Raw genomic sequence first — 228,047 nt, forward strand, 5'->3', positions numbered from 1 at the left:
TTTGAGGGCGCGGTTGCCGGTGGGGTCGATGCCGACGCGGTAGCCGTAGAGGCCGTCGCGGCGCGACCCGTAGCGTTCGTAGACCGCGACCTCGATGCCGGCTTGGTTCAGTCCGTGTGCCAGGCACATGCCGCCGGTGCCGCCGCCGATGATGAGGACTCGCATGAAAACCACTTCCCTTGAAAGTTGTGTATCTCGTTCTTCGAGCTATTAATAGCTTGAACTACAAGTAACTCGATTGTCAAGCTAAATCTCGGAGGCGTGCTGACCTGCGGTGATCCGCGGCGACACCAGGCACAGCGCCGCGCATACCAGCAGCGCCCCGACCGCCCACGGCCCGGCATGCGCGATACCGCTCGTCAGTCCACTCCCGGCATGCGCGAAGAACGCATTCCCGATCACCGCCACCCCGAGCGCGCCACCGAACTGCTGGGCGGTGCTGAACAATCCCGAAGCGCCACCGGCACTCTCGGCGGGCACCGCGCTCAGCACGATGTTCGCCAACGGCACGATCAACAACCCGAGCCCGCCACCCGCGACCAGCAGCCCGGGAACGAGCGGCCATGCGGCAGTGTGGATCTCGCCGGAATGCTGAGCCGCGACCTGCACCCAATAGAACCCTCCGGCCAAGGTGAGTCCGCCGGCTACCAGTACCGCGCGCCCGTACTTCGCCAGCAGCCCGTCGACCATGGGCGCGGTCAGGAACGTCCCCCCACTGAACGCCACCATGAGCAGCCCGGCCTGCGCCGGCGAATAACCCTGCCCCGTCTGCAACCAGATGGTGAAGGCCAGCATGAACCCCGACATGGCGCCGTAGAACAGCAATTGGATGACGAGCCCCGCACTGAAAGCTCGCGACCGGAACAAACCGAGCGGCAACAGCGGATGCGCGGTCCCGCGCACCGACTGCACGATGCTCAACGCGATCAACCCGAAAACGCCTGCGCCCAGGCAGATCCACCCCCACAGCGGCCACCCGTGCGCCCGCCCCTCGACCAGCGGCAGCACCACGGCGACCAGGGCTGCCGCGAGAACCGCATTGCCCGGCAACCCGATTCGCCCTCGAACGCGCTCGCCGCCACCTGGAATCCACAGCGCGCCCAGCCCGATCACCAGCACCGCCAGCGGAATATTGACCGCGAAGATCGTCCGCCACCCCCAGCCGAAGAGATCCAGATCGGTCAGCACGCCACCCAGCAATACGCCCGCGGCGACGGCCGATCCGGCGATCGCGCCGTAGATCGCGAACACCTTCCCGCGCTCCTCGTCACCGAACATGGTCCGGAACGACCCGAGTACCTGTGGCATGATCACCGCCGCCGCGACCCCTTGAATCGCGCGCGCCGCAATGAGTTCCGCGGCCCCGCCGGCGAGCGCGCTGGCGAGACTGGCGGCCGCGAACCCGCCGACGCCGGTCAGGAACAGTGTCTTACGCCCGAACCGATCGCCGAGATGTCCGGCAATGATCAACGTCGAGGCGAAACCGAGGAGATAAGCCGACACGATCCACTGCAACTGCGTAGGCGTGGCGGACAGTCCCCGCCCGATGGCGGGCAAGGCCGTATTGACGATCGAACCGTCGATCATGTCGAGCAGCGCGGCCACGATCATGACGGTGGCCGCCGCCCAGCGTTTCGGATACGGCGTGGTCAGTGGTGCCGCGTCGAGGGCGGCGGGTGTGGTGGCGGACATGCGGAGACTCCCGAGTTCTCTAGACTATGATGATTCTTGAAGCCCGTGTATCTTGATACTCAAGCTATTTCTAGAGAATCCGAGGAAGTGTCTCGAATGTCAAGCGAAATGGAAAAAACCCTCGCCGACCTGGGCGTCGCCGTACAGGCCTACCAGGCCTCGGTCGACGACTACGACCGCGAGTCCGCCCGCCTGCTCGGCGTCAACGAGACGGACCTGCGCTGTCTGGAACTGCTCACCACCGAGGGCGAGCAGTCCCCCCGCGAACTCAGCGTCAAACTGGCCCTCACCACCGGCAGCGTCACCGCCATGCTCGACCGCCTGGCCAAGCTGGACCTCCTGGTCCGCAGCCCCCATCCGGTCGACCGCCGCAAGGTCGTGGTCCGCCTCACCGACACCGCGGAACAACGCATCTACGAGCTGATCGGCCCACTCATCGAGGAGGGCTCGGCCACCATCGGCGCGAAATACGATGTCCCGCAACTGGAACTGGTCATCGACTTCCTCCGCACCAACACCGCCATCCAGGAGCGGCACACCGAACGACTCCGGAACTACCGCGGCGGCAGCACCGGCGCATCCCAGGCCCGCGCGTAACGCCGCTTGTCGGCCGCGTTCTGCTCCTTGCTGCGGTAGACGACATACGGCCGCACCAGATACCCGACGGGCGCACTGAACATGTGCACCAGCCGCGTGTACGGCCAGAAACCGATGAGTGTCAGCACGATCAGCCCGTGCGCCTGAAAGGTCCACGGCGTCCCCACCATGAGCCCCGGCTCCGGATGCGCGCTGAAAAGCGAACGGAACCAGGGCGACACGGTCTCGCGGTAGTCGTAGGTCCCCCACAGTAGATTGCTGCCGACCGTATTCAGCAGCCCGGTGACGAGCGCCCCGGTCAGCAGCACGTACATCACCTTGTCATTGGTGGTGGTGGCCTTCCGCACGGCCGGCACGGTGTACCGCCGATAGAGCAGGATCCCGATCCCGGCGATAACGGCAACGCCCGCAATCGATCCCGCCGATACCGCGACCACGTGATAGGTGTGCTCGGAAACCCCCACCGCCGCCGTCCACGACTCCGGAATCAGCACCCCGAGCACATGCCCGCCGATGACCCCCAGCATGCCGAAATGGAACAGCGGACTCCCCAGCTGCAGCAACCGCGACTCGTACACCTGCGAAGACCGTGTGGTCCAGCCGAACTGATCGGTGCGATACCGCCACAGATGCCCGAGCACGAACGACGTGAAGGCCACATACGGCAGGGCCAGCCAGACGGTGGAGTTCATCGACGCGATTCCGATCCGGTGAAAGCGAGCGGGTCCATGGCGAACGGCTCGAGGCCGGCAGGAGCGGAGCCTGCGGAGCGACCGAGACCTACAGCCTCCTCGGGCGGCCCCTGCGCGGCCAGTTCCGCAATACGACGCCGATCGGCGGTGGTGACCGGCGCCAGCGTGGAGGTGACGGCCACGAGTAGGCTCGCATACGGAGATCCGCTGTCGGACAGTGAGAGCCGCAGCAGCTCCAGCACCGGCACGTGCTCCCCGAGCAGGCGTTCTCCGCCGATCGGATCCACGGTCGCCGCGAACTCCAGCAGCACCGCCAGGTGGTCCGGAAGCTCGGTGTCGTCGAGTTCCACACCGGCCTGCCGGTAGGTCTGCTTGAACCGCAGCAGGGCGAGCCCGCGCTTACGCGTATCGCCGTAGGCGTAGAAGGTGAGGTGCAGGCTCGCACGACGGCGCATATCGAAGGTCTCGACATACTGCTGAGCCAGTTCGATCGGATCGGCGCCGCGCAGATGAGCGAGAAAATTCTCCAGGTGCGGGCGGATCTCCGCGGGCAATTCGGTTACCGCGGACTCGAATTCGCCGAGCATGGCGAGGATCCGCTGGTCCGGGTAGTCGAGCAGCAGTGCCGCCATACGCCACACCAATCGCCGCTCGGGATCGCTCATGGCGACGACGGGTTCGGGCCTCCGCCGCAGTTTCAGCAGACTCATCGCGTCGCCCCGGTGGGTTCGGGCTCCGGCTCGGCGATAGGAGATCCATTGTGGCCGTTACCGTTACTCTCGGGCACCAGCCCGTCGGTGCTCTTCCCATCCCAGTTCAGCAGATTGATGCGAGCCGACTTCTCCTCCGGCGCCGCACCATTGGTGTCGCTGAGATGGAACTTGTCGGCCACATAGTCGTATGCCGTCATCCCCGGCCCGCCATCGGTATCGAGACTGCATCCCGTGGCCAGCGAATCGAGCTCGTGCGCCCGTGAAGTCGCTCCCGACGGAATCACATACCGATGCTCGTATTTGGCGATGGCGAGCAGCCGGTACATGGCCTCGATCTCCTCGGGTTCCAGCTGCACCGACTCCGGTATGGACAGATCCGGTTCCTGCCCGAGATTGATCGACCGCATGAACGCCCGCATTCCGGCCAGCCGCTGCAGCGAGGACCGGACGGGTTCGATCTCACCGGCGGTGAACAGTTCCGCCAGATACTCCAGCGGAATGCGCAGCGCGTCGATGGCCCCGAACAGATTGGCGTGATCCTCCCCGTCGTGCCCGGTCTCCGACAGCACATCCACCACCGGTGACAGCGGCGGCACGTACCAGACCATGGGCATGGTCCGGTATTCCGGATGCAACGGCAGCGCGATCCGGTAATCGACGATCAGCTTGTAGACCGGTGAATCCTGTGCGGCGGCAATCCATTCCGGGGAGATGCCCGCCCGCTCGGCCTCCGCGATCACCCGCGGGTCGTGCGGATTGAGGAATACGCCCAGCTGCGCCGGATAGAGCTCGGCATCGTTCTCGACCGAGGCGGCCTCGAGCACCTTGTCGGCGTCGTAGAGCATGACGCCGATATAGCGCAGCCGCCCGACGCAGGTCTCCGAGCACACGGTCGGAATCCCGACTTCCACTCGCGGGTAGCAGAAAGTGCATTTCTCCGCCTTGCCCGTCTTGTGGTTGAAGTAGATCTTCTTGTACGGGCAGCCGGTGACGCATTGCCGCCAGCCGCGGCACTTGTCCTGATCGACGAGCACGATTCCGTCCTCGGCGCGCTTGTAGATCGCTCCGGAAGGACACGAGGCCGCGCAGGACGGATTGAGGCAGTGCTCGCAGATCCGCGGCAGGTAGAACATGAAGGTCTGCTCGAATTCGAGCTTCACCTGCTCGGACAGCTTGGCCAGCAGCGGATCCCGTCCGACCTGCTCCGGCCCGGAGCCGAGCGAGTCGTCCCAGTTCGCACCCCAGGTGACCTGCGTGTCCGCGCCGGTGATGAGCGATTTGGGCCGCGCCACCGGCGTGGTGTCCATTTGCGGGGCGGACAGCAGTGTGTCGTAGTCGTAGCTCCACGGCTCGTAGTAGTCGGCGACCGTGGGCAGGTCCGGATTGGCGAAGATGTTCAGCAGTCGCTTCAGCCGCGACCCGGATTTCAGGGTCAGCCGCCCCTTGCGGTCGAGGGTCCAGCCGCCCTTCCATTTCTCCTGGTCCTCGTAGCGGCGTGGATAGCCTTGTCCCGGGCGGGTTTCCACATTGTTGAACCAGACGTATTCGGTGCCGGCTCGATTGGTCCAGGCCTGTTTGCAGGTGACGCTGCAGGTGTGGCAGCCGATGCACTTGTCCAGGTTCATGACCATGGCCAGTTGCGCCATGACGCGCATGATCAGTACTCCACTTCCTGCGAGCGTTTCCGGATGGTGGTGACTTCGTCACGCTGATTCCCGGTGGGGCCGTGATAGTTGAGCGCGAAGGACTGCTGCGCGTACCCGCCGATGAGGTGGGAGGGCTTGATCATGATGCGGGTCAGCGCATTGTGGATGCCGCCGCGTTTCCCCTTGCCCGCCTTCACGTTCTCGGTGCCTTCGGCGTTGTGTGCCGCAGTGCCTTCGACGCGCGGCACGTTCACGGCGCGGTCCTGCGCGTGGTACATGAATACGGTGCCCTCGGGCATGCGATGCGACACGATCGCGCGTGCGACGACAATGCCGTTGCGATTGATCGCCTCGATCCAATCATTGTCGGCAACACCGATTTTCGCCGCGTCGACATCCGACATCCAGATGGCCTGCCCGCCGCGCGAAAGCGTCAGCATGTGCAGGTTGTCCTGATAGGCGGAGTGGATCGACCATTTCGAATGCGGCGTCAGATAGCGCACGGTCAAACCGTTCTCGTTCACCGACCCGATCCCGGGTTCACTGAACAAGGCCGTCATATCCAGCGGCGGCCGGAAGATCGGCAGCTGTTCGCCCATCTCGATCATCCAATCGTGATCGAGGTAGAAATGCTGCCGCCCGGTCAGCGTGTGCCAGGGCTTCTTCCGCTCCACATTGATGGTGAAGGGCGAATAGCGCCGCCCGCCGGTCTCGCTGCCGGACCATTCCGGTGACGTGATCACCGGCACCGGCCGGGCCTGGGTATCGGCGAAGGTGATGCGCTTACCCTCGTGCTCGGCCGCCAGATCCGCCAATTGTGTTCCGGTGCGCCGCTCCAGCGCGTGGAAGCCTTCCACCGCGAGCCGGCCGTTGGTGGTGCCGGACAGCGCCAGAACGGCCTCGGCCGCATGCGTGTCCTTGGCCAGCGACGGGCGGCCCTGCGCGACACCGGAAATCACGGCGCCATTGACGCCCTTCAGGTATTCGACCTCGGCGTCCGGCACGGTGGTGACGCCCTTGGTGGTGACGCCGAGCGTTTCCACGAGCGGCCCCAGCGCCGCCATCTTCTCCGCGACCTTCGGGTAATCCCGTTCGACCACAACCAGTTTCGGCATGGTCTTGCCCGGGATAGGCTCGCATTCGCCCTTCTTCCAGTCGAGTACGCGCCCGCCGGCCTGGGCCAGCGCATCGGCGGTGTCGTGCTGCAGCGGCATGGCGACAATGTCCTTGCGCACGCCGAGATGCTTCTCGGCCAGCCAGGAGAAGCCGCGCGCGATGCGATGGAAGGCCTCGAAATCGGTTTTGGCCTCCCACGGCGGCGAAATGGCGGGGGAGAAGGCGTGCACGAACGGATGCATATCGGTGGAGGACAGGTCGTGCTTCTCGTACCAGGTGGCGGCGGGCAGCACGATATCGGAGAACAGGGTGGTGCTGGTCATGCGGAAGTCCAGGGACAGCAGCAGATCCAGCTTCCCGGTGGCGGCCTGATCCCGCCATTCCAGTTCCTGCGGGCGCACGCCCTCGGCCTCGCCGGTCTGCAGGTTGGAGTCCGCGCCGAGGAGATGCTTGTGGAAGTACTCGTTGCCCTTGCCGGACGAGCCGAGCAGATTGGCGCGCCACACGGTGAGGCAGCGCGGGAAGTTCTCCGGCGCGTCGGGATCCTCGCAGGCGAAACGCAGGTCGCCCGACTTCAGGCCGTCCACCACGTATTCCGCGGCGGGTTTTCCCGCCGCCTCGGCCTCGTCGGCCAGGTCGAGCGGATTGCGATTGAGCGTCGGGTAGGAAGGCATCCAGCCCAGCCGGGAAGCGAGCGCGATATTGTCGGCCGCGGTCCGCCCCGAGAACGTGCCGCTGCCCAGCGGCGACGCGAAGGTCTCCGAGGTGAACGGGTCGTAGCGCCATTGATCATTGGTCAGATACCAGAACACCGTGCCCTGCATCTGGCGTGGCGGGCGCTGCCAGTCGGCGGCGAAAGCCAGTGTGGCCCAGCCGGTTACCGGCCGGCACTTCTCCTGCCCGACGTAATGCGCCCAGCCGCCGCCGTTCACGCCCTGGCAGCCGGTGAGCAGGGTGAGAGTGAAGAAGGAGCGGTAGATCTGATCCGAATGGAACCAGTGATTGGTGCCCGCGCCCATGAGGATCATGGACCGGCCCTTGGAACGCGCCGCATTGTCGGCGAATTCGCGTCCGATGCGGGCGGCCTGGACGGCCGGGACGCCGGTGATCGATTCCTGCCACGCCGGGGTGTACGGCTCGTTCGCATCGTCGTAACCGGTCGGCCAGCTGCCGGGCAAGCCGGACCGGGTCACGCCGTACTGGGCGAGCAGCAGATCGAACACCGTCGTCACCGTCCGCCCCGCCACGACGGTGGTCGGCACGCCGCGGGTGAGCACACCCGCGTGCGGCCCGTCGAAGCGAGGAAACTGCACGGCCGCAACGCCATCGGTGCGACCGTGCAGGGTCAGCAGGGGATCGGTGTCCCCCAGGTCGAGATTCCAGCGGCCCTTGCCCGCCTCGGTGAAGCGGTGGCCCAGAGAGCCGTTGGGTACGAAGGGAATTTCGTTCTCATCCAGCAGGACGGTCTGGAACTCCACGCCTTCGCCGGTATCGCCGAGGTCGGCGGCGGTGAGGAATTTGCCGGGCGCGTAAGTGCGGCCACGATATTCGCCGTCCGCACTCCAGCCGCCCTCGCGCTCATCGAGGACGACGAGGTAGGGCAGATCCGTGTAGCGCTTGACGTAATCGTCGAAGTAGGGCGTCGTCCGATCGACGAAGAACTCCTTGAGCACGACGTGCCCCATGGCCATGGCCAGGGCGGCGTCGGTGCCGGGCCGGGCGGGCACCCATTCGTCGGCGAACTTGGTGTTGTCGGCATAGTCCGGGGACACCACCACGACCTTCTGGCCGCGATACCGGGCCTCGGTCATGTAGTGCGCGTCCGGGGTTCGCGTCACGGGGACATTGGAGCCCCACATGATCAGGTATCCGGCGTCGAACCAGTCCGCGGACTCGGGCACATCGGTCTGGTCGCCGAACACCTGTGGTGACGCGACGGGCAGGTCGGCGTACCAGTCGTAGAACGACAGCATCGACCCGCCGATCAGCGAGATGAACCGCGCCCCGACGGCGTGCGAGACCATCGACATGGCCGGGATCGGCGAGAACCCGGCGACGCGGTCGGGCCCGTACTGCTTGATCGTGTAAACGTGTGCGGCAGCGGCGATCTCGGCGGCTTCCCACCATTCGGCGCGCACGAATCCGCCCTTGCCGCGCGCGGATTTGTACGCCCGCGCCTGCTCGGGGTCCTCGACGATCGACTCCCACGCCAGCACGGGATCCTTGAGCCGCTCCTTCGCCGCCCGGTAGAGCTGCAGCAGGACGCCGCGCACGTACGGGTAGCGGATGCGGGCGGGGGAGTAGGTGTACCAGGAGAAGGAGGCGCCGCGCGGGCAGCCGCGCGGCTCGTACTCGGGTTTGTCCGCGCCCACCGAGGGATAGTCGGTCTGCTGGGATTCCCAGGTGATCACGCCGTCGGAGACGTAGATCTTCCACGAGCAGGATCCGGTGCAGTTGACGCCGTGGGTGGAGCGGACGACCTTGTCATGTGACCAGCGGTCCCGGTAGAACTCGTCGGCACTGCGCCCGCCGACCTTGTGCAGGGTGCGCAGGTCCTGCGACACCTCACCCCGATGGAAATACTTCCCCAATCGAAGCAGCGCATCGGCGGACGAATGTCCGTTCCGCGGGTTGGCCATGACGCCCCTTCGAGTCGAGAATTCGGGCTGCTGGGCTCGACTGTAAGGACGCGGCATCGGGCATCAAAACGGTTCTCTCACAATGCGCTGACGCCCCTTGTGAGTTGTGAGATCGCCGCAATGTCCCGGTCACTGGGCGATAGCGGCTGCAGTCCTCGATCACCCCCGCGACCTGGGCAGACCGCCCGTCAAGACCGGAAACCGGTGTCTGGCCGGGCCTTTCGGCCCGCTCCCGGTGAACCTTCGGAAACGACTGCTTCTCCGGCACTTAATATTTGTTTACACGCGCAGAATTAGCCAGCGGGTCGCCCGCAAACCTTCCGTACGCGCCTCGGCACCCGGAATAAGGTGTCCCCATGCAGCAATTCGAGGCCACAATCCAGGAAGCGGACCGCGGCGGCGCCTACATCCCCATTCCGCCCCCCATTCTCGAAGCGCTCGGCGGCGGCGCCCGCATCCCCGTCCGCGCCACCTTCGACGGCATCCCTTACACCGGCTCCATCGCCAATATGGGCAACGGCCCCTGCCTGGGCATCCTCGAGGCCGTCCAAGCCGAACTCGGCAAGACCCCCGGCGACACCGTCACCATCACCGTCGAACGCGACACCGCTGAACGCACGGTGGAGGTCCCCGCCGACCTGGCGGAGGCCCTGAAAGAAAAAGGCCTCCGCCCGGCCTTCGACCAACTCAGCTACACCACCCGCAAGGAACACGCCCTCTCGGTCACCGAAGCCAAGCGCCCCGAAACCCGCACCCGCCGCATCGAAAAGATCATCACCTCCCTCGGCGGCTGACCCGTCGCGTCACTCGGCGACCAGTTCGGCCTCGGAGTCGAGGGCGCGCTGGGTGTCCTCGTCGACGACGATTGCGCCGGGGCGGTAGGTGACGGAGTGGAGGGTGCCGGTGTAGCGGTAGACGCCGTGGCGGTCTCGGAGGGTCCAGGAGACGGGGCCGCGGGCGTCGAGGCCGATGGAGATGCCGGTCCAGGGGGACATGCCTACCAGTTGGACTTGGTCTGGGAGGTGGGCGGCTCGGACGCCGTCTATGCCGAGGGTGAAGTCCCAGCGGAGGTGGGGGCGGACTATGGCGGAGAGGGTGAGATGTTTGCTGCCGGTGGGGATTTCGCCGGCGTCCACGGTGGTGTAGCGGCCGTAGGCGTTGTAGCCGAAGTGGAGGTGGTTGTCCTCGATATAGAGGAGGTAGCCGCCGAGGGGGTCGCCGTGGGCTACCAGGACGCCCTCGTCGCCGGGGGTGTAGCCGTCCAGTTCGACCGCGATGGTGAAGTCGCGGTAGGCGATCAGGCGCTGGGAGCGGTAGCGCTCCAGGGGTGGGGTGCCGGCGAGGATGCGGACTCGTTCGCTGTAGCGGGCTTCTTCCGGGCGGCGCTTGGCCGCGGCCGTGGTGCATCAGGTCGCGGATCGGGTGTGTTGCGGCGCGGTACGGTGGTCGAGACGGGTTCGGCGGCAGCGGTTTTCGGAAATCCGCGGGCGGAATACACGCGGGGATTGCTGGCCGCGGTGCCCGCGCCCGATCCGGAACGGGCCCGGGTGCGTGATCCGCGGCCGCTCGCATTGGGCGCGTGAGTCGTTCGCGTATCCCCTGGAATTCGGGGCGCAATATTAGGTCATACCGGTCGGTTTTGTGTCAGCATTCCAGAGACACATATACCGACAGGAGTATCCGGTGATACTGATTGGATTTGTCCGGAAGAACGGTTCCTGACATCGTCCATGTAACCATCCGTCATGAGTGCAAACTGATGAAGGAGGACGGTGTTGACCGCCGATGCGGCATGGGGAAATGATTTTCCGGAGCTGGAGGCCCCCACTTTCGGCAACTTACTCCGCCGGCTGCGTGACGCGCGCGGAATTTCGCGCGAACGCCTGGCCTTCAATGCGGGCGTAAGCGCAAGTTACATAACGCATTTGGAGAAAGGCGATCGCGGAAACCCGACCCGCGAAGTCGTCACCGCATTGATGCGTTACCTGGATCGGCTGAATCCCCTGACCCTCTCCGACCGCCGCCAGCTGGCCGACCTGGCCGGGCTGGAGAACAACGAGATCCCCGACGCCGCCCTGCTGCGCGCCGCCGTCACCCCCGACATGCGCGCCGCCCTGGACCTGCACCGTCCCAATCCGGCCGGCTACCTGGATGTCCGCGGCAATGTATTGGCCTGCAACGACGGCTGGGACGCCGCCTATCCCGGCATGTCCCGCGACGGCAATGTCTTCCGCTGGTACTTCGGCAATGACATGTCCCGCCGCGTCATGGTCAACTGGGAGAACGACGTCAACGAATCCGTCCGCTGGTTACGCGGCACCATGGGCCGAATAGGTAGCAGCGGCTTCCTCTCCCTCATAGACGAACTCGCCGTCTACCCCCACTTCCGCAAGCTCTGGGCCGACGGCGGCGTCGACTTCGCCCCCCACATCTGGTCCCTCGAACTCCGCGACCCCAGCACCGGCGCCCGCCGCCGCTACTACACCCAAACCGGCAGCGTCGCAGGCACCGCCTACCCCGGCCACCTGGTCATGGTCATCGCCCTACCCGGCTGACCGCGGAAAGCTCCCGCCCGGGGTGCAGGGGAAGCGCACCCCGGGACAGGAGCTGTTTCGCAAAGCCGGCTGAAGACGCGACCGGAGCTCGAATCAGCCGCGCAGCGGAATGAATTCGACGAGGTCGCCGTCCGTGGCGTCGGCGGGGACGATCACCAGGCCGTCGCGGCCGAGCAGGTTGGCGAGGTGGGCGGTGCGGAGGCGGAGGTCACCGTGCCAGCCGCCCTCCGGGAGGGCGTGCGCGGGGACGATGCGGGCGACGTGGCCCGCGAGTTCGGTGGCATTGGCGAGCGGGCCGACGATCCGGTGCGCGGGCGGCGCGCCGGTGAGGCCGGCCAGTATCGCATCGATGAGCGCGAGCAGGGTGGCCACCGCGGCATACGGGTTGCCGGGCAGGCCGATCACGACCGGGCCGGAATCCAATTGCGCCGCCACCGTGGAACCACCCGGCCGTAGTCGCAGGCGGCGCAACAACATTCGCGCCTCGGTGCGATCCAGGGCGTCCCGCAGCTGATCGGCCGCGCCGCCGCCGGTGGCTCCCACGATGATCAGCAGATCGCAATCCGTTGTCGCGGCGAGCACTTCGTCGAACGCGTTCGCGGTATCGCGCAGGTGTACCCGATCCACCGTGACGATCCCGTACCAGGCCAGCATGTCCGGCAGCACCGGCCCGATGGAGTCGCGGGTCTGCCCGGCGTGCAAGGGCCCCTCACCGCGAATCTCGTCCCCGGTCATGACGATTCGCGCCCGCACCGGCCCGCGCACCGCGACGGTGCTCACCTCCGCGCTGGCCGCCAGCGAGATCAGCGCCGCCGTCACCGGCGTGCCCGCGGCCGCCACCTCGTCCCCGGCCTGCCAATCCTCGCCCCGCCGCCGGACATCATCGCGAATCGGCGTGTCCGGCAGGCGATACAGGAAACCGTCGTCCCCGACCCGCACCCATTCGTCACGCACCACGCTGCCGGTCCCGTCGGGCAGATGCGCGCCGGTGGCGATGCGCACCGCCTCACCGTCGAGCAGCCCGACCGGCCGCTGCCCGCCGGCGAAGCCGATATCGCGCCGCAGCCGCCACGGCCCGTCCCCGCTGACCGCGTACCCGTCCATGGCCGAGACGTCGAACCGCGGCAGCGCCGCCACCGCGAGCATGGGCTCGGCCAGCGCGGCGCCGCGCGCGGCCCGCACCGCCAGTTGCCGCGCCGGAATCCGGGTCGTCCTGCGCCGCAGGATATCCCGCGCCTCGTCGAGCGAGAGCGGTTCCGCGGCCCGGGCGGCGGCGGTGCGCGCCCGCCGCACATCCTCGGGCGTGTCGCAGTCGTCCACGCCGGGCAGCGGCACCAGCGCGGTATCCACCGGCACCAGAGCCTTCATCGGCCGATTCACCAGGGAATCCAGTGCGTTGAGCGCCTCGCAGAGCGCCGTCCGCCGCCACACGCCGACCAGATACTGCGGCCGCCCCGAGGCATCCGCCGCGAACACCGCGTCCGCGCCGGATTCCCTTGCGTGCATGAGTAATTCGTCCACGGCCTGCATTGTGAGAAACGGCATATCCGCCGCCAGTACCACGATATGCCCGGCCGGGAATTCGCAACCCGCCAGCATTCCCATCCCGGCCGCGATGGCCGCCACCGGACCGCCGCCCGCCGGGATCTCCTGCGCCTGCAGGATTTCCGGCGGCAGCTCCGGGCGATGCGGCCCCACCACCACGGTCCGCGCGCAACCGGCGACGGCGCCGAGTGCCGCATCCAGCATGGATTGCCCGCCCACCACGATCGCGGGCTTGTCCACGCCGCCCATCCGGCTCGCCCGGCCACCGGCGAGCACGATGGCGTCGACGGTTGTCACGAGGCGGAATCCGGCGCGCTGCTGATCATGATCGATGATGGTAGTGGCTGCGCCATTCTTCCCGACCTTCGTATACGCCGAATCGTAAGCTAGCCATGTAATTGCTCAGTGCTATGTCGTTACCCATTACGCGCTGGAACATAGTAGAAATGATCATGTTTTGAACTTCGGCACCATCACGTATGGCAGTATCCGGAGCGAGAACTGGCGGAGTTCGCGGCCTCCGTCGAGGTTCCCAGCAGGCGTCAGAGTGGGCCGAGCCGTCCGGTACCGGCAGGGCCCAAAGCGATGAAGGTTGGTTTGCTGAATGTTTGTGGGAGAGGGATCGGCGTGGTGCTGGGCGTGAAACCCACTAGGGACTCCGACGAGCTGAAACCGCCGACTTTCGGGCTGCTGCTGCGCAAGCTGCGGGACGCGCGCGCCGTATCGCGAGAAAGACTCGCGTTCAATGCGGGCGTGAGCGCCAGCTACATCAGCCATTTGGAGAAGGGCGACCGCGGCCATCCGACCCGCGAAGTGGTCGATGCGCTCATGCGATATCTGGATCGAATAGATCCGCTGTCCGTCGTCGAGCGCCGGCATCTGCTCGATCTGGCCGGACTCGGCGTCGCCGAATTCCCGAGCGTCGAACAACTGCGCGCCGAAATCACCGACGACATGCACCGCGCGCTCGAATTGCACGAGCCGAATCTGGCCGCCTACGTCGACAGCCGCTGGAATGTGCTGGCCTGCAACGACAGTTACCGCCGCGCCTTCCCCGGCATCGAGGAGGACGTCAATATCCTGCGCTGGTACCTCGGCAACGAGCACGCCCGCCGGGTGGTGCTGGACTGGGAGGCGGAGGTCCGGCTCACCGTGCACTGGCTGCGCGGGCTCATCGCCGGCTCCGGCGATACCGCCTGGTCCGCCGAATTCCTCGCGGAGCTGGGGCATTTCGGGCTCTTCCGGGAGATGTGGGACGAGGGCATCGCGCTATACGGGCGGCCCCGCCCCACCATGCACCTCCACGATCTCGAAACCGACCGCTGCCGGGCCATCTCGGTCCAGCTCTTCAGCGTCTTCAGCGCCGCCTACCCCAACCAGATCCAGATCTACCTCGGCATCCCCACCTGGTGCTCGGAAACCGGTGCGGCGCTGGATCCCTCACATCTGGACGAGTAGACCCGGCCGCGGGGCGGTGGCCCGCCGCACCAGGCGGATCAGCAACGGCGCCACCACCTCCGGATGCGTCCACACCGCCCCGTGCCCCGCGCCCGGCACGGTCACCACACCGTCCGCGCCCACCAGACCGGCGGCCAGCGCCTCCGATTTCTGTGCGGTGCTGGCGCCGTCGTGACTGCCGCGCAACACCAGTGCCGGCGCGGTGATCTCGGGTAGCCGATGCAGCACCGAGCGGCGATCCATCAGGCAGCGCGCCGCGGGCAGGATGGCGCGGCGATCCGAGGAATACCAGCGGCTGGTCCAGGTCCGCCACAGCCGCGGATCGGTACCGCCGATGAGTTGCGGCGCCAGCTCGGCCACCAGCGGCGCGATCGGTTCCGGACCGGCCCAGCGCTGGAAGAAGGTGCGCTGGAAGGCCAGTTCGGCCGGGCTGCAGGCGCCGGCCTCGGTATCGATGAGCGCCAGCCCGGACACCCGTTCCGGCGCGAGCAGCGCCATGCGCAGCGCGGAGTAGCCGCCCTGATTCATCCCGCCGATTACGGCGCCGCCGATCCCGAGTTCATCCAGTACCGCCAATCCGTCGGCCGCGAGATCCCAATAACTGAAGGGTTCCCCTTCTGGTGACTGAGTGCGTCCATGGCACCTGGCGTCAATTGTCACGAGATTGATTCCGGCGGCTGCCAGGGATTCGCGCATGGGTTCGAACATGGATTCGTCCATGAGGAACCCGTGGGCGAGCAGCAGGGTCGGACCGGGAACGTCGCTGGTCACGAAATGGACTGTGGCGGCACCTGATCGCACATAAGGCATGGTCAGACCGTAGATGCTGGAACCGTTCGCGGACCGATGTTTGCCGGTGTGGTGCCAGGCACCCTTCCGTGCCGTTCCCGACGGGTACCCACACTGGCCAGTGTCACTACTGCTAGGGGTTTGCCCCAGATTCACTTATAACTGGACAACAAGATCGGATTTCGATTTGAATCATGCCGTCGCGCTTCAGTTTCGAGTGCAATTTCTCAGGGAGGAAACAATGTTCGACGCCACCACCGCAACCCGCCGCAATGACTTCCGGGTCGATCGCGGTGCGGGATTGCGCGAATCGCTCGAAGGGCTCCTGCTGCACGACGGGGTGGGCCTGGATGCGCGTATGCGCCATGCGATCGCCGCGGTCGTACACCTCGCGGTCGACGCGCCGCTCGGGATTCCCGAGGACGCCGAGGAATTCCTCGGCCGCCTCGACGCCTCCTGGCTCTTCGCCGCCTGGCATCACTCCGATACCGAACTCTCGCTGCTCAATACCCTCTCGGGCGGTGCGGTACCGGCCCTGAGCTGGTGCGAACTCATGTTCACCACCGCACTCGCACCATGGTCGAACACTCCCGCCGCGGTACACAACCGCCGCATCTTCGGCCCCGCCGAACAGGCCCGCCTGGCCGCCGTCGGCGACTGCGGGACCGTCCGCGCGTAAATCCGCATCGCGTAATCCGAACCAACATTTCGAAGGGGCACGACGGTGAAAATGCTATTCACGAATTTCGACGCCATGTTCGAATCCCTTGCGCGCCGGGACGGATTCGAAGGCGAATCCTGGCATCAGCGCGCGCTGTGCACCCAGACCGATCCGGAGGCGTTCTTCCCCGACAAGGGCGGCTCCACCCGCGAGGCCAAGCGCATCTGCGCCGGCTGCGAGGTGCGGCGGGAATGCCTGGACTACGCGATGGCCCACGACCAGCGCTTCGGCATCTGGGGCGGACTCTCGCCCCGGGAACGGCGCCGCCGCGAACGCGGAGCCGCCTGACCTGTCACGAACCGGCGGATCGGTCCAGGGGAAGTGGGCCGATCAATCGGAAATCGCTGGTAGTAGGCAGAATTCATTGGTCTCCGGATCGGCCAGCACCACCGCGGACGCGTTCGCCGGCGGCAGACCCGGACCGATCGGCAGCGCGCCCGCGGCCCGCAGCCGCGCCGCCTCCTCGGCCGGGTCGTCGGCCGGGAAGGCGATCAGATCGAGGTGCAGCCGGCTATGGGCATCGGCCGCATCGTGCACCCGCAGGAACTCCAGCCACGGACCCTGCCCGGTAGCGGAACGGATACCGGCGTAGTCGCGGCGGTCGTGCGTGATCGGCCACCCGGCCGCCGCGGACCAGAACTCGGCCAGGCGCAACGGATTCCGGGTATCTACCACGATCGCCGCCACCGCGCCGGTATCCACGTACTCCTCACGCGGCTCCAGCACGCAGAACTCGTTGCCCTCCGGATCCGCCAGCACCACCCACGGCACCGCGCCCTGCCCCAGATCCACCCGCCGCGCACCCAGCGACAGGGCCCGATCCACCTGAATCTGCTGATGATCCAGCGAACGCGCGGACAGATCCAGATGGATCCGGTTCTTCGCCGACTTGGGCCGCCGCTCCGGCAGGAAGGTCAGCGCCACATCCAGCCCGTCCGGATCCGGCGCGGCCACCTCCACCGCATCCGGCCGGTCCACGGTCACCGCCCAGCCCAGCAGCTCGGACCAGAAGCGGGCCACGGCCCGAGGCTGCTCCGCATCGAACACCACGCACGCCAGCCGGGTGGACATGCCTCCACGGTAACCGCGGTCCCGGCGCGCGCGGGTCAGGTTTCGCCGAAGCGGTGTCAGGCGTCGTGCAGATCGAAGGTGTGCCGGGCGCGGCGCATATCGATCCGGCCGTCGACCATCGGGCAGCCCTCGGCCCGCAATTCCTCGAGCTGCCGGTGCGCCAAATGCGGTGCGGGTGTGCCGTTTGCGCGCAACACCCGATGCCACGGCAGATCCGCCGAATCGGTCCGCATGATCCACGCGACCGTCCGGGGCGTGGACAGACCCACCGCGGCCGCGATATCGCCGTACGTGGACACCCGGCCGGGCGGAATGGCCGCCACCAATTCCCGGACCTGCTCGATTTCGGCATCGGAAGTGGGCATCCCGCGATCCTCTCAGAGCAGCGAACGCAACAGCGCGGCGGTTTCGGCGGGACGCGCCTGCGCGACCATGTGATGGCAATCGAATTCGTGCACCGCCAGCCGATCACCCAGGTGCGCGGCGAGCGCGGACCGGAAGGCCGGCGTGACGAACGGCGGATCCACCTTCATGGCCTGCACCAGCACCGTCGGCAGGTCTCGCGGCGGCAGCACGAAATCGCGGGCCAGCTGACCCCAGTACGAGATGATCGCGGGCATGGTCAGCCGCCACTCGAATCGGCCCGCGGCCGTGGGGATCAGATGCTCGGCCAGTTCCGCGTCCAGGATCGCCGGATCCAGCTCGGCCCACGCGGTTTCCAGCTTGTCGAAACGCGCCGCCTCGACACTCGGGTAATCCGGGTTGGCGAGCACCGAATTCGCGATCTGCAGCATGAAATCCGGATCCAGCCCGATGGCCGGATCCAGCAGCACCAGGCCGCGCACCAGCTCCGGATGCCGATGCGCCAGGTGCAGCGCGGTGGCCGCGCCGAACGAATGCCCGAGCACAACCACGGGTTCGCCCGTTTCGGCCCGCAGCAGCGCCACGAGATCGGAAACCAGGGTCTCGAAATCCCAGGGCGGCACGCCGGGCGACCTCCCGTGCCCGCGCAGATCCGGGGCAATAATCCGCACATCGGGCAGCTGTTCGACGGCCAGTGCTTCCCAGCGCCCGCCGTGACCCGTCAGCCCGTGTAAAGCCAGCACGACCGGACCGGTCGAGGGACCGAAACGATGAACATGAAGATTCGACACCCCGCCCATTCTGCTGCCCACGGCCGGGACACACCGCGCCCGCACCGCGACATGAACGGCCCGCACACTGTGACCAGCGGCACGGCCAACCGATGGCAAACAAAATCTGTCGGGGCGGTCTGTTGAAATAGCCGACGTGATGCGATCGGATAGCTCGGTGCAGTTGGTGCGCCGGGTCGCGGCTGAATCTCGCTCTCGCGAGTGGGACGCCGCTATCCGGCCGCTGCTCGACGACCTCGGCATCGACCCCGGCTGGCGGCCCTGGCAGGTGCTCGGCGGGCCGGGCACGGGCAAGACCGCACTGCTGGTCGACGCGGCCGCCGCCCGCATCGCGGCCGGGGCCGACCCGGACTCGGTGCTCGTGCTCACCTACTCCAAGCGCGCTGCCACGGCTGTCCGCACCGCCATCAGCGCGCGCATCGCCGAAGCCGATCCCGAACTCGGCGGCGTACCCGGCGCCACCCGCGGGCCACTGGTCCGGACCGTGCACTCCTACGCCTTCGGGGTGCTGCGCACCTTCGCCGCCACCCACGGCAATCCGCCGCCGCGCCTGCTCACCGGTTCCGAACAGGACATCGCCATTCGCGAACTGCTGCGCGGCGAACTCGCCGACGGCGCACCCGACTGGCCCGAACGCCTGCACGCCGCACTGCCCACCACCGGGTTCGCCGAACAGTTGCGCGACCTCATGTTGCGCGCCACCGAACGCGGCCTCGGCCCCGAAGACCTCATCGAACTCGGCCACACCCACCGCCATCCGGAGTGGGTCGCCGCCGGCCGCTTCGCCGAACGCTACGAACAGATCCAGCTGCTCCGCTGGTCCGTCGGCATGGACGTCCCCGAAGCCAGCGCCCCCGCCCTCGACGCCGCCGAACTCGTCGGCGCCGCCATCGACGCCTTCCTACTCGACCCGGAACTCCTTGCCGCCGAACGCAATCGCCTGCACTGCCTCCTCGTCGACGACGCCCAGCACCTCGACCCGCATGCCGCCCAGCTCATCCGCGGCATCGGCAGCGGCCCCGCCACCACCATCCTCGCCGCCGACCCCGACCAATCCATCTTCACCTTCCGCGGCGCCGACCCCCGCTTCTCCCTCGACCCCGAAGCTCCCGCCGACCGCCGCATAATCCTCCCCGCCAACCACCGCAGCGCCCCACCCATCCGAGAAGTAGCCACCCGCATCACTTCCCGCCTCCCCGGCACCGCCCCCCACCGCATCCCGCCGGCCCACCTCCGCGCCCCCGACTCCGCGGACTTCCTCCGCGAAATCGACACGGCCACGACCGATCCGGAAACCACGCGGCTCCGCGAAGAGCTCGATGCGGATCAGGCCGGGCCGGATCCCGCGAAGCGCGGCCGACGGCCGCGTGTGGATGCCGTCGCCCCAGGGTTCGCCGACGCGGGCGCGATACGCGACGACCTGCCGGGCAGCGCCGGAATGGGTGTGGATGCCGCCGAATCCGAGGGCGAGGTGCGCGTGCAGGTGCTCACCACCCCGGCGAAGGAGGCGGCGCTGATCGCCGACCACCTGCGCCGGGCCCACCTCACACACGGTGTGCCCTGGTCGCGGATGGCCGTGATCGTCCGCTCGGTGCCGCTCTCCCTGGCTCCGCTGCGCCGCGCCCTGCTGGCCGCCGGTGTGCCGGTTCGCCAACCGCCCGCGGATGTTCCGCTCGCCCGCCGGCGTGGCGCGGCCTGGATGCTGCTCGCGCTGCGCGCCGTCACCGCGGGTGATCCCACCCAGGTGCGGTTCCCGCGCCCCATCCCGTTCAGCGCGGACGATGCCCTCGACCTGCTGGCCGGTCCGCTCGGCGGCGCCGACCAGATCAGCCTGCGCCGCTTGCGCCGCGGTATCCGCCGCACCGTGATCGAACTCGGCTATCCGGAGCGGCCGGCGGACGCGGACACGGATGGCTTGCCGGGTTCGCCGGCAGGCGAGCATGATTCCGCGCCGGAACACGCTGCTGCGGCCGTTGGTTCGGCTGCCGTGGCGGATGATCCGGGCGTCGCGGCCGATGCTCCAGTGGCGGAACGCATTCCGGCGTCGGCGCGGCGGGATTCGGGCGCGGATCTCGAGGCTGTGGATCGGTTCGCGGATCTGGATCGGTCGTCGGCCGAGATTTTGCGGGATCTGCTGGTGGGCATGGGCAATCGGGTGATTCTGGAACGGCTCACCGACGTCGAGGCGGCACCGCTGCGGCGGGTGCTGAAGGCGCTCGGGCGGGCCGGGAAGGTGCGGCGCGGCGGGGCCGGGCTCGAAGATGTGTTGTGGGCCTTGTGGACCGGGTCCACGCTGGAGCGGCGCTGGGTGGGGCAGTCCGAGCGCGGGGGAGCGGTCGGGATGCAGGCCGATCGCGACCTCGACGCCGTCGTGGGATTGTTCGAGGCCGCCGCCGCGTATGTGGATCGGCTGCCGCGCGCCACCGTCGAAGGGTTCGTGGAATACCTGGAGCAGCAGGAGATTCCGCAGGACAATGCGCCGCACACCGATCCGGGCGAGGCCGTCACCATCTGCAGCGCGCACGCCGCCGCGGGCCGCGAGTGGGACACCGTCGCGGTGGCCGCCGTGCAGGAGGGGATCTGGCCCAACCTGCGGCCGCGCGGCACCCTGCTGGGCGTCGAGGATCTCGTGGATGTGCTTGCGGGCGTGGGCGGTTCGGGGGAGAGGGTGAGCCGCGCCGCGCCGCTGCTGGCCGAGGAACGGCGGCTGCTGCTGGTCGCCTGCAGTCGCGCGCAACGCTCGCTGCTGGTGACCGCGGTGGAATCGGTGACCGGCGATCAGGACCTGGTCCCGTCCCGCTTCCTCGCCGAACTCGACGCCGACGCCGCCGACGGGCAGCCCGGCCGCATCCCGCCGCCCGTCGATCCGGGCCGCGCCCTCGCCATGCACGCCCTCATCGCCGAATTGCGCGCCGCCGCCTGCGATCCCGAAGCCCTCCCGGAACGTCGCGCCCGCGCCGCCCGCCAGCTCGCCCGCCTGGCCCGCGCCGGCGTGCGCGGCGCCCACCCCGACGACTGGTACGGCACCGCCACCCTCTCCACCGCCGACTCCCTGTGGGGCGACGAGGACAGCGCCATCGCCCTCTCACCTTCGACGGTCGACCAGCTCAAGACCTGCCCGCTGCGCTGGGCGCTGGAACGCCACGGCGGCGGCGACGGCGAGAACCCGCACGCGCTCAAGGGAAACCTGGTCCACACCCTCGTCCAGGCCCTCGCCGGCCAGGTCGACGAAGCCCAGGTGAAACAGGCGCTCGCCAAGGCGTGGAAGAAGGTCGACCCCAGCTCCCGCGACGGCGAGAACTGGCATTCCCGCGCCGAACTCCGCCGCACCGAAACCATGGTCGACACCTTCCTGGCCTGGCTGCGCAACACCCGCGACGAACTCACCGCCATCGGCGTCGAAGTCCCCGTGGACTGCATCCTCCCCGCCCGCACCCCCGACGAACGCCCCGTCCGCATCAGCGGCCGCGTCGACCGCGTCGAGCGAGACCCCTTGGGCCGCTTCGTCATCGTCGACGTCAAAACCGGCAAGACCCCCATCTCCAAACAGGCCGCCGAAGACCACGCCCAACTCGCCACCTACCAGGTGGCCGCCGCCTCCGGCGCCCTCGGCGACGGCGAGCCCGGCGGCGCCCGCCTCGTCTATGTGGCCAAACCCAGCACCAAAGAAGGCGCCACCCAACGCCTCCAACCCCCACTCGACGCCGACGGCATCGACACCTGGCGCGGCATCATCCACGACGCCGCCGACGCCTCCAAGGGCCCCAGCTACCTCGCCATGCGCAACGACGGCTGCCGCCACTGCAAGGTCGCCGGCAGCTGCCCCGTCCAGGACACCGGACGCCAGGTGACAGACGAGTGATCTCGTCTGCCCCTGCCGCACAACATCATCCGCCCACGCCGCAACGCGTGGGAGAACTCCCGTGCACGCCATTGCTGCCGCGGCCGATGCGCGTGAGTGAACTCGTGCCCTGTGCAGGGCGCCGCCGGTCGGCATCCGCCGCCGAGCGCATCCGGCGCGGATCGCTACTGCTGCACAAGGGATTGCGCGCGGGCATCGTAGTGAGCGCGGCGTCGTCCTTCGCCGACCCGGCGTTGCGGCGATGAGCGCGCGGATCACGCCGCAGCAGCTGGCCGAGGCCCTCGGTCTGCCGGCTCCTACCGACGAGCAGGCTGCGGTCATCGCGGCGCCGCCGGGGCCGACGCTCGTCGTGGCGGGTGCGGGGGCGGGGAAGACGGAGACCATGGCCGCGCGGGTGGTGTGGATGGTGGCCAATGGGCTGGTCGAGCCGGAGCAGGTGCTGGGGCTGACGTTCACGCGGAAAGCGGCGCAGCAGTTGACTACTCGTATCCGCACGCGGCTGGCGCGGCTCGCGGGGGCGCCGATCGTGCGGGATATCGATCCGAGCGGGCGGTTGCGGGGGGTTCTCAGTTCCTCGGAGCCGGAGATCAGTACCTATCACTCGTATGCCGGTCGGCTGCTGGGCGAATACGGGCTGCTGCTGCCCGTCGAGCCGACCGCGACGCTGCTCACCCAGACCCAGTTGTGGCAGCTCGCGTACCGCGTCGTCTCCACCTGGGACGGCGACCTCGAGACCGATCGCACGCCGGTCTCCGTCACCGAGGCCGTGCTCGCCCTCTCCGGCCAGCTCGCCGAACACCTCGTCGAACCCCGCGACCTCACCGCCGCGCACCGCGAACTCGACCGCCTCGTGCACACCCTTCCCGCCGGCCCGAAACAGCGCGGCGGCCCGAAGAAGGCCCTCCTCGACATCCTCGAGACCCAGCACGAGCGAGTCTCCCTGCTGCCCTTGGTGAATCGCCTCGCCGAGGAACTGCGCCGCCGTGGTGCCCTCGACTTCGGCGCCCAGATGTCCCTCTCCGCCCGGCTCGCCGCCCTGCACCCCGAGGTCGGCACCGCCGAACGCACCCGTTTCCGCCTCGTCCTCCTCGACGAATACCAGGACACCGGCCACTCCCAGCGCATCCTGCTTTCGTCCCTGTTCGGCGCGGCGGCGCCGGCAACGACAGGACCGGTGGAAAGCGTTGACGGCCAACAGCTTGCGGTGACCGCGGTGGGCGATCCCATGCAATCGATCTACGGCTGGCGCGGAGCATCGGCGGCGAACCTGCCGCGATTCGCCACCGACTTCCCCAGTGCGCCAGGTGTTCCCGCCCCGATCCTGCCGCTGCTCACCAGCTGGCGGAATCCGCCGGAAGCCTTGGATCTGGCGAACCTGGTCGCGGATCCACTGCGCTTGCGGGCGGCGCAGGGCGGCGGGGTGACGGTGGACGCGCTGCGGCCACGACCGGATGCCACGCCGGGTGTAGTCGCCTTGGCTCTTGCGGAAACCGTTGCCGAGGAACGAGATTGGGTAGCCGAACGAATCGCCGCCGAATGGGAAGCGGCAGCCGACGAGGGCGATCCGCCGCCCACCTCGGCGGTGCTGGTACGCCGCAACGCGGACGCCGCACCACTGGCGGAAGCCCTGCGCGAGCACGGACTGCCCGTGGAGATCGTCGGCCTCGGCGGCCTGCTGCACACCCCGGAGGTCGCGGATATCGTTGCCACCCTGCGATTGATCGCCGACCCGTCGGCGGGCAGCGCCGCCGTGCGCCTGCTCACCGGCGCCCGCTGGCGGCTCGGCGTCGCCGATATCGCGGCCCTGTCCCGCCGCGCCCGCGACCTGTCGATCTCCCGCCCCACCGGGCAGACCGCCGCCATCACCGACACCGCCACCCTGGACGAGGCCCTGCGTGAAGTCGCCCCCGAACCCGCCGAACGGGCCGGCCTGGGCGATGCCATCGCCGACCCCGGTAAGCCGGACGAATACTCCTACTCCGAAGCGGGTTACGCCCGCATAGTCGCCCTCGGCCGCGAACTCGCCGCCCTGCGCGAGCGCAGCGGCCAACTGCTCCCCGAACTCGTCGCCGATGTGGAACGCACCATCGGCGTCGGCGTGGAGACCCAGGCCCGCCGCGCCCTCGCCGCCGCCGGCCGCGAACACCTGGACGCCTTCGCCGACGTGGTCGCCGGTTACAGCGCCGACCACCGCTCCTCCCTGACCGGCCTGCTCGACTTCCTCGCCGCCGCGGAGGAAGTCGAGAACGGCCTGGAACCCGGCGAGGTCGAGGTGGCGCACGACCGCGTGCAGGTCCTCACCGTGCACGCCGCCAAGGGCCTGGAATGGGAGGTGGTCGCCGTCCCGCACGTCGTCGACGGCACCTTCCCCTCCGGCACCGGCACCACCACCTGGATGGGCGCTCTCGCCGAACTCCCCACCACCCTGCGCGGCGACCGGCAGCAGGACGACGCCACCGACGGCGTCCCCGTCCTCGACCTCGAAAACGTCTACGACCGCCCCGATCTGGAACGCGCCCTCGACGAGCACAAGAAGGCCCTCGCCGCCCGTCGCATCGACGAGGAACGCCGCCTCTTCTACGTGGCCCTCACCCGCACCGAACGCGCCCTGTTCGTCTCCGCGCACTGGTGGGCCGAGACCGGCGCGAAACCCAAGGGCCCCTCCGATTTCCTGCTCGACCTGAAACAGGCCGCCGAGATCCCCGGCTCGGACCTGTCCCGCGGCGTCCGCATCGACCGCTGGGACGATCCGCCGCCCGAAACATCCAACCCCTTCACCGACAACCCGCAAACCGCCACCTGGCCCCGCGACCCGCTCGGCGCCCGCCGCGAATTCGTGGAGGAGGGCGCCACCCTGGTGCATGCGGCGCTCACCGCCCTGCACGCCGAATCCCGGCCCCAGCAGATCGAATTCGACCTCGGACTCGGCGACCCGGCCCCCGAGGACGACCCCGAAGCCGACGAGGATCCCGAGGGCTGGGCACAGGACGTCGACGCCCTCATCGCCGAACACCTCGCCGCCGAGCAAGCGGTGCGCGAGGTCGAACTGCCCGGCCAATTGGCCGCCACCTCCCTGGTCGACCTGCGCGCCGATCCGGCGAAACTCGCTGCGCGCCTGCGCCGCCCGCTGCCCTACCCGCCCAGCCCCTACACCCGCCGCGGCACCGCCTTCCACGCCTGGCTGCAACGCTGGTTCGCCGGCACCCGCCTGCTCGGCTTCGACGAACTCCCCGGCGCCGAGGACGCGGGCGACCGCGACGCGGAACTCGTACGCCTGCAAGAGTCCTTCCTCGCCTCCCCGTGGGCCGACCGCAATCCGATCGACGTCGAGGTCTCCTTCGAAACCTCCCTCGCGGGCACCGTGATCCGCGGCCGCATGGACGCCGTCTTCCGCCGCCCGGACGGCGGCTGGGTGGTCGTCGACTGGAAGACCGGCGCCGAACCCACCGCCGCGGAAGAGGATTCCGTCGCAGTCCAGCTGGCCGTCTACCGTCTCGCCTGGGCCCGCCTGGAATCCGCCCGCACCGGCATCCCCGAGGCCGACGTGCTCGACCACGTCACCGCCGCCTTCCACTACGTCCGCACCGGCCGCACCATCGCCCCCGAACACGTGCCGGGCCCCGCCGAACTCGAAGACCTCATCCGCACCAACGCCCCCGAACGCGCCGAACCCACACCCCCGCAACTCGATCCGGACGACGGCGCCGTACCCCCGACCGATGTCGAAATGCTGCGCTACGAATCGCCCAACGAGGACGTCCCGCCCCCGGAGCACGAACCCCCGCCGGACAGCGACCCCCTCTTCGACCTGGAGCCGCCGCCCGACCCGGAATCTCTGCCCCCGGAACCCATCCGCTAGCCGCGACGCGCCCCGGTCGAACTCCGGAATCGGTGATTCGCCCGGTACGCTCCGGTCCTGTGCCGCAGCTGAAGAACCCGAAACGGGCCGGTGATCCCCATGTTCGGTGACGCATCGCGGGCTCTGGGCCGGCTCACCGAACGCCCCGACTTCGCACTCGTCGGCATTCTGCGCGTCCCGACCGCGCAGTCCAGCCCCTGGTGGGCGCTGGCCCGGCGGCTCGGCCTGGCGGTATTCCTGCTGGCCTTCGCCACTCTGGTCGTCTATATCGGCCGCGACGGCTATCACGACAATGCGCGCGAGAAGATGGGCCTGCTCGACGCCGCCTATTACGCCACGGTCTCGCTGTCCACCACCGGCTACGGCGATATCACGCCCGTCACCGCGAGCGCGCGGCTCATCAATATCCTGGTCGTCACCCCGCTGCGCATTCTCTTCCTCATCGTGTTGGTCGGCACCACCCTGGCGGTGCTCACCGAACGATCCCGGCAGGCATTCAAGATTCAGCGATGGAGGCGTTCCGTGCGTAATCACACCGTGGTCGTCGGCTACGGCACCAAGGGCCGCACCGCCGTCGACGCCCTGCTCGGCGACGGCGTGCAACCCGCCGACATCGTGGTCGTCGACACCGATCCGGTGGTGCTGGAAACCGCCGCCAATGCCGGCCTGGTCACCGTGCACGGCTCCGCCACCCGCTCGGATGTGCTGCGGCTGGCCGGAGTTCAGCACGCCGCGGCCGTGGTGGTCGCCCCCAACCGCGACGACACCGCCGTCCTCGTCACCCTCACCGCACGCGAAATCAACCCCAAGGCAAGGATTTCCGCGTCCGTCCGTGAGGCCGAGAACACCCATCTGCTGCGGCAGTCCGGCGCCGACTCGGTGGTCGTCTCCTCTGAAACCGCGGGCCGCCTGCTCGGCATCGCCACCACCACCCCGGCCGTCGTCGACATGATCGAAGACCTGCTCACCCCCGAGGCCGGTTTCGCCATCTCCGAACGTGACGTCGAACCCGAGGAAGTCGGCGGTTCACCCCGTCATCTGCGCGATATCGTCCTCGGCGTGGTCCGCGACAAGGTCCTCATCCGCGTCGGCGACCCGGAAACCGACGCGCTGGAAACCGGCGACAAACTCCTCTACCTGAGGCGCGTGCAAAGCTGACGGTTAGTCTCGACCTTGTGTCAGAGTTTCAGCTGAATGCTGTCCCGGTCTTGTCCCGTTCCACTCTCGACCGTGCGGAGGACCTCCGCAGTGATGAACAGGCCCTGAAAGAGGGCTGGGCGCAAGCCAAACTGCTACGGATGAACAAGCGCGGCCAGGTCCGGATCGAGGACGGCAAGGTGGTGCTCGACGAGGCCGTGGCGCTGGGCTCCGCGCCCGCGCCGGAGACCGTCTTCCTCGGCGTCGACGGCGACACCCACCTGTGGGCGGTGCGCGACAACGACATCGAAGGCACGCTGACCGACCTGCGCGCCTACGGCAGCACCCTGGACCTGGACGACTTCGGCACCGGCCTGCTGTCCACCGCCATCGCCCTGCTGAACTGGCACGACAAGGCCCACTTCAGCGCCGGCGACGGCACCCCGACCACGATCACCAACGGCGGCTGGTCGCGCACCAGCGAATCCGGGCACGAGGAATTCCCGCGCATCGACCCGGCCGTCATCGTCCTCATCCACGACGGCGGCGACCGCGTCCTGCTGGCCCGCCAGCACACCTGGCCGCAGGGCCTGTTCTCGATCCTGGCCGGCTTCGTGGAGGCCGGTGAATCGCTGGAACGCTGCGTCGAACGCGAAATGGCCGAGGAGGTCGGCGTCGAGGTCCGCGATATCCGCTACCTGGGCAGCCAGCCCTGGCCGTTCCCGCGCTCGCTCATGCTCGGCTTCACCGCTCTCGCCGATCCGGAGCAGCCGCTGACCTTCCACGACGGCGAGATCGCCGAGGCGGAGTGGTTCACCCGCGACGAGGTGCGGCAGGCGCTGGCGGCGGGCGCGTGGGGGACCGGTGACGCGGCGGCCTCGCGCCTGCTGCTGCCGGGTTCCATCTCGATCGCCCGCACCATCGTCGAATCCTGGGCTGCCGCAAGCTGATTCGGACAGCAAAAAGCCGCACATCCGGTGAAGAGAAGCCCGGGTGTGCGGCTTTTCCTATGTGGAGGCTCAGCCGATGGCGGCGAGCGCTTCCTTGACCTGGACGAGGGTGGGGTTGGTGGCGGTGGACCCGTCGCGGTACTTGACCGTCGGAACGACATGGTTGCCGTTGTTCACGCTGCCGACGAACTCGGCGGCGTCGGGATGGTCTTCGATATCGATGATCTCGTACGTGATACCGGCTTCGTCCAGCTGCTTCTTCAGCCGACGGCAGTAGCCGCACCAGGTCGTCGAGTACATGGTCAGGTCCGTTGCAGTCACGGATCGTGCAACGCAGCCCCCATGACTCCTGTTCCCTGGGAGTGAGCCCCGTCATAGCGGGCGGGGCTTGACGGAGAAGTAGTAAGCGCGCATACTATTCTCATGACGCAGATCGCCGAAGCCACCGCCACCTCGACCGCCGCTCCCGCCGCCTTCTTCGCCAAGTGGGCCGACATGGCCACCTGGCCCGAATGGAACCAGGACACCGAATGGGTCCGCCTCGACGGCCCGTTCGCCGAAGGCTCGACCGGCACCCTCAAGCCCAAGGGCGGACCCAAGACCCGCTTCGTCATCGAAAAGCTCACCGACACCGAATTCATCGACGTCTCCAAGCTTTTCGGCGCCCGCCTCACCTTCGCCCACCACGTCGAAACCACCGACCGCACCACCGTCACCGTCCGCATCTCCATCGACGGCCCGCTCGGCTGGTTCTGGACCAAGGTGCTCGGCGGCGACCTCGCCAAATCCGTTGGCGCCGACCTGAACGCGCTCGTCGCCGTCGCCGAGGGGGTGCCGGCATGACCCGCTATTGGCTCGCCGTCGTCTCCCGCGACCACGTGCAACGCGGTGTCCAGCAGGGCATCGCCCAGGCCAATCACGGCAAACGCGCACCCGTCGAACGCATGAGTCCCGGCGACGGATTGGTCTACTACTCACCCCGCACCGGCATGAGCGAAGGCGAACCGGTGCGGGCCTTCACCGCCCTCGGCAATATCGACGACGTCCCGGTCTGGCAGGCCGAAGACCAGGGCGGCTGCTTCCGCCCCTGGCGGCGGCAGGTCAGCTACGACAAGACCGCACGCCAGACCCCCATCGCCGAACTGCAGTCCGAACTCGACCTGACCAGCAAACCCAACTGGGGCATCGTGCTCCGCCGCGGACTGGTCGAACTCACCGCCCACGATTTCGACCTCATCGCCCGCGCTATGGTCGGGCGGTGACGGCGCACGGTGACAGCACGACCGGCAAGCCCGCGGACACGCAGGCCGGAACCACCGGCCTGCACACCGAATTCGGTGACGCCGACGAAAGCCCGGGACTCGTGCTCTGGCAGGTGACCAACCGGTGGCAGGCCGCCCAGCGGGCGGCCCTCGCACCCTTCGACCTCACCCACGTCCAGTTCGTGCTGCTGGCCTCGCTGACCTGGCTCACGGCCGGCTCCGGCGGCGACCCGGTCATGCAGCGCGACCTCGCCACCCACGCCGCCACCGACCCCATGATGACCTCCCAGGTGCTGCGTACCCTCGAAACGAAGGGCCTCATCGAACGCCGCGACCACCCCACCGACCGCCGCGCCAAATCCTTGGTACCCACCGAATCCGGTGCGGCCCTGGTCAATCGGGCCATCGTCGCCGTCGAAGCCTGCGACCACGACTTCTTCGCCCCGCTGGCCGACCACACCCCGGAGTTCACCGCCGCCCTCCGCCGCCTCCGCGACCGCACCTGACCGGACCCGGATTCGATTCCGGGGCAGGGAATTTCAGGTCGCGGCAGGGGCGGACCTCCGACGGCGGCGCGGGCGGGCGGGGCCGGAACCGGTGCGCCACTTGCCCGCCTTCCAGGTCTCCCACAGCAGGGACCAGACCACCAGGACCGCGATCGCGCAGATCAGCGGCAGCGCGGTGAGGTGGGCGGCGAAGGCGCCGAGCAGGATCGACAGCAGGGCACAGGGAATCGGCCAGGCCAGTATGCCGCGCAGGCCGACTCCACTACGTGCGCCGCTGAGCGCGACCGACGCGAAATAGGCTGCGGCACCGCCGCACAAGGCCCAGCCGATACCAGTGGTCAGGTGATTGCTCGCGTGGTCGATGGTCAGACCCAGCCCGGCGGTGATGGTGGCCAGCGCACCGGTGGTGACACAGTGCGCGAGCATGACGTGCTGCCATGGCACATCGAGATCCGGCGTCGTGGTCAGCCGTGGGATGAAACCGTAGAGCAACGTGAGCGCCCATAGTCCGGCGAGAATCACGAAGGCCGCGAAGCCGAGGCTCAGCACCGTGACATTCCATTTCACCCCGCCCACCTCGTCGACGACCGTGATGACGCCCTCGCCGAGCACGATGATCACATAGAGGCCGAGCCGTTCTCCGAGATGCGCCGGATCGGCGTGCAGGGCAACGAGTTTCGGCATGCGGCCGCCGTCGAATCCGGGTGCGGCCGCCAGCTTCCGCATGCGCCGGTCGTATTCGCGCCGGATAGTGGCGAACATCTTCTCGCCGCTGACCGCGAACATGGCCCACAGATCGATGATCAGCCCCGCGGCCCACCACCAGTACTTCCCCGGTTCGCTGACCCACAGCGAGATGATCCACGGCGTGACCCCGATCGACAGTTGCGCGGTCGGCCAGTCCACCACCACCCGCCCGCGCCCCCACACCTGCGCCGATCCCATCCGCACGATCACGTACACCGCCGCGAACGTGGTCGCGTGCCGATCCGGCAGCCCCGCCACCGCCGCCACCATCAACCCGAGCCCCAGCATGGCGGCCATCATCAACCACACCCGCGTGTGATCCCGGGCGATATTGCCGTACAGCGTGATACACGCCCACACCATCCAGAACGCCAGGTAGAGCACCACATACAACCCGAAATCCCCGAGCGAGGGCCCCCGATGCAACAGATGCGTCAGCTGCCCGATCCCCGCCACCGCCACCAGATCGAAGAACAACTCCATCCAACTGGCATGCCGTTCCCCGTGGCCGCCGTTCGCCGCATCCTCGTCGGCCGCACCCGCTGTGCTGCTCGCACCTGCCGCGCGGTCCGCGGTGGTTTTCGCCGCGCCACGCGGGACGGTGTGTGCCGCGCCGTTTCCTGCCGGGGCGGCCGCACTCGCCTCGTTCTGCCCGGCGGTGTGTGCCGGGTCCACCTCGTCTGCCACGTCGGCACGCTAACGCGCGCGCGGGCGGAATGTGTGGATCCGCGCCAGTCCCGACCGGCCGGTTTTGGGTGACATCGGCCGTGGATCGCGTGATGCGTGGGGGATGTGTCGGAGGGCGCTGTCATGATGGAGCGCGTGACTGCCGCGCCGACCCAGCCGAAGCTCGCGCTCGACGAACTCGATGCCGAGCAGGCAGCGGCCGTGCGCGCACCGAGGGGACCGGTCTGTGTGCTGGCGGGAGCCGGGACCGGTAAGACGCGGACCATCACGCATCGGATCGCGCATCTGGTGGCTTCGGGGCATGTGCGGGCCGACCAGGTGCTGGCGGTGACCTTCACCGCGCGAGCGGCGGGGGAGCTGCGGAATCGGCTGCGTGCGCTCGGGCTCGGGGGTGAGGCGGGGCAGGTGCAGGCCCGCACCTTCCACGCGGCGGCACTGCGGCAGCTGCGGTATTTCTGGCCGCAGGTCGTGGGGGATGTGCCGTGGAAGCTGCTGGACAGCAAGTTCCCCATCGTGGCCCAGGCCGCGGGACGCGCCGGTTTGTCCACCGACACCGACAGCCTGCGCGACCTCTCCAGCGAAATCGAGTGGGCCAAGGCCTCTCTCATCGCGCCCGAGGACTACGCGGGCGAGGTGGCCCGCCTGCATCGCGACGCCCCGTACGACGCGAAGAAGGTCGCCACCGTCTACACCTACTACGAGGCGCTCAAGAACACCCCCGACGGCCTGCTGCTCGACTTCGACGACCTGTTGCTGCACACCGCCGCCGCGCTGGAGGACTATCCGTCCGTCGCCGAGGAATTCCGCGGCCGTTACCGCAGCTTCGTGGTCGACGAATATCAGGACGTCACCCCGCTGCAGCAGCGCGTGCTCGATGCCTGGCTCGGCGATCGGGACGATCTCACCGTGGTCGGCGACGCCAACCAGACCATCTACTCGTTCACCGGCGCCAGCCCGGCCGCCCTGCTCGACTTCTCCCGCCGCTTCCCCGAGGCCACCGTGATCCGGCTGGAACGCGACTACCGCTCCAGCCCCCAGGTGGTCTCGCTCGCCAACCGGGTGATCGGCGCCGCCCGCGGCCGCATCGCGGGCACCCGCCTGCAGCTGATCGGCCAGCGTGCCGACGGCCCCGAACCCGGCTTCGCCGAATACGACGATGAGCCCGCCGAGGCCGCCGCCACCGCCCGCAAGATCGCGAAACTGCTCGAAAAGGGCGTTCCCGCAGCGGAAATCGCGATCCTCTACCGCATCAACGCCCAATCCGAGGTCTACGAACAGGCTTTGACCGAGGCCGGTATCCCGTACCAGGTGCGCGGCGGTGAAGGCTTCTTCAATCGTCCCGAGGTCCGGCAGGCGGTACAGGCCCTGCGGCAGGCCGCCAATCGCGACGACCTGCCCGATGCCCGCGGCGCGGATCTGGTGACGCTGGTGCGCGCCGCCCTGGCCAAGGTCGGCCTCACCAAGGAGGAACCGGTCGGCGCGCAGGCCCGCGAACGCTGGTCCTCGCTCATGGCACTGGTCCAGCTCACCGAGGAACTCACCGCGCACGAGGAGGAGCTCGATCTGAGCGGCCTGCTGCGCGAACTGGCCGCCCGCTCCGAAGCCCGGCACCCACCCACCGTCCAGGGCGTCACCCTCGCCTCCCTGCACGCCGCCAAGGGCCTGGAATGGGACGCCGTCTTCCTGGTCGGCCTCGCCGACGGCACCCTCCCCATCCAGCACGTCCTCGGCCCCGACTCCACGGTCTCCGACGAGGCGGCCCTGGAAGAGGAACGCCGCCTCCTCTACGTCGGCGTCACCCGCCCCCGCGAACACCTCCAATTGTCCTGGGCCCTGGCGCGTTCCGAAGGCGGCCGCAAAGTACGCCGCCGCTCCCGCTTCCTCGTCGGCCTGGTCCCGGACGACTCACCCGCCTCCCGCATAGCCCCGCACACCACCGCCGCCCGCGGCCCCAAACGCGTCCACCCGACGTGCCGAGTCTGCGGCCGCCCATTGCTGAACACCACCGCAACCATGCTCGGCCGCTGCTCCCGCTGCCCCGCGGATATCGATCAGGAACTACTAACGGCCCTGAAGGATTGGCGCAAGGAGAAGTCGGAAGCCCTCTCCCTCCCGCACTTCGTAATCTTCAGCGACGTCACCTTGACCGCGATCGCGGAACAATGCCCCTCCGACGACCGCGCCCTCGTGGCCATCCCGGGCATCGGTGCGAAGAAGCTCCAGACCTACGGCGCCGACGTGCTCGCGATCGTCCGCTCCCGGGCGCGGGCCGAGGGATGAATCGCCCTTCTTCTCCCGTTCGAGTCCCGCCGCCGAAGGCGGCGGGACTCGAGAGTCCACGAGAGTTCCGGTGTGCGCAAGCCCCCAAAAGCGCAGGTCAAAAAATAGTTGTGCGCATCCGTATATATACCTAGTGTGGTTCGCATGCACCCGGGAGTTCCTCTCGGCGCGCACGGTAACTGATAGCAACGAGTGATGGAAGGGAGGCAGATTTCGATGAACAACATCTTGAACGTCAACGCAACCGGCATGCATGCCGGCGATCTGGCGATGGCATCTGTTGTGTCCGTCATGTCGGCCTCCCGGGGGATCCTCGCGCAGGGGATTCGTCTGTCCAGTGGAAGCGCCGATTTCGCTCTTCAGGGTTTTGCAACCAAAGCCCAAGCAGACGAGCAGATCGTGATCAAGCAGGACAAGCCCATGGGCGCGTGGCACCCGGCAGCCGTGTATGCGGCCACCGGCGCCGTCGTCATCGAAGCCGGTGTCAACCCGGCCGATACGCAGGCCTTCCGCCTCCGCCCGAACACCCACCCAGCGACCGTGATCAGGAGTCGACACCGAAGTCGACTCAGGTAGGGACTCAATCCCAGCCTCCTGGCCACGGATCGCGACAGACGCGAAACCGTGGCCATAGTTTTATCGGCCTCCAGCCACCGGCACCGGTTTCGCGGAAGAACGAACAACCGCTGCACGAGCTGAAGGAGAACGACGTGTCCACCACGGTTATCCGTGAACGAGTGACATGCCGCAATACCGTGGCCACGACTACCCGGGTGCGCCGGGGTGTCACGATGACCCTGCCCTGCCGGGCCGGTAACCCCGACCTGTGGTTCGCCGAGAACCCTGCCCAGCTGGAAGAGGCGAAGACGCTGTGCGCCTCCTGCCCGATCCGGAAGGGCTGCCTGACGGCCGCGCTGGATCGTGGTGAGCCCTGGGGTGTCTGGGGCGGTGAGATCTTCGACCAGGGTGTCGTGATCGCCCGCAAGCGGCCTCGCGGCCGCCCGCGCAAGGTCGCGGTGGCATGAGCGAGCGAAGCGAGCGGACAAAGGGCACAGCCACCTGGGTGGTTATGCCGCAGTCGAGCGCTAGCGAGGCGGAGGCATGACCACCCTCATCGACGGGGGAGTTGAACGCATACGACCCGCTTACCGGATGGTAAGCGGGTCGTTTTGCGTCTGAGGGTGAGTGCGATAGGTGAGCGGGTGCGATCAGCTTGCGGTGCGGAGGGTTTCGGCGTAGCCGGGAACCCAGTCCTTCATCAGTTTCATGAACGGGACCTCGGCATCGAGCTGCGCGCAGATGCCCACGGAACCGCCGAGGACGCGGAAGATCATGACGTGCTCGGCCGGAAGTTGCATGGCCCGAGCGGTTTTCATCATGTCCTGATTGGTGATGTCGGTGGCCTTGCCCGCGACCCGTTGCATCCACTTGCGGGTGAAGTGGAAGGTCTCGGTCTTGATGGGGTCGGTGAACGGCCGCAGGTAGTCCTGAATCTCCTGATGGGTCAGGGTCTTACCGGGAATCACCCAGCCATTGTCGTGCAGCAGCTGGGTCAGCTCGTCGTAGCGGCCGTCGACCTCCAGCGCCACCATCTGCCCGAGGATGGGCGGAAAACCATTGGGCAGCGGCGCACAGGCGCCGTAATCGATGACGGCCAGCCGGCCGTCCTCCAGCACCATGAAGTTGCCCGGATGCGGATCGGCGTGCAGCAGACCCGCGATCGACGGTGAGCTGAAATGGAATTCGCCCAGCAGCCCGGCGACCCGGTTGCGCAATTCGCGGGTGCCTTCCGGATCCTCGTTGCCGCGCTGGATGATCTGCGCGACCGAGCTGGCGCTGTCCAGCCATTCGGTGACGATCACCTTGGGCGCGCTGGCCACCACCTTGGGCACCACGAACCGCGGATGACCGTCGAAGGCCTTCGCGAACTGGCGCTGGTAGCCGGCCTCGATCCGGTAGTCGAGTTCTTCCTCGGTGCGCTCGGAGATCTCGGCCAGCACGGGCTTGACGTCGGCGCCGGGAATCAGCGCGCCGATCATGCCGGCCATGCGATTGAGGGTCTTCAGGTCCGCGCGCAGCGCCTCGTCGGCGCCGGGGTACTGCACCTTCACCGCGACCACGCGGCCGTCGGCCCAGACCGCCTTGTGTACCTGGCCGATGCTGGCCGAGGCGGTGGGGGTGTCGTCGAACTCCTGGAAGCGCTGGCGCCATGCGGTTCCCAGCTGCTGATCGAGCTGGCGGTGGACGGCGGCGGCCGGCATGGGCGGCGCGGCGGCCTGCAGTTTGGTGAGGGCCTCGCGGTAGTGCTCGCCGAATTCCTCGGGCACCGCGGCTTCCATCACGGACAGCGCCTGACCGAATTTCATGGCGCCGCCCTTGAGTTCGCCGAGGACGGCGAAGAGCTGTTCGGCGGCCTTCTGGTTCAGTTCGGCATTGATTTCCTGTTTGTCTCCCCCGGCAAGTTTGCGGCCGAATCCCACGGCCGCCCGCCCTGCGATGCCGAGTGGGATCTTGGCCAGCTTGGCATTGCGGGAAGAGCGCTTGCTCACAATCTCTGACACGTTCCCATCATGCCGATGTCCCAGACGGTGCGCCATGGGAATTGCCCGTTCTTTCGGGTCGCGAAGGATAGTGGTTTCCATCACAGTCATTCCTTTTCGGCGCCATCGACGCCGCCACCTGCGCGGCAGCCACAATCGGGATGTGGCAGCCACCGCCGCCGATCGATGTGCGGGGATTCGAAATCCACCTCCAGCGTGGCATTCAGGGTGGCCGGTGGATTACCGGCCTCGCCGCGGGAAATGATCTCGATTTCCTTGAGCGCCAAGGCCGCTGCCCCCGCGATGCCCGCCGGCGAGGCATAGCCCACCCGGCCCAGCAGTTGCGCCGCGAGATGCGTCCATTCCGGGTCGCGGTCCAGGCGGTGCAGATCGGCGCAGTGCAGGCAACTGGACTCCCCGGGGAGCACCAGCGGGCCGACAATGCCGCGCCCATCACGCATCCGCACCTGCAGATGCGGAATGCGCCGGCGCATGAGATCGGCCACCAGGCCGGGATCGGGCACCAGCGTGTCCGCAAGGATCAACAGATCGGGCCGCTCGGTCTCCTCCGTGGGCGCGCCGAGGCGATCCACCTCGGCGAGGTCCCGCTCACGGGAATGACTGGGCCGCAACCCGATCCGCCGCACCCCCGCCAGCAACGCGTCCGAGAGCGGCCCGCGCCCGTGCACCCGCACCGTCCGCAGTCGCGAGCGCGGCTGCTCGGCCAGCAGCAGCCCGGCCGCCGCCATCTGCCGCAGCAGTGATTCCGTGGTGTCGGCGGCGAAGCCGAGTTCCCTGGCCTGACAGACGATCTGCTGCCGGGTGCGCACCCCGTCGAGCAGCCGCAGTAGCGCCGGCACCGCCTCCACCGGCCCGGGCGGTTGCACCAGCACCGCGCGCTCGGGATCCCAGCCGAGCTGTACCGCGCCGTTCGGCCGGATCAGCACGGTGATGCGGGGATGCAGCAGAGGTCCGTGGGTACGCGTGAGCGTGGTCATGACAGCAGTGTGCGCGCGCCCCAAAACGCGAAGACCCGCGAAAACGCTTGTTCATCAGCGCTTTCGCGGGTTATCCACAAGTCGGCGAAAGGGTCTTGTCAGCCCTTGTCGCCTTCTTTGTCTTCCTTGCCGCTCTCGGTGTCCGGGGCGTTCTTCTTGGCTTCCTTCTCCGCCTGCTCGCGTGCGACGGTATCGGCCAGCTGCTGCAGCGGATCATCGAAAACCGCTGTGCCGCCGCCGATCACCGAATCGATGAAGCCGGCCGGTGAGTCCAGATCGGCGGAGTCGGGCAGCAGGTCCGGATGCGCCCAGACGCCGTCGCGGCGTTCCACGCCCACATCGGAGGTGAGCCGCCGCCACAATGCCGCCGCCTCGCGCACCTTCCGCGGCCGCAATTCCAGGCCGACCAGGGTTGCGAAGGTCTGCTCGGCCGGGCCGCCGGTGGCGCGCCGCCGGCGCAGTGTCTCGGCCAGTGCGCCCGCACCCGGCAGGCGGTCGCCCACCGCGTCGGTCACCACGGTCTCGACCCAGCCCTCGATCAGCGCGAGCAGGGTTTCCAGCCGGTCCAGCGCGGCCTGCTGCTCGGGCGTGGTCTGCGGTTCGAAGGTGCCCTGGGAGAGCAGCTCTTCCAGCTTCGACGGATCGGCGGCCAGCTGCATCGGATCGAGGTTCTGCGCGGCCTCTTCGATGGCCGAGAAGTCCATCTTGATGCCGCGCGCGTAATCCTCCACCGCGCCCAGCACCTGCTGGCGCAGCCACGGCACGTGCGCGAACAGCCGCTGATGCGCGGCCTCACGCGCGGCCAGGTAGACCAGGATCTCGCTCTCCGGCTGTTCCAGCCCGGCACTGAATTCCGAGATGGCCGCCGGCAGCAGCGCCGCGGTCCCGGCCGGGCCCAGCGGCAGGCCGATATCGGTGGAGGTCAGCACCTCCTTGGCGAGCTGCCCCAGCGCCTGACCGAGCTGCGAGCCGAAGGCGAGGCCGCCCATCTGGCCCAGCATGCCCATCATGGGTGCGGCGAATTCGCGCGCCTCGGCGGGGAGGGTCGCGGTCCACATGCCCGAAACCTGTTCGGCCACCGGATCACACAGCCGCTTCCAGGTCGGCAGCGTCTCCTCGATCCAGTCGTTGGCGGTCCACGCGGTGGTCTTGGTGGCGCCGGCCGGGAAGGTGGTGGCCTCGTCCAGCCACAGTTCGGCCAGGTGCGCCGAATCGGCGACCGCGCGCTGCGCGCCGGAGGACACCGGCGTGACGCTCGACCCGAGTTGCTGGCGGGCCAGCCGCTTGGCGATGTCGTAGTTCACGGGTCCGGACTGTGCCCCGGGCTGCCCGATGTTGGAGAACATGGCGCCCAGCTGGGTCAGCATCTGACCGAGCTGGGACGGATCGAATCCGCCGCCCGGACCGCCGAGCCCGAACGGGTTGTTCGCACCAGAACCGCTGGATTCGTCCCCGGGCTTGCGCTCCGGGTCGTCATCGCGATTCGAGAATCCGAACGGGAAGTCAGTCATACAACTACGGTACTTGAGCCCCGAACCCCGCGAACCGGCGAGCGGAGCGCGGCAATGGCCACGGTGACCAGTACCCTTGGCCGCGTGAACCGTCGGATATTCACCCTGCTCGCCGCGCTCGTTCCCATTCTGGTGCTGGGGGTCGTGGGTAGCGTCGTCACCGTCCCCTTCGTGGCGCTCGGACCTGGGCCGACGTTCAATACGCTGGGTCAAGTGGACGGTCAGCAGGTGGTCGACGTGCAGGGCGTGCCCGTCGATCCGACCACCGGCAATCTCAATATGACGACCGTGTCGGTTCGCGATCAGCTGAACATTTTCGAGGCGCTCGGCCTGTGGATAGACGGCCAGCACGGTTTGGTGCCGCGCGCCGAGGTGTATCCGCCGGGCGTCTCACGTGACGAAGTAGACAAATCCAATCAGCAGCAGTTCAAGGATTCCGAGGACGACGCGGAATTGGCGGCGCTGCATTATCTGAAGCTGCCGACCGTGGTGCGGCTCGCCGATGTCTCCGACAACGGGCCCTCGAAGGATGTGCTGCACAAGGGCGATGTATTGATCAATGTCGCCGGCAAACCCATCACCACGGCCCAGGATGTGGTGAATGCGGTGTCCTCGGCGAAGCCGGGCGCGCCGATTCCGGTGGTCTTCAAACGCGACAATGCCGAGCAGACCGCGGAGATCACCCTCGGTGCGCGGCCGGATGATTCGAGCAAGGGTTTTCTGGGCATTACGCCGGGCGAGGTCGCGGCCGGGCCGATCAAGGTCGACTTCAATCTGGCCCGCATCGGCGGCCCGTCGGCGGGCCTGATGTTCACGCTGGCCGTGATCGACAAGGTCACCCCCGACGATTTGAGCAACGGCAAGTTCGTGGCCGGCACCGGCACCATCGATCCGGACGGCAAGGTCGGCCCGATCGGCGGCATCCAGTACAAGATGATCGCGGCCCGCGACGCGGGCGCCGAGACCTTCCTGGTCCCCGCCGACAACTGCAACGAGGCCGCGCAACGCACCCCCTCGGGCCTGCGCCTGGTGAAGGTCGAGAACCTGGCCGGCGCGGTGCAGGCACTGCAGGACCTCAAGGCCGGTAAGTCCGCCCCCAGCTGCAGCTAGGCCTGGACGGCCCTGTACCTCCGCCCCAATGTTCGCGGCCCGCCCCGGTTCTGGACTGCGGCTGGAATAGACCTCCGCCTTGGAGCGGGGGAGCGAAGCGGAGGAGCGGAGGGAGGGAAGAACCGGGGTTACGAGGGCTGCGAACCGCCGGAGCGCAGCGGAGGCAAATTAAATGCAGCTCAGTCGGTTTCGTTCTCGAGGGTGTTCCGCAGGGCCTCGACCAGGTTGGTGGCGAGGTCCGGCGCGGTGCGCAGTTCGAGGTCGGCGAAGGGATCCTCGTCGTCCGCGGAAGGGCGGACCTGGATCAGCGAGAGCGAGGTGCCGTCGCGGAGCACGCCGACGAACAGCCGCGCGTCGCGCCGTTCCGGATGCGAGACCGCGGCCCGGCGACCCGCGCGGTCGGCGGCGTCGCGGTCGGCTAGCAGGGGAGCGATGGCCTCGTCGAGGGTCTGCTCGGCGTCCGGCGGCAGCACCACGATCTGCTGTACGAGAACACATCCTTCGACCGCGGACGGCCAGCTGGTGGTGCCGAGGAATTCGTCGAGGGCCATGGCGTCGGCCTCGCCCATGATGTCTTCCGGAAACGGTTCCTGCGCAATGGGAGTGAGCGCGTTCTCCTGGTCCAGCTGATCCAGCAGGGAGGGCTCGGCCGCGACCAGGTCCGCGGTCGGTACCAGCGCGAACATCTGCGGCGGGCGGTCCCAGCCCTCGCCGTCGACGTATTCAGCGACTTCGCGGATGCACCGGTACAGGGCCGACGCTGCCCACTGCTCTGGATTCACCCCGCAATCCTCGCATCGCGGCTACTTTGTCCCGATCGAGGGGCTCGGGGCGAAGGCGCCGCACCCGACTTCGACCTCCCGACGGCCGGACCGAGGTCGTTTTACGTAGAGTGGGGCGCGAATGGTCCCCCGGGACCACCTCGCATCATCGGACTGCGGCGCACCGGGCCGGTCACCGGCATGGGCGCCGCCGGACCCTGGGAGAGTGGCATCGTGGGCATGCGCCCCCCGACTGGCTTACCTTCGCTGTCCCGACGCAGCCGCATACTGCTGGTGACGGCCTTGGTGCTGGCGGCCCTGTTATTGATCGGGCCGCGACTCACCGACGCCTATACGAACTGGTTGTGGTTCGGGGAGGTGGGTTTCCGGAGCGTCTACCACAAGGTGCTGCTGACCCGGATTCTGTTGTTCCTGGTGGTCGCGCTGGTGGTGGCCGCGATCATCTGGCTGTCGCTGCTGGTGGCGTATCGGTCCCGGCCGGTGTTCGTGCCGGTGTCGGGGCCGGGCGATCCGATCGCGCGGTATCGCACCACCGTCATGAGCCGGCTGCGCCTGTTCGGCATCGGTATCCCGCTGATCATCGGCGTGCTGTCGGGCCTGGTGGCACAGTCGAGTTGGGTGACGGTGCAGTTGTTCCTGCACGGTGGCTCGTTCGGGGTGAAGGATCCGCAGTTCCATCTGGACGTGGGTTTCTACGCCTTCGATCTGCCGTTCTATCGGATGGTGCTGAACTGGCTGTTCGTCTCCGTGGTGATCGCGTTCTTCGCGAACCTGGTGACGCACTACGTGTTCGGCGGCCTGCGGTTGGCCGGCCGGGAGGGCACGCTGAGCAATGCGGCGCGCATCCAGCTGGCGGTGTTGGCGGGACTCTTCGTGCTGCTCAAGGCGATTGCGTACTGGTTCGACCGGTATGCGCTGTTGTCGAGTACGCGGAAGGAGCCGACGTTCAGCGGCGCCTCCTATACCGATATCAATGCGGTGTTGCCGGCCAAGCTGATCCTGTTGTCCATCGCGGTGATCTGCGCGCTCGCCTTCTTCGGCGGGATCGTGCTGCGCGACTTGCGGATTCCGGCGATGGCGGCGGCGCTGCTGGTGCTGTCCTCGATTCTGGTCGGCGCGGTGTGGCCGCTGCTGGTGGAGCAGTTCTCGGTGCGCCCGAACGCGGCCACCAAGGAAGCGGCCTATATCTCGCGCAATATCGAGGCGACTCGTGAGGCGTACGGGCTGACGCCGGACAAGGTGCAGTACACGGATTACAAGTCCGATTCGTCCCCACAGGCTCCGGCGAAGACGACGGCGGATCAGCAGACGGCCGCGAATATCCGCCTGCTGGACCCGAGTCTGCTGACGCCGACCTTCATTCAGCGCAACCAGCAGCTGCAGAACTTCTACGGCTTCCCGGACACGCTGGCGGTCGACCGCTACACGATCAACAACCAGGCCGGCGATTACATCGTGGCGGCGCGAGAGCTGCAGCCGCAGAATCTGGCCGACAACCAGAAGGATTGGATCAACCGGCACACCGTCTACACGCACGGCAACGGTTTCGTCGCCTCGCCCGCCAACAAGGTGAACGCGGCGCCGCCGGCGGATCCCTCGCAGGTGCAGCAGGCCGCGGGCAATGACGTGAATGCCGGTGGTTACGGCTACCCGGTGTTCGCGGTGCCCGGTCCGAACGGCACCGAATTGAAGACGGTCAGTGACCTTTTCACGCCGCAGGATCAGGAAGCGATTCCGGTCGATCAGCCGCGCATCTACTACGGCGAGCTGATCTCGAAGACCGATGCCGACTACGCCATCGTCGGCAGCAACGGTCAGCCCGCGCGCGAGTACGACACCAATGACTCGCAGTACACCTACAACGGTGCGGGTGGCGTGCCGATCGGAAACTGGTTCAACCGGCTGGCTTTCGCGGCCAAGTACGCCGAGCGGAACATCCTGTTCTCGAGTGCCATCGGTTCGGATTCGAAGATCATCTTCAACCGTAATCCGCGGGATCGGGTCGAGAAGGTGGCGCCGTGGCTGACCACCGACGGCAGTGCCTACCCGGCGGTGGTGGACAAGCGCATCGTCTGGATCGTCGACGCGTACACCACGCTGGACAACTACCCGTACGCGCAGCGCACCTCGCTGGACGGCGCGGTGGAGGACAGCATCGATCAGACCACCGGCCGGCTGCTGCCGCGCAAGGAAGTGTCCTACATCCGTAACTCGGTGAAGGCCACCGTCGACGCCTACGACGGCACGGTGAAGCTGTACACGGTGGATCCCACCGATCCGGTGCTGAAGGCGTGGAGCTCGGTCTTCCCGGGCACGGTGAAGCCGGAGAGCGCGATCACGCCGGAGTTGCGGGCGCACTTCCGTTATCCCGAGGACCTTTTCAAGGTGCAGCGGGAGATGCTGGCGAACTACCACGTGGACGATCCGCGAGAGTTCTTCACCAACAACGCGTTCTGGTCGGTGCCGAACGATCCGACGCAGGAGGGTGCGGCCAGTGGTTCGCATCAGCCGCCGTACTACGTGCTGATAGGTGATCCCAAGACCGGTAAGCCGGAGTTCAACCTGACCGGTGTGATGGTCGGTTACAAGCGGAACTTCCTGACGGCGTATCTGCAGGCGCATTCGGATCCGGACAACTACGGGAAGCTGACGGTCCTGCGCTTGCCTGCCGAAGCCCCGGCGGGTCCGGGGCAGGTGCAGACGTCGATGACCAACTACGGTCCGGTGGCGCAGCAACGCAACCTGCTGACCGCCAGCAACCAGAACAAGATCAAGTACGGGAATCTGCTGACCCTGCCGGTCGGCAACGGCGGCATCCTGTACGTGGAACCGTGGTATCTGGAACGCAATTCGGCCGGCTCCAACGCGCCGTCCTACCCGCAGCTGGTGAAGGTGCTGGTGAGCTACCAGGACAAGATCGGCTTCGGGGCGACGGTCCAGGACGCGCTGAGTCAGGTCGGCTTGTCGGATCTGGCCGGTGCGGCCACCGTGCAGCCGAATTCGACGGTGACACCGCCGAATCAGAACCAGGGCAACCCACCACCGAACCAGAGCAATCCGGCGCCGACGGTCCCGATACCGGCGCCGTCCGGTTCCGCCGCCAAGGACGCGGCGGTGGCGCAGATCAACGACGCGCTCAAGGCGGTTTCGGACGCGCAGAAGTCCGGTGATCTGGGGCAGCTCGGCAAGGCGCTGGAGCAGCTGCAGACCGCGGTGAACAACTATCAGAAGGCCGGCAACTAGCCGGATCCGGCTGCGGCCGAGGCGCTGTCACCCAGTGGGTGGCAGCGCCTTTCTGTTGTCCGGGGACGATAGCGGATTCTCCTGCAATCGCACCGGTCGGTAGAGGAAGTCATCGATCGCCGGTAGGACATGGAGGATTACCGGTAGATGAGCGCTGTGGATGGATCGAATCATGCTTCGGGACGACGCTGATAGCAGCAAATCAGTCGATGAAGGAGTTCCCCATGATTCTCGTAACCGGAGCCACCGGCACCGTCGGCCGGGCGGTGGTCGATCGGCTGCGCGCGCTCGGCGAGCCGGTACGCGCGCTCACCCGGCGGCCTGAAACCGCTGACCTGCCAGTCGATATCGAGGTGGTACGCGGTGATCTCGGTGTGCCCGAGGATGTTTCGGCCGCACTGACCGGCGTCGATCGCGTCTTCCTGCTCACGGCGGGCCCCGAGATCCCCAGGCATGACGCGAATCTCGCGGCGGCCGCGGCTGCTGCCGGGGTGGGGCGCATCGTGAAGCTGTCTTCCGGCCGGGTCGACGATGCGACCGCCACCGATCCGATTCCGGCCTGGCATCGGGCGGGCGAAGCGGCGGTGCGCGCCAGCGGGATCCCGTGGACGATGGTGCGGCCCTTGGGCTTCATGTCGAACGCGCTGCACTGGGCGGGGACCGTGCGGGCTCGGGACACCGTGTTCGCGCCGTTCGGTCAGGGCCGGATCGCGGTGGTCGATGCCGGCGATATCGCCGCCGTCGCAACGGAATCGCTGCTCGGCGCCAGGCATGCGGGGCGGTTGTACACGCTCAGTGGTCCGCAGGCGCTGTCGCCGGGTGAGCAGACCGGGATCCTGGCCGAGGTGCTGGGCCGGCCGCTGCGCTATGTGGAGACCGAGCCGGCGGATGCGCGGGCCGCGCTGTTGTCCTTCGGCGTGGAACCCGAAATGGCCGATGCCATCATGGCTTTGCGTGCCACCGCGCTGGAGTCGTTCACCTCGGTGGTGCATCCGACGGTCGAGGCGGTCACCGGTCGTGCGCCGCGGTCGTTCCGGGAGTGGGCGGTCGAGCATCGGGCCGAGTTCGCCGCTTGAGGCTCAGGGCGTTCGTCCGGGGCTCAGGAGGGCGAAAGGCGCTGCCGTCCTCGTTGACGGCAGCGCCAGTCGCTTCTTCCGGCGTAGGGAAGGAATCGGTGGGTCAGCGTCCCAGGGAATCGATGAGGCCGGTGTTCTGCTGCAGGACCTGGTTGTACTGGTCCTGGACACCGAACTGCTGGGCCAGCCCACCGGCGACGCTCTCGGCCTGGTTGATCAGGACCTGGCGATCGGTGGGGGCGGGCGCGGGGGCCGGGGCGGGCGCGGGCTCGGGGGCGGCGGCGACCTCGGGCTGGGAGGAGCCCTCGCGCAGGTACTGGCCACAGACCGGCCAGGCGCCGCGGCCCTGGGAGTTGAGCACGTTCTCGGCCACGCGGATCTGCTCGTCCTTGCTCGCGCTGGACGGCGAGCCGTAGCCGCCGTTGGCGGCCCAGGTGCTCGGCGTGAACTGCAGACCGCCGTAGTAGCCGTTGCCGGTGTTGATGCCCCAGTTGCCGCCCGACTCACACTGGGCGACACCGTCCCAGTCGTGCGCCGGAGCGGCGGAAGCGGTTGCTGAGAAGCCGAACGGGACGGCAACAAGTGCGCCGGTCACGGCCACCAGGCCGAGGACGCGGGTGTTGATCTTCCGGTTCTGTTTCATGGTCGTTTCCTTCCCTGCGCTCGCCGGCTTCCGACGCAAGAGCTCCGTCATGTCCCTGTCCCCAGGAGGTCGGGGCACCCAACCGCGGGACAGGGTTCCCGGCGTGCGGCGGTTCGGGTCGAGGCCCATCACGGGTTTGATCCAGGCCGAAACAGACGATAACGAGGAAATCTCGACAGATCACGTCTTGATAACTCCAGAATTGCATGAAGCGAATGACCGCGAAAACCCCGTTGATGCAGGCTGGCTATGCTGTATTTGCAAATTCCGAGCGGTCTGTTATCTGCCCGTGATGTGACTTTACTCACGACTGAAATGTGATGTCGGTCACGTTTTTCGGCGGATTTCGTGGAGACGCGCACGCGAACCCGCCCGCTGATCCAAGATTTTCAGCCGTTCCGAACCCCCTGAACCCCCGCCACCCGCCTTCAAGATCGCGCCGTTCACCCGTGAAACGCGCTTTGACCAGCCGATTTGGCAGTACGGCAAGCCCGTGTGTAATGTTGTGTTCACCGACGCGGGGTGGAGCAGCTCGGTAGCTCGCTGGGCTCATAACCCAGAGGTCGCAGGTTCAAATCCTGTCCCCGCTACTAATGTGAAAGGCCCGGAACCACCAGGTTCCGGGCCTTTTTCATATTCAGCGAACGGGGGAAGTTTCGTGGCGGGGTTTGCGGAGCGAGGCTTCGAGGCGGTCCGGGACGGCTTCGAATCGGCGCATCACGAGGACGAGGGCGCCGCGCAACTCTGTATCTATAGGAACGGCCGGATCGTCGTCGATCTATGGACCGGACAGGACCCCGAAACCGGCAAGCCCTGACGATCGGTGAGATCGACGGCATCCGGCTGCTGAGTCCGCAGGCGGTCGAACGCGCCCGGCAGCCGCAGACCGAGGGGCTCGGCCACCCGGCGCCGCTGGATCTGACGCCGCGCGGCAATCACTTCGGGCACGGCTGTGAACTCACCCGGCCCGCCCAGCTGCTCGGTTCCGGCGCGTTCGGGCAGGTCGGCGCCGGTGGGCGAATCGGGTTCGCCCACCCGGAATCCGGTGTCGCCGTGGGCTACACGTGCACCAATATGGTCGGCGACGACACGGGCGGACCCGATCCGCGCTGGCTGCCGTGGACCGAGGCGCTGCGCGCCGTGCTCGCCTGAGGACGCCGAAACGAGCCGATGAACAAGTAGGGGTGGCCTGAAAAGGCCACCCCTACTTGTTCATTCGGAATTCCTAGCCGGCCGGAGCCGGAGCCGGGGTGGTGGGGGCCGGCGGGGTGGCGAGGTCGCTGGCGAACTGGAAGAGCGCCGCGGCGACGACCGGTCCGCCGACGATGATGGTGCCGGCCACGGCGCCGATGGCGCCCGCCGCCGCACCGGTGACCAGACAGCCGCCGATGGCGCCCGGCACCGTCAGGGTGCCGATGGTGGCGACGGTGGCGCCGGCGCCGAGGATGGCGCCGCCCGCGATGCAGCCGATGCCCGCGCCGATCGCGGTGCCGATCAGGCTGCCTACGGCCACACCGACGGTGACCGCGCTGGACAGGTTGCTCAGCGCCTGGTTGAAGTTCGGGTTCGCGGTGGCGTCGATGTCCTTGATGGTCGGCGTGTCCGGGGTGATCGGCTGGCCGGCGGCCGGATCGGTGTTCGGCGTCAGGGTGGCGGTATTACCGTCGATCTGGGCCGCGATCGGGTAGGTCTTGCCGTCGTTCTGGTAGGTCATCGGCAGGGTGGCGACGGTGGCGCCGGAGTTGTCGACGATCTGGAACTGGTTGTCCTTCACCGCCATCGAGCCGGCATCGGTGGTCAGCACCACGGAGTGGTCGACGAGGTTCGCCTGATAGTGGATGCCGGGAGCGATATCCGTGGTGACCGAGGGGTTGCCGGTGTCCGCGGAGGCGGTGTTCGCGGTGACAGCGGTGATCGACAGGGCCGCGATGGCAATGGTGGCGGTCGCGGCGATATTGCGGAACTTCATCTGGGATCTTTCTTCGGTACTTCGGAATTGCGGGCGAACTCAGGAATTGGCCGCAAACGGTCTGGTATTTGCCCGAAATACTCGCTCTGCGAGGGCTTTTCCAATGATGTTCGACGAATGTTCTTGTCGGGCGCTGCCAATCATGTGGGGATGATCCGACGTTGTCAATCCGGGGTCGGAAAGAGTGACGTGCGCCGCAGTCGAGAGCGGATACACACTGCTGACCTGCGGATATCGGTGCGAAACATATCGGATATCAGCGCGAAACATAGTGCCCCGCAATGCTTCAACGGAAGCGGCAAAACGGACATCATTAAATGTTTGTTACGTCCACGACAGGACTGATCCGCAAGATGCTTGTACGCTTCGGATGAGTGTCGCGGCGGGGTGAGGCCGCGAATGATCCGAATTCCGTGTACCTGTCCGATGAATGAGACTCATCGAATTCGACTCTGTCTGCGGCGTGCCCCTCATGCGCCGCAGGCGATCCGGGCACTGGTGGTTCCCTGCCGGTTGACCACCGACCCCAGGGAACCACCAGTGCACTCCCACCGCCCCGCCGGGCAGCGGTCGTTCCGGAGCAGCGGTCATTCCGCGGTGGCGGCCGCTCGGGCGGTGATCAGCTGACGGAAGGCCTCGATGACCTGGTTGTGGTATTCGCGGATCAGGATTTCGATCATCGACAGGTCGGTCGCCTCGAAATCGGAGTCCATGGCGTGGATTTCCTGCACCCTGCGGGCGAGCACCAGGTGGCCCGCCGGCTCGACCGGCTCGTAGAAGGCCTGGGCGGCTTCGGGAATGGAGAGCAGGATCTCGCCGACGGTATTGAACAGGCTGAGGACGCCGGGCTTGCCGGCGGCGGCGAAGCTGCAGCGCAGCAGGTGCAGTTCCGCCGCCATGATGTCGTTCAGCGACGAATTCTCGTCGGCGATCAGCAGTTCCATCCGGTCCGCGGCGTGCCTGGCCTGGGTGATGTCGTAGCGTCCCGGGTCGGCGGCGAAGGCGCGCAGGGTCTCCATGAGGAGCATGTGGTCGATATCGATGATGTCGGCGAAGAGCCGGGCCGCCTGCTCGGGTACGCGGTGCGCGAAGCGGAACAGGTAGCGCCAGGTGTCGATGCCGCCGTACACGCGGATATCGCGGACGGTGTAGCCGAGACCGCGGCGGGCCTCGGCGAAGCCGAGCGCGGCCAGCCGCCCGAGCGCGCTGTTGGCGGTGGGCGTGCTGGCGGCGAATTCGGTGGCCAGCTGGCGGACCGACGGCAGCAGTTCACCGGGCTGATAGATGCCCGCCGCGATGCGGTAGGCCAGCTGTTCGGTGATCGCGTCCACGACTGTCGGCTTTGACACCGGACGATTGTCCCAGGTGCTGTTCCACATGCCGGCGGTGCTTCCGTCGTTACGCGTTGACGGCCACGGAGGTTTCGGCGGTCGCCGGTTCGGTTGTCTCGTAGCTGTAGTCGTCGAGGGGGAACTTGCGGTTGCCGCGGCGGGCCTCGAAGAAGCCGGAGGGCCGCAGGTAGGTGCTGTCGCCCTGCGAGTTGCGGTAGTAGGTCGGTACGTGGCCGTTGAGCTCGTTGAAGTAGAAGCGGACCGGTTCGGCGCGGCGGAAGACCTTGCGGTGGTAGGCGTCCATGGCGTCCTTGCGGACCTCGATCACCCGCGCGCCGCGGCGCACGCCCTCCTTGATGGCGCGGACGGCGTGGTCGGAGGTCATCTCGACGAAGGCGTGCCAGCCCGAGCCGGTCCACGAGTACGGGCCGACCAGGGTCCACCGGTTGGGCAGGCCGTGCACGGAGACGCTCTCGTACGCCTGCAGTCCCGCTTCGTTGTAGAACTTGCCGAGGTCGAATCCGTCGCGGCCGAGGATGATTCCGGGCCGGTAGGTCTCCGGATCGGAGAACACCTCGTATCCGGTGGCCAGGATGATCATGTCGAATTCGCGCTCGACGCCGTCGCGGGTCTTGATGCCCCGAGCCGTGATGGTCTCGATCGGGTCGGCGATCAAGGCGACGTTCTCGCGGTTGTAGGCCTTGAGATAGCCGTTGGACATGGTGGGGCGCTTGGCGATCACACCGAAGCTCGGGGTGAGGTTCCTGCGGGTCTCGGCGTCCTCGACCACGTACTCCAGGTACTTCGCATAGGCCTTGATGGTGATCGAGTCGAACCTGGTGAGCACCTTCTTGGTGGCCTCCACCGGCGCGCCGACGGCCAGCCGCAGGGCGAGGTCGACGAATACCAGCGCGAGGCCGTGCACCGCCGCCTGCAGTCCGGGCACCGCCAGCACACGCTTGCCGAATTCCGGCATGACGAAGTCCGGCTTGGGAATCGACCACACCGGGGTGCGCTGGAATACGGTCAGTTCGGCGACCTCGGGCGCGATGGCCGGAATGATCTGCACCGCACTGGCTCCGGTGCCGATGATGGCGACCTTCTTGCCGGTGTGATCCCAGTCGTGATCCCAGCTGGAAGGCCGCTGGTACTTGCCCTGGAAGGACTCGCGGCCCGGGATGCCGGCCTCCTCCTTCGGCCGCACGAACGCGCCGACGGCGCTGATCAGGAAGCGCGCCGTGATGACCTCGCCGGATTCGGTGATCAGCCGCCAGTAGCTGTTCGCGTCGTCCCATTCCTCGCGGATCACATTGGTGCCGAACTTGATGTGCGGGTAGAGCCCGAACCGGTTCGCCACCTCCTGGTGGTACTTCTTCACTTCGGCGCCGTACGGGAAGGCCCGGCTCCAGGAGGCGTTGCGGGCGAAGGAGTATTGGTAGGCGATGGCCGGAATATCCACGCCCAGACCGGGATAGGTGTTCTCGTGCCAGCTGCCGCCGACATCGTCGGCGCGTTCGAGGACGACGAAGTCGCGCAGTCCGGCCTGCTGCAGTTTGACGGCGGCGGCGAGCCCGCCGGGGCCCGCGCCGATGACGGCGGTCTGATAATCGGGCTCGGTCTTGGCGACGGGCTTCTTGGCCGCTCGACGCTTGGGTTTCGGGGTTGTCATGGTCGAAAGTCCTTCTCGGGTAATAGATCCGGGTGTCAGCGGCGGATGCCGACGGTGAGGATGTCGGGCACCGGCCAGCTGTACCAGGGCCGCCGCACGGGCCGCTGCTCGACCGGCGCGAAGCCCGCGACGGTGATCAGCTCGATCATCTGCTGCGGTGACGGCGAGGCGGCCGGGCTGAGCCGGGTGCCGGTGAGCCGCTGCACCGGCGCCGCCCAGCGGGCGCGCAGATTCAGCGCGTCGATGGCGAGCAGTCCGCCCGGTTTCAGTACCCGATGGAATTCGGCGAGCGCGGCGGACTGATTGAAGAAGTGGAAGGCCGTGGTGGTGACGACCGCGTCCACCGAGCCGTCGGGCAGACCCAGCTGCTCGGCGGGCGCGTTGCGCCACTGCACACCGGTGCTGCGCTCCCGGGCCCGGGCCAGCATGCCGGGCGACATATCGATCCCGTACACCACCTCGGGCGTCAGCTCCGCGGCGATGCGGGCGGTGAGAATCCCGGTGCCGCAGCCGATATCGACGATCCGCCGGGACCCGTAGTCGCGCAGCAGGTGGATCATCTCGTCCTGGGGCGGTTGGTAGACGACCCGCTGCAGGGTGCGCTGGTCGTAGGCGCGCGCGGCCACCGAGAAGAACGCGGCGATGGTGCGGTTCAGTCCGCGCCGCGCGTCCAGCGCCGCCGATCGGATGGCGGGATCGAAGTGGGGCACAGCGTCATTCGTGTCGTCGCCCAGCGGTCTGGTCGAGGTGCTCATGCGTGTTCCTGTTCGGTGACGATGGCCAGGGTGTGCTGTCCATTGGCCGGCTGGGCGGTGGCCCGAGCGGGAGCATTGCGCAGCCCGCGACGTGCGGGGACGCCCCGCAGCAGGGCGCCGGCGCGGTCGGAGGCGCTCAATGCCCGTCCGAGCTGCTCGATCTCGGGTCCGGTGGCCACCCGCTGGACCGCCCGGTGTGCCGTCGGTGAGATCCGGGACAGCCCGTAGGAGAGCCACGCCTCGGCGCGTATCGGTTTGATGGCCTGGTTCTTCCGGATCGCCGACACGATGTGCCGGCCGGCCTTGTCCGGATCCATGGCGATGAGCGCCATGCTCCGCGCGACGGCCTCCTTGATGACATCGGTCTGGCCGTCGCTCATGGTCGCCATCTCGGCGGTTTCGGCGAGATTGGTGGCGATCAGGCCGGGGCACACCGCCGTGACGCCGATCCCGTGCGGCGCGAACTCGGCGCGAAGGCAATCGCTGAAATGCTTCACCGCGGCCTTGGACACGCAGTACGGCGTGCCGAGCCGGTAGGGCGCGAAGGCGCCCATGGAAGCGACGTTCACCAAGTGCCCGCGCCGGCCGCGCTCGATCATCCGGCCGCCGAAGATGCGGCAGCCGTGGATCATCGCCATGGTGTTGACGGCCATGATGCGCTCGAAATCGGCGAGCGGCACATCCAGTATCGGCCCGCCGACCAGGATGCCCGCATTGTTGACGACGATGTCCGCGACGCCGAACAGGGTCTCGACATCGTCGGCGAGGACTTCCAGGGCCGCGGTATCGGATACGTCGATCCGGTAGGCGGCGGCCGTGCCGCCCGCGGCCTCGATGAGCTCGGCGGTGCGCTGTGCGCCTCTCGTATCGAGGTCCGCGACAACGACTTTCGCGCCCGTGGCGGCGAGGGCCTTGGCGGTGCCGCGGCCGATGCCGCTGCCCGCCCCGGTCACGATGGCGACGGCCGAACGCAGATTCCTCATGACTTCGCCTCCGTACGGGGTGCCGCGCTCAGAACCTGTGCGACATCAGGGTTTTCGGCGGGATTGCCGACGTCTTTGGCATGGATCCGGCCGGCCAGGGCGGCCACCCGCTCGGTGCTGTCCGGTCGCGCCAGGAAACCGCGGCCCATGCTTTCGAGCTCGGGTCCCATGGCGACCCGTGCGATGCCACGCCACAGCCCCGGTGCGACCCGGCCGACGGCTTGAAATGCGTACGCTTCCGGCCGGATCGGCCGGATGGGCAGGTTCCGGCGCATGGCGTCGACGACTATCCGGCCCGCCTTGTCCGGGTGCATGCCGAACTGAGCCATGAGCCGTCGCATCGCGACCTTGCCGATGCCCACCTGGTCGCCGTCGATGCTCGCGACGGTCGCGGTATCGGCGAGATTGGTGGCGATCAGGCCGGGGCAGATGGTGGTGACGCCGATATCGTGGTGCGCGAATTCGGCGCGGATGCAGTCACCGAAGTGTTTGATCGCGTACTTGCCGATGCTGTAGCCGCTGGTGAAGCGGGCCGGCCCGAAGGCGGCCAGCGAGGCCACATTGGCGAGTTGCCCGCCCTGCCCGCGCTCCACCATCTGCGCGCCGAAGATCCTGCAGCCGTGGATCATCGCCATCATACTGATGTCGATGATGCGGGCGAAGTCCGCGTCCGCAGTGTCCAGGAACAGCCCGCCCACGAAGATGCCCGCATTGTTGAGCACCGCGTCGGGCACCCCGTGCTCGGCCTGGACGCGGGCGCCGAAATCCTCCAGCCCCGCGGTGTCGGAGACGTCGACGGTGTAGGCGACGGCCTCGCCGCCCGCCGCTTCGATGATCGCCACGGTCTCGTCCGCGTGCGGCCGATCGATGTCGGCGACAACGACTTTCGCACCGAGGGCGGCGAACGCCTTGGCGGTGCCGCGCCCGATGCCACTGCCCGCGCCGGTGACCACGGCCAGCCGGGGATCGGATCGCCTGCTCATGCCACACCGCCGACCTTGGTGTCCAGCGCGCCGTCCACCGTATCGGTGCCGTTGCCGGTCCGGAAGGGAATGCGTTCCACCAGTTTTCCGGCCCGGTCGATGGCGCGCGGCCCGGCGATGCTGTCGCGTACCTTCCGGATGTCGCGCTTGCCCGCCTGCGTCATGACGAGGCGGATCAGTCCGGGGGAGAAGCGGGCGAGCTGGCGGGAGATGCGGGCCTCGGGCCGGATGGGTTCCACCGCGCGGTTCTCGCGCATGGCGCGCACGATCAGCCGGCCGGCCTTGTCCGGATGCATGCCGAACAGCGCCTGCCCCTTGAGCATGAGGGTGCGGGTCAGCTCCGATTGCTCGGCGTCGAGGATGCCGTCCGCCTTCATGCTGGTGGACAGGTTGGTGGCGATCAGTCCGGGGCAGATCGCGGTGACGCCGATGCCGTACTGCGCGAATTCGGCACGGAGACAATCGCTGAAGTGCTTCACCGCGTACTTGCTGATGCTGTACGGCCCGGTGTACGGGGCGGCGGCGAAGGCGGCCATGGAAGCGATGTTCACCAGGTGGCCGCCCTTGCCGCGCTCCACCAGTTGCGCGCCGAAGACGCGGCAGCCGTGGATCATCGCCATCAGGTTGATGTCGGTGATGCGCTGGAAATCCCGCAGCGGCACATCCACCAGCGGTCCGCCGACGAGGATGCCCGCATTGTTGACCACCACGTCCGGCACGCCGTGCTCGGACTTCACCAGTGCCGCGAAGGCTTCCAGGGCAGTGGTGTCGGCGACGTCGAGCCGGTAGGCGTGCGCCGTGCCGCCGAGTTCGCGGATCTCGGCGACCGCGTCCCGGGCGGATTCGAGATCGATATCGGCGATGATGATTTCCGTGCCGATGGCGGCCAGCGCCTTGGCGGTGCCGCGGCCGATGCCGCTGCCCGCGCCGGTGACGACGGCCAGGCTCGGATAAAAGGGCTGCTTGGACATGTGTGCTCCGAGTCGGGATCAGGCGGCGGTGGATCGTGGCTGTTGCGTCGCGGTGGCGGCGAGGCGTTCGGCGACGAACGCGCCGATGACGCCGATGGCCTGCCGGGCGTCGGGCAGCAGGTCCGCGCCCGCGTGGAAGACGTGAATGGCCTTGTCCCACACCTGCATCCGGCACGGGACTCCGGCCTGCTCGCAGCGTTCGGCCAGTTGGTAGGCGTCGGCGAGCAGCACCTCGGTGGAGCCGACCTGGAGCAGTACCGGCGGCATACCCGTGAACTCGTGATTGACCGCCGACCAGGACGGGTCGAGCCGGCCGTCGCGGAGCAGTCCGAACTGTGCCGGAGTGTCGAGGGCCTTGGCGCCCAGCAGTGGGTCGACAGGGTCGTTGGGGTGGGCGTAGCGCAGGGTCGAGTCGTAGTTCGCCCACGGCGCGATGCCGACGATGCCGCCCGGCACCGGCAGTCCGCGGTCCCGGACCGCGAGAGCGGTGCGGAAGGCCAGGCCGCCGCCGGCGGAGTCGCCCGCCATGATGATCCGTTCAGCCGGAAAGCCCTGTGCGAGCTGGTATTCGTAGGCTTCGACGCAGTCTTCGATGGTGTCCACCACGTGTGCCTCGGGCAGCTGCCGGTAGTCGACCTGGAAGACCGGCGTGCCGCTCGCCTTGGCGATGCGGGACACGATGCGGCGGTGGGTGTTCAGGCCGCACGACACCAGTCCGCCGCCGTGGAAATAGAGAATCGCGGAGTCCTGGACCCGGGCCGGATCGGAAGTGTCACGGTGCCACACCCATTCGGCGCGGAAACGCGGAAAGGCGATGGGCTGCACGCTGGTTCCGCGAATCGGCACCAGGAATCCGGCCAGCGGATCGAGGGCATTGCTGATGCGGAAGATCCGGGCCCCGCGAACCGGGATTCCCTTCCAGGCCAGTCCGACGATCGCGTTCATGCCCTGCCGGAGCACGGCGTAGGAGAGCGGATGCGCGGCCCGGAGCGCCCAGCTGGCGCGGCGCGGATATTCGATGGTGACGGTGAGCATGATGCGTCTCCTTCTCGACGGCGACTCTGCCGTCCTCTACGCTGTGTTACACAGTAACTGCTGTCTGGGACGACATCAAGAGATTCGCGGATAGGAACCCGTTGTGGGTGACTCGGTGCTGCATTTTGCAGGTGAGAGCCTTGGAAATCAATGCTCTCGCAGCTGTTGTCCGCACTGTGTTGCACAGTGTAGCGTGGCTGAGACAGTGGCACGACGACGTGTGAATTCGAACTGGGGTAGATCATGGCCAAATTCGAGAACAAGCTGGTTATCGTGACGGGGGCGGGCAGCGGCATCGGCCGCGCCACCGCCGCGCGGTTCGCGGTGCAGGGCGCCCGGGTGATCGTGAGCGACCTCAACGGCGACACCGCCAAGGACACCGTCGACCGGATCACCGCCCGCGGCGGGCAGGCCTTCCCGTACGCCGTGAACGTCTCCGACGTGGAGGCGATGGAGAACTTCGCCGCGAGCGTCTACGCGGCGCACGGCGCACCCGCCGTCGTGGTCAACAATGCCGGGTACACCACCGCCGGACCGTTCCTCAATCACACTGTGGCGGACTGGGATCGGATCATGGGCGTCAATTTCTGGGGCGTCGTGCACGGCAGCCGGCTGTTCGGCCGGCAGATGATCGACGCCGGTCAAGGCGGGCGCATCCTGAACGTCACCTCGCCGGCGGCGGTGCTGCCGATCCCGCTCTCGACCGCGTACTGCACCAGCAAGGCCGCGGCGCAGATGTTCACCGAATGCCTGCGGCTGGAATTCGCGGGCACCGGCGTCGGGGTCACCGCGATCCTGCCCGCGTTCATCAATACCGGCTTCTACCCGAACGCCCAGGTGGTGGAGAGCGAGAACAAGGCGGTCGGCCGGGGGAAGAACATCTCGGTGCTCGCCGCGCAGCTGGTCGCGCGCAGCCCGGAAACCGTGGCGCGCAATATCGTTCGCATCGCGGGGCGCAATCCGGCCATCGCGCCGACCCCGTTCGAATCCCGGATCGCCTGCACCAGCGGGCGCATCTCCCCGGCGGGCGCGCGACTGGCCGCTCGCATGATGGACATCGATTCCCTGGTCGGACTGGTCGACCGGCTGCTGCCCGCCGCCGCCGTCCGCAAGCTGGACGAAGCGGCCGCGCGCGCGGTGTCCAAGGCCTGAGCAAGAGAACTCGTCGGAAGAGCATGAGCATGTCTGCGAACACCATCGAGGCCACGGACGATGTGGCCGCCGCGACTGCCGTGCGGCCGGACCACGAGGTCCTCATCGTCGGCGCCGGATTCGGCGGTATCGCCGCCGCGATCGAATTGCGCGAGGCCGGGATTCACGATGTCGTGCTGATGGAGAAGCACGACGGCATCGGCGGCACCTGGTACGTGAACACCTATCCCGGTATCGCCGTGGACATTCCGGCGGTGTTCTACAGCCTGTCGCGGATGCCCTTCACCTCCTCGTCGCGATTCTTCCCGCCGGGGCACGAGATCCAGCAGTACATCGAGCGCGTCGTGGACGTGTACGGCCTGCGTCGCCGGATCCGGCTGAACACCACGGTGGACGGTGCGCGCTGGGACGAGGCCAACCACCTGTGGCGGGTGACGGTCAACGGTGGCGAGGAGGTCACCGCGCGGTTCGTCATCGGCGCGCTCGGACTGCTGGAAGTGGCCAAGCTGCCCGATATTCCGGGCATCGACACCTTCGCCGGGCACAAGGTGCACACCGCGAGCTGGGACCACGATTACGACTACGACGGTAAGCGGATCGCCATCATCGGCACCGGCGCCACCGCGCTGCAGTTGATCCCGGAGATGGCCAAGGTCGCTTCGCATCTGACCGTCTTCCAGCGCACCCCGATCTGGCTGGCCCCCAAGCCCGACTTCCGCATCGACTGGGGCCTGGACAAGGTGCTCAGCGGCGTCCGGCCGGTGCGTGCGGTGGTGCGCGGCGCCATCGCGAGCGGTATCGACATGGGTCTCATCGGCGCATTGTTGTCGCTGCGCCGGATGCCCAAGGTCATGCCGTACGTCACCAAGGCGGGCGGGGCCATGTACAAACTGTGGCTGCGCGATCCGGAACTGGCCGAAAAGCTCACGCCCGCTTACGCTCCCGGCTGCAAGCGGCCGTCGATGTCCAACGAGTACTTCAGCACCTTCAAGCAGAAGGACCGGGTCTCGCTGATCACCGAGAAGATCGTGCGGATCACCGGGCGCGGCGTGCTCACCGCCGACGGCGTCGAGCACGAGATCGATGTCCTGGTGTGCGCCACCGGATTCCGCGTCTGCGAACGCGGCTTCGCCCCTGCCTTCAACCTCTACGGCGAGACCGGTGCGGAGCTCGGCGACTTCTGGCACGAGCACCGCTACCACGCCTATCAGGGGGTGAGCGTGCCGAAGTGGCCCAACCTGTTCATGGTCGGCTGCGGCCCCAACTCGATCATTCCCAGTTCGATCCTGGTCACCATCGAGAACACGGCCGCGCACGCCCGCCGCGCCATCGTCGAGACACGTCGTCGCGGCGCCACCAAGGTGGATGTGAACCAGCAGGCCTATGACGACTGGGCCGAATTCTGCACCGAACGCACCGAGGGCTCGATGTGGGTCACCGCGCCGTGCGCGGGTTCCAATACCTATTACGTGAACTACCAGGGTGAACTGGCGATCCGGCCCACCACCGGACTCAATCAATGGTGGGGCAACCGGCACTTCCCGTTCCGGCACTACACCTTCAGTACCGGTCTCCGACCTATGCGGTGAGTTCGAGAACTCCGCGCGGATTCCACGGCATCGGCCCGGTCGGGAAGCTGAACCGCACCATCCGGTGCGGTGCCGCCGCTTCGAGCTGAATCACGAACGGCGGCAGAATCCCCGAAATCACCTTGTCCAGCAATGAATTGATATGCGAGAACCCGGGCCGGAGTTTCACCTGCCAGCAATCGAACCTGCCACCGGGCACCTCGACCTCGGTACGCTTCTCGACCTTGCCGCTCAGCGGCCAAAGCACCGAATAGGTGAGCCACACATCCGCGGCAGCCTTGGCCCCCTTCGCGAAATCCAGCCCCCGCAACAGGATTCCGCCTCCGAGCAGCGGCATCACATCGCTCGGAAACGGCAGAATATCCGCCCCGAACTGCAAATGCTTGGTATCGACGAAGTACCCCTCCTCCCGGGAGACAACCTTGTCATCGAACCGAGTCTCCGCCCGATAACTCTCCGCCCGCATCCGCCCGTCCGCACGAATGAACCGCTGCTCCACCGACATCACGAACGTCGAAGCCGGCACGCTGATATCCATAACCGACACATACCGGTCCCCATCATGGGTAACCACACTCAACGCCTCGAACTGCCTCGGCTTGTCACCGATCGAAATCGTATAAGCACACTTCTCGCCATCGGCGATCTGCGGATCGGAAAAGGTCGAGGTCATCACGACTCCCATGTCTGAGTCAATCGGCCGATCGAACATGACCACAGCCCATTGTGGCCCGCAACAGTCGAGGTCAGTGCTGGGGCATATCACCAAATGCCCTGTCCAGCAGCACTGCTCACGCTCTGTTAGACAGTATCTTTGTCTGGGACAGGCGGCAACCGGAGCAGAAATTCGATCAAGGCAGCGTTTACTTCGGCCGGGCGTTCCTGCTGGATCCAGTGGCCGGCGCCGGGGAGGACTATCGGGTCGGCGAGGTTGGGGGCCAGGTCGCGCATGGTGGAGAGGTTGCCGTAGCGGACTGCTGTGTCGAGGGCGCCGGCGAGGAAGAGGGCTGGTTGGGGGAGGGGGTTGGTGGCGAGGGTGGGGAGGTGGTGCCAGTCGCGGTCGGCGTTGCGGTAGCGGTTGAGGGCGCCGGTGAAGCCGGTGCGTTCGTATTCGGTGGAGTAGTACGAGAGGTCGGCGGTGGTGAGCCAGGAGAGTGGGGTCGGGGGTTCGGGGATTTCGTTGAGTAACACTGCGTTTCGGGGGAGTTCGGTCAGTAGGTGGACGCCCAGGTCGCCGGCGTCGCCGGAGAGGCCGTACAGCATGAGGCGCATGGCTCGGGGGACGTCGGCTGAGAATTCGGACTCGGCCAGGCCTGGCTCCTGGAAGTGGAGCATCCAGTTGAAGCGGTCGCCCGTGAAGGTGCGCAGCATTTCGATCGGAGGGCGAGGGGAGCGTGGGCGGTGGGGCACGCTCAGGGCGGCGATCGATGTGAACCGCTCCGGATGCAGTTCGGCGGCGGCCCAGGCGGTGTTCGCGCCCCAGTCGTGGCCGACCAGGGTGGCTGTTTGTGCGCCCAGCGCATCCAGCAGGGCTACGGCGTCGGCGATGTGCTCCGCCATGCCGTAGCCGTCGACGTCCGACGGTCCGTCGGTGCGGCCGTGCCCACGTAGGTCCGGTGCGACGGCGCGGTAGCCGGCTGCCGCCAGGGCCGGCAGCTGATGCCGCCACGAGTACCCGAGTTCGGGAAAGCCGTGCAGTAACAACACAAGTGGGCCGCTGCCGGCCTCGGCCACGTGCATGTTCAACCCGTTGACGGGGATGGTGACATGTCGAATCTGTTCCATGACATGAAGTCAACGCGCGTAAGGGACTCCTACACATCCGTACCTGGGCGGCGACCCCCCTACGCCTACCGACGTACCGGCTGCCACCTCGCATGCCCGAAGGTTGCGGCTGCTCGTCAGATCCTTTCTGACCTGCGAAATCTCATGACACCGAAACCGTTTTGCATCTCGCTCACCCTTGTGTGTAAGGTTATGTATACGACGCGGGGTGGAGCAGCTCGGTAGCTCGCTGGGCTCATAACCCAGAGGTCGCAGGTTCAAATCCTGTCCCCGCTACTGAAGAGGGTGGCCCTGACCGATTGGTCAGGGCCACCCTCGTTTTTGTCGAGTTTCGGGTGATCTCGACTGTGATTCATCCCTTATATCCGACTCGGTGCCCCGTTCTGTGCTTGTAGCGCATAACGTCGCGGGGACAGATCAGTTGGGTTGGAAGGTGCAGTAAGCGTGATCGGTACGCGGGCGAAGCTCGATGAACTCGCCAAGATTCTGGAGATGGCCGCAGAACCGGCGGGTGAAGCCGGTGTCGCCAAGCGGGAGAAGAAGGGCATTCCGAGTGTCCGGCAGCGTGTGCACATGCTGCTCGACCCCGGGACGTTCATCGAGACCGGTGCGCTGGCGCGCCAGCCCGGCCAGGCGGATGCGCTCTACGGTGACGGGCTGGTCACCGGTCGCGGGCTGATCGGGGGGCGCCCGGTGGTGGTGATCTCTCATGATCAGACCGTGTACGGCGGATCTGTCGGCGTCACCTCCGCGCAGAAGTTCATGCGGGCCTTGAAGTTCGCGTTCGACAATGCGTGCCCGGTGGTGACGATCAATGATTCGGGTGGCGCCCGCATCCAGGACGCGGTGGGTTCCATCGCCTCGTTCGGCGATATCTCGCGGGTGCTGGAGAAGCTGTCCGGGTATGTGCCGCAGGTGTCGATCATTCTCGGCAAGTGCGCGGCGGGTTCCGTCTATGGGCCGATCAATACGGATGTGCTGATCGGTACCAAGGATTCGTACATGTTCGTCACCGGACCGGACGTGATCAAGGCGGTCAACGGCGAGGACGTGACGGCCGAGGAGCTCGGCGGCGCCAAGGTGCAGGCCGAGCGCGGCACGTTGCATCACGTCGCGGAGACCGAGCAGGAGGCCTACGAGTGGGCCCGCAACTACCTGAGCTACATGCCGACCAGTTGCGTCGAGCAGCCGCCCATCGTGAATCCCGGCCTGGAGCCGGAGATCACCGCGCACGATCTCGAGCTCGACAAGATCATCCCGGACTCCGATCGCGCCGGCTACGACATGCACGAGATCCTGCTGCGGCTCTTCGACGACGGTGAATTCCACGAGATCCGAGCCGCTTTCGCCCCGAACCTGATCACCGGCTTCGCCCGCGTCGACGGCTACCCGGTCGGTGTCATCGCCAATCAGCCGCTGGTGCTGGGCGGTTCCATCGATGCCGCCTGCTCGGACAAGTCGACCTACTTCATCCGGCTGTGCGACGCCTTCAATATCCCGCTGGTGTTCGTCGCCGACACCCCGGGCGTGCTGCCGGGCCTCTCGGAAGAGGCCGCCGGCGTGATCATCCGCGGCGGCCGCGTGCCCCGCGCCATCATCGAAGCGACCGTGCCGATCATCAACCTGGTGGTGCGCAAGTCCTACGGCGGCGCCTACGGCATGATGGCGGCCCGTCAGGTCGGCGCCGACGTCAGCTTCGCCTGGCCGACCGCGCGCATCGCCGTGATCGGCGCCGAGAGCGCGGTCGACCTGCTCGGCAAGCGCCAGCTGGCGGCGGTCCCCGAGGAGCACCGCGCGGCGGCTCGCGAGTTCATGGTCAACACCTACAACGAGACCGTCGCGACCCCGTGGATCGCCGCCGAACGCGGCTACATCGACGCGGTCATCGAGCCCTCGCGCAGCCGTCTGGAGATCCGGCAGGCGCTGCGCCTGCTGCGCGACAAGGCGAAGGTCAAGCCGGAGTTCAACCCGCGTAAGCACCCGATCTACCCCATGTGATCAGTACCGAGAACGGCCCGGAACCAGCAGGTTCCGGGCCGTTTTCGAGCAACGGGGTTTCAGCCGTAGAGCTTCACGAAGTTGTTCAGGGATTCCTCGACATCGCCGCGAAGCGCGCGAGCCACCACCGAGCCGATGGGCCCGAACAAGGGTGCGCCGCCGAGGCTGAAGTCGGCGGTGACCTTCGAGCCCGCGGGACTCGGAGCGACCCGGAGTTCGATGCCGAACTTGGTGCCGCCGATGCCGGATCCGGTGAGCACCAGTCGATTCGGTGGTTCGGCGGTCTTCACGGTCCAGGTGACGCGATTGCGGAACCCCTTGACGGTGGCCACCCCGATGAGCCGGGTGCCCGGTGTCAGCCCCTCGGGGATGGGTCCGCGCCAGCCCTCGTGGAGGGTGAGCCATTTGTTGAGCTCCGGCAGGTCGGAGGCGTGCGCCCACGCCTGGTCGGGCGGGATCGGGACGTCTACGGAGACGTTGAGCTTTGCCACAAACCAGATGGTATCTGTTACATGTCGTAGCTCTAACGTCGCCTGGCGCCGCCGGGCCGATGGGCGCGCACCTGCCCGGCGACGGCGACGATCCTGCGCGTCCGCACTTCTGGAAAACTTCCGTGTCGCTTTTACCGGTCTGATTCCGGATCGGTGGGGTCCGGCACGGTGGAATAATTCGTGGTCACCCAAAGGACTCGAAGTGCTCCGGAGGCAGTCGCAGGGCATGGCGAAACCGCAAGTGCAGGTGCTAGGGCCGATCCAACTGTGCGTGGACGGCAAGCCGGTCAATCTGGGCACCTCCATGCTCCGCGCGCTGCTGGCCCGGCTGGTGGTCGCCGGCGGCCGGGCGGTCACCGCCGACCGCTTGATCGAGGACCTCTGGGAGGGGCAGCCGCCCGCCTCCGCGGCTTCGGTGCTGCAGGTGCACATTCACAATCTGCGCCGGCTCATGGAACCCGATCGACCGCGCCGGGCGCAGGCGCAGATCATCGTCTCCGAATCCGCCGGTTACGCACTGGAGCTCGCGCCAGAGGCGGTGGACGCCTGGCATTTCGAGGCCCTGCTGCGGCGCTACGGACAGCAACCGGTCGGCCCACTCGAACTGCAGAAGCGACGGTATTCGCTCGATGCCGTGCTGGCCTGCTGGAACGGGACGGCCTTCGAAGCGCTGACCGATTACGCCTGGGCCGCACAGGAAGCCGTGCGGCTCACCGAATTACGGCTCACCGCGATCGAATTGCGCGCGCAGATCGAACTCGAACTGCATCGGCCCACCGAGGTCGCCATCGAATTGCGCTCGGTGTTCGACGAGCACCCCGAGCGCGAGGAATGCGCGCGGCTGCTCGCCACCGCGCAATATCGGATCGGCCAGCAGGCGCAGGCCCTCGCCACGCTGCGGCGCTCCCGCGAATATCTCGCCGCCGAATTCGGGGCCGACCCCGGCCCGGCCTCACGCGAACTCGAAGCGGCCATCCTCAGCCACTCCGCGGCGCTGGTTTCCACTCCAACGTCACCGCTCGTACTCGCCGCGCCGCGGCCGATGCGCCGGCTGCCGCTCGTCCCGGGTTACGCGAGCGAGCGCACCGCCCTGCGCGAGACGGCCGACGGCTGCCGCGGCGGTCGGCTCCAATTGGTGTGGGTGGCAGGCGCTCCCGGCGCGGGGAAGACGACGCTCACCGAATCGGTGCTGGGCGGTCTCGGCGACGACGGCTGGAAGCTGCTGCGCGGCGGCTGCCCCGAGGTCGACGGCGCGCCGCCCGCGTGGGCGTGGTCGGAGATCCTGCTCGAACTCGATCCGCAGGCGTCCCCCGAATCGGTCACCGGCGGTGACGCTTTCGCCCTCGCGCGCGCGGTATCGGAGCATTGCCGGCGAGCCACCGCGGCCGCGCCGCTGGTCATCCTGCTGGAGGACGCGCACCGGGCCGACACCGCGACCCTGCAGGTGCTCCGGCAGGTGGTGAACTGGCTGCGCGATCAGCCCGTCCTCATCGTGATCACGCTGCGCGGCTCCAAGGCCGAGCCGAGACTGCACGCCACCGCGGGCGCGCTCGCGCATTCCACCGCCGCCTGGCTGGAACTGACCGGCCTCGACCTCGAGGCCACCCGTGCCGCGGCGGCGGCCGCCGGTATCGAATCGCTCTCGGACGGCCAGCTGGTGCAACTGCACGAACGCACCGGCGGCAACCCGCTGTTCATTCGCGAGATGACGAAACTCGTTGCCGCCCAGGGCTCCCTCGACGCGCTGGCCGAGGTGCCGGACTCCATCCGGGAACTGATCGGCCACCGGATCGCGGGCCTGTCCGCCGCCGTGATCGCCGCCCTGCAACAGCTGGCCATCTGGCGGGACGGCGTGGACCTGCGCATTCTCGGTCTCGCCGCCGATGTGGGCGAGGACGAGCTCATCGACCTTATCGCCACCGCCGAGGCGCACGGCCTGATCCGCACCGACCGCACCGGCCGGATCACCTTCGACCACGCCCTCATTCACGAAACGGTGTATCTGAGCATCCCCATGCTGCGCCGGGTCCGGATGCATTGGGCGGCGGTGGAATTACTGGAGAAGCACGCCCACGACTTCCCGGGCCTCGCCCGCGATCCGGACATGCTGGCGCACAATGCGATCCTCGGCGCACGACCCGAAACGGCCGGGCGCGCACTCGAATACGTGCGCGTCGCAGCGACCGGCAGTGCCGAACGGGGCATGCGCGCCGATACCGTGCACCTGTGGCGGTCGGCCATCGAATTGCATGAAATGGCCGGGCACGACAGTGATCGCGCCGATCGCGCCGATCGTCTCGTCCTCTTCGATGCCTGCTGCGAGCTGGTCGGCGCCCTCGCCTACCAGGGGCGGCCGCTCGAAGCCCGCGTGGTGCGGAACCGGGCCGTCGCCCTGGCCCGCGATCTGGGCGGCACCGAACTACTGGTCCGCGCCCTGACCAGCTGGCGGGGACCGGTCGGCTGGGCGGTGCAGGGACACCTCGATCGCGATCGCCGCACCATGGATCTCGTCACCACCTGCCTGAACGAGGACCTGTCGGTGCAACACCGGATCCGCCTCCTCGCCGCCGCGGTATTCGATTTCTCGATGGATCCGGAGGGCATGGCGCTCGGGCACCAGTACGGTGATCGAGCGCTCGCGCTCGCCCGGAAGCTCGATGATCCCGAATTGTTCTGTATCGCACTGAATGCCGCGGTCTTCATCAGGGACGATCGCAAACCCGATCCGCGACTGGCGGAGGACTGCCGCGAACTGGCACGGCTGACCACGTCGGCCGAGCATCGGTCGGCGGCGCATCTCATGCTGTACCGCTACGCGCTGGATGCCAGCGATCTGGTGACCGCCGATGAGCACGCCCGGCTCGCCATCGAATCCGCCACCGACGCGCAGTTGCCGCAGCTGCTCGTGCTCGCCGAGACCTTCGGCGCCATCGTGGCGGTATTGCGTGGTGATCTGGCCGCGGCGGACCGGGCCTACAACCAGCTCTACGAGCGGTCCCAGCATTCGGCGATCGGCACCGATCCGGTGAGCCGGATCGCCGGTCCGCTCACGCTCGGCTGGGCCGGGGGCGACCTGTCCGGCATCGTCGAATCGCTCGGCCTGCTGTACCGCGTGCGGCCGGAGCTGGCGGGGCAGCCGTACGCGCTGGCGCTGTTGCACGCCGGCGATCGGGAGCGGGCGCGCGTCGTGTTCGATCGTGGCAATCCGGTGAACCCGTTGTTCTTCCAGACGACCATGTCGGTGTTCCGGGCCGCGGCCGCAATCGAATTGGGCGACCTGCCGGAAATGCAGCGGCTGTACCGGCTGCTGTCCCCGCACCGCGGAACCATCGTCGGCCTCGAGACCGGCCTGCTCACCCTGGGCCCGATGGATGCCATCCTCGCCGACCTCGCGGAGGAACTCGGCGATACCCGGCAGGCGGTGGTGCACCGGGCCCGCGCGGAACAGCTGCTGCACAAGGTGCGAACGGAGCTGGCTCCCGCGGGCGATCGGGCGGTCCCGTCCGGATCGCTGTGAGCCGAACGGTTCTGCGCCGGCGTTGCTGTACCTACTGTGCTGTGGTGTGAGCGAACTCGATCATGTGGTTTTGGCGACGCCGGATCTGGCGGGCACCGTCGCGGAGGTGGCGCGCCTGGTGGGGGTCGAGCCGGTCGCCGGTGGGCGGCACACCGGCCGCGGGACCCGGAACTATCTGCTGGGCCTCGGAAACGGCGCCTACCTGGAGATCATCGGACCCGATCCGGAACAGGCCGAGCCGGAACAGCCGCGCCCGTTCGGGATCGACGATCTGACCGAGGCCCGGCTGGCCGCCTGGCTGATCCGCGTCACCGATATCGATGCCGCGGTCGTGGAGTCGCGGGCCGCCGGTTACGACCCCGGCGATGTCTCGGATCTGTCCCGGACCACACCGGATGGCCGAATCCTGCAGTGGCGGTTGACCTTCCCGGTCGGTGCGGAACCGACCCGGGTGGTTCCGGCGATCATCGACTGGGGCGACACCGACCATCCCTCCGGCGAACTTCCCGTGGTGCCACTGCTTTCGCTCGAAGCCGTGCACCCGGACCCGGCCTCGGTGATGGAGCGATTGAAGGCCGTCGGCGCTCAGCTGACGGTGCGGACCGGCAACCGCCCGGCCCTGATCGCCACCGTCGGCGATGCGGCGGACCCGATCACGCTGCTCTGACCGTGCGCGCGGCGCCGCGGAGTGGGCGCGTGACGTGTCGGCCGGCAATGGAACACTGGTCGGCAATGAAACTGCCCGAGTTGCCCGACCTCCCCGTGCGTGCGGCACTCGACGAAATCGTCGGGACGCTGTCCGCGCGGGGTACCGCCGTGCTGGTCGCGCCCCCGGGAACCGGTAAGACGACCCTGGTCCCGCTGGCCCTGGCCGCGAACACTGCGGGCCGGGTGGTTGTCGCGGAGCCGCGGCGTCTGGCGGCGCGAGCAGCCGCCGGGCGCATGGCGACGCTGCTCGGCGAACAGGTGGGTGCGACGGTCGGCTATTCGGTACGCGGCGATCGCAAGGTGGGATCGAATACCCGGATCGAGGTGGTTACCTCGGGCCTGCTGGTGCGCAGACTGCAACAGGATCCGGAACTGTCCGGCGTCGATGTGGTCGTCCTCGACGAATGCCACGAACGCCACCTCGACGCGGATCTCCTGCTGGCCCTCCTCCTGGACGCGCGAGCGGGCCTGCGCCCGGAGCTCCGCGTACTGGCCACCTCGGCAACCGTTGCGGCAGATCGCCTTTCCGCATTGCTGGGCGGTGACGCCGCTTCTTCGGGCAGTTCGGGTGGCGGACCTGTCGCGCCCGTGCTGACCGTCTCCGGACGCACGTATCCCGTTGCCATGTCTTACGTTCCGGCCCTGCCGCGTGAGCGGATCGAGGCGCAGGTGGCGCGGACCACGCGAATGGCGTTGGCGGACAGCGAGGGTGACCTTCTCGTCTTCCTGCCGGGCGCGGCCGAGATCCGCCGGACCGCGGATCTGCTCTCCGGCCTGGAAGACGTGGATGTGCTGCCGCTGCACGGGCGTTTGGCCGCCGCCGCTCAGGACGCGGCCTTGCGGCCGGGCGCCCGGCGGCGCGTGGTGTTGTCCACGGCCGTGGCCGAATCCAGCCTGACCGTGCCCGGGGTGCGGTCGGTGGTGGATTCGGGCCTGTCCCGGGTGCCGCGCATCGATCACCGGCGCGGCCTGTCCGGCCTTGCCACCGTGCGGGTTTCGCAGGCGGTGGCCGAGCAGCGCGCCGGTCGTGCGGGGCGCGAGGCGCCCGGCCGGGCCTGGCGATGCTGGCCCGAGAACGAGCAGGCGACCTTGCCCGCTTATCCGGAGCCGGAGATCCGTACGGCCGACCTGACCCGGCTGGCGCTCGAACTCGCCTGCTGGGGAACCGCTGACGGTTCGGGTCTCGCCTGGTGGGACGCGCCGCCGGCGGGCGGCCTGGCGGCGGGTCTGGAAGTCCTCCGTGCGCTGGGAGCTCTCGACTCCGCCGGCACGATCACCGACCGTGGCCGCCATATGGCCACCCTCGGCCTGCATCCGCGTCTGGCCCGCGCCCTGCTCGACGGTGCCGCCGCCATCGGCCCACGAGCCGCCGCCGAAACGGTCGCCCTGCTCGACGACGACACCCTCGCCGCCGGTACCGATCTCGTCGCTGCCCTGCGCACGCTCCGCAATGATCGCCCTGCCCGCTGGAAGCGCGAATCCGACCGTCTCACCCGTCTGGTCGAGAGCGTGTTGCGCGAAAGCGGTGATCCGTCTACGAAAAATGCTGGAGGGAAGCCTGTTTCGCGCGGCGATGATCCGGCATTGATCGCAGCGCTGGCCTATCCGGAGCGGCTCGCGCGGCGGCGGGCAGTGGGGTCGGCCAGTTATCTCATGGCGGGCGGGACTGCGGTGACCTTGCAGCCCGGGTCGGGCCTCGGGGATGCGGAGTGGCTGGCCGTTGCGGTCGCGGGCCGCGATCCTGGCCGATCGGAGGGTCGAATTCGATTGGCCGCCATCGCTGATGAGGATTTGGCGCGCCGAGCGGCGCCCAGCCTGGTGCGGGTGGCCGATGAGGTGGACTGGGCCGATGGCGCGGTGGTCGCACGCCGCGTGGAGCGGCTCGGCGCGATCGTCCTGTCGGAAAAGCCACTGCGGGAACCGGATTCGGAGCTGTTGACGGCCGCGCTGCGCCGCGGACTGCGCGAGAGCGGTCTCGGCATCCTGCGCTGGACCGAGGATGCGGTATCACTGCGGCAACGCCTGGACTTCCTGCACCGCACCCTGGGCGCGCCCTGGCCCGCGGTCGATGACGAGACGCTGCTGGACGCGGCCGATTCCTGGCTGGGCCCGGAGCTGGCGACCGCGCGCCGCCGCGCCGACCTCGAACGCATCGATGCCGGTCAGGCACTGCGCCGCCTGCTCCCGTGGCCCGCGGCCGCGCGGTTCGACGAACTCGCCCCGGAACGTCTGGAAGTCCCTTCCGGCAGCAGGATTCGCGTCGACTACGACGCCGACCCGCCGGTCCTCGCCGTCAAGGTGCAGGAGATCTTCGGCTGGATCGACCCGCCCCGCCTGGCCGACGGCCGCGTCTCCCTGCTGCTGCACCTGCTCTCACCCGCGCGCCGCCCGGTCGCGGTGACCGCCGATCTGGCCTCCTTCTGGCGCAATGGCTGGCCCCAGGTCCGCGCCGATCTCCGTGGTCGCTATCCCAAACACGCCTGGCCGGAGGACCCCACAACCGTTGTGGCCCACCGTGGTACGGCCCGCAACGCGGGTCGCGGCTAGACCGTCGCTCAGTGGTGCCTGCGGTGCTCGGCCGCGGCGGCGGCCCAGGTGTCGCGAATGATGGTGGCGATATCGGAGCGGCGGGGGATCCAGCCGAGTTCGGCACGGAATCGGGTGGAATCGTTGATGAGCTTGGGGGATTCGGTGACGGCCGGTTTGTGCTCCACCGAGACGCGCAGCCCGGTGACCCGCTCGACGGCGGCGACCACGTCGAGAACGCTGGTGCCGCGGCCGCTTCCGACGTTGTAGCGCGTGCAGGTGCCGACGGCGGGTTCGTAGTCGACGCAGGCGACGAAGGCCGTTGCGGCATCGCGTAGGTGCAGGTAGTCGCGTACCGCGGTGCCATCGCCGTGCACGCCGAGGTCGGTCTGATGGACGGCGGCGTCCAGGGCGCGGGGGATGAGCCGGGTCGGGTCGCGGTCGTCGCCGCCGGCGAGATTCGGCAGGCGCAGCACGATCGCACCCAGCGTTCCGCCCTGGGCCTGTGCGGCGACGGCCAGTTCGGCGGCGAGTTTGCTGCTCGCGTACGGGTGTGGTGGCGCGTCGGGCAGGTCCTCGGTCATGGGCTGTCGTTCCGGTGAGCCGTACACGGAACACGTGGAGGAGAACACCATTCGCGGTACCCCGGCGGCGGCCATGGCGTCGAGGAGGGTGATGGTGCCGCCCGTATTGACGCGGAAGAACCGCATCGGATCGGTGAGCGATTCGCGGACGCGGGTGAGGCCCGCGAGGTGGATGACCATGTCGGCGCCCGTGACGGCCTGCCGTATCGCGTCGGCGTCGGTCAGTTCGGCGACCTGGGTTTCCGTCGCGCCGGGGATCTCGCGGCCCGGCGTATGGGTCATGGCGACCGGTTCGTGGCCGGCCGCCGCGAGTTCGGACACCACGGCCCGTCCGAGGTATCCGCCCGCCCCCGTGACAAGCACCCGCACCTTTGCGTCCTTCCGTCGCAGCAAGCATTCATGCTTGCACGCGGGGAGGGGTTGCGGTTACCCGAACGCCGCGGCGCGCTCGGCGGCCCATGTCGCGAAGCCGAGCGCCGGGCGGCCGAGCAACTCTCGCACGGTGTCCGTGGTCGGTCCGGGGGTGCGCGCGTAGCCGGCGAGCGAGCCGAGCAGTCGCGCCGGGACTTCCTCGGGCAGGCCCTGGGCGAGCATGGCCGCCCGGACCTGCTCGGGCGGGACCTCGGCGAAGGTCAGGGCGCGGCCGAGGGTCTCGCCGAGGATGCGGACCTTGTCGTATTGGGTGAGGGATTCCGGCCCGGTGAGGACGTACCGCTGACCCTTGTGCTCGTCGCCGGTGAGCGCGCGGACGGCGATCTCGGCGATATCGCGCTCGTGGATAGGGGAGGTGGCAGCCGTGCCGTACGCGCCGCGCACCACATCGCCGGCGCGCAGTTGCGGGATCCAGGCTAGGTTGTTGGCGTCGAAGTCCGCGCAGCGCAAGGCGGTCCAGGCCAGGCCGGAGGATTCGGCGGCGGCCTCGAGTCGTGCGAAGCCTTCGATGAAACGGGGCTCGCCGACCGGGTAGGCCACGGTCGCCGCCGAGACCACGACCACGCGCTGTACTCCGTGTGCTGCTGCGGCGGTGAGGATTTCGCTCGCCGAGGTCGTGATCCCGCGTGAGCTGAGCAGTACCGCTTCGGCATCGCGCCAAACGTGGTCCGGGATGCGGGGTGCGGCGGGGTCGCCCTCGACCACCCGTACCCCGGCGGGCAGCTGTGCTGTCGCGGGAGTGCGGGTCGCGGCGGTGACGTCCGCGCCGGCGGCGTGCAGCAGGGAGACGGTGGTGCGTCCGACGAGTCCGGTGGCTCCGATGATTACGAACATGATCGACCTCTCATAAGATATGAGAGTCATATTATTTGTTTCGAGTCGGAGATGATATGAGTTCCGTAGTAAATGAGGGTGATGCCGGTCACCATCGCCGGAAGGTGACGCGCATCAAGGGGGCCCTGCGCGCTGTCCGTAGCCAACTCGCCCTGCTCAACCGGCAGGTGGGCACGCGTCTCGCCCTCAAGGACGTGGATCTGGACTGCCTGGATGTGATCAACAGCGAAGGCCCGATCGGCACCACCACGCTGGCCCGCCGCGCCGGACTCCATCCCGCCACCCTGACCGGGGTACTGGATCGACTGGAACGCGCGGGCTGGATCGTGCGCGAACGCGACGGCGTGGACCGCCGCGCGGTCACCATCCGCTCGCTGCCGAACCGCCTCGGCGAGATGTACGGCTTGTTGTCGGTCATGAACACGGCCGTCGACGAGCTGTGCGCCGGCTACACGCCCGAGGAACTGGATCTGCTGGCCGACTTCCTGGATCGGGTCGGCCGAGCCGGTCGCCAGGCGACCGACTCACTCACCGAGCAGTGACCGCTCAGCCCGCCAGGGCCCGAACGGCCTCCGCGACAGGCGTTTCGCCGCGAACGAGCTCGAGCACCTGCCGCTGCGCGCCGCCGGTGATGAGCAGTTCGGCCAGCACCGCGGCCACATCGGCGCGCGGGATACTCCCGGCCGGAACGTTCGCCGCCAGCCGGACCAGCCCGGCCGCGGGATCATTGCCGAGGCTGCCCGGCCGCAGGATGGTCCAGTCCAGGTCGCGTGCCCGGAGATCGTTCTCCGCCTGCGTCTTCGCATCGATATAGGCGACCCACGATTCGTCCCCGCCGGCCGCCGGTTTGCCCGCGCCCATGGTCGAGATCTGCACGAACCGCCGCACCCCGGCCTTCTCCGCCGCCTCCGCGAGCAGGACCGACCCGTCCCGGTCGACGCTGTACTTCCGCTCGGGCCCGCTGCCGGGCCCCGCGCCCGCCGCGAACACCACCGCGTCGACCCCGTCCAGCACGGGTGTGAGCGCGTCCGCGCCCTCCCGCTCGACGTCCAGCACGACCGGCTGCCCGCCCGCCGCCTCGACATCCCCGGCGTGCGCCGGGTTCCGGATGACGGCCCGCACCGCATCCCCGTGTGCGCTGAGCAGCCGGGTGAGCTGCAAGGCGATCTGCCCGTGTCCTCCGATGATCGCGATCCGCATGCGCCGAGTCTACGGCGGCGCGCGCCGGGGGCGCCGGACATCCGCGCCGGGCCGATGCTGTCGGTGGAGCGGAGTACGGTGCGAGATACCTACGTGGGAACGGAGATTCGACGATGACGAGTGCCGGTGTGCTGCTGGATGCCTTCGGCCGGATCCGGGAGGTCGTGCACGAGGCGGTCGACGGGCTGGGGGAGAAGGAGTTGGGGTTCCGGGTGGATCCGGGGGCCAATTCGATTTCCTGGCTGGTCTGGCATCTGACGCGGGTGCAGGACGATCATGTGGCCGATGTGGCGGGGCTGGAACAGGTGTGGACGGCGGACGGCTGGTACGAGCGGTTCGGGCTGCCGCTGGGCAAGCGGGCCACCGGGTACGGGGACAGCGCCGATGACGTGGCCGTGGTGCAGGCTGCCGCGGAACTGCTGACCGGGTACTACGACGCGGTGCACGAGCAGTCGCTGCGGTATATCGAGACGCTGACCGATGCGGATCTGACGCGGATCGTGGATACCCGCTGGGATCCGCCGGTCACGCTGGGGGTGCGGCTGGTCAGCGTGATCTCCGACGACCTACAGCACGCCGGGCAGGCGGCTTACCTGCGCGGCGTCATTCTGCGCACCCAGCCGTAATCGCGGTGGCCCGAGCCGTTCTCCGCGCCGGCACACTCGGCCCCGGCGGAGTGCGGGATTCGGATCAGGCGTCGAGGTCTGCCGCGACCAGGGCGGCGATCTTGTCCACGGTGGGCTGATCGTCGCTGCTGACGACGACCGCGACGCCCTTGGCCGCGCCCAGGGTCATGATCATGAGTGCGGAGCCGGCATCCACCGGCGCGCCGCCGACCAGGGCGAGGGTGACGGGAACGCCTGCGGCCTTCGCGGTTTCGGCGATGAGGGCCGCGGGGCGGGCGTGCAGGCCGACGGCGGAACCGACTTCGACGGTGGTGCTGGGCATTGTGCTGACTCCTTCTGTGGGACGGTCGATTACACGGTGGCCAGTGCCGCGGGGGTGGCGGCGCCGGCTCTGCGGAGTTGTTTGGCGGCGGTGACGCAGGCCGCGCCGACCACTGTGCCCGCGGCCAGTGCGAGCAGGAATCCGGCCAGGCCGCCGACGGCGAAGAAGACGAAGATGCCGCCGTGCGGTGCGCTCAGCGTGGTGCCGGTGGCCATGACCAGGGCGCCGGTCACCGCGCCGCCCGCCATCATGGACGGGATCACCCGCAGCGGGTCGGCCGCCGCGAACGGGATGGCGCCCTCGGAGATGAAGGAGGCGCCGAGCAGCCATGCGGCCTTGCCGTTCTCGCGTTCGGCGGTGGTGAAGAGCTTGGGCCGCAAGGCCGTCGAGAGCGCCATGGCCAGCGGCGGCACCATACCGGCCGCCATCACCGCGGCCATGATCTTCAGCGACGCGGCATCGTTCACATTGAGCCCCGCGACCGCGAACGAGTAGGCGGCCTTGTTCACCGGCCCGCCCAGATCGAAGCACATCATCAGGCCGAGAATGATGCCGAGCGCGATGGCAGAGGTGCCGGACAGGCTGTTGAGCCAGTGCGTGAGCCCGCTGGTGACCGCCGCCAGCGGCTTCCCCAGCACGATGAACATGACCGCGCCGACCACCAGCGAGGCGAACAGCGGAATCACCACCACCGGCATGAGCCCCCGGGCCCATTGCGGGATGGACAGTTTCGCGATCCACAGCGCCGCGAACCCGGCGATCACGCCGCCCACCAGACCCCCGAGGAAGCCCGCACCGACGAAGACCGCCACCGCACCGGCGGTGAAGCCGGGCGCCAGGCCCGGCCGATCGGCGATCGCGTAGGCGATGTATCCGGCCAGGGCCGGAACCAGGAAACTGAAAGCCAGCGAACCGATCTGGAACAACACCGCGCCCAGATAAGTGCCCAGCCCGCCCGCCGGCAGCTCGGTCAGCGAGTTGTCGAGCACGATGTTCTTGGCATCAGCGGAGATCTGGTACCCGCCCAGCAGGAACCCGAGGGCGATGAGCAGCCCGCCCGCCGCCACGAACGGAATCATGTAACTGACACCGGTCAGCAGGATCTGCCGCAACCGCGTACCCCAGCCGAGGGTCCCGGAATCCACTGCCGCAGCGCCACTCTCGCCCCGCGCCACGCCGGACACCACGGCCGCGTGCGGATCGGCGGCAGCCGCCAGCGCTTCCCGGACCATGACATCGGGTTCATTGATGGCCCGCTTCACCCCGGACTCGATGACCGGTTTCCCGGCGAACCGCTCCCGCCCCTGCACCCCGACATCGGTGGCGAAGATGACCGCGGCGGCGCCGGCGATATCGCTCGCCCCCAAAGGCGTACTCCCACTGGACCCTTGCGTCTCCACCTGAACCCGCACCCCGGCCCGTTCCCCGGCCGCGACAAGCGAATCCGCCGCCATGTAAGTGTGCGCGATCCCGGTCGGGCACGCGGTCACCGCCACAATGCTCCGCTGTTCAGCGGGTTCGACCGTCACGACCGCCTCGGGCTCGGGGTTGATCACAGCGTCGACCAGCGTGACGATCTCGTCCGGCGTCGCGGCCGTGCGCAGGGCAGTGAGGAATTCGGGTCTCACGAGCGCGCGGGCCAGCGACGAGAGCAGCTTCATGTGTTCGGCGCCCGCACCTTCGGGTGCGGCGATCAGGAATACGAGGTCGGCGGGCCCATCGGGCGCACCGAAGTCGACCTCGGGCGCGAGCCGGGCGAAGACCAGTGACGGCGTGGTGATGGCCGCGGCCCGGCAGTGCGGGATGGCGATGCCGCCGGGTAGTCCGGTGGCCGACTGGGATTCGCGGGCCAGGGCGGCGTCCCGCGCGGCGGCGGGGTCGGTGGCGCGGCCGGTATCGGCGAGGCGCTGGGCGAGGGCCGCGATCACTTCCGTGCTGTCGGCGCCGAGGTCGGCGTCGAGGGTGACGAGGTCGGTGAGGATGATCCGGTCGGTCATCGCGGGTCCTTCAGTGGTGGGGCTGGAAATCGAGGGCCGTGACGGTCACGGCGCCCGGGTCGGTGTGGTGCGGACCGGGCAGCCCGGTCCCGGGCAGTGCGGCGGCGGCGCTGCCGTAGGCGACGGCCCGCCGCAAACGGTCTTCCGGTGCGGCGCCGGCCGAGTCGGCGAGCAGGTATCCCGCCAGCGCGGAATCGCCCGCGCCGACGGTGCTGCGCGCGGTGATGGCGGGTGCGGTGGCGTGCCAGGCCCCGTCGGCGGTGACCAGTACCGCCCCCGCCGCGCCGAGCGTGGCCAGCACCGTGCCGACGCCGCGCTCGACCAGGGCCGCACCGGCTCGTGCCGCGGCTGTCGGATCATGCAGTTCCGCCGGGTCGCCTCCGGTGAGTTGCGCCAGCTCCTCGGCATTCGGCTTGAGCAATTGCGGCGCAATGGAATCCAGCTGTGCCGCCACGGCCAGCAGCGGCGCATCGGAGGTATCGACGGCGACCCGCGTCCCGGGCAACCGCCGCAGCAGTTCCACATACCAGTCGACGGGCACCAGCGGCGGCAGCGATCCGGACAGCACCACCCAGTCGGCCGCGGCCGCCGCGAGTTCGATGAGCGTGTCGGCCAGATCATCTCGCTCGGCCTCGGTGAGCGGTGTGCCCGGCTCGTTGATTTTGGTTGTGGTGCCGTCGGATTCGGTGAGGGTCAGATTGGTGCGGGCCGGGCCGCCGCACGGTACGGCGCGATAGTCGAGTCCGGTGGCGGTGAGCGCGCGCAGTAATGGATCGCCCGCGCTGCCCGGCAGGACGGCGACGGTCGCGGCCCCGGCCGCGGCGATCACCCGCGAGACATTGACGCCCTTGCCGCCGGGATACGAGGTGGCCGCCCGCGCTCGCTGTAAGTCGCCGCGCCGCAAGGGTTCCGAGAGCGACACCGTGTGGTCGATGCTCGGGTTGGCGGTGAGCGTGACGATCATGCCGTCACCACTTCGATGCCGTACTCGGACAGTTCGTTTCGCACGGCGGGCAGCAGCTCGTCATCGCTGACCAGCACGTCGATGTCGGCGATGGTCGCGAACCGCACCAGATCCTCGCGCCCGACCTTGCTGGCATCGGCGACCACGACCACCCGATGCGCACTGGCCACCATGGCCCGCTTGACCGCCGCCTCGTCCGGGTCCGGGGTGGAGAGCCCGTGTCCGACGGTGAGCGCATTGGTTCCGATGAACGCGACATCCACCCGCAGATCGCCGAGCGTGCGCAGGGTATCCGCGCCGACCGCGGCCTGGGTGACGCCGCGTACCCGCCCGCCGAGCAGATGCAGCCGCACGCCCGTGTACCCGCTGAGCCGCACCGCGATGGGCATGGAATTGGTGATGGCGACGAGTTCGCGATCCGCGGGCAGTTGCGCGGCGATCCGCGCGGTGGTGGTGCCCGCGTCGAAGAGGACGCTGCCGCCGGTGGGTGGCAGGAAGGCCAGGGCCGCCTTGGCGATCCGGTCCTTTTCCGTCGCGCGGCTGTGCTCGCGTTCGCTGGTGCCGAGTTCGATGGCGGTGAGCGCGGCGGCCGGTACGGCTCCGCCGTGTACGCGCCGGACCAGGCCCATGCGGTCGAGTACGGCGAGGTCGCGGCGCACGGTCTCGGTGGTCACGTCGAACTGTTCGGACACTTCCGCGACCGATACCCGTCCACGGTGCGCGATCAGTGCGGCGATGGCCTGTTGCCGCTCCTCGGCGTACATCCCGAACCTCCAACTCCAATGTTGACTTATGTTGTTTTATGCCCGTATCTGTTGTTTTGTCAACCCGATGGCCAGTAATACCGGTCCGGCGGGCCTGGTTCCGCACGTGCTGTCGGCGCAGCTGCCGCAGCCGCCGCTGGGACAGCCGGAGGTGATCTGTTCGATGGACAGCCGGCCCTTGCGGACCCAGTAGTCGATCATCGCGTCGGCTTCGTCCCGGGAGATGCCGATGCGGCGTGCGATCTCGTCGAGGTTGAGGCTGCCCTGCGAGGCGGTGATCTCGGCGAGGATGCGGCGCAGTGGACTCTCCGGCGCGCTCACCAGAAGATCCTGCCGATCTGGAAGACGGCCACGGCGAGCACCCAGGCGACGCTCAATTGCAGCGCCACACTCCACAGGGTGATCCGCATGCCGACCGTGGTGCGCAGCACCGCGAGGGTCGTCATGCACGGCGTGTAGGCGAGCAGGAACATCATGAAGGCGAGCACCGCCGGGATCGGATGACCGCCCGAGGTGTGTTCGAAGGTGGCGTGCAGGGCCTCCGAGAGCGAGGGCGAGGCCGCGCCGCCGCCGGGGTCATCCATGCTGTAGGACTGCGAAATGGTCGCTACCACAGCCTCTTTCGCCACGAATCCGCTGATGAGGGCCGCACCCGCATGCCAGTCGTCGAATCCCGCGGGCGCGAAGATCGGGGCGACCGCCGAGGAGACCGCGCCGAGCGCGCTGTTGCCCGGCTCCACGTGCCCGAAGGTCCCGCCGCCCAAGGGAATCGAGGACAGCAGCCACACGGCGGTGACGGTGGCGACGATGATGCCGCTCGCGGTGGTCAGGAAGCCGCGCATCTTCTGCCAGGTGTGCATGCCCAGCACCCGCAGGCTGGGCCGGCGGTACGGCGGCAGGTCCAGCACCAGGGGTTCGGTGGCCATGTCCCGGAACACGCTGCGGCGCAGCAGGAATCCCAGCCCCATGACCAGCAGGATCGAGGACAGGTACATGGCGAACACGACGGTGCCGGCGCTGCTGCCGAAGAACACCCCGGCCAGCAGCACGTACACCACGAGGCGCGCATTGCAACTGGTGAACGGAATGAGCAGGGCGGTGAGTACGCGGTGCCGGGGGTTGGACAGGATGCGGGTGCCGGAGATGGCGGGGACATTGCAGCCGAAGCCCACGATGAGCGGCAGGACCGCGCGCCCGGGCAATCCCATGGCGCGCATGAGCCGATCGGCCACGAAGGCGGCGCGGGCCATGTAGCCCGAATCCTCCAGCAGCGCCAGCAGTACGAACATGATGAGCATGAGCGGCACGAAGCTCAGCACCTGGCCGACGCCGTTGATCAGCCCGTCGTGCACGAACCCGACCAGTGGTTCGGGTGTGCCGATATCGTTCAGGAAGTTCGCCGCCCCGTCGGCGACCGGTCCGGTGATGAAGCCGCCCAGCGCATCCTGCAGCGGTTTGGCCACCGTGGTGGTCAGCTGGAACACCAGCCACATGACCGCGAGGAAGATCGGCACCCCGAGCCACCGGTGCGTCACCACCCGATCGACCCTGTCGCTCAGCGTGATTCGCGCCGCGCCGCCCTCGACCGCCGCCTCGAGCATCACATGCGCCCACGCGTACCGACGCTCCGCGATGAGCAGCTCGGCGTCCTCATCGTCGGCATCCGGGGCATCGGCCGCGTCGTCATCCGTGCGGGAGATGCCCTGCCGCAAGGCATTCCGTGCGACGGTCGTCAGTTCGTCCGGTATCCCGGGCGGCGCTTCGCCTGCCAGGAGTGCGGTGGCGAGCCAGCGGGCTGGGTAGCGGTCCGGTAACTGTGGCGTGAGGGCGGCTACGGCCGCGTCGATATCCGCGCCCAGGCAGGGCGGTTCCGAGGCCGGGCGATCGGTGAGTGCGGAGTCCACCGCCCGAGCCAGCGCGGGCATTCCCGCACCGCCGCGCGCGACCACCGGCACCACGGGTACTCCCAGGGCCGCGGCCAGCCGGTCGGCGTCGACGTCGGTGCCGCGCCCGGCCGCGACATCGGTCATGGTCATGGCGACCACGATCGGCAGACCGGTTTCCAGTACCTGTGACAGCAGGTAGAGGCTGCGCGCGAGATTCGCCGCATCGACCACGGCGACCACCACGTCCGGTCGGTCCGCAGGGTCGGCGGTGAGCAGGGCGTCGCGGGTGACGGCCTCGTCGGGTGCGGCGGGCAGCAGGCTCTGGGTGCCGGGCAGGTCGAGAACCCGCACGGTCCGCCCGGGCCCGAGCCGCCAGGGGCCGTCGGAGACCTCGACGGTGGTCCCGGGCCAATTGCCGACCCGCTGTCGCGCACCGGTCGCGGCATTGAACAGCGTGGATTTGCCGACGTTCGGATTGCCGACCAGCACCACGGTGCCGATCGTGTGCAGCAGCGCGGCGCCGGAGTTGAGCGTGCCGGAACCCGAAGTGCCGCAGCAGGCTTCACTCATGCGCGGACTCCGCGGCGACGGTGATGGCGCGGGCGGTGGCGGCGTCGAGGGCGATGCGGGCCTCGCCGAGTCGCACGATGCGCCCGCCGAAGGCGCCGATGGCGGCGACGGTGATCGGCGCGCCCGGAATCAGTCCCATCTCGAGCAGTCGCCGCCGCTGCCGCCCCAGGAGTCCTATCCGTTCGACCCGAAAGTTCTCTCCTGGTTTGCCATCCAGCACTGAGCGCATGTGAGGGGACGCTAAGCCTCGATTTTAAGAGAATGCTGAGAAGTTGCTATTCGGTTAAAACACGTCCGGATCGGGACATTTGTCAGTTGTCCTGACCCTTTCCGCCTGCTTCACTCGCCTGCACCCGCCCCAGATCGATGGCCTCCACCAGCCGATCGTGATCCGCCGCCGTCTGTGCCGCGTAGGCGAGTGCGAATTCGCCCATGGCCTTGTCGAATACGTCGCCGCCCCCCAGATAGGCGGCAATGGCGACCCGATCACCCGACCGTGCGTGCCCGCGCGCCAGCGTGCTCCCGCACAGCGCCGCATACTGCTGCAGCTGCGCCGCCGACATGTCCTCGATGCTCAAGGAGCCCTTCATGTCTCGCAGCTGCCGCCAGTAGTAGAAGAGTCCGTCCGGCCCGGTCGCCCAGCCCAGGAAGATATCGCCCGCGGCCTGTGTCAGCCGCTGCCCGTGCACCACCCGATGACCCTGATGCTTGAACACGCTGGACCGGAGATGTTGCGCCAGTACCGAATTCTCGGCCTGCTTGACCTGGAGGAACAGTGGATCGCCGGTGGTGCGCCCGGACAGCAGCGCGATGAAGCACCGCGTCCCCACGCTGCCCACGCCCACGACCTTCATGGCCAGATCGCGCAGCTGGTACCGATCCAGCAGTACCCGCCGCTCCTCGGGCAGCGTGGCCCGGTAGTCGGAGAGCACCGAATCCAGCGCGAACTGCTCCCAGTCCGGTACCGGAAGCACCAGCGGCGGATCCGGTTTGATGCGCGGCGCGCCATCGGGCCCGGGTTCGGTCAGCTTGTCCAGGGCCTGCATGCTGGTGCGGTTCCGGGCCTTGGTGATGACCTTGGTTGCCAGCTTCCGGTCCTCCGGCCGCAGCAACTGCTCGACCTGCGAGGCATCGACCATCTCGTACCAGACCTCGGTCTCGCCGAGTTCGGCCAGCCGCGTCATGGACTCGCGATAGGCGGTCGCCGCGGCCACCGCCGCGGCCTGCGCCTCGTCGTCGGTGAACCCATTGGCCTGCGCCGCCACCGCGACACTGGCCGCGAGCCGCTTCACATCCCATTCGAACGGCCCGGGCAGGGTCTCGTCGAAGTCGTTCACGTCGAAGACCAGCGCCCGCTCGGGCGAGGCGAACAGCCCGAAGTTCGACAGATGCGCATCCCCGCACAACTGCACGGTCAGCCCGGTATTCGCCCCGCTCGCAAGGTCCGCCGCCAGGATCGCCGGCGCCCCGCGGAAGAACGGGAACCGTCCCGCGGCCATGCGCGCGTACCGGATGTGGACCAGCTCCGGCACCCGTGTGCTCGCCTGCTGTTCCAGGATCGAGATGGGATCGCCCCGATCCGCCCCGGGCGCCCACTGTCCCAGCGCGGACCGGGGCACGAGTTTCCGTGCCGCCCGCCCCATGTCGGCCGATGATTCATCGACCGGCCCGGCCACAGTTTCCGCATCCGAAGTCGACATGCTGCGGGACTCTAGTTGCTGAACTGCTCGATCCCGGTTTCTTCGCCGCGGCCTGTCGGTGCCGGCTTGTAAGTTCGGTTTGTGACCGATAGCGAGACCTTCGCCCCATTGGTGTTCTTCGAATACGACCACAAGCCCGGACACTTCTGTCTGCTGCTCTCGGACAACCACATGCTCGCGACCGAGCCCGTCTTCGCCGAATTCGGTTATGACGGTAATGGTTACGGATGGGCGGGCGTGGCCCGGGCAGCGGTGAGCACGGAAGGTCCCGGGACCGCCGAGGCGGTGAAGTTCGATCCCGAGGCCGGAACGTTCGTCGCCTACGGGGAGGACGCGGAAGCGCTACGGCGGCTCGGGATCGTCTTGCAGGAGGCGATTCAGGATCCGACGGTGCTGCGCAGGCTCATCGCCGCCGGTGATCCCGAATGGTTCGACTGACCGAACCAGCGCGTCAGGGCCGCGTGCAGGCCGCTCCCGGTGGTTTCGGTGAAATCGTCTGCGGCCCAGGCGATATAGCCGTCGGGCCGGATCAGCAGGGCGGCCGCCGGGGGAGTGGAGGAGGTCGCCGTGACCAGGCGGACCCGATCCGACCAGCCCGCGGCGATCTCGGCGATCTCCGGGTTCATGCCGTAGTCGAGGAGCAGCGGGCGCGCCTCGTGCATGAGCTCGGTGATACGCACTGTGCGGCCGTCGATTCCGGCGGACAGCTCCGGCATCAGGTGACCCGACAGGGGATGGCTGTCGCCGATGTCGTAGCGGGTGTCCGAGCCGGCCATCAGGTTGGCGATGTGGGACTGGACGGCCGGGAGCTCGAGGAGTTCGCCGAAAAGCGCTCGCAGCGCGGTGATTTCCGGACCCGGGCCGACCAGTGCCGACTGACTGAGTGAATGCATGACGACCCGCTCGGCCAGAGCGTGCCGTTCGGATTCGTAGGTGTCGAGCAGTCCTTCGGGCGCCCAGCCGTTCAGGGTCGCGGCGAGTTTCCAGCCGAGGTTGACCGCGTCCTGCAGGCCTAGATTGAGTCCGGGTCCGCCCATGGCGGAGTGCACGTGTGCGGCATCGCCGAGCAGCAGCACATTGCCCGAGCGATAGTGCTCTGCCACCCGGGTGTTCTGGCCGACGGTGCGGCGCAGGGTGAACGGGCCCGAGCCGACGGGCGGTTCCATCGGAAGCGGGATGCCGAGCACCCGCTCGACGGCCGCGCGCAGTTCGTCGAAGGTCATCGGAGCGTCCTCGTCGATGGCGTCGCCGCCGTCGTGCTCGCCGGCGCCGATCAGGGGCGGTTGCCCGGGATGGATTGCGGCATAGACGAACAGGCCGTTCTCGAGCCGGGTATGCCCCAGGGGGAACCGTCCGGCTCCGGGGATATCGATGCCGCCTTCGGGAGTGCGCAGGTGGTCGGGGATCTCGGCGTGTCCGACCCGGACGATGTGCGCGGTACTGGTGTAGCCGGGGAAGTCGATCCCGGTTTGCTTGCGGACCACGCTCTTTCCGCCGTCCGCGCCGACCAGGTAGCGGGCATCCAGAGCGTACGGCCCGTCGGGTCCTGTCACTTCGATGGTCACGCCGTCGGGAGTGTGCCGGAAATCGGTGAGGGCATTGCCCCATCGGATCTCGACTCCGAGATCCGTCGCGTGCCGCACCATGCGCCGCACCAGATCGGGTTGCGGAATGGGCAGCATGCGAATCGGATTCGGGTGCACAGCGGTGAGTTTCAGCGGCAGTGCGCCGAAGATGTACAGGGGTATGGGTTCCGGCGCGCCGGTGTTCCCGGTGAGTTCGGTGTAGAGACCGCGCATGTCGAGCAGCCGGACCACCTCGCCGAGGAGGCCGTTGGCCTTGGGCCGGCGGCTCGGTTCCGGGAGAGCCTCCAGCACCACCGGCCGGATTCCGGCCAGTCGCAGTTCGCAGGCGAGCATGAGCCCATTGGGGCCGGCGCCGGAAATGACTACGTCATGGATGTTTTCGGGCATGGCGGATACACCTCTCGGGAGCGAGGGTCATTCGGTGACGGCAGTAGCTTCGGTGCTATGCCGAGGGGTCGGGCAGCCCGGCTGCCAGGGCGTTCAGGGCTGCGCGGAGCAGGGAGACGACCGTGGTGGCCGGCTCCGTCCGGACATAGGTGTCGACGGCGGCCTGGAAGGCGGAGACGACCGCTCCCGCCACCAGCCGTGGATACAGGTCGTGTTCGGGGTCGGTGCCGGTGCGTTCGGCGATGGCGGCGATCATCTCGTCGATGACGCCGCGCAGGAGCAGGATTGGAATGTCCTGTGAGGCAAGGAGTTTACGTACCTCGGCGAGCTGTCCCGGGGTCGGCAACGATCTGTCCGCACCCTCGTCTTCGAGGGGCTGGAGAACGGCTGCGGTGAGTGCCGTCCAGAGTGGTTCACCGGCCGGTCGTTCGCGCAGTAGCCGGCTGCTGGTGCGGAAGCGCTCCAGTTGCCGGTAGGCGAGGGCCTCGTACTTGCTGGAGAAGTAGTTGTTGAAGGTGCGGACCGAGACGCCGGCGCGGGCCGCGATGTCCTCGCGGACCACGTTTTCCAGCCCGCGTTCGAACATCAGGTCCAGTGCCGCGTCGCTGAGGGCGCGACGGGTGTCGAGCTTCTTGCGTTCGCGGAGGCTGAGCGACTGTTCGTCCGGCATGACTCGAGTATGCGTAGAACGTGCCCGGCGGGCAAGGTTTCTCGGTGGGAAAAATTGCCCGACGGGAAAGTTATTCGGAAAACAGCTGTTCGAGCACCCAGTGAGCGGCATCAGGTTGCATCGGCAGCGTGGCATGACCCGCTACCCCAGCCCCCGGATACCTGTCCTCGAAGAACTCGTTCACCACGCCCGGCTCCTCGATGAACGACGCCGTCCCGGGCGGTGTGAGCACCTGATCGCCCCGGGCCGCGAGCACCGCGTACCGCACGCCGGGCCGCGTGACCCCGCCCGCGAGCACCTCGCGCGTCACCTCCGATCCGGCCAGGCAGTCCAGCGCGCCCCGCAGCCCCGCGAAAACCGTGTCGCGCAATGGGTTCGCCACCTCCTGGATGAGCTCCGCCGGACCGCCGGGCACGCCGGGGATGTCCAGCCCCGCGACCAGCGTCGCCCCGGTGGTACCGCGGGTGACCGGTGCGAGCTGCACCATGCGCCGCACATGCGAATCCCCGTGCAGGAGTTTGACGTAATAGTCGGCCACCAGCGCGCCCGAGGAATGCGCGACGATATCGACCCGGTCCGCTCCGGTGGTGGCCAGCACCTTGTCGACGAATTCCTCGACCTGCCGCGCCGACTCCGGGACGGGCGCCGCGGCATGCACCGGCCCGATGATCCCGTATCCGAAGATGAGCGGGCACCCGCCCGCCGCGCGAATACCCGTGGTGATCCCGGCCAGCTGTTTGTCCAGCGTCGCACCGATATCCCCGACCCCGCCGAAACCGCCCAGCAGCACAACCGGATTCGGCCGGTCGGGCCCCGTCGCGCAGTCGATCGCGGGTTCGAGGGTGCCCGCCGCCGATACGGGTGCGGCCGCCGCCGGGGCGGCGCAGAGCGGGAGCAGGACCGCGGCCAGCAGGGCGCAGGCGTGAATACGCAACTCGCGCAAGGACTGTCTCCTTCATCGGGTCGATCGAACGCCTCGGACGGCTGCTCCGGGGCGTCGGACAGTTCTTCGGGGACGCGCGGGGTTCGGATGCCCGACCGGGCAGTTCTGTCCGTTTTTGCCCATGCCGTGGTGTCGGTGGCGTGGCTTATCCTCCGAAGCGTCGGAAGGAATGCTGGGATGAATTACCCGGAACGATCGGGGGTGGGCTGTGAGTAAGCGTGGCTGGCTGTTGTTCCTGGCCATGGGCGTCATCTGGGGTATCCCGTACGCCATGATCCGGGTCGCGGTCCGGGATTTCGATCCGGTGGTGGTGGCCTTCGGCCGTACCTTCCTCGGGGCGCTGGTGCTGTTGCCGATCGCCTTGTACACCAAGGGCCTGCTGCCCGCGCTGCGCCGCTGGCGGTGGGTGCTGCTCTACACCCTCGTCGAGGTCACGGGTCCGTGGCTGCTCATCGGGCATGCGGAGACCAAGCTGACGAGTTCCACCGTCGGCCTGCTCATCGCGGCGGTGCCGCTGGTCACCATCCTCATCGTCACCCGGCTGGGGCACGAGCGCCTGGATCGGCGCCGGGTCATCGGCCTGCTGGTGGGTTTCGGCGGGGTGGCGGCACTGGTCGGCCTGGACATCGACATGTCGGATCTGGGCGCCCTGGCGGCCATCGGCGTCAGTGTGCTCGGGTACGCCGTGGGCGCGATCCTGATCGGCCGCAAGCTGGGTGACCTACCGCCCATCGGGGTGGCGGCCGCCTCGCTCATCTTCGCGGCCGTCATCTACGCGCCGTTCACGCTGTGGCGCATGCCGGCTCACTATCCGGCCGCGCCGACCTGGTCGGTGGTGGGTCTCGGCCTGGTGTGCACGGCGCTGGCGTTCGTGGTGTTCTTCGCGCTCATCGCCGAGGTCGGGCCGTCCCGCGCCACCGTGTTCACCTACATCAATCCCGCTGTGGCGCTGCTGATCGGCGTCACACTGCTGCGCGAGCCGTTGAGCGCGGGCATGGCGATCGGCTTCCCGCTGGTCATTCTGGGCTCGATCCTGGGCACCGTGCGGGCAAAGCCGGAGGTGAAGGAGCCCGCCCCGGCCTGAGCCGGATCAAGACTTCGCGGCGGGAGTCTTCTTGTCCTTCTTGCGGGTTCCCGCGCGTTCGATGCGCGGGTCCTCGGCCACCCGGTACCGCTTCACGTACTCGCCGAGGAAGGCCTGCACGGTGGCGGTGGCGGGGATGGCCAGCAGCGCGCCCACCGCGCCGAGCAGCGCACCGCCCACGATGACGGAAAGCAGTGCCACCGCGGGGTTCACGTCGACGGTGCGGGCGGTGATGCGCGGTTGCAGGACGTAGTCCTGGATCCATTGGTAGAGCACCACGAAGATGATGATCCAGACCGCGTCGAGGGGCCGGACGGTGAGCGCCACCAGGATCGGCAGGATCCCGGCGATATAGGTTCCGATCGTCGGCACGAAGCTCGCAACGACGCCGAACCAGACGCCCAGCGCGAGTGCGTTCGGAATGCCCAGCAGCGCAAGGAAAGCCCAGTGCGCGACGGAGGAGATGACCGCCAGCAGCGCCCGTGAGTACAGGTAGCCGCCGGTCTTCTCGATGGCCAGGTCCCAGGCGTGCAGCACCGCGCCCTGTTTGGCGGGCGGCAGCACCGAGCACAGGGCGCGCCGCAGTTTCGGCCCGTCGGCGGTCATGTACACGCTGAACAGCGCGATGGTGACGAACTTGGCGAGCCCGCCGAGCACGGTGCTGGACAGTCCCCACACATTGCCGGCGGCCTTCCCGGCGTACGAGTTGATGATGTCGGAATCCTTGAACAGCCTGTCGCGCAGCTGATCCAGGGTGAGGTCCTTGTGGAAGGTGTGGTTGATCCAGTTGATGAGCTCGTCCAGCAGCCGGGGGAGTTCGCCGACCACATTGGACACGGTCTCCACGAGCAGTACGCCGAGGGTCGCGATGAACCCTGCCGTGCAGGCGAACACGAGTACGAAGACGAAGGTGACGGCGAGTCCGCGGTTCAGTCCCCTTGCGGCCAATGCGTCGACGGCCGGCTCCATGGCGAGGGAGACGAAGAAGGCGACGGTCATCATGACGGCGATGCCGATCAGGCGCGATGCGGCCCAATTGGCCAGCTCGAACACGCCGACCAGGGCGAGTGCCAGCACCATGGCGCGCGGCAGCCACGCGGGCATGTGATTACCCGGCGTGCTGGTCCCGCTATCGGATGGCGCGGTATCGGCGGTGGTCGCGCCGCTCTTGTCCGGCTGCTGCCCGGGCTGCTCGGCAGGGGATTCGGAGTCTGCCACCGCCCCAGTGTGGGTTACCGCGAAGTGTTTGCCGGGGCGACGCACCGGGCGCTACACCGCAATTATCGTGCCGGTTGGTTTGTATTTACCGAAAATAACCGAGAGGCTTTCGGGCCGAATGGTTTTGCCACGATATTGTGCAGGTATGCGGGCGGGCGGCCAAGATATGCGAGTGCGGACGAAATTCTCCATCGAGCTCATGGCGTTGACCGATGAGTTGGCGCATATGGCGCGCCTGACGCAGGAGGCGGCCGAGCGCGGAGCGGCGGCGCTGACAGGCGCCGATCTCACTGCTGCCTACGAGGTGTTCGCGCTCGAGGAGCAGGTTCAGGTCGAGCACGCCAAGTGCGAGGACCGCTCGGTCATTCTGCTCGCCCTGGAAGCGCCGGTGGCCCGGGACCTACGGCACGTGGTCACCGCCATGCAGATTGCCGACGATCTGCTCGCGGTGAGCGGCGCGCTCAGCCGCGTCGCCGATGTGGTGGTACGCCGGTACCCGAATCCGGTTGCGCCGCAGCACGTCATCGCGCTGCTGTCGGAGATCGCGGAAGCCGTGATACATCTGGTCGACCATTCGGTGAGAGTCATTGCGGCACAGAATCCGCCGCGCGACCGGGTGCTGATCCCGCGCGACGAGAATCTGGACCGGCTGCGGGTGCAATTGCTGGAGATCGCGGCCGACGACGGCTGGGATCACGGGCCCGCCATGGCCATCGATATCGCACTGCTCGCGCATCACTACGAACGCTGTGCCGATCATTGCGTGCGGATCGGCCGGCTCATTCGCTTCTTCCACACCGGTATTCCGCTCTACGCACAAGTGGAGGCGTAACCACCACCTGCTGCAGGGGTCCCCGATAGGCGGGGGTAAGCTGCCCGAATTGCTTCATGGCGAGGTCTTTTCGAGTAGCACCGCACCTACGGACAGCCGAATTCCGACAAGGGCCCCAAACATGACGAATACCACCACTCGCGCGCCGATCGCTCAACCGGTGCGGGTACCACCCGCGCCGGCGCCCGCGACGGAAACGACACTGTCGCACCGGCAGATCATGACGGTGCTGTCCGGTCTACTGCTCGGCGTATTCCTGGCCGCACTGGATCAGAACATCGTGAGCGTGGCGATCGTGCGAATCGCCAACAGCCTGCACGGCTTCGACAAACAGGCCTGGGCCACCACGGCGTATCTGATCACCGCCACCATCAGCACGCCGCTGTACGGCAAGCTCGCCGATATCTACGGCCGAAAACCCTTTTATCTCATTGCCATCGGCATCTTCGTGATCGGCTCGGTGGCCTGCACCTTCGCCACCTCTATGTATCAGCTCGCGGGATTCCGTGCCTTCCAGGGCATCGGCGCGGGCGGGCTCATGTCGCTGGCCTTCACCATCATCGGCGATATCGTGCCGCCCCGTGAAAGAGTCAGATACCAGGGCTATTTCATGATGGTGTTCGGCATTGCCACGGTGCTCGGGCCGGTGCTGGGCGGCTTCTTCTCCAATGCCGACCACATCTTCCACCTGGCGGGCTGGCGCTGGGTATTCCTGGTGAACGTGCCCATCGGCGTGCTCGCGCTGATCGTGGTGGCGCGAGTCCTGAACGTGCCCTTCGAAAGACAACCGCACCGCACCGATTGGCCCGGCGCGCTCGCGCTCACCATTGCCACCGTGCCCCTGCTCGTCATTGCCCAGCAGGGCCGGGAATGGGGCTGGCAGTCGCATCGCGCCCTGCTCTGTTACGGCATTGCCGCGGCTGGAATGGTGCTGTTCCTCATTGTCGAGTTCCTCATGAAGGACTCCGCGCTGATTCCGCTGCGGCTGTTCCGGAGTGGCACCTTCAGCATCTCGATTCTGGGCGGCTTCATCGTCGGCGTCGCCATGTTCGGCGCAATCGTGCTGGTGCCGCTGTACTTCCAGGTGATCCGCGGGTATTCACCCACCAAGGCCGGGCTTTTCATGCTGCCGCTGGTGCTGGGCATCATGGTCGGCGCGCAACTGGCGGGCTGGATCACCAAGTCCACCGGGCGGTACAAGATATTCCCGGTGCTGGGCTCGGCCATCATCGCCGCGGGCGCCCTGCTGTTCGCGCTGGTGCACTTGGAGACTCCGCTGTGGCAGCCGCTGTTGTACTGCGGCGTCATCGGTTTCGGGCTCGGCGGCTGCATGCAGACGCTGATCATCGCGGCGCAGAACGCCGGACCGCGCGCCGATATGGGCGTGTCCACCGCGGCGGCGACCTTCTTCCGGCAGATGGGCGGCACGCTCGGCGTCGCGGTCTTCCTGACCATTCTGTTCAACCTGCTGCCGCACAAGATCCTCGACGCGTTCGGCGGGCACCTCCCGCCGGGTCTCTCGCCCGCGCAGCTGGGCCTGATCCAGAGCAATACCAGCGTGATCTCCTCGCTCCCCGAGCAGCTGCGCGAACCCATCCTGACCGGTTTCACCCATTCCATGAGCATCGTGTTCGCGGTGGCCGCGGCGGTGTCGGTGCTGGCCGCCGTGGTGCTCATGTTCATGAAAGAGATTCCGCTGCAGGACGGTCCGCCGCCCGTCGCCGAAGAGGTGTTCGAGGAGGCCGAACCGGAGCCGGAGTACGAGCCGGAACCTGTCGAGGAGGCCGAGGAGCTGCGGATCATCGAGCCGCCGGGATTGTTCGTGTCCGGTCTCATTCACCGTGAGGACGGCCAGTCGGTGCCCGATGCGGTGCTGACCCTCATCGATCAACGCGGACGCCAGGTTTCGCGCGCGATCGCCGAACCCGATGGCGGCTACATCATCGGAGTGCCGCGCGCGGGCGGGTACGTGCTCATCGTGTCGGCGCACGGCTATCAGCCCGCAGCCGTCAGCCTCGCGGTCGGCCGCCGCCCGCAGGAGCTGGATGTCGCGCTGTCCGGTTCCGGTGAGGTCTCGGGCGTGGTGCGTTCGGCGGGACGCGGTGCGCCGCTGGCGGATGCGACGGTCACCCTGACCGATGCCTACGGCGATGTGGTCGGGTCGGCGGTCACCACGGCCGACGGCGCGTTCTCCTGCCGCGGCGTGCTCGCGGGCACCTACACCCTGGTCGCGACCGCCGCGCACATGCGGCCGAGCGCCGTCACCCTCACCGTGCCGGACAGCGGAATGCTGCGCCACGACATCGAATTGAGCCAGCGCGCGGTGCTGGCCGGGGTGGCCTGCAACGAGGACGGGCTCGCCATCCCGGACGCCCAGATCACGGTGCTGGACGAGGGCGGCGATCTGGTCGCCACCACCCGCACCGATCATGCGGGCCGCTACAGCGTGCCCGATCTGGTCGAGGGCAGGTACACGATCATGGCGCGCGGTTATCCGCCGGTCTTCAGCCGGGTGTCGGTGGCCGACGGCGAGGTCGCGCACGATGTGCTGCTCGGTTACGAGCGGGCCGAATCGATCCAGGGCCTGGCGTCGGCCGAGCAAAGTTAACGGTCGGTAGCTATTTCCCGGTTCGGCGCGCGAATTCACCTAGTACCTGTTAGGTTTTCGGCGCTGAACACGGCCCGGCGCGGAATGCCGGGCCGATCCCGGGGAGACCACGCATGAAGATCGCACGCGCACTCTTGACCGCCGCCGCCCTGGTCGCGGCCGTACCCGCCGGAGCCGCTCAGGCCGATGCGGCCGACACCCCGCCCACGGTGAACGAGTATGTCGCCCTCGGCGATTCGTGGGCCGCCGACGCCACCCTCAGCCAGATCACCACGGCCTCCACCCCGTTCGGCTGCGTGCAGAGCACCCACGACTACGCCAAGCAGATCGCGAAGGCCCTGGCCGTCCCGGTCTTCCGCGACGCCACCTGCGGCGGCGCCACCACCGTGAACATGCTGAACCCGCAGTCCAGCCCGGTCGGCGTGAATCCGCCGCAGTTCGACCGGCTCACCGAGACCACCGATCTGGTCACCCTCGGAATCGGCGGCAACGACGCCGATCTCGCCGCTACCGTCACCGACTGCCTCACCGTCGACCCGGCCGTCAGCCCCTGCCTGGAGAAGAACGTCGTCAACGGCGTCGACCTCATGTCGCAGAAGATCGCCGCCGCCGCACCCAGGGTCGCCGCCACCATCGCCGGCATTCGCGAACGCGCGCCGCGCGCCCGCATCCTGCTGCTCGACTACTTCGAGGGCATCGGCACCGACGGCGGCTGCTTCCCGCAGATCCCCATCTCCGACGCCGACGCGATCTGGCTCGGGCAGAAGCTCCTCGAGATCGACCACATGCTCACCCGCGTCGCCGCCCGCGCCGGCATCCAGCTGGTCGACACCTACGACGGCAGCGCCGGCCACGACGCCTGCAAACCGGTCGGCACCCGCTGGGTGGAGGGCCTGGTCCCGTACTCCGGCGACCCGGTCGGCCTCGCCGTCCCCTTCCACCCGAACCAGCTCGGCGCCGACTACCAGGCCCGCCGCCTGCTCGAGGCCATCAACTCGCCGCGATAGCGCGGAGCGCGGAAATTCGGTGCAGTAGCGCGCGGCCGGAAATTCGGTTGCGTCCCCGGCGGTAGGGAATCCATGCTGCCGGGGACCGTGCCGATGCCGAACAGGAGTTGCGATGCGCCGATTCGTCGAAACACCCCAGCCCTCCCACCGGACTGTGACTTTCGAGGACTTCGGCATCCATGCACCCTCCCCGCACCCTCAATATCGGGATTCTCGCCCATGTCGACGCAGGTAAGACCAGCCTGACCGAGCGACTGCTGTTCGATACCGGCGTGATTCGCACGCTCGGCAGCGTCGACGCCGGCACCACCCGCACCGACACCTCGGCCATCGAACGACGGCGCGGCATCACCGTGCGCTCGGCCGTGGTGTCGTTCACGCATCGTGGCCGGCAGGTCAATGTCATCGATACGCCCGGCCACGCCGATTTCGTGGCCGAGGTCGAACGCGCGCTCGGCGTGCTCGATGCCGCCGTGCTGGTGGTATCGGCCGTCGAAGGCGTGCAACCACACACCCGGCTGCTGTCGCGCACCCTGCGCGCGCTGCGGGTGCCGACCCTGATCTTCGTCAACAAGATCGATCGGCGGGGTGCGCGCACCGAGGAGCTGCTCGCCGGTATCCGGCGCCGGCTCACCCCGCACGTGCTCGCCATGACCGACGTGCACGGGATCGGAACGGCTGCGGCGCAGGCTGTTCCGCGGACCGTGCGCACCCCGGGCTTCGGCGACGCGATCGCCGAACGGCTCGCCGAAATCGACGACCGGGTGCTGAGCCGGGTGGTGGACGGACCTCCGCTCACCGATGACGAACTCACGCGCATGCCGGCCGAGCAGACCGCGAACGCGCAGCTGTGGCCGGTCTACTTCGGATCGGCTCGTTCCGGAGAGGGAATTGCCGCACTGCTGGACGGCATCACCGAACTGCGGCCCCCGGATCCGGACGGCGCCGATCCGGAATCGCCGCACGGCACCGTATTCGCGCTCGAACGCTCGGCGTCCGGGACGAAAACGGCTTATCTGCGGCTGTTTTCGGGGAGTCTGGCCGTGCGCGGGCAAGTGGCGCTGGAGCGTCGCGGGCATGACGGGACATTGAACCGCTACCGAGGGCGGATCACTTCGCTGCGCGTCATCGGCAGCCCCGAGGCCAAGGAGTTGACCGCCGGCAATATCGGCACGATCACCGGGCCCGCGGACATCCGGGTCGGCGATCGTCTCGCCGGCACCGATTCCACTGCACCCGAACATTTTTCGCCACCCATCCTGCGCACCGAGGTCCGGGCCCGCACCGGGCCCGCCGCCGATCTGCACCGAGCGCTGCAACTGCTGACCGAGCAGGACCCGCTCCTGCACGTGCGCACCGAACCGGACGGCGCCACCTCGATCCTGCTCTACGGCGAGGTACAGAAGCAGATCATCGCCGCCACCCTCGGCGAGGAGTTCGGCATCGACGCCGAATTCCGGGACAGTGAACCGATCTGCCTCGAACGCGTCAGCGGAACCGGCACTGCCGTAGAGGAAATGGGCTCCGGGCCCCGAGTCCGAACGGTTTCTGGGCCACCATCGGCCTGCGCGTCGAACCGCTGCCCGCCGGTTCTGGCGTGCGCTTCCGCTACGAGACCGAGCTCGGCGCTCTGCCGCGCGCCTTCCACGACGCCATCGAGCAGTCGGTCCGCGCCCGGCTCCGGCACGGACCGCGCGGCTGGGAGATCACCGACTGTGTCGTCACTCTCACCCATAGCGGTTTCGTCGGACCGCTCAGCACGGCGGCGGACTTCCGCACGCTCACCCCGCTGGTGCTCGACCGCGCCCTGCGCGCGGCCGGAACCCTGCTGCTCGAACCCTGCCACGAATTCGAAATCTCCACGCCCACAGCGGCACTCGCTGAGGTCACCGTCGCCCTGGCCGCGCTCGGCGCCGATATCCGGAACACCACCACGGACTCCGCCGTCTGCCTGATTCTCGGCACCATTCCCGTACGGCACGTCCACGCCGCCCAGCAGCAGCTGACGAACCTCACCCATGGCGAGGGTGGCTGGCAGTCCGAACTCTCCGGCTACCGCCCGATCGGCGCCCGGGTGCCATGATGTCGCTTGTGATCTGGCCTATCTCCATACCCGCGGCCCGTCTCGAGGACGGCGAGGTGTCCCTGCGCGAGTACAGCCCCGCCGATGCGCAGGGACTGTTCGAGGCGATCCACGACGAGCGCGTGTGGGAACACATTCCGCGCGAGATTCCCCGCGATGCAGGGGAACTGGATGCGGGGATACGGGCCAAACTGGGTGATCTGCAGCGGCTGACGTTCACCGTCCGCAGTGGCGAGCGCGTCATCGGCACTACGTCGATCATGTACGACCGATCCGCCCCCGACGGCGTGGAAATCGGTGCCACGCAGTTCGATCCGGCGGTGTGGGGGACCGGTGTCAACGGGCGGGTGAAGGAGGTCCTCCTGCGTGAGCTGTTCGCGCACGGGGTGCAGTGGGTGCAGCTCCGGACCGATGAGCGCAATGCTCGTTCGGCCGCGGCCATCCGGAAGCTCGGGGCCACGGATCTCGGTGTCCGCCAGGACACGCTGATCCGCCGGGACGGCACCACCCGGCGCAGTCATTTCTTCCGCCTGGACCGCCCGGTCACGGAATAGCCCGAGCGGTCCGCGGGGTTGCGCCGGGTATGGAGATCACCGAATTCCCCGGCTATACCTGGACCGACTCGGCAACCGCTCCGGTGCGGGAGCTGTTTCCCGGCGTCCGCGCCCGGCCCCTGTGGGCCGGCGACAACGGGGCCAAGGCGTACCTGCTGGAAATGGATCCCGAGACGGTCTGGCAGGGCGTCGACCTCCACGAACCCGGGCCCGAAGAGGTCTTCGTGGTCTCCGGCACCTTCAACGACGGCTTCCGCGACTACCCCGCCGGCTCCTTCATCCACGCCCCGGCGGGGTCCTCGCACATTCCTCAATCCGCCACGGGCTGCACGCTTTTCCTGTTCTACCCGGAGGGCTGAGTCCCCATGACACGGTCGAGGAGGTGGTCGAGCAATTCGACCGCCCCCTCACGCGTGCAGTAGCCGGCGAGCGTGCCCTGGGCTATCCCGCCGACGGCCGCGCCGATGAGTTCCGCATCGAGGTCCGGCGTCACGGTGGCTTCGGGGGCCCGCTGCAATTGCTGTGCCACCAGCATGACGAGAGCGCGTGGGGCCGCGAGGGTTTCCTCGGACGTGATTCCCAGTCCGGCGATGGCCGCGGTATTGAACGCGCCGAGCACGATCGCTTCCTCGGTGCGCTGGTCGTCGAGGGGAAGCACTTCGGCCAGCACCGCGCGGATGGCCGCGCGGGGCTCGGGATTCTCGCCGAGCGAGGTCCAGCGCTGCAGGAAGCGCACCCCCGCGTCATCCATGACCGAGCGGTGCGTGGCGAGCAGGAACTCCTTCTTCGTGCCGAAGTAGTACTGCACCAGCCGAACCGAGATCCCGGCCTCGGCGGCCACCGTCTGAAAGGTGACGGCCTCCAGCCCGCCGCCGACGATGACGCGGCGCACGGCGGTGGTGATCTCGCGTCGCCGCACTTCGTGATCGACCAGCTTCGGCACGGGTATTGCCGCCTTTCCCTTCGTTTCGTGAACGCTTCAGCGTAGATGGTACGTGCGTACCGCATACGTGATATGTTCGTACCGCGATACGTGATACGGACATACCGTAAAAACTGATGAAGGGGAGGCCCATGCCGAAGATCGGGCGATTCACCAGTGACGAAGCGAAGGAAACCTTCCTGCGCCTCTACGACGGCGCGGCGGCGGAATGGCCGATCCCGTCCACCCGGATGGTCGTCGAAACCTCTTACGGGACAACGCCGGTGCGTAAATCGGGATCGGGGGAGGGCGCGCCGATCCTGCTGCTGCCGGGTATGCCCGGCAATGGCCAGATCTGGCTGCGATTCATCGAAGACCTGGCCCGCGACCGCGTAGTCTACACGCCCGATGTCATGGGCTGGCCGGGGCGTTGCGAGCAGTCGGCGCCGCTGCGTGACGGGCTGGATGTGGCGAAATGGCTGGTCGAAGTGCTGGACGGGCTCGGCCTCGAGCGTGTCCACCTGGCCGGGAACTCGGTCGGCTCCTGGATCTCGGTCATGACCGCGGCGACGTATCCGGAGCGGCTGGCGAGCCTGACCATGTTCGAACCGGGTGGTGGCACCTTCGCCAAACCGCGGTGGAGCCTGCTGCTCAAATTCCTCGTCGCGGGTCTCCGGCCGACCCGGGACGGCATGCTGAAGTTCAACAAATGGCTGAACCCCAGCATCGAACTCAGCGATCAGGAGCTCGAAATGGTCATGGCCTGCTTGAAGTTCCGGCCGGGCATGCCGTGGGAGAAGCCGCTCACCGACGATCAATTGGCCGCCGTCACCGCGCCCATGCTGGTGCTCTTCGGCGCCGAAACCGTGGCCAATGACCTCACGGTGGTGCCGGACAAGATCCGAAAGCACATCCCGGCCGTGGATATCGAGATCTACCCCGGCATCGGACACGATGTGCTGTGGGCGAATCCGGACCGGGCGATCCCGCGCTTCCTGAACTTCGTCGCCGCCCACGACCAGGTCCGGGCCTGATTCAGTCGGTCAGCGCGTGCGCGGTGGACCGCAGCGTCCAGGCGGGCTGCCGGTGATGCAGCGTGGTGGCGGTCAGTGGCGGAATGTCGATGCGCCAGAAGGATTCCGGGGGAGCCTGCAGGGTGCAGAGAATCGCCGCACGCACGATCGCCGGATGGGTGATCGCGACCACGCGATCACCCAGTCCCGCTACGCCGTTGAGCCACAAGCGAACCCGTTCGACGAGATCGGTGATGGCCTCACCGCCGTGTCCGCGATACGTGGGATCGGTGAGCCAGGCCATCAGCTGATCCGGTGCGATGGCCTCCATCGACTGTCCCGCCCAGCTGCCGCAATCCAAGTCGCGCAAGGCTTCCTCGGTGGTCCCGGAGAGCCCGAGCGCCCCGGCGGTCTGCGCGGTGCGGGCCTCCGGCGCGCAGAACGCGCCGGCGGTCGCGCCGGACAGCCCGCCCGCCTGCTCGGCCGACCGCGACCCGAGCGGGTTCAGCGGTTCATCGGCCGGGAAGCGGGCGGCCTGCACGGCATCGGTGATCGCATGCGTCACCAGGGTGAGGCGGGTGACCGCGCTCATGCCGCCGCGGTCGACGGTTCCGGGGTGCCGGCGGCGCGCTCACCGAGCAATCGCGGTGCGAGCCAGGCGAATCCGACGCCGATCACGACCCAGAGGATCGCCTGCGCGATGAACGAGTACAACCGGAAGTGGAACAGATCGTCCGCCGGGAAGCCCGGGTAGACGATGGTCCCCGCCGCATCCTTCAGCGGCTGCGGCGTTTCCGTGTCGAAGTCGCCGAACGACTTGTTCGCGGACAGATGCCCCAGCGACGGCAGTACCAGCATCACGATGCTCATGACCACCACGAAGGACAGTCCCGCGGCAATGGTCGCGGTCCAATTGCCCAGCCGCGCGGCCAGTCTGCGCCCCAGCCAGAGGGCCGCGAAGAGCGCCACCGTGCTGATCACGATCATGAGCACGTACAGCCCGGTGCGTTCCTTGATGGTGTCCGGATGTCCGATCGACGGCGGGTTGGCCGGGTACTTCAGGAACGGCACCGCGTAGAACGCCAGGAACATGCCGCCCGCCACCAGCAGTGCCAGATTGCGCGGCGTGGTCTTGCCCGAGCGGGTCATGGCCAGGTAGTAGACGACCGCGAACAGCGCGCCCATGGCCATGCCGAACACGATCACGCCGAACCCGAGGCCGATGTTCTGCTGCTGGGTGCGGGTGAAGATGTCGGGTCCCATATCGGGCATGGGCAGCCCGGCCGCCTTGTCCAGCGCCATCTGGGCGTCGTCGCGGCCGGATTCGTAGTCGATGGCCCGATCGATGATGGGCTCGGCCATGATCCGGGCGAAAAGGAACGCGAAGAGTCCGCCGAGCGCGCCCAGCAGGACGCCCCGGCCGATGATCCGTTTTTCCATTGTGGGTACTCGATTCCCGTGACTAGTGGCAGGGGAATCCGAGGAAATGGCGTCCGTCGTGGACGAACTCGTGCACGTGCATGTCACTGCCGAACACCGAGACGGCGCCCTGATCGATGCCGATGAAGTAGATGGCGAGCAATGCCAGCACGGTGGTGCCGATCAGCCACATGGCCGTGGTGGGCAGGGACAGCGCGCCGGTGCCGAGGCTGGAACGTGGTGCATAGGACGTGGCCACGAGAACTCCTTGCTTACAGGGGATTTCGCGTCCCCCAGCCGGTATGAAACACGGCGGCCCGGTGTCTGACTCGCATCTACCGAGATGCTCACAGTGGCGCGACCGTTCCGGATTTGCACCGGATTCCAACGAATCGCCGATCACATGACCATACGAAATGCCTGGCCACAAGGTCAAACGATCACCCATCTGGTGGGAAACGGGAGTGTGCTAGTTCGCCGGCCGGCCGATCAGCAACTGGACGATGGACTGTACGAAACCCTCGATGCGGTCGCGGGGGTAGGTGTCCGGATCGCTGACGGCCAGGCGGCCGAGCATCTCGGCGATGGTGAGCAGGGAGTTGGTGAGGAGGGCGGAATCCATGGCGGACCAGCGCGGGTCGGCGATCAGGCCCATGCGGACCAGGGCCTCGGCCTGGTCGAAGACGCCGGCGCGGGAGCTGCGGATGGCCTCGCGGTATTCGTCGGGTGCGCTGCCGGGGCCGGCGAGGATGAGGCGCCAGCGCGTCGGATCACGTAGTGCCACATCGACGAAGGCCTTCACCGTCGCGGAGGCGGCGACCACGGGGTCGGCGCCGAGGAGATCGGTGGGGAGGGTGTCGGCGACCTGGTCGAGGGCGCGTTCGCGTTCGCGTTCGAGCAGGGCTTCGACCAGTTCGGCCCGGGTCTTGAAGACGGTGTAGAGCACGGGCTTGCCGACGCCGGCCTCGGCGGCGACGGCTTCCATGCTGAGTTCGTGCAGTTCCGCGCGTTCCAGCACGGTGAAGGCGGCGTCGAGCAATTGTGCCCGGCGTTGCTCGGGTGGCAGGCGTGGGGCGTAGCGCCTGCGTGGCCGGTCGGTGCCGGGTTTGCTCACCTTCATCGACCTCATTCTGTCATTCGCGACGGCGCGGCCGGGATCCTGTCCGAACAAATCCTACGGCACCGTTGTATTAGTCCGCAGTAATTGCTACGGTTGCGTTGTATTCGCAGGGCAGCCCGCTGAAGGAGCGCACATGAGCTTCGATCCGACCACGCTTCGACGCACCGATCTGGGCTTCTTCGGCCCGGATTCGCCGAGTTGGAAGGTCTGGACCTCACCCACCGCCGTGATCGGCTTCCAGCGCGCGGTCGCTCTGGAGTTCTTCGACCCGTTCCTGACCGCCGCGGTCGCCGACACCGGCAAGATCCACACCGATCCCCGCGACCGGCTGGACATGACCTTCGCGTACTTCCTGATCGTCGCGATCGGCGACAGCAAGACGGCGATCGAAGCCTCCGAGCACCTGATGTCGATTCATGCCAAGTCCACCGGCATCGAACCCATCAGCGGCCAGCGCTACAGCGCCAACAGCCCGGAGACCCAGCTCTGGATCCACATCACCGGCTGGCAGTCGGTGCTCAAGGCCTACGAGATGTTCGGGCCGGGCCTGACCCCGGAGGAGGAGGCGCGCTACTGGCAGGAGTGCCGCATCGCCGCCGAGCTGCAGACCTGCAAGCCGGAGGAGGTGCCGCTCACCCGCGAGGGCGTGCGCGAGTACTACGCGAATGTCCGTGCGCGCCTGTGCACCTCGGAGCGCGCCGAAGCGGGCATGCGGCAGATGCTGTTCACCTCCCCGAAGCACGGCGCGGGCATCACCTATGCCCTCGGCGCCCGCATCCTCTCCTTCGCTTCCATTGCGACGCTGCCGAAATGGATGCGCAAGCTCGGTCACTTCGACCGCCCGGGCATTGTCGACCTGCTGGTCCGCCCGGCCGGTCGCATCCTGGTCTGGCTGTTCACGCTGTTCAACAAGCGTGGCCTGATCATGGCCGCGCCGATCATCGCCCCGATGGCCGGGAAGATCCTGCAGCAGCACCTGAAGAACGAGCCCCCGGCGCTGCTCGAAACCGTCACTCCCACGCAGGGGCGAGCCCTGTACGGCACCAAGAATCGGCGCTCGGTCCAGGCCGCCAGCTGAGCGGGGTCAGTTGGCGGCCGGTGTCCGGGTGATCCGGACGCGGTTGTCGTGGAAGACGGCGCCGCCGCCGAGGTCCGAATCCCGTTCGGCGATGGTGGCATTCACGGTGGCGCCGCCGGATAGCTTGGCCCAGCGGCCCTTCGGGGTCGCGGCCACACCGGGGCGCACCACATCGGAGATCTCGGCGACGGCGGTGAAGGAGCCGCGCTCGTTCGAGACGGTGATCGGGTCGCCCTCGCCGATGCCGCGCGCCGCCGCGTCGTCCGGGTGCAGGGTGACGCGCGGATCGCCTGCGCGGCGGCGTAGTTCGGGGTTGGAACCGAAGGTCGTGTTCAGGAAGTAGTGCGACGCGGCCGAGATCAGGACCAGGCCGTCGCCCGGATCGGCGGGCGGGTTGTAGCCCGCCAGCGGATCGTGCCCGGCCTGCGCGGCGCGGCGCGAGATGAACTGCAGTTTGCCCACGGGGACCGATTTGACCGGGACCTTCAGGAAGCCGTCGGCCCGCAGGCGTTCCACGTCGTAGCCCTTCAGCAGTTGCCGGGCCAGGTCCTCGTCGGAGTCGAACAGCGCGGGCTCGGTCAGGCCCATGCGCTCGGCCAGCCGCCGGAAAGTCTCGGTGGTGGACAGGCATTCGCCGGGCGGCGGCACCGCGGGCTCGTTCCAGACCAGGTACATGTTCCCGTAGGCGGCGATCACATCCAGATGCTCGGGCTGCATGGTGGCCGGGAGCACGATATCGGCGTAGTCCACGGTATCGGTCGGGAAGTGTTCCAGCACAACGGTGAACAGATCCTCGCGCCGCAGCCCCTCGATCACCCTGGCCTGCTGCGGATTCGAGCCCACCGGATTCGCGGCGATCACGAACAGCGCCTTGACCGGCGGATCGTCCGTTTCGAGCAGGGCCTCGGCCAGGCGCGTCATCGACAGCGTCCGCACCGGATGCGGCAGTAGATCGAAGCGCACCAGCTCGGGCAGGTTCAGCTGGAAGTGCCCGCTGGTCGAATAGTGCAGGCCGCCACCCGGAATCGCCCAGTCACCGGTGACGCCCGGCAGGCAGGCCAGCGTGCGCAGTGCCATGCCGCCGCCCGCATGCCGCTGCATGCCCTGTGAGGCGCGGATGGCGGTGGGCCGGGTGCGGGCAATGCGTTCACCCAGCGCGACGATGCGTTCCACCGGCAGCCCGGTGATGCCGGCGACCCGCTCGGGCGTGAACTCCTCGATGCGGCCGCGGAATTCGGGCCAGCCCTCGGTGTGCTCGGCCAGATAGGCGGTGTCCTCCGCGCCGAGTGAGAGCACGACATGCATGAGCCCGAGGGCCAGCGCCGCATCCGTGCCCGGCAGCGGAGCGAGGTGCTCGTCGCAGCGCTCGGCCGTGCGGGAGCGCACCGGGTCGATGGCCACCGTGTAGGCGTCACTGTCCTGGACGAACTTCCAGCCGTGATGCCCGGAGGTGAGCGGATTGGTGCCCCACAACAGGATCAGCTTCGATTTCGCGAGATCCTCCGGGTCCATACCGCCGGAGGTGCCGAGCGTGTACTTCAGTCCGGTGCTGCCCGCGATGGAGCAGATGGTGGGGTCGTGCAGGGACGCGCCGAGCGCATTGAAGAAGCGGCGGCCCGAGAAGCCTTCCAGCCCTTGGATGTAGCCGAGGCTGCCGGTGCCGTGGAACGGCCAGATCGCCTCGCCGCCGTACTCGTCGATGATGCCGGTGAGGCGGGTGGCGATCTCGCCGAGCGCCTCGTCCCAGGAGATGCGCTCGAACTGCCCGGAACCCTTGGGGCCGACGCGGCGCAAGGGGTACTGGATGCGTTCCGTCGAATGCAGTTGTTCCAGATACCGGTTCACCTTGACGCACAGGGCGCCGCGCGTGACCGGGTGCTCCTTGTTCCCGCGCAGGCCGACGGCCTTGCCGTCCTCCACGGTGACCACCCAGGAGCACGCATCGGGGCAGTCCAGCGGGCAGGCTCCCAGTACCTTCACCCACTCGATGGTAGGGAACGGCACCGACAATTCGCCCGCCGGATCTGAAACGCAGGCCGAGAAGAACGACACGCGCGCCGTTTGTGAACGACACGCGGAAATCCTCCGTTACTCTGTGCGCGCGGCCAATTAGCCACACGATGTGGCTGAGCAGCGGCAACAGTAGTCCCGGGGGCGGAATTGCGTGGTCGAAAGGGAGATTGATGATCGCCCCTTGCCTGAGGCTCGTCGGTCTGGTGTCCGGATGCGCGGCGCTGCTCACGGGCTGTTCCTCGGCGGCCGATTCGAAGTCCGAGATCACCGCCACCGAAGCGGCCGAGATGCAGCGCAGCGCCTTCGTGACCGAATGTTCCGGTACCGCGGCGGGCTGGGAGGCGACCGGCGTGGTGAGCAACCGGGACGCCGTCGAGCACACCTATCGCGTGGTCATCAGCTTCGTGACGCCGGAATCGGCCGTGCTGGAACGCACCAGCACCGAGTTGGTGGTGCCGCCGGGCACGACCCAGGACTTCACCACCGAGACCAAGCTGAATCCGGTGGACCGCCCGCAGTCGGTGCGGTGCGAACTGCACGGGGTCGAACAACTCTGACAGGGGCCTTGCGGCAGCAAACTTGCGCGCGGACCGGGGTCACCGCCTACGATCGGACCGCCGGCCATGCTCGGTGGGCCAGTATTTGTCGGTGCCATGGGGCATGCTCTGTGCACGCAGCTGTCCGCCCCGTCCGCCCGGAGTGTCCCATGTCGACTCGTACCAAGCCACAGCCCTTGTCGGATACCGAGATTCGGCAGATCGCCAGCGACATCGACGCGGGCCGGCCACCCATGGTGTGGTTCACGGCTGCGGCGGTCGGTGTACCGGAAGGCCGTTCCGGCAAGGTGATCTCACTCGGTGATCCGTCCGAGGGAGATTTTCTGCAGGTGAAGCCGACCGGTTCGAAGGACGTGCTGTCATTCGGCCCGACCGAGGTGACCTTGACCAAGCCGGCCCGGCAGACCGCGGCCGCGAAACCGAAAACGGCTACCAGGAAGGACTCCACCATGACGATGTCTTCCCCCGCGCCGGCCGGCGCGCCGAGCGCACCCGCCACCCCACCGGCTCCGGCGGCACCCGCCCCCGAGCCCGAGAAGAAGCCCGAGGCAGCACAACCCGCCGCAACCGCGGCGGACGGCTCCGAGGCCAAGGCCGCCAAGGCCTCCCGTCCGGCGCGCAATGCCGCCGCCGCGCGGGCGCCCAAGGCCGCGGAGGTGACGATCACGCTCAGCGGCACCGCCGACGGGGAATGGACCCTCGACGTCGTCAATGGCAAGAAGCGCACCATCCGCGGTATCTCCGTACCGGGTTCGTCCGTCTCGCAGGCCGCGAAGCTGCTGCACCCGGAGGCCGCCGAGGTCGTCGACTCGGTGCTGGACGCCGTGCGCGCCAGCCAGCGCGCCAAGGTCGAGGCCCTGCAGGCCGAACTGGAGAATGCCCGTCGGCTACTCGACGATCTCGCAGGCTGAGATCCCGCCGTCCCGGACATGACGGCCCTGCGGTGGAAGCGATTCCGCCGCAGGGCCGTTCGTTCGGCAGTGCCGTTCGTTCAGCTTGCTCAGACCGCGGATTCGCGGCGCCAGGCGCGCGGGCCCGACTCCGGATGCGCGCGTTGCAGATCGTCGTGGAAGACGTAGCCGAGCGAGTACTCCTTCGCGCGGTACATGGCCGAATCCGCCTCGCGCAGTAGCTCGTACACGGTGGTGTCGGTGCCACGCGGCCCGCTGCAAGAGATTCCGATACTGGCCGCGATGCGCACCTCGGCCGCACTCAACTCGAACGGTTCTCCGAGCGTGGCGAGCAGGCGTTCCGCCAGGAGCTGCGCTTGTTTGCGGGCCAATGGTGCGAGCACGACGAATTCGTCGCCGCCGTACCGCGCCGCGGCATCGTCGCGGCGGATCATGCGCCGGATGCGCGCCGCCGCATTGGCGATCAATTCGTCACCGACCGCATGCCCGTAGTTGTCGTTGACCCGCTTGAAACCGTCCAGATCGATGAACAGCAAGGCCAGCGGCTGCCCACCCCACCGCTCCCGATTACGATGCAGCGCCCGCAGCAGGGCGGCGCGGTTCAGGAGTCCGGTCAGCATGTCGTGATCGGCCTGGTACTGCGCGCGCCGCTCGCTGCGGGCGCTGCGTTCGATGGCGCGCTCGCTGCGTAGCAGCACTCCGGCTAGTAACAGTGCGAACAAGGAGGACACGACCACCCGGTCCATGAGATCCAGCCGCGAGCCGACGATCGGCACCAGCGAGGCCACGATCATGACAATGGCGATGATGCTGGCCCGCTGCCGCGATCGATGCGAATGGATGTCCCGCCGCCCGCCCAGTACCACCATGCTCGGATGCAGTGCCGCCGCGCCGATCAGCGTATAGCCCAATTGCAGTGGCATGAGCTGGATCTGGCGCCCCAGCGCCGCGGAACCGGCGGCCTCCAGATTGTAGGCGAGATCCCCCACCAGAATCACCAGCATGGCCAGATTCACCAGCCGCACCGAGGTTTCCGACCGCCCGGAGGTGATCATCGAATGCACGATCACGGTGAGCAGCAGCGCGTCCACGACCGGATCCGCGACCGCGGTGACCGTGGTGAAATCCGCGCCGTGCGCGTGATGCAGCACCGGTGAGATGAGGAAGGTCCAGGACAGCAGCAGCGCGCCCAGCCCGATCAGCCCGGAATCGAGCAGCAGATCGTGATCGGTGCTGTTGTGCCGCGGCCGCAACCACAGCACCGCCGCCGCGCCGATACAGCAGTACCCGCCGAGGGTGAACAGATCGTCGAACGGATTACGGTGCTGGGCGAAGGTCCGCAGCGTCGTCCCGATCATGAACTGCACCGCCGACGCGGACAGCAGATACCAGGGAAGTGGATGGCGCGGCCGATACTTGCGCACACCCATGCCGATCATCACCAGGCAGATGCCGACGGAACCGTACAGTGTCACCAGTGCCAGCAGCCGGGAGTTCACGACGAGCGGCAGAATGAGAATCGAGACCCCACATCCGAACAGCAGGGTGCGCCAGCAGATCCGGAATCGCCGACCGGACCCCACGGCCGGTTCTGTGTCTGATCCCACCAGCCCCCCTTAGTTCGAGCAGTACTCGAAAAAGACACCGCCGATCATGAACCGAGTGTTGCTGTACGAGCATAGGTCCCAGCCGGAAGCGGATTATCCACGGGTGGAGCGGCGCTGCCGTCGGGGAATTGGGCAACCGGATCGATCATGGCACGAAATGTCGCTCTCCGTAGCGGAGTTCGTCGAACCCGCAGGATCACGAGGTGCGAGACTCGCTATGCTCCCTGCGAAATCGAACCGAACGGCCTGCACGACTCTTGGACAGGAGCAGGAGTGGACACCACAGCGGGGCGCTGGCTCGCACCGGGACGGGTCAATCTCATCGGTGAGCACACCGATTACAACGAGGGATACGTGCTGCCGCTGGCCCTTCCACTGGGCGTGACCTGCACCGCGACCACCCGCGCCGACGGCACCGTGCGGGTGCGATCCCGGCAGGCGCCCTGCGATTCGGTCGAGACCACCACCATCGACCTCGGCGTCGCCGGCTGGTCGGAAATGCCTACCTGGGCGCACTATCCGCTCGGCGTCATCCGCGAATTCGTGCGCCGCGGCCACGAGATGCACGGCATCGACCTGGATCTCGACGGCACCGTGCCCATCGGCGCGGGCCTGTCCTCCTCCGCCGCGCTGTCCTGCTCGGTGGCCATCGCCCTGCGGGACCTGTTCGCGCCCAGCGTGACCAGCGCCGAGATCATCGATATCGCGCGCACCGCGGAGAACGTCTACGTGGGCGTGCCCACCGGCGTACTCGATCAATCCGCGTCCATGCTCTGCACCGAAGGGCATGTGCTCTTCCTCGACGTGCGCAGCGGTGAGTCCCAGCAGATTCCGTTCGACCTCGACCGATTCGGCCTGGAACTGCTGGTTTTCGACACCGGCAGCCCGCATCACCTGGTGGACGGCGAATACTCGCGCCGCCGCGCCGAATGCGCCGCCGCGGCCGCGGAACTCGGCGTGCCCTTCCTGCGCGATGTGCGCGACCCCGCGCAGGTCGAGCAGCTGAGCGATCCGGTGCTGCGCCGCCGTGCCCGGCACGTCGTCACCGAGGACGCCCGGGTGCTGCGGGTCGTCGAGAAACTGCGGGCCGGAGCGGATCCGCGCGTCATCGGCCCGACCCTCACCACCGGGCACGCCTCGCTCCGCGACGATTTCGAGGTCTCCGCACCCGCCCTGGACACCGCCGTCGACACCGCGGTCGCCGCCGGAGCCCACGGTGCGCGCATGGTCGGCGGCGGATTCGGTGGCAGCGTCATCGCCCTGACCGACCGCGAGCACGCGCAAACGATCATCGATTCCGTGCGAAAAGCCTTCGCCGACAATGGCTTCGATGCCCCGCGCACCTTCTCGGTGACCCCCGCGGCCGGCGCCCACCGCCTCCCCGCCACGACTACCTAGCTACCCGCAACGGCATTGCGGACACCCGCAACGGTCCTGGCAGACACACGCAACGGCATTGCCCCCGAACTCCCCGGACTGCGGGGTGCACGCGACTAGCATTGCCGCTCGCAAGCGTGCCCGCGTCATCTCGTGATCGTCTCGACAGGAGTGCCGTATGCCGTTCGCCGCCAGCCTGCCGCTGTCCGCCGCGACCAGCCTCGCGTCGGTGTCGGCCGCGGGGCAGTCACTGCGACTGCAGGCCGATCCCGTCGACTACGCGATGGTCGCACTGTATTTCGCCGTCGTGCTGGGCATCGGGCTGATGGCCCGTCGGCGGGTGTCGTCGAGCCTGGACTTCTTCCTCTCCGGTCGCTCGCTGCCCGCCTGGGTGACCGGTCTGGCCTTCATCTCCGCCAATCTCGGCGCCGTCGAGATCATGGGCATGTCCGCCAACGGCGCCCAGTACGGCATGCCGACCATGCACTACTACTGGATCGGCGCGGTCCCGGCCATGCTGTTCCTCGGCATCGTCATGATGCCGTTCTATTACGGCTCCAAGGTGCGCAGCGTGCCCGAATTCATGCTGCGCCGCTTCGGTCCCGGCGCGCACCTGGTGAACGCCGTCAGTTTCGCCATCGCACAGGTGCTCATCGCGGGCGTGAACCTGTACCTGCTCGGATCGATTCTGGATGCGCTGCTGGGCTGGCCACTGTGGCTGTCCATCACCGTGGCCGCCCTCATCGTGCTGTTCTATCTGACGCTCGGCGGCCTGTCCGCGGCCATCTACAACGAGGTGCTGCAGTTCTTCGTCATCGTCGCCGCGCTGCTGCCGCTGACCCTGGTCGGCCTGCACAAGGTCGGCGGGTGGGAGGGCCTGCGGGTGCGGGTGATCGAAGGCTCCGGCGGCGTGGACCAGCTGCATGCCTGGCCGGGCACCGAACTGACCGGCTTCGGCAACAGCGTGCTCTCGGTGATCGGCATCGTGTTCGGCCTGGGCTTCGTGCTGTCCTTCGGTTACTGGACAACCAATTTCGTCGAGGTGCAGCGCGCCATGGCCACCAACTCCATTTCCGCCGCCCAGCGGACCCCGATCATCGGCGCCTTCCCGAAGATGTTCATCCCGTTCATCGTCGTCATCCCCGGCATGATCAGCGCGGTCCTGGTGCCGCAGATCGCCGACTTCAAGGACCGGGTCAGCGCTGACCCGAACTACAAAGGGGATGTCAACTACAACCAGGCGCTGCTCTACCTCATGAAGGACATCCTGCCCAACGGCCTGCTCGGCGTCGGGCTGGCCGGACTGCTGGCCGCCTTCATGGCGGGCATGGCCGCGAACATCTCGGCCTTCAATACGGTTTTCAGCTACGACCTGTGGCAGACGTACGCGGTCAAGGACCGCGAGGATCACTACTACCTCACGGTCGGCCGGCTCGCGACCGTCGGCGCGACCGTGGCCGCCATCGGAACCGCCTTCATCGCAGGCAATTTCGCCAACATGATGGACTACCTGCAAACCCTGTTCAGCTTCTTCAACGCGCCGCTGTTCGCGACCTTCATCCTCGGCATGTTCTGGAAACGCATGACGCCGTCCGCGGGCTGGATCGGGCTGGTCTGCGGCACCCTCGCCGCCATCATCATCTTCGTGCTGAGCAAACTGAACGTCTTCGAATTGTCCGGCCAGGGCACGAGTTTCGTGGCGGCCGGCGTCGCCTTCGCGGTCGACATCGCCGTCAGCATCGGGGTCAGCGCGTACACGCTGCCCAGGCCCGCCGCCGAACTGGTGGGCCTGGTCTACTCCGAGACGCCCCGGGAACTGCGCACCGAACCCGATGCGGAGATCCTGCCCTGGTACCAGCGGCCGGGGCTGCTCGCCGCCATCGCGCTGGGCCTCGTCATCGCACTCGACGTCTTCGTCGGATAGGAAAGCCGCTGATGCTCTTCGATATCCGCACCATCGTCGGCGCCCTGCTCGGCGTCTACGGCATCATCCTGATCATCACCAGCTACGCCTACGACCCGGCGGTCCAGCAGGCCAAGACCGGTGGGGTGAACATCAACCTCTGGTCCGGCCTGGCCATGCTGGCCGTCGGCGTGTGCTTTCTGGCGTGGGCGCGGCTCAGCCCGCCTAGGGAGTGACCTCGGCCTTCTCGGGCGCGGCCGGCTCGGGAGTCGCACGGCCGCGGGACAGCACACCCACCAGTACGTCGACGATCAGGAAGGCCAGCAGTGGAATCCCCAGCATCGGCGCGAACCAGCCCACCACCACCGACGCAACGGCCAAGGGCGCCACGATGATCAGCGGCGTCTGCTTCAGCGCCCCGCGCCGCGGCGGTTTACCCGCGGACAGCCCGCTCGCCTTGGTCGGACGGCGCCGCCACCACATGAGATAACCGCGCACGATCACCGTGATCAGGCCGATCATGACCGCCAGCAGCAGCAACTGATTCAACAGCCCGAACATCAGGCCCATGTGGAACTGGATGCCCCAGTTGGTGAGCTTGGCCATCAGCCCCCACTCCGAGTACGGGAGTTTGTCGGTGATCACACCGGTGGTGCCGTTCACCGCGATCGCATCGCGGGTGTACTGACCCGGCCGGCGCAATTCCTGCGCGACGAAGGCCATGCCGTCGCCGCTCGGCACGCTGATCTCCAGCGGACCGGTCAGATCATTGGCGCGTGCCACGCCGAATACGGTGTCGAACAGCAGGGCGTTCGCGGCATTCGAGGCCGGTCCGGACTGCGTGCCGCCGCCCATGTGCTCGGCGTGATCGCCCATAGCGGGCATGGCCATATCGGTATTGCCGGGCAGTTTCGCGGTCACCGACGGCGTGGTCCAGCTCAGCGCGCTGCGCAGGCCGTCGACGTGTTCACCCGCGTACTTCGACCAGGTCATGCCGGTGACCGACAGCAGCAGGATGATCGGCAGGATCCAGACACCAACTGCCGCATGCCAATTCAGCGTGCGACCGCGCGGGCGCGAGCGATCCGGCCGCAACAGCCAGCCCGCCGACCGGCGCTCGCGGCGGGCCCGCACCCGGCGGATCCACAACACCAGGCCCGCCAGCGCGACCACCCACATCCAGGACGCCGCGATCTCGCTGTAGTAGCGGCCGAAGTCGCCGAGGTGAAGATCCCTGTGCAGCTGATCGATCCAGGTACGCATGGGCAGCGCACCCGAACTGCCGTACACCACGCTGTCGCCCACCGGGCGCGCGGTGACGGGATCGACGAACACCGCGCGACGCTCGGATTCGCCGAGCGAGGGATCGGTGAAGATGACCCGGGTGGTATCGCCCAGATTCTGGGCGGGATCGACCGCATTCAGGGTGAGTGCGGGCTCGACCGCCAGCGCCGCGGTGACCTGATCCCGCAAGGGCTGCACGGGCCCGGTCGAATCCGTGTGCAGCAGGCCACGATCGGTGATGTTCTCCAGCGTCGGCGAGATGGCGTACAACGCCCCGGTGACGGCGGCGATCAGGATGAACGGTGCGACGAACACACCGGCGTAGAAGTGCAGGCGCAGCAGCAAGGCCTGAATGGCTTGGCCCGCAGTACGTTTGGATTCTTGTTTCCGGGCAGGGGAGGACGGCGGTGCCGTACCGGCACCGCTTTCGGTGAGTGTCATGGGGGTCTTCCGATGGTTCGGGTGAAGAAGGAAGCTCAACCTCGAACGCAGGCGGGCGGACCGCGGGTATGGCAGACATCGGCGGCGAAAACCCGCAGGATGACGCGATCACAGTGCGTGACCGCGAGTTTCGGCGGTCCCGGCGGGATCGGCAGCGAAACCGGTGCGGGCAAGACCCCGGCCAGCACCGTGGTGCAGATCCGGTAGGCCACCTCCGCGCCCAGAATGACGACAGCGGCAGCGCACGCGGCGACCAGATGCGCGCCCAGCATGGCCGGACTCCACATCGACGCGGCGTGCTGCGGGTCGTGGCTCATGCCGGGCGAACCCCACATCATGGCGAGATGCCCGAGCAACTGCCCGCCGAGCAGGGCGGCCACGAGACCGGTCCGGGTCGTGCGCAGCGCACCGACGCCGGCGACCGCTCCACCCACCGCCGCGGCGGACGCGACCAGCAGCATCAGCGAACCCGCGTGCAGCGGTTCGGTCCCGGAGATCCAGCCGTGCGCGGCGACCGCCAAGGCGCCCGATACGGATCCGGCCGAGCCACCGCGCAAAACCGCAGCATCTCTGCGGGTCGACGCCGTGGACCGGCCGGACGCGAATATCACGCGCTGATGATAGTCAGGCAGCTACTCCACGGGAACGGACATTTCGATCAGCGGCTTGCGCAGCAACTTGCCCGTGGCATTGCGCGGCAGCTCATCCACGAAGATCACCTCGCGCGGCACCTTGTAGCGCGCCAGGTTCTCCTTCACGTAGTCCTTGATCTCCTGGACGTCGCGCTTGGAATCCGGGCCCGGAACCACGATGGCGCGCAGCCGCTTTCCGAAGTCGCGGTCGTCCACACCCACCACGGCCGCCTCCAGCACGTCGTGGCGGTTGGAGATGAGGTGCTCGACCTCCTGCGGGAAGACGTTCTCGCCGCCGGACACGATCATGTCGTCATCGCGGCCGTCGATGAACAGCAGGCCGTCCGCGTCGAGGTGACCCACATCGCCCGAGGACATCAGGCCGTCCACGTACTCCTTGGTGCGGCCGTCGGTGTACTGCTTGAACGAGTGGCTGTTCTCGATGAAGATCGTGCCGGTCACATTGGGCGCGCTGATCCGGTTGCGGTTCTCGTCGTAGAGCGCGACGCGGATGCCGACCGGCGCCTTACCCGCGGTACTCGGCGCCTTGCGCAGCTCGGACGGGGTGGCCACGGTCATGACCGCGCACTCGGTGGAGCCGTACACGTTGTAGAGGGTCTCGCCGAAGTAGTCGAGGGTGCGGGTGACGACGTCCGGCGGGATGGCCGAACCCGCCGCGAAGATGACCCGCAGGGTCTCGCTCGGCTTGTACTTCGCCAGGGTCTCCTCGGGCAGATCGAGGATGCGCTGCAGCATGGTCGGCACCACGGTCAGGCCCTGCGCGCGGTACTTCTGAATGTTCGCGAGGGTCTCTTCCGGATCGAAACGCCGCTGCTGCAACACGACTCGGTTACCGAGCGCGATGGACAGCGTGAACTGCGACAGGCCGGTCGCGTGGAAGATGGGCGCGGCCATCACCACGGTGCTGTTGCGCGGGATCGGGATACGGTCCAGGAACTGCGCGGTAATGAACGGGCTGACCTTGTCGCGCGGGGCGCCCTTCGGGGTGCCGGTGGTGCCCGAGGTCAGGATCACCATGCCGCCCGGCTTCTCCGGCGGGGTCAGCGCGTCGGTGGACTGGCCGGCCGCGACGGACTCGATGGTCGCGATCGACGGATCCACCCCGTCCTTGGCGTCCACCCAGGTGAGGATGCGCGGGATCGCGGCCGGAATGGCCGACATGAGCTCGACGAACTCGCTGTCGTGCAGGACGGCCTTGACCTGCTCGCGCTCGGCCACATCCGCGAACTGCGGCTTGGCGAAACCGGTGTTCATCAGCACCGCGCGCACACCCAGCTTGCCGGCGGCGACCAGGCTCAGCACCATGCCGCGGTGATCGCGGGCCAGCACGCCGATCACATCGCCGGGGCCCAGACCCTGCGCCGCGAGACCGCGCGCGAAGGCATTGGACTGCTGATCGATCTGCTCGAACGTCATCTCGCCGAGCTCGTCGACAATCGCGGAGGACTTCGGATTGGTCTGCGCCGCATGCACGACCGCGCCCGCGAACGGACCGAACTTCAGCACATTCAGTGCCGACCGCACCGCGTGATCCGGGCGCAGCGGATTGAAGAGTCCCCCTCGGACCATGGCGTTGACGCTGAGCGCCGTATCGCCCGCCTTGCGTAGAACCGTGCCAGCCGACGGAAGGGCAAATGACATGGGTACAACCTTCCGCGATCCCCTGCCGCTGACGAGTCGGCCGTACGGATCGCAACCTCGAGATCCAGTGCGGCGCTAACCCTAGCAAGCAGTCGGCACAGCGGTGTGGCCGAGGTCTCCGTTACCTGGGGTAACGCATAGGAACCCCAGGTCGTGGCCCGGCTCGCAGTGCTACGGCGCGTGTGTCGCCGGCGGCTACCCGTCAGCGGCCGGGGGAGGGCGCCTCGTACTCGACCAGTTGCTTGCGCAGCAGCTTGCCGGTGGCATTGCGCGGGAGATCCTCCAGGAAGAACACATCGCGAGGGACCTTGTAGCGGGCCAGATTGCCCTTCACGTACGCCTTGACCTCGTCCGGGTCCAGCTCCGCGCCCGGCTCGGGGACGATGAAGGCGCGCAAGCGCTTTCCGAACTCGGCATCGTCGACGCCGACCACCGCCGCGTCGAAGACATCGGGACGCTCCAGCAGCAGGTTCTCCACCTCCTGCGGGAAGACGTTCTCGCCACCCGACACGATCATGTCGTCATCGCGGCCGTCCACGAACAACAGCCCGCGATCGTCGAAATGGCCCGTATCGCCGCTCGACATGTAGCCCTCGATGATCTCCTTGTGCCGCCCGTCGGTGTAGCCCTGGAACGGGGAACCGGAGCGAATGAAGATGCGGCCCTTCACATTCTTGGCGAGAATGCGGCGGCCATCCTGATCGAACAGCACCACCTCGCAGGTCAGCGGCGCACGACCCGCGGTGCCCGGCGCGATCGCCAGATCCTCCGGCCGCGCCACCGTCGCCACCGCGCACTCGGTCGACCCGTACAGGTTGAACAGCACCGGGCCGAACACCTCGGCGGTACGCACCGAAAGTTCCGGCGACAGCGCCGAACCCGCGATCACGATGGCCTTCAACGAGGACGTGTCGTACTTCTCGCGGATCGCCGGATCCAGTTCCACCATGCGATGCAACATGGTCGGCACCGCCACCAGCATCTCCGCACCGTGCTCGGCGATCAGCCGCAAGGTCTGCTCGGCATTGAAACGGCGCGCCAGCACCACCTTGTTACCGAACGCCACACAGGTCAGCCAGGTACCGAAACCGGTGGAATGGAAGATGGGCGAGACGATCACCATGGTCCCGCCGCGCGGGAAATCGATGCGATCCACCATCTGCACGGTGGCCAGCGGTCCCGTGCGTTCGCGCGGCGCGCCCTTCGGCAGGCCGGTGGTGCCGCTGGTCAGGATGATGAAACCGCCCGCCTTCTTCGGGGCCGGCAGCGGGGTCTGCGCGTTCGCGCCGATCAAGGCGTCGAGAGTGGTTACGCCGTCCGGGATTTCGGTGCCGTCGTCGACCCAGATGAGTACGCGGGGGAGTTCCGGTGGCAGGGCGTCGAGCAGGCCGAGGAATTCGCTGTCGTGCAGTACCGCTTTCACGTTCTCGCGCTCACAGACCTGCGCGAACTGCGGTTTCGCGAAACCGGTGTTCATGAGCGCCATCCGCGCGCCGAGCTTGCCCAGCGCGCCCATGGTGAGCAGCAGTCCGCGATGATCCCGCGCCAGCACGGCGACCACCGTGCCGGGCCTGATGCCCATGCGCTGCAAACCCCGGGCGAGCGCATCGGACTGCCGGTCGAGTTCGCTGTAAGTGAGCTCGCCGCGCTCGTCGGCGAGCGCCGGACGGTCCGGCCACGTTCGCGCGGCGCGGCGTATGGCCGTAGCGGGTGGACCGAAAACCTTTGCGTCCCTGAGCAGTTGGATCGTCTCCAGCGGCTTGGTCGGATCCGACAACCCCAGCTCCCGCAGCCGGCGCAATCCCCTGAGGGCCTCCGCAGTGTGCGAGAGCCGCTGCTGAGCCGAGTGTAGAACCGAGGGCATTCCGACCACCTCCGTGTGACCTACCGGCCCGCCGACCGACCCGGTGGCGGGTAGCGCCACCGTAACAGCGGGATGTGATCGACGTTACACAAATTCGGTCACATCGGACATCTCCCGGTCACGTACGGGACGCTCCGATCTGTTCATGCGCCCGGCATGTTCCGGAAACAATCGTCGAGCAGGCTGCAAGCCCGTACTACAGATCGATGAGGCTCCACACAATGGGAATCCTGCAACTGCTCGGCAACCTCGCCGTGATCCTGCTCCCCGTGCTCTCCGCGAGCGCCTGACGCAACCGCCGCGGCCCACCATTCTGTGCAGAGCGGTGGGCCGTCGGCGTTTTCGGGCTGTCGGCGTTTCCAGGAACTGGCTATGCCACTCCGGTGGTCAGGCCGAGGTGAGCGGTGGCATCCAGATCCGCGGCCACGGCGGCCAGCTTGCCGCGAATCGCCTCCACCGCATCGGCGCCCAGCGCCAGGCGCAGCGGCGGATTCTCCGCGCCGACCGTCGCGACCACGGCGGCCGCGGCCTTCTCCGGATCACCCTCCTGCTGCTGATCCGAGGCGGGCAACCCGCCCCGGATAGCGCCCGCCGTCGCCGCGTAATCCGCGATCTCCCCGGTCAGCCGCAACGCCGACGGATTCGCGAAACCCGTTCGGAACGAACCCGGTTCGACGATCAGCACCTGAATACCCAGCGGATTCACCTCCGCCGCAAGGGCTTCACTGGCCAGCTCCAGCGCACCCTTCGCGGCACAGTAGGCGCCGACGCCGGCGAACGACAGGAACCCGCCCATGCTCGACACCTGCACGATCGCGCCCGCGCGCCGCTCCCGCAGCTGCGGCAGCACCAGCTGCGTCAGCCGCAGCGGGCCATGGAACATGACCTCCATGGCGTCGCGCAGATCCGCTTCCGAGGTTTCCTCGATCGCCCCGACGATCCCGTACCCGGCATTGTTGACCAGCACGTCGATCCGCCCGGCCTCCTTCACCGCCCGCCCGGCCGCGGCCGCGTCGCGCACATCCAAGGTCACCACCTGCACCCGATCCAGGTGTGCGGCAACGATGTCGTTCATGGTCTCCGGCCGGCGCACCGCCGCCACCACCTCGTCGCCCGCGGCCAATACCGCCCGGGTGAAGGCCGCGCCGAAACCGCTGTTGGCGCCCGTGATCAGCCAACGGCGGGTGTGCTCTGCACTCATGGTCGATCCTTCTCGCTGTGCCCCGGGCGTTCGCTCCCCGAGGTCCCGCGATCAATCATGCCGACGGCCGCAGTGGCCCGGTATGGCCCGAAGGTGGAAACTGGTGCGGTGAGCGGAGCCCTGACCGATCCGGTTCGCCGACCGCGCCCCCTGCCGGCGGACGAACCCCTCAGCGCCGAAGACCACCGCCGGCTCATCGGCGTCCTGGAGGCCGTGGATCGCGCCGCCGACCTCCCGGAATTCCGGGAGCGGCTGGTCCGCGCCCTGCAAAGCTGGTTCGGCTTCACCGGCGTGGCAGTCCTGCACGGCGACACCCTCACCCACGCCATCCGCGAGGGTTGCGGCGTCCAAGGCGGCTACACCGAATCCTTCCTCACCGAATACGCGGCGCACTGGATCGACGCCGACCCCTTCCGCGCCGAGGAGATCGGCGAACTCCTCCTCTCCCGCGGCGTAATCCGTCTCGGCGAGGTCGCCGCGGGCGCCGATTTCATCTCGAACTTCCTGCGCCCCAACGGGATCACCGACAAGGCCGCCATGGTGGTGGATGCCGGCGCCTCCGGCGTCCTCTACATAGGCATGGCCGTCACCGACCGCCCCCGCGTCCCCGACCGCGACCTGGCCATCCTCCAAACCCTCCGCCGCCACCTCACCCCGCTGGCCGTCGACCAACTCGACCGCGACCGCGCCCACCGCACCGCCACCACCAATTGGCAACTCACCCCCCGCGAATGGGAAGTAGCCGCCCTGGCCGCCCAAGGCCTCACCAACCGCCAAATAGCCGACCGCCTCTTCATCGGCACAGACACCGTCAAAAAACACCTCACCCGAGCCCTGGCCGAAACCTCCTGCACCACCCGCACCCAACTGGCCCTCCGCTTCACCACCGCCGCCTGAACCGCGCTCTAAATTCAACGGTTATTCACCGTCGATGTAAGGCTCGGTGTTGGTCATGGCCCAAACGGTATTCAGCCGCTGATGAGGGCGCCGAGGTTATCGAGCTCGTTGGTGCGGCCCGCGACTATGCGCTGGGTCCAGTCGGCGTCGTGGAGGGGTTCGATGGTCATGACGACGCGGACACCGTCCTCCACCGGGGTGAAATCGACGGTGGTCAGGTGCTCGTAGGCGGGCAGGCCGGGAACGAAATCGATGAGGGAGTTGTAGGTCAGGCGGGAGGTGGGGGAGACCTCCTTGAAAGTCTTCCGCGACTCGGTGGAAGGAGGCATGCCCGCGTTCTTCATGAAGTCGACCTGGGCTTCTCCAACTGCTGTCATCGTATAGACGAGCTCTCCCTCCGCCCGCACATCAATCTTGTCCACCCGTACCTCGAATCCGTCTGGTGCCCACCAGGATTCAATCCCCGCAGGCGTGGTCCACAACTCCCAAACCCGCTCAGCGGAAGCGGGGTAAATACGCTCGATACTGATCTGCTCGCCACTCATGTCGCTCTCCCTCACAGTTGATGATCACTCACAACCTCAGACGGAGATCCTCCCGCGAATTCATCGGTACCGGGCAAAGAAAAACCGTGCGGGCAATGCACCGAGGTGCCGAGGACTAGCTCGCCCCGAGTGCGTCACCACCGACATCGGTGATCTCCCACCCGAGCGACTCATCGAGCGTGATCTTGTAGGTGACGGTGGCGTCCGTAGGGCCAGAGGACTGCGAGTTGGTGGTGCGGACGTCGAGCAGTACGTCCACGTGATAGATCGAGCCGTCGTGTGCTGTGACGGCGCTGCTGATCGGGCTCGCGGTCGAGACCCATCGCAACGGAACGAGGACGTGCTCCACTTCGGTCCGGGTGGCGTCGTACTTGGCCGCCAACTCCGGCGCCGCGCCGGCCTTCATCCGCGCGAAACACCCATCCATATCCCGGTAGTCACACGTGGCCGCTCCCACCGCATAGTCGGTGGCCACCTGCTCCGCGTGACCGTCATCGGCCTCCGCCACCCCACCCGCCCCACCGAACAACCCCACAGCCACCGCCGCCATCGTCACAACACGCACGGCCCTCATAACCAACCCCCAATTCCAGCGGCCCGCACCGCCATTCCGTTGTCCGAGCCGAATCCTCGCAGGAGCCTCCGACAAAAGAAACCGGTGCGGCCCGAACTCGGCCCGCACCGGTTTTCTTGCAGGACTTGCTACTTCAGCTTGTCGCTGGACAGGCCGAGGACTCGGCGGGCGACGATGAGTTGCTGGATCTGCTGGGTGCCTTCGAAGATGTCGAGGATCTCGCGGCCGGTTCCCGCCACCTCCAGGTATCTGCGCGATCAGTGGGCTGGGCTGGGCCGGGAGTTCCCCCGGCATCTACCGGGTGCTGGTCTGTTTCAGCGCTGCCTCGGCTCGGGTGCTCGCAGTGGTAGGAGGGTACCGGCCCGATCGGCCACGAAAATTTGATTGTGAGCGTGAACGCTCATCACGTAGCGTGATCGCACACGATCATAAGGAGTCGTTGTGGACTACGTCACGGTGGAAGAGGCTGCGGAACTGGCTGGGGTTTCCGTAGCCACGATCCGGCGGCGCTGTAAGACAGGTGCGCTCAGTGCAACCAAGGCTGGTACGCAATGGTTGATCGAGCGAAATGATGTAAAGCGTGGGAGTGGCCGTAAGCGTGCCCCAAAGGGGCTCTCGGCAACCTATGATCTGGAAAGATCTTGGACTTTCGTGCAATCAACAGACTTGCCTGAAGCCTGGGTTCCTGATGTCCTTCGGTTTCGCGACTACATCGAGAGTACGGCGGACCTGATTGACCGCGCGAATAACCGTCTGACGACGCTAGAATTCGATGCGGCATTCAAGGTGGATATCCCAAAGAGTACGGCCTCTAATCGCCCAGGTGTCCTGTTGTCGATTGTTGATCGTATTTGCTATCAGGCGGTTGTATCGTCCTTCGCTTCCAATATTGATAGCAGAATTGGGGAGAATGTTTTCTCAAGTCGTCTAGCGCCTTCGGGGAAGTACTTCATGGAGCGAGGCACCATTAGATGGGTCAAATTTCATAACTCAGTACTTGAGGCTGCCGATGAAGGTCTCGGTCAATGGGTAGGGCAAACTGACATATCCTCGTACTTCGAACACATTCACCATAACATCTTGTTTGATGACCTGGTGTCCATAGGAATTTCCGGGCCTCCCCTGAAAGCGTTGAGGGTAATGCTTTCAAGATGGGCTACTGTCGAAGGTGTGGGATTGCCGCAGGGCCCGAATGCTTCACGAATGCTAGGTAATTTCTATTTATCCCGCGTGGATGAGGAAATGGCCACCCTTGGCCACGGCTACTACAGATACATGGACGATGTTCGTATCATTGCAAAGTCGAAGCAGCAGACCGTTGCCGCAATTCGCGACTTTGAACATCTCTGTAGGCAGCGAGGTCTGATCTGCTCTACCTCAAAAACTACCGTTCTTGAAGTTGAAGCATATCGGTCCGCAGATGATGGGCGCGACCGCGCCATTGCCAATTACTTCTTTGAGGCAAACAATCTGAAGCGAGCCCGGCCCGTGCTTAAGCGAATACTCTCCAGCGCATTAAAGGATGAAAAAATTGTACAGCGCGACATTAAGTTCAGTTTGTGGAGGCTGACCAGAATACGGGAGCATACCTCGTTAAGGCGGATTCTTGACCGTCTTGAGGATCTGGCGCCCGTCGCATCTGTGGTCGCTGCATATCTCAAGCATTTTATCGGCCGGAAAAGTATTCAGGATCGTATTGCGAAGTTTCTGGAAGACAGGGAGAGGTCCTATTCGGAATTCCTGAGAAGTTGGCTCTATGCCGCAATGCTCGAATGCGGGAAGCCTCCCGCATCGTTCATTGCATTAGCGAAGTCCGATACGCAGAACCATAATAACCCCAACTACCTGCGCGCTGTATCGGCTTGCGTTATGGCTCGCGGTTGTGCGTCCGGGGATATTCACTGGCTAAAAGCTCAGTTCGACACCGAACATGACCCCACCGTGTTGCGGGCGTATCTTGTTGCTCTCGCATATGCTGGAGCGCTTGATAAGAGTACTGGCCGACGTGCGGTGTCTCGATTTCCGCATCTTCAGTCTACTGTTTCATGGGTGCAAGGGCGTAAGGAACTCCCATCCCTGCTATTCGCCAATCGGCACATCGCGATCAAAAAGATATGGCAGCCTGCGCTTGCAGCTCATTCGTTAATGCAGCGACGACTGTTCTTTTCCCTGCTTCCTCATACTGGCTGTCCTCAGCGGAGGGAGGGCGTGTCAAGGGTGGGCGGATGCCCATCGGCGTAGCCGACGCGGAGCGCCCTTGATGCGTCCGAGTGGAGCGAGATAATGGGCCGATGAGGCGATGAGGAGGCAGGGACACCCTCGATTGGAGATCCGGCGTCCCCGTGCGCATAGCTCCGAAGTAGTGGCGGGGGACTGGCGGCTCAGGGGCTGGGCGAGTGGCCGGACGGCCGCCGACGCGCCGGTGCCGCAGCGAGGGCCCGCAGCGAGGACACCGCGGCGTGGCGGCGGCCGGTAGGCCGCCGCCCTTGAGTCTGTATAGCCAGTTTCGGCAACGACTCGTGACCGCCACCTCGCGCGAGGGGCCGGGCGGGCGGGCAACGGTGGACGACGGCAACGGCTTCGAAGGCTGGGACGCGGGAAGCGCCCGGCGCGTAGCATGGCCGCTCGTGGAAGCTGCCCTGGTGGAATTGCTGGCACCGCTAACGGACTCGCGGCGTGCGCACACGATCGCAGTGGGGCGCAAGGTGGAACGCATCGCGCAGTTCATTCCCAAGCACCTGCGGGACGAAACCGTAACTGCGGCTTACCTTCACGATGTCGGATACGGGTATCCGGTGCTCGGATTCCATCCGATCGATGGTGCTCGGTTATTGGCCGATCGGGGGTACTCGGCAGTTACTTGCCACCTGGTGGCTTTTCATTCGGCCGGCAAGGTGGAAGCTGAGGTGCGCGAGATCGCGCCAAATGTCTTCGATCCCTTTGTCCTGGAGGGAATTTCAGGACTTGACAGGGCGAACGATTTCGTCTGGTGGGCCGACATGTCCACGGGACCGACCGGTGAGCCCGTGACGATAGACCAGCGGCTGGCCGATATTCGGGTTCGCTACGAGTCGGGCAGCATCGTGCGCACTGCCATCGACAGAGCAGAACCGTTGTTGAGAGCGGCCGTTCGGCGGGCTTCTGCTCTACTCGGGGAGTAGGCGGCGTGTGAATCCGGCATTGACGAGGCGTGAGTAGGCGGCCCGTACATCCGTGGGTACATCCTGCTCAATAGCCCAGCCTTTCGTCGGGTAGACCCAGATTCGTTGGGTGTCACCGACGAGCGTGTTCATCACGCGATCAACATCGCCAATGCTGGCCACGTAGTCATCCAGGGCAAGGGGCAACGATCCGCAGACCACATCCACTTCGGGCCAGCGCTTCCGGCATATGGCGTAACTGCGCCGCTGCTGGTACGGCCGGGAGATCAGCATCACCGATTTGATCGAGTCCAGGTAGCCGCGCTCGTTCAGTAAGGCGCGGGTGAAATCGATGTTGTCGCCGGTGTTGGTCGCGTCGGGCTCGACCAGGATCGCTTCGGCCGGCACTCCGAGTTCGATGGCTCGCTCACGAAAATGCACTGCCTCCCCGCGCGGGAACAAGTCCACGGTGGTCGGTGCGTTCGCGCCGGTGAACACGATCAGCGGGAAGGTGCCCGCGTGGTAGAGGTCCGCCGTGTAGGTGGCGACTCCGAAGTCATGGCCGCCGAGGCCGATGCCGACATCGACAGGGCGCGGCTCGTGATGTATCTGGTTGTAATCCCAGAGGGTTTCCACGTCCGAGCGGTACTCCGCGGGCAAGGTCGTTGTCGGCATCGGAGGCTCCTTTACTCGGGCAGCTTGAAGTCGTACGTCCACGAGAATCGGGATGCCGCGTGGACGCCGCGCGCAAACTCGATCAGAACATCATTCGCGGTGTAGGTGCGACGCGTAAGGATCATCACCGGTTCTCCGGCGGGCAGCTCGAGGGTCTCCGCTTCCTCCGGGGTGGGCATGCGCGCGAAGATCGTTTCCGACATGTGGTCCGGTTCGTAGCCCTGGAGGGTGAGGACCGCCAGGCCGCCGCCAGGACCAGCGGGCCCTGGTGTCGGGTCCACCAGCGGTGTCCCCTCAACGATTTCGGGAAGGTAGTAGCTGGTGAGGGTGTGGGTCGGTCGTCCGGCGTCCTTGACAGTGCGTGCACGTTCGTAGACCTGTGAACCGGGTTGCAGCCCATAGGCTTCGGTGATCTCTGGATCGGCTTCGATGAGCGCGACGGTTTGCGTCTGGTCGGTTCGTTGCCACGGTCGGCCGGATGCTTCGCGGTCGGCGATGAACGCGACCGTGTCGCCGTACTTCCACTTCTTCTTCGAGTACCGCTCGGTGCCGAGCCGTCGCATCGGTGGGCGCTCACGCACGACGGTGCCACGCCGCCTGATCGGCGTCACCAGTCCCTCGGATTCCAGCTGTCCAACCGCCTGGCGAATGGTCTTGATGTTGACGCCGTAACGCTCGGCCAACTCTTCCTGCTTGGGAAGTGTTGTGCCAGGAAGGTATTCGCCCTGACTGATGGCCTCCCGCAGGTTGGCCGCCACTTCTCGGTATCCGCTCATGTCGCTGAGGTGCTCTCTCGTCCCAGTGGTTCGAACCGAACAAGTTTAAGAGTAGCCCTAACTGAAGCAGGTGCCGCGCTTGTTAGTTAGAACCAGCTCTATTGCCGTCGCGATCCACTGCTGCTTTAATAGAACCGGCTTTATTAGGGTCTGTTGGAAAGGGGGCCGATATGAGTCGGAGGGCCAGCGTCTTTGTGTTCCCCGGCGGGCTGTTGGAGATCGAAGCCGATCGGGGCGAGACCGGCGACAGTCCAGGGATCTACCTGGAGTGTTTCGGAAGTTGCGATCGGGACGAGCAACCGCAAGGGGCGGTAATGCGTTACAGGCCAACGGCGTTGGGCTACTTGAGAACGGATGTGTCCGCGATCGGTCAGCTCTGGGATGAGAGCCGGATACGCCAGACGGCTGCGCTGCTGGGCTTCGATCTAGCTGGGATCGTCGTCTATGACCCGATGACTGGGCGACCGCCGCTGGCACGGTTGCGGGCTCAGGCGACGCGACTCGATGCCGTGGCGGTTATTGTGCCGGAGCTCGCTCACTTCGAGGGTGGTCAAGTGCCCGAATCGATCCTGCGACGGTTCGATGTGATCACGGTGACTCCGGCCCAGACGCAGGGTGCGTAAACGTAAAACCGGTGCGAACCACGAGGGGCCGCACCGGTTTTACGTTGTGCCGGACCTTACTTCAGCTTGTCGCTCGAGAGTCCAAGGACTCGGCGGGCGACGATCAACTGCTGGATCTGCTGGGTGCCTTCGAAGATGTCGAGGATCTTCGAGTCGCGGGCCCACTTTTCCAGGAGGGTGCGCTGGGAGTAGCCGGTGGTGCCGGCCAGTTCTACGGCCTTGAGGGTGACGTCGGTGCCCATGCGGCCGGCCTTGGCCTTGGACATGGAGGCCTCGAGGGAGTTGGGCTTCTTGTTGTCGGCCATCCAGGCTGCGCGTAGGGAGAGGAGGTAGGCCGATTCCCAGTCTGCTTCCAGGCGGAGGAATTCCGCGGCGGCGGCGTGCTGGTTGTTGGCGGGCTTGTCGTAGGAGATCTCGACGCCGGCGTCGGTGAGGACCTTGCGGAGCTCCTCGAGGGCGGCGCGGCCCACGCCGACGGCCATGCCGGCGACCAGGGGACGGGTGTTGTCGAACGTCTGCATGACGCCCGCGAAACCCTTCTCCACGTTGACTTCCGGCGAACCGAGGATATTGTCCTTCGGGATGCGGCAGTCCTCGAGGCGGAGCTCGGCGGTGTCGGACGCCTTGATGCCGAGCTTGTGCTCGAGACGGGACACGGTCAGGCCCTTGGCATCCCGCGGGACCACGAAGGACTTGATGGCGGCGCGGCCGGCCGACTTGTCGACGGTCGCCCACACCACGATGTGGGTGGCGCGCGAGCCCGCGGTCACGAAGATCTTGGTGCCGTTGAGGACCCACTCGTCGCCGTCCAGCACGGCGGTGGTGGTGACGGCCGCCGAGTCGGAGCCGAAGGACGGCTCGGTGATGGCCATGGCGGCCCACACCTTGCCGAACCGCGACAGCTGCTCATCGGTGGCGACCGCCGCGATGGCGGCATTGCCGAGGCCCTGGTAGGGGATCGACAGCATGAGGCCGACATCGCCCCACGAGGTCTCGAGGGCGTTCATCAACGCGGACATATTGCCGCCGTTGGAGTTTCCGAGCAGCTCGGTGGCGTGCGCGTCTTTATCGGACCCAGCACCCTCGGTCGACTCGCCGGCCTTACGGCCACCGGTCGCACCGGAGATGTCCTGCGAGCCGGAGTCCGACAGGCCCTCGACCATGGCGGCCATGGTGTCCAGCTCGACCGGGTACTCGTGCTCGGCCAGGTCGTACTTGCGGGAAGCCGGGCGGAAGATCTCGGCGGCAACCTGGTGGGCCTGGTTGGCGCTGGCCCGCAGCTTCTTGGGGAGTTCGAGATTGATCATGATGGTCTCTCCGTTGAGAAGTCGGGTCAGATGAGGACGATGCCTTCGGCCACGCCGACGGCGCGGAGGTCGCGGTACCAGCGCTCCACCGGGTGCTCCTTGGTGAAGCCGTGACCGCCCAGCAGCTGCACACCGTCCAGGCCGATCTGCATGCCCTTGTCGGTGGCCAGCTTCTTGGCCAGCGCCGCCTCGCGGGCGAACGACAGACCCTGTTCCGCGCGCGACGCACCCCGCAGCGTCACGAGACGAAGACCGTCCAGCTCGATCGCCATGTTCGCGACCATGAACGCGACCGCCTGCCGGTACGCGATCGGCTCACCGAACGCCTCCCGCTCCTTCACGTACGGAATCACGTAGTCCAGCACGGCCTGACCGGTGCCGATGGCCAGCGAGGCCCAGCCCAGCCGGGCCAGCCGCACGGCGTCGGCGTAATCCTCGGCGCGCTCCGCCACCTCGGCGTCACCCAGCAGCGCCGACTGCGGCACCGCGACATTGTCGAGGATCAGGCGGCCCAGACCGGCGGCGCGCAGACCCATGCTCGGGTCGGCCTCGACCGAGAGACCCTGGGTGTCCGACTCGATGATGAAGAACGCGGGGCGCCCGTCGAGTTCGGCGGCCACGACGAACAGTTCGGCGTCACCGGCGGCGGGAACCAGGCTCTTCACACCGTTGATGCGGTAACCGCTGGGCGAGCGGGTGGCCTTGGTCTTCAGCGCGAACGGATCGAACAACGCCTGCGGCTCGGCGATGACAACCGCCGACTGCGGCACGTTCTCACCGGTGAAGGCGCCCAGATAAGTCTTCTGCTGTGCGTCGGTACCCCACTGCGACAGCGCGACCGCGACACCGCTCGGCGCCAGGATCGGCAGCGCCAGGCCCATGTCTCCGTGCGCCAGCGCCTCGGCGACCAGCGAATTGGTAACGGCGCCACGCTCGGAGGCCGCGCCCTCGAGTTCCTCGGGCACATTGATCAGGGTGATGCCGAGCTCGGCGGCCCGCTCCAGCAGATCGCGCGGGGCCTTGGCGGCATTGTCGGCGTCGTAGGCGGCTGGGCGCAGGATCTCGGCGGCGAACTCACGGACGGTCTCGACGATCATCTGCTGTTCGTCGGACGGGGTGAGGTCGAAGTAGTCCTTCTTGCGAGACTCGTTGACGGGCAGTCGCTTCGGCGCGCCACCGCCGGCGACCTTCTCGAACACTCGTCCCGCGGCACCGAGCGTGCGGAATCCGGTCTTGGTGCCTTCGTAGGTGAGGCGTTCGATCGGCTTGCGCAGCTTGTACTTCTCGGCGAGTTCCGACCCCGTGATGGTCGTCATGACCCGCATGGCCGTGCCCATCCAGTCCCGCTTCACCGGGTTGAGGCCGACGGCGGAAGTATCCCGCTTCGTTGCGGTGTCTCGAGTGCTCATAATCACCAGTTTTCTATCGAGGAGGTGGGTGATCCTGCCCAGCAATCTTACTCCTGAGTAAGACTATCTTACTTCAGAGTAAGAACTGCCGTCGAGGGTTGTCGAATCGCCAGTTCAGCGCGGTGGTTCCGACTGGATGGACAGTTTTCCCGAAGTCAGTGAAACAAATCCACTTCAGATGGTCACGACTTGCGTTACCGTATCGGCGCATCAACCCTGATTTGGAGGTTTGCCCATGAAGACGCTGGTAGGCACGACCGGTGCGTTCGCCATTGCCCTCTTCCTCGCCGCCGCCCCGAGCGCCAACGCCTCGACCGACGGCATCCCGCTGCAGCCCGCGACCCCGCAGGCCGCCCCGCAGACCGCCGACCCGATCGAGACCGGCACCGCCTTCAGCCTCAGCGGCATCGGCACCGGAGCCGGCAACTCACAGCTGAACCTCGGCTCCTCCTGCATCCCGATCAGCGGCCCCGCCTCCGGCTGCCACTGACCGCGCCCGGCGCAAAGGGGACCGCAGCCCCCGCGTCGGACCGCAGAATGATTGAATGTACTGGGTAGCCGCACTTTTCGCGACACTGCTCACCACGCTGTCCGGTAGGTACGGATACCACCGCGACGAACTCTACTTCCTTGCCGCAGGACACCGCATGGCCTGGGGATATCCCGATCAACCGCCACTGGTGCCGCTGCTCGCGCGCACCATGTCCGCCATCGACCCGAATTCGCTGATGGTGCTGCGCATTCCCGCGACCCTCGCCGCCACGGCGGTGGTGTTGTGCGCCGGACTCATGGCCCGCGAACTGGGCGGCGGGCGCGCGGCGCAGACGCTTTCCGCGGGCGCGGCCGCCGCCGCACCCCTGCTCTACGGCGCCGGACATCTGCTGAGCACGACCGTCTTCGACCTCATGCTGTGGTCGCTGATCGTGCTGCTCACCTTGCGACTGTTGCGCCCCGAACCCGATCCGCGCTGGTGGCTGGCGATCGGCGTCTTGTCCGGCCTCGCACTGCAGAACAAAGCCCTCGCGGCCCTGCCGCTCCTCGCGCTGGCAGTGGCGCTGGCGCTCACCGGTTCCCGAAAAATCTTCGCCACCAGGTACTTTCCGCTCGCGATAGTGATCGCCGCGCTGATCTTCGCGCCCTACCTGCGGTGGCAGGCTGAGCACGGCTGGCCGCAGTGGACGGTCGCCCGGTCCATTGCCGCGGGATCGTCGGGCACCTCGAATTCGCCGATTCAGTTCGTGCTCCTGCAATTCGGGCTGGTGGGGCCCTTGCTGGTGCCGCTGTGGGGATTCGGGCTGTGGTGGCTGGCCCGGCAGGCGCGCTACCGGGCCTTCGCGCTCACCTATGCCGTGCTGTTCCTCTTCTATCTGTGTACCGGCGGCAAGGCCTATTACCTGGGCGGCATGTATCCAGTGCTGGCTGCCGCGGGCGCGGTCGCACTCATCGACCGTCTGACCTCGACCCGGATTCGCCGGGCCGCAACGGGTTCCGTCATCGCGGCCAATGCGCTGGTCGGAGCGATATTGTTCCTACCGGTGCTGCCGATTTCGATGCTGCGCGGTACTCCCGTGCTCGCCATCGATTACGACGCGGGCGAGACCATAGGCTGGCCACGGTTCGTGACTCAGGTCGCCGATATCCGCGCCCGGGTCGCGCCCGGCGCCGGGATCCTGACCGGCAATTACGGAGAGGCCGGGGCCATCGAGCGATTCGGCGCGGGCCTGCCGACACCGCACAGTGTGCAGAACTCGTACTGGTGGTGGGGCCCGCCCGCCGACTCGGAAACCGTTCTTGTCCTGGGCTTTTCCGCTACCCAACTGGACCGGTTCTGCATCGCCCCCGAACCGGTGGGCCGCATCGACGACGGCGTCGGCATTCACAACGACGAGCAGGGCAAGCAGGTCTACCTGTGCCGCACGCCGCGACAGCCGTGGCAGGATTCATGGTTTGCGATGCGCCGGCTTGGGTAACGTTCACCGCCAATGTCATTGCATCAAGATGTCGCGAAAACCGGTTGTGCACACAGTAATTCGCTGCGTAGCGGATCTTGTATTGCCGGAGTTCGTTACTGTTATTTCATTCCGATCACACCAACTGTCAAGCCTCACTACGTTTTTGATCGAGACGAAAGGAGGAACGGTTATGTTGACAGGACTCGTCTCGGTCGTTCTCAATCTGCTCAACGGTGTGGTAGGCGCCCTTATCGGGGGCGGCGGCACCGGGGGCGGTACCAGTACGGGATCGCTCTAGTCCCGCACTCACCTACTAGACGCGAGGCCCCCGCATTCGATGCGGGGCCTTCGTGCGTCCGAGGGCGAATCCTGCGGCGCCGCAGAAAAACTCAGGCCTGCAGTGCCGCCAGCACCTGATCCTGCAGATGCGAGTTGGTGGCCACCGCGCTGCCGCCGTGCGGTCCCGGAACACCGTCCAGCGAGGTGAACGTGCCACCCGCCTCCCGGATCAGCACATCGAGCGCCGCCATATCCCACAGCGACAGTTCGGGTTCGGTGACGATATCCACCGCACCCTCCGCCAGCAGCGCGTAACCGAAGAAATCACCGTAACCGCGCACCCGCCACACCTCATCGGTGAGCGCGATCAGCTTGGCGCGCCGCCCGATCGCCCGCCAGCCCGACAGGCTGGAGATGGCCAGGCTCGCCGCCCCCAGCTCCGCCACCGCGGACACCGAGACGGCCCGCGCCTCGCCCCCTTCGAAACTGCTCCACGCGCCCCCGCCCGCGGCCGCCCACCAGCGGCGGGCCAGCGCCGGAGCGCTCACCACACCCACCACCGGCACCCCGTCCTCCAGCAGCGAGATCAGCGAAGCCCACACCGGGACGCCGCGCACGAAGTTCTTGGTGCCGTCGATCGGATCGATGACCCACTGCCGGCCACTGAATTCGGCATCCCCGCCGAACTCCTCGCCCAGCACCAGATCCGCCGGCCGCTCGGCGCCCAGCACCTCCCGGACCATGCGTTCCACGGCCAGATCCGCATCCGACACCGGAGTCAGATCCGGCTTGGCGTCGATCTTCAGATCCAGCGCGCCGAAGCGATCGCGGGTGATGGCGTCGGCCGCATCGGCCAGCTTCAACGCGAGTTCGAGATCAGCGGAGTATGCGGTCACCAGCAAAACGTTAGCCGCCGCCGTTATGGGCGAAACGGGCAGGCCGTCAGGCCGGGACGGGCACCGCGCGAGCCGTGGTGAGAGCGGTTGCCCACCAGTGCAACTGATCCAGCATGCCCTGCGCGGACTGCTCGAACTCGGCGGGCTCGCGCAGCGCGCCGTCCGGGCCGAAGTGCAGGAAGTAGCGCGGGAACGACACGTAATCCTTGACCGTATGGGCATTGAGCTCGTTGAACACCGCCCGCAGCCCCTCGATCGCCAGCAGCCCGCCGCTGCGGCCGCTGTAACCCACGAAACCGATGGTCTTGCGGTTCCACTGGGTGTAATGCCAGTCGATCGCGGTCTTCAGCGAGGCCGGGAAACTCCGATTGATATCCGGGGTGACGACCACGAAGGCATCCGCCGCGGCCAGCCGCTCGGACAACTCCTGGGTATTGCCGGGCCGCACCGGATTCGGCTCCATGAGCGGCGACACCGCGGGCAGCGCGTGCGGCAGCGGGTAATCGGCGAGATCGACGACATCCACCTCGAAGCGGCCGTGCTGCTCCGCCTGTCCGGCGAACCAGTTCGCCACCACGGGACCGAAACGTCCTTCCCGGACGCTGCCGATGATCACCGCTAGGCGCAGGGTCGTGCTGGTCATTTGGGTTCTCCTTGCGGGTCGGGGCGACCGTCCGGCCGCTGTGATCAACTCTGCGACGGACCGGAACGCCGAGGGAGACCGCTGTGAGAGTGGTAGTGAGAGGGCTACTTTCACGCTTGCGCGGCTTGGTACGGTCGAATACGTGAGCGATAACGAGCTGGGACTGTTCCTGCGGCAGCGCAGGGAAGCGGTCACGCCCGCCGAGGTCGGGCTGCCCTCCGGCCCGCGTCGCCGCACGCCCGGACTGCGCCGCTCCGAACTCGCCACCCTGGCCGGCGTCAGCATCGAATACCTGACCCGGCTGGAACAGGGCCGCGACCGCAACCCCTCGCCGCCCGTGACTCAAGCCCTGGCCGACGCGCTACGGCTGTCTCGCGGGGAGCGTGTTCACCTGCTGCAACTGGCCAAGGCCTCCGATCCGACCTTCAACTGCCGCGGCGGTTTCGGGCCCAATCGTGAGATCCGGCCCGCAGTGCAGGCCACCCTCGACCTGCTCGAACCCGCACCCGCGGTGCTGATGAACCGCCTCAGCGAAATCCTCGCCTGCACCGAGGGTTACCGGCGGCTGATGGGTCCCGCAGGTCTGCTCGACGGCGGCCTGCCCAGCAGCTACGTCCGCTATATCTTCACCGACCCGCGCGCCCGCGAGACCTATCCCGACTGGGACCACAAGGCCGACAAGGCCGTCTCCACCCTGAAACAGGGCCCGGGCCGGGCGGATCCGCAGGTCGCCCTGCTCATCGACGAACTGCTCACCACCGGCGGTGCGGAATTCGCCCGCCGCATGGACAGCATCCCCGGCATGGCCGACACCAATGGCGTGGGCCGCATCCAGCATCCGGAGGCGGGCATGCTGCGCATCGCCTACGAATCCCTGCAGCTCTCGGCCGATGACGACCAGTTCATCCTGGTCTTGCTCCCGGCCGACGACGCCACCGCCGAGGCCCTCGACCGCCTGGTCGGCCGCCGCCCGGGCGGCCTGCGCGCCGTCGCCGGTTGATCCTTCGGCAACGAGACAACTGATCTCGGAAGGCGGGGGTAACTCGTCGGGTACGAGCAAATCGGGTTGGCTCCCAACCGCGGCGCGCCTGCTCCGACCGGCCACGGTACTTAGCCGGGCGCCGAAGTTTCGGGGAGGCGGGCGAGCCCGGTAGCCTTGAACACCGTGCATCCTGACGTCTCCGCTGACCTTGCCGAACTCGACACCACTCTGAAGACCATCGAGTCGGTGCTCGATATCGACGAGCTGGCTCGCCGCATCGACGAGCTGGAACAGCAGGCGGCAGACCCCGAACTCTGGAACAACCAGGAACACGCGCAAGCCGTGACCAGCGAGTTGTCCCATGCCCAGAGTGAATTGCGGCGGGTCAAGGACCTGCGGCAGCGCTTGGAGGACCTACCCGTGCTGTACGAGCTCGCCGAGGCCGAGGAGGGCGCCGATCGCACCGCGGCCCTCGCCGACGCCGACGCCGAGCGGTCCGCGCTGCACGCCGATGTGGAAGCCATGGAAGTCCGCACCCTGCTGTCGGGCGAATACGACAAGCGTGAGGCGCTGGTCAATATTCGTTCCGGCGCCGGCGGCGTGGACGCGGCCGACTGGGCGCAGATGCTCATGCGCATGTACGTGCGCTGGGCCGAGCGCCACAAGTACTCGGTCGAGATCTACGACACCTCCTACGCCGAAGAGGCCGGCATCAAATCGGCCACCTTCGCGGTCAAGACGCCTTACGCCTACGGCACCCTGTCGGTCGAGATGGGCACGCACCGCCTGGTGCGCATCAGCCCGTTCGACAACCAGGGCCGCCGCCAGACCTCGTTCGCCGAGGTCGAGGTGCTGCCCGTGGTGGAGACCACCGACCATATCGACATCCCCGAAGGCGAGATCCGCGTCGACGTGTACCGCTCGTCGGGACCGGGCGGTCAGTCCGTCAACACCACCGACTCCGCGGTGCGCCTCACGCACATTCCCACCGGCGTCGTCGTCACCTGTCAGAACGAGAAATCGCAGCTGCAGAACAAGATTTCGGCCATGCGCGTGCTGCAGGCCAAGCTGCTCGAGCGCAAGCGGCAGGAAGAGCGCGCCCAGATGGACGCGCTGAAGACCAACGAGGGCGCGTCCTGGGGTAACCAGATGCGTTCGTATGTCCTGCATCCGTACCAGATGGTCAAGGACCTCCGGACCAACTACGAGGTCAACAATCCGTCCGCCGTACTCGACGGCGATATCGACGCCTTCATCGAATCCGGAATCCGCTGGCGCATGCGGGAGCAGCAGACCCAGGCCTGAGCCCACTCCAGGGTGAAGCGGAGGCAATAGATGAGCACCAGTCCGATTCTCGCCATGGGTTCCGGAGCCGACGTCGGAAACTGGCTCCGGTCCAGCGGTCTCGAGATCGTGCTGCTGATCGTCGGCACGATGCTGTTCAGTCGCGCCACAACCTTTGTGCGGGACCGGATCACGCGCCGGATCGACGCCGGCTTCCGGTCCAGTGATTCGCTGGTGCGATCCGAGGCGGCCAAGCATCGGCACGCGCTGGCCCAGGTCATCACCTGGGTGGTGCTGTCCCTCGCCTATTTTCTGGTGTCGCTGGAAGTGTTGCGCCGCTTGGGCTTCCAGCTCGGTGGCCTAGTTGCGCCAGCGGCGGTGCTGGGTGCGGCGCTGGGTTTCGGCGCGCAACGCGTTGTGCAGGACCTTCTCGCCGGATTCTTCCTCATCACCGAAAGGCAGTACGGCTTCGGCGATGTGGTGCGGATCGCGGTCACTGGTAATTCGACGGAGGCCGAGGGTACGGTCGAGGACGTCACGTTGCGCATCACGACTTTGCGTAGCGCCGACGGCGAAGTGGTAACTGTCCCGAACGGTCAGATCGTGAAAGTGACCAACCTGTCGAAGGATTGGGCGCGTGCGGCCATCGACGTGCCCGTACCCGCTACCGCCGACATCAACAAGGTCAACGAGATTCTGCACGACGTGGGCGCCAAGGCTTTCGCGGATCGCAAGCTGAAAGCGCTACTGCTGGACGAGCCCACGGTGATGGGTGTCGAGGACCTCACGGTCGACCAGATGAATATCAAGATGGTGGCCCGCACGTTGCCGGGCAAACAGTTCGAAGTCGGACGGGAGCTGCGGGTGCGGGTGGCCGCGGCACTGCGCCGGGAGGGTTTGAGTGAAAACACGTAAGTCCACGGCGATTCTGCTCACCGTGTGGGTCGCCACATTCGTGTTGTACCTATTCGTGAAACCCGACAGTCACGACAAAACGGCCACACCGCCCATTGTGAACACCGTGCTCAGCAACTATCTGCCGTCAGAAACAAACCATCCGGCACGTTGACCTCGGTTTCCGCGCGGCGGGGGCGATCATCGTGACCTAATGGTTACACTGGCAACCCGTGATAACCCTGCGGAACGTCACCAAGTCCTACAAGACGTCGACGCGGCCTGCTCTGGACAACGTTTCGGTCGATATCGAAAAAGGCGAGTTCGTCTTCGTCATCGGGCCCTCCGGCTCCGGCAAGTCGACGTTCATGCGATTGCTGCTCAAGGACGAGAAGCCGACCGACGGCGAAGTCTGGGTAGCCGACTTCCGAGTCGACCGCCTGCCAGGGCGCAAGGTGCCGAAACTGCGTCAGCGCATCGGCTGTGTCTTCCAGGACTTCCGGCTGCTGCAACAGAAGACGGTGTACCAGAACGTCGCCTTCGCGCTCGAAGTGATCGGCAAGAACCGGTCCTTCATCGAGCGCGCCGTGCCCGAGGCGCTCGACATGGTCGGCCTCGCAGGCAAGGCCGACCGACTACCCGGCGAGCTCTCCGGCGGTGAACAGCAGCGCGTGGCCCTCGCCCGCGCCTTCGTGAACCGGCCGCTGGTCCTGCTGGCCGACGAGCCCACCGGCAACCTGGACCCGGATACCAGTCAGGACATCATGACGCTGCTGGAACGCATCAACCGCATCGGCACCACGGTGGTCATGGCCACCCACGACAACACCATCGTCGACGCCATGCGCCGGCGCGTGGTCGAACTCGACCGCGGCCGTGTGGTGCGCGACGACGAGATGGGTGTCTACGGGGTGGGTCGCTGATGCGCGTCGGATTCCTCTTCGGTGAGATCTTCACCGGCCTGCGCCGCAATGTCACCATGACCATCGCCATGGTGCTCACCACCGCGGTGTCGCTGACCATGCTCGGCGGCGGTCTGCTCGCGGTGCGCATGGCCGACAAGATCCAGGACTACTACGTCCAGCGGGTCGAGATCCGGCTGTATCTCGACGACAACACCTCCAAGACCGACCCGGACTGCACGGCCGACCCGTGCAAGACGCTGATGTCGGATCTGAAGAAGCACGCGGACGTGGCGAGCGTGCAGTACGTCAACAGCGCGGACGCGGTGAAGGAGGTCAAGGAGACCACCTTCAAGGATCAGCCGGGCCTCGCCGACGAGGTGAGCCAGGACGGGCTGCCGGCCTCGTTCCGGGTGAAGCTGGACGACGTCACCAAGTACCGGGACATCTACGACGACTTCGCCAAACGGCCGGGCGTCATGACGGTGCTCAATGACATGGACATCGTGGACCGGCTGGTCAGTTTCTTCGTCGGATTGCGCAATGCGGCGTTCGGTCTCGCGGCATTGCAGGCGCTGGCGGCATTGCTGCTGATCGCCAATATGGTTCAGGTCGCGGCCCTGGCGCGGAAGACCGAGGTCGGCATCATGCGGCTGGTCGGTGCGACGCGCTGGTATACGCAGTTGCCGTTCCTCCTGGAGGCCGTGCTCGCGGCGCTGGTGGGATCGGTGCTGGCAGTGGGCGGTTTGTTCATCGCGCAGCCGCTGGTGATCAATCGGGCACTGGGCAGTCTGTTCAATGATCAGGTGCTGCCGAAGATCTCGAGTGACGACATTGCGACGGTGGCGTTGATCGTCACACCGATCGGTGTCGGATTCGCCGCACTCACCGCGTATGCCGCACTGCGCTATTACGTTCGCGAGTAACGGGGTGCGAAGTTGGCGACGCTCTCGTCGGTGTCGGCTGATATCCGTAGGATTGCTCGCGTGAGCGCAGCCGAGGTCGACACCGTCAGCGATAACCTGAGCGCCGGAATGGATGCGGCGCACGAGGTACTGCGAAAGACGTTCGGGTACGAGAGTTTTCGCGGGCCGCAGGCGGAGATCGTCGAACAGGTGATCTCCGGCGGCGACGCGCTGGTGCTGATGCCTACGGGTGGCGGTAAGTCGCTCTGCTATCAGATTCCGGCGCTCGTGCGGCCGGGCGTGGGCGTGGTGATCTCACCGCTCATCGCGCTCATGCAGGATCAGGTGGACGCGCTGAACGCCGTCGGGGTGCGCGCCGGGTTCTTGAACTCGACGCAGTTCCCCGACGAACGGCGCACTGTCGAGGCGCAATTCGTGGCGGGGGAGCTGGATGTGCTCTACCTCGCACCCGAGCGGCTGCGGCTGGAGTCCACGGCGCAGCTGCTCGACCGCGGCAAGATCTCCGTGTTCGCCATCGACGAGGCGCACTGTGTGTCGCAGTGGGGCCACGACTTCCGGCCGGACTACCTCAGCCTGTCGATGGTGCACGAGCGCTGGCCGGATGTGCCGCGCATCGCGCTCACCGCGACGGCCACCGAGGCGACACGCAAGGAGATCGCCGAACGGCTGGATCTCACGCGGGCCAAGCATTTCGTCGCGAGCTTCGACCGGCCCAATATCCAGTACCGCATCGAGGCCAAGAACCGCGCCGACCAGCAGCTGCTCTCGTTCATCCAGACCGAGCACGCCGGGGATGCGGGCATCGTCTACTGCCTGTCGCGCAATTCGGTGGAGAAGACCGCCGCGTTCCTCACCGCGAATGGTGTGGAGGCGGTGCCGTATCACGCGGGGCTGGACAACCGCATCCGCGCGACCAACCAATCCCGCTTCCTGCGCGAAGAGGGGCTGGTGGTGGTCGCCACCATCGCCTTCGGCATGGGTATCGACAAGCCGGATGTGCGGTTCGTCGCACACCTGGACCTGCCGAAATCCGTCGAGGGCTACTACCAGGAGACCGGTCGCGCCGGCCGTGACGGGCTGCCGTCCACGGCCTGGATGGTTTACGGCCTCAATGATGTTGTGCAGCAACGGAAGATGATCGACTCCTCCGACGGCGACGCGGCGCACCGCCGCCAGCTGCAGTTGCACCTCGACGCCATGCTCGCCCTGTGCGAAACCGTGCAGTGCCGCCGCCGCCAGCTGCTCGCCTACTTCGGTCAGACCGGCGCGGCCTGCGGCAACTGCGACACCTGCCTGAACGCCCCCGAGTCCTGGGACGGCACCGTCCCCGCCCAGAAACTGCTGTCCACCGTGCTGCGCCTGAAACGTGAACGCGGACAGAGCTTCGGCGCCGGCCACATCGTCGACATCCTCATCGGCAAGCGCAACCCCAAGGTGGAGCAGCACTCCCACCACGAACTCAAGGTCTTCGGCATCGGCGCCGACCTCCGTGACACCGAATGGCGCGGCGTGGTCCGCCAGCTGCTGGCCCAGGGCCTGCTCGCCGTCCACGGCGACTACGGCGTCCTCACCCTCACCGAATCCTCCAACGAGGTCCTCTTCGACGGCCGCCAGGTCATGCTCCGCCGCGAGCCCGAACGCGCGAAGGTCGGCCGAACCACCAAGCCGGCGAAGGGCTCCCGCCTCGCCACCGCCGACCTCACCCCCGCGGACTCCGACCTCTTCGAGAAGCTCCGCGCCTGGCGCGGCGCCACCGCCAAGGAACAAGGCGTCCCCGCCTACGTCGTCTTCCACGACGCCACGCTCCGCGACATCGCCGCCCGCAAACCCGCCACCCTCTCCGACCTCGCCGGCATCTCCGGCATCGGCGAGAACAAGCGCGCCAAATACGGCGAAGGCGTCCTCGAAGTAGTCGCCGCAACCGGTGGCACCCCGGCCGCGCCTACCGAAAACTCCACCCCCGCACCGATTTCCCGCCCACCGGCACCCACGTCCCGCCCCACCACCTCCCGATTCGCGGAGCCCTCCGCTCCACCAGCGCGCCGCACCACCTCGCCGGCCCCACCCGCACCCGCCCCCGCATCGCGTGGCACCACCAGTCCCTCATGGGGCGCGGCGGACGACGAGGTGCCATGGCCCGACGAAGTGCCGCCGGACTTCGACGATCTGCCGCCCGACTACCGGTAGGGGAACGCTGTGACGGAGTCCATGCCGCAGGTGATTGCCGAGATACGGGAGCGGTTGCGGGAGAGCGGGTTTCCGGAGGAGGGGGCGGCTAATCGAGCCGTGCTGGCGCTGGCCGAGGAGGCCGGTGAGTTTGTCGGGGCCTATCGGCGGTGGTCGGGGCAGGCGCGGCGGACCGGCAGCTTCGATGACGTGCGGGCGGAGCTTGCTGATGTTGTGATCATTTCTTGGCTGGCTGCGGCGGAGCTCGGGATCGATCTCGATGCTGCGATTGCGGACAAGTTGAAGGTGATGTTCGAGCGTGGGTGGCGGGACGAACGGGCGTGAGCATGCCGACGCTCGACGCTCTGTTCGCGCGCACGCCGATGCAGTGGGGACTGCGCGGTGATCCGTATCTGTGGGATGCGCTACGGGAACGACTGCGGGGGCAGCCGATTCCGGAGACGTTCCGGGATGTCCGGATCGCCGTGGAAAACGCCATTGCCGCGATCATCGGGGCGAAGCTGGATCCCGTGCCGGATCGGTATGCGGGGCAGGCGGTTCGGGGGTTCGCGGTCGGTCACGGGATGAGCGACGGCGTGATCTCGGCACATTGGTGGCAGCACACCGGCATTCCGCTCATTGTCGATCGCGCCGAGGCGGCGCGGGCCGGTGAGTACCGGCCGCGTCCCCGGCCGGAATGGGAGACCGCCTATCCGCTGCCGCAGATGCCTCCGGTCCGGCAGGTCCCACCGTCCTTGCCGCCGTACGACTCGCCGTACCCCGCGCCGCCGCGGCCGCCGGCCGAGTGGCGGATTCCGCCACCGCCTCCGATGCCGCCGGCTGCCCGGTGATCCGGCCCACGCCGGATAGCTGCGGATTTGGAAGGCGCGCGTCGGCAGGATAAGCTTTCGGAGCTGCTTCGGTCGGAAGACCGTAGTGAGCGGCCTGGTCCCGTCGTCTAGAGGCCTAGGACGCCGCCCTCTCAAGGCGGTAGCGCGGGTTCGAATCCCGTCGGGACTACCACGAAGGCCCCGCAACCCATCGGGTTGCGGGGTTTTCTGCGTTCCGCGGGAAAGTCGTTCGCGCACAGCCGGATCCGCTGCTCGCCCGTGTCTGCGCTCACCGCTCGCGCTCGCTGGGCGGGCCGTCCGGGCCATGCGCGGAATAAATCGCTGGCTCCGGCCATTAATGTTGACCGTTATGAAGGAGAAGGGGCGCAAGGTCATCGCCAGCAACAAGAAGGCCCGGCACAACTATTCGATCCTGGAGACGTTCGAGGCCGGGGTCGCGTTGGTCGGTACCGAGGTGAAGAGCCTGCGTGAAGGCAAGGCCTCGCTGGTCGACGCCTACGCCTCCATCGATGACGGCGAGGTGTGGCTGCGCGGTCTGCATGTTCCCGAGTACGGGCACGGCACCTGGACCAACCACTCCCCGCGCCGCACCCGCAAGTTGCTGCTGCATCGCCGCGAGATCGACAAGCTGCTCGGCAAGACCAAGGAGTCCAGCCTCACGCTGGTCCCGCTGTCGATGTACTTCTCCGACGGCAAGGTCAAGGTCGAGCTCGCTCTCGCCAAGGGTAAGCAGGACTACGACAAGCGCCAGGACCTGGCCAAACGCGATGCGGAACGCGAGGTCACCCGCGAGCTGGGCCGCCGGATCAAGGGCATGCGCGGCTGACGGCCGGTGGCGGCGCGTTAATGGAATGAACCAAGGTTTGTTCGGTGTTAAAGTAGGTGGCCCGGTGAGAGCCGGGTAGTTCATCTGATTCGGTGGACACAGACGGGGCTGAACGGTTTCGACTGCGTACGTTGATTCAGGGGAAGCGTGTCGGTGCAGGCAGGAGACCACCGTATGAGCGTCGCTGCAACCTTATAAGCGCCGATTCCAATCAGCGCGACTACGCTCTCGCTGCCTAAGCAACGAAGCGTGTCTGTCAGCCCGGGTTCGCCCTCGACCCGGTCCCTGGCATCAGCTAGAGGGCTCTACCGTCCGGCGCGGTCGCGGCGTCGGATGGGACATCCAACAGCGACTGGGATCGTCATTCCGGCTTGTTCGCGTGACCGGAAGATCCGAGCAGAGGCATAGCGAACTGCACACGGAGAAGCCCTGAAAATGCGGCGGAGGACCCGGGTTCGATTCCCGGCAGCTCCACTCGAGAAAGGCCCGGTCCATCAGGACCGGGCCTTCTTCGTTTCGCGATGCGGGTGTCAGTGCCGGCCGGCGCGGCGGAGGAGGGCGGGGTGGCGGGCGAGGCGGGGGCCGAGCTTGATGGCGAGGAGGGTGAGGGGGAGCCAGGGGCGGAGGTGGGGGGTGAAGCGGCGGATGCGGCCGTCGTCGGCGAGGTCGAGGACGAGGGCTTCGGTGAGGTGGAAGGGGCCGATTGTGGCTGCTGCCAGGAGGACTCGGCGGGGGCCGGTGCCGATTTCGTCGGTCCAGCGGAGGTTGGCGAGGCTGCCGTAGGCCGCTGAGAGGAGGATTCGGAGGTCGTCCTGGCCGCGGAAGACGAGGCGGCCGGAGACCGGGGAGATCAGTTCGGCGTCGGGGGCGAGGGTGCTCATCATGGTGTCGATATCGCCGGCCTCGGTGGCCTTGCGGAACTGCGTGACCGCGTCGGAGCTCATTTCTTCAAGGTAGGCATGTCACTTGCAAAAAGCAATGGACTAGACTGGGGCGGTGCCCAAAGCAGCCTTGTCCGAGATGGTGTGCTCGATCGCGCGGACGCTCGACGCGGTCGGCGAGCGGTGGACACCGCTGATTCTGCGCGACCTGTTCGTCGGGATCGCCCGATTCGAGGATCTGCGCAGGGATCTGGGGATCGCCTCGAACGTGCTGGCCGCGCGCCTGGAGGCCTTGCAGGAGTACGGGATCGTGGAAGCCCGTGAGTATCAATCGAACCCGGTTCGGCACGAGTATGTGCTCACCGAGCAGGGGCGGGACTTCTATCCGGCGCTGACCATGCTCATCGCCTGGGGAGACAAATGGTTCGCGGGGGAAGCGGGGCCGCCGGCCTTGGTGGTGCACCGCGAATGCGGGCACGAGACTTCAGGAGTCGTTGTCTGCCGTGAGTGTGGAGAGCCGCTCACGGCAGACAACGTGTACTGGCGGCACGGCCCGGGCGCGCGACGCGGCCCGGGCACGATGCTCATCGGCGACCGTCTGGAACCGCCGAGCTGACGAGGTGCTGCTAGCCGCCGGCGCGGCGGCGGAAGGTGCGCTTGCCGCCGGCCTGGGCGTGAGTGCCGCGGACCTTGGCGGAATTCTGGGCGGACCCGCCCGTGGAGGCGTGGCCATTCTTGCGTTCGAGGGCTTCGCGGAACTTGCGTTTGGTCGCCTCTTGCGGCGACTCGGTGGCTTCGCCCTCGAGATGCTCTGGTGAGACTTCTCTTTCATCGGCCATGGTGATCAGCCTGCCATCTCGGTTATCGCCAGGCGCGGCGGGTAGCGGGCATGGCGGCATTGCCCTCGGGAGTGGGCACGACGCCCAGTACTTGGTGGAGGTTCAGGCCACCGTCTTCGAAGCCCAGGGCCGAGGCCGCCATGTAGATGCGCCAGACTCGGGCGCGGCCCTCGCTGGTCTGCGCGACCGCCTCCGGCCAGGCGGATTCCAGGTTGGCGACCCACTGGCGCAAGGTCAGGGCGTAGTGCTCGCGGAGGGATTCGACATCGCGGACCTCGAATCCGGCTCGCTCCATGGCCAATACGACATTGCCGACATCTTGTAGTTCGCCGTCGGGGAAGACGTAGCGGCCGATGAAGGAGCGGTTCTTGATCTTCGATCCGCCGCGCGAGGAGATCGCGTGATTGAGCAGGCGGCCCTGCGGCCGGAGCAGGCTGTGCAGGGTTTCGAAGTATTCGGGCGTGCGTTCGGCGCCGACGTGTTCGAACATGCCGATGGAGGAGATGGCGTCGAACTTCTCGCCGCGCAGATCCCGGTAGTCGGTCTGCCGGATTTCGATATTGTCCGAGAGACCCGCCTCCGCGGCGCGCTTGCGAGCGGAATCGGCCTGGGTCCCACTGATGGTGACGCCCACGATCTTCGCGTCGTACGCCGAGGCGGCGTGCATCGCCATGGAACCCCAGCCGCAGCCGACATCCAGCAGCCGCATGCCCGGTCGTTCGGCGAGACCCAGCTTGCGGCAGATCAGATCGTGTTTGGCGGCTTGGGCGTCTTCCAGTGAGACGTCGGTGCTGTCCCCCTCCGCCGCGGCGAAGCGAGCACACGAGTAGGTCATGCTCGGGCCGAGGACCAGTCGGTAGAAGTCATCGCCCACGTCGTAGTGGTGGCTGATCGCGGCCGCATCGCGAGCCCGGGTGTGCAGCCGCCCGCGCAGTGGCGGCGCCTCCTCGGCCGGTGGTTTCGGCCGGCGGCTCAATGCGCCGAGCTTGCGTGCCGCGTCGGCGGCCTGCACGACTCCGGCGGCGCCGAGGCGGGCCTGGTCGGGTACCGCGGACTGGAGCGCCCGGCAGATCTTGAAGATATCGCCGTCGAGATCCACGGCGCCCGAGACGAACGCGCGGCCCAGGCCGAGTTCGCCGGGCGCCCAGATCATGTGGCTCAGTGCGTCCGCCGACCGGATTCGCATGGTGCCCGGCACCTCGCCCGGCGGCTCGATCGCGCTTCCATCCCAGAACTCGAACCGCAACGGTGGCTGTGGTCCGAAAGCGAGTCGCAGCAAAGGCGTGAACGCGGCCGCGACTGTTGGCTTGTTGCCCATGCGACCACTATTGCGCGTTCGGCGCCGCGGGGCGGGGTAGCCGGTCCGGCCTGTCGGGTGGCCTGAATGTCGCCGGGTGAATCGGCCGGTGAATCTGTCGGCGGGGGTTGGGGTTTGGGCGGAACGCGTAAATTGCGGCGCATGGGATTTCTGGGTGGGGTGTTCGGTTCGAATCGCAGGCAATTCGGCGAGCAGGCATTGGCGATGGTGCGGGAGAACGAGGTGGTCGCGCGCGCCGAGTTCGACGCCGGGGAGTTCGAGATCCACTACTGGACACACAGCGGGGAGATCGGGCGGATCAACCTGAATACCGTGTTCAAGCGGACACGGCGGGCATCGCCCGAGGAGGCCGATCGGATGCTCGCGACCTTCGTGGCGATCGGCCCGCAACGCGAGGGCGAGGAGCCCGACGGCTGGGCGGCGGCCGCGCCGCGACTGCGGCCGCTCATCCGGCAGGCCGGTTTGCTGGGTCAGCGGATCGAGGGGCTGCGGGTAGGGGACCACACGCTGTGGCGGCCGGTGCTGCCCTGCCTGATGGAGAGTGTGGTCGTCGATTGGCCGACCTCGATGCAGACGGTCACGCCGCACAACCTCACCGAATGGGGTGTCGACGCCGACACCGTATTCGCCACCGCCCGTGCGAATCTGGCCGGACTGGCGCTCGACACCGTCGCCGGCTACGACCCGGCTGTGAAGGGCGGGATGCTGTACCTCCCCGATACCAGCGGCGATTCGTATGCGGGCGCGCTGCCGCTGGTGGACGGCTGGCTGGCCGGGATCGGCGCGAAAGCCGGTGCGCGGCCGATCGTTTTCGTCGCCCAGAATGTCGGGGTGCTGGTCGGCGCCGAGTTCTCGGAACAGCATGTGCTGCGGCTGGTGAATACCGCCCGGCAGCTGTTCGACGATGCGGTGCGCGAGGTTTCGCCGGTGCCGTACACCGTCGACGAGGACGGCGAGCTGATTCCGTACCGCGTGCCGCGCGGTCATCAGGCCTGGCAGGAGATCCGTTCCGCGGAGGCCACCTTGATCTCGCACGTCTACGGAGCGCAGTACGAGGGCTTGCGCGCCGACCTGGAGGCCGGGCTGACCGAGGATTTCGCCGCGAAGGTCATGCACTTCCGCAAGCAGGACGGCACCGAATCCACCGCGGCCGCATGGACGGACACCGTCCCCACCCTGCTGCCGCGGGTGCACAACGTCTCGCTCACCCATGTGGAAACCGGTGACACCTTCTTCGTCCCCTGGGAAATCCTCGCGGGGGTAGTCGATCTCGAGCCGGTGGACGGTATCTACCCGGCCCGCTACCGCGTGGAGAACCATCCGGACGAAGCGACGATGGCCGCCCTGCGGGCGCAGGAGGGCATCGCGTAAGGCCCGGCCCATGCGGAACTCGCATACCGTACATGCGAGATTCTCGCTGGTCGCGTACCCGTGGCGACCATAAATTGTGGTGATGGCGTTGAAGTTCGGATTGTTTGCCATCAACCATGGGGCCTGCGGCGACCCCGAGACGGCCGTGCGAGTGGCGCGGCACGCCGAAGCGGCCGGGTTCGAATCACTGTGGAGCGGTGAGCATCTCGTGCTCCCGGATCCCGCCCCCGACGGATTTCCGCTCGCCCCGACGCTGCCGATGCTGGACACCGTGGTCGGGTTGACGCTGGTGGCGGCGCACACCAGCACGGTGCGGATCGCCAGCGGCATCATCGTGCTGCCCCTGCGGAATCCGGTGGTGCTGGCGAAGGAGCTGGCCAGTCTCGATCAAGTGGCGGGCGGGCGGCTCATCGTCGGCATCGGACCGGGTTATGTGCCGGCGGAGTTCGATGCGGTGGGTGTCGCGCTGTCCGAACGGTCGGCCCGCACGGACGATTACATTCGCGCCATGCGGGCCCTGTGGTCCATGCCCGAACCTGCCTACAAGGGGCGTTTCGTCAGCTTCTCGGAGATGAATGCCTACCCGCGGCCGGTCCGGGAGTCGGGCCCGCCGATCGTCGTCGGCGCGGGTGGCCGGCTGGCCGCACGCCGTGCTGTCACGCTCGCGAACGGCTGGTACGGCTTCGGTTTCGATGTGGAGCGCACCCGGCAGCACCTCCGGAACTTGCGCACGGCGGCCGAGGAATACGAGCGCCCGCCGGAGCTGGGCCCACTGGAGATCACCGTGACCCCGGTCGGTCCCTTGAATCAGCGTGTCCTCGAGCAGTATCGGGAACTAGGCGTCGATCGGCTGGTGCTGCTGCCGCAGCTCGATGCCGCCCATGGTGACCGGCACACACCGGTTCCCGTGGACCGCATTCTTCGCAATATCGACCATGTGGCACGGCATTACGCTGGATCGGGTGACTGATCAGGCGAAGAAAGCCGCATTGTTCCGGGCCCTGCACGAGCGTCCGGAGCCCTTCCTCATACCGAATCCGTGGGATGCCGGGACGGCCCGGATCCTGACCGCCCTGGGTTTCGAGGCGCTGGCCACCACGAGTTCCGGCGTCGCGAGTTCGCGGGGCCGGTCGCGGGCGACCGCGGAACAGATCCTGGACAACTGCCGGGAGATCGATGCCGCAACGGATCTGCCGTTGAACGCGGATCTGGAGAACGGTTTCGCCGATGATCCGGCGGAGGCGGCGGCGATGGTCGTGCGGGCCGCGGCGACCGGCGCGGTCGGCGCCTCGATCGAGGACGCGACCGGGAACGGCGAGCAGCCCATCTACGAGTTCGGGCTGGCGGTCGAGCGCGTGCGGGCGGCGGCGGAGGCCGCGCACGGTCTGCCGATTCCCTTGCTGCTCACCGCGCGCGCCGAGAATCTGCTGCACGGAGTCGGCGATCTGGACGAGACGATCCGCCGGTTGCAGGCGTTCGAAGCGGCCGGGGCGGATGTGCTGTTCGCGCCGGGCCTGCGGACCGCCGCGGACATCCGCGCGGTGGTCTCGTCGGTGGGCAAGCCGGTGAATGTCCTGATGGGTACCGCGGATCCGTCGCTCACGCTGGAGCGGCTGGGGGAGCTCGGGGTGCGGCGGGTCAGTATCGGCGGCGGTCTGTCGCGGGCCGCGCTGCAGGCTTTCAAGGCCGCGGCCACCGAGATGCGTTCGGGCCGTTTCGATTTCGTCGCGGGGCTGCCGGGGATCGGGGAGATATAGGAGGGGTTCCGCCGGCCGTGTAGCGCGGACCACATAATTGCAGATTCTGAAAAATTGCAGATTCTGCTAAATTCTCTGTATGTCCCCAGTGGAGCAGGGCGAGACGCCCGTCGGGTGGCGGGAGCAGAAGAAGCAGCAGACGCGGCTGGAGATCTGCATGGCCGCGCGGCGGCTGGCCGTCGAGCGCGGGCTCGACGCCATGACCGTCGATGACGTATCCAAAGCGGTGGGGGTCTCGCCGCGCACCTTCTTCAACTATTACGAGACAAAACTGGACGCCGTCGTCGGTCCGGTGACCGAGATCGGCACGCCGCCGACGCGGGAGCTCTTCGTCGCGGGCGGGCCCACCGGCGTGCTGCTCGAGGATCTGGTCGCGCTGTACAGCTCCTCGTACGAGCCCGAAGAGCAAGCCCGCGAAGGCATTTCGCTCGTCACCCAGCTCATCACGACCGAACCCCGGGTACTGGCCGGCTTCGTCGCCGCGGGCGTGAAGCACGAGGCCGCGCTCCAGGATCTGCTGAGAGCGCGCTTGGGCGCCGCCGCCACCCCCGAATTCGTCTCCCTGACAGCGGGACTCATGTCGGCCCTCACCACGCGGGCCGCCATGTCGCTGGCCACCGATCCGGAGCGATCGCTGGCCACCGCACTGCACGAACAATCCGTCATGGCCGCTCGGCTGTTCCACCACCCTGCTGACAGGAGAAGTGATGACCGCGACGACTGAAGCGCCGCCGGCTCCGATAGTCCTTACCCAGAAACGAATCTGGCTGATCTTCTCCGCGCTCATCGCGGGCATGTTCCTGGCCAGCCTCGATCAGACCATCGTGGGCACCGCCATGCCGACCATCGTCGGCGACCTCGGCGGCATCTCCAATATGGCCTGGACCGCAACGTCCTACCTGCTGGCGACCACCATCGTGATGCCGATCTACGGCAAGTTCGGTGACCTGTTCGGCCGCCGCTGGCTGTTCCTGTTCGCCATCGCCATCTTCACCGCGGCGTCCGTCGGCGCGGCCGCGGCCACCGGATTCTGGGAGTTCGTGGTGTTCCGCGGGCTGCAGGGTGTCGGCGGCGGCGGTCTGATGATCCTGGCGCAGGCCATCATCGCCGATGTGGTGCCGGCCAAGGATCGCGGCAAGTACATGGCCCCGATGGGCGCGATCTTCGGTATCACCTCGGTGGCGGGTCCGCTGCTGGGCGGATTCTTCTCCGATTCGCTGAGCTGGCGCTACTGCTTCTGGCTGAATGTGCCGATCGGGCTGGCGGCCTTGGTGATCGCCTTCCGCTACCTGTCGATTCCGACGCATCGCCCGAAGACCAAACCCGACTATCTCGGCGTCATCCTGATGTCGTCGGCGACCGCGCTGCTCATCCTCATCACCGATTGGGGCGGTAAGCAGTACGCGTGGGGTTCGGCGGTGATCCTGGCGATGATCGCGGCGCTGGTCGTGGTGGTCGCGTCGTTCGTGATGGTGGAGGCGCGCGCCGAGGAGCCGATGCTGCCGCTGTGGCTGTTCCGCAATCGCACCTTCGTGCTGACTTCCGCGATCGGCCTGGTGGTCGGTCTGGTGATGTTCGCGGCGCTCGGCTTCCTGCCGACCTATCTGCAGATGGCCACGGGCGCGTCGGCCGCGGTGTCGGGCCTGCTGCTGATCCCGATGATGATCGGCATGATGGGCACGCTCATCGCCTCGATGACCGCGATCACCAAAACCGGTAAGTACCGGGCTTATCCGCCGCTCGGCGCGCTGATCATGGTGGGCGCCATGCTGTGGCTGACCACGCTGCACGCGAGCACTCCGATGTGGGTCATCGGCGGCATGCTGTTCGCCATGGGCGCGGGCCTGGGCCTGATCATGCAGATCATCGTGCTGGTGGTGCAGAACGCGGTGTCGGCGGACCAGATCGGCACCGCGACCAGTGCCAACAACTACTTCCGCGAAATGGGCGGCGCGGTCGGCGTGGCCATCTTCGGCTCGATTTTCACGCACCGCCTGACCGAGGGACTCACCTCCGCGTTCAAGGACCATTGGCAGGAAGCCATGGGTGCGCACCTGCAGGCCGGCAGCCTGGTGCCCTCGGTGGTCAAGCACCTGCCGAGCGGCCTGCACGATGCGATCGTGGGCGCCTACGTGCACGCCCTCGTGCCCGGATTCTGGTATCTGATTCCGGGCGCGATCCTGGCTTTCGTTCTGTCCCTGTTCATTCCGCAGCTGACCCTGTCCGATCAGGCCGGCATGGTGGCGCGTGGTGAGGCCGTCATGGCGGACGAGGAAACTCCGGAAGGCGAACCGGCGGAGGCGATTACGCCGACGCAGCGCTGAGCTGCCCGACCTCCGCGTCGCTCAGTGTGAGCGTCGCGGAGGCGAGCAGGGCGTGCAGCTGGTCCGGGGTGCGGGCGCTGGAGATCGGCGCGGCGACCGCGGGCCGGGCCCGCAGCCAAGCCAGTGCGACCGAGGCGACCTCGGCCCGGTGCGCGGCGGCGATCTCGTCCAGCGCGGCGAGCACGCGTTCGCCGCGCACATCGAGGTAGGCGCGAGCGCCCGCCGCCCGCGGGCTCGGGGTGCCCACGGCGTCCTCGCTCGGCACCGCCGAGTCGGCGGGCCGGTACTTGCCGGTCAGGAATCCGCTGGCAAGCCCGTAATAGGGGAGTACAGCAAGCTTTTCGCGTACGCAGAGATCGGCCAGATCGCCCTCGTAGACGCCGCGGTTCATCAGGTTGTAGAGGGGCTGCACGACCTGATACCGGGCCAGTCCCTCACGCTCGGAGAGGGCGAGCGCCTCCGCCAGGCGCGGTGCGGTGTACTGCGAGGCGCCGAGGTGCCGGACCTTGCCCGCGCGCACGAGTTCGTCGAAGGCGCCCAGGGTTTCGGCGAGCGGAACCTCGGTGTCGTCGTGGTGGGCGTAGTACAGGTCGATGTAATCGGTGCGCAGTCGCCGCAGTGAATCATCCACGGCCGCACGGATATTGGCCGCACTCAGGCCGGGCCGCTGCGGCGACTTCGCGACCTTGGTGGCGAGGTATACGGAGTCGCGGTTGCCGCGGCTGGCCGTCCACTCGCCGAGGATGGTTTCGGATTCGCCGCCCGAATTGCCGGGCACCCACACGCTGTAGGCGTCGGCCGTGTCGATCAGGTTGCCGCCCGCGGCGGTGAAGGCGTCGAGTACCGCGAAGGACCGGTCGCGGTCCGCTGTCCAGCCGAAGACGTTTCCGCCCAGGCACAGCGGGTAGATGTCGAGATCTGTGGTTCCCAGTAAGCCCATGGCATCCAACCTAGCGCGCATGTATAGTTGGCAACAGCAAGTAGTTGCATGAGCTAAGTAAATGGTTCGTAAAGGAATCGATCATGGTCACCGCAGCCCGTGATCCCAGTGTCACAACCGAACTCGAAGATGCCGACCTACTCGGTACTCAACTGGTTCGGCTGTTACGTGCCGTCGGCCGGGCGAAGCATCGGGTAATCAAGCACGGGCCGGAAGGCCTCGAGCAGCTTGCCTACTCCATGCTCTTCTGCCTGGTCCACGACGGACCGCAGCGCACGGGGAAGCTCGCGGAAACATTGCACGCCGAGATCTCGACCATCAGCCGGCAGAGTCGCAGCCTGGTGAGTCACGGTCTCGTGGAACGTGGCGCCGACCCCATCGACGGCCGCGCGTGCGTATTGCGTGCAACCGCGGAGGGTGAGCGGATCTTCACGGAGAACCGGAGGCAACGCACGCTCTGGCTCGCGGAACTGTTCGCCGACTGGCCATCCGCCGATCGCGCGGACCTGATCCGCCTGCTGGACCGATTCGTCAGCGGCATGGAAAGAACCACCGCTTCAACCGATTCGAAATAAGGCTTCGAGACATGACAACTGCGACCAACGAGGCGCCGCCCATCACGGCGGCGGGTGCACCGCCGAGATTGTCACATCGGCAGATCCTCACCATCCTTTCCGGCCTGCTGCTCGGCATGTTCCTCGCCGCGCTGGACCAGAACATCGTGAGCGTCGCGATCGTGAAGATCGCCAACAGCCTGCACGGCTTCGACCAGCAGGCCTGGGCCACAACGGCTTACCTCATCACCGCCACCATCAGCACTCCGCTGTACGGCAAACTCGCCGACATCTACGGGCGAAAATACTTCTACCTCACCGCCATCGCGCTCTTCGTGATCGGTTCGGCCGCGTGTACCTTCTCCACCTCGATGTACGAGCTGGCCGGTTTCCGCGCCTTCCAGGGTCTCGGCGCCGGTGGCCTGATGTCGCTGGCCATGACCATCATCGGTGACATCGTCCCGCCTCGGGAACGCTCGCGGTACCAGGGCTACTTCATGATGGTGTTCGGTATCGCCACCGTCGCGGGCCCGGTGCTCGGCGGCTGGTTCTCCGGCTTCGATCACCTGTGGGGCATCGAGGGCTGGCGCTGGGTGTTCCTGGTGAACGTGCCGATCGGCATTCTCGCGCTGGTGGTCGTCGCCAAGGTGCTGAACATGCCGCACCAACGACAGAACGTGCGCGTCGACTGGGGCGGCGCGGTCGCGCTGGCCATCTGCGTGGTGCCGCTGCTCATCGTGGCCGAACAGGGCCGCACCTGGGGCTGGGGCTCCGGCAAGGCGATCCTCTGCTACCTGATCGGGCTCATCGGCCTGGGGCTGTTCATCCTCATCGAATACCTGATGAAGGAAGCCGCGCTGATTCCCTTGCGGCTGTTCAGGAATTCGACCTTCACCGTCTGCATCGTCGGCGGTTTCATCGTCGGTATCGCCATGTTCGGCGCGATCTCCATGGTTCCGCTGTACATGCAGGTCGTGCGTGGCTTCTCGCCCACCAAGGCGGGTCTGCTGATGGTGCCGCTGATGGCGGGCCTGATGGCCGGATCGCTGATCTCGGGCCAGGTCACCAAGCGGACCGGACGGTACAAGATCCTGCCGGTCGTCGGCACCTTCATCATCGCCTGCGGTGGTGCGCTGTACGCGACCGTGCACTACGACAGCCCGCTGTGGCAGCCGCTGGTGTGGGGCGCCATCATCGGCCTCGGCCTGGGTTGCTGCATGCAGACCCTGATCATCGCGGTCCAGAACGCCGGTCCCCGTTCGGATATGGGCGTCTCGACCGCCGCGGCGACCTTCTTCCGGCAGGTCGGCGGCACCCTGGGTGTCGCGGTCTTCCTGACCATCCTGTTCAACCTGCTGCCGCACAAGATCACCGACGCCTTCGGCGGTCATCTGCCGCCCGGATTCAGCGCCGGCAAGCTCGACAGCATCCAGTCCAATACCGCTGGTATCCAGGCGCTTCCGGCGCAGGTGCGGGATCCCATCCTGATCGGTTTCACCAACTCCATGCACGGCGTGTTCTGGGCCGCGGCAGGCGTGGCGCTGCTGGCGTGCATCGTGCTGGCGTTCATGAAGGAGATTCCGTTGCAGGATCCGGGCGCCGCTGCCGCCGCTGCCGCTGCCGCCGAAGGCGCGCCCGTGGACTTCGGCGACGAGCCGGCCGACGATCCCGAATGGGGCGCCGAGCAGGTCTGGGAGGGCGCCGCACAGGTGATCTCGCAGCCCGAACCGGTACTGGCGGCCGCCGCGGCGGGCCGCCACGAGGCCAATGGTCATGTCGCGGTGGGCAATGGGCAGTACGCCGGCAACGGACAGCACGCGGTGACCAACGGTCACCTCGCGGCCACCGACTCGAACGGTGCGGCCGAGGACGACCGGTTCGCGGTCGCCGAAGGACAGCACGCCGCCAATGGTCTTGGCGCGCAACGCGCCACCGCCCAGCCGGGCGCCATCGTCGCGGCGCTGGACGGCGCCCTCGGCGGGCCCTCGATCGGCGGACATGTCCGCCGGGAGGACGGCCGGCCCGTCTCCGGTGTCGCGCTGACCCTCATCGATCAACGCGGGCACCAGGTTTCGCGCGCCCTCGGCGACGGTGGCGGCGCGTACCGCATCGAAACCCCCGCCGCCGGACACTATGTGCTGATCGCTTCGGCGGGCGGGCACATGCCGTCCGCGGTGAACGTCAAGGTCGACGGGCACGCTCAGCTGCTGGACCTCACGCTGCAGGGTTCGGGCGAACTGTCCGGCACCGTGCGCACCGCCGGGCAGGGCGAACCGCTGCCGGGCGCCACCATCACGCTGACCGATCCGCGCGGCGAGGTCGTCGGAGCGGCCGTCACCGGAGTGGACGGCGGCTACGTGTGCAACGGCGTGGTGTCGGGCGTCTACACGCTGGTCGCGGTGGCCGAGCACATGCGGCCGTTCGCCACCACGCTGGTCGTGCCCGACAGCGGACTGCTGCACTACGACCTCGAACTGACCGCGATGGCCATGCTGTCCGGCACGGTCGTGGCCGGCGGTCGCGCGGTGCCCGACGCCCTCGTCACCGTGCTCGACGCGGCCGGGACGCCGATCGGCACCGCCCGCACCGACGAGGACGGCCGCTACACGATGACCGACCTCGTCGAAGGCGGCTACACGGTGGTCGCCCGCGGATATCCGCCGGTCGCCACCCGGGTGACCGTCAGCGGCGGCCAGGTCGACCACAGCGTCGAGCTCGGCTACGACCTGAACGCGGCCGGCGCCGAACCGACCGGCGTGGAACAGTTCACGGACCGGCCATGAACGGCCTGACCGCGGAGATCCGCAGCGCGGAGGGCTGGCCGGTCCCGGGGGCGGTACTCACCGTCACCGATATGAACGGCCGCCAGCTCGCCCGCGCGGCGGCAGGCGAAACGGGGATGGCGGCCACCGCGCCGCTGCCCCCGGGCATGCACACCGCGGTGGTGACCGCGCCCGGGCATCAGCCCGTCGCGCGCGTCATCCGCATCTCCGCGGCGGGTGTGGGCGCACTCGGTGAGATCCGGCTGGAACGGGAAGCGGACGCCATCGCGCTGCCGCCGCCCGGACCGTGGACCATCGACCCGATGCATTCCACGGTCCAGGCCACCGCCCGGCACCTCGGCATCGCCGGGATCAAGGCGCGATTCGCGGAGGTGAGCGGCCGCCTCGACATCTCCGGAGTCTTCGAGCGGTCCAGCGGATTCGCCGAGATCAAGGCCGCCACCGTGGATACCGGGATCGGCATGCGCGACGACCATCTGCGCTCCTCGGACTTCCTCGACATCGAGCGATTTCCGTTGATCACCTTCACCGGCAACGGTTTCCGCCGCACTGGCGGCGACACCTGGGTGATGCCGGGCGAACTGGTGCTGCACGGCCAGACCCGCCCGGTCGAACTCTCGGTCACCTACGGGGGCTACGGGCCCGACCCGTGGGGTGGCGTACGCGCCGCCTTCCACGCCGAAACCCTGCTGCACCGCGAGGATTTCGCGATCGACTACAACGCCGTCGTCCGGGCCGGGATCGCGGCCGTCGGCACCACCGTGAAGATCGAACTCGATATGGAACTGGTGCAGGGCGAGCAACTGCCCACCATGTAGACACGACGCGAGTCGCGAAAGTCTCAGAGAACGGAAACCGCCCTCCCGGGGGCGGTTTTTCCGTTCCCTGGGAGCGGACTGCCAGGATCGGAAGTCGGAGGCGTGGGGCAGACTGGTGGACGTGTCGAACCATCCAGTGGCATCCATCATCTGTGCGTTGATCGCGGCCCTGCTCTTCGCCGTGGCCGCAGTGGCCCAGCAACGAGCGGCGGCAGCCGTCGCCGAGGGAGATGCGCTGATCGGGGCGCTGATCCGGAACCCACGCTGGTGGGCCGGTCTGGTGGGCGATGCGGGCGGCTACGGCATGCAGGTCGTGGCGCTGGCCCTGGGCGCTGTACTGCTGGTGCAGCCCATCCTGGTCAGCTCGCTGGTATTCGCGCTGCCGCTGGCGGCCCGGCTGAACGGGCGGCGGATCACCGGACGCGAAATGGGGATGGCCGTCGCGCTCACGGCGGGACTGGCGTGCTTCGTGGTGATCGGTGACCCGACCGAGGGCAAAACGACCGCGCCGCTGCACGATTGGATCGTGCCCATGGGCGTGCTGCTGGTGCTCATCGTGGCGGCCGTGATCGCCGGACTGCGCAGCGGGCCCGCGCCGCGGGCGCTGCTGCTCGGCGTGGCGAGCGGTTCCCTCTACGGTGTGGCAGCGGCGCTCACCTCCTATGTGTCCGGGCTGTTCGAGCACGGCTTCGGCCATGTGCTGACCAGCTGGCAGACCTGGACCCTGGTGGCGGCCGGGATCACGGGCGTCTATCTGCAGCAGCTGGCCTTCCAGGCGGGACCGCTGTCGGCGTCGCTGCCGACGGTGATGATCGCCGAACCGCTGGTGGCCGCCTTCCTCGGACGCACGGTCCTCGACGAACGACTACAGGCGCACGGGTTCGGTCTGGTGATCACCGGTATCGCGGTACTGGTCATGTGTGTCACGGCGGTGGGGTTGTCGCGTTCGCAGGCGCAGGCCGGTGCGGTGACGGCGGAGGAACCGGCGCAGAGCGTCGCACGATAGTTTCGGGCGGCACGGGTCGTTCAGAGCGAGAACAGACCCCAGGTGATGGCCCAGGCGACCCATGCGCATGCGGCAATCAGCAAGACGCCCAGTCTGATTCGAGGTACCGCAGCGGCCCGTCCGCGCACGGCGGTCGTCACGGTGACGGCCAGCAGCGCGACGGTGATCAGCGCGAGCGACTGCAGCACCAGCCAGACCACCGGGCGTGAAACAGCCACCGGGCCGACGGTCTGCGCATCGGTGGCGAGGATCGATTCCACGTACACCACGGTCGCCACCGGGGAGACCAGGCCGGATACCGCCAGCAGCCGGGCGGACCAGCGGGCGATGCGCGAGCGGCGGTCGCCGAAGGACATCAGCAGGTAGGCGAGGAACGCCAGGATCAGCGCCGCGAGCACGATCGACTGGGTGCGCGCCGAGGTCCACCAGCCGTGTCCCGGATCGCTGCTCGACACGTTCTGCACGGGCGGCCGATCCGCCGTGGAAGCGGGCGGTGCACCCGTGGCGACCTGGTTCACCCAGGTGGTCATGGTGTCGAGGTAACCGGGCGCGAAGGCGCCGGGTGGCGCGCCCGGATCGGGTGCGGGGCCGAGACGATCGAAGCCGTCGGTGGTCATGCGGCCACCGTGCGCACCGCCCGCGATGAACCGGATGGTGACCGAGGGGGATGCCGTCAGCGTGTTCCGCAGCACCGCAGCGCTTTCCGCGGGCGGCACCTGGACATCGTGATCGCCCCACAGGGCCAGGACCGGGATGTGAACTTCGCGCAATGCGGGCAGTGGATCGAAGGCGGCCTCGGGGAAGATTCCGGTCTCGCCCAGCAGCCGGGCCGCCGGGCCCGCGACGGTAGCCGCGAGCGAACCGGTATCGCCGTGATGGCGCAGGGTTTCGGCCAGACTCCAGGTCTGGGTACGCAGCGGCGTGAAGCCGGGCGCGCCGAGTGTGATCAGGAAGGCGATATCGGCCGAGCGCGCGGCGGCCAGCGGCGCGACCCAACCGCCCTCGCTGAAACCCCACAAGCCGACCTGGTCCGCTCGTACTCCCGGTGTGCGGCGCAGGGTTTCGACCGCGCCGAGCGCGTCGTCGGCGAGCAGGGAGAAGTCGCGGTGGTTATGCGAGTAACCGGTGGTGCGTTTGTCGTAGATCAGAGTGGTGATGCCGGCCGCGGCGAAAGCCTCCGCCTCGGCTCGGTATTCCGTGCGCGGTCCCGGTCCGGAACCGCCGACCAGGACAATGCCCGGTGTATCGGAATGCGTTGCGGCAGGGGCAATGACGGTGCCGTGCAGCGTGAGACCGCCACCGCCGGTGAAGGTGACCTCCGTGCCGCCGGATGCGGGCGCGGCATCGGCGGATCCGGCAGGCAGGAACGGCGGGGCGAGTATCAGAAGTGCCAGCAGGAGTATGAGGGCAAGGCGGGGTAACCATCCGAGGGCTTTCCGGGATGGCAATCGAGTGTTGTGCATGTTCAGTTGTCTTTCGGTGCGAGTCAGGTTTCCGGGAAGCCGAACAGCCTCAGTAGCACGGCTTTCCGGTCGTCACCGCGGTCGTCGCCGTCGGGGCTGTAGCGGTAGACGAGCTGGATGTACTCCTCGAAGAACTCCCGGAGCCGCGCCGGATCGACGCGAATCGTGGCGCGGGAGAACAGGAATGCGTCGGCCCATTCGCCGAGTTCGGGGGCCTTCCGCTCGAAGTCCTCGTAGAGCTCGACCAGTTCGGCGAGGTTGTTCCGGTTCATTTCCGAACTGACCGCCCACATCTCGGGCGTCTGTTCGCTGTACGGGGGATAGCGGCGGTCGCCGGGTACGGCCCGCCACCAGCGTTCCTTGCCGGTGGCCAACTCCGGAACTTCCTCGATGAAGCCGTGTTTGGCCAGCTGCCGCAGGTGGTAGCTGGTGAGCCCGGTGCTCTCGCCGAGCGCCTGGGCGAGCGTGGTCGCGGTGACCGGCCCCGCGCGCAGATGTTCCTCGATGCGGCGGCGCAGCGGGTGGGCGAGCAGCCGCAGGGCGGCCACGTCGGTAATCCTCTGGGGGACAGGCTGATCGGCCATGACGGCCAGCCTACTGCGTGCAAAGAGTGTTTGCAAAGACTCTTTGCATGGCTTGGTTGGGTGTCGAATCGGCCGGGGGTGCGTGTCGGCCGGGTTTCGAATTCCTGGATCCGGGTACCTTCGCGTTGTTTGCCATGAATTCGCTGTATCAGAGATCCGGTGCTGAATTGAGTGGGCACTCAACTTGAGTGCTCTCTCAACTTAGCTCGAGAGGATGCCTCCCATGTCGCATCTCGCTGTCTTCGGCGCCGGGCTGGTCAACTACCTGAACGCGGTCGACGCCGAGGTGCGGCCGCATGGCGTCCGGGTGAGCAGCCTGCAGATCCCTCAGCTGGTCGAACGCAGCGCCGCCGCTGCGCTTTTCGACCAGGGGCACTTCGACGGCATCGATGTCGGCGAGGTGGTGCGGATATCGCCGGACGAACTCGCCGCCGCCGTATTCGATCTGGCCACCGCCGGGACCGTGGTCGAACGCGTGGCGTGAACGCATGACAGTTGTCATGCGGAGGAGGTGATGGTTGGCAGAGTCGGTGCGGCCCGCGCGTCCGTAACGTCATTTCCTGTAGCGCACAGTCGGATCACGAACCAACAGGAGTTGCCGAAATGACCGCCAACAGCACCGGCACGACCGGCCAGAGCACTCCCGCCGCACTGCCCGGCAACCCGGCGCCGGTCCGGAATCGGACCAATATGCTGCGACTGCTGGCCCCGACGGCCCGGGATATCGCGGTTCCGCTCGCCGCGTACTTCGCCCTGCACTGGGCGGGCTACTCGGATTTCGCCGCCCTGCTGGCCGGTGCGGTGGTGTCCGGCGCCATGGTGATCTACCAGGTGATCAAGGCGCGGCGCATCGACGCGCTGTCGGCGATCATCCTGGTGGGCTTCGCCTTCGGGCTCATCGCCTCGTTCATCAGCGGGGACGCGCGGATGATGATCGTCCGCGATTCCCTCAGCACCGCGGCCATCGGCTTGGCCTTCCTGATCAGTGCCCTGATCGGTAAGCCACTGACCTACGCCGCCTCGCTCAAGGCCTTCGCCACCTCGGATCCGGCCAAGGCGGCCGCCATGGCGGAGTCCTACCGGACCGTTCCGGGGGTGCGGAAGGTGCACCTCGCGCTGGCCTCGGTGTGGGGCGTGGGCCTGCTCGCCGAGGCCGGGGCCCGGGTGGTGCTGGCCTACCAGCTGCCGGTGCACACCATGGCCTGGTTGTCCACCGTGCTCATGGTCGGTACGTTCGGTGTCCTCTTCCTGATTACCGCCCGGGCCATCAAGTGGGCCCGGAAGGCGTTCAACCTCGCGGGGTTGCCAAATTAAGCACGTGTGATTAACTGCGGGTATGAGTGTGACCGAGGGACCAGTCATGCAGATCGCCTGGGTGGTGGAGGACATCGCCGCGGCCGAGAAATTCTTCGGCACCCTGATGGGCGTACAGAAGTGGGCGCGCATGCCGGACGTCCACTTCGGACCCGAAACCTCCACCTACCGAGGCGAACCCGCGGACCACACCGCACACGTCTCGCTCTCCTACCACGGCGATATGCAGCTCGAACTGATCCAGCCCGTCAGCGGCGTCTCGATCTACACCGAGTTCCTGGAACGCGGCGGACCCGGACTGCACCACATCTGCCTGGAACCCGACGACTACGACGCCGCCCTGCGCGATGCCGCCGCCCAGGGCATCGATGTCGTACAGGACGGCAATATAGGTGGTCAGCTGCGCTTCGCCTACCTGGACGGCGCGGCCGCGGGCGTGCCCTTCATCGAACTGGTGGAGATCGGACCGCATATGCGAGTGCTTTTCGACCAGTTGAAGAAGGATATGCAGTGAGCACAACCGACATTCCCGAAGTCGTTGCCGCGGCAGCCGTTACCGCGTGGGATGCCGAATTCGACGTGGTGGTGGCCGGATTCGGCATCGCTGGCGGCTGCGCGGCCGTCGAGGCCGCCACCCGGGGCGCCCGCGTCCTGGTGCTGGAGCGGGCCGCCGTGGCGGGCGGCACCACCGCGCTGGCCGGCGGGCACTTCTACCTCGGCGGCGGCACCGCGGTGCAACAGGCGACCGGGCATGCCGACTCGGCCGAGGAGATGTACAAGTACCTGCTCTCGGTATCGCGCGATCCGGAACCGGACAAGATCCGCGCCTACGCCGACGGCAGTGTCGCGCACTTCGATTGGCTGGAACAGCTCGGCTTCGAGTTCGAACGCAGCTACTACCCCGAGAAGGCAGTCATCCAGCCCGGCACCGAGGGGCTGATGTACACCGGCAACGAGAAGGTGTGGCCGTACCGCGAACAGGCCGTGCCCGCGCCGCGCGGGCACAAGGTACCGGTGCCCGGCGATACGCAGGGCGCGGCGCTGGTGATCGAACTGCTGGTGAAGCGGGCCGCCGCCCTCGGCGTCGAGGTGCGGTACGAGACCGGCGTGACCAACCTGGTGCTCGACGCGGACGGCGCGGTGGCGGGTGTGACCTGGCGCAAACCCGGGGAAACCGGTGCCGTCAAAGCGAAGTCGGTAGTGCTGGCCGCCGGCGGGTTCGTCATGAACACCGAGATGGTCGCCGCCCACGTACCGTGGCTGGCCGAGAAGCCGTTCGTGCTCGGCACCACCTATGACGACGGGCTCGGCATCCGGCTCGGCGTCTCGGCGGGTGGCGCCACCCGGAATATGGACCAGGCCTTCGTGACCGCACCCGTGTATCCGCCCGCGCAGTTGCTGACGGGAATCGTGGTGAACAGCAAGGGGGAACGGTTCGTCGCCGAGGACTCCTATCACGCGCGCACCTCCGCCTTCGTACTCGATCAGCCCGGCGCGGCCGCCTACCTGATCGTGGATTCGGAACATATGGAACGGCCGGTCTTCCCGCTGGTGCCCTTCATCGACGGCTGGGAGACGGTCGAGGAGATGGCCGCGGGGCTCGGAGTTCCCTACGAGACACTGCAATCCACGCTCGACAACTACAACGCCAATGCCGCCCTGGGGAAGGACCCGGACCTCCACAAGGGTGCGGAATGGCTGGAGCCGCAGGACAAGGGTCCGTGGGGCGCATTCGACCTGACACTGGGCAAGGCGCTCTACGCCGGCTTCACCCTCGGTGGACTGCGGACTTCCGTCGACGGAGAAGTGCTGCGCGACAACGGGTCACCGATTCCGGGCCTCTACGCCGCCGGGGCGACCTCGTCCACGCTGGCCCAGGACGGCAAGGGGTATGCCAGCGGCACGCAGCTGGGCGCGGGTTCGTTCTTCGGCCGCCGGGCCGGGCATCACGCGGCCAGCCGCTCCAGCTGACGTAGTAGTTCGGAGCCGGTGACCGGATCGAGGACGCCGAACGTGCCGCCGTTCAATTCGACGGCGGCAATGCGTTGTTCGGCGGTCTCGTAGCGGTAGCCGCCCTCGAGACCGGGGTCCAGGGTGACGGTCACCTCGTACCGGCCGCCGACCCGGCGGGACAGCACGGTAGGCGCGATCTCCCAGCCGCGTTGCTGCAGGCCGAAGATCCGATCGGTCCGCGCCTGCCGATCCGTGAAGCGCGGCAACAGATTCGAGTCCGACTCCTCGGGCGTGAACCGGTGCGTGCTGCGCCGGAGTTGCGGAAAGGGCTGCCGCAGCGCGTGATCCGCGAACACCTCCTGCCACCGGCCGAGATCATCGGCCAGGTGCAAGGGGTGGGCGACGCCGATCAGCACGTCGCCGGAGGGTTCCAGCTGCGCGCCGGTGACATCGGTCAGCATGCCGTCCGTCGCCACCCGGAAGGAACCGGTCACGGTGCCACCCGGTTCGAAGGTTGCCCAGACCAGTTGCCGCGCGAGGTCTCCGAGTCCCGGGTGCTCGATGATCAAGGTGTGATGGGTATCGGCGCGCCAGCGGCGGCCGTCCACCATGGCCGCTTCGAGCCGCCGAATCTGGTCCGTGGTCACCGTTTTCGGCTCTTGCGCCGCGGTCGCGGTGGTTTCGGTGACGCCGGGTTGCGGCAGTAGCGCCGCGACCATCGGCCCGGCCCAAGCTGTCGGCGGATCGGCGGACAGGGCTGAAAGCTGTTGCACCGTTGCCTGATAACTGTCGGGCGGTGCGGTCGCCAGCAGGGCTCGCACCCGTCGTGCCAGCTGATCATCGGCGAGCGAACCCGGGGGTTCGGGCGCGATGACTTCCAGCCGGGCGGTCCGGCGGCCGCGCAGAGGATTGTGTTGCGAGATCCGGATGGCGGACCGCCACACCGTGGCCGCCGCGGCGAAGGCGTGGCCGTGTTCGAGAATCCAGCTGTCCGCGAACCGTTCGGCGAACTCGCGCTCGCGCGTCGCATCGAGAGCGACGGTGGTGCTGGTGAACAGCGCGAGCGCGTAGACCGCCGCGGCGCCCTCGGGAACAGCGGGTTCCTGCGGTGCATCCAGATACGCCCGCGCGGCCGCGGCCAGCGGGCCCAGTCCCTCTGCCTCGGCCGCGATGAGCACGGGTTCGATGGCGGCCCGGCGGCGGCGCAGGAAGGCCCGCAAGGCCGCGGTGGCATCGGGATTCACCGGTCGTGGCGGCTCCGCGTCGGTCATGACATCGATCTTGCCGCCGGGCACCGACATATTCCGGCGGATTTCGTCGGTGCCCGGCGGTAATGTGCTGGAGAGGTCTTGATCAACACGGGGAAATGATCATGAGCGGGGGAATCATGGGCAGGAGCAGGATCGGCCGGCGGATGGCCGCGCTGACGCTGACGGCGGGGGTGATCGCCGCCTGTGGCGGGTCGAGCGGCGGCGGCGATCCGTATCTGTGGCTCGAGACGGTGGACAGTCCGCGCGTGCAGACCTGGGTGTCCGCGGAGAACACCAAGACACAGAACGTGCTGGAGCAGGATCCGCGCTACGCCGACAATCTCGCGCAGGCGGTGGCCCTGGGGAATGCGCCCGATCGATTGGCCGTGCCGACGTCCATCGGTGGCGTGATCGGCAACTTCTGGCAGGACGCCGACCATCCGCGCGGTATCTGGCGCGAGACCGCCGTCGCGGATTACGAAGCGCCGCAACCGCAATGGAAGACGGTGCTGGATCTGGACGCGGTCGCGAAGACCGAGGGCCGGAACTGGGTGTGGAAGGGCATGGACTGCGATCCCGTCACGCACCAGCACTGCCTGGTCTCGCTCTCCGACGGCGGTGAGGACGCCGTCACCGTGCGCGAATTCGACCGCACCGCAGGGAATTTCGTGGATGGCGGGTTCACGCTGGACCGCGGGAAGCAAATGGTGTCGTGGGCGGACGCCGATACGCTGCTGGTCTCGCGGGAATGGCAGCCGGGGGAGAAGACCACGTCGGGCTACCCCTATGTGGTGAAGCGCTGGCATCGCGGGCAACCGCTGGATCAGGCGCAGGAAGTGCTGCGCGGGCAGCAGTCCGACGGCCTGGCCACCGCGGCCTTCCTGCTCGACGACGGCACCGGCCGGCGGCTGAATGTGCTGGCGCGCAAGCCGTCCTTCTTCGACACCGAGTACAGCCTGCTGTCCGGAGCGCAGCCCGTCCCGCTGGCCTTGCCCGCCAAGTCCGAGGTGGACGGCATGGTCGGCGGCAAGGTGCTGGTGTCACTGCAGCAGGAGTGGACTGCCGGCGGCACCAAGTTCCCGGTGGGAGCGCTGGTTTCGCTGCGGGCCGACGACATGGTCGCCGATCCCGCGAATCTGAAGCCCACTCTCGTCTATGCGCCCGGGCCGCAGGAAACGGTGCAGCAGGTGCTCACCACCCGGGACCGGGTCGTGGTGACCTCGCTGTACGACGTCCGCGGCCGCGCCACCGTCTACTCCGCGCAGCCCGACGGGACATGGTCGGGCACGCCGGTTCCCGTGCCCGACAATGCGACCGTGAGCGCGGTGGATGCGGACTCGCACGGTGACACCGCCTACCTCGCGGTCGCCTCGCCGGTGACGCCGTCGACGCTGTGGCGGCTGAACGCGGTGACCGGCGCGTTCGACATGGTGAAATCCGCACCGGCGCGGTTCGATTCGTCGGGCCTGGTGGTCGAGCAGTCGAAGGCGACCTCGCCGGACGGGACGAAGGTGCCGTACTTCGTCGTACACGCGAAGGACATGAAGTACGACGGCAGCAATCCGACCATCGTCTATGGCTACGGCGGTTTCGGGTCCTCATCTCTGCCCGGGTACGACGGAATCCTCGGCAAGGATTGGCTGGCGCACGGCGGCGTGTACGTCATCGCCAATATCCGCGGCGGCGGCGAATACGGACCGGCCTGGCACGACGCGGCCCTGAAGACCCAGCGGCAGCGGGCATTCGACGATTTCGCGGCCGTGGCCAAGGATCTGATCGGCCGGAACATCACCACGCCACGGCATCTGGGCATCGAGGGCGCCTCCAATGGCGGCCTGCTGATGGGTGTCGAATTCACCCAGCACCCGGAACTGTTCAATGCCGTGGACATCGGCGTCCCGTTGCTGGACATGGAACGGTACGAGCAGATCGAGGCGGGCGCGTCCTGGGTGGGCGAGTACGGTTCGATGTCGAATCCCGCCGAGCGGGCCTTCCTCGAATCCATCTCGCCCTACGCACAATTGAAGAAGGGCGTGCAGTACCCCCAGCCATTCATCTGGACCACCACCAAGGACGATCGCGTAGGTCCGCAACATGCCCGGAAGTTCGCCGCCCGACTAGCGGAGTACGGCGATCCCTACTTCTTCTACGAGGGGACCGAGGGCGGCCACGGCGCCGGCGCGAACAACGACGAGAAGGCGCACACCACAGCGCTGCAGTACACCTACTTCATGCGGCAGCTGATGTAGCGCGAGCGGTGCCGGGCCGATGCGGCGAATCAGTCCCGCACGATCAGTGAAACGGCCATGGGGACGAGCACATCCACCAGGTCCGCCACCGGTGGGCGGGGGTCGGAGAGCAGCCACTCGTGGGCCAGGCCGTTGATCGCGCCGATCAGGGCGCTGCCGGCCAGGCCCGGGGTGCCGCGGGTGTGGGCGCCGGGGCCGGCCAGGGGTTCGATGGCCGAGGAGATGGTGTCGGCCCAGGCGTGGCGGCGGGCGCGGCGATGCCGTTCCATCCGGTCGCTGACGCCGACCACCTCGACGAAGGCCACCTTGGCCCGATGCGGATCGGAACCGAGCGAGCCCAGGTAGGCGGTCAGTGCGTGGGTGACCGTCGCGGTCGGATCGGGATCGGGGCCCAGTTCGGCGAGGGCGGCGGCGAGGGTGAGTGCGGCCTGGTCCTGGATCTGGTCGTAGGCCGCGACCAGGACGTCCTCGCGGGTCTCGAACTCCTCGTAGAACTGCCGCTTGGACAGTCCCGCGGCGGCGCATACATCGGCGAGCGAGCAATCGGCGTAGCCGCGCTCGCCGAAGATGCGGATGGCGGCGTCCAGGAAGCGCTGTCGCCGTTCGGCTTTCCGTTCGGCGACGGCCCGTCCGCCGTACTGCCTGCCCTCGATCGTCACTGTCGGCCCTCGAACATCACGCACTCAAGGTAGCGGCACCGCCCGGCGGATCAGCGCCGGGGACGTAAACCGTCAAGCATGTGGCGGACCGTTTCCTCGAAGAGGACGTCCGCCTCCTCCGGCGGGACGAAGCCCGAACCGACGAAGGTGGCCAGGCCCTGCAGCGCGGCCATGGCCGACAGGCAGATGGTGCGCGGGTCGCCGTCCACCACTTCGCCGCGCTCCTGGCCGTCGGCGATCATGTCGAACGGGGTGGCCAGGGTGCGGGCGGCGGCCGCCTCGATATCCGGGGTCTGCCGGTGCTTGCGCGCGAACATGAGGGCCAGCAGGGCGGGATTGTCGATGGCGAAGCGCAGGTAGGTGCGGGCCATGGCGTGCAGCCGCTCCAGGAAAGTGCCGCTGGCAGCGGCCTTTTCGAAGGCGCCGCCGAGCCGGTCGAAACCCGCCACGGCCAGTGCGTCGAGCAGCGCCTGCTTATCGCGGAAGTGGCGGCTCGGCGCGGCGTGGCTGACGCCGGTGTCGCGGGCCAGTTGCCGCAGGGATAAACCGTCGACCCCCGAGCGACGCAGCGTGGCCTCGGCGCGGCGCAGGAGTTCGGCCCGCAGGTCGCCGTGGTGATAGGAGCGCGGTCTGGCTATCGACATGGTCATTGCAGGATATAGGACACACTCGGCAATGTTTGCGTTGACTACTTTGTTGTCGCTGCCTACATTATGCGACATGGCGAAAGACGTTGCGGTGCCGCAGCACGCGGCGCCGAAAGACGCGGCGCGCGTACCCCTGCGCGGCTGGATCGGCCCGATGCTGATCATCACGCTGCTCGCGGCGCTGCTGGGCACCATGTACCTCGGCTACACCTCCGACCCGGAGAAGAACCTGCACGACTTCCCGATCGCCCTGGTCAACCAGGACGTCGGCGATGTCATGGACGGCAAGACGGTGAACATCGGCGATCAGATCACCGCCACGCTGACCCAGAAGATCCCGTCCGACAAGGTCGATCTGCACGTGGTCGGCATCAACGAGGCGCACACCCAGCTGCAGGAGGGCCGCGCCTACGGCGCCATCGTCATTCCCGGCGACTTCACCAAGCGGCTGAACATCCTCGCCGCGTCCTCGGTGGTGCCCGGCGATGTGGAGCAGCCGATCATCACCGTCGAGACCAATCCGCGCGCGGGCACCTATGCCTCGCAGATCATGTCGCGCATCACCGACCAGGCGCTGGGTCAGGTCAACGAGACCGTCGGCGCGCAGCTCACCGCGCAGGTGAAGGCGAAGCTGCAACCGCCGCCGGGCGCGGCGCCCACCGAACTCGTCGGCGCGGCGCGGTTGCAACTCGCCAAGCCGATCGATGTGGTGACCACTCCTTACCGTCCGCTGGGCAGCGGTACCGGACAAGGCTTGTCGGCCTTCTTCTACACCGTTATCCTGCTGCTCGCGGGCTTCAGTAGTTCGCTGCTCATCCACGCCATGATCGACAACGTGCTCGGCTACGTGCCGGCCGAGTACGGGCCGTGGTACCGCCACCTGCCGCCGGTGGCCATCAGCCGATGGCGCACGCTGCTCGTGAAGTGGGGCATCGCCGCGCTCACCGCGCCGCTGGTGTCGGGTGTATTCCTCGGCATCGCACTGCTGTTGGATATGCCCATCGACCTGAAGCTGCCGCTGTTCCTCTACGGCACGCTCGCCGTCGCGGCCGTCTCGATCACGGGCCTGTCGATCCTCGCGGCCTTCGGCACGGTCGGCCTGATCGCCAATATGGTCTTGTTCGTGGTGCTGGGCCTGCCGTCGTCCTCGGGCACCGTGCCCATCGAGGCGACACCGCGTTTCATCGCGCGGCTCGCCGACTTCGAGCCCATGCACCAGATCTATCTGGCCGTGCGCGCCCTGCTGTTCTTCGACGGGCATCTGGAATCGGGTCTCGGACACGGCCTCTGGATGACCCTGTTCGGTCTGGCCGTCGGCCTGCTGCTGGGGTTCGTCGTCACCCACGCCTACGATCTGCGCGGCCTCTACCGGCTCGGCGTGCCGCATCGGACCGAAACGGCGGTGGTGGAGTAGCTCACTCGCCCAGGGACTTTCGGCCCTTTTCGTTGCCGTGCTGTGACGGCAGGATGGGGCCGGGGCATCGAATACCTCATCACAGGGCGATGAGTGTGGGGCGGTTCAGCGCAATGGGTACGTCACGGTTCGATCAGTTGACCGGGCAGTTTCTGCTCGAGGTGCGTGAGGCGGGCGGCGGCCTGCCCGCGGTGTGTGCGGCATGCGTGCGAGTGCTACCGGTGCGACGGTGCGCCATCGTGCTGGAGGATGGTGAGGCGGGCCTCCAACCCTGGTGTGCCAGTGACGATTTCGCCGATCTGGTGGAGAGCGCGCAGGCGACGGCGGGGGAGGGGCCCGCGCTGTCGGCGGTGGCGTTCGGGGTGCCGGTATCGGTCATCGATCTCAGCGTGGACTGCGAGCGCTGGCCGGGTTTCGCCGAGGCGCTGTCCGGCGCGGGCGTCTCCGGTTCCATGCTGGCGGTGCCCTTGCGGCTGGGTGGGATTCGACTCGGGTCGGTGGATCTGTACCGCGATGCGGTGGGCCGCAACGGTCCGCGGTTCATCGCGACCGCGCTGCACGTCGCCGATCTGGTGACCGCCAGCCTGGTGCTGGCCGCCGGGGACGCGGCCCAGCAGTGGGCGCAGCCCCCGTCCGCGCGGCGCATTCATCAGGCGGCCGGTATGACCAGCGCCCGCCTCGGCATCGACCTCGCCGACGCCTATGCCTGCCTGCGCGGATACGCCTTCGCCCACGGCCTTTCGCTCATGCAGGTATCGCAGCGCGTGATCGACCGCGAGGTCTGCATCGAAGTCGAATGACTCGGCCCGAACGACCGGGCGGGAGTCGGTGAGCAGCCTGCGGACGGGAGTCAGTGCGCAGCGGTCGCTTTGAAGCCGCGCGGCACCAGCACCACCGTCAGCACCGCGACCGTGCCCACCAGCCCGGCGGAGATCCACGAGGTGGTGGTCAGCGCGGAATCGTAGGCGTGCTGGGCGATCCGCAGCACTTCGTCACCGGTGGTGCCGCCGATATGGTGCGCGACGTACGCCGCGCCGCCGACGGATCCCCGCGCGTCCTCGAGGTCGGCGCCCTCCAGCGGGAGCCCGGTCATGTGCCCGGTGAACAGTCGGCCGTGAATACTGCCCAGCAGTGCGACGCCCAGGCCGATGCCGAGTTCGTAGTTGGTCTCCTCGACCGCGCCCGCCTGCCCGGCTCGTTCCGCCGGCACCGCGGACACCAGGATCGCGGCCGCGGTGGTGATCGCGAGCCCGTCGCCGATGCCGAGGCAGGCCAGAATCATCGCGACCAGCGGATAAGTGGTGTTCGGGATGGCGGCCAGCACCACGAAACCCACTGCCAGCGCGCCCAATCCGAAGCCCATGAGCACGCGCACCCCGACCCGCTCCATGAGCCACGGCGTGGACAGTGAGCCGAGCAGGGTGGCGATGGCGGCGGGCAGCGTGCGCACGCCCGCCTGCGACGGCGAATAGCCGTGAATGTATTGCAGCCACAGCGAGATCAAGAACAGTGCGGCGCCGATGGCGAGCATGGCCAGCAGGGTCGCCAGCGCCGCCGCGGTGAAGGCGCGATTGCGGAACAGCCATACATCCAGCAGTGGGTCCGCCGACCGCGACTGCCGATACGCGAAGAGCCCCAGCAGGACTGCCGAGGCCACCAGGATCACCCAGTCGAGCACCGCCGGATTGCCCTTGGCCACATGCTTGATGCCCCAGGCCAGCGCCACGACGCCGAGCACCGACAGCACCGCGCTGAACCAGTCCAGCCGGCCGTGCTGCGGCGCCCGGTATTCCGGCAGCAGCCAGAGCCCGGCGATCACCGTCACCACGACCACCGGCACGTTCAGCCAGAACGCCGCCGACCAGCCGAACGCCTCCACCAGCTGCCCGCCGACCAGCGGCCCGATCGCCGCGCCCGCGCCGGCGACGGCCGCCCAGATGCCGATGGCCATGGTGCGTTCGCGGTCGTCGGTGAAGATATTGCGGATGAGCGAGAGCGTGGACGGCATCACCATGGCGCCACCCACACCCAGCAGGGCCCGGCCCGCGATCAGTTGCGTGGGCGTGTGCGCGGTCGCGGCGACCACCGAGGCCAGGCCGAAGAGCACGAAGCCCGCGATGAACAATCGCTTGCGGCCGAACCGGTCACCGATGGCCCCGCAGGTGATGAGCAGGCCGCCCAGCACCAGGCCGTAGAGGTCCACGATCCAGAGTTGTTCCATGGGACTGGGTTCCATGTGATCGATGAGCGAGGGCAGCGCGACATTGAGGATCGTCGCGTCCATCGCCACCAGCAGCAGGCTCGCGCACAGCACCGCGAGCATGGCCCATCGGCTGGCGGGCGCGGGTGCGTGCAGTTCGGGCCGATCGCCGGACTGTTGCCGATGCGGGATGCGGCCCACGGTTTCCCGCCTCCTCGACTAGTCGCTCACCAGATGGACAGCAACACTCTGGTTAAGAACGATAGCGCGGGGTTACTTGTCCGCGGTCTGCTTGGCCAGCAGGTCGCGAATCTCGGTGAGCAGCTCCAGCTCGGTGGGGTCGGCCTTGACCGCGGTGGGCTTGAGCAGCCGGGACTTGAGGTGGTTCATCGGCAGGATGAGCACGAAGTAGAGGACCGCCGCGACGCAGACGAAGTTGATGCCGGCGCTGATGATCGGACCGAGCGCCACGAAGGTGGACGGCTTGTCGGCGATGATCTGAAAACCCAGACCGTACTGCTTGTTTCCCCCGAGCAGCGCGAGCAGCGGTTCGATCACGCCCTTGGTCACCGAGGTGACGATCGCGGTGAAGGCGGTGCCCATCACCACCGCCACCGCGAGATCGATGACATTGCCCCTCATCAGGAAGTCTTTGAAGCCCTTGAGCATGACGCTGCTGAATCCAATCCCTACGATTTCGATAGCTACTGCGTCGAGAGTCTAGGGTGTCCGGATCGTGACACGCTAGCGACCTTTCAGTTACCGAACTCACCCGCCGCTGTCCGCGCGGAAGGTCCGCACCAGCGCAACGCACATGGCAAGCATGACCACACTGAACGGCAAGGCGATGAGAATCGCCACGGTCTGCAGGGTCGTCAGCGCCGACGCGCCGGTCCCGCTGGCCACCAGCAGCGCCACCGCCACCGCGCCCTGCGCGCAGGTCCAGAAGCAGCGACTCCAGGTGGGCGGCTCCGGATTACCGCCGGAGGACAACATGTTCACCACCAGCGCACCGGAATCGGCGGAGGTGACGAAGAACAGCACGATCACCAGAATCGCCAGCCCCGCCGTGATGCCGCCGCCCGGCAGCGTGTGCAGCAGCGCGAACAGCGCACTGTCGCGATCGGGACCGTCCGGCCCGACAAGTCCGCCGCCACCGAACATTTCGCGATGCAGGCCCGCGCCACCGAAGACCGCGAACCACACGAAGGTGAGCAGCGTCGGCACCAGCAGCACCCCGGCCACGAACTCACGCACCGTGCGGCCGCGGGAGATGCGCGCGATGAACACACCCACGAAGGGCGCCCACGAAATCCACCAGCCCCAATAGAACACGGTCCACTGCTGCGTCCACGCGGTGCCGTCCGGCCCCTCGCTGGCGCCGGTGTAAAGGCTGATCTTGGGCAGCGACTGCAGATACGCGCCGAGGTTCTGCACCAGGTCGTTCACGATGAACAGGGTCGGCCCGGCCACCAGCACGAAGATCAGCAGCACCCCCGCCACTCCCATGTTCACCTGCGACAAGAGCTTGATCCCCTTGTCCACCCCCGTGACCACCGACACCGTCGCCAGCGCCGTGACCGCCACGATCAGCACCACCTGCAGGCCCTTGCCCGGTTCGTGCAGCCACCCTTGGAAATTCAGGCCCGCCGAGATCTGCAGCACGCCCAGCCCCAGCGAGGTCGCCACGCCGAACACGGTCCCGATCACCGCGACAATGTCGATCACATCGCCGCGCCAGCCCTTGATGCGCTCGCCCACCAGCGATTCCAGCGACCAGCGAATCGACACCGGCCGCCCCTTGCGGTGAATCGAGTAGGCGATGGCCAGCCCCACCACCACATAGATGGCCCACGGATGGATGCCCCAGTGCAGGAAGGTCTGCACCATGGCGGCATCCGCACGCTGCGCGGTCGTCGCCCCGACGCCCGGCCGCGGATCCTCGAAATGGAACAGCGGCTCGGCCACACCCCAGAACACCAGGCCGATCCCCATGCCCGCCGCGAACAGCATGGAAAGCCAAGCGCCCATCGAATATTGGGCCGTCTCCCCGTCATCACCGAGGGTGAGGTTCCCGAACCGCCCCATCCCGAGCCAGATGGCGAACACCACGAACAGGCTCACGATGACGATGTAATACCAGCCGAAACTGCCGATCACATTGTCCTGCAACATCTTCGCCTGCCGGGCGGCGGTATCGCGAAAGACGATGGCATACACCGTGAACGCCGTGACCACGATGGCCGAAGGCCAGAACACCCGCGGCGCCACCGCCACTCGCGGATGAACCGGGGCCGGATCGGACGAGGTGGTGCCGGGCGTACTCACGGGTGATGTCCCCCTGCGGAGTCGGAAACTACCGGAACAGCGACAATCCGATTCCGAGGCCGCACCGGCCTCGGAATCGGATTGCGCCGTGGTGGAGCGGGGGTTCGGGGGCGTAAGCCCGGGCGTGGAGAGGCAGAGCCCCGAGTCCCGAGAGTTGGGTCTACTTCCCGACCTTGTCTTTCATGGCGTTGACGATCTCGTTGACCGCTGCCATGACGTCCTGTGCAGCGTGTTCGAGGTTCGCCCGCACCTGTTCCAAGGTGCCCTGCACGTCCTCGGTATTGAACTTGTCGGCGAACGCCTTCGCCATGTCGGCGAGGTCGGCGGCCGCGGTCTGGGCGCGGTCGGCGAGTTCTGCGGCGGCGCCACTGGCCCGTTCGGCCAGCTGGCCGGCGGCGGCTCCGGCGGTGGTCCGGAGGTCGTCGGCCAGTCGTTCGGCGTCGGCGCCGAAGTCGTCATTCGTCGGCATAGTTCGCGGGCCCTCTACTTCGAGCCGCCGAACTTCTCTTTGACCTTGTCCATGAGACCGCCGACTTTTTCCTTCACGTCCTCACCGGCGTGTTCCATGTCGTCGCGGGCCTTGTCCGCCATGTCTTTGGCCTTGTCACCGGCTTCGTTCATCTTGTCGCTGAAAGAAGTCATCGGAACCTCCTACGTAGGGTCACGCCGGAAGGGCGTGCGTCCAGGACAGTTCGAGCAGCGATCTTTCAGCAACCGATCATAGTCCGGTTGTCCGACTCAAGCGACCGGTCCGAGAACTCGCTCTATGTAGGCGTTTGTGAATCGGCCCTTGGGATCGAAGCGGCGACGGACCTCGGCGAACTTCTCCCAGTCCGGGTAGCGATCCTTCAGCGTCTCGGCGGTCTGGAAGTGCCGCTTACCCCAGTGCGGACGGCCGTTGTAGCGGTCGAAGACCCGTTCGCAGGCGCGGAAATACGGTTCATAGTTCATGCCCTGGTACTGGTGTACCGCGATGTAGCAGGTCTCGCGGCCGCCGGCGGGGGACAGGAAGGCGTCGTCGGGTGCGACCCAGCGCACCTCGATGGGCATCGCCGTGTCGAAATGCTTTGCCACGTCCTTGATCTCGCGGATGGCGTCCACCGAGTGCTCGCGGGGAATCGCGTACTCCATCTCGGTGAAGCGGAACAGGCGGGGGCTGGCGAACACTCGGTAGGACCGTTCCACCTGCCGCCGGTAGCTGCCGGCGTAGGCCGCGGCGCGCTGCACCACCGGGATCAGGCTCGGCCGCCGCCGAGTGAGCCGGCACAGCGCGTCGAAGGTGTAGTTGGTCATGACAATGTCGGAGAGCCAGTCGACGGCCTTGCCGCGCGGCTGTTCCGGCAGGTTCACCGTGTTGTTGCGCTTGGTCATGGCCAGCGGGCTGTGGGCGAACATGTAGAACTCGAAGTGCTCGTTGCCGTCCACGTAGGACTCGAGATCGGTGAGCACCTCCTCGACCGGGACCGGCCGTTCGATGCCCTCGAGCACGAAGGACGGCACCAGCTGCAGGGTGACCGCGGTGACCACGCCGAGCGCGCCCACGTTCACCCGCGCGGCGCGCCAGCCGTCCGGATCGGTCTGTTCGTTGAGTTCGACGGTGCTCCCGTCGGCCAGCATGAGTTCCACCGACTGCAGTGCGGCCGAGAGGTTCTGGAGTTTCGCGCCGGTGCCGTGGGTGCCGGTCGCGGTCGCGCCCGCGACGGACTGCACGTCGATGTCACCGAGGTTGGGGAAGGCCAGGCCCAGCGGGTGCAGTGCGTTGCTGGCGGCATTGAGGGTGATGCCGGCCTCGGCGCGGACCAGGCCGCGTTCCCGGTCCACGGACAGGATCCGGTCGAGCTTGTTCAGCCGCATGAGCGTGCCGTCAGTGAGCACGGTGTCGGTGAAGGAGTGGCCGGATCCGGCCACTCGCACGGTGTGCCCTGCGGCCTCTGCCTGGGTGAGTAGCGCCGCGACGTCCTCGGGCGAGCTCGGTTCGGCGATGGACGCGGGAGCACAGCTCTGATCCCCGGCCCAGTTCACCCAAGAGTTGGTCATGCGACCAACTGTAAACCGGAGGTGTGATACGCGCTACCGTTTCCGCGCCGCGCACGCCGCTTCTTTTGCGAGTTCCACCTCGTCATCGGTCAGCGGGGCGGGCGAGAGCGGCATGCGCGCCACGGTGTCGCCGCGGATGGCGTTGAGCAGCAGCGTCGAATAACGCCGCCACACATCGGGATTCACGGTCCGGGCGAAACCGGCGACGCCGTCGACCATGTTCACCATGGCGAAGAAGTCACCCGCCTCGATATCGGGCTGCAACACGCCGGCCTGATGCGCCCGGCTGATGACGGCCTGCATACCGGGCCGGATCCGTTCCTTCATGCACGCGAAGCGGTCCATGGTGTCGTGCAGCTCGAGGATCACCTCGCCGAAGCCGCGATTGGCGGCCATGTGGCGGCAGGAGTACTCGAACAGCCCCACCAGACCCTCCCAGGGGTCCGAGTGGTGCAGAGCGGTGTCGACGGCCTGGGCGAGCTCGGTGACCATCTGGTCGAAGACCTCGGAAATGAGCTCCTGTTTGTTGGCGAAACGCCGGTAGACGGTACCCACGCCGACGCCGGCCTTTTCGGCGACGTCGTCGAGGGTGACCTCCAGGCCGCGGTCGGCGAACAGCTCGCGGGCGGCCGCGATGATGCGCTGTTGATTGCGGGCGGCGTCCGCGCGCAGACGCCGAGGTGGTGGCGCGGTGGTGACGGGATTCACACGCTGATCCTAACAGTCATCGGGATTATCCGGAGACTATCTCTCCGTTTAGATGGTAGCTTCATTCAGTAAACGGAGAGAGGATCTCCGGTAATCCTAGGGGACGAGGAAAACATCATGACAACAGCTCTCGAGAAAGAAGTCGCAGCCCCGGCGAACACCGGGCGTCGCGGATCCCATGCCATGCGCTGGTGGGTGCTCGCCGTGCTCGGCGTGGCGCAGTTGATGGTCGTGCTCGACGCGACCGTCGTGAACATCGCCCTCCCGCATGCCCAGGCCGACCTCGGCTTCTCCAACGGCGACCGGCAGTGGGTCGTCACCGGTTACGCCCTGGCCTTCGGCAGCTTGCTGCTGCTGGGCGGCCGGCTCTCCGACCTCTTCGGCCGCCGGACCACGTTCATCGTGGGCCTCATCGGCTTCGCGGTCGCCTCGGCCATCGGCGGCGCGGCCGCCAACTTCGACATGCTGGTCGCCTCCCGTGTCGCGCAGGGTGTGTTCGCGGCGCTGCTCGCGCCCGCCGCACTGTCGCTGCTGACCGTGACCTTCACCGAGCCTTCCGAGCGCGCCAAGGCGTTCGGCATCTTCGGCGCCATCGCGGGCGCCGGCGGCGCGCTGGGCCTGCTGCTCGGCGGCGCGCTCACCGAGTGGGCCTCGTGGCGCTGGGTCATGTACGTGAACCTGGTCTTCGCGGCCATCGCACTGGTCGGCGCGGTCCTGCTGCTGGCCAAGCACACCGCCACCCAGCGGCCCAAGCTCGATATCCCGGGCACGCTCGCGGTCTCCGCTTCGCTGTTCGCCATCGTGTACGGCTTCTCGCACGCCGAGTCCGACGGGTGGAGCAACGGCGTCACGCTGGCCTTCCTGATCGGCGGCGCGGTGCTGCTGGCCGCGTTCGTGCTGATCGAGCAGCGCGTGGCACACCCGCTGCTGCCGCTGCGCGTGGTGCTGGACCGGACCCGCGGCGCGTCGTACCTGGTCGTGTTCACCACCGGTATCGGCATGTTCGCCATGTTCCTGTTCCTGACCTACTACATGCAGCAGCAGATGGGCTTCTCGCCGATCCGCACCGGTGTGGCCTTCCTGCCCATGGTGGCCGGTATGGTCGCCGCCTCGACCACCGTCCCGGCACTGGTCGTGCCGCGGGTCGGCCCGAAGGCGACCGCGGTGTTCGGATTCGTGCTCGCCGCAATCGGAATGGTGCTGCTGACCCGCATCGGCGTGGACACCGGCTACGCGAGCCACATCCTGCCGAGCCTGATCCTGATGGGTCTGGGTCTGGGCTTCGCCCTCTCGACCGCCTTCACCGGCGCGACCTCGGGCGTGCACCACACCGACGCGGGCGTGGCCTCGGCCATGGTCAACACCAGCCAGCAGGTCGGTGGCTCCATCGGTACGGCACTGCTGAGCACCTTCGCCGCCACGGCCGCGAGCAACTATGTGTCGGATCACGTCTCGGGCGGCGCACCCTCGCCGCTGGTGCTGGCGGAGGCCGCGGTGAAGAGCTACACCACCACCTTCTGGTGGGCGGCAGTGATCTTCGCGATCGGCGCGGTGGTCGTCGGGTTCATCATGCCCAACAAGGTTCCGGTCCCGGCCGAGGGCGAACCCGTTCTGGCGCACTGAGATCGGTGATCACCGAGCATCAGGTCGTGCGGCCCCGGAAACGGTGACCGTGCACTGAGATTCAATGTCGAATCTCCCCATAGGAGAGCAGCCCCGCTCACGAAAGTGAGCGGGGCTGCTTCCTTTTCGGCTTACCGCCGTTCAGCGGCAGTTGGAGGGCGGGGCCAGGCCCGCGAATCGATCGCCCAGGTAACCGAAGGCGTTCATGGCGCCGGGGAAGATCGCGCCCAAGTGGTCCGCGCCCGGAATGATGTCGAACTGCACCGGGGTGCCGGCGGCGCAGTAGCGGCCGGCGGTGTACATGGCGAGGTCCAGCGGGACCTGATCGCTGCCGCCGTGCCATTCGTAGAGGGGCACGCGGATGAGCTCGGGGACCACCTCGAGGGCATTGGCGTGCATGGCGGCGATCATGGTCGGGTCGTTCTCGATCGAACTGTGGAACACGTCGCTGACGCGGTGGTTCGCGCCGACCGAAATAATGTCGTCCACACAGGAATTCGCGATCCGGTCGCGCATGGCGAAGCCCGCGGGGGTCAGGGCCTCGTCCAGCGGCACTTCGGCGGGGTATTCGCGTTGCATGCCGATCGAGACCGCGAAGCCCAGTCCGAACAGGGGCTGCGGAGTGTCGCCGGCCTGCAGGGCCATCTTGCCCGGGTTCACGGGGACACCGCCCTCGGCGACGCCGACGATGGGCAGCTCGGGTGCGTAGTCGGGGGCGATGGCCGCGGCGAAGCCGGTGGACATGGCGCCGCCGGAGTAGCCGGCCAGGCCGACCGGTCCGTCCGCGAGTCCGGCGGGGGCGAAGCGTTTCACCGCGCGAATGCCGTCCAGGGTGATCTGCCCGCCCATGCGGGCCGCGCCGTAGGCGCTGTCGGGTCCCAGGTGATCGGGGATCGACAGTGCCCAGCCGCGGGCCAGCAGCAGATTGAGCGCGGGCGTCTCCTGCAGGCCGCCGTTGAACAGGGTGTGCGACGGAGCGCATTGCAGGCCCAGGGAATTCACGAACGGCTGGTACGAGACCAGCGGCCGCGGACCGGATCCGGGGGAGACCAGGGTGGTCACGGCGGCGATCGGGCCGCCGTGGGAGTCGGTGGAACGGAACAGGAGCTGCCACACGGTCGCGCCGGCGAACGGGCCGGAGGGGACTTGGCGGGCATTGAGTACGTCGCCCGGTGCGGCGGCATCGAGATTCCCTGCGGCGTAGTAGAACCCGTCCGGGTCGGGAATGGGGTAGATCGCTCCGGCGTGCGCGGCGGGTGCGGCGGCCATGACGGCCAGCAGTACCGTGGCGATTCCGGCGCCCTGAAACAGCGTCCTTCTGATCGACTGCCGCACAGCCAACTCGAGCTCCTCGATGCCGATGGGACAACTCCGGGCAAGCTGCCCTATCCTCGCAGTTCCGGGTAGTGAAATGCGGATAGCAACACGCCGGACAGCAATGTTTTGGCAAACTTGCGAAAAGGGGTTGCTATCTGGGTACTCCGGCACAATGTCCACAGAGGCGGCGGAAGTTCGTACACTGCTCGAATCGGGCCGGATGCATTCCGGTCCCGGCTATCTCGGGGGACGCTGGTGACAAGGTCCGGACGCGGTCGTACCCGAATCGGCGCGGCGCGGCGGACACCGGGAACGGCACGATGATTGGGGGCAGACGGATGAGTGAGTCGGTTTCGCGCTGGGTGACGGCATCGCGGCTGACGGTGCTGCTCGGCGAGGATGACCTGTGGCGGCACAAGCCTCGCTATCACGAGATCGTGCGCCGCGCCCGCGATGCCGGACTGGCGGGCGCCAGCGTGTGGCGCGGGATCGAGGGTTACGGCGTCTCCTCACACATCCATACCTCCAGGCTGCTCGATCTGGCCGAGCGACTGCCGGTGCTCATCATGATCATCGAGGACACCGCGCGCCTGCGCGACTTCGTGGAATCCAATGCGGACCTGCTGGATTCGGTGACGGTGGCGATCTCACCCGTCGAGGTGTTCGATGGAGTACGACGGTGACCGCCGGGCTCGGCGCTCCCGGCCCGCGGCCCGGGGCGCATCCCCGGCAACCGGCGGATCGCGCGGTGGCGGGTCGATTCGATAGGGTCTTCCCTCTGGGCACAACCGTGGTGGACGCAATGGGTCGATCGGCCGAGGAGGGCGCTTACAGCTATGCGGTGGCGAACGTCGTGATCGGCGTTGCGGAGAACTCGGCCTCGACCGCTCGACGGGTCGTGGCCGTTCGCCGTACCCACCAGGGGCAGCAGGTGCGGCGGTGATGCTGATGACCAGCCGCTCCCAGGCGATACGGAAGGGAGGCGCGAGCATGGCCCACGATCGAGCCGGGCGACCGGCACGGGCCACCGACCTCGAAGACATCGCGCACCTGGTGACGGCGTACTACAGCCGGATTCCCGATCCCGCCGAGCCGGAGCAGCTGGTGTCGTTCGGCACCTCCGGGCATCGCGGCTCCAGCCTCGACTGCGCCTTCAACGAGGCGCACATCCTCGCCATCACGCAGGCGATCGTGGAATACCGTGCGACACGCGGCATCACCGGACCGGTGTACCTGGCCCGCGATACGCACGCGCTGTCCGAACCCGCGTGGACCACCGCGCTGGAGGTGCTGGCGGCCAACGATGTCACCGCCGTCATCGACGCGCGTGACAGGTACACGCCCACACCGGCTTTGAGTCATGCCGTGCTGCGGCACAATCGCGGTGGCACCCGGCATCAGGCGGACGGCATCGTGGTGACGCCGTCGCACAATCCGCCGCGCGACGGCGGTTTCAAATACAATCCGCCGCACGGCGGACCGGCCGACACGATCGCCACCGACGCGATCGCGGCGCGCGCCAACGAATTGCTGCGCACCGGGCTGGCCGAGGTCAAGCGCACCAGTCTCGCGCATGCGCTGGCCGCCAAGGTGGAGCGCTATGACTATCTGGATCGCTATATCGGCGACCTACCCAATGTGCTGAACCTGGACGCCATTCGGGGCGCCGGGATTCGGCTGGGCGCGGACCCCATGGGCGGGGCCTCCGTGGATTACTGGGAGGAGATCGGGCAGCGGTACGACCTCGAGCTCGAGGTGGTGAATCCGTTCGTCGATCCGACCTGGCGGTTCATGACGCTGGACGCGGACGGGCGGATCCGGATGGATCCCTCCTCGCGGTACGCCATGGCCTCGCTGGTGGCCATTCGCGATGATTACGACATCTCCACCGGCAACGACGCGGACGCCGACCGGCACGGCATCGTGACTCCCGATGCGGGACTGATGAATCCGAACCACTATCTGGCGGTGGCGATCGAATACCTGATCGCGAACCGGATGGGCTGGGACGCGCTCACCAAGATCGGTAAGACCGTGGTGACCTCCTCCATGATCGATCGCGTGGTCGGCGTGCTGGGCCGCGATGTGTACGAGGTGCCGGTCGGGTTCAAATGGTTCGTGCCCGGATTGTTCAGCGGCAGCCTGGCTTTCGGCGGCGAGGAATCGGCGGGGGCCTCGTTCCTGCGGATGGACGGCACCGTGTGGACCACCGACAAGGACGGCATCCTGCTTGCGCTGCTGGCCGCCGAGATCACCGCGGTCACCGGGCAGAGCCCGTCCACCCGGTACACGGAGATGGAAAAGCGGTACGGCAGCCCGGCTTACGCGCGGGTGGACGCCACCGCGACTCCGGAACAGAAGGCGCGGCTGGCGGCGCTGACGCCGGATCTGATCACCGCCACCGAGATCGCCGGCGAACCCATCACCGGAATCCAGACCCGCGCCCGGGGTAACGGCGCGGCGCTCGGCGGGGTCAAGGTGACCACCGAGAACGCCTGGTTCGCCGCCCGGCCCTCCGGGACCGAGGACAAGTACAAGATCTACGCGGAATCCTTCGAGGGGCCCGAGCATCTCGCGCAGGTGCAGGCGGCGGCGGAGGAAATGGTCGGCCGGGCGCTCACCGAGCGCGTGTGAATTCCGGACCCGCTCCGACGCGGGAGGGTGGTTTCGGGCAGAGTGTTGCGCGTGACCACACCCACGTCGTCGAAGCACACCCCGCAGCCCGTCTCCAGTAAGACCACCTACCTACTCGGCGGTGTCGCCGTGATCGTGGTGGCAGTGATCGTGATCGCGTTGTACTCGTGGAATCGTGGCGGCGGTTCGGAGACCGTGCGCAACGACGGCTACGGGTCCGCGCACGATCCGTCGGTGAGCGTGGCCATGGATGCCGACGGCGGCATCGTGCTCGGCAAGCCCGGCGTCGCCAAAGTCGTTGACATCTTCGAGGATCCGCTGTGCCCGGCCTGCGGGCACCTGGAGAAGATCTTCGGCCAGGAGATCGCGCAGCAGGTCGATCAGGGCAAGTTCGCCGTGCGGTATCGGCTGGTGAACTTCCTCGATGATCGGTCGAAGAGCAAGGACTACTCCAGCCGCGCGATTGCCGCCAACGAGTGTGTGGCGCAGAACGGCGATGGCCCGATCTACGCCAAGTTCCACACCCTGCTCTTCACCACCAAGCAGCCCGAGGAAGGCGGCGCCGACCTGGACAACAAGGCGCTGGTCGCGGTGGCCAAGGACGCGGGCGCGGGTGACGATGTGGCCAAGTGCATCACCAGCGGTGATCGCGGTGAGACCGCCCGCAATCACGCCGACGGCGCCATGAAGGCGCTGACGGCCGCCTCGGGTGACCGGGTCGGGACGCCCTCGGTCTTCATCGACGGCAAGAAGATCGATACCACCGACCAGAACTGGGTGGCCGACGCGGCCAAGTAGCCGGGCGTCGAAGTATCGGATCGAACGTTTTGGACGGGGTGCGGCCCGTCGGGGGTGCCGGGTCGAGCCGCACCCCTCGCAGGGAGCCGCGCCCGAAGGCGCGGCTCCGTGGTTCGGGTGGGGTTCAGCGAGTTCCGGCGCGGGCCTTGGTGTCCGGGATGTCGTTGTCCGGGGTGGTGCGGGACAGCTGCGGGTGGATGAGGGCGTGGTTCTCCACCGGGTAGGCGAGGTCGCTCGGGAACGGGCGGCCCACCGGATCGGCGGGGTCGCGGGTCAGCCGGGGCCGGTGCTGGCGGGGTCTGGCGGGTGCGTCGATATCGGTGTGCGGGAACAGATATCGGGCGCCTTCGCGCACGGTTTCGTGTGCTTCACCGGTGGGGTCGATCCAGCGCATGTGATCGGTGTCGGCGAGATAGACGCGCCAGGGCTGTTTGCCATTGTCGGCGAGCGTCTTCAGGCGATGGTGGTGGGTGCACAGCACGGCCCGGGTGGACATGCCGCGTGGCGTCGAGAGGCGGACGGGTAGCGGATCGAATTGGGCGACAACGGTTTCGGCGGCGGGCATACCGCAGCCGGGAAACCGGCAGAATCCGTCGACGGCACGCACCTCGCGTGGCGGAGCGGCCGAGAAAGGCCGTACGGCAGCATTTTTCGGTGGTTCTGCATCTTTTGTCGTCACCTCCGCGAGGGTGGATGTCTCCGGGAGTTCGGCGACTGGTGCGGATGGTTCGCCGGACTCCGGGAAGTATTCCGGAATCACCTGGAAGCGGGAATGTTCGGCAATGGAGCGGGCCAGTGCGGCGTCGATGGGACCGTAGCCGGACAGGAAGGCGGGATCGTCGCGGAGGCCGAGCAGGGTTTCGGCGGAGACGCCGACCTGGATGAGCGGCCGGCGTGGTGCGCCGGGCGTGGCGGCCTTGGGGCAGTCGGTCCCGTGGGTGCAGCCGCAACGCAGCCGGCCGGACCCGTCGGCGAGCGCGACCAATGCGTCCGCGCGGCGCTGTGCCATCGAACGCGGGTCGTCGTCGCAGACTTGTAAGCTCATCTCCCGCAACCGCATTGCGAGAGTTTGCGCGCCGGCGGCGGGTAGTAGTCCGTCGAATACGGCCATACCGTCCTGAACGGCCCGAATACGGACATCACGATCGTCCTCACGCTCTTCGCGCCGCCGTTGCTCACCCTCGGGGTCGAGCCGCGTGACCCACCGCTGCGCGGTCTGCCGCAGCCGCGCCGGATCGGACCGAGTGGCCGCGTCGATCAGCTTGGGCTCCAGCGCTTCTCGCGTGTCGGCCGGCAATCCGCGCATACTGTCCGCGATGACCTGCACGCGCGACAGATCGATCCGCCCGGCCGCGAACGCCAGCCGGGTCTGTGGCAGCGAGTCCAGCGCCAGCCCTATATCTATAAGAGCCGCCGCCACCCCCTCCGAAACATGCGCCGCGACCGCAATCTCCGCCGTCGCGAACTCCCCGGCCCGCACCCCACCCGGCCCGGGTTCCGCATTCCGCGCCCGATGCCGTCGATACACCTCCCGAATAGCTGTGATTTCCGCCGCCTGTGCGAACGCCGCCGCCCCATGTGCCCGCCGCAGCGCGTCGATCAGCTCCTCGTCGCCCATCGCCTCCACCTCTCGGCTATCGAACATGTGTTCGAGACTACTCCCGGAAGATCGCCCGCGCCACCCTTTATCCAGGCGATTTGGTTCGCCCCACCACTGTCGTGTAACTTCGTTCAGGCAAGCGGGGCACGCCCCGGTTGCAAAAAAGTGAACACGGGGCTATGGCGCAGCTGGTAGCGCACCACACTGGCAGTGTGGGGGTCAGGGGTTCGAGTCCCCTTAGCTCCACCAATCGTGTCATTGCACGAACCGACTCCATTGGGGCTGGTACCGCTGAAGCGGTACCAGCCCCAATGTCGTTTTCGGGTTGGGGGATGCGGAAGGTGGGGACCAAGCGGTCGGGGCCGGTGATGGCGACCTGGGCGACGAGGGCCTCGATGAGTGCCTTGGCTTGGGTGCGGGTGCCGGTGGCGATGATTTCCGCGATGTGGTCGGCGATGCCATCCAGCGTTGCGGGTTGCGGGGCTGTGGGTTCGTTGGCCAGGGTGGCGGTGAGTTGGTCGCGGCGGGTGGCGAGCTGGGTTGTCTTGGTGCGCAATTCGCCGAGCCGTCCGGCGAGGAGTTCGGGGTCGAGGGTGCCGTTTTCGAAGGCGTTCAGATAGCGGTCGATCGCCTGCTCGGCCTTGGCAAGTTCAGCGGAGACCGTGGCCAATTCGGCGCAGGTATCGCTGCTTGCGTCTCGGTGGTATCGCTGTTGAGCGTGGATGGCTTGGCTGATCAGGTCGTGGCGGGTGCGGTAGAACTTGCCCAGGGCTTCGAGGACGGCGGCGTCGACGGAGTCGGCGTCGAGTCGGGTGAAGTCGCATTTGTCGGTGTCGTAGCGGGCGCGGTTGAAGCAGGTGTAGTAGCGGTAGGTGCGGGAACGTCCGGTGGCACGGGTGCCGATCATGGCCCGCCCACAGCGTGGGCAGCGCAGGCGTCCGGTGAGCAGGTAGTCCGAGGAGTTCGCGGCGCGGTGGGCGTGGGACTCTCCGCGGGCTTCGAGGACTGATTGGGCGCGGTCGAAGATGTCGATGTCGATGAGTGCAGGGTGGGTGTCGGTGACGGTGGTGTCGCGGAAGGTCAACTCACCGAGGTAGATCCGGCTGTTGAGGATGCGCAGCACGTGATGCCCGGACCATTCGCGGCCGGTGCTGGCACGGTGCCCGCGGGCATTCAGCTCCGCGGCGAGGGCACGGGCACCGAGACGGCGGCAGGCGTAGAGGTCGAAGATCATGCGCACGACCACGGCTTCGGCCTCGTCCACGACGAGGGTTTGGGTAGCTCTGTCGACCCTGTATCCGTAGGGCCGTTTGCCGCCCTTCCATTTGCCTTTGGCGGCTTTGCGTTCCATGCCCGCGATGACGCGGTCGATGATGGTGTCGCGTTCGAATTGGGCGAACATGCCCAGCATCTGCACCAGCATGCGCCCCATGGGAGTGGAGGTATCGAATGGTTCTGTGGCGGAGCGGAACACGACTTTGGCCCGGTCGAGTTCGTCGAGCAGTGTGACCAGGTCGCGCAGGTTGCGGGAGAAGCGGTCGACGCGGTAGACCACGAGCACATCGATGACCCCGGCACGCGCAGCTTGCAGGGCATGCTGCAGACCTGGCCGTTCGGTGCTGGCACCGGAGGCGTCGTCGGTGAAGGACATCGTGTGTCGCCAGCCGGGTTGGGAATCGATGTAGGAGTCCAGGCGGGCGTCCTGGGCTTCGATGGAATAGGGCTGGTTGTCCTCGGTGGTGGAGCGGCGAGTGTAGGTCCCTACCCGCACGTCCTGTTCCCATGCGGCTGTGTCGGTGGAGTTACGTGAAGTTGAGGATTTCTTGCTGCCTGTCATGCTGCCGGTCCTTCCCATCGATACACGCTTCTCACACAATTCGATGTCTGAAACAACCTGTGTCAAACCAGAATTCGCGTTCTGGGTTCGGTCTGGTATATCGCCGGTTCTATTGTCCCTCGATCGTTTTTCGAATGTATTGGTGTGGCGGGTATTTCGATCACGGTGGTTCATGCGGCGTTCCGTTCGCCGTTGTCGGTGTGGTGGCGGCGGGTCCATGCGGTGATGAGGTCGGCGAGGAGGGTGACGACGTGGTCGCGCTGGGTGGTGGTGAGGGCCTCGGTGTCGATTCGGTCGATGTCCCAGCGTTGGTGGGCGCGGTCGCGGGCATGCCGCTTGGCGGCCTCGATGCCGGTCGGGGCATGGTTTCCGGGTTCGGGGCGTTCCATCGGGGCTCCTGTGGGATGTTCGGCGTTTGGAGTGGCGTCACCCATGTACTGGCAGGGGAACCCGCGTTTATCCGGGTACGGGAAGGGAATTGATGCAATCCCGTGTTCCGCGGTCAAAGTTCGGCATCAATCACGGGGTCCGCTGGGTTCCGGCATATGGGGGTGTCGCGCCTGTTAACTGCCAAGGAGGGGTCCGATTTCGACATTTCAGTGCGAAAAGGTTCGATAACGATCGGTGTCGCCACAGCCGAGCGCCCCAGGGGCGATTGCCTTACCTGGGGCGCTCTGAACGGGTTCGTGGGAGTAGTGACGCCTACCGCCGGTTGATCAGGCCGGTCTGGTCTTGACCGTCGTCATCGGCGTTTACGGGCACATTCCACATGTCGTGGCTGTTGCCGTTCGGGCCGGGTTCCAAGGACTTCATCGGTTCACCTCCCCCCCAGCAGCTGCGGGTTTCGGGGGCTTTGGGGAGCGTTGTCTGTTGGGATGGTGTACCTGGTTCCGGTGTCCGCGCAGATCACGTCGGCGATCTTGACCAGCGCAGGGAGGTCGTCGGGTTCGAAATGGTCGGCGCTTGGGGCGATCACCTCGTTGACGCATTCGGCGTAGGCGAGATTCATCAGGCGATTGATCACCGCGCCGGGGCGCTTCGGGTCGCCGAAGTAGACCAGGACCACCGACCACCCGCGCTTCTCCGCGAGCGTGTGAATGCGTGCCTCGTCCTGCTGCCACTGTTCGCCAGAGACGTCGGGGCGGAGGAATCCGATCACGTAGTTGGTCATGGTCAGGTCCCGGCGTATTCGCGATATACGGGGCGGGTGATCGCGAGGCGACCACGATTGGTGCAGCGCCAGCGCGCTGGTCCTTGCAGGGTGCCCATCGCGAGCCCGGTGCGGGACAGTCGTAGCAATGCCCGGTGGATCGAGGTTTCGGGCAGCCTGGTCGCGCGGCAGAGTTGTCGCACGGTCAGCGCTTCGGTCGGGTCCAGGTTCGACAGTGCGCCAAGCACTTTCGCCTCGGGTTCCGTGAACGCCATCGTTCACCGCCCTCGGCTGATCGGGACGTAACTGCGTGGCGGTTCGGCGGCCAGTCGTGCCTGGATGTCAGCGACGGTCAGCCGCGTCGCGGGACCGTCACTGCCAGCAAGAAGGCGGCCGGTTGCGGCGGCGACGAAGACCACTAGCGAGACGAGCGTGATGGCAAGAAGGATGTCCATGTCCGGCAGCTCCCGGTACTCGGCGGTCGTTGCAGCGCACCCGATGCCGGGGGTATCGCCTGTAAACAGGCCACCCGGCATTGGTGGGGCTGACTGCCAGTCCACTGCACACGGGGCGGTCATCGGTAGGCGCGCGGGCTGGGCGGGTGTGTGCACAGGGGGTGTGCGCAATCGCCGATTGATAGCGGTTCGGTGTCACCGGTGCCACACTGCGATGCATGGGACGCCGTGCGAAACAACCGAATCGGCAGTTCGAGGAGCTGGTCGAAGAGGCCGGCGGGGTACGCAAGGCCCTCGCCCGCCGCGTCGTCGACCGGGGCCGCGGTCTCGGGCTGAAGCTCAGCTACGACCACACGTCGATCGGGCGCTGGCTCTCGGGAGAACAGCCACAGCCGCCGGTACCGCAGCTGATCGCCGACACCTTGACCGAATTACTCGGGCGCACAATCACACCCGCCATGTGCGGCATGTCCAACCCCCGGGACGCGGCAGCCGACCTCGGCCTGGAGTTCTCACTGAGCCTCTCCGGCGCGGTCGACGCCTCGACAGCGCTGTGGCGCAGCGACATCGAGCACCGACGATTTCTACAGGACACCTCCTACGCGGTTGCCGTGTACCCGGCCGCCTCCATGCGGTGGCTGACACTGCCCGGCCCCGAACACCCCGTATCGATCGGGTCGTTGCGACGTGTCGGGCAGATCGACGTCGACGCGGTCCAATCCATGGCTGCCGCGTTCCGCGATCTCGACAACAAGGTGGGTGGCGGCAAGGTCCGCTCCACGATCGTGCAGTACCTGCACAGCTCGGTCGCACCGCTGCTGCGCGGCAGCTTCAACGAACTCATCGGCCGCCAATTGTTCGGCTCCACAGCCGAACTCGTCCGACTGGCCGGATGGGCCGCCTACGACCAGGAAGATCACGGCCTCGCCCAGCGGTACCTGATCCAGGCACTGCGACTCGCCCGAGCCGCCAGCGACGGCGCGCTCAGCGCGGAAATCATGGCCGCCATGAGTCACCAGGCCACCTACGTCGGTCGGCCCGGCGATGCCATCGACTTGGCCCGCGCCGCCCAGATCGCTGCGCGCACCGCGGGTCTGGCCGCCCTCGAATCCGAATGCCACATGGTCGAAGCCCACGGCCACGCCGCCCGCCAAGACGAAACATCCTGCACCGCAGCGCTCAACGCCGCAGAACGCGCCTTCGACCGCGCCCGCCCCGGCGAACAACCGGTATGGCTGGCCTACTTCGACCAGTCCTACATGTCCGCCAAAACCGCTCATTGCTTCCGCGAACTCGGCGACCACATACGCACAGCGCAATTCGCGCAGCGATCCTTGACGATGTCGGCGGGCTACCAACGCGGACGCGCATTCAACCTGAGCCTGCTCGCCTCTGCCCTGACTGTCACGGATCCACGTGAGGCCGTGTGTGTCGGGCTCGGCGCGCTCGATATCGCCGTCGACCTCGCGTCCCGCCGCAGCCTGTCCTACCTGCGAGACTTGCGCTACCGGTTGCGGCCGTTCAACGATTTGACCGAGGTCGCCGATTTCCGCCAGCAGATCCTCGAACTCACTCGGCGAGGCTGAGCGCCCGGTAGATCGCCACTACCGTCGCCGCGCCCACAATCTCACCCCGATCGATCATCGCCGCCGCCTCGGCCAGGGGAATCCACCGCACGTCCTCGGCCTCATTGATGTCGGGTGCGGTATCGGTCAGATCCGCGCCCCGGGCGAGGTAGATCTCCTGCGGCTGATCCAGGGTGCCGATCGAGGGCTGATAAGTCACCAGATGCTCCATCGCGCGCGGCCGCCACCCGGTCTCCTCCTCCACCTCCCGCGCCGCCGCCACCGTGACATCCTCGGCGTGATCGACGTAGCCGCCCGGCAATTCCCACACCCACTGATCGATGATGAATCGATGCCGATACATCAGCAGCGCCTCGCGATTCTCGTTGAGTACCAACGTCATCGCGCATCGCGGCATCCGCGCCACGTACTGAGTGAACCGGACCCCGTCCGGTAGTTCGACGTCGACCGTCGAGAGCCGAATGTGCCGATTCTCGTCGACCAGCCGCTCTCCGAGGATGTTCCACTGCGTCGCACGCTTCACGCCCCAGACCCTACGCGGTCATCGGTCGGCTGAACTCCGTCCTCGACCGCCTTCGTGCATTACCGCCGAGCCCGACGACTCACGATCGCACCCTCTACCGCCAGATCTTCGAGGTCTGTATCCAGCACGATTATGGTCTTGCCGGGGAGAGTGTGAATTTCGATCGTTCTGACCGTCGCGGAGCGAGCCTTGTTCCCGTGCTGGACAAATACCGTGTCGCCAACATACAACGGCTCACCTTCGACGACTCCTGAGACGAACAGCCACCCGGGACGACTCGACAGACGGTCGACCCTCTCCACAATCATTCGCGACTCGATGTTCGTCGGCGCGCCGGTCAGCTGCGGCCAGTCGTGCCAGCACTGGCAATCGGCAACGCAACAGTGCATCCAGCCGCCGCACACCTCATCCGGTTTCCACAGCATGTGCGCGGGAATCGGATGCGGGCACTGATCACAGGACCCCGGCGGAGTCCACTCAGGGCTGGGCTCGCTCATGAACAGCAATCATGAACGATCGATAGCGTCGCTCATCTCGCGACACTTCGCGCTGTACCCGTCAGCCGGTACGTCCGGACCGGATTGCGGATGTTCCTGGCTACCCGCAGTTTCGCTGTGCTGGCGTGTAGCCGAGTGCGGACTCGCCAGTCGTCGATTCACCCGAGTGCGTGTTTGACCTTGTCTCGTAGGTACTCGTCGGGATCGCTGAGCCACACCTTGATCATTGGCCGAGCTGGCTCGTGAGGTAATACGCCGAGTGCCTCGATGGCGGGTGGGCGCTCGGTGGTCGCGCCTCGCCGCGTCGCATGTGGGGATATGTCGGCGGACGGTCGTAACGTGTTCTCTTGCTTAGGTGAAGGAGATGCGCAGTGGAACTGTTTCGTGAGCTGACCCACGACGAGCCGTTTCGTCGGGCGCAGCGGGACAATGCATCGGCAGCTAAGGACGCGGGAGATCTGTTCGGGTTGCGACCGAGCCCGCGGAAACTGCGTGTGCTCATCGATGTCGAAGCGATGGGCTCAGGGTCTGGCGGGGACGTCGAGGCACTGCTCATGGGGCTGTTGAAGTATGACAACCTCGACGTGCTCAGCGTCGAGATGAGCGAGGCGCGCAAGCCTGAGTTGGGAGGACGTGCCCACCCGGCGCGGGAAGGCTTCGTGCAGGTGCGAGAAACGACAACCCAAAAGGGCAGGTTCGCCTACACCGGTCGAGAATTTGCTGTGACCGTCGAGGGAGAGCGACGACACTACGACGGCAGTTCCACGATGCGATGGCACGGTTCAGTTCGTCCGGACATGGCGATGGTCGACGCGCTCCAGGCGTTTGCCAACCTGGACGGCGAGGCGAAAGCGGGTATGACCCAGGAGGATGTCGAGCGGGCGGTGATGCTTTCGGAGATCGCGCGCACGATCGAGTTCGATCTGGTGATCTCGGAAACGGTCACCACAGGTCGTGTCGATCTGCCGCCAAACGATCGCGCCAACGTCGTCAGCCGGTTGACGGCGGTGCCCATCATCGCGCACTACCTCAGGCGTCAGCACCAATACATCATCAACCCGCACAGCCGAGTGGTGATGAGCCGTAAGGACTTCTATCAGGAAGCGGTGAGTGTCGTCGCGCCCGGTGTTCGGCACTGGCTGGGCAAGGTACAGCGTGCCGCTATGCGGGACCTGGGTGCCTCCGCTGTGTATCTGGCCGAGGCCGATGCTCTGGTCGGCCGGCTCCTACGTGCGTTGAAGGCCCGCGACGATCTGATCGCTTCGATCGGTGCCATTCAAACCACCGATGTCGCAGACGATGGAGCCGACGCGCTCGACCGGGTGCTCGTGTCGCTTTGCGGCGCAGTGGATGTCATCGCTCGGTCGTTGCACAAGGCACTTCGATTGCAGGGGTCGGAGCGCAACGCGAAATTTCACGCCGAGGATTGGTATCGGAACAAGTTCCGAGCTGCCTACGTGGGTGTCGAGGGCATCAACGACCTCGACCGCGTGCAGGGCTACCTGGCTGGAATATTCCGTCTGCGCAATACGATCCACAGCATCGCGCTCCAGGCTGTCGGTTCGGTCACCGCCGATCCGCAGGCGTTCGTCCGCGTTAACGTCGGCAGACTGGACATCGTTGTGCCGCAGGACGCTGTGGACATCCTCAAGACGACGGAGGGCGGCGGATTGGAGTACTGGGGCGCACGACCGTTCGGGTCGGTTGTGCTCGCAGACCTGGGCGCATTGATGGACACCGCGGTCCGAACGACCTTGGAGTTCATCGACCGGCTGTGTCTGATCGTTGCTCGGGAATCGATCACTGACAAGGAAGATGTCCTGTCCGAGAACATCATCGGAGTGAAGCCGGGCGGCGCGCCGTACAGGCCCAGAGATGTGCGTCTGTTAATCGGCCTTGCGAGTGAAAGGGATTTGACATCCTGACGTGCCGCCACATCGATCTAGCCGATTCGCTCGGCGCGGCGTGGGGCGTGCGGCATTTTCGTGCGTTCGGAGGCCGTCGACTACGAGCGTTCGATCTCGCGAACGACGATGTCACCGGGCTCAAAGTCTGCCTTTCGAAGCTCACGGAAGATGAGCCCGATAGGTGCCGACTCGTCGTGGCGCTGTCCGACCCTGCACGGCATATCTACTCCCACGCACGTGTCCGACGGACCGGGCCGGCCATCAGCGTGGACCACGCTGAGCCGATCACCCACGCTCGCAGTGCCCGACTCGACGTATCCCACGACTGCGGTCCCACGCCCGTCAGCGTGAATACGTCCTCAACCGGTAACCGAAACGACTAATCGCGTGGAACCTCATCCGCCATCGCTCGATAACGAACGCTCCCAGGTGAGGACCATCCACGGCGCTCCATGACCGTTTCGAACCGCGCGCTATACGGCCTCACAGCGCGTTCGGACCGGAACCGGCTGCAAGCCAAGGTCGCCCGAGTATGTCAGTGGATAGCAGTAGCCTGCGGTGCACACAGCGGATGAGGGAGACAGGAGAAGTCAAGGATGCGAGGAGCGCCCAAACCCGGAGAATCGCTTGCGGACCTGTTTCCCGAGCAAGCCCGCGAGTGGCATCCACATCGGAACAGCGACTTGACACCCGCAGACCTACGTCCTGGCAGCAACCGAACGGTGTGGTGGCTCTGCTCCGAGTGCGGCGCCGAGTTCGAATCCATCGTTAACAACCGAACCGCCAATAATTCACGTGGTTGTCGCGCATGTGCGACGGCGCGACGGACCGCAGCGATAAACGTCGCGAAACCTGGTGAATCACTTCTCGATAGATTTCCTGAAATCGCATCACAGGTACACCCGACCAAGAACATAGCGACGTCTGCAGCGACGATCCGGCCGAGCCTGCACAAAAAGATCTGGTGGCTCTGCACGAGCTGTGGAAACGAATGGGAGATGGCACCTCGTATTCGTACATCGCCACCATACAGCGGATGTCCGCCTTGTTCTTGGAGGCAAATGGGCGAGAAGCTTCGCCGACCTCCGGAAGGACAATCGCTCCTCGACCTCCGGCCTGCCGTAGCCGCTCAATGGCACCCCACCAAGAATGCCCCACTACTGCCTGGGGCAGTCACGGTCAGCAGCGGAACACGTGCGTGGTGGCTCTGCAACGACCCCGCATGTGGATATGAATGGCAAACCTCCGTTGCCAACAGAACAACCGGAAAGAAGACCGGGTGCCCGAGATGTAGCCGTATCAAAGCAAACTTGCCATCGATCGGAGAGTCGTTAGCAGAGCATCCTTCCCAAGTGGTTGTCGAGTGGCACCCAACCAAGAACGGTGATCTCACGCCGGACAGGATTATGGCCGGCTCATCGCGGAAGAAGGTCTGGTGGAGGTGCTCAACCTGTCACCACGAATGGGAGGCCACCCCAGCGTCGCGTACAAGTGCAGGAACCGGGTGCTGGCCGTGCAGTTATCGGACGCGCATCCCGCTCCGAGACATACCCAAGCCCGGCCAATCACTCGCCGAGCAGTTCCCCGAGCTCGTCGCCGAGTGGGACAGCGAACGGAATGAACGCCGACCCGAGGAGCTGATGACCGGTAGCGATATCAATGCATGGTGGATATGTGTGGCCAAAGGTCACCGATGGCAAACGCGGGTCTACACGCGAACCGGCCCAATGAAGACCGGGTGCCCACAGTGCGTTCACCTTCCTCAACCAGGTCGGTCGGTGGCAGAACTTTATCCCCAATTGGTGGCCCAGTTCCACCCGACCAAGAATACTGGGCGGACGCTCCATGAATATACAGCTGGCAGCGCAGCGAAGATCTGGTGGAAATGCGAAGCGCAAGGCCATATATGGCAAGCATCGATTTCCAACCGAACGTCGAAGAGTGGCACGGGGTGCCCCAAGTGCACCATGTGGGGCACCTCGGAACAAGAAATCCGACTTCGCTACGAACTTGCCGCGGCAGGCTGCCCCGTTGATCACGATCATCCACGAATCCAGGTGGATGGCCGAGCGCCGATCAACGCTGACATCGTCATGCCCGAGTGGAAGATTGTAGTCGAATTCGACGGAAGCCTGTACCACGCGGGATCAGAGGCCAAGCAGTGCGACTTAAGGCAGACGAATGCGCTCGTTGCTGCTGGTTGGACGGTCATCCGAGCCAGGAGCGCTCCATTGACCCTACTTACGTTAAACAATGTCATTGTGGGTGGGAATGCTGATGCAAAAGAAGCGGCGCTCAGGGTTCTCGCCAAGATAGAATCGCTGGGCTTTCATCCTATTTTTCTCGATGACTATCGCCAGGATCTCGATCCTTGGGGCACCGCCGACGCTGATGCGGTGATATATCGGCATCACACGCGAAGTCTCGCCGCCCTGTTTCCGGGTATCGCGACCGAGTGGCATCCCACCGAGAACGGAGACAGGCGACCAGAATTCACCAACCCAGGTAGCAAAGCTCGCACATGGTGGATATGCACGAGATGCGCCTACGAATGGATCACTTCGGTGAAGCATCGGACATCCGACGGAACCTCTTGTCCGCAATGTGCTTGCGCAAAACGTTCGGCCGTAAGTCGAGCGCCCAAACCCGGCCAATCGGCAGCGGACGCAAATCCTCGACTTCTCGATATTTTCGATCCAACCCGAAACGGCTCCAGTACACTTTTCGATGTTAAGCCCTCGACATCCATGCAATTCTGGTGGTGTTGCCCTGAATGCGGTCACCGGTGGCAGGCGACCCCCAAGAAACCAGGGTGTCGCCCATGTGCGGCCCGCATCCGTGGCGTTGCACGGAGCACTCCGCGGCCCGGACAGTCGTTTGCCGATCTATACCCCGAACTCGCCGTTCAGTGGCACCCAACCAGGAATAAGGATCTTGCCCCCACCAACTTTCAACCCGGTAGCGTCACAGCTGTATGGTGGCTGTGCGAGCGGTGCGGGCGTTCATGGCGACGGTCCATCGCGGGTCGAATGGCCACAGGGTCTGGGTGTCGAGCATGCTCGTCCAAAGAACGCGGCAAACGCACTCGCACCCCGGGGCCAGGGCAGTCCCTGCTGGATACCCATGCCGCACTAGTCGATGAATGGGATCACGAACTCAATGGAACACTCTCGCCGGCCGATCTCAAAGCCGGCAGTTCCGAGCGAGTGTGGTGGCGATGCGGTGCTTGTAACAACAGCTGGAAAGCACTCATCAGGTCACGTGCCCGCGAGGGGCATGGTTGTCAGAAGTGCGCTGGACGGCAAACAAGTCTCCGTAGGTCGACGCCCGAACCGGGTGCTTCCCTCGCGGACCTTAAACCAGAACTAATAGAGAACCTTTGGCACAGAGGCAAGAATAAGAATATCGATCCACTCTGCCTTACGCCGAACAGTCACACTCGGGTTTGGTGGCAGTGCCCAGTTTGCGCCCACGAATGGCAAGCTACACCCGGTAACCCAGCGTGCAAGCCGTGCGGCGCGAAGAGAACTGGGGCCAAGCTCAGATCGGCCAAACAAGGAAACTCACTCACAGAGAAGGTGCCTGAAATCGCGGCACAATGGCATCCAACGCGCAATGACGGCCTTACACCAGATGGGATCAACGCCGGTTCCAGCAACGACTATTGGTGGCTCTGCGGCGACTGTGGGCACGAATGGAAAGCTAGACCAACAAACAGAATTCGGCAGGTCTTCCTCTGTCCAGCATGTAAGACTTTGATGTGACGGATCTAGGTTTCGAATCTTCGAGCATGCTCGCGTTATCGAAATTTCACGGTACACAATAAAGGAACTGACTGAAGCGAACCATAAGCAGGCTCGCCGTGTGAGTCTGGCTCAAGTGCTGCGCGCGCCCTGAACGTCTTATAATCGGTACGGGCCGATGCCAATAGATCTCGACGTGCCGTCCGGCATCAGAGTTCATCGATTACCGCTCTCAGGACTCTTCATCGTCGCGGTCCAGGTCGATGAAGATGTTGTCGTCTGTGGAGGCGGTCTCGTCGTGAAGGTGCACGGCCGCAGCTGGATACAGGCTGGTGGGCTGTGGCTGGTTGGTGAGGAACCGGTCGCGGATGGTCGGGTCGTCATGGTCGAAGGCGGCTTCGTTGTAGGGCTGGCCGATGCTGGTGTGGTGGGAGATGCGTGGGCCGCGTTCGGGTAGCTCGGCCAGCCGCAGCCGCTCGGTCGCGGTGTCACTGTTGCTGGCGGTCAGCAACGCCCAGACCGGGCCTGCTGGGCCGTCTGGGTGGGTGAGGTCGCGGGCGGTGGTCGCGATTACCAGGCCTGAGTCGCTGTTGGTGAAGGTGTGGCGTAGGGCGGTGTGTAGCCCGGTTTCGCGGCGGCTGGAGTGCAGCGAGAAGAGCAGGATTCCGAATCGGTCGGTGGGAAAGCTCTGGTAGTCGGCGAGTTTGGCGGCGACGGTGGACAGGGTTTCGGTGCCGGTGTCGTATTCGAGGAAGAACCGCACCGCCCGCCCGCCCTGCTCCCAGCAGCCGTACCCGTCCGGGCGGATCGGGGTGGGGTCGAGCGGTGAGGTCCAGAACTGGTCGGCGCATTGACGTTCCGACCACCACTGCGTTAACCCCTCCACATTCGCAATACCTTGGTTGCGGGCGGGGTTGCGGTGCGCGGCGAGCGCGGCGAAGAAGCCGTTGACACCCAAGCGATGCTCGAGGGTCGGCGAGCACGCCAGTCGTTCGAGCATCACTGCGTGCGCGGCCGGGGTCGGTGGCTTCTCGGCACGTGCGGCGGCGATCAGGCGCGCGCCGGAGTAGCCAAGGGCGTGGCGTGTTTGGCTGGTGCCGCCGCCGTAGAGCGACTCGCGAAAGGCGAACAGCATGCCCATCTCACGCAGCTTGCGCAGTCGGTCTTGAGCGCGGCGGGTCGAGGTGAATTCCAGCGCCGCGATCTGGTTGGTGGTCAACACCTTGTGCTCGCTCAGCAGGTAGAGAAGACGACGGTCACGATCGAGCAGTCGGAACCAGGGACCGGCATCCGGATATCCGCCGCGGTGCACGCCACGGCGGTGCCGCCGTCCCCCACGTGATGAACCCTCAGTATCGATACTGAGTCGGGATTTCGACCCCACTCCTGGATTGTGGAGTTGAGCGGCACGGATGCCGATCCCGTGTTCGGCGTTTGGGGCGGCGGTTATAGGACGCCGAGCAGACGCCGACCAATCCGCGCTGCCATCCGCCGACCCAAACGCAGACCCGCGTTCGTCGTGGCCGGTCATCGGGCACCGCCGCCGGTGACCGGTCGGGCACCTACGGCCCGGATGATCACGTCCGGGCCGTCGACCAGCACCGCCTGGTTCGTATGCTGGTCCGTCAGGTCCACCCGAAGGAAACCCGCAGGTCACAGACCTGCGGGTTTGTTTTGTTGTTTGGCGGCTCAGGCTTTGGGTGGCTCTGAGCTGGGGAAACCGTCGTCATGTGGGTTCGAGTCGCCCGAGGTGTTGTTACTTCTGGGGCTGGTGTGGTTTCGGTTGTTTCTCTCGTTGTCGTGTCTGGCCTGGGTGAGGATGGCTCGGACCAGTTTGTGCAGATCCGGCGCTTCTCGCTGGATGCCTTCGACGATGATTCGCCGTTCGGGCTTCGAGTTGCCGCGTTTCTTGGTCATGGTGACTCATGTAGCCAGATCGCGAATTGTGCTTTTGTCTCACGAATTGTATTGCTGTGCAGGTAGTTCCGCTGTTGTGTGAGGATGTTGGCCCGTCGCGTGATGGATTTCGGATCGGGTCGCTCTGGACCGGATTGGGGTCGGATGTTCCGTAAATTATCATGTTCCGTACGCGGCGGAACACTGTTATTATCGGAACATGATCGACTCTGGCTCTGCGCCTCCGACCGCCGTTGCGGACGTCGTGTCGGCGGCAGTGGCGGTGGTGCGAGACCGCCTGCCGACGGCGTGGTCGCTCGCCGTCCACAGTGACGCGCGGGTAGGGGAGGGTCGTGCCGATGGTGCGGTGTCAGTGCGTGCCCCGGATGGGCAGGAGGTCGACCTGATCGTCGAGGCCAAGGCGCTGGTCGAGGTGCGTGATGTGGCGGCGATGAGAATCCATCTCGCGACGCTCACCGGGAACCGACCTGGCAGCGTCGCGGTCGTTGTTTCCCGGTATCTGTCCCAATCTGTCCGGGAACAGCTCGCTTCAGCGGGGTTGTCGTATGTCGATGCGACCGGAAATATCCGCTTGCAGGTGGACTCGCCAGCCTTGTTCGTCTCCGATCGTGGCGCGGACAGTGATCCGTGGCGCGGGCCGGGGCGACCGCGGACCACGATGAAGGGGGAGCCGGCGACCAAAGTCGTTCGGGCCCTGCTGGATTTCGTCGGGCCGTGGAAGGTGCGGGAACTTGTGCGCGTGTCGGGTGCGTCGACGGGGTCGGTGTATCGGGTGATCGAGTTCCTAGAGGCGGAGGGCCTCGCCATACGCGATGGTGGGGTCATCAGCATCCCGGATTGGGTGGCGCTGCTGCGGCGCTGGAGTAAGGACTATCAGTTCCTGCACACCAATGAGGTCACGCGCTGGATCGCGCCGCGCGGTATTCCGGCCTTTCTGGACACGGTGCGCGGCTCCGACGTAGAGGGCTATGCGGTGACCGGTTCGGTCGCCGCCGCCACCTGGGCGCCTCATGCGCCCACTCGGTCGGCGATGGTGTATGCGGCCGATCCCGAAATCGCCGCCAAGGCATGGGATCTGCGTGCCACCGACACTGGCGCCAACGTTCTTATCGCCCGGCCCGCGTACCCTGTCGTTCTCACGCGGTCGGTGGAGGCGCTCGAGGGTGTGCAGGTCGCCGCACCGGCGCAGGTTGCGGTGGATCTCATGACCGGCCCGGGGCGGGCACCGGCTGAAGCCGAAGAACTTCTCGACTGGATGGAGCGCAATGAGCAATCCTGGCGATGACACAACCGACCTGCTTGTTCGTGCGCGCACCGTGCTACTCGACGCTCTCGAAGCGCTCGCCGAACAGCGCGCGGCGGTGGTCGTCATTGGCGCGCAAGCAGTTTATCTGCGGACTGGTGGTATCGATGTCGCACTCGCCGAAGCCACCAAGGACAGCGACGTCGCTCTCGACCCCCGCCGGCTGTCAGATGATCCGAAGATCGAGGCAGCGATGCGGGCCGCGGGATTTGTTCCGTCAGCAAATGGTCAGCCCGGATCGTGGGTCAATGCCGCCGGGATTCCCGTTGATCTGATGGTTCCCGAACAGCTCGCGGGACCAGGCGGCAAACAGGCGCGCGGAGCGCGCATCCCACCCCACGACAAGAAGGCCACCCGGCGAGCCCGCGGACTGGAAGCGACACTGGTCGACCACAGCACGATCCGTGTCGAATCCCTCGACCCCGCCGACCGCCGCGGCATCGACGCGAACGTGGCAGGACCTGCTGCCCTGCTCGTCGCCAAGTGCCACAAGATCGCGGAACGCATTGGGAATCCGGTGCGCCTCAACGACAAAGACGCGCATGACGCATACCGCATCCTGAGGGCTGTCGAGACGGAGGAGCTCCGGACCGCGTTCGCTGTTCTGCTCGGCGACGACCTGAGCAGGGAAGCTACCGAGGAGGCTATTCGCTATCTCGCGGAGTTGTTCGCACCCGGACCCGCCGCCACAGGGTCTGTGATGGCTGGGCGGGCAGAGGAAGGAGTGGGTGACCCGGAACAGGTCGCAGCCGCAGTCTCCATCCTTGCCGCTGATCTGCTCGAAAGCCTTCGCGCACCATGATTGGGCTGCAGGCAGGACGATCGCAGCGCGAATCTTCGCCGACCACAGGTAGGGCATCGAGCCTCGATAGGCTGACCGAATGAACGATGACGACCGACACGGGAAACGCCGGCATCTGCGCGCGGTGCCTCCAACGCATCGGCGGCCGCGGCGTGACGCCGTTATCACCTACCGGGTTCACATCGACCTCGGCGACACGCAGCCGCCATTGTGGCGCCGGTTGGACTTGTCCTCGGATCTGTTTCTCGACGAATTGCACGAGGTGATCCAGACCGCGTTCGGCTGGACGGATAGTCATCTGCATCAATTCGGCAGCGGACCGAGTTATTACGACCCGCTCACCGAGTACTACCTGTGCCCGTACATGACCGAGGACGGTGACCAGCCCGGCGTGCCCGAGGAACAGGTCCGCCTCGACGAGGTGCTCCGAGAGCCCGACGACGTTCTGTTCTACTGCTACGACTTCGGCGACGACTGGCAGCACACGATCACCCTCGAAGCAGTACTGCCGCAGCAACCGGACGCGCCCCTGGCGAGCTGTCTCGACGGTCAGCGGCCCGGACCGCCGGAGGACTGCGGCGGCATCGAAGGCTACGAATTGTTCGCCGCCGCCACTGATCCCGGCGATCCGCGGCACGCCGCCGCCCTCACCGAATTCCACGACATGTTCGGCGACGAGTCCGACCCGTTGACGCATCCGCCGACTCCGTTCGACATCGACCAGGTCAATCGCACCCTCGCGGGGTTCGTGCGCCGCACCACCACCGACGAGATCGCCGCGAACCTGCCGCCCGCGCTGGCGGCACTGGTGGACGCCGCACACGGGATGCTGCGCCGCGAATTGCTGATCCTGATCGGCCGTGCCCGCCTGGACACGCCCGTGCCGGTGGACGCGGCCGTCGCTGAACGCGCCTTGTACCGTTACCGGCGCCTGCTCGACCACGTCGGCGACGGCGTGAAACTCACTGCCGCCGGGTACCTCCCGCCCAAGGTGGTCCAGGCCCTGTACGACGAGCTGGACATGCGCGGCGAATGGATCGGCAAGGGCAACCGGGAGGACCAAACCTATCCGGTCCTGTCGTTGCGAGAATCCGCCCAGGCACTCGGCCTGCTGCGCAAACACCGCGGCCAACTGCTTCCCACCGCCAAATCCCGTGCGCTGCAAAATGATCCGATCGGCCTCTGGCGCTACATCGCCAGCCGCGCCTTCGGTCTGTCCAAGCAGCCCTATCAGCAACATGGCGGCCTGTTGTACCTGCTGGCGCTCACCGGCGACGTCGACGACCCGCAGGACTTCGTCCGAGGCTCGCTGCCCGCGCTCGGCTGGATGATCGACGCCCGCCATTTCCATGCCGCCATCCGCGACGCGACCCGGCCGGTCCGAGATCTCCTCGAACACCTGGGCATGCTGACCTGGCAACGGGGTATCTATCCGAGCGCGCAAATCCCCAGCACGGACGCTGCGGGCTTCGCGTGCACGATACTCAGCGGATTATCGAAACAGTTGCACGCGAGCGAGGTTCGCAATTCCAGCCAATCGCCGTCCAGGCAATTGGACGGATGACTATGCGGTTCTCCATTGAACTGGAGTGCTATCTCTTCCGGGATTTCATCGTGCGCGGCCGTGGCTGTCGCGGCGAGGGACGCCGCGACGCTCGAGCGCTGCCCTGATCGTGGTGGCTCGGACGTTGAATCGGTCGGCGACGCGGGCGAGGGATTGGCCGTCCTGGTAGTCGATGACGGCCTGGTCGATCTCCTGACTCGAGAGTCGGCGCTGTCGGCGGATGGCGGCGTCTCCGGTGTGGAGGATGTCGAGGATGCTGCCCTTGGCGAGCTGGTACTCGGTGGCGAGTTGATTGGCTGAGGCTCCGGCTTCGTAGGCGGCGATGATCTTCGTCCGGTCCGTGTCGGTGAGTCGTCGAGCCAGCGCGTGTACCTGCGCCGTGTCTGTCGACGGTTTGCGTTTCGGCTGGTCAGAGACGCGCTCGCGGAGCTTTTCGAGGGTGGAAGTTAGGGTGCCCTGGTTCGAGTAAGCTCGCATAAGGTCCACCAATCGTGCCATTGCACGAACCGACTCCATTGGGACTGGTACCGCTGAAGCGGTACCAGTCCCAATTTCGTTTCCGGGTTGGGGGATGCGGAAGGTGGGGACGAGGCGGTCGGGGCCGGTGATGGCGACCCGGGCGACGAGGGTCTCGATCAGCGCCTTGGCCTGGGTACGGGTGCCATTGGTGATGATGTCGGCAATATGGTCGGCAATGCCGTCGAGCGTTGCGGGTTTCGGCGCGGTGGGTTCGTTCGCCAGCGCGGCGGTGAGTTCGTCGCGCCGGGTGATGAGTGGGGACAATCCGCCAGTAACGGACCGCATTGTCGAAGCTGCAGGCAAGGCTCCGAAGGAGCTGAAATTTGCACCAGGGACGATGACGAGTGCACAAGATAAGATTATGGAATTTCATAACCGGTTGAAGGAATATCTGTGGCTTTCATCTCGTGGCGCAAACAAGGAGCTCCTTGACGAGCACGCTGCTGGCGTCGAGGATTGGTGGCGGCAGTATCAAAAGGTGGTAAGAGTCCATCCGAAGAGTAGGGGATTGGATAGAATCTGGGCGAATGAGCACTTTCCGGATATAGATTCCCTTGTGTACATGTATCGACAGTCTGGGCGCACTCTTTAAGGAGGCTTGTTATGAAGGTTCCGAATGATCGAGATTTTCGCATCCATGTGGAGCGGTTGTCCTGGTCGGTTGATGTGGATAATCCCGAGTTGTTTGATCGGGTGTACATCCTCGTTCTCAATTCAAGAATCGAGATTCGCTTCGTTCCGGACGTATCTGAAATTGCGCCTCCATGGAGCTATTCTGGCTTACGGAACGACGACCCAATCGCCACCGAGAGCAATGCGTGGCTATGGGCCCTGTTGACCTCGGAATACTCGGCAACGCCGAACCCCGAGCGTGCTGGCAGTGTCGACGTGGTTTCGCTACTTCCGTATGAGCCGATCGACGGTGATTCAAATAGCGGAGTTGTGTGGTTCGTTACTCCGCAACAGTGGGCTGACATAGAGGCTGAACTTATCGATCTGCTTGGTCGAACTGACCGCTACAATAATTTCGTGAGGCTATCCGATGTGCAAGATATGCATTTGGGTAGATTCTTGGAGCGTGAATTTTTTCACTCAGACCAGCTCTTCGAACATACGGTCAAAATGTTTCGGCAAGCGCACTGAGCGTCCCGAAATCTAGCCAAAGAGCGCGCAGGCACACGACCATTGGATGCATCCTGCTCAGCGGCTACAGGTTCGCCATCCGCAACTGATGCGGCCGCCAACGTTCACGAGGCCCATCGAGATGGCGTTGCCCGTACGCGAGATTCGCTGTCGCCGTGAGCCGTTCATACGGTTTGTACGTAGTCGGCCGCTTTTGGGTTACCTGAGGAGATCGGGGGGAGATATCGACCGTCGCAACCCTTCCGGGGTCGGGTCGTCCCACTCGATGAGGATGTCCTGGTCGGTGGGGTCGGTCTCGTTGTGCAGGGGTGCGATTGGAGCTGGGTGCGGGGTGTCCGGCTGCCGCTGGTTTGTGATGAACAGGTCATAAACAGTTGGGTCGTAGTGGTCGAAGTCGGCCTCGTTGCAGGGATTGATCAGGCTGGGGTGATGGATGATTCGCGGTCCACGTTCGGGTAAGTCGGCCAAGGGGAGACGTTCGGTGATGGTGTCGCCGTTGGTGGCCGTCCACATGGCCCAGACCGGCCCTGCTGGGCCGTGGGGGTGGTGCAGGTCTCGGCTGGTGGTGGCGATCACCAGACCGGGGTCCGAGCTGCCGAGCGCGCGGCGTAGAGCGGTCCGCAATCCGGTTTCGCGGCGGGCCGAATGCACTGAGAACAGGAGAATCCCGAAGTTGTCGGTCGGGAAGCTCTGGTAGTCGGCGAGTTTGGAGGTGACGGTTCTCAATGACTCGGTGCCGGTGTCATATTCGAGGAAGAATCGCACTACACGACCGTGCTCTTCCCAACATCCGTAGCCGTCGGGGTGGAGTTGGTCATCGCGGAGGATGTGCGTCCAAAACATGTCGGTGCATTGTTTCTCCGACCACCACTGTGTCAGTCCTTGCACCGGATTCGCAGTCGCGAGATGGTGGAGGGCGGGGTTGCGGTGGGCGGCCAGCTCGCAGAAGAAGCCATTCACACCGAGTCGGTGGTCGAGAGTTGGGGAGCAGGCCAGGCGCTCCAAACTGAGGGCATAGGCGGCTGGGGTGGGTGGTTTCTGGGCGCGTTGGGCGGCGATAAGGCGTGCGCCGGGATAGCCGAGGGCGTGGCGGGTTTGGCTGGTTCCGCCGCCGTAAAGGGATTCGCGGAAGGCGAAGAGCATGCCCATCTCGCGGAGTTTGCGCAGTCGGTCCTGGGCGCGGCGGACGGAGGCGAATTCGAGTGAGGCGATCTGGTCGGTGGTGAGGACTTTATGTTCGGCAAGGAGGGAGAGAAGACGGCGGTCACGGTCGAGGAGACGGAACCAGGGACCTGCGTCCGGGTGCCCGCCACGATGCACGCAGTGTCCGCCGCGCGGCCCTACGTGGGAATTTTTACGAGTATTGATATTCATTCTGGATTTCGGCCCCGCCCCTCGAATGTGCGCCTGATCGGCCCGGATACCGTTGGCGTGTTCGGCGTTTGGATTGGCAGTTATAGGACGCCGAGCACCCGCCGCCCCATCCGCGCCACCAAGCGCCATCCCATCCGCAGACGCACTGTCGTCGTGGCCCGTCATCGGGCATCATCGCCGACCGGTTGCCGTGAACCGACCGCCCGGATCATGATGTCCGGCCCGTCTACCAGCACCGCCCGGTTCGTATGCTGGTCCGTCAGGTCCACTCATGGAATCCAGGCTCAGCGGAAACGTTGGGCCTGGTTTTCTTTGTGTTGGAGGGGCTTTCGCCGATTCTCGGGGTAGCGTGTGCGGCAGGATCTGATCGTTCGCGATCAAGTTGCGGTAGTACGTCGTGTCGGGTGGGTTTGGCTGCGATCTCCGCGTGTCGGGCCCGGATATGGACCAGGATCCTGGACGTGGCGGATGAGGGGGACGAGTACGGCTTCGACGCAATTCCTCTGGCGGAGACGGCCCTGGCGGGGCAGCGGGGCGACCGGCTCACAGAGGGCGAAGCAGATGTCATTCGCGCTTATACCTACAACTCGCACGACGCCATCAACAAGGCGCTTTGGGGCGAGATCGCGATGACACCGGCAATCGAGCGACGCATTCGCCTGATCAGATCAGGACTGGCGAAGTATCCGCTCGAAAGCGCGGTTCGCGTCACCAGAGAAGTCGAGGCTTCGGAGTATGGCATCGTCGATGCGGACTCGGCGTATGCGCTGATCGACGCAGAACTCATACACCATGGCTTTCTATCGACATCGGGTTCGGCTACTCCGCCGCATTCGTACATACGTGTCGACCCGGTGATCTTGGATTTGGTAGTGCAAGCGGGCGTACCGGCCCTGCTCCTGGGTGACCTTGCCGAGGAGCCAGCGGAGAAAGAAGTCCTGGTGATCGACGCGCGGATCCCGTTCGTCGTTGGTGTCGAGCGGGACGGCACGCGTAATATGTGGCGCATCAAAGCAATCGTGCGAGGAGACGAGTGATGAGCGCGTTGACGGAGGGATCCAGCCGCGTCACGCGGGTGAAGCTAACGCCGGAGCAGATCGCGGAGCGCCGTCGCGAGGCCGAGAAGATTGTCGGTCGCAAGCTCCCGCCACGTCCGTCGGCCGTCAAACCCGCCAAGTAGGCGGCTTCGGTCAGCTGTTATCGCCGTCGGGCACCCACTCCTCGAATGAGGATTTCCGGCCCGTCGACCAGCACCGCGCGGTTCGTACGCTGGTCCGTCAGCTCCACCAAAGGGTCATTGCACGAACCGATCCCGTCGGGGCCGGTACCGCGTCTGCGGTACCGGCCCCGTTCTCGTTTCCGGGTTGGGGGATGCGGAAGGTGGGGATGAGCCGGTCTGGTCCGTCGATCTTGATATGTGCGACCAGGGGTTTCGATCAATGCCTTGCTTTGGGTGTGGTCACCGCTGGTGATGATCTCGGTGATGTGGTCGGCGATCCGGTCCAGGACGGCGGGCGCGGGCGCAGTTGGAGCGTTGGCAAGCGATTGGGTGAGTTCGTCGCGGCGGGCAAGGAGTTGCGCAGTCTTGGAACGCAGTTCGGTCAGGCGTCCGCCGACGAGTTCGGGGTCGAGGGTGCCGTTTTCGAACGCGGGAGGAGCACGGTGCGCGGCCGGGCCGTGCGTCGACACGGCCGGCACACGCTGCACCGGCCCGCCTGCCGCGGTGCTCATGCACGTTGTGATCGTGTGCCGGGTGGTCGAGCAGGCCGGACAGTACGCGAATGCACCAGGGGCCGAGTGTTTGTCGTTACCGGTCGCAGGCCCGGGGATAGCGGTCGGGGTCGATCGGTTGGCCCGGTTTCATGGGGAGCGGGTCGTGGCCGGGTATGGGTTTGTAGGTGGCGGTGGCGTCGGTGAAGGTGACGACGAAGGCCAGGCGGATCTGGTCGGTGGTGTTGGGGCCTGCGGCGTGGGCGGTGCGGTTGTGGTGGAAGGTGACGCCCCCGGCGCGCAGGGGGACGGTGATGCGCGGGTGCCATTCCAGTTGTGGCCAGTGCTCGACCATGTAGGTCGGGAAGGTGTTGTCTTGGATGTGGTCCAGCGCGACGCGTTCGGGGCCGGGGCGGCGGTGTGAGCCGGGCAGGAAGGTCATCGCGCCGCGTTCGATGGGTACGTCGACCAGGGCGATCCAGGCGTTGAACGTGATCGGTGAGTCGAGCAGGCTGGTGACCAGGTCGTCGTGGAGGTGGCTGGGTGTGGTTTCGTGGGGTTTCTTGGCCAGCACCTCGCCGCCCCAGATCCGTAGCGGGCGGCCGGCGAGTCGTTCGGCGAGGGTGCCGAGGCGTGGGTGCAGGGCGAGTTCGCGCAGTGTCGGGTCTTTCTCCCAGGCGTCGGTGGTGGTGATCAGTCCGATCTGTGCGTTGTGGTTGGCGGGGTCGATGATGCGTTCGGCCGCTTGCCGATATCTGGCTGTCTCGGATTCGGTGAAGAGTTCGGGGAAGGCGAGGAAGCCGTCCGTGTGGAACGCGTCAGCGGCCGACTGTGTGAATTCGGGTGTTGAGGTTGTCATGGAGGCTTCCTGATGTACTGGCAGGGGCGCGACTTCCATGCGACACGGCTCAGCGGTGGGGGTGTGCAGGCGATGATTCGCGCCGCCTCGATGGTTTCGGGTTCGAGCGATTGCTCAGCAGCAGTGCGGTTTTCCGCTGGCGGTGCGGAGGGTGTCGCTGATGGGGCGGAGTTGGTCGTAGGCGTCGGCGACGGGCAGCAGTACCCCGGTCGGGTGCTGGGTCAGCCAGTCGGCGCCGGCCGCTGCGGAGGCGAAGTAGCGGCCGGGGTTGCAAGTGGTGGCCCGCACGTGGGTGATGTCCAGCTCGTCGGGGCCGGGTAGCGAGACCACCGCGGTGGCGGGTTCCAGGCCGGAGATCCCGGAGGCCGGGTCCACGGTCAGCCGGATTACGGTTCCGGTTGCCGGGCAGGGTGATTCGACCTGGGCGGGGCGGTCGATGATGGTGGGGAACAGCAGGGTGTCGGCCGCGCACCAGGTGTAGAGCAGGTGGTCGTCGACGGTGAAGCGGTGCGGGGTCGGTTCGAGGGTGAGTCCCCAACCTTTGATGCGGTGCTGGTCGTCGTATTCGATATCGCTTGCCGCGGGCGCGGATTCGATATCGGCTACCCGCACCCCGGCCGCGGTCGCGAGCTGTTCGAGGGTGATCGGGCGGCCCTCGGCCAGCAGCCGCATCGCCGTGCCCATCAGCGTGGCCGCGGTGGTGCCGGCGGTGTCGAACAGCTTGTCGATGATGGTGTCGGTGAACTCGTTGGCGGTCATACCGGTGTTCCTTCTCGGCGACAGTGCTTCTGGAATCCAGCGTGCTGTCTCCCCCCGGTGGGAGAGTCAAGTACCTGTAGTGGATCGATGGGGGTCCCCTGCCCAGCTCAGGTCGTCGGCGGCCAGGTGGTCACGATGTTCGGACTCGAATTCGTCGATGCGGTCCAGGATCTGCGTGTACTCGCTGATGCGCCGCTGCAGGCGCTGCCGTGACCGTCGCAGCAGCTCGGCCAGGCGGGTGCCGACCGGCGGCCCCGAGTCGTTGTCCAGTGCGTCCACCAAGTGGCAGATCTCGGCGATGGTCACGCCCAGGCCGCGCAGCTCGCCGATGAATCGCACGCACCACAGGGCGTCGTCGGTGTAGAGCCGGTATCCGGCCGGGCTGCGGCCCAGGGTGTAGATCAGGCCGAGGTCGGTGTATTCACGTAGCGCTTTCACCGAAACCCCACTGCGACGGGACAATTCGCCGATCGTCATCGACTGCGTCTGCGCACTCATCGAGGTTCTCCGGTGCTCAGCCCGCGCAACAGGACAATTTGCTGACGTCGGTGGTGAACGTCTGGGCGGTGAGCTTCAGCGCCTCCGCCATGGTCAGATACGGGGCCCAGGTGTGGGCGAGCTGCTCGACGGTCAGGCCCGCGGTCATCGCGTACACCGCGGCGGTGATCAGGTCCCCGGCGCCGTCGGCGAGCACGTGGACGCCCAGAATCCGGCCCGTACCCCGCTCGGCGATGATTTTGACCAGGCCGCGGGTGTCGCGATTGACCAGTGCCCGTGGCGCATTCGCCAAATCCAGCACCCGGCATTCGCAGCGCAGCCCGGCCGCGACGGCCTGCTCGTCGGTCAGCCCGACCGCGGCGATCGCGGGGCTGGTGAAGGTCACCCGGGGCGCTGTGGTGGAGTCCAGGACGCGATCGGCTCCGGCGAGGGCATTGTCGGCGACCAGGGTGCCCTGGGCGGCGGCCACGTACACGAACTGCGGGCCCCCGGTCACGTCACCGGCTGCCCAGATCCGCGGGTTCGTGGTGCGTTGCCGATCATCGACCGTGACCGCACCGCGGTCGTCGACGGCGACACCGACCGAGTTCAGACGCAGCCCTTGCGTATTGGGGCGGCGGCCGGTGGCCATCAGCAGTTGCTCGGCGCGGAACTCTTCGGTCGTGCCATCGGTGGTGCGCACGGTCACGGCCTTGTGCCCGTCGGTGGTGAGGACCTTCTCGACGTCGGCGCCGCTGCGCACGGCGATGTGTTCGTCGGCGAACACGGCCTCGATCGTCCGCGAAATCTGTGGTTCCTCGAACGGCGCCAGCCGATCGAGGGCCTCGATAACGGTGACGCGAGTGCCCAGCCGTGCGAACAGCTGGGCCTGTTCGAGCCCGACAGCGTTGCCGCCCACCACGATCAGCGACTCCGGTAGCCGGTCGAGAGCCATCGCGGTGGTGGAGGTGAGATAGCCGGCCTCGGTGAGCCCGTCGATGGGCGGGACCCACGGCGCGGCACCGGTCGCGATCAGATACTGGTCGGCCTCGATCACCCGCGCACCGCCCTCGGCCAACTCGACCCGCAGCGCGGGAGCTTCCCCGCGACCCTCGAAAACCGCTGTCCCGGAAATGATTTCCCATCCGTAATCGGCGGCCAATTCGAGGTACTTCTGGGCCCGCAGCTGGCCGACCAGAGCGTCTTTGCCCGCGATCAGGTCGGCGAAACTCAGCGGCACGTCGCTGTCAGCGAGTCCAGGAAACCGGTCGGCCGCGGCGGCGGCGTGGCGGGTCTCGGCCGCGGCCAGCAGCGCTTTCGAGGGCACGCAGCCGATGTTGACGCAGGTGCCGCCGACTGTGCCGCGTTCCACCATCACCACGTGCTTGCCGCGGTTGATCGCGGCGATCGCGGCGGCGAAGGCCGCCGATCCAGAACCGATAATCGCCAGATCCGGACTGGGTGCTGTCGTGGCCATGCGTATCTCCCGGTCAGTGCAGCCGTTGCGTCACGCACGGTTGCTATTCGTGTTGACGAATATCTACTGAGACCATACTATGCGCTTAGGCAAATAGTTCAAGTTTGTGGAGGCGACGCCATGGCCCGATCCATCATCGCCGACGTCACCGTCGCGTCGGGTGCCGAGTCGGCGTGCACGCACCTGGATACGACGGCGAAATTCTTTCGCGCGCTGTCGGATCCGACCCGGTTGAAACTGCTGGAATTCATCCTCGCCGCGGAACGCACCGCGGCCGAGTGCGTCGTACACGCGGGGATCTCCCAGCCTCGAGTTTCGGTGCACCTGTCATGCCTCGCGGACTGCGGGTACGTCACTGCGCGCCGCGACGGCAAGAAGTTGCGGTACTCGGTCGGCGATCCGCGGGTGGCGGATCTGGTGATGCTCGCGCGATCCCTCGCCACCGACAACGCTGCCGCCCTCGATTGCTGCACCCGCATACCCGCCGCCGCGCACGCGGGCGAGTAGCCGCGAACATCTTCAGTTGTTTCTCCGGATTCTTCCTCGTCCGACGCGTCAAATATGCGCGGTAGGAATGGCTCCCGCGTGTCGGTGCTCTTCGAAGATCCGGTTTCGGAAGAGCGCTGACACCTTCCACCAATGCGGCACCGCTTTCCGACTCGCTGGGTGAGAGATCACCGGGGGGCGTGGCTGTCCCGGCGTGGGACGCCACGACGCTCCAGTGCGGCACGGACTGTGGTGGCCTTGACGCCGAGCCGGTCAGCGATGCCGGCAAGCGATTGGCCGCCCTGGCGAGGCGGTCGGGGCGTAAGTCGTCATTTCCCGACTACCGGCGCGATCTGGTCGATGCGGTTGGTCCAGATGCCGCCGGTGTAGCCGGCGGGCAAGCGCTTCAGGTCGTCGGGGGAATCGAAGCCACTGGAGAATTCCTCCGTGCCATCACCCTTTTCGACCACGACGGTGACATCATGCGGCCCGCATGCGGTCGAGGAAGGTCCCCGGCCAGCCCTACATCCACGCGGCGAAACGGGTCGGGGAGCTCCAGTTCGATGTGCTTGCAGGTGTCGGGGCCCGACCGGTCCAGCCGAGTCCGAGGTAGGTCAGGGCGCAGGTGGCGATGATCTGCCTGGATGTCACGCGCAGGTCCGGGAGTTGGCCGCGCACCGCGTCGATGGACTTGTCGCCGCCGTAGGGGCTGGATTTGTGGAAATTTCGTGAGGATATTGCGAGTGCGAGAGCAACGTGAAAAACCAGTACTGCAACCGCTCCCAGGCCGTACGTCAACCGCGCGGATCGTGATGGGCCGGTATGGCGGGATCTGCGATACCGGCGCATTGTCGTTCGGCGGCAACGATTTCAGCGCCGCACCTACTCGGCGAGCGGCCCCGCGTAATCCGCGAATCGCGGCCTCCCCGCTTCCAACGGCAGCGTGAGCGCGTTCACCAGATACGAAGTGCCGTGGTAAAACCCGGCGAGCATCAACAGTTCGAGGATCGGCTCCTCGGAGAAGGAGCCCCTCAGGCGCGCCCAGAGATCGTCATCCACAGTAGCGGTCTCGTGAAGTGCATCGCAGAGGTCGATCAAGACACAATCCTCCTCACTCCAGCACCCATCACCTGAACTGCCGTGCACCAGCGACCCGATCTGCCCCCGCGTCAACTCCGCGGCCTCGGCGAAACCGACGACGTGAACGCCCCATTCGTATTCCGCCCCACACAGCGCAGTCGTCCGATCGATGACGATCTCCCGCTGGCGCATATTGAGGTGCCCGCGATCGAGCAGCCCGTTCCCGAAGAACTTGAGGAACAGCCGCCGGTCGCGGGCCAATGTGGTGAACAGCGTCAGTGGCGGCTCTCCGCGCATGACGCGATCGATGGCCGCCTGGATATCGGAGTCGAGTGGCTCGGGCGCCGGAGCGATCCGGGCGCTATAGAAATTAGAGCGTTCCATGCTTCGGAGCGTAAACATGCCCCGCTATAGAATCAATAGCGTGGAAGACCTGGAAATCGGCCGCCCGGCTCGCGGCAGTACAACGGGCCGCCCGATCATGGTGCTGCTCGACGCACTCGGCCGCCGCGGTGCACTCCGCCTGATCTGGGAACTACGCGATGGCCGCGCCCTGACGTTCCGAGCGCTCGTCGATGCCTGCGAGTCGAACCCCGGCGCCCTCAACACGCGCTTGAAAGAACTGCGAACCTTGCACCTGATCGACCATGGTGACGGCGGATATCACCTGACGGAGCATGGGCGGTCGCTGGCGACCACCCTTGCTCCGCTGACCCGGTGGGCCGATGGCTGGGCCGAGGCTGTCGCCCAGGATGTTTGAGGCCCTCGCCTGTAATGGTCAGGCGGGTTCGGGGCGTTCGACGGTTACGAGGTTGATGTTGGAGGGGTGGAAGCCGGCGGCGGGGTCGCGTGGGGGGACGGGGCGGCCGAGGGTGTGGAGGTAGTCGGCGAGGTCGGTGCGGGTGGCGGTCCAGCCTCGGTCGGGGAACCATTGGGCGGCGTCGGATCTGGGGGCGTTGTAGATGAGGCGGGCCCAGTTGTTGGCGCCTTCGGGGTCGTCTTCGGTGGGGGCGGTGAGGGTTTCGTAGGTTTCGGCGGGGAGGGGGGTCATTTGTTCGATGGCGGCTCGGCTGCCGGGGGCGCTTGCCTTTTCGATGGTTTCGAAGAGTTGGTCTTGGGCCTCGGGGGAGAGGTAGATCAAGAGGCCTTCTACCAGCCAGGCGGTGGGGGATTCGGGGTCGAAGCCGGATTGCTGGAGGGCGCTGAGCCAGTCCTCGCGGAGGTCGACGGCTACTTCGCGGCGGTTCGCGGTGGGGGAATGGCCTGCGGCGGTGAGGGTTTCGCGTTTGAAGTCGAGGACCTGGGGGCGGTCGAGTTCGTAGACGGTGACGCCGGCGGGCCAGGGGAGGCGGTAGGCGCGGGAGTCGAGGCCGGCGGCGAGGATCACGACCTGGCGGATGCCCTTGTCTGCGGCGGCTTTCAGGTAGTCGTCGAAGTAGCGGGTGCGGGCGGATTGGTGTTGCTGGAAGCCGAGACCGAAGTCGGGGGAACGCAGGGGATGGTCGCGGGTGAGTTCCGGATCGCCGTCGAGGAGTTGCGCGAGTTCGCCGCCGGCCGCCCGGACGAAGACCTCGGCGAGCGGGTCGACGGACAGTGGTTCGGGGCCGCGGCCGGCCAGTGCGCGTGCGGCCGCCACGAAGAGTGCCGTGGATCCGACGCTGGTATTGATATCCCAGTTGTCTTTGTCGCTTCGCATATCCGAAACAGTAGGACGGCCCGCTACCAGCGACAATGATCATGCGATTCTGCGCAGATTTCCTCCACGACCGGCCGAAAGCCGATCGATTCCAGCTCGGGGGTAGGTCTGCGGGCGGCTCAGCCCTGCAATCCGACCTCGACTTCGAGGTTGAGGTTGATCTTGTCGCCGATGACCGTGCCGCCGTCGGGGAGCGGCATGTCGATGGTGATGTCGAAGTCGCGCCGGCTGATGACGGTATTGGCCTCGAAGCCGGCGACCGGGCCCGCGCCCATGCCGGCGTTGACGCCGAGGAACTCCACGGTGAGGCTGACCGGTTTGGTGACGCCGCGAATGGTGAAGTCGCCGTCGACCACGAAGTCGTCGCCGACGACCCGGAAGCCGGTGGATTTGAAGGTCGCGGTCGGGAACTGCTCGGCGTGGAAGAAGTCGGCGGTGCGCAGGTGGGCGTCGCGTTGTTCGTTGTCGGTGGTGACGGAGTCGACGCGGATCTCGGCTTCGGCGTGCGCGCTGCCGTCCTCGTTGACGATGAGCGTGCCGGAGAAGTCGGTGAAGCGGCCGCGTACCTTGCTCACCATCAGGTGGCGGGCGACGAAGCCGAGGGTGGAGTGGGCCGGATCGATGATCCACTTGCCCGGGGTCAGAGCATTGTTCGTGGACATATGGTCTCCTGCGGTTCGGGCGGACGGGAGGGTCCGCACCAGAACAGCCTATTTGGTTGACGTGTCCATCTAGTGGGGATTGACGATGAATGTCCGTTACTCGTCGCGCTGCCAGTCCTCGACGCGAAGATCCCGCCGGTCGCGGCGCAGGGTCCAGGTACCGCCGGGATAGGTGAGCGTATTGGTGCCGGTGGGGTCGATGAAGTAGCTGGTGCAACCGCCGGTGGACCAGATCCGGGTGCTGAGCAGTTCGCGGGCGCGGGTCACCCATCGGCGCTCGGCGGCCGCGCTCGGGGTGTAGCGGCGGATCGCGTTGTCCCGCATATGGGTGATGGTGCGGGCGATCAGGCGCGCGGTGGGTTCGATGGCCAGGAACTGGGAGGTGTGCGGCAGCGCCGTATTCGGCCCGGTGACAGCGAACAGATTGGGGAGCCCCGCGAAGGCGATACCACGGTAGGCCGTGAACCCGTCGCGCTCGAACTTCTCCCGGCTGGAGGTGGTCGAGGTGCGGAAATCGGGGAAGCGCGCGATGGAGTCCTGCACATGGAATCCGGTGGCCCACACGATCGCATCGACCTCGTGGTGTTCACCGTCCGCGGTGCGCAGCCCGGTCGGGGTGATCTCGATGATCTTCTCGGTGATCAGGCCGACGTTCGGCCGGGCGTAGGCGGCGTAGTACTCGTCCGACACCATGGGCCGCTTGCAGCCGAAGCTGTAGTCGGGCGTCAGCTTCCGGCGCACATCCGGATCGGGCACCTGACGGGCCAAGGCGGCCAGGCAGATTCGCGCATAGAGTTTGACCAGGCTCGGATGGAATTCGGCGAAGTGCAGGACCTCCAGGAAGCTGAAGACGAACCCGCGCGCCGCCAGCCGCAACGGCGGAATGCGCCGCAGCATGGTGCGCATGGCCGACGGAATCGGTCGGTCGCCGCGTGGCAGCACCCAGGCCGCGGTGCGCTGGAACGAGACGACCCGGCCGGCCGTGCGAGCCAGCGCGGGCACGATCTGCACGGCGCTGGCGCCCGCGCCCACCACCGCGATCCGCTTGCCTTCGGGCTCGAAGTCCGGATCCCAAGCACTGGAATGCATTTGCGGCCCGCTGAAGTCGGCACGCCCGGGGATATCGGGGATGGCCGCGGTATGCAGCGAGAAGTACCCCATGACGACCGCGCGCGCCCGGATCAACCGGCCGTCGGTCAGCCGGATCACCCATTCCGCGGCGTCCTCGTCGAAATCCGCGTCGGCCACTTCGCTTTTCAGCCGCACATGCTGCCGCAGCTCGAACCGGTCGACCACGGATTCGGTGTAGGCGCGCAGTTCGGGCTGCGTCGCGTAGAGCCGCGTCCAGTCCGGATTGGGTGCGAACGAGTACGAATACAGCACCGACGGCACATCGACCGCGCACCCGGGATACACATTGTCCCGCCAGGTGCCGCCGATGGCATCGGCGCGTTCCAGCATGACGAAGTTGTCCAGGCCGAGCCGGCGCAGGTTGATCGCCACGCCCAGGCCGCTGAATCCGGTCCCGATGATGGCGACGTCATAGCGTTCGAGGTCGGTGGAAGAAGCAGTCATGGGACACCTCGGTCTGTGTACGGAAAGTGGTGAAAGTCAGGGCATTTCAGGTCGCGACGGCGACTTCGGCGGGAGCGGGCCCGCCCTCGCGCAGCCCGATCCGGGCGTGCAGGCGGCGCAATGGCCGTGGCGCCCACCAGGTCCAGCGTCCGCCCAGCCGCAGCGTCGCCGGGAGCAGGAATCCGCGCACGATGGTGGCGTCCGCCAGCACCGCCAGCGGCAGCCCGATGCCGAACGCCTTCATGAAGGTGATGTCGGAGGCGAGGAATCCCAGGAACACGATGGAGATGAGAATCGCCGCCGCGGTCACGATGCGCCCGATCCGTTCGAGCCCGATGGCCACCGATGCCGTTGCGTCACCGGTCTTTTCGTATTCCTCGCGGATCCGGGCGAGCAGGAACACCTGATAGTCCATGGCCAGTCCGAAGGCGACCGCGAACAGCATGACCGGCACCACCGCCGACAGATCACCGGTGACCGTGAACCCGAGCAGCCCGGACAGGTGGCCGTCCTGGAAGATCCACACCAGCGCGCCGAAGGTGGCCGTCAGGCTCAGCGCGCTCAGGATCAGCGCCAGTATCGGCACGAACACACTGCCGGTCAGCAGGAACAGCAGCAGCGCCATGGCGATCAGCACATAGCCGAGGGCGAGCGGCGCTCGCGCGGTGAGTGAATGGATGGCGTCCATATTGGCGGCATCCACCCCGCCGACCAGCGCCCGCGACGGCGCCGGGACGGCCCGGATATCGCGAATCACGGTGTCCATGCTCGCCGGATCGGATGCGGTGGGAACGATGGAAAGGTAAGCCGCAGCGCCATTTTCGAAGCGGCTGTGCATGGCGCCGGCGGGAATGGCCAGCGCGCCCCTGGCATAGCTGCCCGATGCGGTGTCGACGCGTGCGACATTGCCGAGCCGCGAGAGCGCCGTGGCGTAGTCGGTGAGCCCGGCCTTGCTGTCGGGCAGCACTACGAACAATCCGCTGAGCTCAGCGGCATCGAAGTCACGCTGCGCGGTCTCGGCGACCTGTCGCGAGGCCGAGCCCTCCGGCATGGACCGATAGTCCGGGAACCCGGGATGGAACCGCAGGAACGGCAAACCCAATGCGAGCAGCAGCAATACCGTGACGGTGGCGATGGGCAGCGGCCGCCGCATGACCGTGGTGGCCAGGCGATGCCAGAACCCCTCGTCCAGCGCGCGGGAGGTCGCGGCCCGCTTCCGGAAGATCCGGAACCGGTCGATGCGATCACCCGCGATCAGCAGGATCGCCGGCAGCACGGTCAGTGAGACCAGCGCCGCCGTGAGCGCCACCGCAATACCCGCATACCCGATCGACCGCACGGCGAGCAGCGGGAAGACCAGCATGGAGGAGAGCGCGACCGCGACGGTCAGCGCCGAGAAGGCCACCGTCCGCCCCGCCGAACTCATGGTCGCGATCAGCGCCGCCCGCGGATCGCCGGCGGTCGCGAGCTCCTCGCGATACCGATTCACGATCAGCAGGCTGTAGTCGATCGCCAGCCCGAGCCCCAGCAGCGAGGCGACATTGGTTGCGGTGGAGGACAAGTCGGTGAACTCGGCCACCAGCCACAGCACGCCCATGGTGAGCATGGTGGTGACGGTCCCGGTGATGAGCGGCAGTGCCGCCCCGACGACGGTCCCGAATACCACGAGCAGCGCGATGAGGGTCAGCGGAAACGCGACGGCCTCACCCGCGACCACATCCTTCTGCCCCTGCTGCACGGTCTCGTGCATCATCATGGCGTAGCCGCCGACCCGCACATCGATGCCGTCGTGCTTGCCCGCGAATTCCGGTGCGAGCTGGGCGATCCGGTGATCGATCTGCATCTCGTCGCCCAGAATGGTGGCGACGATCAGCCCCGCACGCCCGTTCTTGTCGCGCAGCGCCGGCAGCTGCCCGGAGGTCCAGTAGGACATGACCCCGGAGATATCCGATTCGGCCTGCAACTTCTGTACGAGTGCCGTCGCGGCGCGGCCGGTTTCGGGGTCATCGACGGACCCTGCGCTGTCCACGAGCAGCACGACGTTGGGTGCGCCCTGCCCGAAGTGATCCCGCAGTGCATCGGCCGCGGCGGTGGATTCCGCGGCCGGGTCGAAGTAGCCGCCGCCCTGCAGTTTGTCGAACAGGGTGGTGCCCGCCAGTCCGGCGAGTACCGCGAGCACGGCGGCAACGATGAGCACCGCCCGGTATCTGCGGAGCACGTATCCGATCACGATCAGCGGGCCTCGACGATCATGGGCAGGCGCTCCGGATGCACGAGCGCACCGATCACCGTCTCACGCACGAGCACGCCCGGCGCGGGCCGCAGCCGCCAGCGGGCGCTGATGGTCGCTACCTGCAGGGCGATCTCGGTGAGCGCGAACACGTTTCCGGGACACTGCCGCGTGCCCATGCCGAACGGAATGTGCGCGCCCTTGGACATGGTCGCCATCCGTTCGGGCAGCCACCGGTCGGGGTCGAACCGCTCGGGATCGGGGTGGATGGCCGGGTCCCGATGCACGGCGACGGGGCACACGAAAAGCATGCTGCCGCCAGGTATTTCGGTATCGCCGAGGGTGTAGTCGGTGGGCACGTGCCGCACGGTCAGCCACGGCGAGTACTTGCGCAGCGTCTCCAGCACTATGCGTTTGGTGACTTCGAGACCCGTGAGGTCGCCGAATTCGGCCGGTCGCGCATCGGTCAGCAGGGCGTCGACCTCGGCGTGCAGTGCGGCCTCGACGTCGGGGTTCTGTCCGAGTTCGTGGAATACCCAGGCGAGTGTCGCGCCGATGGCCTCGGTGCCGCCGACCAGGAAGTTGATGAGCTCGTCGTGCACCTGGGAGTCGGTGAGGGCCGTGCCGTTCTCGTCGCGCGCCTTGAGCAGGGTGTCGAGCAGGTCGCCGTGGTCGAGGTCCGGATCGGCGGCGAGTTCGGCGCGGTAGGCGCCGATGATGGTGCCGGTGGCGGCCTTCATATCGAGGACGAGCCGGTCGAAGCGCCGATTGCCGGGCAGCGGCAGCCGGTCGATCCAGGCGGGCCGGGTGACGCGCCGCGACAGCAGCGTCATGACCGGTGGCAGCAGCCGGTGGATGTGTTCGGCTGTCTCGGAACCGAGTTCGCCGGTGAAGAGGGAGCCGGCGACGGTGCGCAGGGCGAGGTCGTGCATCTCCTCGTTGACCGCGAGCGCCTCGCCGTCGTGCCAGGCGGCGGCGCGTTCGGCGCCGAGTCGCGTCATGACGGTCGCGTAGCGGGCGATGCGGGATTTGGCGAAGGCCGGTGCGATCATGCGGCGTTCGCGCTTGTGCCGCTGGCCTTGCAGGACGGTGACGCCTTCGCCGAGCAGTGCCTCCCCGCGTTCGATCATGTGCCCCTGGTCGGAGAGTGCGACGAAGGCCTCGCGCACCAGTTCCGGATCGGTGACGACGTAGGTGTCGTAGCCCGGAATCTTCACCCGCACAACCGGTCCCACGGCGGGCAGGGTGGACATGAACCGGTAGGGGCGGCGGCCGAAACGCAGCCAGTGACCGAGCAGGGGGAGGGCGCCGGGCGCGGTGGGGGCCGGGCGGCTCGCGGTGGTGACGGTTGCCATGGATGTCATCGCGAAGGTGCTCCAAATCTGGCGGGCCGGATCGCGCTACGACGCGCGGAATCAAGGGCAATTACGGGCGATGGGTGGTGGGTTGGCCCGCTGGAATTCGATTGCCGGAAGGGTGCCGGTCACAGTCAGCGTAACCAGGATTTCGGCCCGGTCGCAACCGGACGGGAGCGGTTGTCTCCGGAGACAGAATCCATTGTGTGAATTGGTTTCTCGTGTGCAGTGGCATTCGATATGACCGCGCTTCCGGGTGACCTGGGTCGCTCTCGGCCACGAGTTGTCTTGACACCGTACGGCGGTCGTCTCTACCGTCCGAGGAATATCCGGATCGAGCCACTGTCCGCCTCGGTCGATTCATATGGACGGCTCCGTCGCCAGATCCATCCCATCCCATCACTATCGGGAGTCACGATGTCGAGTGCTGCGCGCCTAAGTGCGCTGGGAGCTGCTCTGCCCCAGCGCGAATTCACCACGGATGAAGTACTGTCCCGCATGTCGAGCGGCGGGCAATTCGAAGTCGAGCGGATCACCGGAATTCGGACCCGCCGCATGGTCGACCGGTCGGCGGGTGAGGATTCGCTGACGCTCGGCGTGCGCGCCGCGCGGGACTGCCTGGCGCGATCCCGTTACGAGGCCGCCGATCTGGACGTGATCATCAGCGCCGGCACCACGGTGCACGACGGTTTCCACATGGTGTTCGAGCCGGCCGCCGCGCACGGTATCGCCCGCGGCATCGGCGCGGACAATGCCATGGGCTACGACGTCGTCAATGCGTGCGGCGGCACCATGACCGCGATCTACCTGCTGGAGAACATGATTCGCGCCGGTCTGGTGCGGACCGGCATGGTGGTCACCTCGGAGATCATCTCCCCGGTCACCGAGGGTGCGCTGGCGGAGGCGAAGGATCCGCGCGATCTGCAGTTCCCGGCGCTCACCCTGGCCGATGCCGCCATCGCGGTGATCGTGGACCGCGCCGAGGACGAGCACGACCGCATCCACTACGTGGACATGATCACCTGTGCGGAGTTCTCGCCGCTCTGTATCGCGAAGCCCAGCGACGACTCCGAGAACATGATCATGCTGACCGACAATATGACCATGCAGGCCGCCCCGCGCCGCGAGACGTGGGCGAAACTGCATCGGGATCGGCTGATCAAGCGCGGCACCACTTTCGCCGAGGAGAAGTTCGATTTCATCGTCTTTCATCAGCTCGGCGTGGCCTTCACCGAGAAACTCGCCGAATCCGGCAGCAAGATCCACGAGGCGGAGATGCCGCCGCGGCTGGCGACCGTGCACAAATACGCGAATACCGGTGCGAGCACCCACTTTCTCGCCCTCTACGACTACATTTCGCGCGGCGAAATACCGAAGGGTTCCAAGGTCTGCCTGGTGCCGACCGCGTCCGGAATGATTTTCGGCGTCCTGTCGGCCACTCTCGATTCTCTGGTGGGATGAACATGTCTGTTGTCATCGAACACTCCGCGATCAGCGCCGCCCCGGCGACGGCGGGTTCCATCGATCACGCGGTCGCCGCGGGCCGGGAATGCCTGGAGCGCGCGGGAATCGCGCCCGGTGATGTGGACGTGCTGGTGAATGTCGGGGTCTACCGGGACGGCAATGTGGTCGAGCCCGCCAACTCGGCGCTCATCCAGCTCGGCCTGGACATGCACCTGGACTACGAGGCGGGCTCGGGCCGCGCCACGTTCTCGCTGGACCTGCGCAATGGCGCCTGCGGTGTGCTGAACGCCGTGCATGCGGCGACCGCGCTGCTGGCCAATGGCACTGCCGAGCGGGTTCTGGTCGTCGGCAGCGATGCGCATCCGGGCGGAATCGCGCACGAGCCGGGCGATTTCCGCTACGCAACGGTCGGTGCGGCCTGGCTGCTCGGCAAGAGTGTGGATCGGGAAACGGGTTTCGGCTCGTTCCGCATTTCCCCGGTGCGGGGTCGTGCCGCGGATACCCATCCCGGTGTCGCCGGATTCCTGGACCTGAAGTCCATGGGAAATGCCGGACAGCAGACGATCACGGTCGAGGTCGCGGAAGACTATGACACGGTACTGACCGCCACGGCGGCGGATACCCTGCGTGGTTATCTCGCCGACCGGCCCGAAATCGATACGGGCAGAGCCATTCTGGTCACCAACAATCCGCTGCCCGGTTTCGCGAGCGGGCTCGCGCGGGATTTCGGTTTCGCCGAGGGCTACCAGGCCATGACCGGTGACCGCGATGCCGGCAGTTCGGGTCTGGCTATTGCCTACCACCAGCTCCGGGAGCAGGGCGCGTTGTCGCCCGGCACCGAGCTCGTCCTGCTGGCGGCCGGGTCCGGGCCGATGGCCGGCTGCGTGAGCTACCGGGTGGAAGGGGCCGTGTGAACGCGGTACTCGACGATCCGGACGTACTGCTGACGCGGCAGCTCGAAAAGTACGCCGACCTGCCGGCGGTGAGTCATCGGACGCGGCGGCCCGGCACGTCGGGCACCGATTCCTTCGAGGCGCTCACCTTCCGGGAACTCGGTGAGCGGGTCGACGCCTATGCTCGCGCGTTCACCGATATCGGAATCACCGCGGGCGTCAAGACGATCGTGATGGTCCGGCCCGAGCCGGACCTGTTCGCGGTGATCTTCGCGCTCTTCCGGGTGGGCGCGGTGCCGGTGGTGGTGGATCCGGGTATGGGTGTGCGGCGCATGCTGCACTGCTTCCGCAGTGTCGGCGCGCAGGCGTTCATCGGTGTGCCGGAGGCGCATCTGGTCCGGATCGCCGCGCGGCGCACCTTCCGCACCATCCGCGTGCACGTGACGGCGGGCAGCTGGACCTTCTGGGGCGGTTACACGCTGGCGCAGCTCGCGGAGCGGGGGCGCATGGGTGAGCCGGTGGCCCCGGTGCACGGGCCCGAGGATCTGCTGATGATCGCGTTCACCACCGGAAGTACGGGGCCGGCCAAGGGCGTGGAGTTCACCCGCGCCGGTTTCGCGGCGTCGCTGCGCGTGGTGGCCGAACTGCACGGTCGCGCGGACGGTTTCGTCTCGCTGTCGACCGTGCCGTTGTTCGGGTTGTTCGATCTGCTGCAGGGTGCGCACGTGGTGCTCGGCCCGGTCGATCCGGTGCGGGTGGCCGAGGCCGATCCGGCGCTGCTGGTGGAGGTGGCGCGGTCGTTCCGGGTCACCGATCTCACGGCGTCGCCGGCACTGCTCGGGCCGCTCGGTGAATATCTGCAGCGCACGGGGATCGAGCTGCCCGGTCTGACCACCGTCATCTCGATGGGTGCGCCCGCGAATCTGGCGGCGCTGGCCGCGGTGCGCGGTGCGCTGGGCCCGCGGGCGCGGGTCTTCACCACTTACGGTGCGACGGAGGCGCTTCCGCTGACCACCCTGGAGTGGTCGGAGCTGGCGGAACTGCGGGAGCGGACCGTGGACGGGGCGGGCACGTGCGTGGGCCGGGCGCTGCCGGAGTCCGACAGCGATACCCGGGTCCGCATCATTCGCATCAGCGATGACGAAATCCCTTACTGGACAGACGATTTGGAAGTCTTCCCCGGTGAGGTCGGCGAGATCGCCGCGACCGGCGGCCAGGTCAGCACGAACTATCACGGCAACCCGGCCGCCGATGCGCGCGCCAAGATCGACGAACGACTGCCGGACGGCACGGTGCGCCGCTGGCATCGCATAGGCGATCTCGCCTGGCGCGATGCCGACGATCGATTGTGGTTCTGCGGCCGCATCACCCAGCGGGTGCGCACGGCCGCCGGTGACCTGTTCACCGTGCAGTGCGAACAGATCTTCAATACCCATCCGGATATCCACCGCAGCGCACTGGTCGGCGTCGGCCGCCCGGACGCGCAGGTACCCGTGCTCTGCTACGAACTGCGCGCGGGCGTGGATCCCGCGGACGGGCCGCGCCTCGAACGCGAACTGCTCGAGCTCGCCGGGGCCCGGAAGCTGACCGCGCCGATCCGGACCTTCCTGCGGCACGACGGTTTTCCGGTCGATATCCGGCACAACGCCAAGATCGGCCGTGAGGCGCTGTCCGGCTGGGCCGGCGCGCGCCTCGGTTACGACAGTGAAGGAACCCAGCGATGAAAGTCCTCGTCACCGGCGCGACCGGTTTCCTCGGCAGCCATATCGTCGACCAGGCCCTCGCGGCGGGCGACGAGGTGCGCGTACTCGCCCGCCCGACGGGCGATCTCGGCTACCTGCGGTCGTTGCCGGATGTCGAGATCGTGCACGGTGATCTCGGCGACGCGGAATCCCTCGCCGCGGCCTGCAAGGGCATCGACGTGGTGCACCACAGTGCCGGCCGGGTCGCCGAGACCGGCCACCGGGACCTGTTCTGGGAGGCCAATGTCGAGGGCACCCGCCGTCTCATGGATGCCGCCCGCAGCGCCGGGGCCGGCCGCTTCGTCTTCGTCAGCAGCCCGAGCGTGGCCACCGAATACGACCGCGACCGCTTCGGCGTAGACGAATCCGAGCCGTACGTCCGCAACCCCAAAAGCTATTACGTCGAGACGAAGGCCATAGCCGAGCGCGAGGTCCTGGCGGCCGACAGCCCCGACTTCACCACCTGCGCCCTGCGCCCCCGCATGATCTGGGGCCCGCGCTCGGGTGGCTGGATGACCCTGCTGCTCAACAAGATCCGCTCCGGCCGCCTCCCCGACCTGTCCGGCGGCAAGCCGGTCCTGGTATCGATCACCTACTGCGAGCACGCGGCCCGCGCCTGCATCCAGGCTTCCCGATCCGACGCGGTGGCCGGCAAGCCCTACTTCCTGGCCGACGCCGAAGACGTCGACCTGTGGGCCTTCGCCCGCGACCTGGCCACCGCCTTCGACCTGGAACCCCCGACTCGCACCATCCCGAAACCACTGCTGGACGCCGTAATCACGGTCTTCGACACCATCTGGAAGCTCCCCGGCCTCCAAGCCCGCGTAGCACCCCCGCTCTCCAGCTGGACAGTCGCCGCCCTCACCGTCTCGAACACCTACGACACCACCGCCGCCCACCGCGATTTCGGCTACACCCCAACAGTTTCCCTCCGGGAGGGCCTGGACAACTACGTAGCCTGGGCCAAGTCGATCGGCGGTTTGAGCGCCTTGCCGGCCTGATCCTCACATGGCGTAAAGACAACGCTCCCGGTCCATATGGACCGGGAGCGTTGTCTTTTGTCCTGGATCTATCCTGCGGAGGGCAGGGCTCGCTCTTCGGCGGGCAGTAGTAGGACGGTCAGCTCGTCCAGGGCCGTGTCCAGGCTGTCGGTGAAGTACGCCATCGCGGGGAGTTTGTCGGCGGCGCCCAGGACACCGAAGTGGAGGGCGTCGAGGTAGCCGACGCAGGTGACGTTGAAGGGGTTGCCGTGCATGAGGAGTGAGACTGGGTATAGGGATTCGAGGCGGGCACCGTTCCAGTACAGGGGGTTTCGGGGGCCGGGGACATTGGAGATACCCATCGGGTGGGAAGCGGGCGTCTCGGGGCGGCCCGAGGTGAGGCCCATGATCCAAGGGAGGGTGACGGCCAGGCCGTAGCCGATGACGGCATTCGGCGGCAGGGCGGTGAGCTGCTGTTTGGCGGCGGTGATGGCGGTTCGTACCGCGGCGAGGCGTTCCTGCGGGTCGGCGATGTCGGTGGCCAGGGAAGTGAACATCATGCCCGCCCGGGTGCCGACTCGGTCGTCGTCGCCTTCTCGCAGGTCCATCGGGACGCCTGCGGTGAGCGGGACGTCGGGGAGTTCCGAGTGCTCGGTCAGATAGTCGCGCAGGGCGGTGCCGACCAGGTAGAGCACGATGTCGTTGATCGTGCAGTCGGCGGCTTTGGCCAGGCGCTTGAAGTGGCCCAGGTCGTAGCGGCGGAGGGACAGGTCGCGGCGGCCGGTGATGGGGCCGTCGAAGACCGAAGGGGGTTGGCGGTAGGCGCGTTGGGCGGTGTAGCGGCCGCGGGTGCGGCGGAGGGCGTCGCGGCCGGCGGTGGCGATGCCGCGGATCAGGTGGAGGACGCCGAGCAGGGTGGCCAGCCAGGTGCGGAATCGTCCGGGAGACGGAATATGTTCCGGGGCATCGGGATTGACGCGGCCGATGGTGAAGAGGTTCGGGGTGTCGCGGTCGGCCGGGTCGGTCGAGTAGGTGTCGGTGAAGAGCCGCATGAGGGAGGCGCCGTCGAACAGGCTGTGGTGCACCTTGAGGACGAGGGCGAAGCGGTCGGGGGCCAGGCCCTCGATGAGGTGGATCTCCCATTGCGGGCGGGACGGATCCAGCTGTTCGCGGTGGATGCGCGAGACCAGTTCGGTGAGTTCGCGGCGGTCGCCGCCGCGGTGCAGCTGCCAGGTGCGGATGTGGTCGGCCGGATCGACTTCGGCGGTTTCGCGCATGAGCGCCACCAGGCGGGTGAGCGGGCCGCCGACGGGTACCAGGTTCCACGGTTGCGGCACCGCGATCGGCGCGACGACCTGTGCGCGCCAGCGCCGCACGAAGCGGGCGGCGTCGCCGTCGGGTGCGGTGAATTCCAGCAGGAACGCGACATGCATGGGCATATCGGGGGATTCGAGGGACAGCCAGACGCCGTCGGTGGCGGAGAGCTTCGTGATTGCCATGCGGGGTCCTTACGTTGTCGAGGGGTCAGGAACGGATCGCCCCGGCCGGCCGGGGCGTCAGATCCAGACGCATGCCGGCCGGGATGACGGCGAAATGGAAACGGTCCCTGGGTGGTTCGGCGCCGTAGGTGCGGCTGATGTCGAAGCCGCGGCACACCATGCCGGTGACGCTCTTGATCTCGAGCATCGCCAGGCCCCGCCCCGGGCAGAACCGGGGGCCGGAGCCGAAGGGGGTGGAGGCGTCGGGCCGGTGGTTGCCCGGGCCCTCGCGCAGCCAGCGCTCGGGGTCGAAAGTCTCCGGTGCGCTGAAGTTCTCGGGCTGCAGTCCGGCGTGCTGGACATTGACGACCACCCAGGTGCCGGCGGGGATGGTCACCCCGTCGATGGTGGTGTCGCTGATCGCCTCCAGGCCGACCAGCGGCGTGGTGGGCTGCAGGCGCATGGATTCGGCGACCACGGCCTCCAGGTACGGCTGCCGGTCGAGGATGGACGGGATCTCCTCGATCTCCTCCCGGATGCGCTGCTGCACATCGGGTTTAGCGGCCAGGTGGTAGAGCAGCCAGGCCATGGCATTGCTGGTGGTGTCCTGGCCCGCGATGAGAATGGTGAGCGCCTCGGCGAACAGCTCGTCATCGGTGAACTCGCCGCGGCCGTCCTGCGCGAGCAGCAGGGCCTCGATGAAGTTGGACGGCCGTTCCGGGAGGTTCGCGCGGGCCCGGGTGATGACGGCGGTCAGATCCTGGCGCAGCGCCGCGAGCGCCCGGTCCAGGGCGCGGTCGTCGGGCAGTTTCACATAACGCCAGTAGGGGAACGGTGTGGCGAGCCGCCGGTTCAGGATGGGGAAGATCAGTTCCAGGTGGCGCTGGATGACGTCACCGGACTGTTCGATGGTGTTGATGTCGTAGTCGAAGGTGAGTTTGGCGGTGACATCGACGGTGAAACGGGTGAGGTCCGCGCGAATGTCCGCGGGGGAGCGGCGTTCCCAGCGCCGGTGCAGGCGCTCGGTGATGGTCTCCAGGGTGGGCTGGAAGCCGCGCAGGTGGGTGGCGTTGAAGGCGGGCATGGCCAGTTTGCGGCGGCGCCGCCAGGCGTCGCCCTCCAGGGAGAACAGGCCGTTGGACCCCATTTCGTCCATGACGGACTCGATGGAGGACTGCCGCCGGAAGCCGCCCGGGCGGTCGCGCAGGATTTCCCGGTTGAGGTCCGGATCGCTGACCACCACGATGCGCTGGCCGGCCATACGTACCCGGTACATCTTCCCGTATTCGTCACACCAGTCGTCGAATTGGCGGTGCAGCAGGGATGGCGTCAATTGTGGGAGATTGCCGACCAGGGGCCATCCTTTGGGCCCCGGTAGATCGTCCACGGACACGATTCGAGAAGTCGAGATGGACACTACCCGAGCCTAACCGGGAATTGACTGGATAGCGAAAGATAAAGAACTGCTTTGTATTCGGTGACAAGAATTGATTGGCATTTCACACTCGTGAAACTAGGGCGCTGTAGGCCTTCGAAAACCGCTGTGCCGCATGCCAAGCAACCGCTTGGTGTGACAACGACCAGCAATGATGCCGGGATGATGCTGTGGTGATTGGTATTTCGCACACAATGGTTGGTGCTCGACTCTGTCTCCGGTGACAATCGGAATATGCTCGCCCTGGTTCCGTCATTCGGTGACGACTCGTCCGTCCTCGCCCGTATACAGCCGCGATTGCCCGAGATCGCCGCCGGGATCTTCGAAGCCGCGCTCGACGCGGTGCCCGGCGCCGAGAATCTGCCCGCCGACCATTTCGCCGATGTCATGCCGAGCCTGCTGGGCGGTGCGGTGGCCTTCATCCGGGCCATCGAGGAACGACGCGTGATCAGCAACGAGGAGGTCGCCGAGTACGTGGTCCCGGTGGTGGAGCGGCACGCCGAGGACCGGGTTCCGCTGCGCCAGCTCATGACCGGGCTGTTCGCCGGCGCCCGCTACCTCTGGGATGAGATCGCCGGGACCGCGGAACCCCACGAACTGCCCGATATCGTGGCGATCGGCCAGCGCGTCCTGGAGGCGCTCATGCACATCACGATCACCATCTCCGAGGTGCATTCCGATGTCGAGCAGTCCATCTACACCGTGGAACGCGAGGCGCGGCGCACCCTGTGCGCGGCCCTGTTGCGCGGCGCGCCGGTGGAGGAGCTGGCCGCGCGCGGCGATATCGCGGTGGAGGAGCGCTACGACGTGCTCAGCTTCCATCTGCGGCCCGGCCCGCTGGTCATGCTCGCCGACACCATGGTGACCCGCCGCCGCATCCGGCAGTTCCAGCAGGCCCTGGACGCGCTCATCGGCCAGACGGCGCTCAATACCTTCGACGGCGCGCACGGAATCGCGCTGGTGCCCAGCCGATCCCGGCCGGCGGCGGAGGTCGGGCAGGGGCCGTTCGAACGGCTGGCGGCCGGTCTCGCCGAGCAGTTCGGGGCCGAGGTCTTCATTGCCGAGGCGCACGATGTCGAGCGCGCGGAGCTGCCGGGCGCGGCCCGGCAGACCACCGATCTCGCCGAACTGGCCCGCCTGCTCGGGGGTCCGACGGGTGTCTACCGCCTGGACGATCTGCTGCTCGAATACCAGCTCACCCGGCCGGGTCCGGCGCGGGATCGGCTGGCCGAGCGGATCGCCCCGATCCTGCGGCACCCGCATCTGTTCGAGGCGCTCGACGCGCATATCCGGCACGGTTCGGATCGCAAGGCCGCCGCGGCGGTGGTGCACGTGCACCCCAATACCTTCAGTTATCGGTTGCGCCGGGTGGCCGAACTGACCGGTCTTGATCCCAGTGACCCCAATGACTCCCGGCTGCTGGCCGCCGCGCTCACCATTCATCGGCTCTACCCCGCTCCCGAGCCGTCGGATACGGGCGAAGAGGCGTGATCAGCGGAACAGTCTGCCGGTATCGGGATACTCCTGGATCCAGTGAAAACCGTTGCCGCGGAGGGGAAGATCGGCCGGATCCTGCTGCCGCAGTGAGATAGTGACCGGTCGGTTCTCGAAGTGCCCGTGCAGCGTGAGCCGGTCCGGTGCGGGCTGCTCGAAGGTGAAAGCGTATGTGTAGGGCGGGAACCGGCCCGGCGCGGCCGTGCCGGTGTCCGGCGGCGCGGACAGGGTGAGGGTGCCGGCCGCGGTGTCCACCTGCGCCACGGCGGGTATGAACGAATCGTCCTTTTTCTGGTAGGCGGCGGTCCGTGTGTCGATAATCACTCGCCGCCAACGGATTTCATCAGTTGTCAGCGGCGGCAGTGGACGGTCGTCTATGGTGAACGCGCTTACGTTCCAGATACCGTACAGCGGCGGCGCCGGAACGCCGTCGCCTTGTATGCGGTAGCCCTCCCAGGCCATGCACGCGCCACCGGCGAGCACCCAGATGCCGAGCGCGGCCGTGGCGAGGGCGGCAATTCGATTCGCGCGCTCACCGCGGAAACCGCGCGGTGTGGTGGCGGGCTCGGAATATCGTTCCAGCACAAGGATATTCGCCAGGCGTCGCGCCTGAGGAGTCAGAATGAACAGGCACATCAGTACGAGGTGGAACGACAGGAGCTTGACCGGAATGTCGAAGGTCATGTTCAGGACGAAAACCTGCAGCAGGGTCACCAGGCTCACCAGTCCGCCCAGCGTGGCGGTGCGCCGTGAGAACAAGAGCAGGCCGCCCAGTACTTCCGCTGTGCCCAACAGCATTTCGTAAACCGGCGCCGTCCCCACCTGGTTCCACAGCACCGCGGCCCGGCTGAAGTCCCCGTACGGCTGCAGCAGGGTGATCAGGGTGGGCCGGGGCATCTGCAGCGGTATCACCTTGGCCATGCCGTAGCACAGCAGCTGGCCGCCGAGGCACAGACGAATGAAGGTCAGGAACCAAGCGTGGAACCGGATGTACTCGGTGCGCCGCCGGTCCAGGATCGACCAGACCGCGGTGATCGCGGTGGCGGCGGCGATTACACAGCAGATCAGCACCCAGACCGGGGCCTGATCGCCGCTGTAGGATTTGCGCAGCGGGGCGACTTCGGTGCGGAACACATGGTTTCCGACAAAACGGACGAACTTATCTATCGAGTCCATTTGCCCGCCGATGGCATCGGCCGCCAGATACGCATACAGCGGTCCGGCGAACACCACCAGGATCTGCGCGAAGAGCATGCAGAGCAGCCCGAAGTAAGCGACGCAGAACCGGAATGCGATCCGTGTCAAAGGCTCCCAGCCCGGACGCGGACGGCCCGTGATTTCGCTTGCTGTGTTCCGTTCGGCGACTTCCGTGGCAACACTCGGCATCTGGCTTCCATTCCTCCGGGAGGACAGTCTTCTATGACGAGGCCGGACCGCAGATCGGCGATGATGATGCCATCCATACGGCGTGCCGCAGTGCAGGACACGCTAATAACGCCTGGTCAGCCGATCTTCGTCCGGACAATGCGAAGATGGAGTCTCGACAGTTTCCGTACCGGCGCGTCGCCGGATGAGATTTCTGACTGGGCACTAGCTTTGCTCTGTCATTCCCTCAGCGGAGGTATGTATGAATGTCCGGCAATCAACGCACGACCCCCTCACCCTGGTAGACATTTTGTCTGCGCGAGTTGCGGAGAACCCGCGCAGAACCGCTTTCACGTTCGCGAGCTCACGGGATGAAGGGGAAGTGGTCGATTACGGTCACTTGTGGGAGCGCGTAACCGGCCTGGCGCGACATGTACAGGAAGCGACCGTTCCCGGTGACCGGGTTGTCATTCTGTGCCCGCCCGGCCGGGAGTTCATGGAGGCATTCTTCGCCTGCCTGTCGACCCGTCGAATCGCGGTGCCGGTTCATCTTCCATTCTCGTTGCAGCAACTGGCGACACTGAGCACGATCATCCGGGACAGTGGCGCGGTGGCGGCGATCGCGCCACCGTCGGTCGCGCAGATCGCCAGTCAGCAACTCGGACCGGACATTCGGATCATCGACAGCGGCACGGCCGGTTCCGGCGGATTCGGCCTGCGCCCGGATACCGCGCCCGGCCCGGATGACATTGCGTTTCTGCAATATACGTCCGGTTCCACCGGCGACCCCAAGGGCGTCATGGTGCTGCACCGGAATCTGATGCAGAACCTCGGACTCATCGTCGCGAAGAATGGCCTCGGATCGGACCACTCGATCGTTTCCTGGTTGCCGCCCTACCATGACATGGGGCTGATTCAAGGACTGCTGCTGCCGGTGTTCGCGGGAATGCCGAGCACCATCCATTCCCCTATGACCTTTCTGCGCGATCCGCTCGCCTGGTTGCGAGCCATATCCGGGAAGGCGAATGTCGTTGCGGGTGGGCCCAACCTGGCCTACGCACTGTGCCTGAAACGCGTCTCCCAGGCCGAGGCCGCACAATTGGACCTGAGCGGCTGGCGTATCGCCTTCGTCGGCGCCGAGCCGATCAATCCCGATATTCTGCGCAATTTCTCGGACGCGTTCGCGGTGAGCGGTTTTCGCCCGGAGAGCTTCGTGCCGATGTACGGCCTGGCCGAATCGACGCTGTATGTCAGCGGCGGCCGGCCCGGCGCGGGCGCGCGCTCCCGGTGCTTCTCGGGGACGGATCTGGAGGGCGGCGCCGCGGTCGAACTGCCGCGCGGCCGAGAACTGTTGAGCACCGGTCCAGTTGATCGCGAACTGCTCGCCGTGGTCGATCCGGAGACCCGGCGGCGGTGCCCGGAGAACCGGGTCGGCGAGATCTGGCTGCGCGGTACCAGCATTGCCGCCGGGTACTGGAACAGGCCGGCCGAGAACGAGCGCTCCTTCGCCGCGCAGATCCTCGGCGAGGACGGCGAGCGGTACCTGCGGACCGGTGACCTCGGATTCGTCAGTGACGGAGAGCTGTACGTGTCCGGGCGCATCAAGGAGCTGATGATCGTGCACGGGCGGAACATCTTCCCGCAGGACATCGAGCGCACCATCGTGTCCAGCCATCCGGCCCTGCGGCCCGGCGGCTGCGCGGTCTTCGCGGCGAGCATCGACAACGAGGACCGGGTGATGGTGGTGCAGGAACTCACGGACGCCCCGGAGGAGGAGCGCGAGGCCCTCGCGGGCTCGATCCGTGACATCGTCAGCCGCGCCCACGCCATCAGCCTGCACCGGGTCGTCTTCGTCGGGAAAGGCGAAGTGCCCAAGACCACCAGCGGAAAGATTCAGCGGCAGCGTTTGCGTGAACATTACTCATCGGCAGCGGTATTTCAGGAGAGCGCGATATGAGCAAGTCGCCGGACGGCGCGAACGTGCTGGACTACTTCGTGAATTGGGCCGCCACGCGGCTGGAGCGCGAATCGGTCGACCCGCATGCGCCGCTCACCTCGCTCGGTATCGATTCCGTGCAGGCCGCGGAATTGATGACGGTGCTGGAGGACCGGTTCCAGACGGAGATCACCGCCGAGGATATCTTCGACGGCCTGACCCTGGCCGATGTCGCGGCCAAGGTGAACGCGCGCCAAGCCGGCGATGCGCCCGCCGATCCCCGCATGAAATTCAGCCTGCTGTTCTTCTCCAGTGACGCCCAGCAGAACGACGACAGCCGTTACCGGCTGCTGCTGGAGAGCGCCCGTTTCGCCGATACCCATGGCTTCGACGGCATCTGGATTCCGGAGCGGCATTTCCACAAGTTCGGCGGGCTGTACCCGAATCCGGCCGTACTGGGTGCGGCGCTCGCGGCGAGTACCGAGCGGGTGCGTATTCGCGCCGGCAGTGTGGTTCTGCCGCTGCACAATCCGGTGCGGGTCGCCGAGGATTGGTCCGTTGTCGACAATCTGTCGAACGGGCGGGTGGATCTGGCCTTCGCCACCGGCTGGAATGTCGACGACTTCGTGCTGGCCGGCCACAATTACGCCGATCGCGTGGAAGTCACCCGCGCGGGTATCGATACCGTGCAGCGGCTCTGGCGCGGCGAATCGATCGAATTGCCCAATGGCGCCGGGGAACAACGGCCGGTGCGGATATTCCCCGCGCCGGTGCAGCCCGCGCTGCCGACCTGGCTCACCTGCAGCGGCGGCATCGAGCGTTTCGAAATGGCCGGAGCGCTCGGCGTGAATGTGCTTACCGCGCTGCTGTTCCAGGAAGTCGACGAGCTGGCGGAGAAAATCGCGGCCTATCGGAAGGCGCGGGCCCGGCACGGCCACGGCATCGATCAGGGCACGGTGACCGTCATGCTGCACACTTTCGTCGGCGACAACGAGGCGCAGGTGCGGAAGACCGTGGAGGGACCCTTCAAGAGTTATCTCCAGGATTCCGTGGATCTCTGGCGGCGCGGCTCCGATGCCCTGGAAAGCCTGGACGAGAAATCGCGCGCCAAGGTGCTGGATTTCGCCTTCGAGCGCTACTACCGCAACAACGGCCTGTTCGGCACGCCGGACTCGGCCCAGCCCATGATCGCGGGATTGCGCGATATCGGCGTCGACGAAATCGCCTGCCTGATCGATTTCGGTATTCCGGACGCCGAGGTACTGAGAGGACTCGAGTCGTTGGCCACGCTCGAGAGCAAGTAGGAATTCTTCCCGGTTTCGAGACGCAGGAGCAGAATTGACCGGCCACCGCCCCCGTCCTTTTCCGTTATCGGCTGCGCAGCAGGGAATTTGGTTCGCGCAACAGCTGGCCGGTTCGACACCGATAACCAATGCCCTGTGTATCGATCTGCACGGTGATCTCGACGTGGGATTGCTGATGGCCTCGTTCTGGCAGGTGGCCGGCGAGTTCGAGGCCGGCCGCCTGCGCCTGATCGAGGTGGACGGCACGGTGCTGCAGGTGGCCGACCGGCCGCTGGACGAGCCGACCCGGTCCCTGGATCTGCGTTTCGCGCCGAATCCCATTGCCGCAGCGCACGAATGGATGCGCGCGGAGTACAGCCGGCCGATCGACCTGCACCGGGACCGGCTGATCGCCACCGCCGTGCTGCGGGTGGGCGAGGACCATTGGTTCTGGTACGTGCGGGCTCATCACATCGC

General features: G+C 67.0%; 208 protein-coding genes, 4 tRNA genes, 1 other RNA gene, 3 pseudogenes and 1 riboswitch (1 of these 217 running past the window's edge). Of the genes and pseudogenes, 106 read left to right on the forward strand and 110 right to left on the reverse strand.

Annotated features, from left to right (window positions below):
• Together ACH438_RS22555 and ACH438_RS22560 are read right to left on the reverse strand one after the other, a co-directional pair.
• Window positions 1–165, reverse strand: a 165-nt coding sequence (locus tag ACH438_RS22555; protein ID WP_397009132.1) for an FAD-dependent oxidoreductase, incomplete at its 3' end; no start/stop codon positions are given.
• 81 nt (window positions 166–246) lie between these two features.
• Window positions 247–1,692 carry an MFS transporter gene (locus ACH438_RS22560; protein ID WP_397008265.1) on the reverse strand — a complete coding sequence of 482 codons (1,446 nt, stop codon included), beginning with the start codon at window positions 1,690–1,692 and terminating at the stop codon, window positions 247–249.
• A gap of 96 nt (window positions 1,693–1,788) precedes the next feature.
• Between ACH438_RS22560 and ACH438_RS22565 the strand changes: the two genes are divergently transcribed.
• A complete protein-coding gene (locus ACH438_RS22565) occupies window positions 1,789–2,289 on the forward strand; it encodes a MarR family winged helix-turn-helix transcriptional regulator (protein WP_397008267.1) in 501 nt (166 codons plus the stop codon).
• Here ACH438_RS22565 and narI read toward each other — a convergent pair.
• From narI to ACH438_RS22585, 4 genes are read right to left on the reverse strand one after another with little or no spacing between them, the layout of a single operon-like run.
• Window positions 2,247–2,981 carry a respiratory nitrate reductase subunit gamma gene (narI, locus tag ACH438_RS22570; RefSeq protein ID WP_397008269.1) on the reverse strand — a complete coding sequence of 245 codons (735 nt, stop codon included), beginning with the start codon at window positions 2,979–2,981 and terminating at the stop codon, window positions 2,247–2,249. The genes ACH438_RS22565 and narI overlap by 43 nt on opposite strands.
• Window positions 2,978–3,691 (reverse strand): nitrate reductase molybdenum cofactor assembly chaperone, encoded by a 714-nt coding sequence (gene narJ / locus ACH438_RS22575; protein ID WP_397008271.1) that lies wholly within the window; start codon window positions 3,689–3,691, stop codon window positions 2,978–2,980. The genes narI and narJ overlap by 4 nt, the downstream gene beginning before the upstream one ends.
• Window positions 3,688–5,340, reverse strand: a complete 1,653-nt coding sequence (gene narH, locus ACH438_RS22580) for a nitrate reductase subunit beta (protein WP_397009134.1) — start codon at window positions 5,338–5,340, stop codon at window positions 3,688–3,690. The genes narJ and narH overlap by 4 nt, the downstream gene beginning before the upstream one ends.
• A gap of 11 nt (window positions 5,341–5,351) precedes the next feature.
• Window positions 5,352–9,095 carry a nitrate reductase subunit alpha gene (locus tag ACH438_RS22585; protein ID WP_397008273.1) on the reverse strand — a complete coding sequence of 1,248 codons (3,744 nt, stop codon included), beginning with the start codon at window positions 9,093–9,095 and terminating at the stop codon, window positions 5,352–5,354.
• A 356-nt stretch (window positions 9,096–9,451) separates the two neighbouring features.
• On the opposite strand from ACH438_RS22585, the gene ACH438_RS22590 reads away from it, so the two are divergent.
• Window positions 9,452–9,889, forward strand: a complete 438-nt coding sequence (locus tag ACH438_RS22590; RefSeq protein ID WP_397008275.1) for a YdeI/OmpD-associated family protein — start codon at window positions 9,452–9,454, stop codon at window positions 9,887–9,889.
• A 9-nt stretch (window positions 9,890–9,898) separates the two neighbouring features.
• Here the strand turns inward: ACH438_RS22590 and ACH438_RS22595 are convergent, their stop codons facing one another.
• The gene (locus ACH438_RS22595; RefSeq protein WP_397008277.1) at window positions 9,899–10,231 is read right to left on the reverse strand and encodes a hypothetical protein; all 333 of its coding nucleotides are present in this window, start codon (window positions 10,229–10,231) and stop codon (window positions 9,899–9,901) included.
• A 33-nt stretch (window positions 10,232–10,264) separates the two neighbouring features.
• On the opposite strand from ACH438_RS22595, the gene ACH438_RS22600 reads away from it, so the two are divergent.
• Together ACH438_RS22600 and ACH438_RS22605 are read left to right on the forward strand one after the other, a co-directional pair.
• Window positions 10,265–10,678, forward strand: coding sequence for a hypothetical protein (locus ACH438_RS22600; RefSeq protein WP_397009182.1), 414 nt, complete (start codon window positions 10,265–10,267; stop codon window positions 10,676–10,678).
• A gap of 192 nt (window positions 10,679–10,870) precedes the next feature.
• Window positions 10,871–11,650, forward strand: coding sequence for a helix-turn-helix domain-containing protein (locus tag ACH438_RS22605; protein WP_397008279.1), 780 nt, complete (start codon window positions 10,871–10,873; stop codon window positions 11,648–11,650).
• A gap of 93 nt (window positions 11,651–11,743) precedes the next feature.
• Here the strand turns inward: ACH438_RS22605 and ACH438_RS22610 are convergent, their stop codons facing one another.
• A complete protein-coding gene (locus ACH438_RS22610; protein ID WP_397008281.1) occupies window positions 11,744–13,492 on the reverse strand; it encodes an NTP transferase domain-containing protein in 1,749 nt (582 codons plus the stop codon).
• A gap of 342 nt (window positions 13,493–13,834) precedes the next feature.
• On the opposite strand from ACH438_RS22610, the gene ACH438_RS22615 reads away from it, so the two are divergent.
• Window positions 13,835–14,653: a helix-turn-helix transcriptional regulator gene (locus tag ACH438_RS22615; RefSeq protein WP_397008283.1), complete on the forward strand. Its 819-nt coding sequence runs from the start codon at window positions 13,835–13,837 to the stop codon at window positions 14,651–14,653.
• Here ACH438_RS22615 and ACH438_RS22620 read toward each other — a convergent pair.
• The gene (locus ACH438_RS22620) at window positions 14,636–15,424 is read right to left on the reverse strand and encodes an alpha/beta fold hydrolase (protein WP_397008286.1); all 789 of its coding nucleotides are present in this window, start codon (window positions 15,422–15,424) and stop codon (window positions 14,636–14,638) included. The two genes, ACH438_RS22615 and ACH438_RS22620, sit on opposite strands and share 18 nt — an antisense overlap.
• Before the next feature lie 259 nt (window positions 15,425–15,683).
• On the opposite strand from ACH438_RS22620, the gene ACH438_RS22625 reads away from it, so the two are divergent.
• Both ACH438_RS22625 and ACH438_RS22630 read left to right on the forward strand, forming a co-directional pair.
• Window positions 15,684–16,121 (forward strand): hypothetical protein, encoded by a 438-nt coding sequence (locus tag ACH438_RS22625; protein WP_397008288.1) that lies wholly within the window; start codon window positions 15,684–15,686, stop codon window positions 16,119–16,121.
• A gap of 51 nt (window positions 16,122–16,172) precedes the next feature.
• Window positions 16,173–16,451, forward strand: coding sequence for a WhiB family transcriptional regulator (locus ACH438_RS22630; RefSeq protein ID WP_397008290.1), 279 nt, complete (start codon window positions 16,173–16,175; stop codon window positions 16,449–16,451).
• 42 nt (window positions 16,452–16,493) lie between these two features.
• On the opposite strand, the gene ACH438_RS22635 is transcribed toward ACH438_RS22630, so the two are convergent.
• Genes ACH438_RS22635 through ACH438_RS22645 form a run of 3 tightly spaced genes read right to left on the reverse strand, consistent with a single transcriptional unit; the run spans window position 16,494 to window position 18,397 of the window.
• Window positions 16,494–17,234 carry a VOC family protein gene (locus tag ACH438_RS22635; RefSeq protein WP_397008292.1) on the reverse strand — a complete coding sequence of 247 codons (741 nt, stop codon included), beginning with the start codon at window positions 17,232–17,234 and terminating at the stop codon, window positions 16,494–16,496.
• Window positions 17,235–17,290: 56 nt separating this feature from the next.
• Window positions 17,291–17,599, reverse strand: a complete 309-nt coding sequence (locus ACH438_RS22640; RefSeq protein WP_397008294.1) for an MGMT family protein — start codon at window positions 17,597–17,599, stop codon at window positions 17,291–17,293.
• Between the two features lie 12 nt (window positions 17,600–17,611).
• Window positions 17,612–18,397 (reverse strand): alpha/beta fold hydrolase, encoded by a 786-nt coding sequence (locus tag ACH438_RS22645; RefSeq protein WP_397009136.1) that lies wholly within the window; start codon window positions 18,395–18,397, stop codon window positions 17,612–17,614.
• Between the two features lie 130 nt (window positions 18,398–18,527).
• Between ACH438_RS22645 and ACH438_RS22650 the strand changes: the two genes are divergently transcribed.
• The 4 genes from ACH438_RS22650 to nudC all read left to right on the forward strand — a co-directional run bounded on the left by ACH438_RS22650 (window position 18,528) and on the right by nudC (window position 28,196).
• On the forward strand, window positions 18,528–22,250 hold the full coding sequence (locus ACH438_RS22650) for an ATP-dependent helicase (protein WP_397009138.1): 3,723 nt from the start codon (window positions 18,528–18,530) through the stop codon (window positions 22,248–22,250).
• A gap of 241 nt (window positions 22,251–22,491) precedes the next feature.
• Entirely contained in the window at window positions 22,492–26,109 is a 3,618-nt protein-coding gene (locus tag ACH438_RS22655; protein WP_397008296.1) for an ATP-dependent helicase, read from the forward strand.
• Between the two features lie 99 nt (window positions 26,110–26,208).
• Entirely contained in the window at window positions 26,209–27,267 is a 1,059-nt protein-coding gene (locus tag ACH438_RS22660; protein WP_397008298.1) for a potassium channel family protein, read from the forward strand.
• 17 nt (window positions 27,268–27,284) lie between these two features.
• Window positions 27,285–28,196, forward strand: a complete 912-nt coding sequence (nudC, locus tag ACH438_RS22665; protein ID WP_397008300.1) for an NAD(+) diphosphatase — start codon at window positions 27,285–27,287, stop codon at window positions 28,194–28,196.
• Window positions 28,197–28,265: 69 nt separating this feature from the next.
• Here nudC and ACH438_RS22670 read toward each other — a convergent pair whose 3' ends face one another.
• Window positions 28,266–28,517, reverse strand: a complete 252-nt coding sequence (locus tag ACH438_RS22670; RefSeq protein WP_397008302.1) for a mycoredoxin — start codon at window positions 28,515–28,517, stop codon at window positions 28,266–28,268.
• 102 nt (window positions 28,518–28,619) lie between these two features.
• On the opposite strand from ACH438_RS22670, the gene ACH438_RS22675 reads away from it, so the two are divergent.
• The 3 genes from ACH438_RS22675 to ACH438_RS22685 are packed head-to-tail and all read left to right on the forward strand — an operon-like array spanning window position 28,620 to window position 29,964.
• Window positions 28,620–29,039, forward strand: a complete 420-nt coding sequence (locus ACH438_RS22675) for an SRPBCC family protein (protein WP_397008304.1) — start codon at window positions 28,620–28,622, stop codon at window positions 29,037–29,039.
• Window positions 29,036–29,458, forward strand: coding sequence for an EVE domain-containing protein (locus ACH438_RS22680; protein WP_397008306.1), 423 nt, complete (start codon window positions 29,036–29,038; stop codon window positions 29,456–29,458). Before ACH438_RS22675 ends, ACH438_RS22680 begins: the two co-directional genes overlap by 4 nt.
• Window positions 29,455–29,964 carry a MarR family winged helix-turn-helix transcriptional regulator gene (locus ACH438_RS22685; protein WP_397008308.1) on the forward strand — a complete coding sequence of 170 codons (510 nt, stop codon included), beginning with the start codon at window positions 29,455–29,457 and terminating at the stop codon, window positions 29,962–29,964. Before ACH438_RS22680 ends, ACH438_RS22685 begins: the two co-directional genes overlap by 4 nt.
• A gap of 33 nt (window positions 29,965–29,997) precedes the next feature.
• On the opposite strand, the gene ACH438_RS22690 is transcribed toward ACH438_RS22685, so the two are convergent.
• Window positions 29,998–31,398, reverse strand: a complete 1,401-nt coding sequence (locus ACH438_RS22690; protein WP_397008310.1) for a low temperature requirement protein A — start codon at window positions 31,396–31,398, stop codon at window positions 29,998–30,000.
• A 126-nt stretch (window positions 31,399–31,524) separates the two neighbouring features.
• On the opposite strand from ACH438_RS22690, the gene ACH438_RS22695 reads away from it, so the two are divergent.
• From ACH438_RS22695 to ACH438_RS22705, 3 genes are all read left to right on the forward strand, one after another.
• A complete protein-coding gene (locus ACH438_RS22695) occupies window positions 31,525–33,678 on the forward strand; it encodes an ATP-dependent DNA helicase UvrD2 (RefSeq protein WP_397009140.1) in 2,154 nt (717 codons plus the stop codon).
• Between the two features lie 216 nt (window positions 33,679–33,894).
• Window positions 33,895–34,254 (forward strand): hypothetical protein, encoded by a 360-nt coding sequence (locus tag ACH438_RS22700; RefSeq protein WP_397008312.1) that lies wholly within the window; start codon window positions 33,895–33,897, stop codon window positions 34,252–34,254.
• 215 nt (window positions 34,255–34,469) lie between these two features.
• Complete coding sequence (locus ACH438_RS22705; protein WP_397009142.1) at window positions 34,470–34,703, forward strand: WhiB family transcriptional regulator; 234 nt, start codon at window positions 34,470–34,472, stop codon at window positions 34,701–34,703.
• A 183-nt stretch (window positions 34,704–34,886) separates the two neighbouring features.
• Here the strand turns inward: ACH438_RS22705 and ACH438_RS22710 are convergent, their stop codons facing one another.
• The 3 genes from ACH438_RS22710 to ACH438_RS22720 all read right to left on the reverse strand — a co-directional run bounded on the left by ACH438_RS22710 (window position 34,887) and on the right by ACH438_RS22720 (window position 38,727).
• Window positions 34,887–36,275 (reverse strand): ABC1 kinase family protein, encoded by a 1,389-nt coding sequence (locus ACH438_RS22710; RefSeq protein ID WP_397009144.1) that lies wholly within the window; start codon window positions 36,273–36,275, stop codon window positions 34,887–34,889.
• A gap of 50 nt (window positions 36,276–36,325) precedes the next feature.
• Window positions 36,326–37,216, reverse strand: a complete 891-nt coding sequence (locus ACH438_RS22715; protein ID WP_397008314.1) for a TOMM precursor leader peptide-binding protein — start codon at window positions 37,214–37,216, stop codon at window positions 36,326–36,328.
• Between the two features lie 98 nt (window positions 37,217–37,314).
• Complete coding sequence (locus tag ACH438_RS22720) at window positions 37,315–38,727, reverse strand: zinc-dependent metalloprotease (protein WP_397008316.1); 1,413 nt, start codon at window positions 38,725–38,727, stop codon at window positions 37,315–37,317.
• Window positions 38,728–38,811: 84 nt separating this feature from the next.
• Between ACH438_RS22720 and ACH438_RS22725 the strand changes: the two genes are divergently transcribed.
• Window positions 38,812–39,837: a PDZ domain-containing protein gene (locus tag ACH438_RS22725; RefSeq protein WP_397008318.1), complete on the forward strand. Its 1,026-nt coding sequence runs from the start codon at window positions 38,812–38,814 to the stop codon at window positions 39,835–39,837.
• Window positions 39,838–40,016: 179 nt separating this feature from the next.
• On the opposite strand, the gene ACH438_RS22730 is transcribed toward ACH438_RS22725, so the two are convergent.
• Entirely contained in the window at window positions 40,017–40,619 is a 603-nt protein-coding gene (locus ACH438_RS22730) for a PPA1309 family protein (protein ID WP_397008320.1), read from the reverse strand.
• Window positions 40,620–40,832: 213 nt separating this feature from the next.
• On the opposite strand from ACH438_RS22730, the gene ACH438_RS22735 reads away from it, so the two are divergent.
• Both ACH438_RS22735 and ACH438_RS22740 read left to right on the forward strand, forming a co-directional pair.
• Window positions 40,833–43,862 (forward strand): UPF0182 family protein, encoded by a 3,030-nt coding sequence (locus tag ACH438_RS22735; RefSeq protein ID WP_397008322.1) that lies wholly within the window; start codon window positions 40,833–40,835, stop codon window positions 43,860–43,862.
• Window positions 43,863–44,086: 224 nt separating this feature from the next.
• Complete coding sequence (locus ACH438_RS22740; protein ID WP_397008324.1) at window positions 44,087–44,938, forward strand: NAD(P)H-binding protein; 852 nt, start codon at window positions 44,087–44,089, stop codon at window positions 44,936–44,938.
• Window positions 44,939–45,041: 103 nt separating this feature from the next.
• Here ACH438_RS22740 and ACH438_RS22745 read toward each other — a convergent pair whose 3' ends face one another.
• Window positions 45,042–45,581 carry a transglycosylase family protein gene (locus tag ACH438_RS22745; RefSeq protein WP_397008326.1) on the reverse strand — a complete coding sequence of 180 codons (540 nt, stop codon included), beginning with the start codon at window positions 45,579–45,581 and terminating at the stop codon, window positions 45,042–45,044.
• 516 nt (window positions 45,582–46,097) lie between these two features.
• Here ACH438_RS22745 and ACH438_RS22750 point away from each other — a divergent pair.
• Window positions 46,098–46,171, forward strand: a tRNA-Met gene (locus ACH438_RS22750).
• A 190-nt stretch (window positions 46,172–46,361) separates the two neighbouring features.
• Window positions 46,362–46,733, forward strand: a complete 372-nt coding sequence (locus tag ACH438_RS22755; protein ID WP_397008328.1) for a hypothetical protein — start codon at window positions 46,362–46,364, stop codon at window positions 46,731–46,733.
• 73 nt (window positions 46,734–46,806) lie between these two features.
• Here ACH438_RS22755 and ACH438_RS22760 read toward each other — a convergent pair whose 3' ends face one another.
• From ACH438_RS22760 to ACH438_RS22795, 8 genes are all read right to left on the reverse strand, one after another.
• Window positions 46,807–47,550 carry a hypothetical protein gene (locus tag ACH438_RS22760; RefSeq protein ID WP_397008330.1) on the reverse strand — a complete coding sequence of 248 codons (744 nt, stop codon included), beginning with the start codon at window positions 47,548–47,550 and terminating at the stop codon, window positions 46,807–46,809.
• Between the two features lie 587 nt (window positions 47,551–48,137).
• Entirely contained in the window at window positions 48,138–48,899 is a 762-nt protein-coding gene (locus ACH438_RS22765; protein ID WP_397008332.1) for a GntR family transcriptional regulator, read from the reverse strand.
• Window positions 48,900–48,948: 49 nt separating this feature from the next.
• The gene (locus tag ACH438_RS22770; RefSeq protein ID WP_397008334.1) at window positions 48,949–50,550 is read right to left on the reverse strand and encodes a flavin-containing monooxygenase; all 1,602 of its coding nucleotides are present in this window, start codon (window positions 50,548–50,550) and stop codon (window positions 48,949–48,951) included.
• A 35-nt stretch (window positions 50,551–50,585) separates the two neighbouring features.
• Entirely contained in the window at window positions 50,586–51,305 is a 720-nt protein-coding gene (locus tag ACH438_RS22775) for a class I SAM-dependent methyltransferase (RefSeq protein WP_397008336.1), read from the reverse strand.
• A complete protein-coding gene (locus ACH438_RS22780; protein ID WP_397008338.1) occupies window positions 51,302–52,288 on the reverse strand; it encodes an SDR family NAD(P)-dependent oxidoreductase in 987 nt (328 codons plus the stop codon). Before ACH438_RS22780 ends, ACH438_RS22775 begins: the two co-directional genes overlap by 4 nt.
• Window positions 52,285–53,271: an SDR family NAD(P)-dependent oxidoreductase gene (locus ACH438_RS22785; RefSeq protein ID WP_397008340.1), complete on the reverse strand. Its 987-nt coding sequence runs from the start codon at window positions 53,269–53,271 to the stop codon at window positions 52,285–52,287. Before ACH438_RS22785 ends, ACH438_RS22780 begins: the two co-directional genes overlap by 4 nt.
• Window positions 53,268–54,242, reverse strand: a complete 975-nt coding sequence (locus ACH438_RS22790; protein WP_397008342.1) for an SDR family NAD(P)-dependent oxidoreductase — start codon at window positions 54,240–54,242, stop codon at window positions 53,268–53,270. Before ACH438_RS22790 ends, ACH438_RS22785 begins: the two co-directional genes overlap by 4 nt.
• 18 nt (window positions 54,243–54,260) lie before the next feature.
• Window positions 54,261–55,277 (reverse strand): alpha/beta hydrolase, encoded by a 1,017-nt coding sequence (locus ACH438_RS22795; RefSeq protein WP_397008344.1) that lies wholly within the window; start codon window positions 55,275–55,277, stop codon window positions 54,261–54,263.
• A gap of 243 nt (window positions 55,278–55,520) precedes the next feature.
• Between ACH438_RS22795 and ACH438_RS22800 the strand changes: the two genes are divergently transcribed.
• Together ACH438_RS22800 and ACH438_RS22805 are read left to right on the forward strand one after the other, a co-directional pair.
• Window positions 55,521–56,429, forward strand: a complete 909-nt coding sequence (locus ACH438_RS22800) for an SDR family NAD(P)-dependent oxidoreductase (RefSeq protein ID WP_397008346.1) — start codon at window positions 55,521–55,523, stop codon at window positions 56,427–56,429.
• Between the two features lie 29 nt (window positions 56,430–56,458).
• Window positions 56,459–58,018, forward strand: coding sequence for a flavin-containing monooxygenase (locus ACH438_RS22805; protein WP_397008348.1), 1,560 nt, complete (start codon window positions 56,459–56,461; stop codon window positions 58,016–58,018).
• Here the strand turns inward: ACH438_RS22805 and ACH438_RS22810 are convergent.
• Together ACH438_RS22810 and ACH438_RS22815 are read right to left on the reverse strand one after the other, a co-directional pair.
• A complete protein-coding gene (locus tag ACH438_RS22810; RefSeq protein WP_397008350.1) occupies window positions 58,008–58,691 on the reverse strand; it encodes a hypothetical protein in 684 nt (227 codons plus the stop codon). The two genes, ACH438_RS22805 and ACH438_RS22810, sit on opposite strands and share 11 nt — an antisense overlap.
• Window positions 58,692–58,819: 128 nt before the next feature.
• Window positions 58,820–59,803: an alpha/beta fold hydrolase gene (locus ACH438_RS22815; protein WP_397008352.1), complete on the reverse strand. Its 984-nt coding sequence runs from the start codon at window positions 59,801–59,803 to the stop codon at window positions 58,820–58,822.
• A 202-nt stretch (window positions 59,804–60,005) separates the two neighbouring features.
• Here ACH438_RS22815 and ACH438_RS22820 point away from each other — a divergent pair.
• Both ACH438_RS22820 and ACH438_RS22825 read left to right on the forward strand, forming a co-directional pair.
• Window positions 60,006–60,079: transfer RNA gene (locus ACH438_RS22820), tRNA-Met, on the forward strand.
• 168 nt (window positions 60,080–60,247) lie between these two features.
• Complete coding sequence (locus tag ACH438_RS22825) at window positions 60,248–61,801, forward strand: acyl-CoA carboxylase subunit beta (RefSeq protein ID WP_397008354.1); 1,554 nt, start codon at window positions 60,248–60,250, stop codon at window positions 61,799–61,801.
• A gap of 59 nt (window positions 61,802–61,860) precedes the next feature.
• On the opposite strand, the gene ACH438_RS22830 is transcribed toward ACH438_RS22825, so the two are convergent.
• Window positions 61,861–62,292 (reverse strand): SRPBCC family protein, encoded by a 432-nt coding sequence (locus ACH438_RS22830; RefSeq protein WP_397008356.1) that lies wholly within the window; start codon window positions 62,290–62,292, stop codon window positions 61,861–61,863.
• A 226-nt stretch (window positions 62,293–62,518) separates the two neighbouring features.
• On the opposite strand from ACH438_RS22830, the gene ACH438_RS22835 reads away from it, so the two are divergent.
• From ACH438_RS22835 to hrpB, 3 genes are all read left to right on the forward strand, one after another.
• On the forward strand, window positions 62,519–65,809 hold the full coding sequence (locus ACH438_RS22835; RefSeq protein WP_397008358.1) for a BTAD domain-containing putative transcriptional regulator: 3,291 nt from the start codon (window positions 62,519–62,521) through the stop codon (window positions 65,807–65,809).
• 46 nt (window positions 65,810–65,855) lie between these two features.
• A complete protein-coding gene (locus tag ACH438_RS22840) occupies window positions 65,856–66,476 on the forward strand; it encodes a VOC family protein (RefSeq protein WP_397008360.1) in 621 nt (206 codons plus the stop codon).
• A gap of 65 nt (window positions 66,477–66,541) precedes the next feature.
• Window positions 66,542–69,064, forward strand: coding sequence for an ATP-dependent helicase HrpB (hrpB, locus tag ACH438_RS22845; protein ID WP_397008362.1), 2,523 nt, complete (start codon window positions 66,542–66,544; stop codon window positions 69,062–69,064).
• 8 nt (window positions 69,065–69,072) lie between these two features.
• Here hrpB and ACH438_RS22850 read toward each other — a convergent pair whose 3' ends face one another.
• Both ACH438_RS22850 and ACH438_RS22855 read right to left on the reverse strand, forming a co-directional pair.
• On the reverse strand, window positions 69,073–69,996 hold the full coding sequence (locus ACH438_RS22850) for an NAD-dependent epimerase/dehydratase family protein (RefSeq protein WP_397008364.1): 924 nt from the start codon (window positions 69,994–69,996) through the stop codon (window positions 69,073–69,075).
• Between the two features lie 57 nt (window positions 69,997–70,053).
• Window positions 70,054–70,893: an NAD(P)H-binding protein gene (locus ACH438_RS22855; protein ID WP_397008366.1), complete on the reverse strand. Its 840-nt coding sequence runs from the start codon at window positions 70,891–70,893 to the stop codon at window positions 70,054–70,056.
• A gap of 56 nt (window positions 70,894–70,949) precedes the next feature.
• Between ACH438_RS22855 and ACH438_RS22860 the strand changes: the two genes are divergently transcribed.
• Window positions 70,950–71,435 carry a MarR family winged helix-turn-helix transcriptional regulator gene (locus tag ACH438_RS22860; RefSeq protein ID WP_397008368.1) on the forward strand — a complete coding sequence of 162 codons (486 nt, stop codon included), beginning with the start codon at window positions 70,950–70,952 and terminating at the stop codon, window positions 71,433–71,435.
• A gap of 4 nt (window positions 71,436–71,439) precedes the next feature.
• Here ACH438_RS22860 and ACH438_RS22865 read toward each other — a convergent pair whose 3' ends face one another.
• A complete protein-coding gene (locus ACH438_RS22865; protein ID WP_397008370.1) occupies window positions 71,440–72,093 on the reverse strand; it encodes an SDR family oxidoreductase in 654 nt (217 codons plus the stop codon).
• 113 nt (window positions 72,094–72,206) lie between these two features.
• Here ACH438_RS22865 and ACH438_RS22870 point away from each other — a divergent pair, with 113 nt between their 5' ends.
• Window positions 72,207–72,719, forward strand: a complete 513-nt coding sequence (locus ACH438_RS22870; protein WP_397008372.1) for a DUF664 domain-containing protein — start codon at window positions 72,207–72,209, stop codon at window positions 72,717–72,719.
• Between the two features lie 64 nt (window positions 72,720–72,783).
• Here ACH438_RS22870 and ACH438_RS22875 read toward each other — a convergent pair whose 3' ends face one another.
• From ACH438_RS22875 to ACH438_RS22910, 8 genes are all read right to left on the reverse strand, one after another.
• Window positions 72,784–73,041 (reverse strand): HPr family phosphocarrier protein, encoded by a 258-nt coding sequence (locus ACH438_RS22875; RefSeq protein ID WP_397008374.1) that lies wholly within the window; start codon window positions 73,039–73,041, stop codon window positions 72,784–72,786.
• Between the two features lie 29 nt (window positions 73,042–73,070).
• A complete protein-coding gene (locus ACH438_RS22880) occupies window positions 73,071–75,038 on the reverse strand; it encodes a fructose-specific PTS transporter subunit EIIC (RefSeq protein ID WP_397008376.1) in 1,968 nt (655 codons plus the stop codon).
• Between the two features lie 10 nt (window positions 75,039–75,048).
• On the reverse strand, window positions 75,049–76,002 hold the full coding sequence (locus tag ACH438_RS22885; RefSeq protein WP_397008378.1) for a 1-phosphofructokinase family hexose kinase: 954 nt from the start codon (window positions 76,000–76,002) through the stop codon (window positions 75,049–75,051).
• Entirely contained in the window at window positions 75,999–76,766 is a 768-nt protein-coding gene (locus tag ACH438_RS22890) for a DeoR/GlpR family DNA-binding transcription regulator (protein WP_397008380.1), read from the reverse strand. Before ACH438_RS22890 ends, ACH438_RS22885 begins: the two co-directional genes overlap by 4 nt.
• Window positions 76,767–76,802: 36 nt before the next feature.
• On the reverse strand, window positions 76,803–77,087 hold the full coding sequence (locus ACH438_RS22895; protein WP_397008382.1) for a FeoC-like transcriptional regulator: 285 nt from the start codon (window positions 77,085–77,087) through the stop codon (window positions 76,803–76,805).
• Complete coding sequence (gene feoB, locus ACH438_RS22900; protein WP_397008384.1) at window positions 77,084–79,222, reverse strand: ferrous iron transport protein B; 2,139 nt, start codon at window positions 79,220–79,222, stop codon at window positions 77,084–77,086. Before feoB ends, ACH438_RS22895 begins: the two co-directional genes overlap by 4 nt.
• Window positions 79,215–79,451, reverse strand: a complete 237-nt coding sequence (locus tag ACH438_RS22905) for a ferrous iron transport protein A (RefSeq protein WP_397008386.1) — start codon at window positions 79,449–79,451, stop codon at window positions 79,215–79,217. The genes feoB and ACH438_RS22905 overlap by 8 nt, the downstream gene beginning before the upstream one ends.
• An 82-nt stretch (window positions 79,452–79,533) precedes the next feature.
• Window positions 79,534–80,922, reverse strand: a complete 1,389-nt coding sequence (locus tag ACH438_RS22910; RefSeq protein WP_397008388.1) for a DUF2252 domain-containing protein — start codon at window positions 80,920–80,922, stop codon at window positions 79,534–79,536.
• Window positions 80,923–81,003: 81 nt separating this feature from the next.
• Here ACH438_RS22910 and ACH438_RS22915 point away from each other — a divergent pair, with 81 nt between their 5' ends.
• Window positions 81,004–81,360: an immunity 51 family protein gene (locus ACH438_RS22915; protein ID WP_397008390.1), complete on the forward strand. Its 357-nt coding sequence runs from the start codon at window positions 81,004–81,006 to the stop codon at window positions 81,358–81,360.
• Here ACH438_RS22915 and ACH438_RS22920 read toward each other — a convergent pair.
• The 3 genes from ACH438_RS22920 to ACH438_RS22930 all read right to left on the reverse strand — a co-directional run bounded on the left by ACH438_RS22920 (window position 81,300) and on the right by ACH438_RS22930 (window position 84,508).
• Complete coding sequence (locus ACH438_RS22920; RefSeq protein WP_397008392.1) at window positions 81,300–82,895, reverse strand: FAD-dependent monooxygenase; 1,596 nt, start codon at window positions 82,893–82,895, stop codon at window positions 81,300–81,302. The two genes, ACH438_RS22915 and ACH438_RS22920, sit on opposite strands and share 61 nt — an antisense overlap.
• 55 nt (window positions 82,896–82,950) lie before the next feature.
• Complete coding sequence (locus ACH438_RS22925) at window positions 82,951–83,565, reverse strand: TetR/AcrR family transcriptional regulator (protein ID WP_397008394.1); 615 nt, start codon at window positions 83,563–83,565, stop codon at window positions 82,951–82,953.
• Window positions 83,566–83,635: 70 nt separating this feature from the next.
• Window positions 83,636–84,508, reverse strand: coding sequence for a hypothetical protein (locus ACH438_RS22930; protein WP_397008396.1), 873 nt, complete (start codon window positions 84,506–84,508; stop codon window positions 83,636–83,638).
• 208 nt (window positions 84,509–84,716) lie between these two features.
• On the opposite strand from ACH438_RS22930, the gene ACH438_RS22935 reads away from it, so the two are divergent.
• The gene (locus tag ACH438_RS22935) at window positions 84,717–85,592 is read left to right on the forward strand and encodes a DMT family transporter (protein ID WP_397008398.1); all 876 of its coding nucleotides are present in this window, start codon (window positions 84,717–84,719) and stop codon (window positions 85,590–85,592) included.
• A 6-nt stretch (window positions 85,593–85,598) separates the two neighbouring features.
• Here the strand turns inward: ACH438_RS22935 and ACH438_RS22940 are convergent, their stop codons facing one another.
• The gene (locus tag ACH438_RS22940; RefSeq protein ID WP_397008400.1) at window positions 85,599–86,810 is read right to left on the reverse strand and encodes an AI-2E family transporter; all 1,212 of its coding nucleotides are present in this window, start codon (window positions 86,808–86,810) and stop codon (window positions 85,599–85,601) included.
• Window positions 86,811–86,982: 172 nt separating this feature from the next.
• Between ACH438_RS22940 and ACH438_RS22945 the strand changes: the two genes are divergently transcribed.
• From ACH438_RS22945 to ACH438_RS22975, 7 genes and pseudogenes are all read left to right on the forward strand, one after another.
• A complete protein-coding gene (locus tag ACH438_RS22945; RefSeq protein WP_397008402.1) occupies window positions 86,983–87,642 on the forward strand; it encodes a phosphate signaling complex PhoU family protein in 660 nt (219 codons plus the stop codon).
• Between the two features lie 121 nt (window positions 87,643–87,763).
• Window positions 87,764–90,250, forward strand: a complete 2,487-nt coding sequence (locus ACH438_RS22950; protein WP_397008404.1) for an MFS transporter — start codon at window positions 87,764–87,766, stop codon at window positions 90,248–90,250.
• 113 nt (window positions 90,251–90,363) lie between these two features.
• On the forward strand, window positions 90,364–91,257 hold the full coding sequence (locus ACH438_RS22955; RefSeq protein WP_397008406.1) for an SGNH/GDSL hydrolase family protein: 894 nt from the start codon (window positions 90,364–90,366) through the stop codon (window positions 91,255–91,257).
• Between the two features lie 179 nt (window positions 91,258–91,436).
• Window positions 91,437–92,174: pseudogene (locus tag ACH438_RS22960) on the forward strand (GTP-binding protein); the annotation flags it as partial.
• Between the two features lie 680 nt (window positions 92,175–92,854).
• On the forward strand, window positions 92,855–93,340 hold the full coding sequence (locus ACH438_RS22965) for a hypothetical protein (protein WP_397008408.1): 486 nt from the start codon (window positions 92,855–92,857) through the stop codon (window positions 93,338–93,340).
• An 8-nt stretch (window positions 93,341–93,348) separates the two neighbouring features.
• Entirely contained in the window at window positions 93,349–93,894 is a 546-nt protein-coding gene (locus tag ACH438_RS22970; RefSeq protein WP_397008410.1) for a GNAT family N-acetyltransferase, read from the forward strand.
• Between the two features lie 29 nt (window positions 93,895–93,923).
• On the forward strand, window positions 93,924–94,253 hold the full coding sequence (locus ACH438_RS22975) for a cupin domain-containing protein (RefSeq protein WP_397008412.1): 330 nt from the start codon (window positions 93,924–93,926) through the stop codon (window positions 94,251–94,253).
• Here the strand turns inward: ACH438_RS22975 and ACH438_RS22980 are convergent.
• Complete coding sequence (locus tag ACH438_RS22980; protein ID WP_397008414.1) at window positions 94,238–94,837, reverse strand: TetR/AcrR family transcriptional regulator; 600 nt, start codon at window positions 94,835–94,837, stop codon at window positions 94,238–94,240. The genes ACH438_RS22975 and ACH438_RS22980 overlap by 16 nt on opposite strands.
• A gap of 131 nt (window positions 94,838–94,968) precedes the next feature.
• On the opposite strand from ACH438_RS22980, the gene ACH438_RS22985 reads away from it, so the two are divergent.
• Window positions 94,969–95,850, forward strand: a complete 882-nt coding sequence (locus ACH438_RS22985; protein ID WP_397008416.1) for an alpha/beta fold hydrolase — start codon at window positions 94,969–94,971, stop codon at window positions 95,848–95,850.
• Window position 95,851: 1 nt separating this feature from the next.
• Here ACH438_RS22985 and ACH438_RS22990 read toward each other — a convergent pair whose 3' ends face one another.
• The 4 genes from ACH438_RS22990 to ACH438_RS23005 all read right to left on the reverse strand — a co-directional run bounded on the left by ACH438_RS22990 (window position 95,852) and on the right by ACH438_RS23005 (window position 98,368).
• The gene (locus ACH438_RS22990) at window positions 95,852–96,421 is read right to left on the reverse strand and encodes a histidine phosphatase family protein (protein ID WP_397008418.1); all 570 of its coding nucleotides are present in this window, start codon (window positions 96,419–96,421) and stop codon (window positions 95,852–95,854) included.
• The gene (locus tag ACH438_RS22995) at window positions 96,418–97,269 is read right to left on the reverse strand and encodes a CbtA family protein (protein ID WP_397008420.1); all 852 of its coding nucleotides are present in this window, start codon (window positions 97,267–97,269) and stop codon (window positions 96,418–96,420) included. Before ACH438_RS22995 ends, ACH438_RS22990 begins: the two co-directional genes overlap by 4 nt.
• Window positions 97,270–97,291: 22 nt before the next feature.
• On the reverse strand, window positions 97,292–97,441 hold the full coding sequence (locus tag ACH438_RS23000; RefSeq protein WP_255664241.1) for a CbtB-domain containing protein: 150 nt from the start codon (window positions 97,439–97,441) through the stop codon (window positions 97,292–97,294).
• Window positions 97,442–97,545: 104 nt separating this feature from the next.
• Window positions 97,546–97,691, reverse strand: a riboswitch (cobalamin riboswitch).
• Window positions 97,692–97,717: 26 nt separating this feature from the next.
• Window positions 97,718–98,368 carry a TetR/AcrR family transcriptional regulator gene (locus tag ACH438_RS23005; RefSeq protein ID WP_397008422.1) on the reverse strand — a complete coding sequence of 217 codons (651 nt, stop codon included), beginning with the start codon at window positions 98,366–98,368 and terminating at the stop codon, window positions 97,718–97,720.
• A gap of 133 nt (window positions 98,369–98,501) precedes the next feature.
• Between ACH438_RS23005 and ACH438_RS23010 the strand changes: the two genes are divergently transcribed.
• Window positions 98,502–99,446, forward strand: a complete 945-nt coding sequence (locus ACH438_RS23010; protein WP_397008424.1) for an oxygenase MpaB family protein — start codon at window positions 98,502–98,504, stop codon at window positions 99,444–99,446.
• Window positions 99,447–99,452: 6 nt separating this feature from the next.
• Here the strand turns inward: ACH438_RS23010 and ACH438_RS23015 are convergent, their stop codons facing one another.
• Window positions 99,453–101,426: a molybdopterin-dependent oxidoreductase gene (locus tag ACH438_RS23015; protein ID WP_397008426.1), complete on the reverse strand. Its 1,974-nt coding sequence runs from the start codon at window positions 101,424–101,426 to the stop codon at window positions 99,453–99,455.
• A 203-nt stretch (window positions 101,427–101,629) separates the two neighbouring features.
• Between ACH438_RS23015 and ACH438_RS23020 the strand changes: the two genes are divergently transcribed.
• Both ACH438_RS23020 and ACH438_RS23025 read left to right on the forward strand, forming a co-directional pair.
• A complete protein-coding gene (locus tag ACH438_RS23020; protein WP_397008428.1) occupies window positions 101,630–102,016 on the forward strand; it encodes a hypothetical protein in 387 nt (128 codons plus the stop codon).
• Window positions 102,017–102,165: 149 nt separating this feature from the next.
• Window positions 102,166–102,927 carry a DUF6319 family protein gene (locus ACH438_RS23025; RefSeq protein WP_397008430.1) on the forward strand — a complete coding sequence of 254 codons (762 nt, stop codon included), beginning with the start codon at window positions 102,166–102,168 and terminating at the stop codon, window positions 102,925–102,927.
• Window positions 102,928–103,016: 89 nt separating this feature from the next.
• Here ACH438_RS23025 and ACH438_RS23030 read toward each other — a convergent pair whose 3' ends face one another.
• Window positions 103,017–104,534 (reverse strand): diguanylate cyclase domain-containing protein, encoded by a 1,518-nt coding sequence (locus ACH438_RS23030; protein ID WP_397008432.1) that lies wholly within the window; start codon window positions 104,532–104,534, stop codon window positions 103,017–103,019.
• A 273-nt stretch (window positions 104,535–104,807) separates the two neighbouring features.
• Between ACH438_RS23030 and galK the strand changes: the two genes are divergently transcribed.
• The 3 genes from galK (at window position 104,808) to ACH438_RS23045 (ending at window position 108,050) form a co-directional block, all read left to right on the forward strand.
• Window positions 104,808–105,932, forward strand: coding sequence for a galactokinase (gene galK, locus ACH438_RS23035; RefSeq protein WP_397008434.1), 1,125 nt, complete (start codon window positions 104,808–104,810; stop codon window positions 105,930–105,932).
• 262 nt (window positions 105,933–106,194) lie between these two features.
• Window positions 106,195–107,835, forward strand: coding sequence for a sodium:solute symporter family protein (locus ACH438_RS23040; RefSeq protein WP_397009146.1), 1,641 nt, complete (start codon window positions 106,195–106,197; stop codon window positions 107,833–107,835).
• 11 nt (window positions 107,836–107,846) lie between these two features.
• Complete coding sequence (locus ACH438_RS23045; protein WP_397008439.1) at window positions 107,847–108,050, forward strand: hypothetical protein; 204 nt, start codon at window positions 107,847–107,849, stop codon at window positions 108,048–108,050.
• On the opposite strand, the gene ACH438_RS23050 is transcribed toward ACH438_RS23045, so the two are convergent.
• The 5 genes from ACH438_RS23050 to ACH438_RS23070 form a co-directional block, all read right to left on the reverse strand.
• Window positions 108,040–109,539 carry a PepSY-associated TM helix domain-containing protein gene (locus ACH438_RS23050; RefSeq protein WP_397008441.1) on the reverse strand — a complete coding sequence of 500 codons (1,500 nt, stop codon included), beginning with the start codon at window positions 109,537–109,539 and terminating at the stop codon, window positions 108,040–108,042. The genes ACH438_RS23045 and ACH438_RS23050 overlap by 11 nt on opposite strands.
• Before the next feature lie 35 nt (window positions 109,540–109,574).
• Entirely contained in the window at window positions 109,575–110,150 is a 576-nt protein-coding gene (locus ACH438_RS23055; RefSeq protein ID WP_397008443.1) for a hypothetical protein, read from the reverse strand.
• Window positions 110,151–110,171: 21 nt separating this feature from the next.
• Entirely contained in the window at window positions 110,172–111,833 is a 1,662-nt protein-coding gene (locus ACH438_RS23060; RefSeq protein WP_397008445.1) for an acyl-CoA synthetase, read from the reverse strand.
• Window positions 111,834–112,035: 202 nt separating this feature from the next.
• Window positions 112,036–113,697: an acyl-CoA synthetase gene (locus ACH438_RS23065; protein ID WP_397008447.1), complete on the reverse strand. Its 1,662-nt coding sequence runs from the start codon at window positions 113,695–113,697 to the stop codon at window positions 112,036–112,038.
• 370 nt (window positions 113,698–114,067) lie between these two features.
• A complete protein-coding gene (locus ACH438_RS23070) occupies window positions 114,068–114,898 on the reverse strand; it encodes an SDR family NAD(P)-dependent oxidoreductase (protein ID WP_397008449.1) in 831 nt (276 codons plus the stop codon).
• A 108-nt stretch (window positions 114,899–115,006) separates the two neighbouring features.
• On the opposite strand from ACH438_RS23070, the gene ACH438_RS23075 reads away from it, so the two are divergent.
• Window positions 115,007–115,795 carry a LuxR C-terminal-related transcriptional regulator gene (locus ACH438_RS23075; RefSeq protein ID WP_397008451.1) on the forward strand — a complete coding sequence of 263 codons (789 nt, stop codon included), beginning with the start codon at window positions 115,007–115,009 and terminating at the stop codon, window positions 115,793–115,795.
• A gap of 71 nt (window positions 115,796–115,866) precedes the next feature.
• On the opposite strand, the gene ACH438_RS23080 is transcribed toward ACH438_RS23075, so the two are convergent.
• The 3 genes and pseudogenes from ACH438_RS23080 to ACH438_RS23090 all read right to left on the reverse strand — a co-directional run.
• Window positions 115,867–116,340, reverse strand: coding sequence for an SRPBCC domain-containing protein (locus ACH438_RS23080; RefSeq protein WP_397008453.1), 474 nt, complete (start codon window positions 116,338–116,340; stop codon window positions 115,867–115,869).
• A gap of 115 nt (window positions 116,341–116,455) precedes the next feature.
• Window positions 116,456–116,905: a hypothetical protein gene (locus ACH438_RS23085; RefSeq protein WP_397008455.1), complete on the reverse strand. Its 450-nt coding sequence runs from the start codon at window positions 116,903–116,905 to the stop codon at window positions 116,456–116,458.
• A gap of 137 nt (window positions 116,906–117,042) precedes the next feature.
• A pseudogene (locus tag ACH438_RS23090) lies at window positions 117,043–117,135 on the reverse strand (hypothetical protein); the annotation flags it as partial.
• 220 nt (window positions 117,136–117,355) lie between these two features.
• Here ACH438_RS23090 and ACH438_RS23095 point away from each other — a divergent pair.
• A complete protein-coding gene (locus ACH438_RS23095; RefSeq protein ID WP_397008457.1) occupies window positions 117,356–119,155 on the forward strand; it encodes a reverse transcriptase domain-containing protein in 1,800 nt (599 codons plus the stop codon).
• Window positions 119,156–119,433: 278 nt separating this feature from the next.
• On the forward strand, window positions 119,434–120,075 hold the full coding sequence (locus ACH438_RS23100) for an HD domain-containing protein (RefSeq protein ID WP_397008459.1): 642 nt from the start codon (window positions 119,434–119,436) through the stop codon (window positions 120,073–120,075).
• On the opposite strand, the gene ACH438_RS23105 is transcribed toward ACH438_RS23100, so the two are convergent.
• Together ACH438_RS23105 and ACH438_RS23110 are read right to left on the reverse strand one after the other, a co-directional pair.
• The gene (locus tag ACH438_RS23105) at window positions 120,061–120,729 is read right to left on the reverse strand and encodes a YdcF family protein (RefSeq protein WP_397008461.1); all 669 of its coding nucleotides are present in this window, start codon (window positions 120,727–120,729) and stop codon (window positions 120,061–120,063) included. The two genes, ACH438_RS23100 and ACH438_RS23105, sit on opposite strands and share 15 nt — an antisense overlap.
• An 11-nt stretch (window positions 120,730–120,740) precedes the next feature.
• Window positions 120,741–121,487 carry a GntR family transcriptional regulator gene (locus ACH438_RS23110; RefSeq protein ID WP_397008463.1) on the reverse strand — a complete coding sequence of 249 codons (747 nt, stop codon included), beginning with the start codon at window positions 121,485–121,487 and terminating at the stop codon, window positions 120,741–120,743.
• Window positions 121,488–121,675: 188 nt separating this feature from the next.
• Here ACH438_RS23110 and ACH438_RS23115 point away from each other — a divergent pair, with 188 nt between their 5' ends.
• On the forward strand, window positions 121,676–122,128 hold the full coding sequence (locus ACH438_RS23115; protein ID WP_397008465.1) for a hypothetical protein: 453 nt from the start codon (window positions 121,676–121,678) through the stop codon (window positions 122,126–122,128).
• Between the two features lie 56 nt (window positions 122,129–122,184).
• Here ACH438_RS23115 and ACH438_RS23120 read toward each other — a convergent pair whose 3' ends face one another.
• Window positions 122,185–123,435 carry an acyl-CoA dehydrogenase family protein gene (locus tag ACH438_RS23120; RefSeq protein WP_397008467.1) on the reverse strand — a complete coding sequence of 417 codons (1,251 nt, stop codon included), beginning with the start codon at window positions 123,433–123,435 and terminating at the stop codon, window positions 122,185–122,187.
• A gap of 26 nt (window positions 123,436–123,461) precedes the next feature.
• Window positions 123,462–124,850 carry an acyl-CoA dehydrogenase family protein gene (locus ACH438_RS23125; protein WP_397008469.1) on the reverse strand — a complete coding sequence of 463 codons (1,389 nt, stop codon included), beginning with the start codon at window positions 124,848–124,850 and terminating at the stop codon, window positions 123,462–123,464.
• A gap of 229 nt (window positions 124,851–125,079) precedes the next feature.
• Here ACH438_RS23125 and ACH438_RS23130 point away from each other — a divergent pair, with 229 nt between their 5' ends.
• Together ACH438_RS23130 and ACH438_RS23135 are read left to right on the forward strand one after the other, a co-directional pair.
• Entirely contained in the window at window positions 125,080–125,334 is a 255-nt protein-coding gene (locus ACH438_RS23130) for a hypothetical protein (RefSeq protein WP_397008471.1), read from the forward strand.
• A gap of 55 nt (window positions 125,335–125,389) precedes the next feature.
• A complete protein-coding gene (locus ACH438_RS23135) occupies window positions 125,390–126,814 on the forward strand; it encodes a glycosyltransferase family 39 protein (protein ID WP_397008473.1) in 1,425 nt (474 codons plus the stop codon).
• 371 nt (window positions 126,815–127,185) lie between these two features.
• Here the strand turns inward: ACH438_RS23135 and hisN are convergent, their stop codons facing one another.
• Both hisN and ACH438_RS23145 read right to left on the reverse strand, forming a co-directional pair.
• Window positions 127,186–127,974, reverse strand: a complete 789-nt coding sequence (gene hisN / locus ACH438_RS23140) for a histidinol-phosphatase (RefSeq protein WP_397009148.1) — start codon at window positions 127,972–127,974, stop codon at window positions 127,186–127,188.
• A gap of 43 nt (window positions 127,975–128,017) precedes the next feature.
• Window positions 128,018–128,614 (reverse strand): NADPH-dependent FMN reductase, encoded by a 597-nt coding sequence (locus ACH438_RS23145; RefSeq protein WP_397008475.1) that lies wholly within the window; start codon window positions 128,612–128,614, stop codon window positions 128,018–128,020.
• A gap of 142 nt (window positions 128,615–128,756) precedes the next feature.
• Between ACH438_RS23145 and ACH438_RS23150 the strand changes: the two genes are divergently transcribed.
• The 11 genes from ACH438_RS23150 to ssrA all read left to right on the forward strand — a co-directional run bounded on the left by ACH438_RS23150 (window position 128,757) and on the right by ssrA (window position 137,922).
• Complete coding sequence (locus ACH438_RS23150) at window positions 128,757–129,614, forward strand: helix-turn-helix transcriptional regulator (protein ID WP_397008477.1); 858 nt, start codon at window positions 128,757–128,759, stop codon at window positions 129,612–129,614.
• 165 nt (window positions 129,615–129,779) lie between these two features.
• Window positions 129,780–130,901, forward strand: a complete 1,122-nt coding sequence (gene prfB / locus ACH438_RS23155; RefSeq protein WP_397008479.1) for a peptide chain release factor 2 — start codon at window positions 129,780–129,782, stop codon at window positions 130,899–130,901.
• Between the two features lie 30 nt (window positions 130,902–130,931).
• On the forward strand, window positions 130,932–131,795 hold the full coding sequence (locus ACH438_RS23160; protein ID WP_397008481.1) for a mechanosensitive ion channel family protein: 864 nt from the start codon (window positions 130,932–130,934) through the stop codon (window positions 131,793–131,795).
• Window positions 131,796–132,007: 212 nt separating this feature from the next.
• Window positions 132,008–132,697 (forward strand): cell division ATP-binding protein FtsE, encoded by a 690-nt coding sequence (gene ftsE, locus ACH438_RS23165; RefSeq protein WP_397008483.1) that lies wholly within the window; start codon window positions 132,008–132,010, stop codon window positions 132,695–132,697.
• Window positions 132,697–133,602 carry a permease-like cell division protein FtsX gene (gene ftsX, locus ACH438_RS23170; protein ID WP_397008485.1) on the forward strand — a complete coding sequence of 302 codons (906 nt, stop codon included), beginning with the start codon at window positions 132,697–132,699 and terminating at the stop codon, window positions 133,600–133,602. Before ftsE ends, ftsX begins: the two co-directional genes overlap by 1 nt.
• A gap of 108 nt (window positions 133,603–133,710) precedes the next feature.
• Window positions 133,711–135,789 carry a DNA helicase RecQ gene (recQ, locus tag ACH438_RS23175; RefSeq protein WP_397009150.1) on the forward strand — a complete coding sequence of 693 codons (2,079 nt, stop codon included), beginning with the start codon at window positions 133,711–133,713 and terminating at the stop codon, window positions 135,787–135,789.
• Window positions 135,790–135,798: 9 nt separating this feature from the next.
• Window positions 135,799–136,113: a hypothetical protein gene (locus ACH438_RS23180; protein ID WP_397008487.1), complete on the forward strand. Its 315-nt coding sequence runs from the start codon at window positions 135,799–135,801 to the stop codon at window positions 136,111–136,113.
• Window positions 136,110–136,619: a hypothetical protein gene (locus ACH438_RS23185; RefSeq protein WP_397008489.1), complete on the forward strand. Its 510-nt coding sequence runs from the start codon at window positions 136,110–136,112 to the stop codon at window positions 136,617–136,619. The genes ACH438_RS23180 and ACH438_RS23185 overlap by 4 nt, the downstream gene beginning before the upstream one ends.
• Before the next feature lie 96 nt (window positions 136,620–136,715).
• A tRNA-Glu gene (locus tag ACH438_RS23190) sits at window positions 136,716–136,791 on the forward strand.
• 177 nt (window positions 136,792–136,968) lie between these two features.
• Window positions 136,969–137,445 (forward strand): SsrA-binding protein SmpB, encoded by a 477-nt coding sequence (smpB, locus tag ACH438_RS23195; RefSeq protein WP_397008491.1) that lies wholly within the window; start codon window positions 136,969–136,971, stop codon window positions 137,443–137,445.
• Window positions 137,446–137,549: 104 nt separating this feature from the next.
• Window positions 137,550–137,922: a transfer-messenger RNA gene (gene ssrA, locus ACH438_RS23200) on the forward strand.
• A 53-nt stretch (window positions 137,923–137,975) separates the two neighbouring features.
• Here the strand turns inward: ssrA and ACH438_RS23205 are convergent.
• Entirely contained in the window at window positions 137,976–138,389 is a 414-nt protein-coding gene (locus ACH438_RS23205; RefSeq protein ID WP_397008493.1) for a nuclear transport factor 2 family protein, read from the reverse strand.
• Between the two features lie 52 nt (window positions 138,390–138,441).
• On the opposite strand from ACH438_RS23205, the gene ACH438_RS23210 reads away from it, so the two are divergent.
• Window positions 138,442–138,942 carry a winged helix-turn-helix transcriptional regulator gene (locus ACH438_RS23210; RefSeq protein WP_397008495.1) on the forward strand — a complete coding sequence of 167 codons (501 nt, stop codon included), beginning with the start codon at window positions 138,442–138,444 and terminating at the stop codon, window positions 138,940–138,942.
• Window positions 138,943–138,952: 10 nt separating this feature from the next.
• On the opposite strand, the gene ACH438_RS23215 is transcribed toward ACH438_RS23210, so the two are convergent.
• Window positions 138,953–139,165, reverse strand: a complete 213-nt coding sequence (locus tag ACH438_RS23215) for a DUF5302 domain-containing protein (protein WP_397008497.1) — start codon at window positions 139,163–139,165, stop codon at window positions 138,953–138,955.
• Window positions 139,166–139,187: 22 nt separating this feature from the next.
• Window positions 139,188–140,483, reverse strand: coding sequence for a class I SAM-dependent methyltransferase (locus tag ACH438_RS23220; protein ID WP_397008499.1), 1,296 nt, complete (start codon window positions 140,481–140,483; stop codon window positions 139,188–139,190).
• A gap of 141 nt (window positions 140,484–140,624) precedes the next feature.
• Here ACH438_RS23220 and ACH438_RS23225 point away from each other — a divergent pair, with 141 nt between their 5' ends.
• The 5 genes from ACH438_RS23225 to ACH438_RS23245 all read left to right on the forward strand — a co-directional run bounded on the left by ACH438_RS23225 (window position 140,625) and on the right by ACH438_RS23245 (window position 145,935).
• A complete protein-coding gene (locus ACH438_RS23225) occupies window positions 140,625–141,854 on the forward strand; it encodes a hypothetical protein (protein ID WP_397008501.1) in 1,230 nt (409 codons plus the stop codon).
• An 82-nt stretch (window positions 141,855–141,936) separates the two neighbouring features.
• Window positions 141,937–142,824: a TIGR03619 family F420-dependent LLM class oxidoreductase gene (locus ACH438_RS23230; protein ID WP_397008503.1), complete on the forward strand. Its 888-nt coding sequence runs from the start codon at window positions 141,937–141,939 to the stop codon at window positions 142,822–142,824.
• Window positions 142,817–143,611, forward strand: a complete 795-nt coding sequence (locus tag ACH438_RS23235; RefSeq protein ID WP_397008505.1) for an isocitrate lyase/phosphoenolpyruvate mutase family protein — start codon at window positions 142,817–142,819, stop codon at window positions 143,609–143,611. The genes ACH438_RS23230 and ACH438_RS23235 overlap by 8 nt, the downstream gene beginning before the upstream one ends.
• A 79-nt stretch (window positions 143,612–143,690) precedes the next feature.
• The gene (locus ACH438_RS23240; RefSeq protein ID WP_397008507.1) at window positions 143,691–144,335 is read left to right on the forward strand and encodes a TetR/AcrR family transcriptional regulator; all 645 of its coding nucleotides are present in this window, start codon (window positions 143,691–143,693) and stop codon (window positions 144,333–144,335) included.
• Window positions 144,319–145,935, forward strand: coding sequence for an MDR family MFS transporter (locus tag ACH438_RS23245; RefSeq protein WP_397008509.1), 1,617 nt, complete (start codon window positions 144,319–144,321; stop codon window positions 145,933–145,935). The genes ACH438_RS23240 and ACH438_RS23245 overlap by 17 nt, the downstream gene beginning before the upstream one ends.
• On the opposite strand, the gene ACH438_RS23250 is transcribed toward ACH438_RS23245, so the two are convergent.
• Entirely contained in the window at window positions 145,916–146,875 is a 960-nt protein-coding gene (locus tag ACH438_RS23250) for an aldo/keto reductase (protein ID WP_397008511.1), read from the reverse strand. The genes ACH438_RS23245 and ACH438_RS23250 overlap by 20 nt on opposite strands.
• An 83-nt stretch (window positions 146,876–146,958) precedes the next feature.
• On the opposite strand from ACH438_RS23250, the gene ACH438_RS23255 reads away from it, so the two are divergent.
• The 4 genes from ACH438_RS23255 to ACH438_RS23270 all read left to right on the forward strand — a co-directional run bounded on the left by ACH438_RS23255 (window position 146,959) and on the right by ACH438_RS23270 (window position 152,036).
• On the forward strand, window positions 146,959–147,450 hold the full coding sequence (locus tag ACH438_RS23255; protein ID WP_397008513.1) for a MarR family winged helix-turn-helix transcriptional regulator: 492 nt from the start codon (window positions 146,959–146,961) through the stop codon (window positions 147,448–147,450).
• 11 nt (window positions 147,451–147,461) lie between these two features.
• A complete protein-coding gene (locus ACH438_RS23260; protein ID WP_397008515.1) occupies window positions 147,462–150,212 on the forward strand; it encodes an MFS transporter in 2,751 nt (916 codons plus the stop codon).
• A complete protein-coding gene (locus ACH438_RS23265) occupies window positions 150,209–151,030 on the forward strand; it encodes a YceI family protein (protein WP_397008517.1) in 822 nt (273 codons plus the stop codon). Before ACH438_RS23260 ends, ACH438_RS23265 begins: the two co-directional genes overlap by 4 nt.
• A 121-nt stretch (window positions 151,031–151,151) precedes the next feature.
• Window positions 151,152–152,036: a DMT family transporter gene (locus ACH438_RS23270; RefSeq protein ID WP_397008519.1), complete on the forward strand. Its 885-nt coding sequence runs from the start codon at window positions 151,152–151,154 to the stop codon at window positions 152,034–152,036.
• A gap of 20 nt (window positions 152,037–152,056) precedes the next feature.
• Here the strand turns inward: ACH438_RS23270 and ACH438_RS23275 are convergent, their stop codons facing one another.
• Both ACH438_RS23275 and ACH438_RS23280 read right to left on the reverse strand, forming a co-directional pair.
• Window positions 152,057–153,499, reverse strand: coding sequence for an alpha/beta hydrolase family protein (locus tag ACH438_RS23275; protein ID WP_397008521.1), 1,443 nt, complete (start codon window positions 153,497–153,499; stop codon window positions 152,057–152,059).
• A 23-nt stretch (window positions 153,500–153,522) separates the two neighbouring features.
• Entirely contained in the window at window positions 153,523–154,083 is a 561-nt protein-coding gene (locus ACH438_RS23280) for an ArsR/SmtB family transcription factor (RefSeq protein ID WP_397008523.1), read from the reverse strand.
• 223 nt (window positions 154,084–154,306) lie between these two features.
• On the opposite strand from ACH438_RS23280, the gene ACH438_RS23285 reads away from it, so the two are divergent.
• The 4 genes from ACH438_RS23285 to ACH438_RS23300 all read left to right on the forward strand — a co-directional run bounded on the left by ACH438_RS23285 (window position 154,307) and on the right by ACH438_RS23300 (window position 157,368).
• Window positions 154,307–154,567, forward strand: coding sequence for a hypothetical protein (locus ACH438_RS23285; RefSeq protein ID WP_397008525.1), 261 nt, complete (start codon window positions 154,307–154,309; stop codon window positions 154,565–154,567).
• A gap of 119 nt (window positions 154,568–154,686) precedes the next feature.
• Entirely contained in the window at window positions 154,687–155,397 is a 711-nt protein-coding gene (locus ACH438_RS23290) for a VC0807 family protein (RefSeq protein ID WP_397008527.1), read from the forward strand.
• A 22-nt stretch (window positions 155,398–155,419) separates the two neighbouring features.
• Window positions 155,420–155,911: a VOC family protein gene (locus ACH438_RS23295; RefSeq protein ID WP_397008529.1), complete on the forward strand. Its 492-nt coding sequence runs from the start codon at window positions 155,420–155,422 to the stop codon at window positions 155,909–155,911.
• Complete coding sequence (locus ACH438_RS23300) at window positions 155,908–157,368, forward strand: FAD-binding protein (protein WP_397008531.1); 1,461 nt, start codon at window positions 155,908–155,910, stop codon at window positions 157,366–157,368. Before ACH438_RS23295 ends, ACH438_RS23300 begins: the two co-directional genes overlap by 4 nt.
• On the opposite strand, the gene ACH438_RS23305 is transcribed toward ACH438_RS23300, so the two are convergent.
• Window positions 157,344–158,621: a DUF4132 domain-containing protein gene (locus ACH438_RS23305; protein WP_397008533.1), complete on the reverse strand. Its 1,278-nt coding sequence runs from the start codon at window positions 158,619–158,621 to the stop codon at window positions 157,344–157,346. The genes ACH438_RS23300 and ACH438_RS23305 overlap by 25 nt on opposite strands.
• A 101-nt stretch (window positions 158,622–158,722) precedes the next feature.
• Between ACH438_RS23305 and ACH438_RS23310 the strand changes: the two genes are divergently transcribed.
• Entirely contained in the window at window positions 158,723–160,849 is a 2,127-nt protein-coding gene (locus ACH438_RS23310; RefSeq protein ID WP_397008535.1) for a prolyl oligopeptidase family protein, read from the forward strand.
• 29 nt (window positions 160,850–160,878) lie between these two features.
• Here ACH438_RS23310 and ACH438_RS23315 read toward each other — a convergent pair whose 3' ends face one another.
• Window positions 160,879–161,508: a TetR/AcrR family transcriptional regulator gene (locus ACH438_RS23315; protein WP_397008537.1), complete on the reverse strand. Its 630-nt coding sequence runs from the start codon at window positions 161,506–161,508 to the stop codon at window positions 160,879–160,881.
• 50 nt (window positions 161,509–161,558) lie between these two features.
• Window positions 161,559–162,152 (reverse strand): TetR/AcrR family transcriptional regulator, encoded by a 594-nt coding sequence (locus tag ACH438_RS23320; RefSeq protein WP_397008539.1) that lies wholly within the window; start codon window positions 162,150–162,152, stop codon window positions 161,559–161,561.
• Window positions 162,153–162,228: 76 nt separating this feature from the next.
• Between ACH438_RS23320 and ACH438_RS23325 the strand changes: the two genes are divergently transcribed.
• Both ACH438_RS23325 and ACH438_RS23330 read left to right on the forward strand, forming a co-directional pair.
• Window positions 162,229–163,569: a YhgE/Pip domain-containing protein gene (locus ACH438_RS23325; protein ID WP_397008541.1), complete on the forward strand. Its 1,341-nt coding sequence runs from the start codon at window positions 162,229–162,231 to the stop codon at window positions 163,567–163,569.
• Window positions 163,570–163,682: 113 nt separating this feature from the next.
• Window positions 163,683–164,369 (forward strand): GAF and ANTAR domain-containing protein, encoded by a 687-nt coding sequence (locus ACH438_RS23330; RefSeq protein ID WP_397008543.1) that lies wholly within the window; start codon window positions 163,683–163,685, stop codon window positions 164,367–164,369.
• A 50-nt stretch (window positions 164,370–164,419) separates the two neighbouring features.
• Here the strand turns inward: ACH438_RS23330 and ACH438_RS23335 are convergent, their stop codons facing one another.
• The 7 genes from ACH438_RS23335 to ACH438_RS23365 all read right to left on the reverse strand — a co-directional run bounded on the left by ACH438_RS23335 (window position 164,420) and on the right by ACH438_RS23365 (window position 170,842).
• The gene (locus ACH438_RS23335) at window positions 164,420–165,970 is read right to left on the reverse strand and encodes an MFS transporter (protein WP_397008545.1); all 1,551 of its coding nucleotides are present in this window, start codon (window positions 165,968–165,970) and stop codon (window positions 164,420–164,422) included.
• A gap of 72 nt (window positions 165,971–166,042) precedes the next feature.
• Window positions 166,043–166,411, reverse strand: coding sequence for a large conductance mechanosensitive channel protein MscL (gene mscL, locus ACH438_RS23340; RefSeq protein ID WP_397008547.1), 369 nt, complete (start codon window positions 166,409–166,411; stop codon window positions 166,043–166,045).
• Between the two features lie 126 nt (window positions 166,412–166,537).
• Window positions 166,538–168,097 (reverse strand): BCCT family transporter, encoded by a 1,560-nt coding sequence (locus ACH438_RS23345; RefSeq protein WP_397008549.1) that lies wholly within the window; start codon window positions 168,095–168,097, stop codon window positions 166,538–166,540.
• Window positions 168,098–168,257: 160 nt separating this feature from the next.
• Entirely contained in the window at window positions 168,258–168,566 is a 309-nt protein-coding gene (locus ACH438_RS23350) for a hypothetical protein (protein ID WP_397008551.1), read from the reverse strand.
• Window positions 168,567–168,580: 14 nt separating this feature from the next.
• Entirely contained in the window at window positions 168,581–168,739 is a 159-nt protein-coding gene (locus ACH438_RS23355) for a hypothetical protein (protein WP_397008553.1), read from the reverse strand.
• 96 nt (window positions 168,740–168,835) lie between these two features.
• A complete protein-coding gene (locus tag ACH438_RS23360; protein ID WP_397008555.1) occupies window positions 168,836–170,134 on the reverse strand; it encodes a D-arabinono-1,4-lactone oxidase in 1,299 nt (432 codons plus the stop codon).
• Between the two features lie 33 nt (window positions 170,135–170,167).
• Window positions 170,168–170,842, reverse strand: a complete 675-nt coding sequence (locus tag ACH438_RS23365) for a TetR/AcrR family transcriptional regulator (protein ID WP_397008557.1) — start codon at window positions 170,840–170,842, stop codon at window positions 170,168–170,170.
• Between the two features lie 117 nt (window positions 170,843–170,959).
• Here ACH438_RS23365 and ACH438_RS23370 point away from each other — a divergent pair, with 117 nt between their 5' ends.
• Window positions 170,960–172,465, forward strand: a complete 1,506-nt coding sequence (locus tag ACH438_RS23370; protein ID WP_397008559.1) for an MFS transporter — start codon at window positions 170,960–170,962, stop codon at window positions 172,463–172,465.
• A gap of 141 nt (window positions 172,466–172,606) precedes the next feature.
• Here ACH438_RS23370 and ACH438_RS23375 read toward each other — a convergent pair whose 3' ends face one another.
• Window positions 172,607–173,800: a lipase family protein gene (locus ACH438_RS23375; protein WP_397009152.1), complete on the reverse strand. Its 1,194-nt coding sequence runs from the start codon at window positions 173,798–173,800 to the stop codon at window positions 172,607–172,609.
• A gap of 320 nt (window positions 173,801–174,120) precedes the next feature.
• Between ACH438_RS23375 and ACH438_RS23380 the strand changes: the two genes are divergently transcribed.
• From ACH438_RS23380 to ACH438_RS23395, 4 genes are all read left to right on the forward strand, one after another.
• The gene (locus tag ACH438_RS23380) at window positions 174,121–174,465 is read left to right on the forward strand and encodes a DUF190 domain-containing protein (protein ID WP_397008561.1); all 345 of its coding nucleotides are present in this window, start codon (window positions 174,121–174,123) and stop codon (window positions 174,463–174,465) included.
• 119 nt (window positions 174,466–174,584) lie between these two features.
• The gene (locus ACH438_RS23385) at window positions 174,585–174,725 is read left to right on the forward strand and encodes a hypothetical protein (protein WP_397008563.1); all 141 of its coding nucleotides are present in this window, start codon (window positions 174,585–174,587) and stop codon (window positions 174,723–174,725) included.
• A gap of 47 nt (window positions 174,726–174,772) precedes the next feature.
• Window positions 174,773–176,416, forward strand: a complete 1,644-nt coding sequence (gene pgm / locus ACH438_RS23390; protein WP_397008565.1) for a phosphoglucomutase (alpha-D-glucose-1,6-bisphosphate-dependent) — start codon at window positions 174,773–174,775, stop codon at window positions 176,414–176,416.
• A 51-nt stretch (window positions 176,417–176,467) separates the two neighbouring features.
• Window positions 176,468–177,214, forward strand: a complete 747-nt coding sequence (locus ACH438_RS23395; RefSeq protein WP_397008567.1) for a DsbA family protein — start codon at window positions 176,468–176,470, stop codon at window positions 177,212–177,214.
• A 124-nt stretch (window positions 177,215–177,338) separates the two neighbouring features.
• On the opposite strand, the gene ACH438_RS23400 is transcribed toward ACH438_RS23395, so the two are convergent.
• The gene (locus ACH438_RS23400) at window positions 177,339–178,859 is read right to left on the reverse strand and encodes a DUF222 domain-containing protein (RefSeq protein ID WP_397008569.1); all 1,521 of its coding nucleotides are present in this window, start codon (window positions 178,857–178,859) and stop codon (window positions 177,339–177,341) included.
• 128 nt (window positions 178,860–178,987) lie between these two features.
• Between ACH438_RS23400 and ACH438_RS23405 the strand changes: the two genes are divergently transcribed.
• Window positions 178,988–179,063: transfer RNA gene (locus ACH438_RS23405), tRNA-Ala, on the forward strand.
• Window positions 179,064–179,640: 577 nt separating this feature from the next.
• Here the strand turns inward: ACH438_RS23405 and ACH438_RS23410 are convergent.
• From ACH438_RS23410 to ACH438_RS23430, 5 genes and pseudogenes are all read right to left on the reverse strand, one after another.
• Window positions 179,641–180,870: pseudogene (locus tag ACH438_RS23410) on the reverse strand (recombinase family protein); the annotation flags it as partial.
• Window positions 180,822–181,040, reverse strand: coding sequence for a hypothetical protein (locus ACH438_RS23415; protein ID WP_397008571.1), 219 nt, complete (start codon window positions 181,038–181,040; stop codon window positions 180,822–180,824). The gene ACH438_RS23415 and the pseudogene ACH438_RS23410, both read right to left, overlap by 49 nt.
• 428 nt (window positions 181,041–181,468) lie before the next feature.
• Window positions 181,469–181,822, reverse strand: coding sequence for a hypothetical protein (locus ACH438_RS23420; RefSeq protein ID WP_397008573.1), 354 nt, complete (start codon window positions 181,820–181,822; stop codon window positions 181,469–181,471).
• A 2-nt stretch (window positions 181,823–181,824) separates the two neighbouring features.
• On the reverse strand, window positions 181,825–182,076 hold the full coding sequence (locus ACH438_RS23425) for a helix-turn-helix domain-containing protein (protein WP_040860750.1): 252 nt from the start codon (window positions 182,074–182,076) through the stop codon (window positions 181,825–181,827).
• Between the two features lie 3 nt (window positions 182,077–182,079).
• Window positions 182,080–182,256, reverse strand: coding sequence for a hypothetical protein (locus ACH438_RS23430; protein WP_397008576.1), 177 nt, complete (start codon window positions 182,254–182,256; stop codon window positions 182,080–182,082).
• A gap of 218 nt (window positions 182,257–182,474) precedes the next feature.
• Between ACH438_RS23430 and ACH438_RS23435 the strand changes: the two genes are divergently transcribed.
• Window positions 182,475–183,842, forward strand: coding sequence for a hypothetical protein (locus ACH438_RS23435; RefSeq protein ID WP_397008578.1), 1,368 nt, complete (start codon window positions 182,475–182,477; stop codon window positions 183,840–183,842).
• Here the strand turns inward: ACH438_RS23435 and ACH438_RS23440 are convergent.
• Window positions 183,826–184,365: an NUDIX hydrolase gene (locus ACH438_RS23440; protein ID WP_397008580.1), complete on the reverse strand. Its 540-nt coding sequence runs from the start codon at window positions 184,363–184,365 to the stop codon at window positions 183,826–183,828. The genes ACH438_RS23435 and ACH438_RS23440 overlap by 17 nt on opposite strands.
• Window positions 184,366–184,424: 59 nt before the next feature.
• Window positions 184,425–184,862 carry a hypothetical protein gene (locus ACH438_RS23445; protein ID WP_397008582.1) on the reverse strand — a complete coding sequence of 146 codons (438 nt, stop codon included), beginning with the start codon at window positions 184,860–184,862 and terminating at the stop codon, window positions 184,425–184,427.
• Window positions 184,863–185,233: 371 nt separating this feature from the next.
• On the opposite strand from ACH438_RS23445, the gene ACH438_RS23450 reads away from it, so the two are divergent.
• Both ACH438_RS23450 and ACH438_RS23455 read left to right on the forward strand, forming a co-directional pair.
• Window positions 185,234–186,787, forward strand: coding sequence for a hypothetical protein (locus tag ACH438_RS23450; RefSeq protein WP_397008584.1), 1,554 nt, complete (start codon window positions 185,234–185,236; stop codon window positions 186,785–186,787).
• Window positions 186,788–187,365: 578 nt separating this feature from the next.
• Complete coding sequence (locus tag ACH438_RS23455; protein WP_397008586.1) at window positions 187,366–190,533, forward strand: zinc-ribbon domain-containing protein; 3,168 nt, start codon at window positions 187,366–187,368, stop codon at window positions 190,531–190,533.
• A gap of 211 nt (window positions 190,534–190,744) precedes the next feature.
• On the opposite strand, the gene ACH438_RS23460 is transcribed toward ACH438_RS23455, so the two are convergent.
• On the reverse strand, window positions 190,745–191,824 hold the full coding sequence (locus tag ACH438_RS23460; RefSeq protein ID WP_397008588.1) for a replication-relaxation family protein: 1,080 nt from the start codon (window positions 191,822–191,824) through the stop codon (window positions 190,745–190,747).
• Window positions 191,825–192,201: 377 nt separating this feature from the next.
• Window positions 192,202–192,429 carry a hypothetical protein gene (locus tag ACH438_RS23465; RefSeq protein ID WP_397008590.1) on the reverse strand — a complete coding sequence of 76 codons (228 nt, stop codon included), beginning with the start codon at window positions 192,427–192,429 and terminating at the stop codon, window positions 192,202–192,204.
• Window positions 192,430–192,628: 199 nt separating this feature from the next.
• Here ACH438_RS23465 and ACH438_RS23470 point away from each other — a divergent pair, with 199 nt between their 5' ends.
• From ACH438_RS23470 to ACH438_RS23480, 3 genes are all read left to right on the forward strand, one after another.
• Window positions 192,629–193,714 (forward strand): hypothetical protein, encoded by a 1,086-nt coding sequence (locus ACH438_RS23470; protein ID WP_397008592.1) that lies wholly within the window; start codon window positions 192,629–192,631, stop codon window positions 193,712–193,714.
• The gene (locus ACH438_RS23475; RefSeq protein ID WP_397008594.1) at window positions 193,695–194,534 is read left to right on the forward strand and encodes a hypothetical protein; all 840 of its coding nucleotides are present in this window, start codon (window positions 193,695–193,697) and stop codon (window positions 194,532–194,534) included. Before ACH438_RS23470 ends, ACH438_RS23475 begins: the two co-directional genes overlap by 20 nt.
• A gap of 79 nt (window positions 194,535–194,613) precedes the next feature.
• Entirely contained in the window at window positions 194,614–196,098 is a 1,485-nt protein-coding gene (locus ACH438_RS23480) for a plasmid pRiA4b ORF-3 family protein (protein WP_397008596.1), read from the forward strand.
• Window positions 196,099–196,143: 45 nt separating this feature from the next.
• Here the strand turns inward: ACH438_RS23480 and ACH438_RS23485 are convergent, their stop codons facing one another.
• Entirely contained in the window at window positions 196,144–196,902 is a 759-nt protein-coding gene (locus tag ACH438_RS23485) for a hypothetical protein (protein WP_397008598.1), read from the reverse strand.
• Between the two features lie 318 nt (window positions 196,903–197,220).
• On the opposite strand from ACH438_RS23485, the gene ACH438_RS23490 reads away from it, so the two are divergent.
• Complete coding sequence (locus ACH438_RS23490) at window positions 197,221–197,760, forward strand: hypothetical protein (protein ID WP_397008600.1); 540 nt, start codon at window positions 197,221–197,223, stop codon at window positions 197,758–197,760.
• A 198-nt stretch (window positions 197,761–197,958) separates the two neighbouring features.
• Here ACH438_RS23490 and ACH438_RS23495 read toward each other — a convergent pair whose 3' ends face one another.
• Window positions 197,959–199,299: a replication-relaxation family protein gene (locus tag ACH438_RS23495; protein ID WP_397008602.1), complete on the reverse strand. Its 1,341-nt coding sequence runs from the start codon at window positions 199,297–199,299 to the stop codon at window positions 197,959–197,961.
• Window positions 199,300–199,595: 296 nt separating this feature from the next.
• On the opposite strand from ACH438_RS23495, the gene ACH438_RS23500 reads away from it, so the two are divergent.
• Together ACH438_RS23500 and ACH438_RS23505 are read left to right on the forward strand one after the other, a co-directional pair.
• Window positions 199,596–200,171, forward strand: a complete 576-nt coding sequence (locus tag ACH438_RS23500; protein WP_397008604.1) for an ADP-ribosyltransferase — start codon at window positions 199,596–199,598, stop codon at window positions 200,169–200,171.
• Window positions 200,171–200,314, forward strand: a complete 144-nt coding sequence (locus ACH438_RS23505; RefSeq protein ID WP_397008606.1) for a hypothetical protein — start codon at window positions 200,171–200,173, stop codon at window positions 200,312–200,314. The genes ACH438_RS23500 and ACH438_RS23505 overlap by 1 nt, the downstream gene beginning before the upstream one ends.
• Before the next feature lie 17 nt (window positions 200,315–200,331).
• Here ACH438_RS23505 and ACH438_RS23510 read toward each other — a convergent pair whose 3' ends face one another.
• From ACH438_RS23510 to merA, 5 genes are all read right to left on the reverse strand, one after another.
• A complete protein-coding gene (locus ACH438_RS23510; protein WP_397008608.1) occupies window positions 200,332–200,841 on the reverse strand; it encodes a hypothetical protein in 510 nt (169 codons plus the stop codon).
• Between the two features lie 100 nt (window positions 200,842–200,941).
• Window positions 200,942–201,703, reverse strand: coding sequence for a phytanoyl-CoA dioxygenase family protein (locus ACH438_RS23515; RefSeq protein WP_397008610.1), 762 nt, complete (start codon window positions 201,701–201,703; stop codon window positions 200,942–200,944).
• A gap of 114 nt (window positions 201,704–201,817) precedes the next feature.
• The gene (gene merB, locus ACH438_RS23520; protein WP_397008611.1) at window positions 201,818–202,462 is read right to left on the reverse strand and encodes an organomercurial lyase MerB; all 645 of its coding nucleotides are present in this window, start codon (window positions 202,460–202,462) and stop codon (window positions 201,818–201,820) included.
• 66 nt (window positions 202,463–202,528) lie between these two features.
• Window positions 202,529–202,960: a MerR family transcriptional regulator gene (locus tag ACH438_RS23525; RefSeq protein ID WP_397008613.1), complete on the reverse strand. Its 432-nt coding sequence runs from the start codon at window positions 202,958–202,960 to the stop codon at window positions 202,529–202,531.
• 16 nt (window positions 202,961–202,976) lie between these two features.
• Entirely contained in the window at window positions 202,977–204,416 is a 1,440-nt protein-coding gene (merA, locus tag ACH438_RS23530) for a mercury(II) reductase (protein ID WP_397008614.1), read from the reverse strand.
• Between the two features lie 120 nt (window positions 204,417–204,536).
• Between merA and ACH438_RS23535 the strand changes: the two genes are divergently transcribed.
• Entirely contained in the window at window positions 204,537–204,923 is a 387-nt protein-coding gene (locus ACH438_RS23535) for an ArsR/SmtB family transcription factor (RefSeq protein WP_397008615.1), read from the forward strand.
• Between the two features lie 308 nt (window positions 204,924–205,231).
• Here the strand turns inward: ACH438_RS23535 and ACH438_RS23540 are convergent, their stop codons facing one another.
• A complete protein-coding gene (locus ACH438_RS23540) occupies window positions 205,232–205,372 on the reverse strand; it encodes a hypothetical protein (RefSeq protein WP_397008617.1) in 141 nt (46 codons plus the stop codon).
• 412 nt (window positions 205,373–205,784) lie between these two features.
• On the reverse strand, window positions 205,785–206,384 hold the full coding sequence (locus tag ACH438_RS23545; RefSeq protein WP_397008619.1) for a carboxymuconolactone decarboxylase family protein: 600 nt from the start codon (window positions 206,382–206,384) through the stop codon (window positions 205,785–205,787).
• A 22-nt stretch (window positions 206,385–206,406) separates the two neighbouring features.
• Between ACH438_RS23545 and ACH438_RS23550 the strand changes: the two genes are divergently transcribed.
• Entirely contained in the window at window positions 206,407–206,742 is a 336-nt protein-coding gene (locus tag ACH438_RS23550) for a winged helix-turn-helix transcriptional regulator (protein WP_397008621.1), read from the forward strand.
• A gap of 18 nt (window positions 206,743–206,760) precedes the next feature.
• Here ACH438_RS23550 and ACH438_RS23555 read toward each other — a convergent pair whose 3' ends face one another.
• From ACH438_RS23555 to ACH438_RS23575, 5 genes are all read right to left on the reverse strand, one after another.
• Window positions 206,761–207,678: an SAM-dependent methyltransferase gene (locus ACH438_RS23555; protein WP_397008623.1), complete on the reverse strand. Its 918-nt coding sequence runs from the start codon at window positions 207,676–207,678 to the stop codon at window positions 206,761–206,763.
• Between the two features lie 119 nt (window positions 207,679–207,797).
• Window positions 207,798–208,340 (reverse strand): YceI family protein, encoded by a 543-nt coding sequence (locus ACH438_RS23560; RefSeq protein WP_397008625.1) that lies wholly within the window; start codon window positions 208,338–208,340, stop codon window positions 207,798–207,800.
• A 96-nt stretch (window positions 208,341–208,436) separates the two neighbouring features.
• Window positions 208,437–209,915, reverse strand: a complete 1,479-nt coding sequence (locus ACH438_RS23565; protein ID WP_397008627.1) for a flavin-containing monooxygenase — start codon at window positions 209,913–209,915, stop codon at window positions 208,437–208,439.
• A gap of 46 nt (window positions 209,916–209,961) precedes the next feature.
• A complete protein-coding gene (locus ACH438_RS23570; RefSeq protein ID WP_397008629.1) occupies window positions 209,962–212,145 on the reverse strand; it encodes an MMPL family transporter in 2,184 nt (727 codons plus the stop codon).
• A gap of 2 nt (window positions 212,146–212,147) precedes the next feature.
• On the reverse strand, window positions 212,148–213,509 hold the full coding sequence (locus ACH438_RS23575; protein WP_397008631.1) for a cytochrome P450: 1,362 nt from the start codon (window positions 213,507–213,509) through the stop codon (window positions 212,148–212,150).
• 489 nt (window positions 213,510–213,998) lie between these two features.
• Here ACH438_RS23575 and ACH438_RS23580 point away from each other — a divergent pair, with 489 nt between their 5' ends.
• The 4 genes from ACH438_RS23580 to ACH438_RS23595 are packed head-to-tail and all read left to right on the forward strand — an operon-like array spanning window position 213,999 to window position 218,600.
• Entirely contained in the window at window positions 213,999–214,961 is a 963-nt protein-coding gene (locus tag ACH438_RS23580; protein WP_397008633.1) for a 3-oxoacyl-ACP synthase III family protein, read from the forward strand.
• Window positions 214,958–215,878, forward strand: coding sequence for a hypothetical protein (locus tag ACH438_RS23585; protein WP_397008635.1), 921 nt, complete (start codon window positions 214,958–214,960; stop codon window positions 215,876–215,878). The genes ACH438_RS23580 and ACH438_RS23585 overlap by 4 nt, the downstream gene beginning before the upstream one ends.
• Window positions 215,875–217,581 carry a fatty acid CoA ligase family protein gene (locus ACH438_RS23590; RefSeq protein WP_397008637.1) on the forward strand — a complete coding sequence of 569 codons (1,707 nt, stop codon included), beginning with the start codon at window positions 215,875–215,877 and terminating at the stop codon, window positions 217,579–217,581. Before ACH438_RS23585 ends, ACH438_RS23590 begins: the two co-directional genes overlap by 4 nt.
• Window positions 217,578–218,600, forward strand: coding sequence for an NAD-dependent epimerase/dehydratase family protein (locus ACH438_RS23595; protein WP_397008639.1), 1,023 nt, complete (start codon window positions 217,578–217,580; stop codon window positions 218,598–218,600). The genes ACH438_RS23590 and ACH438_RS23595 overlap by 4 nt, the downstream gene beginning before the upstream one ends.
• 68 nt (window positions 218,601–218,668) lie before the next feature.
• On the opposite strand, the gene ACH438_RS23600 is transcribed toward ACH438_RS23595, so the two are convergent.
• Entirely contained in the window at window positions 218,669–220,078 is a 1,410-nt protein-coding gene (locus ACH438_RS23600; RefSeq protein ID WP_397008641.1) for a wax ester/triacylglycerol synthase family O-acyltransferase, read from the reverse strand.
• A 25-nt stretch (window positions 220,079–220,103) separates the two neighbouring features.
• The gene (locus ACH438_RS23605; protein WP_397008643.1) at window positions 220,104–221,444 is read right to left on the reverse strand and encodes a cytochrome P450; all 1,341 of its coding nucleotides are present in this window, start codon (window positions 221,442–221,444) and stop codon (window positions 220,104–220,106) included.
• A gap of 282 nt (window positions 221,445–221,726) precedes the next feature.
• Here ACH438_RS23605 and ACH438_RS23610 point away from each other — a divergent pair, with 282 nt between their 5' ends.
• Complete coding sequence (locus ACH438_RS23610; protein WP_397008645.1) at window positions 221,727–222,983, forward strand: PucR family transcriptional regulator; 1,257 nt, start codon at window positions 221,727–221,729, stop codon at window positions 222,981–222,983.
• On the opposite strand, the gene ACH438_RS23615 is transcribed toward ACH438_RS23610, so the two are convergent.
• Entirely contained in the window at window positions 222,984–224,291 is a 1,308-nt protein-coding gene (locus ACH438_RS23615; RefSeq protein WP_397008647.1) for a DoxX family protein, read from the reverse strand. It abuts the gene before it with no gap.
• Between the two features lie 322 nt (window positions 224,292–224,613).
• On the opposite strand from ACH438_RS23615, the gene ACH438_RS23620 reads away from it, so the two are divergent.
• The 3 genes in view from ACH438_RS23620 to ACH438_RS23630 are tightly spaced (at most 34 nt apart) and all read left to right on the forward strand, a layout consistent with a single transcriptional unit that may run on beyond the window.
• Window positions 224,614–226,308, forward strand: coding sequence for a fatty acyl-AMP ligase (locus ACH438_RS23620; RefSeq protein ID WP_397008649.1), 1,695 nt, complete (start codon window positions 224,614–224,616; stop codon window positions 226,306–226,308).
• Window positions 226,305–227,591 (forward strand): MupA/Atu3671 family FMN-dependent luciferase-like monooxygenase, encoded by a 1,287-nt coding sequence (locus ACH438_RS23625; RefSeq protein WP_397008651.1) that lies wholly within the window; start codon window positions 226,305–226,307, stop codon window positions 227,589–227,591. The genes ACH438_RS23620 and ACH438_RS23625 overlap by 4 nt, the downstream gene beginning before the upstream one ends.
• Window positions 227,592–227,625: 34 nt before the next feature.
• Window positions 227,626–228,047, forward strand: the 5' portion of a protein-coding gene (locus ACH438_RS23630) for a non-ribosomal peptide synthase/polyketide synthase (RefSeq protein WP_397008653.1). It continues 28,030 nt past the right edge of the window; 422 of the gene's 28,452 nt are visible here — the first part of the coding sequence; its start codon is at window positions 227,626–227,628; its stop codon lies off the right edge, out of view.

This window comes from Nocardia sp. NPDC020380 (assembly GCF_044386975.1).
GTDB lineage: Bacteria > Actinomycetota > Actinomycetes > Mycobacteriales > Mycobacteriaceae > Nocardia.

Excerpts from the sequence above, each read along its gene's own strand:
- ACH438_RS23255 (WP_397008513.1), top strand. The coding sequence starts at position 146,959 with ATGGTCACCGCAGCCCGTGATCCCAGTGTCACAACCGAACTCGAAGAT.
- ACH438_RS23360 (WP_397008555.1), bottom strand. The coding sequence starts at position 170,134 with ATGACCAACTCTTGGGTGAACTGGGCCGGGGATCAGAGCTGTGCTCCC.
- ACH438_RS22630 (WP_397008290.1), top strand. The coding sequence starts at position 16,173 with ATGCTATTCACGAATTTCGACGCCATGTTCGAATCCCTTGCGCGCCGG.
- ACH438_RS22650 (WP_397009138.1), top strand. The coding sequence starts at position 18,528 with ATGCGATCGGATAGCTCGGTGCAGTTGGTGCGCCGGGTCGCGGCTGAA.
- ACH438_RS22655 (WP_397008296.1), top strand. The coding sequence starts at position 22,492 with ATGAGCGCGCGGATCACGCCGCAGCAGCTGGCCGAGGCCCTCGGTCTG.
- ACH438_RS22995 (WP_397008420.1), bottom strand. The coding sequence starts at position 97,269 with ATGGAAAAACGGATCATCGGCCGGGGCGTCCTGCTGGGCGCGCTCGGC.
- ACH438_RS23250 (WP_397008511.1), bottom strand. The coding sequence starts at position 146,875 with ATGGGCTTACTGGGAACCACAGATCTCGACATCTACCCGCTGTGCCTG.
- ACH438_RS22975 (WP_397008412.1), top strand. The coding sequence starts at position 93,924 with ATGGAGATCACCGAATTCCCCGGCTATACCTGGACCGACTCGGCAACC.
- ACH438_RS22585 (WP_397008273.1), bottom strand. The coding sequence starts at position 9,095 with ATGGCCAACCCGCGGAACGGACATTCGTCCGCCGATGCGCTGCTTCGA.
- ACH438_RS23160 (WP_397008481.1), top strand. The coding sequence starts at position 130,932 with ATGAGCACCAGTCCGATTCTCGCCATGGGTTCCGGAGCCGACGTCGGA.
- ACH438_RS23455 (WP_397008586.1), top strand. The coding sequence starts at position 187,366 with ATGCGAGGAGCGCCCAAACCCGGAGAATCGCTTGCGGACCTGTTTCCC.
- ACH438_RS23115 (WP_397008465.1), top strand. The coding sequence starts at position 121,676 with ATGAGTCGGAGGGCCAGCGTCTTTGTGTTCCCCGGCGGGCTGTTGGAG.
- ACH438_RS23215 (WP_397008497.1), bottom strand. The coding sequence starts at position 139,165 with ATGGCCGATGAAAGAGAAGTCTCACCAGAGCATCTCGAGGGCGAAGCC.
- merB (WP_397008611.1), bottom strand. The coding sequence starts at position 202,462 with ATGACCGCCAACGAGTTCACCGACACCATCATCGACAAGCTGTTCGAC.
- ACH438_RS23445 (WP_397008582.1), bottom strand. The coding sequence starts at position 184,862 with ATGAGCGAGCCCAGCCCTGAGTGGACTCCGCCGGGGTCCTGTGATCAG.
- ACH438_RS23430 (WP_397008576.1), bottom strand. The coding sequence starts at position 182,256 with ATGGACATCCTTCTTGCCATCACGCTCGTCTCGCTAGTGGTCTTCGTC.
- ACH438_RS23485 (WP_397008598.1), bottom strand. The coding sequence starts at position 196,902 with ATGCGGTCCGTTACTGGCGGATTGTCCCCACTCATCACCCGGCGCGAC.
- ACH438_RS23370 (WP_397008559.1), top strand. The coding sequence starts at position 170,960 with ATGACAACAGCTCTCGAGAAAGAAGTCGCAGCCCCGGCGAACACCGGG.
- ACH438_RS22815 (WP_397008352.1), bottom strand. The coding sequence starts at position 59,803 with ATGGAACAGATTCGACATGTCACCATCCCCGTCAACGGGTTGAACATG.
- ACH438_RS22700 (WP_397008312.1), top strand. The coding sequence starts at position 33,895 with ATGAACAACATCTTGAACGTCAACGCAACCGGCATGCATGCCGGCGAT.
- ACH438_RS23320 (WP_397008539.1), bottom strand. The coding sequence starts at position 162,152 with ATGTCGATAGCCAGACCGCGCTCCTATCACCACGGCGACCTGCGGGCC.
- ACH438_RS22785 (WP_397008340.1), bottom strand. The coding sequence starts at position 53,271 with ATGAGCAGGCGATCCGATCCCCGGCTGGCCGTGGTCACCGGCGCGGGC.
- ACH438_RS23545 (WP_397008619.1), bottom strand. The coding sequence starts at position 206,384 with ATGTTTACGCTCCGAAGCATGGAACGCTCTAATTTCTATAGCGCCCGG.
- ACH438_RS22870 (WP_397008372.1), top strand. The coding sequence starts at position 72,207 with ATGACGAGTGCCGGTGTGCTGCTGGATGCCTTCGGCCGGATCCGGGAG.
- ACH438_RS23005 (WP_397008422.1), bottom strand. The coding sequence starts at position 98,368 with ATGAAGGTGAGCAAACCCGGCACCGACCGGCCACGCAGGCGCTACGCC.
- mscL (WP_397008547.1), bottom strand. The coding sequence starts at position 166,411 with ATGAGGGGCAATGTCATCGATCTCGCGGTGGCGGTGGTGATGGGCACC.
- ACH438_RS22720 (WP_397008316.1), bottom strand. The coding sequence starts at position 38,727 with ATGACTGACTTCCCGTTCGGATTCTCGAATCGCGATGACGACCCGGAG.
- ACH438_RS22715 (WP_397008314.1), bottom strand. The coding sequence starts at position 37,216 with ATGACCACGCTCACGCGTACCCACGGACCTCTGCTGCATCCCCGCATC.
- ACH438_RS23120 (WP_397008467.1), bottom strand. The coding sequence starts at position 123,435 with ATGATCAATCTCGAACTCCCCAAGAAGCTGCGGGCCAGCGCCAACCAG.
- ACH438_RS22695 (WP_397009140.1), top strand. The coding sequence starts at position 31,525 with ATGGAGCGCGTGACTGCCGCGCCGACCCAGCCGAAGCTCGCGCTCGAC.
- ACH438_RS23045 (WP_397008439.1), top strand. The coding sequence starts at position 107,847 with ATGCTCTTCGATATCCGCACCATCGTCGGCGCCCTGCTCGGCGTCTAC.
- ACH438_RS22910 (WP_397008388.1), bottom strand. The coding sequence starts at position 80,922 with ATGTCGACTTCGGATGCGGAAACTGTGGCCGGGCCGGTCGATGAATCA.
- ACH438_RS23000 (WP_255664241.1), bottom strand. The coding sequence starts at position 97,441 with ATGTGGCTGATCGGCACCACCGTGCTGGCATTGCTCGCCATCTACTTC.
- ACH438_RS22660 (WP_397008298.1), top strand. The coding sequence starts at position 26,209 with ATGTTCGGTGACGCATCGCGGGCTCTGGGCCGGCTCACCGAACGCCCC.
- recQ (WP_397009150.1), top strand. The coding sequence starts at position 133,711 with ATGGATGCGGCGCACGAGGTACTGCGAAAGACGTTCGGGTACGAGAGT.
- ACH438_RS23355 (WP_397008553.1), bottom strand. The coding sequence starts at position 168,739 with ATGACTTCTTTCAGCGACAAGATGAACGAAGCCGGTGACAAGGCCAAA.
- ACH438_RS22590 (WP_397008275.1), top strand. The coding sequence starts at position 9,452 with ATGCAGCAATTCGAGGCCACAATCCAGGAAGCGGACCGCGGCGGCGCC.
- ACH438_RS23465 (WP_397008590.1), bottom strand. The coding sequence starts at position 192,429 with ATGACCAAGAAACGCGGCAACTCGAAGCCCGAACGGCGAATCATCGTC.
- ACH438_RS22640 (WP_397008294.1), bottom strand. The coding sequence starts at position 17,599 with ATGCCCACTTCCGATGCCGAAATCGAGCAGGTCCGGGAATTGGTGGCG.
- ACH438_RS23555 (WP_397008623.1), bottom strand. The coding sequence starts at position 207,678 with ATGCGAAGCGACAAAGACAACTGGGATATCAATACCAGCGTCGGATCC.
- ACH438_RS23560 (WP_397008625.1), bottom strand. The coding sequence starts at position 208,340 with ATGTCCACGAACAATGCTCTGACCCCGGGCAAGTGGATCATCGATCCG.
- ACH438_RS22780 (WP_397008338.1), bottom strand. The coding sequence starts at position 52,288 with ATGAGGAATCTGCGTTCGGCCGTCGCCATCGTGACCGGGGCGGGCAGC.
- ACH438_RS23595 (WP_397008639.1), top strand. The coding sequence starts at position 217,578 with ATGAAAGTCCTCGTCACCGGCGCGACCGGTTTCCTCGGCAGCCATATC.
- ACH438_RS23025 (WP_397008430.1), top strand. The coding sequence starts at position 102,166 with ATGTCGACTCGTACCAAGCCACAGCCCTTGTCGGATACCGAGATTCGG.
- ACH438_RS23225 (WP_397008501.1), top strand. The coding sequence starts at position 140,625 with ATGGGATTTCTGGGTGGGGTGTTCGGTTCGAATCGCAGGCAATTCGGC.
- ACH438_RS23040 (WP_397009146.1), top strand. The coding sequence starts at position 106,195 with ATGGTCGCACTGTATTTCGCCGTCGTGCTGGGCATCGGGCTGATGGCC.
- ACH438_RS23050 (WP_397008441.1), bottom strand. The coding sequence starts at position 109,539 with ATGACACTCACCGAAAGCGGTGCCGGTACGGCACCGCCGTCCTCCCCT.
- pgm (WP_397008565.1), top strand. The coding sequence starts at position 174,773 with ATGGCCCACGATCGAGCCGGGCGACCGGCACGGGCCACCGACCTCGAA.
- ACH438_RS23080 (WP_397008453.1), bottom strand. The coding sequence starts at position 116,340 with ATGAGTGGCGAGCAGATCAGTATCGAGCGTATTTACCCCGCTTCCGCT.
- ACH438_RS22795 (WP_397008344.1), bottom strand. The coding sequence starts at position 55,277 with ATGCTCACCGTCACCATCGAATATCCGCGCCGCGCCAGCTGGGCGCTC.
- ACH438_RS23505 (WP_397008606.1), top strand. The coding sequence starts at position 200,171 with ATGAGCGCGTTGACGGAGGGATCCAGCCGCGTCACGCGGGTGAAGCTA.
- ACH438_RS22855 (WP_397008366.1), bottom strand. The coding sequence starts at position 70,893 with ATGTTCGTAATCATCGGAGCCACCGGACTCGTCGGACGCACCACCGTC.
- ACH438_RS23275 (WP_397008521.1), bottom strand. The coding sequence starts at position 153,499 with ATGCACAACACTCGATTGCCATCCCGGAAAGCCCTCGGATGGTTACCC.
- ACH438_RS23010 (WP_397008424.1), top strand. The coding sequence starts at position 98,502 with ATGAGCTTCGATCCGACCACGCTTCGACGCACCGATCTGGGCTTCTTC.
- narJ (WP_397008271.1), bottom strand. The coding sequence starts at position 3,691 with ATGAGTCTGCTGAAACTGCGGCGGAGGCCCGAACCCGTCGTCGCCATG.
- ACH438_RS23610 (WP_397008645.1), top strand. The coding sequence starts at position 221,727 with ATGCTCGCCCTGGTTCCGTCATTCGGTGACGACTCGTCCGTCCTCGCC.
- ACH438_RS23420 (WP_397008573.1), bottom strand. The coding sequence starts at position 181,822 with ATGACCAACTACGTGATCGGATTCCTCCGCCCCGACGTCTCTGGCGAA.
- ACH438_RS23475 (WP_397008594.1), top strand. The coding sequence starts at position 193,695 with ATGAGCAATCCTGGCGATGACACAACCGACCTGCTTGTTCGTGCGCGC.
- ACH438_RS22565 (WP_397008267.1), top strand. The coding sequence starts at position 1,789 with ATGTCAAGCGAAATGGAAAAAACCCTCGCCGACCTGGGCGTCGCCGTA.
- ACH438_RS23135 (WP_397008473.1), top strand. The coding sequence starts at position 125,390 with ATGTACTGGGTAGCCGCACTTTTCGCGACACTGCTCACCACGCTGTCC.
- ACH438_RS23495 (WP_397008602.1), bottom strand. The coding sequence starts at position 199,299 with ATGACGGGCCACGACGACAGTGCGTCTGCGGATGGGATGGCGCTTGGT.
- ACH438_RS22925 (WP_397008394.1), bottom strand. The coding sequence starts at position 83,565 with ATGCCGGACGAACAGTCGCTCAGCCTCCGCGAACGCAAGAAGCTCGAC.
- ACH438_RS23490 (WP_397008600.1), top strand. The coding sequence starts at position 197,221 with ATGAAGGTTCCGAATGATCGAGATTTTCGCATCCATGTGGAGCGGTTG.
- ACH438_RS23425 (WP_040860750.1), bottom strand. The coding sequence starts at position 182,076 with ATGGCGTTCACGGAACCCGAGGCGAAAGTGCTTGGCGCACTGTCGAAC.
- ACH438_RS22770 (WP_397008334.1), bottom strand. The coding sequence starts at position 50,550 with ATGACAACCCCGAAACCCAAGCGTCGAGCGGCCAAGAAGCCCGTCGCC.
- ACH438_RS22860 (WP_397008368.1), top strand. The coding sequence starts at position 70,950 with ATGAGTTCCGTAGTAAATGAGGGTGATGCCGGTCACCATCGCCGGAAG.
- ACH438_RS22705 (WP_397009142.1), top strand. The coding sequence starts at position 34,470 with ATGACCCTGCCCTGCCGGGCCGGTAACCCCGACCTGTGGTTCGCCGAG.
- ACH438_RS22985 (WP_397008416.1), top strand. The coding sequence starts at position 94,969 with ATGCCGAAGATCGGGCGATTCACCAGTGACGAAGCGAAGGAAACCTTC.
- ACH438_RS23060 (WP_397008445.1), bottom strand. The coding sequence starts at position 111,833 with ATGTCATTTGCCCTTCCGTCGGCTGGCACGGTTCTACGCAAGGCGGGC.
- ACH438_RS22805 (WP_397008348.1), top strand. The coding sequence starts at position 56,459 with ATGTCTGCGAACACCATCGAGGCCACGGACGATGTGGCCGCCGCGACT.
- ACH438_RS22950 (WP_397008404.1), top strand. The coding sequence starts at position 87,764 with ATGACGAATACCACCACTCGCGCGCCGATCGCTCAACCGGTGCGGGTA.
- ACH438_RS23295 (WP_397008529.1), top strand. The coding sequence starts at position 155,420 with ATGAGTGTGACCGAGGGACCAGTCATGCAGATCGCCTGGGTGGTGGAG.
- ACH438_RS22880 (WP_397008376.1), bottom strand. The coding sequence starts at position 75,038 with ATGACCGACCGGATCATCCTCACCGACCTCGTCACCCTCGACGCCGAC.
- ACH438_RS23070 (WP_397008449.1), bottom strand. The coding sequence starts at position 114,898 with ATGAGTGCAGAGCACACCCGCCGTTGGCTGATCACGGGCGCCAACAGC.
- ACH438_RS23565 (WP_397008627.1), bottom strand. The coding sequence starts at position 209,915 with ATGACTGCTTCTTCCACCGACCTCGAACGCTATGACGTCGCCATCATC.
- ACH438_RS23435 (WP_397008578.1), top strand. The coding sequence starts at position 182,475 with ATGGGACGCCGTGCGAAACAACCGAATCGGCAGTTCGAGGAGCTGGTC.
- ACH438_RS23470 (WP_397008592.1), top strand. The coding sequence starts at position 192,629 with ATGATCGACTCTGGCTCTGCGCCTCCGACCGCCGTTGCGGACGTCGTG.
- smpB (WP_397008491.1), top strand. The coding sequence starts at position 136,969 with ATGAAGGAGAAGGGGCGCAAGGTCATCGCCAGCAACAAGAAGGCCCGG.
- ACH438_RS23280 (WP_397008523.1), bottom strand. The coding sequence starts at position 154,083 with ATGGCCGATCAGCCTGTCCCCCAGAGGATTACCGACGTGGCCGCCCTG.
- merA (WP_397008614.1), bottom strand. The coding sequence starts at position 204,416 with ATGGCCACGACAGCACCCAGTCCGGATCTGGCGATTATCGGTTCTGGA.
- ACH438_RS22645 (WP_397009136.1), bottom strand. The coding sequence starts at position 18,397 with ATGGGCGGGGTGTCGAATCTTCATGTTCATCGTTTCGGTCCCTCGACC.
- ACH438_RS22625 (WP_397008288.1), top strand. The coding sequence starts at position 15,684 with ATGTTCGACGCCACCACCGCAACCCGCCGCAATGACTTCCGGGTCGAT.
- ACH438_RS22835 (WP_397008358.1), top strand. The coding sequence starts at position 62,519 with ATGGCGAAACCGCAAGTGCAGGTGCTAGGGCCGATCCAACTGTGCGTG.
- ACH438_RS23065 (WP_397008447.1), bottom strand. The coding sequence starts at position 113,697 with ATGCCCTCGGTTCTACACTCGGCTCAGCAGCGGCTCTCGCACACTGCG.
- ACH438_RS23305 (WP_397008533.1), bottom strand. The coding sequence starts at position 158,621 with ATGACCGACGCGGAGCCGCCACGACCGGTGAATCCCGATGCCACCGCG.
- ACH438_RS23585 (WP_397008635.1), top strand. The coding sequence starts at position 214,958 with ATGAACATGTCTGTTGTCATCGAACACTCCGCGATCAGCGCCGCCCCG.
- ACH438_RS23580 (WP_397008633.1), top strand. The coding sequence starts at position 213,999 with ATGTCGAGCGGCGGGCAATTCGAAGTCGAGCGGATCACCGGAATTCGG.
- ACH438_RS22865 (WP_397008370.1), bottom strand. The coding sequence starts at position 72,093 with ATGCGGATCGCGATCATCGGAGGACACGGGCAGATCGCCTTGCAGCTC.
- ACH438_RS22875 (WP_397008374.1), bottom strand. The coding sequence starts at position 73,041 with ATGCCCAGCACCACCGTCGAAGTCGGTTCCGCCGTCGGCCTGCACGCC.
- ACH438_RS23260 (WP_397008515.1), top strand. The coding sequence starts at position 147,462 with ATGACAACTGCGACCAACGAGGCGCCGCCCATCACGGCGGCGGGTGCA.
- ACH438_RS22745 (WP_397008326.1), bottom strand. The coding sequence starts at position 45,581 with ATGAAACAGAACCGGAAGATCAACACCCGCGTCCTCGGCCTGGTGGCC.
- ACH438_RS23600 (WP_397008641.1), bottom strand. The coding sequence starts at position 220,078 with ATGGCAATCACGAAGCTCTCCGCCACCGACGGCGTCTGGCTGTCCCTC.
- ACH438_RS23385 (WP_397008563.1), top strand. The coding sequence starts at position 174,585 with ATGGGTCGATCGGCCGAGGAGGGCGCTTACAGCTATGCGGTGGCGAAC.
- ACH438_RS22560 (WP_397008265.1), bottom strand. The coding sequence starts at position 1,692 with ATGTCCGCCACCACACCCGCCGCCCTCGACGCGGCACCACTGACCACG.
- ACH438_RS22740 (WP_397008324.1), top strand. The coding sequence starts at position 44,087 with ATGATTCTCGTAACCGGAGCCACCGGCACCGTCGGCCGGGCGGTGGTC.
- ACH438_RS22710 (WP_397009144.1), bottom strand. The coding sequence starts at position 36,275 with ATGGCGCACCGTCTGGGACATCGGCATGATGGGAACGTGTCAGAGATT.
- ACH438_RS22675 (WP_397008304.1), top strand. The coding sequence starts at position 28,620 with ATGACGCAGATCGCCGAAGCCACCGCCACCTCGACCGCCGCTCCCGCC.
- ACH438_RS23380 (WP_397008561.1), top strand. The coding sequence starts at position 174,121 with ATGAGTGAGTCGGTTTCGCGCTGGGTGACGGCATCGCGGCTGACGGTG.
- ACH438_RS23230 (WP_397008503.1), top strand. The coding sequence starts at position 141,937 with ATGGCGTTGAAGTTCGGATTGTTTGCCATCAACCATGGGGCCTGCGGC.
- ACH438_RS23245 (WP_397008509.1), top strand. The coding sequence starts at position 144,319 with ATGACCGCGACGACTGAAGCGCCGCCGGCTCCGATAGTCCTTACCCAG.
- ACH438_RS22635 (WP_397008292.1), bottom strand. The coding sequence starts at position 17,234 with ATGTCCACCCGGCTGGCGTGCGTGGTGTTCGATGCGGAGCAGCCTCGG.
- ACH438_RS22800 (WP_397008346.1), top strand. The coding sequence starts at position 55,521 with ATGGCCAAATTCGAGAACAAGCTGGTTATCGTGACGGGGGCGGGCAGC.
- ACH438_RS22775 (WP_397008336.1), bottom strand. The coding sequence starts at position 51,305 with ATGAGCACCTCGACCAGACCGCTGGGCGACGACACGAATGACGCTGTG.
- ACH438_RS23525 (WP_397008613.1), bottom strand. The coding sequence starts at position 202,960 with ATGAGTGCGCAGACGCAGTCGATGACGATCGGCGAATTGTCCCGTCGC.
- ACH438_RS22680 (WP_397008306.1), top strand. The coding sequence starts at position 29,036 with ATGACCCGCTATTGGCTCGCCGTCGTCTCCCGCGACCACGTGCAACGC.
- ACH438_RS23575 (WP_397008631.1), bottom strand. The coding sequence starts at position 213,509 with ATGACATCCATGGCAACCGTCACCACCGCGAGCCGCCCGGCCCCCACC.
- ACH438_RS22955 (WP_397008406.1), top strand. The coding sequence starts at position 90,364 with ATGAAGATCGCACGCGCACTCTTGACCGCCGCCGCCCTGGTCGCGGCC.
- ACH438_RS23330 (WP_397008543.1), top strand. The coding sequence starts at position 163,683 with ATGGGTACGTCACGGTTCGATCAGTTGACCGGGCAGTTTCTGCTCGAG.
- ACH438_RS23220 (WP_397008499.1), bottom strand. The coding sequence starts at position 140,483 with ATGGGCAACAAGCCAACAGTCGCGGCCGCGTTCACGCCTTTGCTGCGA.
- ACH438_RS23145 (WP_397008475.1), bottom strand. The coding sequence starts at position 128,614 with ATGACCAGCACGACCCTGCGCCTAGCGGTGATCATCGGCAGCGTCCGG.
- ACH438_RS22790 (WP_397008342.1), bottom strand. The coding sequence starts at position 54,242 with ATGTCCAAGCAGCCCTTTTATCCGAGCCTGGCCGTCGTCACCGGCGCG.
- ACH438_RS23265 (WP_397008517.1), top strand. The coding sequence starts at position 150,209 with ATGAACGGCCTGACCGCGGAGATCCGCAGCGCGGAGGGCTGGCCGGTC.
- ACH438_RS22760 (WP_397008330.1), bottom strand. The coding sequence starts at position 47,550 with ATGAAGTTCCGCAATATCGCCGCGACCGCCACCATTGCCATCGCGGCC.
- ACH438_RS22905 (WP_397008386.1), bottom strand. The coding sequence starts at position 79,451 with ATGCGCTCAGTGCTGGATGGCAAACCAGGAGAGAACTTTCGGGTCGAA.
- ACH438_RS23535 (WP_397008615.1), top strand. The coding sequence starts at position 204,537 with ATGGCCCGATCCATCATCGCCGACGTCACCGTCGCGTCGGGTGCCGAG.
- feoB (WP_397008384.1), bottom strand. The coding sequence starts at position 79,222 with ATGAGTGAAGCCTGCTGCGGCACTTCGGGTTCCGGCACGCTCAACTCC.
- ACH438_RS23310 (WP_397008535.1), top strand. The coding sequence starts at position 158,723 with ATGAGCGGGGGAATCATGGGCAGGAGCAGGATCGGCCGGCGGATGGCC.
- ACH438_RS23105 (WP_397008461.1), bottom strand. The coding sequence starts at position 120,729 with ATGCCGACAACGACCTTGCCCGCGGAGTACCGCTCGGACGTGGAAACC.
- ftsX (WP_397008485.1), top strand. The coding sequence starts at position 132,697 with ATGCGCGTCGGATTCCTCTTCGGTGAGATCTTCACCGGCCTGCGCCGC.
- ACH438_RS23020 (WP_397008428.1), top strand. The coding sequence starts at position 101,630 with ATGATCGCCCCTTGCCTGAGGCTCGTCGGTCTGGTGTCCGGATGCGCG.
- ACH438_RS23325 (WP_397008541.1), top strand. The coding sequence starts at position 162,229 with ATGGCGAAAGACGTTGCGGTGCCGCAGCACGCGGCGCCGAAAGACGCG.
- hrpB (WP_397008362.1), top strand. The coding sequence starts at position 66,542 with ATGAAACTGCCCGAGTTGCCCGACCTCCCCGTGCGTGCGGCACTCGAC.
- ACH438_RS22990 (WP_397008418.1), bottom strand. The coding sequence starts at position 96,421 with ATGAGCGCGGTCACCCGCCTCACCCTGGTGACGCATGCGATCACCGAT.
- narH (WP_397009134.1), bottom strand. The coding sequence starts at position 5,340 with ATGGCGCAACTGGCCATGGTCATGAACCTGGACAAGTGCATCGGCTGC.
- ACH438_RS23620 (WP_397008649.1), top strand. The coding sequence starts at position 224,614 with ATGAATGTCCGGCAATCAACGCACGACCCCCTCACCCTGGTAGACATT.
- ACH438_RS23285 (WP_397008525.1), top strand. The coding sequence starts at position 154,307 with ATGTCGCATCTCGCTGTCTTCGGCGCCGGGCTGGTCAACTACCTGAAC.
- ACH438_RS23130 (WP_397008471.1), top strand. The coding sequence starts at position 125,080 with ATGAAGACGCTGGTAGGCACGACCGGTGCGTTCGCCATTGCCCTCTTC.
- ACH438_RS23205 (WP_397008493.1), bottom strand. The coding sequence starts at position 138,389 with ATGAGCTCCGACGCGGTCACGCAGTTCCGCAAGGCCACCGAGGCCGGC.
- ACH438_RS23515 (WP_397008610.1), bottom strand. The coding sequence starts at position 201,703 with ATGACAACCTCAACACCCGAATTCACACAGTCGGCCGCTGACGCGTTC.
- ACH438_RS22755 (WP_397008328.1), top strand. The coding sequence starts at position 46,362 with ATGGACCGGACAGGACCCCGAAACCGGCAAGCCCTGACGATCGGTGAG.
- ACH438_RS23240 (WP_397008507.1), top strand. The coding sequence starts at position 143,691 with ATGTCCCCAGTGGAGCAGGGCGAGACGCCCGTCGGGTGGCGGGAGCAG.
- ACH438_RS22885 (WP_397008378.1), bottom strand. The coding sequence starts at position 76,002 with ATGATCGTCACGCTCACCGCCAACCCGAGCATCGACCACACGGTGTCG.
- ACH438_RS23625 (WP_397008651.1), top strand. The coding sequence starts at position 226,305 with ATGAGCAAGTCGCCGGACGGCGCGAACGTGCTGGACTACTTCGTGAAT.
- ACH438_RS23415 (WP_397008571.1), bottom strand. The coding sequence starts at position 181,040 with ATGGAACGCCCCGAACCCGGAAACCATGCCCCGACCGGCATCGAGGCC.
- ACH438_RS22810 (WP_397008350.1), bottom strand. The coding sequence starts at position 58,691 with ATGACCTCGACCTTTTCCGATCCGCAGATCGCCGATGGCGAGAAGTGT.
- ACH438_RS23400 (WP_397008569.1), bottom strand. The coding sequence starts at position 178,859 with ATGTTCGATAGCCGAGAGGTGGAGGCGATGGGCGACGAGGAGCTGATC.
- ACH438_RS23350 (WP_397008551.1), bottom strand. The coding sequence starts at position 168,566 with ATGCCGACGAATGACGACTTCGGCGCCGACGCCGAACGACTGGCCGAC.
- ACH438_RS22890 (WP_397008380.1), bottom strand. The coding sequence starts at position 76,766 with ATGTACGCCGAGGAGCGGCAACAGGCCATCGCCGCACTGATCGCGCAC.
- ACH438_RS23480 (WP_397008596.1), top strand. The coding sequence starts at position 194,614 with ATGAACGATGACGACCGACACGGGAAACGCCGGCATCTGCGCGCGGTG.
- ACH438_RS23290 (WP_397008527.1), top strand. The coding sequence starts at position 154,687 with ATGACCGCCAACAGCACCGGCACGACCGGCCAGAGCACTCCCGCCGCA.
- ACH438_RS22920 (WP_397008392.1), bottom strand. The coding sequence starts at position 82,895 with ATGCCCGAAAACATCCATGACGTAGTCATTTCCGGCGCCGGCCCCAAT.
- narI (WP_397008269.1), bottom strand. The coding sequence starts at position 2,981 with ATGAACTCCACCGTCTGGCTGGCCCTGCCGTATGTGGCCTTCACGTCG.